This window comes from Streptomyces sp. 2131.1, assembly GCF_900105515.1.
GTDB classification, from domain to species: Bacteria; Actinomycetota; Actinomycetes; order Streptomycetales; family Streptomycetaceae; genus Streptomyces; species Streptomyces drozdowiczii.
Genome location: NZ_FNSY01000001.1, coordinates 169,311 through 395,367 on the forward strand (window position 1 = coordinate 169,311; position 226,057 = coordinate 395,367).

Genomic DNA, 226,057 nt, shown 5'->3' on the forward strand with positions numbered 1-226,057 from the left:
AATTGGTGGCCGATCTACGGGCTGCGACCACCCGTCGCGGCGATGACGCGGCGTCTCGCTCGCTGGTGGCGCGGCTCCGCTCCGCGAGCCCGGAGTTCGTCGCGCTGTGGAACCGGCACGAGGTCGCCGTACGCCGGTCGCATCCGTACCGGCTCGTCCACCCCGACCTGGGCAGGATCGAGCTGGACTGCGAGGTCCTGGCCACGCCCGCGGTGGACCAGCGGTTGCGGATCTTCACGCCTCCGCCAGGGGGCACGTCGGTGCTGGACGAGTTGCGCGTGCTGGGTCCGCAGCACCGGCACGACTGAGGGGCGGTACGGGTGTGACTGGACGGACCGGCGGACCGGGCCGCCAGTGCGGTCAGCCGTACCTGGCCACCCGGTACAGGCGAGCAGGCAGTCGGTGTTGGAGTACACCCCCGGAGGGCCGGGGCGCACCGCCCCGGCCCTCATCCGCGCACACGTGTTACGGGTGTTCCGGCGCGGTGGGTCCGGCGCCCGACTCGGTCTTCATCGCCTTGGCCTCGCTCTTGAGGATGCGGGCGGACTTGCCCAGGGAACGCGCCATGTCGGGGAGCTTCTTCGAGCCGAACACCATGATGACGACAAGCGCCACGATGAGCAGGTGCCACGGTTCCAAGCCGTTGCGGAGCATCACACCACCTCTTTCCTTCGCCGTTGTCGCCCGTGCGTGCGCCACGCTCGCACAGCCGTATTGGTTGCTACATCGCGCAACTGTACAAGCCTGACCTGTGGGCGTTCCGGCGACCGACGCGAGTGGCGGCCTCGCGCGAGACGCCCCGGCACCGCGGCGAAGCCGGCCGGGCCGTGAGGCAGCGGGTGCGGCGGTCGCCGGGCGGCCATCACCGTGGCAAGGGCCAGTGGCGGGCCGGGGCACCCCCCGCGGTGCGGGAACACACGCGGGGGGTGCCGTGTGGGTGCTACTTCAGGTGCCGGGCGAAGAACTGGACCGCCGGGTCTCCGGCGTGCTGCGGGACTCCGGTGTGCCCGCCCATGTGGGCGTGCAGGGACTTCTCCTCGGTACCGAAGGCATCGAACAGGTCGAGCGACGCCTGCCGGTCGTTCCTCTCGTCGTCCCACTGCAACAGGACGTGCAGCGGGGTGGTGATCCGGCGGGCTTCCTCGAACGTGGCGCGCGGGACGAAGCTTCCGGCGAAGAGGACGGCGGCTGCGAGGCGCGGCTCGACCAGCGCCAGCCGGACGCCGATGGAGATCACTCCGCCCGAGTAGCCGACCGGGCCCTCGATCCCGGGCAGCGCGAGGAGCGCGTCCAGGGCCGACTGCCATTCCGGGACCGCCCGGTCGACCAGCGGGAGGACCACGGCGTCGATGATCTCGCCGCTGAGCCGTTCGCCCGCCTCCAGGGCCCGACGCATCTCGGCGCGGGCTTGGTCGAGGTCCGGCAGACGGGGCCGGTCGCCGCAGCCGGGGAGCTCGATGGTGGCTGTGGCGAAACCCTCCGCCGCGGAGTGCCGGGCCCGGTCGAGCAGCCGCGGATACATCTTGTCGAGGCCGAGCGTGGGGTGGCCGAGGAGGATGAGCGGCACCGGTGCGGACGCCGACGCGGATGCGGGGGTCCAGAGGATGCCGGGGATGTCACCGAGGGTGAAGGAGCGTTCGAGTACGCCGTCGTCGAGGCGCTGCTCGGAAGTGAAATGCATGGTCGTGCCTTTCGGGAGTGCACAGGGTGGCGCTCCCGGACGACCTGCCTATCGCCCGACCGTGACCCCGGAGGGGAGCACCCATGTCGATACTTGGTTCACGGGTACCACCTCCTCGTTCTTTCGCACGGCCGGGGACGAACGTAGCAGTTTGCCGCCGGCGTCGGCTAACGGGTTTCCGTACGGACCTGCCGGTCGCGCACGGCGGCGGCGAGCAGGGCCACGACGATTCCGGCGAACGCCCAGGCGCCGAGGATCCACAGCGCGCCCGTGATGTTGTTGCCGCCGAAGTAGACCGTGTTGCGCACCACCGTCGTACCGGCTCCGGGTGGCAGGGCCCGGCCGATCGCGGCCCAGAAGGGCGGCAGCAGGGACGCCGGGTAGACGCCGCCGGAGCTCGGGTTGCCGAGGATCGTGAAGATGAGGATGGTCAGGCCGAGGCCGATCGTGCCGAGCAGCGACTGGAGCGCCACACCCACGGCCCCGGAGGCGAACACGACCAGGGTGCCGATGCCGACGAGCTCCCAGAAGGCGCCCGGCAGGCAGTGCAGCACGGGGCCCACGATGACGGCGCCCCCGATCCCGGAGATGAAGGCGTAGGGCACCATCGCCGCGAGCCGCACGATGGAGCGACTGAGGGTGGGACGCTTGGAGCCGGCCGCCATGTTCAGCGCCGACGCGGCGAGGTAGCCGCCGATCGTCCAGCTCAGTACGAGGTAGAAGGACGACAGTCCGCGCGAGTCCCCCGCTGCCGGCGGGCGGATGTCGCGGACGGTCAGGGCGCGGTTCTGCGTCCGCTCGACGGTCGCCACGACCTTCGCCGCGGCGTCCGCCGCCGAGGGGCCGCCCGCCGAGGCGATGAGCAGGGTGTCGGTACGTCCGGTCACCGCCACGATCAACGCCGCGTCGGTCCTGCGCTCCAGGATCCGGGCACGGGCCTGGGCGCGGTCCTGTACCGCGGTGACGTGCACCGGGTCGCCGGGCAGTGAGTTGAGCCGGGCGACGAGGTCGGCCTCCACCGCGCGCGGGGCGACCAGCGTGATCGGGATGCGGTGCGGCTCGGGCGCGTGGAAGGCCCCCATGTACGAGAGGGCGAAGCCCAGTTGGAGCAGGAGCACGCCCACCATGACGAGGACGGCCCTGGTGGTGATCGCGTCCTTCATCTCCGTCCACGCGTCGACCCTCGTCGTCGAGCCTGTTTCATCCGCCACGTGACGTACCCGCTCTCAGCCGTGATTGCCCGGTGCACCCATTCCGCCGACATCCTCATCCCCGGTCGGCGTGGTGCGAAGAGAACACGCATGGCCGGTGGCGTACCCACCCGTTCGGCGGAACAGCGGTGCGCGGCCCGGTCACTCCTGGCGTTCGAACCGGTGCGCGGCCCAGAGCAGGGCCACAACGCCGCTGATCAGGAGCAGGACGGCTTTCACGGCGAGTGGGACGGGGTGTCCGGCCCAGGTGACACCGCCGACGACGGCCCCCGGGGTCCGCAGAGCGATGCTGTCGCGGAGCATGTCGACGCCGTAGGCGAGCGGGTTCGCGGCGGCCAGGGCATGGGTCCAGGCGGGGAGGGTGCGCAGGGGGAAGAAGCCGCCGGAGAGGAACAGCAGGGGCATCATCATCACGCCGAGCAGCGTGTGGAACGTCTCGGGCCGTCGCAGGCTCACGGCCAGGGTCAGGGCGAGGGCGGTGATCGTGAAGGAGATCAGGGTCATGCCGGCGAGGAGCAGGGTCAGGAGGAGCGGGTCGTAGGGCAGGCCGACGACGCCGGCGAGAGCGAGGAGCACGGCGCCCTGGAGGGTGGCGACGAGGGTGCCGCCGGCGCAGCTGCCGAGGAGCAGGGCCGAGCGGCTTACGGGAGCCATCAGGAGTTCGCGGAGGTAGCCGCTCTGCCGGTCGGTGATCAGGCGGATGCCGACCAGGATGGCGGGCGTCTGCACGGTCATCATCAGCATGCCGGGGAAGAGATAGGTCTGGTAGCCGACTCCCAGCTTCGAGTCGGGGATGAGGGCGGCGAGGCCGCCTCCGAGGATCAGCAGGTACAGCACCGGGTGGAGCAGCATCAGCGCGGTGTGGGCGCGCTGGCCGGCGAGGCGCAGCAGGTCCCGGTGGATCAGGCCGTGGACTGCGCGCAGTTCGTGTCGCAGGCGCGTCGGCCGGTCGCCGTCGCGGGTGGTGGGTGCGTCGAGAGGGAGCGCGGTCACCGGCCTCCTCCGGGCAGTTCGCTGTTGATGCTGCGGCCGGTGTGGTGGAAGAAGACGTCGTCGAGGGTGGGCGGGGTGGCGGAGGCGGCGCGGACGGCGATGCCGTGGCTTTCGAGGGCCGCGCAGAGGCGGGGGATCCAGGAGCTGCCGTCGGACAGACGGAGGCAGACCCCGTCGGGGTCCGTGGCGACGGTGTGGCCCGGCGGCACGATGCGCCGGACGATCTCGTGCGCCGCGTCGTCCTGGCTGGTGCGCAGCACGACGCGGTCGTCGCCGATGGCCGCCTTCAGGGCGAGGGGTGCGCCCTGCGCGACGAGCCGGCCGTGGTCGATGATGGCGACGCGGTCGCAGGTGGCGGCCTCTTCGAGTTGGTGGGTCGTGACGAAGAGGGTGCTGCCGTGGCGTTCCCGCAGGGCGTACAGGTGGTCCCAGATCTGTGCGCGGGCATGGGGGTCGAGGCCGGTGGTCGGCTCGTCCAGGAACAGAACGCTCGGCGCGTGCAGGAGTTGGCGGGCGATCTCCAGTCGGCGGCGCATGCCACCCGACAAGGTGCGTACGGGGGAACGGCGCCGGTCGGTCAGTCCGGCCACGTCCAGGACCTCCGAGGTGCGCTGCCGGGCGTAGCCGCGGCGCAGTCCGTAGAGCCGTGCGTGGATGTGCAGGTTCTGTTCCGGCGTCAGGTCCGGGTCGAGGGCGCTCTGCTGGAAGAGCATCCCGACCCGCTGCCGGACCTGGTGGGGCTGGGTACGGACGTCGGCGCCCGCCACCGTGGCGTGGCCGGAGGTGGGGCGGGCGAGTGCGCACAGCATGGCGATGGTCGTGGACTTGCCGGCGCCGTTGGGTCCGAGGAAGGCGAAGGTCTCGCCGCGCCGGACGTCCAGGTCCAGGCCGTCGACGGCCGTGGTGGTGCCCTGGGGTCCGGGGTAGCTCTTGACCAGGCCGCGCGTGGTGACGGCGTACTCGGGCTCGGGCGGTCGGGGTGTGGTGCGGGGGCCGAGGGTGGGCTCATGGGCGAGTTCCTCGTCGCCGGTGTGCAGTGGCATGGGGCCGGTCCTCACCTCTGGTTGGCCGTTGGGTTCCGGCCGGCGGCTGTCCCGGGACAGCCGCCGGCCGGACGCTATGCCGGTCCTAGGCGCAGCTGATGCCGATGCAGACCGTGTTGAGGACCGTCAGCAGGCCGATGCACTCGCACGTGGCGGAGAACGCCGCCCCTTCGGCGCCGACGGGGTCGGTCTCGGGAAGGGCGTGGAGGTGGGCGAGGAGTTCGAGGTCCTGGGTCTGGATTTCCATGGTTCTCTCCTTCTTCTTTGTGGTTGGGCGGCGGGGTTTCCGCCGCTCAGCCCGGCAGTTGGGCGAGCCAGTGCCGGGGGTCTGTGTGCCGGAGCCGCAGGAGGAAGGCCAGGATCCCGGCCGACCCGTCGCTCCAGCTGGTCGAGACGTCGCCGTACTCGTTGGGGAAGACCACGTGCCGGTGGCGGCGGGCTCCTTCGGTACGGGCGAGGCGGCCCATGTCGTGCGCCATCACGCGGTAGGTGGCGTCCCCGGTCGCGGCACTCATGTCGAGCAGGAAGTCGCCGTTGCCTGCGAGTCCGTGGCATTGGGAGAGCGGCGCGCGTGAGGCGCGTTCGGTGACGGCGAGGGCGCCACGGTGGGCCTGTTCGAGAAATCTGCCGTCGCCGGTGACCTGCCAGAGCCGTACGAGGAAGGTGCCGATCCCCGCCGCGCCGTGGCACCAGTAGGGGGCGGTGGGTTCGTCCTCTGCCTGGGCGGGCCACTGGGCCGTCTCTCCGACGCGTACGGCGCTGTGCAGGAGGTGTTCGCCGACCTCGACCGCGAGCCGCAGGTGGTCCTGGCGTCCGGAGGCGACCGCGCTGCACAGGAGGAAGCAGCCGATGCCGGCGGAGCCGTGTGCGAAGCCCAGGTAGCGTTTGCCGGCCTCGCCGGAAAGGACTTCCGCGGGCACCGGCCAGCTCACCGCCGACGGGTCGCGCCGTGCGGCGGACGCCAGCCGGTCGGCCGCGTCGACGGCGCGTTCGGCGAGGCGTGGGTCGCCGGTGCGGTGCCACAGGTGGAGGGCGGCCATGCCGCTGCCGGCGGTGCCGTGGGTGATGTCGTGGTGGAGCGTGGGCTCCTGCGGGGTCAGGGCCAGCTCGAGCGCGTGGTCGACGAGGGCCTGGTCGTCGATGGCTCTTCCGGCCTCGTACAGCGCCCAGGCGGTTCCGAGGTCCCCGAAGTGCAGGCCGGGGCGGGTGGACCGGGGGTGGGTGCGGTCCGCGATCCAGTGGCCCGCCGCCGAGAGCAGGCCGGGCAGGCGCGGGTCGGCGGTCAGTTCGAAGTACCGCGTGAGTACGGCGAGGGGGCCCGCCGCGCCCTGCTGCACGGTGCAGGGGTTGGTCTCCCCCGCCGCTGTGGACACCGGCCACAGGCGCCGGTCGTCCGCCGGGGTCATCGAGTCGACGAGGTGGTCGACGAGTCCGGCGACGGTGTCGTCCAGGTCCTCGTCCCGTGCCGGGGCCGTCCGCGCGATCCCGCCCCCGTCCGGTCTGCGGAGTGCTTCGCGCGCCCGGCGGGTGTCCCAGCGTGCGGCGGGCTCGTCCTTCATCAGCCCGGTGATCATGTCCGCGAGGCCGTGCGGGGGCTTCGCGTACCCGGTGCAGGCACTCAGCCAGGCGGCGAGCCGTTCCTCGTCGGTTCTGGTGGCGGGTTCCTCGGGCAGGAGGTTCGGCACCTTTCCGGCGAGGACGAAGCACGTGGTGGCGCCGAGGCTGTAGTAGTCGGCCGTCACGGACACGGGTGCGTCCGTGAGGCGTTCGGGGGCGCTGAACCCGGGGGTGCCGACCCGGGTGGGCATACAGGGGCCCGACGCGTCGGCGGCGAGTTCCAGGTCGATGAGGCGCAGTTCGCCGTCGGGGCGGACCATGACGTTGCCGGGGGTGAAGTCGCGCAGGACGCAGCCGTGGGCGTGGGCGGCCGTGACGAGGTCGACGAGCCGGGCGACCATGGCCATCGCCTCGCGGCGGTACGGCTCGCCGCCGAGGTCGCGGAAGCGTTCGGCGACCCAGGTGCGGAGGCTGACGCCGGGGACCTCGCTCTGGGCCAGGAAGAGGTGTCGGCCGTGCTCGAAGAGGGCCAGGGCTTCCGGGGCGAGCCCCGTGCCCTCCAGCTTCTCCAGCATCCGGGCCTCGGCGCGCAGCCAGTCCCGCACGTCGCGGCCGGTGGCGTCGCCCTCGACGTGGGGCCGGGTCTCCTTGATGACCACGGGGGCGCCGGTGTCCGTGTCGGTGCCCCGGTAGACGCCGCCCTTGTTGGTGTGCCGGATCGCCTCCCGTACCGCGAAGCGGCCGCCGAGCAGGACCGGGCCGCCGGCCGCCTCCGCCTCGGGCGGCGGGAGCGGCACGGTGTCCGGGAAGGGGCAGACGGCCCAGGAGGGCGGTGCGTAGCGGCCGGTGCGCTCGTCCTCCACGGGGTTGCCGTCGGGGTCCTCGATGTACCAGATCAGCAGGCCCTGGTCCGACAGCCGCTGCCGGGCGACGAAGGCACCGTAGCGGTAGTGCACCAGGCTGTGCGGTGCGTAGGGCTGGTCGGAGAGGATGCGAGGGCCCGCGAGGCCTGCCGTCGCCGTGTGCAGGTCCTGGGCGAGCCGGACGGCGTCGGCGTCGGAGCGCGGGTAGACGGTGAGGAATTTTCCGGAGCTTCCCCGGGGTGTGGCACGGGTGTTGAGGGTGCTGACCCGGTCGAGCGAGCGGGCGAACTTGAACGCCGACGTCTCCGGCAGCAGTACGTCCAGGGCTCGTACGAGGACCGTCGGCGCGGAGGCGGCCGTTGCCGACAGGTGCAGCTTCCAGCCCTGGTCGCGGCGGGCACCCGAGCGTGGGGCCACGCGGCACCATGTCTCGTCGGTTCCGGTCGTCCAGAGGGCGGCCGTGCGGGTGGCTTCCAGGGCTCGGCGGAGAAGGCTTTCGAGGTCGACTTCGGTGGCGTTGCTCGTCATGTGGGGTGTCCCTCTCAACGGTGAGGACCGCTGATCGGAAATTGCCCATGACACGTGAGCGCGGAACGCGCCCGAGGCGGAATCACCTGCTCCAGCGAGCGTGCGGGGATTGCTTTCCCCTGGTCCGGCGCCGCCCGGCGCGAGGGGAGGCGCACGCGTGAAGAGGCCCTGGACAACGGCCCGGCAGGGGGACGTAGGAAGATGTGACGCATGGCGGAAGATGAACGATCGGTCGGTTCGGAGAGAACGGCCGACAATGTGGTGGTGATCCGGGTCCGGGGCAGTCTCGACGGGTGGTCGGGCAGCAGCGAGTTGTCGGCCGCGCTGACCTCGGCCGTGGCGGACGCCGCTGTGCGCACGGTGGTCGATCTGTCCGGGGTGACTTTCGCCGACTCCGCGGCGCTGCACTCCCTGCTGGGCGGTCAGCGGGAACACGCGAAGGCGGGGGTGCCGCTCGTCCTGGCCGGTCCACTGGACTCGGGTGTCCGCAGGCTCTTCGAGGTCACCGGCACCTCGGGTGCGTTCCGGTTCGCGGACGACGCCGAAGCGGCGCTCAGTTGCTGAGCGCGCCGGACCACGGGGGTACGGGGGTGTCCGGGTGTCGATAGAAGCCGGAGGGGAGGCGGAACGGCTCTCGGCCGTCCCGCATAACGCCGCCGCCGCGCGAAGCATCGTGTCCGATCTGCTGGCGGCTCGCTTCGGCGGCGTTGTCGCCGAGTGGCCCGCCCACGTGGTCGACGACATGCTGCTGGTCACGTCGGAGCTGGTGACGAACGCGTTCCGGCACGGTGGCCGCCTCACCGCGTTCGAGACCGAGGTCACCGGTGAGGGCCTGCGCATCGTCGTCGGCGACGCGAGCACGGAGAGTCCCGCCGAGTCCCCGGGTGTGGCGCCGGAGGTGCGGGCCGACGCACCGAGGATCGGCGGATACGGCTGGCCGCTGGTGCGCCTGCTGGCCAGCCGGGTGTCCATCAGCTACCACCCGGGCGGCAAGCACATCACGGTGCTGATGGCCCTGCCCACACACCCCTAGGGCCCCGGACACCTGGCCCCCAGCGGCTCAGTCGGTCGTCTCGCGTACCTCGTCGGGGCAGCTCTGCCGCGCCTTCCCACTCTCCGGTGCGAAGAGGTGCCGGGTGCCCGTGACGCTCAGCATGCGCTCCATGAAGGGCGGCGGGTTGTCGAGGAAGAGCGTGATCCCCCGGGCCGTGGTGCGGCGGTGGATCATCAGCAGTGCGGAGAGCCCCGTGGAGTCGCAGAGCCGGAGCTTCTCGCAGTCCAGGTGCAGCTCGCCGGCGCGCGGGCCCTGCTCGATGCAGGCGTCGGCCCGTGCGGCGAGCTCGTCACTGGTGTCGTAGTCGAGAACGCCCGCGAGGCGCAGGCACACGGCCCCGCCCTCCGATTCGACGGTCAGGAACAGGGACGGGGCGCTCATGCGTGGGCTCCCGGGTGTGCTGCGACGGCTTCGGCCAGGAGGGTCCGCGCCCGTCCCAGGGACCGCAGGGCCCGGGGGAAGTCCTTGAGTTCGGTCATCAGGATGTCCAGGACGGGCGGCAGGGAACGGGCGGGAACGCGGCGGGCCGAGAGGATGTCCGCGGTCCAGGTCATGAAGGTGGTGAACAGCTCGTCGTCGTCGGTGTAGATCGCCACGGACAGGAACTCGACGATGTGCGCGATGTCCTCCGCGGTGCGCTCGCGCTGCACGGCGGTGTACGCGGCCATGGCCGGGAACGTGTCTGCGAGCTTCGCCAGGACCTGCTTGACGAGTCGCCCCTGTGCACGCGAGACCAGGGTGTACTCCTGGTCGAGCAGGTGCGGCAGGTCGTCGACCTGCTGCCGTACGTCGGCCGGCGTGGGCGGGGCCAGTCCCGCGGCCAGCTGCTCGGCGGCGCCGCGCGCGTCAGGCGCCCACGCGTTCGTGCCGAGCATGCGCGCGAAGCGGCCGTCGGGGCCGAAGGCCGACCCTCCCACGAGGACGGGCACCCCGACGGACTGGCAGGCGGTGATCGCCGCGTGGGCCACGGGGAGGCGGGTCGGGATGGACGAAGAGAGGGCGACGACGTCCGCGCCCGTGTGGTGGAGGTGCGAGACGAGGTGCGGGGTGGGCACCTGGGCTCCGAGGAAGTCGACCTTCCAGCCGCGCAGAGTGAGGACCTCGGCCAGGAGCCGGGCGGGCAGCGAGTGCCATTCCTGCTCTACGCAGGCCACGGTGACCCTGCCGAGGGTGGGCTTCGTGCGGGCGGCCGGATGGTGGGCGAGCGTGGTGATCACCCGCTCGACGATGGCGCTGGCGGCGTGCTCCTGGGCGACGGTGAGGCGGTTGGCGGCCCACTCCGCGCCCACCCGCGCCTGCACCGGTGCGATGAGGTCGAGGAGGACCGTTTCCGCGGGCATGCCCTCGTCGAGGACGCCGGTGACGAGTCCGGCGGCCGCGAATTCGTCGCGTTCCAGGGCAGCGGCGGTCAGGAGCCGGTCGCGCAGCTGTGTGACGGCCGTCATGCGGTGTACCTGCCTCGCGTGTGCCCGTCCACCGCGCTGAGGTGGTTCGTCCGGGGAGCGGTGATCGCGACCACTGCCATGTCGTCGTGGCCTCCACCGCGCACCCATTGGGCGGCGAGCATCTGGATGCGTTCGACCACGGCCTCCGCGGGCATGTCGGCGCATTCCGACAGTGCCCGCTTCAGCCGCTCCTCGCCGAACATCTCGTCGCCGAGCGGGCCGCCCCGGGCCTCGGTGAACCCGTCGGTGTAGAGCAGGCATGTCTCGCCGGGGCGCAGAACCGTCTCGGCGGTCCGGGACTCGATGTCGGGGAGGGCGCCGATGAGGGTGCCGTGGGTCCCGACCTCGTCGACGCGGCCGTCCGCCCGCACCACCAGCGGCACGGGGTGCCCGGCGGAGGTGAGCCGCAGACGCACCACGTGGTCCGTCCGCCGGACCGACGCCAGGACCATGGTCGCGAAGCGGGTGTGGTGGGAGTTGAGGAGCGCCCCGTTGAGGAGCCCCAGCATCCGCTGGTGGTCGTCCGCCATCGGGACGAGGGCCTGGAGGGTGTTGCGGATCTTGCCGGTGAGCACGGCCGCCTCCAGCCCCTTGCCGCACACGTCTCCCAGGACCACCAGCGAGGAGTCGTCCCCGTCGCTGCCTGCGTGGTGGACGTCGAAGAAGTCCCCGCCGACGCGTTCCTGGGCCGCGGCGGGCCGGTATCCGCCCGCGAACTCGACTCCGTTGACGCGGTGCAGCCGGGGCGGGAGCAGGTCCTGCATGAGGGTGTGTGTGATGGCGCTCTGCTCCGCGTACAGATGGGCGGCGGACAGGGCGGCACCGGCCCGTGCGGCGAAGAGCCGGGCGAAGATCTGCTCGTTCTCCGTGAACTGGCCGCCGCTGCGCAGCAGGACCAGAGCGCCCGCCGGGACTCCCTGGCCGGGGAGCGGCGTGATGACGACCGATGTGATCGTTCCGGTGTAGCCCTCGGGGATCATCCACGCGGGCAGGGCGGCGGGGTCGATCCACCGTGAGGCGACCGGCGGGAACCCCTGGAGGGCTTCGTCCAGGCCGGGCAGCTGGGACGGGTCGGCCGCGACGAGGCTGCGGACGACGTCCTGGCCGCCGACCGCGTGGGCGAGGGGCAGCTTGCCGCCCCTCGCGGGGGAGACGACGACGGCCGCCTCGGCGAGGTATTCGGAGGCGAGCCGGGCCGTGGCGCTCACGCACCGGTCGGTGTTCAACGAGGAGAGCAGCACATGGGACGCCTCCGTGAGGAATGCGGTCCGTTCGCGTTCGGTGGCGAGAGCTTCTTCGGCGCGTCTGCGGTCGGTGTCCTCGACGAGCCACCACACCACGTTCCCGTTTCCGCTCCGGCTCGGGTGTGCCTCGAAACTCCGGGCACCGATCCACCCCGACGCACCGCCGTCGGTGTCCCCGGACCCGTTCACGATACGGTCGCGCAGATCCTGGTCCGCCCGGGCGAGCCAGGCCGGGGCGGCGTCGGCCAGCCTGACCCCGGGGCGCGCGCCGCGCAGGAGCCGGGAAGCGGCTGGGTTCACCTCGGTCAGCACGCCGCCCGCGGCGCTTTCGAGCACCGGGTGCGGGGCCGTGGACCATACGCCGGACGCCTGGCGTTCGCCGGTTCTCGTGACGGGAATTCCTGGGGGAGGAGCCATGAGGGGGCGCCCGCCTGCGGCGAGCGGCACCACCTTCCAACTGGACGGAGAAGTATTTGCCTTCCGGCAACTATCACGCAGTGCCACCCCCGCTGGCAATCAGCCGCCCTCGCCGCGGTGACGGAGCGTGATATCGCCACCGCTCTGCCACTTGCCGGACGCAGAACCCTCACGGGGCCTTCACTCGGTCCCTGCCGCGGTCCGTTTCGTCCTGCACGAGGAGGGTGAGCAGCGAGGCGACAGAGAGGCCGGCTTCCGCCGGGTGACGCAGCACCCTGTCCGGTTCGATGCGGTACGTGTTCGCGCGGCCCTCCCGGGTGTGAGAGAGGTACCCGCCCTGTTCGAGGTCGGCGATGATCCTCTGGACCGCACGCTCCGTGAGCCGGCAGCGCGCGGCGATGTCTCGTATCCGGACGCTCGGGTCCTCGGCGATGGTCGCCAGTACGCGCGCGTGGTTGGTGATGAACGTCCATCCCGTGTGGGATTCGACTACTCCAGGCATGTCTCCCATCTAAGCGCGCATGCTTGCCCGACCTCAACTACATGACATACTTTTCGTGTAATCGCTGACAGGGTGAAAGTCACAGGAGGCTCGGGTGTCGTACGGGGAAGCCGTCGCGGCTGCACGCATGAGCGGCGTCGGAGCAAGCAGCGTGCACCCGGCGCCCCACGCCGCCGGGCCAGGGCCCGCGCAGGCCATGGTGGTGGAGTACGAACGGCACGGCGTCTGGGTGGTCGCGGCCCATGGCTCCTGCGACCTGGAGTCGATCTCGCGGTTGGAAGGGGCGCTGACCACCGCGGTCCGGCGCCACCCGAAGGTGGTCCTGGACACCTCGGGGATCACTTTCGCGGATTCGTCGCTCCTGAACCTGCTGATCCTGACCCACCGGGCGGGCGCCGTGCGCCTGGCCGCCCCGAAGCCCCAGCTCCAGCGCCTGCTGGAGATCACCGGTCTGGACGCGGTGCTGTACGTACGCGCGACGGTCGAGGAAGCGGCCGCCTGCTGACGACCGGGGACGCGGCTCCGTCCCGTGGGTTGCGGGGCGGGGCCGCGTCACGGCCCTGTGTTCGCGTTACCAGCCGGCCTTCGCCGTGTTGTACGCGGTCCGGCAGTCGGCATTGGTGGCGTCGGCGGCCAGCTTCGCCATGGAGTCCGTCCAGATCCTCTTGGCCAGCTTCTCCAGGTCTCGCGTCTCGGCGGGCACGTTCGGGGCGTACTTCTTGATCGTCGCGAGGGACGACTTCGCGAACTTGTTGCACACCGGCCCCGCCGCGTTGCGGTAGCGCGTGTCCAGGTCCGTGGCGACGGCCTGGCCGTTGGCTGTCGCCCAGTTGTTCCAGGCCGCGCAGGCCTTCTCGGTGAACGCCTGCTGGTCGGCCTCGCTCAGGCCGAGGACCTCGGCGAGCATCGTGTTCTTGGCCTTGTCCGGGACCGTGAAGTCGACGACGGGGAACTTGTCGAAGGTCTCCAGCAGCGCCTCCTGACACGCGGGAGGAAAGGACGCCGCCTGCGCCGGGGAAGGGGCGGCCAGCGCGGAGACGGTCAGGACGGCCGCGGCGAATACGGTGCTCCCGGCGGTACGCGACAGGGACAGGGTCATGGGGGTGGTGCTCCTTGCACGAGGGGGTGTCGTCGCGGCGCCGTCCGAGCGCCCGACGGCTGCAGAACGATCACCGGCATTCGGAGGTCACGGCTGTCGTGCCGCGTCCGGCGGACGGGTGGGCGTCGGCACACCGCCCCTCCCCCGGGCAGGCAGCGCGTCACGGGTGCGCCTGCGGAAGACCAGCAGTCCGGCGCACGCGGCGCCGGTGAGCCAGAGGAGCTGGATCGCGAGCCCCTCCCCAACCGGCGCGTCGGAGAAGGCGGCGGACATGCTGGCCTGTACGGCCCCGTACGTCGGCAGGAAGCGGACGACCGGGCTGTCCGATCCCGAGCTGGAGAGCGGGTTCTGCAGGGCCACGTCGAGAATGCTGATCATCAGGATGGCGAACATCCCCTCCACCTCGCGGCGGAGCACGGACCCGAAGACCACGCCGAGCGCCCCGTAGGTCAGGGCGGCGAGGAACAGCCCGGCGGCCAGCATCAGGGGCTGCCGCGGGGCCCAGGCGAAGCCGGCAGCAGCCGTGGCGTACGCGGCGACGGCCGTGCAGACCAGCGTCAGCGCGGAGAGCTTGGCGAGGACGAGGTGGTACCGGGGGTATCCCGCCATGGCCAGGCGCCGGTCGAAGGCGCCTCCGGTGAAGGTTGCGGCGAACATCATGAAGCCGGCGATCAGGGTGACCGCGTTGAGAGCTCCGGTGATCTGGGTGAGGTGGTTGCCGGGCGGGGACAGGATCTCGCCGGTGGCCCGCAGCCGGAAGGGTGCCGGACGGCTGGGAATGGCCACGTAGGCCAGGCCGATCCAGACGGGGATGTACACGACCACCAGCAGCATCGCGAACCGGTTGCGGGCGTGGCCGATCAGGGCGTAGCGGGACGCCGTGACGAAGAGGGACCAGTGCCTCTTCAAGCCGTCGCCTCCGTACGCGCGTCGTTCAGGTGCAGGCGTCCGCCGTCGAGCCGCCACAGCGCGTCGAGCCGGTCGATGTCGTACGCGAGGTGCGAGACGACCAGCACCGAGCGTCCGGCGTCGCGCAGGCTCGTCGCCAGCTCCCAGAACCGCAGATAGGTCTCCCAGTCGAACCCTTGGTAGGGCTCGTCCAGCAGGAGGACGTCGGGGTCGTGCATGAGCGCCAGCGTCAGGTTCAGTTTCTGCCTCGAACCTCCGCTGAGCAGCCCCGCACGGTGGTCGAGGTACTCGGTGAAGGACAGGATCTCCATCACATCGAAGGCCCGCCGCAGGTCCGGCAGGCCGAATGCGTGCCGGAAGAAGTCGAGGTGCTGGCGGACGGTGAACGAGTCGTCGAGCACGACGGCCTGGGGGCAGTAGCCGAGTCGGCCGCTGTGCCGGACCGTCCCCCGTTCCGGGGCGAGTTCACCGGCGAGGATCTTGAGCAGGGTGGACTTGCCGGCCCCGTTCTCCCCGACGATCCCGGCGAGCGTGCCGGGTCGCAGCTGGAGGCCGACGCCCCGGAGGACCCTGTGCCGCCGGTAGGAGTGGTGCACATCCGTGACGTCCATCGCGCTGCTCCCTCGTGGTTGGTGGGTCCGGGCCGGGGCAGGCCGCCGGTCCTTCGTGGTTGGTGGGTACGGGGCGGGGCAGGCCGCCGGCCGTCTTCGGGATGCCGGCTCGTCACGGCGCCGCCTGCTCCAGTTCCGCCACGGCCCGCTCCCACAGTTCGGGCAGCCGCTCGCCCAGCGGCAGACCGCTGTCGACGACGACGGACACCTCCGCCCACTCGCCGAAGAACGAGAGCGCGACCGCGAAGAGGTGGCCGGGGACGAGCAGTGGCAGCAGGGCGGTGCCCGTCACCAGGGTCTCGCCGAGGTTGCCCCGGTCGGCGAGCGGCATCGAGGTGGTCATGACGTTGGTGACGCGCGGGGAGAGCACCCGGCGCATGTACCACTCGGTGGGCCTGGCGGGCATGTGGCGCACCAGGTCCACGATCGTCCGCCTCCGTGCGGCGCCGCGCAGCTTCCGGGTCGCCGCCGTCACATGGTCCAGCCGCCGGACGGCGTCGCTGTCCGAGGGCACGTCGGAGGGCGCGGGGGCGAGTCGCACGGGCAGTTCCAGCGGCAGGGCGAAGCAGCGGTTCCCCCAGGTCTGTTCCTCGTCGGGGCGTCGTGCGTCGACCGGGAGTACGGCCGTCACCCGTGGCAGCGGCACCTCCGACTCCTCGGCCCAGGACGCCAACGCGCCCGCGAGCGCCGCGAGGTGCGCGTCGTGCGCCGAGCCGTCCCGGGCCGCACCGATCGTCCGCAGGGTGTCCGACAGCACGCGCCCCCGGTACAGCCGCCGCTCCCCGGTCGGTACGTATGCGGCGACGGGGCGGTGGCCGCGTACGGCGATCGTGCCGGCGGCGAACCTGGCGGCCATGCCGACCGCGGCCGCCGCACGCCGGGGCACCGCGGCCCGGCGGCCCGGGCCGGGCACCGGCCGGCCGGAGGGCTCACCCTCGCCGAGCACGGCCCGGAAGGTCATGGCCGCCGCCGCACCGTCCTGGCAGGCGTGGTGGAAGCGGTAGCAGAGGGCGTACGCGTCGGGGTCGTGACCGTGGACCAGCCAGGCCCCCCAGAAGGTGCCGGGTGCGAAGGGGGCGTTGAGCGCGGTGCGCAGGGCGGCGTCCCAGCCGTCGGGTCCGTCGGCGACGGCCTCGTGCACGTGCCGGTCCACGTCGAAGCCGTCGTCCGGCTGCCATCGCGGTCGCCGGCCGCCCTCGACACGGCTCGTCATGAGGGGCAGCGCGCGCAGGTGGTGGCCGAAGTAAGCGCGGAGGTCCGCGAGGGCGGGGGGCGGACCGCTCAGGTACGCGATGCCTCCGGCGTCCCAGCGGACGTCCGGGCGTGCGCGCTCCATGTTCAGGAAGGCCCGGTCCACGGGGTGGACGGGGAGGTGGTCCGGCCCGGGCCGGACCGCCGCCTTGCGGGGGTGGTCCCCGGGCAGGGCGGACGGGACGGACGTGGTCGGCGGCGCTGACTCCGCCGACGGGGTGGACCGACCGGAAGCGGACATGAGTGGCGACTCCAATGCGTGACGGGCCTGGGAGCTGGCGGGGCGTGACAAGGCATGCGGCGGCACACGGCGGCTCCGCGCCTTTCAGGATGGCCACCGGCCGGACCGTGTCCGGAGCCGCCGGCCCCCTCCGGCCCTGTCGGATCCACCGCACCCGGCCTCCCCTTCGCGCGGCTCCCGCCCCCGAACTCCCTTGCCGTGCCCGCATCGCAGCGTCCGCGCTCCCACCACCGGTGGGTGCGGCGCCCGGCTTCGGGCCGGTCCGGGAAATCCCTCGAAGGAGGGATGAGTCACGTGCCCGTATCCCCACGGGCGCCACGAAGTCCCACTTCGTGCGTGCTGAACGGGCGGCTTGCCACCTCCGTACTGGCGTACGCGGCCCATGATCGCCGGCGTAATTCGTTCGGGTGAGCAGCGCGGATCGAGGTCTTCCGCTTCACTCGCCGTCTGACAGGGTGTGCCGTGCGCCGAAGGTCAACGTGCCCGGCAGGGACGGGGATTCGGAATGTCGGTGCGGTATCGGACCGGCACGACGGCGAGCCGCCCGGGATGCGACCGCACCGTCGGCACGGCGCGTCCCGCATGCGCGTCGTCACACCGGCGGCGTCCCGCCCCCTGTCCTGCGTGGCGAGGCGCGGCTGTCCCGTACGAAGCCCTTGGAGCCATGGCCGTGCACGTAGCCCTCACCGGCGCCACCGGATTCCTCGGACTGCGCCTGCTGCGTCGTCTGCTCGAAGACCACCGGTCGGTGACGGTGCTGACACACGCGGGGTCCGGCGACGCTCTGCATCGCATCACCCGCTTCTTCGAACTGACCGGCGCCTCAACGGCGTTCACCGCCTCCCTCCCCGCCCGGTTACGAGTGGTGGAGACGGACCTCGCGCGGCCCCGGCTGGGGTTGTCCCGGCAGGCGTTCCAGGAACTGGCCGACCGCATCGGCATGCTCTGGCACAGCGCCGGGAGCATCAACCTGGAAGGGGACCTCCCCGAGCTGCGCCGGACCAACGTCGAAGGGACACGGCACGTCCTGGAGCTGGCCGCGGCGGGGCGGCTGCGACCCCGGGTGCACCACGTGAGCACCGCGTTCGTGGCCGGGGCCCGGCGCGAGGGGGTGGCGTACGAGGACGAGCTGGATGACGCGTACGGCTTCGAGAACGCCTACGAACGCTCGAAGTACGAGGCGGAGTTGCTGGTGCACGCCTGGTCGAAGGAGCACGGCCGGCCGGTCCTGGTGCTGCGACCGGGCATCCTGGTCACCGACCTGCCGCCGCACCCCGAACTGCCGTCGCACCCCTTGCAGGTCGCCGAACGGATTCTGCGTGACGCACGGCACACCACCGCCACCGCGCTGCGGGCCGAGGACCCGGAATCCCGGCCCCGTGTCCGGATGGTGGGGCACGCGCACGGGCGGCTGAACCTCCTCCAGGTGGAGCACGCGGCCGAGGTCATGGTGCGGCTGGCCGACCGGACTCCCTCGGGCGGCGTCGACACGTACCACGTCGTGCACGACCGCGATGTGCCGGTGGCAACGGTCGTGGAGGTGCTGGAGCGGCTGGTCCCGGTCTCGATCGAGCTGGTGGACGCCGGACCGGATACCCCCTCGGCGCTGGAGTCCCTGCTCGACTTCTACCCGGGGATGACGGCCTACCTCGCGCACCGGCGGCGGTTCGACGACACCCGGGTCCGGGCCCGGCTGGGCCCCTCCGCCGCGTCCGCCCCGCTGAGCGCCGACTACCTCTGGGCCGGCCTGGCCGCGCGCCCGTGGACCTTGCCGGGCCCGCCGGGCCCGTTCGCGGACCTTTCGCCGACCATCCACTGCGTCTGACCGCCCGTTCTTCCCCTCCCCCACCAGCCCGCCCCCTGTCCCGTTGGAGCCTCTCCGTGTCCGTCCTCGCAGCTTCCGGCTCCCCGGTGATGCCCCCGGATGCCTTCACCCTCGACGGGATCGCCGCCTGTGCCCGGCGCATCCGGGAACCCGTCCATCTCGTCGGCGGGCCGGACGGGCGTGAGCTGGGGCTCGCATGCGGTCCCGTGCCGCCGGACCGGGTGCTCGCGACGCTGCCGCCGCTGTACCCGGAGTGGCTCGGCGGGCGCACCTTCTGCGAGGCGCACGGGGTCCGGTTCCCTTATGTCGCCGGTGAAATGGCGAACGGTATCGCGACCACCGCCATGGTCGTGGCGATGGCACGGGCGGACATGCTGGGCTTCTTCGGCGCGGGCGGTCTGGCATACCCGGAGGTGGAGCGGGCGGTCCGCACACTCGTCGACGAGCTGGGCGGGCGGCGGAACTGGGGAGTGAACCTCATCCATTCACCGGCCGAGCCGGAGCTGGAGTCACGGGTCGCCGAACTCCTGGTCCGTAGCGGTGTCCCCCTCGTCTCCGCGTCGGCGTACATGGAGCTGACCCCGGCCGTCGTGTGGTGTTCCGCCCGGGGGCTGCGCCGGGACGCGGACGGTATCGTCGTCCGGCGTACGCGGATGCTCGCCAAGGTCTCCCGGCCGGAGGTGGCCGAGCGGTTCCTCTCCCCCGCCCCCGCCGGTCTGCTGGATTCCCTCGTGGCGCAGGGCAGGCTGACACGGGAGGAGGCGGAGCTGGCCGCGTGCGTACCGGTGGCCGAGGACATCACCGTGGAGGCGGACAGCGGCGGGCACACCGACAACCGGCCGTTGTCGGTGCTGCTGCCGAGGATCGCGGCGCTGCGCGACGAGGTGTGCGCGCGGTACGGCTATCGCAGGCCGGTCCGCATCGGTGCGGCCGGCGGCCTCGGCACACCCGACGCGGTGGCCGCGGCCTTCGCCCTCGGCGCGTCGTACGTGGTGGTGGGGTCGGTGAACCAGACCGCCGTCGAGGCCGGGCTGTCCGACGAGGCCAAGGCCATGCTGTGCGACGCGGACATCGCGGACGTGGCGATGGCGCCCGCGGCCGACATGTTCGAACTCGGTGTGAAGCTGCAAGTGCTCGCGCGGGGCACGATGTTCGCCCAGCTGGCCGGCCGGCTGCACGAGGCGTACCGGGCGTACGACGCGCTGGAGCGGATCCCTTCCGCCCAGCGCGTCAGGCTCGAACGCGAGGTGCTGCGCGCCTCGTTCGACGAGGTGTGGCAGCACACACGGGAGTTCTGGGAGCGGCGCGACCCATCGGAGATCACCCGCGCGGAGGCCGACCCCAAGCACCGGATGGCGCTGGTCTTCCGCTGGTACCTGGGGAGTTCGAGCCGGTGGGCGATCGACGGCGAGTCGTCACGGCGTACCGACTACCAGATCTGGTGCGGACCCTCGATGGGCTCCTTCAACCGGTGGGTAGCGGGCACACCGCTGGCCGATCCGGCGAACCGGACCGTGGTCGGGATCGCCCTGAACCTGCTCGAAGGCGCGGCCGTGCTGACGCGCGCCCATCAACTCCGCACCCATGGCGTCCCGTTGCCTCCCGAGGCGTTCGCCTACGCGCCGTGCGAGCCGGCATGAGCGGCCCCGGCGTGCCGAAGCCCACACCTTCAGGAGAGTCCGTGCGTTCCTCCTCCCTCCTCAGCCGCCATCCCGTCGCCGTGGTCGGAGTGGGCGCTCTGGTGCCCGGTGCGACGGACGCGGCCGGGTACTGGCGGATCGTGTCCGGTGGGCGGGACCTGATCACCGACGTCCCCGCGTCCCGCTGGCGGGTGGAGGACCACTACGACCCGGACCCGGCCGCCCCCGACCGGACGTACGCCCGCCGGGGCGCCTTCCTGCCGGAGGTCGGCTTCGATCCGATGACGTACGGCGTTCCGCCCACCGCCCTTTCCTCGACGGACAGTTCGCAGCTTCTCGCCCTGATGGTCGCCGACCAGGTCCTGGCGGACGCCGGGGGCCGGGCACGGCTGGACCCGGACCGGACCGGTGTGGTCCTCGGCGCGGCCGCCCTGGAACTCCTGCCGCACATGTACGGGCGGACGCACCGCCCCGTGTGGCTCGCCGCACTCCGCGAGAGCGGCTTCGCCGAGGCCGAGGCGCAGGCGGTGTGCGACCTGATCTCGGCCCGGTTCGAGCCGTGGCGGGAGTCGACGTTCCCCGGTCTGCTGGGCAACGTCGTCGCGGGCCGGATCGCCAACCGGTTCGACCTGCACGGCATCAACCACACCACGGACGCGGCGTGTGCCAGTTCGCTGGCCGCCCTTTCCACGGCGGTCGGCGAGCTGGCGCTCGGCCGGGCCGACCTGGTGATCAGCGGGGGTGTGGACACCGGCAACGACATCGGCATGTTCCTGTGCTTCTCCAAGACGCCCGCGCTGTCCCCCAGCGGCGACTGCCGGCCGTTCTCCGCCGAGGCGGACGGGACCATGCTGGGCGAGGCCGTCGTCATGTACGCCCTGAAGCGGCTGGCCGACGCGGAGCGGGACGGCGACCGGGTCCACGCGGTGATCCGGGGCATCGGCACCTCCTCCGACGGCCGGAGCACCGCGATCTACGCCCCGCTGCCCGAGGGCCAGGCGCGGGCCCTGCGTCGCGCGTACGAGGACGCCGCTTACGGACCGGACACCGTCGAGCTGGTCGAGGCGCACGGAACCGGGACCAAAGCCGGTGACACCGCCGAACTGGCGGCGCTCAGCGAGGTGTTCAGATCCTCGGGCCGTACGGACGGGCAGTGGTGCGCGATCGGGTCGGTGAAGTCCCAGATCGGCCACACCAAGTGCGCGGCGGGCGCTGCCGGGCTCCTCAAGGCGGTCATGGCCCTGCGCCACCAGGTGCTGCCGCCGACCGTGAAGGTGGAGCGCCCCAACCCGGCGGCTGCCCTGCCCGACGGCCCGTTCTACGTGAACACCGAGACACGGCCCTGGGTACGGCCGCCGGACCATCCCCGCCGGGCATCGGTGTCGAGCTTCGGGTTCGGCGGCAGCAACTTCCACGTCACGCTGGAGGAGTACGTGCCCTCGGGCGCCGGCGGCCGCGTGGCCCCGCGCCACCGCACGGCGCCCAGCGAACTCGTCCTGTTCAGCGGTGGCTCCCCCGCCGCCCTCGTACCGCCGCCGACGGACGCGGGCCGCCCGCTCGCCGCACTGGCCCGGGAGAGCCACAGGTCCTTCTCCCCCACCGACCCGGTGCGGCTGGCGATCGTCGCCGCCGACGGGGACGACCTGCGGGAGAAGTACGAGCAGGCGCTCGCGCTGATCCGGAAGCGGCCCGGCACGGCGTTCGCCACACCGCAGGGAACCCGCTACGCGTACGGGGAACCCTCTCCCGGTCGCATCGGCTTCCTGTTTCCCGGCCAGGGTGCGCAGTACGTGGGGATGGGCTCCGGGGTCGCCATGCTGTCACCGGCCGCGCAGGCGGTCTGGGACGGGCTGGGCGGCGCCTGCTTCGACGGCCGGGCGCTGCACCGGGTCGTGTTCCCGCCGCCCGCCTTCACCGATGAGGAGCGCGCGGCCCGGCGGGCGCTGCTGGACGCCACCGAGTGGGCGCAGCCGGCCCTGGCGGTGCACGCGCTGGCACTGCTGGAGGTGGTGCGGGAGCTGGGGCTGCGCCCGGACTGCGTAGCGGGGCACAGCTTCGGTGAGCTGGTGGCGCTGCACTGCGCCGGTGTGCTGGACGCCGGGGCGCTGGTGGATCTCGCCCGGCGCCGGGGTGAGCTGATGCGGGATGCGGCGGGCACACCGGGCGCGATGCTGGCGGTCGCGACGGACCACGCGCATGTCGCGGAGGTACTGGCCGCCGGAGCGTACGAAGATGTCTGGCCCGCCAACCACAACTCGCCTCGCCAGGTGGTGCTTTCGGGCGCTGCCGACGCCGTCGCCCGCGCCGGGGAGGCGTTCGCCGCCGAAGGTGTGGCGACCCGGCGGCTGGCCACGTCGACCGCGTTCCACAGTCCGGTCGTCGCTCCCGCCGCCGAGCCGCTGGCCGCCTACCTGCGCTCGGTGCCGCTCGCGGAGCCCCGGATCGAGGTCTACGGCAACGCCGATGCGGCACCGTACCCCTCGGATCCCGAGGAGGTGCGCCGCCGGATTGCGGACCATCTCGCCTCGCCGGTGCTCTTCCAGGACCAGATCGAGGCGATGTACGCGAACGGGGTGCGGACCTTCGTCGAGGTCGGTGCGGGCAACGCGCTGGCCGTTCTGACGGGGCAGATCCTCGGCGACCGCCCGCACGCGGCCGTATCCCTGGACGGGCCGGGGCGGGCCGGGACCGACGGCCTGCACACGGCGCTCGGCGAACTCGCCGTGCGCGGTGTCCCCCTCGAACTCGGCGCTCTCTGGGCGTCCTACGACCTGCCCGAAACCTCAGCGAAGGAGCGCGAGCCCCGAATGACGGTGAAGATCAGCGGAGCCAACCACAGTCAGCTTCCGCCGCCCCGTGCGGCGGAGCCGGAGCGCGGGCCCTCGCCCGCATACGTACCCGAACCCGCGCCCGTGCCCGTGTACGCCCCTGCCCACCCCGCGCCTCCGCAGACCGTCGAGACAGCCCACGCCACCGTCCCCCTGCCCGAGGCCGCCGCCTCGTTGGGCCCGGATGTGTACGCGGCCGTCGAGCAGGTGCACCGGCAGACTGCGGAGGCCCATGCGGCGTGTCAGCGCATGCTGGTGGACAGCCACATGGCATTCCTCCGGGTGACCGAGACGAGCATGGCCGCGCTGCTCGGCGCACCGCTGCAGGGGGATGCGCTCACTGTCCCGCTTCCCCGCCCCGCGCCGCAGACGGACAGCGTGGTGGTCACCGCGCCCGTTCCCGCACCCGCACCCGCACCCATGGTGACCGTGCCCGCTCCGGCTCCGGAGTCCGTGCCCGTACCACCGGCACCTGCCGTGCCGACGCCGCATGCTCCGGCAGCCTCCCACGTGGCCCCGTCCCTCTCACCGGAGGAGCTGGAGAAGGTGCTCCTGTCGGTGGTGGCCCGGCTCACCGGCTATCCGGCCGAAATGCTCGACATGGAGATGGAGTTGGAGGCAGACCTCGGGGTCGACTCCATCAAGCGGGTCGAGATCCTGTCGGCCGTCCGCCGTCAGGTGGGCGACCTCGCGACGGGCGACGTCGGGCGCCTGGGGCGGCTTCGCACCTTGCGAGAGATCGTCGATGCGCTCGGTGACGTGACCGCGCCCGACGACGTGCCTGCGGCTTCTCCTGGTTCCGGTGTCGTGGAGCGCACCGAGCCCTCGGAGGACGTGACGCTTACGCGGCTGGTGCCGCTTCTGGTGGAGTCACCGGCGTCCGGCCTGGTGACGGCGGGTCTGCTGGACGGCCCCGTCGTGGTGACCGGCGAGGGCTCCGACGGGTGCGGGCTGACCGGACTGGTCGCCCGCAAGCTCGCGGAGCGCGGGGTGGACGCCACCGCCGTGGCGGAGGTGCCGCCGGACGCACGGGGCGTCATCCATCTCGGCGGCCTCACCTCGTCGAGCGCACCGGAGGACGCGCGGGAGCTCCACCTGTCGGCGCTCCGCGCCGCGCGCACGGTGGCGGAGCGGGCGGCGGCCGGGGGCGAGGTCGTGTTCGTAGCCGTGCAGGACACGGGGGGCGACTTCGGCCTCGGCGGTCGCACGCCCGACCGGGCCTGGATGGGTGGGGTCGCCGGACTGGTCAGGACCGCGGCGAAGGAGTGGCCCGACGCCTCGTGCAGGGTCGTCGACTGCGAACGGGCGGGCCGGGACGACGAGGAGGTCGCCGAGACGGTCGTACGGGAACTGCTCGAAGGCGGGGCCGACAGGGAGGTCGGTCTCCGGGCCGACGGTTCACGGACCGTCCCGCACCTGGTCCCCGCTCCGGTGGCGCCTGACGGGGAAGGCCGGATCACCTCGGCGTCGGTCCTCGTGGCCACCGGCGGCGCGCGCGGGGTGACCGCCGCCGCCCTCCTCGATCTGGCCAAGGCTCACCGTCCCCGGATCGTGCTGGTGGGCAGGACCGACCCTGACGCCGAACCCGCGGGGCTCGACGCGGCGTCCGACGAGCCCTCGCTCACCCGCCTGCTCGCCGAACGGGCGGACGCGACGGGGACGGACGCCTCACCCGCGCGCATCGCGGCGCGGGCCCGGGAGATCCTGGCCGCGCGCGAGGTGCGGGCGACGCTGGCCGCCCTGGAGGCGGCCGGATCACCGGTCCGGTACGTCCGGGTGGACGCCCGCGACGCCGACGCCCTGGCCGCCGCGTTGCGTGACGTACGCCAGGCGTGGGGCCCGGTCACCGGCATCGTGCACGGTGCGGGGGTGCTGGCCGACAAAAGCATCGCGGAGAAGAGCGACGAACAGGCGGGGGCGGTGATGTCCACAAAGGTGGACGGGCTGCGGGCCCTGCTGGCGGCGACGGCGGACGATCCCCTGGACACGATCGTCCTGTTCTCCTCGGTGGCCGCCGTTTTCGGCAACCCGGGGCAGTGCGACTACGCCATGGCCAACGAGGTCCTGCACCAGGTCGCGTCGGCCGAACAGGCCGCCCGCCCCGACTGCCTGGTGCGGTGTGTGGCCTGGGGGCCGTGGCAGGGCGGGATGGTCACGCCCTCCCTCGCGGCACACTTCGGCCGGTCCGGCGTGCCGCTCATCCCGCCGACGCAGGGTGCCGCCGCGTTCACGGCCGAGTTGGCCGGGCCGGCCTGCGAGCCCAGGGTCGTCCTCGTGGCCGGCGTGAACCCTGCGGCGATCGCGCCGGCCGGTGCCGCGTCCCGTGCCCAGGTGCTGGTCCGTGCGGACTCGCTGCCGCAGCTGGCGGACCACGCGCCCGCCGACGTCCCCGTGCTGCCCGTGGCGACGGCCCTGGACTGGTTCGCCGGGGCCGCCGCGGCCTGGCTCCCGGCCGCCGGCCCGCTCGTCGTGCGGGAGCTGCGCGTGTACCGGACGTGCGCCCTGCCGGACCTCGCGGGGGCGGGCCACCGGCTCACCGTGCTCGGCAGCCGGGGCGCGCCCGGTGCGCCGCGGGGGCTCGACGCGGAGCTGCGGGGCGAGGACGGCACGGCGTACTACCGGGCCGTACTGGACACCGCCGACGACCTGCCGGCTCCGGACGCCTGGGACGCACCCGACGCCCTGAAGCCGCTCGACGCGGCCGGCCCGTACGAGGGGACAGCTCTCTTCCACGGCCCCCGGTTCCACGCCCTGCGCACGGTGAACGGCGTCTCGGAACACGGTGCCGAGGCGGTCGTCGCGGGGCTGCGCGCGCTGGGCTGGCCGGGCGCGCAAGGGCCGCTGGACGCGGCGGCGGTGGACGGTGCGCTCCAGCTCTGCCTGCTCTGGGCCGAGACGGCGCTCGGGGCGCGGACGCTGCCGATGGCGGTCGCGGAGTGCCGGGCGCACCGGCGCGGTCCGGTGGACGGCACGGTCCGGTGTGTGGTGCGAGGGCGGAAGACGCATGCCACGGGGGCACGCTGTGACGCCGCGCTGATCGACGCCGACGGGAGCGTCCTGCTGGAACTCGTCGGCGTGGAACTCGTCCTCCGCCCGTCCTGAGCGGCACGCCCTCCCGGATTCCCTCGCCTTCTCCGCCTTCTCCGCCTTCTCCGCCGACCGAGTGAGCACCCGTATGGATTTCGAACCGATCGCCGTCGTCGGCCGGGGCTGTGTGCTGCCCGGCGCTCTGGACCCGGACACGTTCTGGGCCGGGATCGCGGCCGGCCGCACCAGCCTGTCCGCCGCCCCGGCGGGGCGCTGGCGGGTCCCGCGCCCCCAGGTCATGGGCTCGGTGGGCGACTCCGTGGACCGCACGTGGAGCGAGACCGGCGGTTACGTCGAAGGGTTCGAGTCCGTCTTCGACCCGCGCGGCTTCGCGATGGCTCCGGAGGAGATCCGTGCGCTGGACCCGCTGTTCCACTGGGTCCTGTACGGGGCACGGCAGGCCCTCACCGAAGCGGGCCGCCTCGGTGCGCTGCCGCGCGGGGGCCTGGTGCTGGGCAACCTGTCGTACCCGACGGAGTCCGGGGCGGCCTTCGCCGAGCACGTATGGCTGTCCGCGCAGCGGCCGGCGTTGCGCGACGCCCTGCTGAGAGGTGCGCGCCGGGCCCGTCCCGATGCCCGCAACCGCTTCTCCTCGGGGCTGCCCGCGGCGCTCGCGGCACGGGCGCTCGGGCTCGGGGCGGGAGCGTGGTCCCTCGATGCCGCCTGTGCCTCTTCGCTGTACGCGGTGAAGCTGGCGTGCGACCGGCTGCACGACGGCACGGCGGACCTGATGGTGGCGGGTGCAGTCAGCCGGCCCGACCCCCTCTACCTCCACGTGGGGTTCTGCGCGCTGTCCGCGACCAGCCGTACGGGCAGGTGCCGCCCGTTCCAGCAGGACGCGGACGGGCTGGTGCACGGCGAGGGCGCCGGGTTCGTCGCCCTGATGCGGCTGCCGGATGCCCATGCCGCCGGCCTTCCGGTGCTCGGCGTGGTCCGGGGTGCGGGGCTCTCCAACGACGGACGGGGCGCCGGACTCGTCAGCCCGTCCGAGGAGGGCCAGGTGCGGGCGATGCGTCTGGCGTACGAACGGGCGGGCGTGGCCCCCGAGTCGGTCGGGCTGGTCGAGTGCCACGCGACGGGGACACCGGTCGGTGACGCCGTGGAGGCGCGGGCCATGGCGAAGGTGTTCGGGGCCGCAGGTGACATGCCCATCGGCTCCGTGAAGTCCAATGTCGGGCACCTGCTGGCCTCGGCGGGCATGACCGGCCTGCTCAAGGTGCTCGGCGCGCTGCGGGCGGGGGTGCGTCCCGCGACACCGGGCGGCGGAGGACGGCCGCTGGACGCGCTGGCGGGCACACCGTTGCGGGTGCTCGCGGAGCCGGAGGAGTGGTCGGGCCGGCGGAGGGCGGCGGTGAGCGCCTTCGGCTTCGGCGGTACCAACGCCCATATGATCGTGGACCATCCGGACGAGGTGGTCCGGCCCGCCGTGCCCCGGCCGGCACGCGCGTCGGCGGCATCGCGGAACCGAGAACCCGTGGCCGTCGTGGCGATCGGTGCCCGGGTGGGCGACGGGACGTCCGCCGAGGACTTGCGCCGCGCCGTCCTCGGCGGCGAACGGCGAGGCCCGGTCACGGAGTTCGCCGTGGGGCTGAAGGACCTGTGCTTCCCGCCGCTGGCCCTGGAGCGGACCGTACGCCATCAGCTCCTGGTGCTGGAGGCCGCCCGGGAGGCCGCAAGGACAGTGTCCCTGCCGCGTGAGCGGACCATGGTGGTCATCGGGATGGGCGTGGACCCGGAGGTGGCGCGCGCGGGTGCCCGCTGGCGGGTTCCGCACTGGCTGGAGGAGGGCGGGCAGGCGGGCGCCGTGCCGGTGGGCCGGGCGCGGGACGCGTTCGCCCCGGCGATGACGGCGGAGGGGGTGGTGGGAAGCATGCCGAACCTCGCGGCGAACCGCATCAGCACCCAACTCGACCTCGGCGGACCCGGATTCACGGTGTCGGCGGAGGAGGCGTCGGGGCCGGTCGCCCTGGAACTCGCTGCCCGGGCGCTGCGTGCGGGCGAGGCCGACGCGGCGCTCGTGGGCGCCGCCGACCTGTCCTGCGAGGCGGTGCACCGGGAGGCCCTGCGGGAGTTGGGGCACGGCAGCGAGCCGGGGGACGCGGCCGTCGTTCTCGTACTCAAGCTCCTGGACACCGCGCGCAGGGACGGTGACACGGTCGTCGCGCTGCTCGACGAGGGGGGTGAGGACGAGCCCGACATGGTCATCGGTGACGGCCCCGACGCGGTGTTCGACCCGTCGGCAGCCTTCGGGCGCGCTCACGCCGCGTCCGGGCTGGTCTCGGTCGCCGTCGCCGCGCTCGCCCTTCAGCACCGCGCCGTGCCCCGTCCGGACGGCCCCGCCGACACCGGGGCGGTCCCCCGCACCGCACGGATCGAGGTGGCACCGCTGGCGGGGCCCGCCGTGCACGTACGTCTGCGCGCGGGCGACGCGCGGCCGTGGCTGCGGGGGCGGGCCCCGGGTCTGCATGTGTACTCCGGTGCGGATCGCCGTGAGGTACTGGCCGCGCTGGACTCCGGTGTGCGCTCCGCTGCGGGGCCGGCGCGGCTTGCGCTCCTCACCGAGGACGGCCGTGTGCCGGCGGAGCGCGCGGAGGCGGCGCGCCGCTGGCTGACCGGGGGCGGGGCGAGGCCGTCGGGTGTGCGGTACCGGGACCGGCCGGTCGAGGGGCGAACGGCGTTCGTCTACACCAACGGCTCGGCCGCGTACGAGGGCATGGGCCATGAGCTGATGCTCGCGCTGCCCTCGCTCGGCGAGACCGTACGGGACACCCATCAGGACGTCGGTACGCGGTTCCGGTCCGGGCCGCGCCACGGGGTGCTGCGGCAGATCTGGTCCGCCGCCGAACTGGCGGTCTGCCACACCGTGTTCAGCCGGGAGGTGCTGGGCCTTCGTCCGGATGCCGCGCTCGGCTACTCCTCCGGCGAGTCGACCGCACTGGTCGCGCTGGGGGCCTGGCCCGATGCGACGGGGCTGTACGAGGCGACCCGGGACAGCGGCCTGTTCACGACCGAACTCACCAGGGAACTCCGGGCGGTCCGGCGCCACTGGCAGCGGCACGGCATCGAGGGCTCCCGGTGGTCGAGCTACCTGGTCGGCGCCGGGGCGGAAGCGGTCCGCGCCGCGCTCGCCGGGGAGCGGGCCGTCCACCTGATGGCGGTGAACGCCCCCGGCGTGTGCGTCATCGGCGGCGAGTCCCGGGCGTGCGCGGCCGTCGTGGCGGGGCTGGGCGCGGAGTTCGCCGTCGAGCTGGACTACGACATGGCGGCCCACGCACCGGAGCTGGCGGAGGTCCGCGAGGTGTGGCGAGCGGCCCACCACCGGCCCACGTCGCCGGTGCCCGGGGTGCGGTTCTACAGCGGGGCCACCGGGCAGGCGTACGTGCCGACGGCCGACCGGGCGGCGGACGCGATCACCGCTCAGGGCATGGGCACGATCGACTTCGCGGCCACGGTCGAGCAGGCGTGGGCGGACGGGGTCCGCGTCTTCGTCGAGCACGGGCCGCAGAAGCTGTGCACGGGCTGGATCAGGCGGGTGCTCGGCGACCGGGAGCATGTGGCGGTGGCTCTGGACTCCCCGCAGGACACCGGTCTGCGGCAGCCGTGCCTCGCGGTGGCCGAGCTGGTCGTCGCCGGAGTGCCGGTGCGTGCCGAGGAGTTGCCGGGGCGGCTCGCGGATGCCGCATCGGAGCTGCCGGACCCCGGTCCGACCGTGACATTGCGGACGGTCGCGCCGCCGTCTCTGCCCGAAGTGGAACCCCCGGTGCCGGTCCTTCCCCGGGCGCCCCGGCTGGCTCCGGTTCCGGCCCCCGGGCCGGGACGGCCGGCGGCCTTTCCGGTGCCACGGACCCGCGTCGTGGAGGAGCGTCCGGACCGTGCGGCGCCTTCCCCCGTGGCAGGAGCCGAGGGTGCTCGGACCGCCGTCGCCCGGCTGGGTTCGCGGGCCGCCGAGCTGCATCAGGAGGTGATGGCCCTCCACACCGAGAGCCACCGGCGCTTCCTGCGCACGTCGGCGCTGGCCCTCGCGGCGCTGACGCGCACCGGGACGCCGGCTCGCACCCCCGGACCGGTACACCCGGCCGCACCCACCGTGCGCCGCACGGCCGCCCCGCTCGCCCTGCCGGCCCCTCAGCCGCCGGGGCCCGGAGGGCCGGCACGCCCCTCGGACCCCCCGGCCGCACCGGCGCCGTCGCACCCGATGCCCGGGCCGGCGTTCGACCGTGCCCAGCTGGAGTACCTCGCGAAGGGGAGGATCTCCGCGATGTTCGGTCCCCGCTTCGCCGAGCAGGACGGATACGCGGTGCAGACGCGCATGCCCGGACCGCCGATGCTGCTCGCCGACCGGGTCACCGGCATCGACGCGGTGCCCGGGGCGCTCACCCTGCCTGGGCCGGTGCGCACCGACGGCAGGATCTGGACGGAGACCGACATCCTGCCGGACAGCTGGTATCTGGACTCCACGGGTCGCATGCCGTCCGGGCTGCTGATCGAGGCCGGGCAGGCCGATCTGCTCCTGCTCAGCTGGCTGGGCGCCGACCTCCTGAACCGGGGCGAGCGCGCCTACCGGCTGCTCGGCTGCGAGGTCACCTTCCACGGTGCCCCGCCGGGTGCCGGTGACACCCTGCGCTTCGAGATCCACATCGACGGCCACGCGGAGGCCGACGGTGTGCGGCTCGCCTTCTTCCACTACGACTGCTTCGTCGACGGCGAGCTCCGGCTCAGCGTCCGCGAGGGCCAGGCCGGCTTCTTCACCCCGGAGGAGCTGGCCGACAGCGGCGGCGTCCGGTGGGATCCGGCCGGGCATCCGCCCGGCGACGGCCTGCCGCTCGACCCGCCGGCCGTCCCCTGCGGGCGGAGCCGGTTCGACGCGGAGGCGTTGCGGGCCCTGGCGGAAGGACGGCTCGCGGACTGCTTCGGACCCGGCTGGGAGGCGACCGCTGCCCATGTCCGCTCGCCGAGGCTCGACGGGGAGCGGCTGCGGCTGCTGGACGAGGTGAGCGAGTTCGATCCGGCGGGCGGGCCGTGGGGCCGAGGCTATCTGCGCGCCGAGACCTCGTTGGACGCGGACGACTGGTTCTTCGCCGGGCACTTCCACAACGACCCCTGCATGCCGGGCACGTTGATGCTTCAGGGGGGCTCCAGGCGATGGCCTTCTATCTGACCGCCATGGGGTACACGGTCGCGCGGGACGGCTGGCGTTTCGAGCCGGTGGACGGGCAGCCCTACCGGGCGATGTGCCGGGGCCAAGCGACCCCGGGGGACGGGCGGGTCGTCTACGAGGTGTTCGTACGGGGTGTCTCGGCCGGTCCGGTGCCGACGCTCCACGCCGACGTACTGGGCTCCGTGGACGGGATGAAGGCGTTCCTGGGACGCGGCATGGCCCTGCGGCTGGTCCCGGACTGGCCCCTGACGCAGTGGCGGCAGACGGGTCCGCCCGCCGTCCAGACCGACGGGACCCCGCTGCCGCTCCCCCGGCTGGCCGGTCTCGTCGGACATCGCGAGGAGAGGCCGGTGGCCACGGCGGCCGACGGCTTCCGGTTCGGCTACCCCTCGCTGCTGGCGTGCGCCTGGGGCAGGCCGAGCGAGGCGTTCGGCCCGATGTACGAGCCCTTCGACGGCACACGTGGTGTGGCAAGGCTGCCCGGTCCGCCGTACCACTTCATGAGCCGGATCGTCTCGGTGGACGGGCCGCAGGGCGGGATGCGGGAGGGCAGTCGTGTCGTCGCGGAGTACGACGTGCCCGACCGCGCCTGGTTCTTCGGGCAGAGCGGTGGCCACGCCATGCCGTTCGCCGTCCTCATGGAGGTCGCGCTGCAACCCTGCGGCTGGCTCGCCTCGTACGTGGGCAGCGCGCTGACCACCGATGCGGACCTGCTGTTCCGCAACCTCGACGGGACGGGCACGGTCACCGGCGAGGTGACGCCGGCGACGCGCACGGTGCGTACCCGGGCGGAACTGACACGGCTCTCCCGCAGCGGGGAGATGATCATCGAGTCGTTCCGGGTGTCCTGCACGGCGGACGACGTGCCGGTGTTCGCGATGGAGACGGTCTTCGGGTTCTTCCCCCGGTCGGCCTTCCACGACCAGCAGGGTGTCCCCGTCACGCCGGACGACCGCGCCCGCCTCGCCGAGCCCTGCGACCGGGCCGTCGAACTGACCGCCCGGCCCGACCGCTACTGCGCCGGGGAGCTGTGTCTGCCGGGGCCCATGCTGCTGATGCTGGACCGCGTGACCGGGTACTGGCCGGAGGGCGGCAGTGCGGGGCTCGGGCGGCTGCGGTCGGAGAAGGATGTGCGCCCCGAGGCCTGGTTCTTCCGGGCCCACTTCTTCCAGGACCCGGTGCAGCCGGGCTCTCTGGGGGTCGAGGCGATGTGCCAGCTCCTCCAGTTCCATCTGCTCGAACGCGGTGCCGCCGAGGGCATGCCGCGTCCCCGCTTCGAGCCGGTGCTGCCGGACCGGGAGACGGCGTGGACGTACCGCGGCCAGATCACCCCGGCCCACCGGCTGATCCGGGTGGACATGGACATCGTGGAGAGCGGCCGGGACGCACGGGGTCCTTACGCGGTGGCGGACGCGACGTTGTGGGGCGACGACATCTGCATCTACCGGGTACGGGGGCTGGGCATGCGGGTGGTCCCGGCGGCGGGCGGGTGAGGATAAGCACGCCTCGGGGGCCCGCCCCTCCTTGACCTCAAGTCCGCTTGAGTTCCTAGCGTGTTGCCCGGTCAGTCATCTGCCGACGGGAGAACACGCTCATGATCCTCGTGACCGGAGCGACCGGGAACATCGGAAGCGCACTGCTGAAGGAGCTGCACGATTGCGGCGCGGGTCCGCTCAGAGGGCTCACCCGTGATGCCTCACGGGCCGCGTTCCCCGCCGACGTCGAGCTGTACGAAGGCGATTTCGGAGTGCCCGAGTCGTTGGAACCCGCGATGGCCGGGGTGCGGTCGCTGTTCCTGCCGTCGCGCGTGGGCCCGGACGCGGACATTCTCGCGGCGGCCCGGCGCGCGGGTGTGGAGCACGTGGTGCTGGTGTCGTCGATCACCGTCCGGACGCATCCCCACCTCGGGCCCGCCGGCGAGAACCTGGCGGTCGAGCGGCTGCTCAAGGACAGCGGCATGACATGGACCGTCCTGCGGCCGACCCAGTTCGCCTCGAACGCGCTGATGTGGGCCGCGTCGATCCGCGCCGGGGAAACGGTCCGCGCACCGTTCGCGGACACCGGGCTGCCCACGATCCACCCGGCGGACATCGCGTCGGTGGCCCGGGTCGCGCTGACCGAGCCCGGCCATCGGGGGCGGGCGTACGCGCTGACCGGTCCGGAGCCGGTGTCGGCCCGGCAACAGGTGGAGGCCATCGCGGCGGCCGCCGGGCGGGAAGTGCCGTTTACCGGAACGACTCGGGAGGAGGCCCGCGGATGGATGGCCGAGGTCTTCGGGGAGGAGGCGGCGGACGCGGTCCTCGATGTCACGGGCGGCGACGTCAACGACGAACTGCTCGCCGTCCGCGACACCGTCGCACACCTCACCGGGGCACCGGGCCGAACGTTCCGGCAATGGGCCGAGGAGAACGCCGCAGCCTTCCGCTGAGCCCCCCTGCCCATACTATCGAGTTTCGATAGTTTTCCATCGCAACTCGATGGAAGGGTAAGGCATGGGACGGCTGACCGTGGGCGCGCTGCGCGTCCTGCTGGCGGTGGTGTTCGCCGGCACCGTGTTCGTACAGGTCGGCATGGCGTGGACACTGATCAGCGGAAACGATCCGGAGGACGGGTCGATGCCGCTGACCTCGCTGCGCGTGCTCACGATGGTGGGCATGGTGGCGGTCCAGGTCGTCCTGGTCTGCGTATGGCGGCTCGTGGCGATGGTCCGACGCGGCACCGTGTTCTCGCACGCCGCCTTCCGTTGCGTGGACGGCGTGATCGGCGCGATCACCTCGGCCGCGCTCGTATGGTTCGCGGTCACGGCCGTCAACGCGCCCGGCCAACGCGACGACCCGGGCGTCTCGGTCATCATGGCCGGGGTGGGCGCGGGCATCCTGGGCGTCGCGCTCATCGCGCTCGTCCTGCGCACCCTGCTCACCCAGGCCGTCGCCCGCGACACCGAAGCGGCGCGCCTGCGCGCCGAGCTGGACGACGTGATCTGACTCCGGTCACCACGCGACCCCGAGAACACCGCACGGTTTCGACTCTTCGCGCAAACCCCTTGCCCAATGGTCAAGAAACGTTGACCATTGGGGTCATGCCAACCGACGAACTCCCCGAGACCTTTCACGTCACCACGGACGAGCAGCTGCGTGCCGTCTCCAATCTCACGCGCCACAGGATCATGGCCGCGCTCCGCTTCGAGCCCGCGACCATCACCCAGATCGCCGAGCGGGTCGGCCTCGCGAAGGGGAGTTCGAGCTACCACGTACGGCTGCTGGAACGGGCCGGGCTGATCAAGGTGGTGCGGACGCGCAAGGTCCGGGGGGTCACCGAGCGGTACTACGCGATGGCCGCACGATCCGTTGAGCTGCCCGACCCGGGCGAGGGCGGGCCGGATGTGCTGATGCGTCACGCGGTGGCGGATCTGGAGGCCTCACCCGCCGACGGCGAACGTCACGTACGAATGGCCCATCTGCGGCTCACCGACGAGCAGTTCGCAGAGCTGGGGGCGCGGCTGAACGCCCTGGCGGACGAGTTCCGGGAGCTGTCAGACCCCGCACTGCCGGACACCTCGCTCGTCTTCGCACTGTTCCACCCCGCACCGGTCAGGAACTCCGAGGGGGAGATCAAGTGAACGCGAGAGCAATGAAGTCACCCACCGGGTTCGGACGGCTGTGGACCGCTCAGACCGTCTCCTCACTCGGTGACGGGGTGACGCACGCCGCCCTGCCGCTGATCGCGCTGACCCTGACGCGGGATCCGATGGCGCTCGCCGTCGTCACGGCCGCGGGGACGCTGCCGTGGCTGTTCTTCGGGATACTCGGCGGTGCGCTGGTGGACCGCTGGGACCGCCGGCGCACGATGTGGGTCGCGGACACGGTACGGGCGGCACTGCTCGCGATCCCCGCGGTGGCGGCCGGGCTCGACGTACTCAGCATCCCCCTGCTCGCGATCGTCGCCTTCCTGCTCGGCCTCGGCGGGCTCTTCTTCGACACGGCCGCCACGGCGTACCTGCCGGACCTGCTCGGCCGCGACCCGGCACTCCTGGAGCGGGCCAACTCCCGCTTGCGCGGCGCCCAGACCGCGATGTCCGGTTTCGCGGGGCCGCCCGCGGGCAGCGTGCTGCTCGCGCTCGGACGGGCGGTTCCGCTGGTCGCCGACGCGGTGTCGTTCGCGCTCTCCGCACTGCTGGTACGTACGCTGCCCGCCATGCCCCGGCCCGTGCCGGAGGGCCGCGAGTCGCTGCTCGCGCAGGCCCGGGCGGGTGCGTCCTACGTCTTCCGGAACCAGTTGCTGCTGGGGCTCGCGCTGCGCCCCGCCGTCGGGAACATCGCGTTCCTCGCCGTGGAGACGGTCCTCGCGCTCTTCGCGCACGACCGCCTCGGCATCGACACGTACGGCTTCGGCCTGCTGCTCACCGCGGAGGCCACCGGTGGCCTGCTCGGCGCGGCCATCGCCTCCCGGCTGGGCCGCCATCTCGGCACGGGCACGGCCCTGACCTGCACGGCCGCCGTCGAGGGCCTCGCGATCCTGGGCCTCGCGTCCTCCTCGAACCCGTACGCGGCCGGGTCGGCCCTCGCCGTCTGCGGGGCCGCCATGGGCGCGACGATGGTGCTCGGGCCGTCCCTCCGGCAGGCGATCGTCCCGGGCCACCTCATGGGCAGGGTGGCCTCGACCTCCCGCATGCTCGCGATGTGCGCCGCCCCCATGGGCGCCTTCCTCGGCGGCTGGCTGGCCACCGCGTACGACATCCGGACCCCGCTCTACGCCGCCGCCGCGCTGCTTCTGACGATGACGGCGGTCACCGCGTCCATGACCAACAACCGGCGCGTCGAGGCGGCGCTGCGGGCGGCGTCGCCCGCCGAGGCGGACGCCCCGGCCGATGAGCCCGCCCGGTGAGACGCCCCCGGGCGCGGCGTCACCGGCCCTGTTCGGCCAGCGTGTGGGCGACCAGGGCGTTGGCGTGGCCGTGACCCAGACCGTGTTCGGTCTTGAGCCAGTTGACGAGCTCCATGTGCTTGGTGAGGTCGGACGCTCGGATCATCTCCTTCCAGTCGTCGACGGGGCGCCCGTACTTCTTCTCGATGGAGGGGAAGTAACTGGCGGGTCCCTTGACCTGTGCGGTCATGCTGATACCTCTTCCTGGTGTATGTGGGTGTGCTCGGGGCCGGTTACTTGGCGTGCTTGCCGCCGAAGAAGTCGGCGAGTGCGGGAGCGAGGTTCTTCGGTTCGATGGTGTGCTCCTCGCCCGGGAAGACCCTCAGGCTGAAGTTGTCTCCCGCGGCGACGAGTTCGCGCGCACCGGTCAGCATGTGCGGTGCGCCGGCGTCGCCGCTGCCGACGAGGACGGGTACGGTCACGGACGCCCAGCGCTCGACCGGCAGGGGGCGACCGGACATGGTGTCGCCCATGATCCGCCCGTCGTACGGGAGGGTTCGGGCGACGGCCTCCATGCCGGCCCAGAACGGGGCGTGGCGCATGCCCGCGACGGCTTCGTCCGGCAGGCCCACCGCGGCCGTCATGAAGTAGGCGGCGGCTTCTCCGTACGCCTCGCGGCCCACCAGCTCCGACAGGTGCTCCACGTAGTCGGTGGGCAGCGGCGGCCGGCTGTCGTCGGTGACGAACGGCGGCTCGTACAGCGCGAGGCGCGTCACCGGACTGCCGTGAGCCGTGGCCTCCAGGGCCAGTACCGCGCCCGAGGACATGCCGAAGAGCATCGCGGACCCGCCGCCGGGGCCCTCGACGAGCGCGTCGATGTCCTCGATCTCCCGCCGTACCTCGTACGCGGGACTGTCCCCGCTGTCTCCCCGGCCACGGCGGTCGTACGTGATCACCGTGAAGTCCTCGGCGAGCAGACCGGCGAGCTCGGCGGAGGCCGCCCCGGTCATGAAGGCACCACCGACGAGGACCACGACAGGGCCGTAGCCCCGCTCCTCGAAGGCGATGGTCGTGCCGTCGGCCGAGACGACCTTGTCCACTGTCCTGCTCATCTGTCATCCCCCATGGATGTGTCGCTGCCATGCCTCACAGCCCGCAGCGAACCGCCACGGCTAGAACTGGACGGTACAGTACTCATGCGAGTACTGATCAGTCCAGTACTGTTCTCGATGGCGGACAGGGCGGACGAAGAGAGGTGGCTAAGATGGACAGCCGGTCAGCGCGCAAGCACCAGGCGATCCTGGAGGCCGCGACCACCGTGTTTCTGAACAAGGGGTACGCGGGGACGAGCATGGACGACATCGCGAAGCTGGCCGCGGTCTCGAAGCAGACGGTCTACAAGCACTTCGCGGACAAGGAGAAGCTGTTCGCCGAGATCGTGCTCGCCACCACCGACCGCATCGACGCCATGGTCGACCTGGTGGCCGCCATCCCGGCCGACGCCGCGATGCTCGACGAGAACCTGACCCGTCTCGCCCGCCAGTTCCTCACGGCTCTCACCCAGCCGCCGGTGATCCAGCTGCGGCGCCTGATCATCGCCAACGCCGACACCTTCCCGGAGTTGGGCGCGGCCTGGTACGAGCAGGGGTTCGAGCGGGTCCTGGCCACGCTCGCGGACACCTTCCGGCGCCTCACCGACGCAGGGCTCCTCAAGACACCCGACCCGGTGCTGGCCGCGCACCACTTCTCCGGGCTGCTGCTGTGGATTCCGGTGAACCGGGCCATGTTCCACGGCAGCGCGCAGCACACCGATGCCGACCTGGACCACTACGCGCAGGGCGGCATCCGCGCCTTCATGGCCGCCTATGCGTGAGCCGCCCTCGGGCGCCACCAGCGGGCGGGCAGGAGGGCGGCCAACGCGGCACCGGTCGCGTTGACCGGGACGTCGTCCGCCGAGGACACCCTGCCCAGTCGCTCTGCGTCCGCGTACCAGGAACCACACCGTCAGCATCCGCAGGACGAACGGGGCGACGTCCGGTACGGCTACACCCGGCCCGTGGCGAACAGTTCGAGGTGCCCGCACTTGGGGCAGCGGAACGCCTCGATCTGCCGGCGCGGCCGCCCCATGCGCTTGGCGCCGCCGAACACCCCCCGCTCCAGCGCACCCTCGATCCAGCGGGCGTATCCGCGCGAGTGTTCGCCGGCGTCTTCGATGAAACCGTCCTCCAGACCGACGGTTCCGCAGTGGGTGCACCTGAGGTTGTTCATGCCGCGAGTGTAGGGAGCGGGCCGACCCGCCAGGCTCGTGGGCCGTCAACGGTTGCGTAACCAGTACACGCGAACCGCCCCGCCCGTGGGTGGGCCGCGCCGAACAGGAGCGCGACGGCGGCGGACGGATGCCCCGCGCCGGGCCGGGGCAGACTGCCCGTGACCGCCACCAGCGCGCCCACCAGAACCCCGGAGTCGCAGCATGTCCCAGACCGGCCGCCTGTCGGACGTCCTCGTCTACACCCGTACCGCGGCCTACCGCCACGACTCGATTCCGGCGGGGCGGGCGGCCCTGCGTGAGCTGGGCGAGGAGCACGGGTTCGGTGTGGAGGCGACGGAGGACCCGTCGGCCTTCACCGACGCGTCCCTGGCGGGGCGCGACGCGGTGGTCTTCCTGTCCACGAGCGGGGACGTGCTCACGCCGGAGGGGCGGGACGCGCTCCGGCGGTGGGTCGCGGACGGCGGCGGCTTCATGGGGGTCCATTCCGCCGCGTGCACCGAGTACGACTGGCCCTACTACGGCGAGCTGGTGGGTGCACGCTTCGCCGGCCATCCCGCCTTCCAGCCCGGGACCGTGCGGATCGAGGACCCGGATCACCCGGCGACGCGCCACCTGCCACGGCGGTGGGACCGGGAGGACGAGTGGTACGACTTCCGGAGCAATCCGCGCCGCCCCGGGGTCCGGATCCTGGCCTCGATCGACGAGACGGGGTACGAGGGCGGCGGCATGGGAGCGGACCACCCGCTGGTCTGGTGCCGGGAGTCCGGCGCGGGCCGCTCCTTCTACACATCATTGGGCCACGCGGAGTCGGCGTACGACGACCCGGCCTTCCGCGCCCACCTCCTCGGCGGGCTGCGGTGGACGGCCGGCGGCTGAGCGAACGGAAAACGAGGGGACGGGGGCGGCGCCCTCTCGGCAGAATGTCCGGGCTCGGTTCCCCACGCGATTGGACCACCCGCCATGCCCCGTGCCGTCACCCTGATCCGCTCGGCCGCCCTGTCCGATGTCGCCGAGTACGCGTACGCGGCCACTGCGCCCGCCGAGTCCCGGCTCATCTTCCTCGCCGGGGCGTGCCCGTTGAACGACGACGGTTCGACGGCGGCGTTCGGGGACTACGCGGGCCAGGCGCGCAAGGCCGTCGAGAACATGGAGACCGCCCTGCGTGCCGCCGGCGCGTCGATCCAGGACGTCATCAGTACACGGGTCCTCGTGGCGTCGAGCCGCCAGGAGGACCTGGTGAAGGCGTGGGAGGTGGTGCGGGACGCGTTCGGCGAGCACGACGTTCCCAGCACGCTGATGGGTGTCACCGTGCTGGGCTACGCGGACCAGCTCGTCGAGATCGAGGCCGTCGCCGCCGTCCTCGACTCCTGATGCCCGGTGGCCGCGGGCCGGGCTACGCGGCCGGGGCGCGTACGCCCATCCACTGGGCGGCGCCCCACGCCTCGAAGCAGTGGATCTCGGTGAAGCCGAGCTTCTCCGCGAGGCGCATGGAGCGGGTGTTGGCGGTCTGGGTGAAGAGGGTGACGGGCTCGCCGGGGCGCGCCTCGGCGAACCAGTCGAGCACCGCCTCGCACGCCTCGGCAGCGTACCCGTGGCCCCACGCCCGCGGCAGCAGCAGGTAGCCCAGCTCTGCCTTCCCGGCGTCCGGGCGCACCGCGTCCGGTTTCTCCAGGTCGCGCTGCTTGAGCTCGACGATGCCGATCATCGCTCCGTCGCGCTCGATCACGAAGCAGCCGGCGCCCTTCCCCGGTGTCTCCGGGAGTTGTCGCTCCCACTCGTCTCCCGGGCGGGCGCCGCCCAGAGCAGCTCGACGAAGGACGCCCGGTCCCTGCTCCCGGACTCGCGCAGCACAAGGCGTTCGGTGCGTATCGGGGCGGGCGGCCAGGGAAGGAAGAGCGCTTCAGCCATGGTCGGGGACCCTATCCCACCAAGGCCGGGCGGTCCGGGGGCGAAGTCGCCTTCGTCGGTGCGCCATGCTGGTGACGTTCCCCATGGCCACCGCGTCCGGAGTCTTCCCGTGCTCTTCGATGTCACCCGTGCCCGACTCGCCGAAGTCTTCGGCGAGGAGCGGCTCGCGTCCCTGCCCACCTCCGCGTTCCCGCCGCCTGCGGCGGACACCGAGGGCGCCCGTCTTCTGCAGAGCGTCGGTGTGCCCACCGGGACGCTCTCCCTCCGGGAGCCCGACACGGAATCGGGCCTCCTCCCCCTCGTACGGGAGCTCGTGGACGCCGACGGGGAGGCCGGCGAGTGGCCCGTGTTCGGGTGGCTGCTCAACGCCCACCTCGCCCTCCACCCCGGCTCCGGCAAGGTGTACGCGTTCGACCCGGACGAGGAGACCGTGGTGGAGCTGCACACGGACGTCTCCTCGCTGATCCACGTCGCCCTGCGGTTCCAGCGGCTCCTCGAAGAGTTCGCCTTCAGTGGTGACGAGGACGAGGAGGACGCCGACTTCGAACGGCTGGGCGGAGAGGTGGAACGCATCCGGGAGACGACGAGCGCCGTGGACCCGCTTCCCTTCCTGGACGACGAGACCGTGTGGTCGGTGGTCGGTGACGAGATCGCCGCGGGCGCGCGCTTCACGGACGACAGCCCGGCCGGCCGTTCCCTCCACGGCTGACCGCGTGCGCCGCACTCTTGCCCGGGGTCGCCGGTCCCCTTACCTTACTTCGAAGTAAGTTTACTTCACAGTAAGGAGTTTGCCTTGACCGCCTATCGAACCCTGCTGGTCGGCACGGACGGATCGGAATCGTCGTTCGCGGCGGTCGAGGCCGCCGCACGGCTGGCCGCGGTGTGCGGTGCCGAGCTCGTCATCACCTGTGCGTACGCCCCCATGAGTGGCCCCGAACTTGCGGCGGCGAAGGACCAGTTGGGTGCGGAGGCCTACCAGGTCGTGGGCTCGGCGCCGGCCGAGGAGACCCTGCGGACCGCCAAGGACCGCGCCCGTGTGCAGGGAGCGGCCACGGTGCGGACGGTCGCGGTGGAGGGCGAGCCGGTCCCCTCGCTGGTGCGGGCAGCCCGGAAGTGCTCGGCCGACCTCCTGGTGGTCGGCAACCGGGGGCTGCGCTCGCTGGCGGGCCGGCTCCTGGGCTCCGTCCCCGCGGACGTCGCCAGGAAGGCCGGCCTCGACGTGCTGATCGTCCACACCACATGAGCACGGGGCCGAAGTCCGTCGAAGAAGTGCTGCTGGGCGGGGGCCGGGTCTGGACGAGGCGGGATGTCGCCGTGCGGGCCGGGGTGAGGTTCGAGCGCGCGGTGCAGGTCTGGCGGGCGCTCGGGTTCCCGGCAGTGGACGACGACGCCAGGGTGTTCACCGACGCCGACGTGGAGGCCCTGCGCGCGGGGGAACGCCTCATCGCGGCCGGGCTCATCACCGAGCACAGCGAGACGATGATGGCCCGCGCCCTCGGCCACCACCTCTCCCGGCTCGCGGACTGGCAGGTGGACACCCTGCGGGACTGGCTGGGCCGCGACGAGGGGCCGTTGCCCGACCGGGACGCCCTGCTGGAGCACATGGCGGCGCTGCTGCCGGAGATCGAAAGCGTGCAGCGCTATGTGTGGCGCCGTCATCTCGTGGCGTACGCGGGGCACTTGCTGAGCGAGGCCCAGGAGGAGGAAGCGGGGCCGGGCGCCCACGTCCGGGACCGGGCCGTCGGGTTCACCGACATGGTGGGCTACACCCGGATGACCCGTGGCCTGGACGGCGCCGAACTCGTCGATGTGCTCGACCGGTTCGAGACGATGACCGGCGATGTGGTGGCGGAGGGCCGGGGGCAGGTGGTGAAGACCATCGGCGACGAGGTGCTCTTCGTCTGCGAATCGGCGGCCGGTGCCGCCGACATCGGGCTGGAGCTTGCGGCCCGCGCCCAGGCGGACCCGAAGCTGCCGCAGGTGCGCACCGGGCTGGCCCACGGCCCCGTCATCGGCCGCTTCGGCGACGTCTACGGCGCGGCGGTCAACATCGCGGCCCGGCTCACGGCGGTGGCCCGCCCCGCGTCCGTGCTGGTGGACACCGCGCTCGCCGGTGAGCTGGCCGGAAGGGCGGCGTACGCGCTGAGGGCGTTGCGTCCGGTGTCGGTACGCGGCTACAGCCGGCTGCGGCCGGTGCTTCTGCGGAGGGGCAGGGCGGCTTCGTAACCCCGGAGTGTCCGTACCGGTGCGCGTGGCGCCGCCGTACGGACGGCGTCCCACGGCGTACAACAGCAAAGGCAGGGAGAACCCTCTCCCTGCCGTAACCAACATATAGCGCACCGGGGGGCTTGCGGCAAGGGCCGGGGGGTGCCGCACAATCGTCGGCCTGACAACCCCCAACCTGCGGAAACGAGGACGTCGCGTGCGCGAGCGGTACGTGTGGGATCTGGACGAGGCCGACGGTTCGAGAATCGCGCTCGTCGGTGGCAAGGGCGCGCACCTGGGCACCCTGTCGCGTATCGAGGGCGTCCGGGTGCCCGGCGGCTTCTGCGTGACGACGGACGCCTTCCGGCGCGTCGTGGCCGGGGCGCCCGAGGTGGACGAGCTGCTCGAACGGCTGGCCGGGGTGGAGCCGGACGACCGGGAGGCGGTACGCACCCTGAGCGCCGGAATCCGCCGGGCGGTCGAGGGGCTCGCCCTTCCGGACGAGCTGGTGGCGGCGGTCACCGGGGCGCTGGCCCGGCACGGCGAGGGGGCCGCGTACGCGGTACGGTCCAGCGCGACGGCGGAGGACCTGCCGACGGCGTCCTTCGCCGGCCAGCAGGACACGTATCTGAACATCGTGGGTACGGAGGCGGTGCTCCGGCACATCAGCCGGTGCTGGGCGTCGCTGTTCACGGAGCGGGCCGTGACGTACCGGCGGCGCGGCGGCATCGACGACCGCGCGGTGGGAATGGCCGTCGTCGTGCAGCGGATGGTGTTCCCGGTGGCGTCGGGCATCCTCTTCACGGCCGACCCCGTGACCGGCGACCGGAAGAACGCCACGGTGGACGCCGGATTCGGGCTCGGTGAGGCGCTGGTGTCCGGGCTGGTGAACCCGGACGTCTTCACGGTGCGCGACGGCGCGGTCATCGGCAGGACGATCGCTGCGAAGGAGCGGGCGATCGTACCGCTGGAGGGCGGCGGCACCCGGGAGGTGGCGGTCGACGCGGGACGGCAGGAGCAGCCCACGCTGACGGACGAGCAGGTACTGCGGCTCGTCGGGCTCGGGCGGCGGATCGAGGAGCACTTCGGGAGCCCCCAGGACATCGAGTGGTGTCTCGTCGACGACGGGTTCCGGATCGTCCAGAGCCGGCCGATCACGACGCTCTTCCCCGTACCGGAGGTGGCGGACGACGAGAACCACGTCTACGTCTCCGTCGGGCACCAGCAGATGATGACCGATGCCATGAAGCCCCTCGGGCTCTCGATGTGGCGGCTGACGGCCATGGCTCCGATGCTGGAGGCAGGCGGGCGGCTGTTCGTCGACATCACCCGGCGCCTGGGCCCGCCGTCGGCCCGGACGGCGCTCCTGGACATGATGGGCCAGGGTGATCCGCTGGTCAGGGACGCCCTCGAGACCGTCCTCGGCCACGCCGGCTTCGTCCCGACGCTGCCGGACCCGGCGCCCGCCGCGCCGCCGCCCGGCGGGGCGCCGGCCCCGATCGCGACCGATCCCGCCGTCGTCCGTGAGCTGATCGCGCGCAGCGAGGCGTCCGTCGCCGCCCTGGAGCGGGACATCCGGACGCACTCGGGACCGGCGCTGTTCGACTTCCTCGTGGAGGCGTTCGACGAGCACAAGCGCGTCCTCGGCGACCCGCTGAGTATGCGGGCGATCATGGCGGGCATGGAGTCCACCTGGTGGCTGAACGAGAAGCTGCTGGAGTGGCTCGGCGAGAAGAACGCGGCCGACACGCTCACACTGTCCGCCCCCGACAACATCACCTCGGAGATGGGCCTCGCGCTGCTCGACGTCGCGGACGTGATCCGGCCGCATCCGGAAGCGGTGGCGTATCTACGGGGTGTCGGGGACGACGACGGCTTCCTGGACGGCCTGGCGAATGTGGCGGGCGGGACGGAGGCGCGCGACGCCATCGCGGCTTACCTCGACCGGTACGGCATGCGCTGCGTCGGCGAGATCGACATCACCCGGCCGCGCTGGAGCGAGCGCCCCTCAGCGCTCGTGCCGGTGATCCTCGACAACGTGCGGCTCTTCGGACCGGGCGCCGCCGCCCAGCGCTTCGAGGAGGGCCGGCGGAAGGCGCTCGCCAAGGAGCGGGACGTGCTCACCCGGCTGCGGGCCCTGCCGGACGGGGACCTGAAGGCCGACGAGACCAAGCGGATGATCGACCGGGTCCGGACGTTCATCGGGTACCGGGAGTACCCGAAGTACGGCATCATCCGCCGCTACGCGCTCTACAAGCAGGCCCTGATGCGGGAGGCCGACCGCCTGGTGGAGGCCGGGGCGCTCGCCGGCCGGGAGGACGTCTTCCTTCTCACCTTCGACGAGTTCCGTGACGCCGTGCGCACGAAGAAGGTGGACGCGGGGCTGATCCGGCGGCGCGGGGAGGAGTTCCGGGTGTTCAGCACGCTCGCCCCGCCCCGGGTGCTCACGTCCGACGGCGAGGCGGTGAACGGGGCGTACCGGCGCGACGACGTGCCGCAGGGTGCGCTGACCGGCCTGCCGGTCTCCGCCGGGACCGTCGAGGGACGGGCCCGCGTCGTTCTCGACGTGTCCGAGGCCGATCTGGAGGCGGGCGACATCCTGGTCACCACCTTCACGGACCCCAGCTGGTCGCCGCTGTTCGTAGCCATCGCGGGCCTGGTGACGGAGGTGGGCGGGCTGATGACGCACGGCGCGGTGATCGCCCGGGAGTACGGCCTGCCGGCGGTCGTGGGCGTGGCGGGAGCAACCCGGCTCATCCGGGACGGGCAGCGCATCCGCGTGCACGGCACCGACGGGTACGTGGAGCTGCTGCCGTGACGGCGGGGCTGCGGGAGGCGGGTTCCGTACTCTGGACGCATGCGCATGCGCCCCACTCTGAGCTGGACCCCCACCGAAGGGCTGCCCCCGGCCACCACCGATCCGGAGCCCGTCGTCGAAGCGCTCGGCGCCGGCGGTGTGCTGGTGCTGAGCGGGGCCGGCATCTCGACGGAGTCCGGCATCCCCGACTACCGGGGTGAGGGCGGAAGCCTCAGCCGGCACACCCCGATGACGTACCAGGACTTCACCTCGGGCGCACGGGCCCGGCGCCGGTACTGGGCGCGCAGCCACCTCGGATGGAAGACGTTCCGGCGCGCCCTTCCGAATGCCGGTCACCGGGCGGTGGCCGCGTTCGGGCGCAGCGGTGCGCTGTCCGGGGTGATCACCCAGAACGTCGACGGGCTGCACCAGGCCGCCGGCAGCGAGGGCGTCGTGGAGCTGCACGGGGGTCTGGACCGGGTCGTCTGCCTGACGTGCGGCACGTTCGTCGCGCGCCGGGAGGTCGCGCGGCGGCTGGAGGAGGCGAACCCGGGGTTCCAGCCGGTGGCGGCGGGGGTCAATCCGGACGGCGACGCCGATCTCACCGACGAGCAGGTCGGGGACTTCCGGGTGGTGCCGTGCGAGGTCTGCGGCGGCGTCCTCAAGCCGGACGTGGTGTTCTTCGGCGAGACGGTGCCCCCGGCGCGGGTCGAGCACTGCCGCGAGATGGTCCGCGCGGCGAACACGCTCCTGGTCCTGGGGTCCTCGCTGACGGTGATGTCCGGACTCCGGTTCGTCCGCCAGGCGGCCGGGGCCGGGAAGCCGGTGCTGATCGTGAACCGGGAGCCGACCAGGGGCGACAGCCAGGCCGTCACCCGCATCGGTCTTCCGCTGGGGGCGACCCTGGCGGCGGTGGCGGAACGGCTGGGAGTGGACATCGAGGACGGGCTGGACGCGCCGGGCGCGTAACGGTGGGGCGGCGGCCCTCAGCCCCGCCGTCCGGCGGTCGTCAGCTGTCCCCGGACCCATGCCGGGTCCGGGTTGGTGTGGGGTTTGCCCGCCACGACGACCGTCGGGACGGTCTCGTTGCCGTCGTTGGCCGCCCGCACCTCCGCGGCCGCTTCCGGGTCACGCCAGATGTCGACCCAGTGCAGCCGGCGGGCGCGCCGACGCAGCCTGAACCGCAGCCGCAGGCAGTACGCGCAGCCCGGCCGCCAGAACACGATCGGCCGGCCGTCGGCCGCGCTGCGGCGCCGGGCCTCCGCCGCGCTGATGGATCTCGGGAAGACCAGGGGCGAGTTCAGGACCGCGAGCAGCACGAAGGCCACCAGGAGGAAGGCTCCTTCGCCGGTGCTCCCCCGGGCGAACGACCAGGCCGCGAGCGCCGTACCGGCGGCGAGGAACAGGATCGGCAGCAGCCAGACACGCATCATGGCGCCCAAGGCTACCGAGGCGCCGGCAGGCCCGGCCGGCCGGACCGCCGCAGCCGCCACCACCGGAGTTCCGGCGCCCCGGTCCCGCCCGGGCCGAGGTCCGGCGGCGGAGGGTCCACGTAGGTCCGGGCGGTGAGCTCCGCGTCCAGCCCGACGCGGCCGGGGTGGACGCAGACCGGGGTGCGGGTGTCGACCGTGTACCGGAACCCGTCCGCCGCGTCGAACGGCCAGTCCCGGCTGGGCCGGTCCGCGACGAGGAAGCCGGTGCGCGGAAGCCGCAGTGCGGGGCAGAACCAGCAGCACGGGTAGTCCGACTCCGGGTCGATGAAGGGTGCGTCGGCCTCGTCGTCCATGTCCCAGGAAGGTAGCGCACGGCGGATGCCCCTCTCGATCCGGTGTCGAGCGGTCCTCCGTGGCCGCTTCCTACCGTCGCACCATGTGTACGGGCCGATCGCCGTGTTCCGGCTCGGCCCCCACCGACCGACGGACAAGGACGACCACGTGAGCGTGGACAGGACGGACCGGAAGAAGACGTTGCCGACGCACTCGGCAGGCGTACGCCCGCTCCTGCTGGAGGCCGCGGGCCTGACGTTGTCCGGCCTGGTGGCGGAGCCGGAGGGCACTCCCCGGGCGACCGTCGTCGCCGTGCACGGCGGCGGGATGCGGGCCGGTTACTTCGACGGGCAGGCGCACCCCGATCTGTCCCTGCTCATGCTGGGCGCCCGGCTCGGCTTCACCGTGCTGGCGCTCGACCGGCCCGGTTACGGCCGTTCGGCAGCGCAAGTGCCGGCCGGTCTGACCCTGGGCGAGCAGGCCGTCGTCCTGCCGGCGGCACTCGACGCCTTCGCCGAGCGGTACGAGACCGGCCGGGGCTTCCTCATGCTGGCCCACTCCTACGGCGGCAAGCTCGCTCTCACGACCGCCGCGCGCTCCCCCGGTCTGCTGCTCGCCCTGGACGTCTCGGGGCTCGGGCACCGTTACGCCGTCGAGCCGGCGGATCTCCCGCGCATCCGCCACCACGTGCACTGGGAGCGCACCTGGGGGCCGCTGGGGCTGTACCCCCCGGGTACGTTCCGTGCGGCGCAGGCTCTGGTCGCCCCGATGCCCTCGCGTGAGGGGGCCGAAGTGACGCTGTGGCCGGGGATGTTCGACGAACTCGCGCCGCGCGTCGGCGTACCCCTGCGGCTGACGTTCGCCGAACACGAGGCGTGGTGGCTGCATGGGCGAGCGCACATCGCCGACCTGACGGCCAGGCTGGAGCGGGCCCCCCTCGTCCGGGTGGAGCGGCAGGCGGGCGCCGGTCACAACATCAGCCTCGGCCGCGCCGCCCGCCCGTACCATCTGCGCGCGCTCGCCTTCTTCGAGGAATGCCTGGAGTCCGCCGGGGAGGCTGATGCACCGGAGATGTGCGTGGGCCCAGCGGTCACGGCGCCGTAGCCGCCTGCACGCGCCGCACAGCGTTACGGTGCCCCCGGCGGAACGGGGGCGGGGCGCCGGGACACAGTGCGGGAGACGGCTCCCGGCACACCGAGGCTGGCCCGCGCGTGCTCGACGTATCGGTCCCGTGCCTGGCGGAACCGCAGGTATGCCTCGCCCCAGTCCTGTCCGGCCGACGGGTCGACGCCCCGGGCGAGTCCTTCGAGCCGCCACAGGCACTGGTCGACGGTCTTGGACGCGGTGTTGGCCTCCGTGTCGCCGAGCAGGCCGAGGGTCTCCGACAGCGCCGAGCGGCGCGCCTCCAGCTGGCTGACCTCGGCGAGGACTTCCGGTGTCGCGTCGATAGGCACGGGGCCGGTGGTGAGTCCGCGGCCGGCCGCGAGCATCTGGTAGCGCGCGGCCAGCTCCTTGACGGCGTGGGCGTAGTCGGCGTAGGCCGTCAAGCGGTGCTCGTCCCACCGTACGGACTGCTGCCTGCGCCATCTCGTCCGCTCGTTGGCGCCGGTCACCAGGAAGGACGTGAGGGCCCCCAGGGCGACGCCCGCGAGCGGCAGTATCTGTTCGGTCAGACTCATAAAAGGCCCCCCGGTCCACGTAGCACGGCGAGGCGACCATACGTTCCACCGCGCGGGTCGGGCCAACCCCGACCGCCCGGAGCCGGGCGCGAACCGGCGAAAAATTCCCGGCGCCCGCCGACCGCCTGCGGAACACTGTGCCGATGAACTCCCTTTCCTTCGCCTCGTCGCAGCGCCGGGCCCTCGCCCATGTCGCGACGCTGGCCTCGGGCCCCCCGGTGGACCCGGCGTTGCGGGTGACCCTCAACTTCCACCCGGACCGTCTGCTGCGCGGCAGGTCCGTGCTGGCGACGATGGCCGGGACCGGCGTGTACTCGTCGCAGTTCGTCACGGGCACCAGCAACGGAGGGCTGACGGCCCGTCCGGGCGGTGACCGGTGGCGCTGGGAGAGCCGGATCTTCGAGGGGGCCTACGACACCGCGCCGGCCCAGGAACGGCCGGTGTACGGGGCGTTGAACTTCCGCCGGTACCCGGTAGGCGGCGCGCCGCGCTTCGGTTCGGCTCACTTCCGGCTGGGCTCCCCGGCGCTGGACCGTACGACCTTCTGCTACCCGGACAGCTTCTGCGAGCCCACGGACTTCGGGGTCGCGTCCCGCATGGGCCTGGTCGAGCTGGCGCTGGCGGACCGGCAGGACGTGCTCGACGACTACATAGAGGCCCAGGTGCACGGGCCGGTCCGCCCCGACCGTCATGTGGAGGCGCTGGTCCTGGACCCCTGCTACCGGGACACGGCCGTCGAGACCGCTGCCCGCCGCCTGGGCTGCCCCGTGGAGTGGCACACCGGCTTCCGGCTCACGGTCGACGAACTGCGGCGGCACCCCGGTTACCGGGGGCAGGAGTACGTGGAGCTGGGCGCGGCGATCGCCGTGGACGGTGTCCTCGATCCCCGCATCGTGGGGGACGCCGCGTGCGGGGGCCGGTTCGATGCCCGGGCGATCAAGAAGGTGTGGCACTGCCTGGCCCGATTCGGCCATCGCTGGGACGCTCACGCGGCGATGCCGCGAGGGCCGGTGGAGGCGGGGACGGACAGATGACCGGGAGGCCTGCCGTGCGGGGCTGGGTGGCTTCATCCGCAGGGCGGCCTCCCCGGCCATGCAGGACGTGTGCCCCGTAACGGCGCCGATATGGGTGGCGCGGAAATGCGGGTTCGGCCGAAAGCGGTTGGAATGGTCTGCGTATGGCGGGGAATCCGAAGATCGTCGTGAGCGACGCCCCTGCCCCAGCCGCCCAACCGGCTCGGGAGGGTCAGTTCAGTTGAGAAGGAGTTGGCTGTGCTGCTTCCCACGCCCGCAGATCTGCGCGCCGCGCTGTCCCGTTACGCCGATGCCGTGATCGAGGACGAGCGCCGTTCCACCCCGGACACCGTCCGGCAACGCGAGGACACCGCGTACACCCTGTGTGTCATGACGGGGGTCAGCGACGTGCGAGAGGCGCTGAGCACCGCCGACGCCCTGCTCCACCGCGGCGGCCCCGCCGCGGAGCCGGGCCGTGTCGACCCCTCGGGCGCCGTACCCGTATGAGGTGACGGGGCCGGGAAACCCGGGGCCGCCGACGCCGAAGGGCCGGCCGCGGCTGTCCCCCGAGTCGGGGGGCAGGGCGGTCGGCCCTTGGCGTGAGCCGGCCTGTTCCGGGCGTCAGGCGCCCGGCAGGAACAGGCAGAACGGGTGGCCGTGCGGGTCGCGGAGGACCCGTACGTCCTTCTGGGGCTGGAGCTCCTCCAGCGTCGCGCCGAGCGCACAGGCCCGCCGGGTCTCCGCTTCCAGGTCGTCCACCTCCAGATCCAGGTGCGCCTGCATCTGCTGGCTCCCCGGCCGTTGGGGCCAGACCGGTGGCGTGTGATCCGTTTCCAGCTGGAAGCTGAGACCGGGGCGTTCCCTCTCCGGAGCGCGCAGCCTGACCCATTCGGGGTCCCGTTCGGCCTCCTCCCAGCCCAGGAGGGCGCGGTAGAAATCGGCCAGAGCGGGAGGGTCGGGCGTACCAAGGACATAGGCGCCTAGCGTGATCGTCATGTCCTCCACCTTGCCCCGGCCACCGCACCCATGCACCCGCCGCGCCTGGGCTTGGGCGTCCGTCCCCGGGGTACCCGGGGTTCCTCCCGCCGCAGCCGCGGTCAGCGTGGCCGTCCATTTCGTTCGGCTGTGCGCGGGCCGATGCGATGGAGGGCGCGGTACCGGATGACGTTGGTGCACGGCATATACACGGCGGCGGGGATCGGCATTCTGATGGCGGCCGTGCTTCCCCCCTTGGTCCGTCGGCGGCCCTTCTCCATGCCCATGGTGTTCCTGGTGGCGGGTGCGGCGATCGCCCTGCTGCCGCTGGGTGTGCCCGTAGTGGACCCCGTACGGGACCGGGTGTGGGTCGAGCATGTGACGGAGATCTGCGTGATCGTGTCGCTGATGGGCGCCGGGCTGTCGATCGACCGGCCCTTCGGATGGCGTAGCTGGGCGGGAGCCTGGCGCTTCCTGGGGCTGGCCCTGCCCCTGACCATCGGCGGTGTGGCGCTGCTCGGGGTGTGGCTCGTGGGCTGGCCGCCGGCGGTGGCGCTGCTGCTGGCCGCCGCCCTCGCGCCGACGGATCCGGTGCTGGCCGCGGAGGTGCGGGTCGGGGAGCCGACGAGTGGTGACGACGAGGAGGACGAGGAGGAGGTGCGCTTCACGCTGACCTCGGAGGCCGGTCTCAACGACGGGCTCGCGATGCCGTTCGTACTGGCCGCGGTGGCGTGGGCGGCGACGGCGGGCGAGGGCTGGTCGGCGGAGTGGATCGGCCACTGGCTGCTGGCCGATGTGCTGTTGCGGGCGGCGGTCGGGCTGGTCGCGGGGGTGGCCGTGGGGCGGCTGCTCGGCCGGTTGTTCTTCCGCTCCCGGCACGTGCGCCTCTCGCAGCAGATGGAGGGCTTCACCGCCCTCGGCGCCACGTTCACCGCGTACGGGCTGACGGAACTGCTCCACGGGTACGGATTCCTCGCGGTGTTCGTCGCCGCGTGCACGATCCGGGCCGCCGAACGCAACCACGGCTACCACCAGGTGCTGCACGGCTTCAGCGAACAGATCGAGCGGCTGCTGACGGCCGTGCTGCTGTTCCTGCTGGGCGGCTATCTGGTCGCCACGGGGCTGGCGGACCTGTCGTGGCGGGGGGCGCTCCTCGGTCTGGCGCTGATCCTGGTGATCCGCCCGGCCGCGGGCGTCGCCGCCCAGCTGGGCTTCCCGGCCGGGCGGCGCGAGCGGGCGGTCACGGCCCTGTTCGGCATCCGGGGCATCGGCTCGCTGTTCTACCTCGCGTACGCGCTCGGTGAGGGCCCCCTCGCGCGGTACGCCGACGAGCTGTGGGCGGTCGCGGCGTTCACGGTCCTGGTGTCGGTGCTGCTGCACGGTGCGACGGCGACGCCGGTGATCCGGCACCTGGACCGGCGGCGGGCCCGGGTGTCCTGAGGTCCGCGCATTCTGTACGTGGCCGCGCCCGCGCCTACTCGGTGCGCAGGGACGTCGCCGTACGGGCACCGGCCGCCCAGCCCGCGGGCAGAAGGACGCCCAGGGTGGCGATGACGAGGCCGCCGAGGACGAGCGGGAACAACTCCGCCGAGGGGTACACCGCGAGGACCGATTCGGGGAGGCGTAGGCCCACGCTCTCCCCCATCGCGGGCAGCACCCGGCGGTGCAGGGCGACACCGAGCGGTACGCCGAGGGCGCCGGCGGCCAGGCCCGTGACGGCCACCGAGGTGAGGACCATGGCGACGGTCTGGCGGGGTGTCATGCCGAGGGCCTTGTGGATGCCGATCTCCCGGACGCGCTCGCGGGTGTCGAGCAGGACGCCGTTGAGCACGCCGAGCGCGGCCACGGCGACGAGCATCAGCGTGAGGGTCGCGGAGAGGGCGTCGAGCGTGGCGACCATGTCGCCGCCCGTGCCGAGGCCGCCCGCCCTGGCCGTGGCGCCCAGCGGTTCCAGCGTCTTGTTGAGCGCGTCGACGTAGGTGTGGACGTCGGTGCCGGGGTCGACCGCGATGTGGTGGCTGGTGTCCGTCAGGTCCGGGTGGGCCGCCTTGAGGGTCACGACCGCGCCGACCGCGCCCGGTCGGCTGTACGGCTCACACGTTGGACAGCCAGAGCAGGAGCCTGAGCAGGACCAGGCCCGCGAGCAGCGTCGCGGCCCGGAGCGAGGGGTTCGGCGCGCGTCGGTACAGCAGACGGGCGCCGCTCCACAGCGCGTAACCGGCAAGGCAGGCGGACGCGACCAGGAGCGTGTTCTCCAGGGCCGCGTTGGCGCCGTGACCGGCGTCCACGATGATGAGGGTGTAGGCCAGGACGGCCTGGGGCAGGCCCAGCAGCCAGACCGTGAGCACCGCCCGGACCGAGCCGACGGGCTGTCCCGGGCCGGTAACCGGCCGGGGCAGCGGTGGAACGGCGCCGGAAGCGGCGCGCCGACGGGGCTGTGGGGCGTCCGGCACCGGCGGGGTCGTGACAGGCGGAGGCGGCGCCGGAAGGGTCGCGGTCGCCCCGGGCGGACTCGTGGCCGGGCGCGGCGGCACCCGGAGTGCCGCGTCGACGCGTGCCCGGAAGTCGCCGTCCGCACGCAGGTCGTCGGCGAGTACGGAGGCCACGATGGCGGCCGACCCCTCGCCGGGCTGTTCGTGCAGGCGTCTCAGGGCGGACGCCCCCAGTTCGCTCCGGCCCAGCCGGCCCCACACCAGCTCCTGGACGGCCGTCTTCCGCCCGCTCCCGGCGGGCCCGTCCTCGGTCATCACCCGTACCGCCGCAGCGGCCAACTCCGAAGCCTCCATGGCCGGTTCCTCCCCCGCGAGCCCGTAGTGGTGCGAGAGTACGGGGTGGGGGGCAGGGCGGCCCAGGTCTCGGTGGGCTCTTTCAGGCCGTATCCACCATCGCCGGCCCCCACGGGGCCGGTCCCGCGCCCTCGGCCCAGGCGGCGAGTGAGGCACCGTCAACACATCGGATACCACACGTCTCGGCGTACTCCAGTGCCGGTGCGGTGAACTCACTGGTCGTCACCACGGCGGCCAGCTGCGCACCGTGGACCGTCCAGCAGGTGCCGCCGAAGCGCTGGAGGTCCTGGGAACCCACCTTGTGGTCCGGTCCGTACTGCTTGCACTGCACGACGACGCGCCGGCCGTCCGGCGCCGTCGCGAGGACATCGGCACCCAGGTCGCCGGCGCCGCCGACGACCTCGACCTCACGGCAGCCGTCCCGTTCGCACAGTTCGGCCACGGCCGCCTCGAAGCCGTCCGGGTCGAGGGCGGCGAAGTCGGGCACCGGGGGCGGGAGTACGGCGGTGAGCCCGTCCTGCGCGTCGGTGGGGGCGTGCAGCAGAATCTGCGGGGCGGGATCCGGGTCGGTGATGGTCTCCTCCGCCGGGGGCTCCATCCCCGCGCGGGCCGCCCGGCGCAGCTCGCGGACGCGGGGCATCGCCCGGAACAGGGTGTAGAGCACGGGCAGGGCCAGCAGTGCCAGGAGCACGGCGGGGACCGGATGGGCACCGGCCCAGTGGGCGAAGCGCAGGAAGAGCAGGACCCCTCCGCAGATCACGGCGCCGGCCAGGGCGAGGGTGAGCAAGGGGCTGCGCAAGGTGTCCGGGGTGCGGGGCTTGACGCTTCTGGTTCTGCGTATCGGCACGGCGTCTCCCTCGTCAGGTCGCGAACGTCATCGACCGCCATGTGCCCCGATCCGCCCCGTCCATGATCGGCGGCGGCGCCGGGCGGTCCGCGTGAGGCCCGCCCGGTCCTCGACGCCCGCCGTTCAGGCGCTCCGGAAGCGGTCGTGGATCTCGGGGCGGCGCTCGAAGCCGCCCGCCACGTACGTGATCACGCCGCCGGTGTTGGAGCTCGGGGTGCAGACGAGGGCGCTGGACGATCCCAGCTCCTGGAGCGCGCCCGCGGCGGCGAGCGTGATCGCCCGTCCGTGGCCCCGGCCGCGGTGGTCCCGGTGCACGCCCATCGGTTCGAGGAGCCCCGGCCGCCCCGGCCCGGCCGACCACACCGTCACGGTCGCGACCGCGTCGCCCCGGTCGTCGTACGCGAGCAGGCAGCGGGCATCGCCGAACAGCGGACCGGACGCCATGGCGTGCCACCGCTCGTCCGTGAAGCGTGAGCCCTCGAAAGCCCCGCGGATGACCTCGGCCACCAGGTGCGCCCGGTCGGGGCCGGCGACCTCGATCCGCAGGCCCGGCTCGGCCACCGGCACGCTCAGGTCCCGGCGCAGCGGCGACCACGCCTCGTCGATGCCCCAGCCCGCCCCGGCCAGCAACTCCCGTACCAGGGCGTCCTCCGGTGCCTCGACGGCAGCCCTGCCTCCTGGCAGCACGCCGCGCTCGGGGGCGGTCAGGTCGGCGACCACGTGATGCGCCAGTTCCTCGTCCCGGCGGGCGTCCGGCGCGGTGGTGAGCCGCACCAGTCCGGGGCCGTCGAGCAGCCCGACGGCGAGAATCCGCCCGCCCCGGCTCCAGGTCCTGACGGCATCCGCGGTCGCCCGCGGGCCGGCCCGCCAGTACCAGCCCAGGTCCCCCGGATGCAGCTGCATCGGGGCACCTTCCTCCTGCCAGTCCCGCAGCGTGTCCCCCGCCGCGGCCAGGCGGTCGATGTCCGGCGTGTCGAGAGCGATCGTCATGCCCCCGATCCCACACCACCGGGAGGACTGCCCGCACCTGGTTTCCGGGGCTCCGGTGCGAGGACCCGGGATGCGACGTCAGCCTCGCTGGGCGACGCCCGGGAGTTCGCCGCAGTCGTACGCGTAGAGCCGGCCGTGGCCTTCTCGTAGAAGTACCGGATGCCCAGCGGCATCACCAGGTCACGCGCTCAGCGGCCGAGCGGGCCCGCCGTCCTGGAGTCGCGGTTGCCCGCCGCCTTGGCCATCCTGGCGACCCGTTCCGAACGGGCGGCGTCGTACGCGGAGAGTGCGGCCGGTACGGAGGTCTGCGTGCCCGGTGACCGGGCGAGCACGAGGGCGTCCTCCAGTGCCATCGAGACGCCCTGTCCTGCCCTTACGGGGTGGTCGGCGTCACCGAGCAGCACGATGCGGTCGTTGTGCCGGACCGCCACCGGGTCCAGGGTGTGCGTCAGCGAGGGCCGGTGCAGTTCGACGGTGGCGGCGAGCACCGCGGCCGGCACGCGTTCGTGCCGGTACAGGCCGACGAGGTGGGCGAGCCACGCGTCGTCCGCACGGTCGAGATCCGGCCGGTCGGGGCTCGCGGCCTGGGCCGACCACCAGACCCTGTAGTCGGGGGGCCCGGCCGGCCGGGATCTCCGACGACGAGATCGTGGACACGCTCACCCGGCTGCTGCTGCACGGACTGGCCGGACCCGCGTCCGCGACGACGGGTCCGGCCTGAGGGCTGCGCCCGGACGCGTTACGACGTCTGGGACAGCGGCTTGGCGATGTCCTCCAGGGAGCGCTGCTCGGCGTCGACCGCGAGGAAGGCGGCGACGAGGCCCGCCGCGCACATCAGGCCCGCGCCGATGGAGAAGGCGAGGGCGGTCTCGCCCGGGACGCCGGACTCGGTGAGGTCGGCGAAGATCAGGGGGCCGCTGATCCCGCCGGCCGCGGTGCCGATCGCGTAGAAGAAGGCGATGGCCATGGCCCGGGTCTCCATGGGGAAGACCTCGGAGACCGTCAGGTACGCGCTGCTCGCGCCGGCCGAGGCGAAGAACAGCACCACGCACCAGCAGGCGGTGAGAGTGTTGGCGGTGAGCGAGCCCCGGTCGAAGAGCCAGGCCGTGATGAACAGCAGGATGCCCGGCACGATGTAGGTGCCGGCGATCATGATGCGCCGCCCGATCGTGTCGAACAGCTTGCCGAGCACCAGCGGGCCGATGAAGTTGCCGGCCGCGATCACCGCGAAGTAGTAACCGGTGTGACCGCTCTCCACGTCGTAGAACGTCGTGAGGATCGCGCCGAAGCCGAAGGTGATCGCGTTGTAGAGGAACGCCTGCCCGATGAAGAGGGAGAGGCCGAGCACCGCGCGCTTGGGGTAGCTGTGGAAGACCGTCCTGGCGATGAGTCCGAAGCCGATGCTCTTGCGTTCGTGGATCCTGATCTCGCCGGCCGGCGGCGGCAGCTTCTCGTGCTTCTCCTCCTCGATCTCCCGCTCGACGGAGTCCACCAGTTCGTCGGCCTCCTCTCCGTGGCCGTGGATGAACTGCCAGCGCGGGCTCTCCGGCACGTGCCGGCGTACGAGCAGGATCACGAGGCCCAGGACCACGCCCAGGGCGAAGGTGAGCCGCCAGCCCAGGTCCTTGGGGAAGTAGTCCGTGTTCAGCATGACGATCGACAGCAGCGCACCGCCGACCGCGCCCAGCCAGTAGCTGCCGTTGATGATGAGGTCGACCCGGCCCCGGTACTTCGAGGGGATCAATTCGTCGATCGCGGAGTTGATCGCCGCGTACTCGCCGCCGATGCCGAAGCCGGTCAGGAAGCGGAAGAGGAAGAACCACCACGCGCTGAAGGACAGCGCGGTCATGGCGGTCGCGGCGAGGTAGATCGCGAGCGTCACCATGAAGAGCTTCTTGCGGCCGTAGCGGTCGGTGAGCCAGCCGAAGAACAGCGCTCCCGAACACGCACCGGCCACATAGAGCGCGGCGGCGAGTCCGGTGACCTGGGCGGAGGTGATGTCCAGGCCGGACCCGTCCTCGGAAAGCCGGCTCGCGATGTTGCCGACCGTGGTGACTTCGAGGCCGTCGAGGATCCACACCGTGCCGAGGCCGATGACGATCATCCAGTGCCAGCGCGACCAGGGCAGCCGGTCCAGCCGGGCCGGCACGGCCGTGGTGATGGTGCCGAGCCCGGAGTCGCCCGGCGCGGCCGCCTCGTCGCGCGGATCCCTCTCCCCTCCCCCACGTGGGCGTCGTTCCCTGTCGCCAGGTCCCTCCGATGCGGCCGGGGTCGTCACGGCGGCTACCTCCTCGTCCGGGCGGGTGCGTCCTGCGGAGCGCAGAGCATCCAATATCCGCCAGTTGCCCCGGCGCCGCCGCCGCACACGCGGCGACTCGTCCACATGGGTTGCGTCCGCCACCCGGTGACGGTTTTTCGGGCGGGCACCGACCCGTTCGCAGCAGGCCCGGGAATAGCGGCGGCCGGGCGCTGTTGTCCCCGGCATGACTTCTGAGACACGTGAGACGTTCGGCCGGGTCGGCATCTGGAACGGCGCGCTGCACCCCTCGCGGGTGGACGCCGACGGTAAGAAGGCCATCGAGGAGGCGGTCGCGGAGATCGAGGCGCTCGGCTACGGGACGCTGTGGCTCGGCGGCAGCCCCTCGCCCGACGACGCCGCCGCGATCGTCGACGCCACCTCGGCCATCACCGTCGCCACCGGCATCCTGAGCATCTGGAACCACACCGCCGAGGAGGTGGCGGCCCGGATCTCAGCGATCGCCCCGGAATCCCGGGACCGCTTCGTCCTCGGCCTGGGCGTCAGCCACGACGCGCTGGCCCCGCAGTACGCGAAGCCGTACAGCGCGATGGTGGCCTACCTCGACGCCTTGGACGCCGCCGACCCGTCCGTGGGCCGCGGACACCGGGTGCTGGCGGCGCTCGGCCCGAAGATGCTGAAGCTCGCATCGGACCGGGCGCTGGGCGCCCACCCCTACCTCGTCACTCCCGCGCACACGGCGGAGGCGCGCGAGGCCCTCGGACCGGACGCGCTGCTCGCCCCCGAGCTGTCCGTCGTGCTCGACACCGATCTCGACCGTGCGCGCGCCACGGCCCGCGCCATGCTGGCGATGTACCTCCAACTGCCCAACTACACGGGCAACCTGCTGCGCCTCGGGTTCGCGGAGAGCGACTTCGAGGACGGAGGCAGCACGCGTCTGCTGGACGCCCTGTTCGCCCTCGGGGACGCCGAGCGGGTGAAGGCGCGGGCCGGCGAGTACTTCGACGCGGGCGCGGACCACGTGGCGCTCCAGGTGGTCACCGCGGACCGGGAGACGGGGCTGCCGCTGGCCGAGTACCGCGAGCTGGCCGACGCGTTCGGCGACGAGCTGTAGAACCCTGTCAGAGCCCCGGTCCGCCGCTGTGCGGGCCGGGGCTCTTGCATGGGCGCGCCCGCACTCGTACATTGTGAACATGTTCGGTGAACAGGTTCAGTCAACGCGTGCGGCGCAGAAACGGCGGACCGCCACCCGCATCGTGGAGGCCGCCGCCCAGCTCTTCGCGGAGCACGGCTTCCAGAGCACGACGGTGCGTCAGATCGCCGCCGAGGCAGGGGTGTCGGTGGGGGCGGTGATGGCGGTCGGGGACAAGGAGTCACTGCTGGGCCTGGTGTACGACCAGGCCATCGCCGACCGCATCCCCGCCCCGCCCGAACCGGGCAAGGCGACGGCCGTCGACTATCTGGCCCACTACTTCGACCCGTTCCTGGCCCTGTTCGCCGAGAACGACGACCTCGCCCGTGCGTACTTCCGGACACTGGCGCGGGGGCTGCCCGGGAACGCGGCCCTGGGCGCGCTGCGGGCTCTCACGGAGAACAACCTCACGGCCTCGATGGTCGACGCCGGTATGCCCGAGGAGCGGGCCCGGCTCGGTGCGCAGGTGATGTTCGCCGGCTACCTGGGTGAACTCATGCTGCTCGCCGCCGGCTCGACCGACCACCAGCAGACGGCGGCGAGGCTCCGGTCCATGGCGGCCTTCGTCACCGCACAGGAAGGGAACTGACCGATGACACTCTCCGAACTCCCCTCCCCCGTATGGCCGGTGGTGGTCCTGCTCGTCATCCAGGCCGGCGACGCGGCGATGATGGTGCGCCCGCCGCGGTTCATCGCCGACTGCCTGGACGGCGTGCGGCTGCCGCGTGACTGGTGGTGGCTGCTGACCACCGCCAAGACCGCCTCGGTCGCGGGTCTCGCCGTCGGCTTCCGGGTGCCCGGCGTCGCGATGACCACGACTGCGGCAATCGTGGTCTATTTCCTCGCGGCCGCCGCCGCCCACATCCGCGCGCGTGCGCTGAACACCACCTTCTGGGTGAACTGCCTCGGCATGCTGGTGGTCTCGCTCGCAGTGCTGGTGGGGTGCTTCGTACGGGTGTAGCGCGGTCCGCCGCCCCGGCGACGGACCGGCTTGTCAGGTCGTGTAGTCGGCGTTGACGCGGATGTAGCCGGCCGACAAGTCGCAGCCGTACACGGTCGCTTCGCCGTCACCGAGGCCGAGCGTGATGGCGATGTCCACCTCGTCCCGGCGCATCAGGTCGACGAGCCTCCCGAGGGTGTCCTTCTCGGGCTCCTGCGGATACACCTCGATGTCACCGAACTTCACGGTGACGGCGTCCGGGACGATGTCGGTCTCCTCGGTGTTCTTGCCGATGGCCATGAGGACCCGCCCCCAGTTGGGGTCCGCGCCGTGCACGGCGGTCTTGACCAGCGGCGAGTTCACCACGCTCTTGGCGACACGCTTGGCCTGCGCGTCGTCGCGCGCGCCGCCCACGGTGACCCTCAGCAGCTTGGTGGCGCCTTCGCCGTCGCTCGCCAGTTGCAGGGTGAGCTCCAGGCACAGGTCCGCGAGCGCCTCGGCGAACAGCGCCGGATCGACCGCTCCGGCCGCCCCGTTGGCGATGACGGCCACGGTGTCGGAGGTGGAGGTGTCGGTGTCGACGCTCAGACAGTTGAACGTACGGTTCACCGCCCCGCGCAACGCGGTGTCCAGGTCGGCCGGTGACAGCTCGGCGTCGGTGAACACATAGGCCAGCATCGTGGCCATGTCGGGCTCCAGCATGCCGACCCCCTTGGCGACGCCCACGATGCGCGTGTCCCCGACCGTGCGGACGGCGGTCTTGGGGCGGGTGTCGGTGGTCATCATCGCGCGGGCCACGTCCAGGGGCCCGGCCGTGAACGCCGCGAGGCCACGCTCGGCGGTCCTGTCGAAGTGCGGGAGGATGGTGGTCATCGGCAGGGGGCGGCCGATGACCCCAGTGGAGCCGATGAGCACCTCGGCCTCGGGAACGCCGAGGATTCCCGCGACCCGGCGGACGACCTCGGCGGCGTTCTCCTCTCCCTGCCGGCCGGTGGCGACGTTGGCGTTCTGGGCGAGCGTGGTCACGGCGCGGAGGCCGCGTCCTGCGGCATGCCTGCGGCTGAGCACCACGGCCGGGCCGGCGAAGAGGCTCCGCGTGAACACGGCGGCGCTGACCGCCGGGCGGTCCGAGGCAACGACGGAGATGTCGTCACCGCCGTCGCGCAACCCCCCGTTGCCGGTATGGGCGTGGAAGCCCGAGGGCCACATCAATGCATGATCATGCGTCATACGGCATATATTTGCACCACTGAACCGAGGTGTCCACTCAATTCGCAAGCCACTCAGCCGCGTTCAACTCATGAACACCTGACGCCCCATTGACATGCCCATTGCTATATCGCTTTTATGGCGCCGGGCCGCATCACCACCCCCGGCGTCAGGCACGGGGGCGGGCCGCGGCACCCGCACCCCCGTCCCCATGCCACAGGCGGGGCGGCGCACGGCGCGAAATGGGAGCGCTCCCACCTCTTGCGCGCCGTGCCGCCGCGCCGCCGAGAGAGGAACCAGCACCATGCTTCACCCTCTCCGCGCCCTCCGAAGAGCCGCCAGGATCGCCGCCTTCAGCGCGGCGGCCCTGCTCCTGCCCCTCGCCGGTACGGTCACGGCGCAGGCCGCCGAGCCCGCCGCCGGCTCCGGCTACTGGCACACCAGCGGGCGACAGATCCTGGACGCCGGCAACCACCCGGTCCGCATCGCCGGGATCAACTGGTTCGGCTTCGAGACCGCCAACTATGTGCCTCACGGTCTGTGGTCCCGCGACTACAAGAGCATGATCGACCAGATGCGGTCGCTGGGCTACAACACCATCAGGCTGCCCTACAGCGACGACATCTTCGCCGGCACCCAGCCCGCGAGCATCAACTATTCCAGCGGGATGAACACCGACCTGGCGGGGCTCGACTCGCTCCAGGTGATGGACCGCATCGTGGACCACGCGGGCAGCGTCGGCATGAAGGTCATCCTGGACCGGCACCGGCCGGACTCGGGCGGGCAGTCGGCACTCTGGTACACCTCGGCCGTCCCCGAGTCCACCTGGCTGGCCAACCTCAAGTCGCTGGCCGCCCGGTACGCGGGCAACGACGCGGTGGTCGGCATCGACCTCCACAACGAGCCGCACGACCCCGCCTGCTGGGGCTGCGGCGACACCACGAAGGACTGGCGGCTCGCGGCGCAGCGCGGCGGGAACGCCGTGCTGTCGGCCAACCCGGACCTGCTGATCTTCGTGGAGGGCGTGCAGACCGTCGACGGGGTGTCCGGCTGGTGGGGCGGCAACCTCATGGGCGTCGGGCAGTACCCGGTGGAGCTGAGCGTGCCGCACAAGGTGGTGTACTCGGCGCACGACTACGCGACCAGCGTCGCCCAGCAGCCGTGGTTCACCGACGCCTCGTTCCCCGCCAACATGCCCGGCGTCTGGGACAAGTACTGGGGCTACATCTTCAAGCAGAACATCGCCCCTGTGTGGGTGGGCGAGTTCGGCACCACGCTCCAGTCCACGACGGACCAGAAGTGGCTGAAGGCCCTGGCCGACTACCTGCGGCCGACCAGCCAGTACGGGGCCGACAGCTTCTCGTGGACCTTCTGGTCCTGGAACCCGAATTCGGGTGACACCGGCGGCATCCTCAAGGACGACTGGACCACGGTCGACACCGTGAAGGACGGCTACCTGGCGAGCATCAAGGCGCCCGACTTCGGCAGCGGCGCCAGTAGCGGCGGGGGCGACACCCAGGCTCCCACCGCCCCGACCGGCCTCGCGGTCACCGGGACCACCGCGAGCTCCGTGTCCCTGTCCTGGAAGGCCGCCTCCGACGACACCGGGGTCACCGGCTACGACGTGTACCGGGGCTCCACCAAGGCCGGCACCGCCACCGGCACCACGTTCACGGACACCGGTGTGACGGCCGGCACGTCGTACACGTACACCGTCCGCGCCCGCGACGCCGCGGGCAACACCTCCACGCCCTCCGCATCGGTCACCGCAGCCACCACCGGTTCCGGCGGGAACACCGGCTGCAAGGCGGTGTACACGGTGAACGGCGACTGGGGCAGCGGGTTCGGGGTGGACGTCACCGTGACCAACACGGGTACGGCGCCGGGCACGTCCTGGAAGCTGACCTGGACCTACGGCGGCAGCCAGAAGATCACGAACATGTGGAACGCCTCCTACACCCAGACCGGCGCGTCCGTCACCGTCACCAGCACCGACTACAACGGCGGCCTCGCGGCCGGGGCGCACACCGCCTTCGGTTTCCAGGGCACGCCGGCCGCAGGTGCCGTACCGAGCGTGAGCTGCACCCTGTCCTGACCACTCCGCCCCCACGACCCGCTCCGGAAGGGAGCACCGCAGCCCGCCCCCGTGGCGGGCTGCACTCATTCGGCGCACCGCTTTCGAGGTGGTCGCGACCAGCGAATACCCGGCGAAACGCCTCGGTTAGCATGATCCCACCCCGGCGACCACCCTCATCGCCCGCACACCGTGCCATATGGCATGAAAAGCGACCTATTTGACCAAAACCCAGGACATCGGCCAGAGAATTGATACCTATAGCATCGCGGGCGTTCTCGCGAATAAGCCGCCGAATACCCTCCGCCGCGTGGCGCCGGCCGCGAGCGATCCTGTGGACGGCTGCGGCGGCGGTGACGCTCGCATTCCTCGTCGCGCTGGAATTCGCCGCACGCCACTACGGCCTTCCGGGACCGATGACCACTCAGATCCAGGAAGTGGTGGTCGCGCCGAAATCGGGCTTCCTGCTGTACGCCAGCATGGGTCTGATGATGGTGGTCCTCACCTGGCGGCAACGTTTCATCGCGCTCGGTGTCGCGGTCGGCATCGACCTCGTCATCGCACTGATCCGCTGGGTGGCCGACGCCCCGGTCACCGAGGGACACCCCTTCGGGAACGGCGCGCTGTGGGTGATCATCGGGGTCGCCGTCGTCGCCCTCACCCGTCGCACCGGCCAGGAACGCATGCTCCTCCTGAAAGGCGTCGGTCTGGGTCTGCTCCTGGTGACCGGGCGGAAGACCGGTGACACCTGGTTGCTCATCACCTCCAAGACTCGCCCCGATGTGCTCGACCAGTACATGGCCAACGCCGACCACGCGCTGGGCAACCCGTCCTGGGTCGTGGGGCGGCTCGTCAACGCGACCGGCTCGGCCGGCGCCCACTTCCTCAACGCCGTCTACGCGCAGCTGGCGGTCGCCGCGGTCTGTGTCGCGCTGTACCAGCTGCGCAATGTGGCGACCGACCGTGTCTTCCCCGGCCACCACCTGGTGCGCACCTTCCTGGTCATCGGCCTCCTCGGCCCGGCCATCTACATGATCTTCCCGGTGGTCGGCCCGATCTTCGCGTTCGGCTCCGACGGCGGGCACTGGGCGGTGGCCGACATGTGGCCCGACACCGCCGTGCCGGTCGGCACCCCGCACCACATGCCGTTCGACGAGATCACCCCGCGCAACTGCATGCCCAGCCTGCACACCGCGTGGGCCACCGCGATCTTCATCCACTCCCGCAGGGGCCCGAAGTTCCTCCAGTACGCCGGTGCCTTCTGGCTGGTCGCCACGCTGGCCGCGACGCTGGGCTTCGGCTACCACTACGGTGCGGACCTCATCGCGGGTGTGGTGTTCACCCTCACCATCGAGACGGGCATGCGCGCGCTCGAACGCGGCTGGGACCGGTCCGCCGTACAGCTGGTCGCCTACGGCACCGTTGTCTTCACCGCGCTTCTGGTCGCGTACCGCTATCTGTCGCTGGAGATGGCCCACTATCCATGGCTGTTCGGGCCGCTCCTCATCGTAGCCATGTGCTCGGTGATCTACGGCTACGTGCGGATCATACGGCGCTGGGAACCGGAGGCGGCGCCCGCGCCGAAGCTGGAACCGCAGCCCGAGATGGCCTGAGCCACCGCCCGCGTACCGGGCGGCGCCGGCCGCGCACACCACCGCCCCGCCGGTTCGTGAACCGGCGGGGCGGTGTCGTCACAGGCCCGTCAGAAGTCGCCGCGCGCGGTCCGCTCGGCCAGCTTCTGGAACTCGCCGAGGTCGTAGTTGGCCAGGACCGAGTCCAGGTGCGTGAGGGCGCCCAGGTACTCCACGAAGCCCTGCGGGTCGTAGTCGATCTGGAGGGCCACCCGGCTCGACTCGTCGTCCAGCCGGTGGAAGGTGACGACCCCGGCGTGGTGGACGCCCTCCGTGGTCTTCCAGGCGATCCGGTTCTCCGGAATGACCTCGGTGAGTTCGGCGACGAAACTCTTGTCGGCGCCGGGGAGGGAAAGCTGCCAGGCGAACCGGCGGGCGTCGATGGGCTCGACGTGCCGGACGTGGCTCAGAAAGGCGGGCCAGCGGGCGACATCGCTCCACAGGGCCCAGCTGACGGCGACCGGGGCCTTGATATCGACGGTCTCGACGAGCGAGGAAGACATGGGGACTCCTAGTCGTAGGTATGAGTGAGCGCCGCTTCGCGCGGCGGAAGTGGTGTTACGCGAGGGTGGCCAGGGTGAACGGGTGCCCGGCCGGGTCGGAGTAGAGGCGGGCATCACGCGCACCGCCGTTGTTCTTCGTGTCCAGGGGACGCGCGCCGAGGGCGACCGCCTCCCGTTCCGCCTCGTCGATGTTCTCGCGGGCGACCAGGATGCGCAGATGTGCCTGCTGCGAATCGTCTGGCCGGGGCCAGCTCGGCGGGGCGTAGCCGTGGTCGTGGCGGATGGCGAGGTGGATGCCGGACGCGCCCACGACCTCGACGAGATCGGGGTCCCGCCCGGGACGGACCTCGGCGCCGAGCAACGCGGCGTAGAAGTCGGCCAGTTCGAGCGGCTCGGCGCAGTCCAGCACCAGTAGACCCGTTTTCGGCACCGCCATGACCGTCCTCCTGTTGGCGAGGGGGCTCGTTACCCCGGACGCCGTCCGCTTACCCGCAGCTCCCCGGGGCACACCCGGCAGCCGGCCGGTGCGGCGGCGGCGCCGGCGCGGCAAGCCCTGCTCACGCCATGCCTGAGCGGCGGATTACGGGGCAGACGGCGGGTCACCGGACGGACCGAAGCCGTCCCAGCCGCCACGAGGGGGAGCCCCATGTCTGCCACCCAGCCGGAAAGACCGGTTCGACCGACGGCCGAGTCCCGTGCCCCCGCCGGGCCGGGCCGCTCCCCCGCCCTGACGACCGGTCTCCGCACCGCCGCGCTGCGCCTCGGCGCGCTGACCGTCGGGCAGGCCGCGCTGATGGTGGGTCTCGGTCTCCTGATCACCGGGCCCGCGCAGTCGATCTGGCCGGTGAGTGTCGAGGACGAGGTCAACGAGGGGTTCGAGCGTCTGCGGACCGGACCGTTGACCGATGTGTCGTTCGCAGCGTCGGAGGCCGGCAACACGCTGACCATCATCGCGATCACCGTTCTGGTCTGTCTGGGCCTGGTCGTGATCCCCCGGCTGCCCAAGTGGCGGCAGGCCGTCTTCCTCGCCGTCGGCGTGTCGCTCCAGTCGCTGGTGTTCCTGGTCATCACCGTGTGCGTGGACCGCGACCGGCCCGATGTGGACCGGCTCGACGCGTCACCGCCGACGGCGAGTTACACCTCCGGGCACACGGGGGCCGCGACGGCCCTCTACGCGGGTCTCGCCGTGCTGGCCCTCCTTCCCGGTGGGCGCAGCCGGCGCAACAAGGTGCTCGCCGGGCTGCTGCTGCTCATCCCGCTGCTCGTGGGGCTGGCCAGGCTCTACCGGGGGATGCACCACCCCACCGATGTCCTCGGCGGGATGCTGAACGGGGTGCTGTCGCTGCTCGTGGCGTACCGGACCCTGCTGGCCGACGGCAGGGCCCCGGCACCGGTCCCCGAGAACGCCATGGAGATCGCGCAGGAGGTGGCCGCCGAGCGCGCCGAGCAGGTCGTGGGCCGCACGGTGGTCGTGGTCAATCCGACGGTGACCGACGAGCTGCAGCGCGAGACGTTGCGGCTCGTCCTGGAGCAGTACGGCCGTCACGGGGCGGAGTTCGTCGACACGACGGCCGACGACCCGGGCGGCGGCCAGGCCGCAGCGGCGGTCCGCGACGGTGCGTCGCTGGTCGTGGTGTGCGGGGGCGACGGAACGATCCGGGCGGCGGCCGACCGGATGGCCGGCTCCGGTGTGCCGCTGGCCCTGGTCCCCTGCGGCACGGGCAACCTGCTGGCCCGGAACCTGGGTCTGCCGGTCGCACCGGCCGAGGCGCTGGCCGCCGCGCTGGGCGGGACCGAGCGGCGGATCGACCTCGGGCGCATCGTGGGCGACGGACTGCCCGCCACCCACTTCACCGCGATGTCCGGGGCGGGCCTGGACGCGGCCATGCTGGAGAACACCGGCAGTGCGGCGAAGTCCGCGTTGGGCTGGCCCGCGTACGTGGTCGCCGGGCTGAGCAGTCTGCGGGCGCCGCGCATGTCGGTGTCCATCCGGCTGGACGGCGGGCCGATGCTGCGGCGTACCGCGCGGATGGTGCTGCTCGCCAACATCGGGGACGTACAGGGCGGAGCCACGCTCGTGCCGTCCGCCCGGCCCGACGACGGGCTGCTGGATCTCGCCGTGTTCGATCCGCACGGCCCGGGCGGCTGGCTGCGCGCCGTCGGAACGGTGCTGCGGGGCCGCCGGAAGCCGCACGAGTCCACCGGCACGCCCGTGGAGTACTTCACCTTCCGCCACGCCGAACTCCACTTCGCGACACGGCAGTCGCGGGAGCTCGACGGCGACCCGGTGGGCGCGGGCCGCCGGCTCGTGGCCGAGGTGCGTCCGGGGGCGCTCACCGTGCTCCTGCCGTCCGGGGGTGAGTGATGGGTACGGCGACACGGGTGCCGCAGACCCGCCACATGACGGGCGACGAGCTGACCGCGGACGAGGCGCTGGCCTCGCTGCGGCGCTACGGCCGCTGGCCGTTGGTGCGTGACTCGTTCGTTCGCTTCCGTTACGCCGACGGTTTCAGCCACTCGCGGGCGCTCGCGCTCCAGACGGTTCTCGCGGTGATACCGCTGGTGATCGCGTTCGTCGGCCTGTCGGCCTCGCTGCACACCGAAAATGTGGGCAGGCTGGCGGAGTTGACGATCCATCGGATAGCGGCGGGGCCGAGCGCCGAGGTCGTGGACGACGCGCTCGCCCGCAGCCGCAGGCGCGCCGGTGAGGGGTCGCAGCTCACTCTCTGGTTCGGCCTGCTCTTCTCACTGGTCAACGTGACGACGGCGATGTGCCAGATAGAGCGCGGGGCCAACCGGATATACGGGGTCGAGCGCGACCGCCCGTTCCATCAGAAGTACTTCCGGGGCCTGGTGATGTCGCTGACGGCGGGCATTCCGCTGGGGCTCGGGTTCATCCTGATGGTCGTCGGCGGCGACCTCGTCACGGCCGCCGCCACGGTCTACCACCTCAGTGACACGGCGAGGTTCACCTGGGACCTGCTGCGCTGGCCGATCGGTCTGCTGCTGGCCCTGATGTCGGCGAGCGCGATATTCCGTCGATCCCCGCGCCGCAACCAGCCCGGCTACACCTGGCTGGCCTTCGGCGCGGCCCTCTACCTGGTGCTGTGGACGGCACTGACGTATCTGCTGAGCCAGTACCTCTCCCTCAGCGGCTCCTTCGACACGGTGTACGGCCCGCTGAGCGCCTTCATGTCGCTGCTGCTGTGGGCGTATCTGACCTCCATAGCCCTGTTCCTCGGGCTGTCCTTCGCGGCGCAGCTGGAGGCTGCCCGCGCCCGCCGGCCCGGGCCGATTCAAGACGATCCGGGAGCATGAATGGTTGTACGAGCCACCACACGCCTGCTGCGTGAGCGGCGGCGCCGGGCCGCGGACCGCGCGTTCGGCGTGCGTCTGCTGGGCGCGGCCGCCGTCGCGGCGCTGTCCGCGGTGCCGTTCGCGCTGGTGCTGGTCCTCGTCGAGGGGCACTGGCGGCCGCTGCGCGCGCTGGACTCGGGTGCGGCCGGACACCTGCACCGCACCGCGCTCGGCCACCCGGCCTGGACGAGCACCCTGCGCTTCCTGTCCGACTGGGTCTGGGACCCGTTCACGCTGCGCTGCGTGGTCGCCGTCCTTACCGGCTGGCTGCTGTACCGCCGGGCCTGGCGCCTGGCGGCCTGGAGTGCGGTCACGGCGGTGGCCGGTGGCCTGACGGGGCTGCTGGTCAAGGTGGTCGTGGAGCGGGCGAGGCCCTCGCTGGAGGACCCGGTGGCGCGCGCGCCCGGATTCTCGTTCCCGTCGGGGCACGCGATGACGGCCACGACGACGTTCGCGGTGCTGCTGCTGGTCCTGCTGCCGCTGGTGCCGCGCGGCGCCCGGGTGGTGTGCTGGGCCGTGGCGGGACTCTCGGTCCTCGGGGTGGGCTTCACCCGGGTCGCCCTGGGGGTCCACTGGTTCAGCGATGTGGTCGGCGGCTGGCTGCTCGGTCTCGCCGTGGTCGCCTCGACCGCATGGGCCTTCGAGGCCTGGCGTGCCGATTCGGGGCGCCGGCGCAGCGAGGTGACGGAGGGTCTGGAACCGGAGTTGACGGAGACGGCCCCGGAACGCTGACGGGTGGGCGTCAGCCCTCCGGGGCGGCGCGTTTGACGTACGCGGTGACCAGCGCGGATTCCAGGCGTTCGACTCCGTCGAGGGCGCCGACGCGGTCGGTGAGGTACGTGTCGAGGGCCTCGGCGTTCCGGCAGACGGCGACGGCCACCAGGTTGTGGGAGCCCGTCATGGTGCCGACGAAGGCCGCCTCGGGGTCCGCCGCCAGGGCCCGTGCGACGTGGGCGAGGCTGCCCGGCACGACGGAGAGCCGCAGCATGCACTGCACGGAGTAGCCGAAGAGCCCCGAGTCCACCTCGACGTCGAGCTGGAGCACGCCCATGTGGCGCAGTTCGTGCAGGCGCCGGCGTACGGCCGATTCCGACCAGCCGATCCGCCGGGCCAGGTCCGGGTAGGCCGCGCGGCCGTCGGCGGCGAGGGCGGGCAGCAGCCGGCGGTCGAGGTCGGTCAGCTCCACCGGCCGGGGGTCCGCGGTGGCCTCCGGGGTGAGCGCGGCGATCTGCTCGTCGGTCAGCGCCAGGTTCCGTCCGGCCCACCGCCGTTGCATGACGGGCCGCAGCACCCGGTGCGCCTCGATGTGGCTGATGTAGGAGAGACGGCCCAGCTCGCCCAGGGGCGCCGGGCCCTCCCCCGCGACGCGGAAGACGCAGCCGACCTCGGTGCCGCTCGACAGAACGGCCACCCAGGCGGTGTCGGGCCGGTGGGCCAGGGCGCGGGCGAGCGCGGTGCTGCGGGCGGGCGGTACACGCAGCCGGACGAGCCACTCGGCGTGGCCGAGGCGGTGGCTGTTGGTCACTCCGGCGACCCGGGCGATGCCCGCGGACCGGAGTTTGCCGAAGTGCCGGGCGACGGTGCGGTCGGACACATCGAGCACGGCGGCGATCTTGCTGAAGGGGGCCCGGCCGTCGAGCTGGAGGGCGTGCAGGAGCCGCAGGTCGAGTGCGTCCAGCGTGACCGATTCCATCCGGGCAGTGTAGGCCGGTGTCGAATGCCGCCCGTGTGCGGCCGGTTGGGGGCCGGGGCCGCGTGGGCCGGGAAGCATGGCGGTCGTGCCCGGGCCGTTGCGGGTGTCCGCCGCGCGGTCGGTGCGGCGGGCTCGCCTGCTGTGGCCGGTGCACGTGCCGATCGCCGCTTCCGGAGGACCTCATGTTCGAATCCCTCATGCTTCTCGCCGTCCCGACACCGGTGTTCCGCCTCCTGGGTGCGCTGGGGGTCCGCCGGTTCGCGTCCTGGCGGGCTGCGCTCATCCACGGTCTGGCGGTGCTGTTCGTGGCGAGCGGGGCGGCGCACTTCGTCCCGGACGGCGGTGGCGTGATGCCGAGCCACGACGACCTGACGGCGATGGTCCCGCCGTTCGTCCCGCTCCCCCACCTCGTGGTGTACGGGACCGGGGTGCTGGAGCTCCTGGGCGCCGCCGGGCTCGTACGGGCGGCGACGCGGCCGGTGGCCGGGCTCTGCCTGGCGGTGCTCCTGGTACTGATGCTGCCCGCCAACGTGTACGCCGCGCTGGAGGACGTTCCGCTGGACGGCGATCCGGCGACCCCGCTGTGGTTCCGGATCCCCGAGCAGGCGGTCTACATCGCCGTCGCGCTGCTCGCGGCCGGGGAGGGGGAGGGAGCGCGTCGTGCGGTCCACCGGGCGCGGGCCGCGGTTTCACGGGGATGAAAGTTCTCACCCGGGTGGCGGCATCACCACAGCTCGGCCGCTTCTTCACTGGACTGGACCACAGAGGCCGCCCCAAAGCCCTTTACGGCACAGTGGTGTTCATGCGTCACTCGTGACGTGCCCCCGTCAAGGCGATGGTCTCGCCCGCAATTCGTGACGGGCCACCCCAGGAACACATCGTTACGCTCGGAACCGCCCCACGTGCTACGCGAGTAGACCACTTCCGCTCACCCCCCGGAGGCTCCGTTGTCAACCATTCGCAGCCACAGACCCGCAGTCCGCAAGCTGGTGGCCCTCGGGGCCGCCGGCCTGGGCATGGTGCTCGTCCCCACCGTGTCGGCGACGCCCGCCTCGGCCGACCCGGCCCCGGCTTCGTCCGCCGCCATCCCCCTCGGTGACGGGTACATGGGCGCCGGCTACCTCACCGACGGTGACACGTTCGCGCCGGACGGCCGGCAGCTCGATCTCACCCCGGAGCGCTCGTCGTCCATCCAGGCCACGACGCTCCCCGGTATCGACGTGTCGCACTACCAGGGCTCGATCAACTGGTCGTCGGTGAAGTCGGCGGGTATCAAGTTCGCCTACATCAAGGCCACCGAGTCCACCACGTACAAGGACCCCAACTTCAACGCCAACTATCTGGGCGCCTACAACGCGAAGGTGATCAGAGGCGCGTACCACTTCGCGCGTCCCAACCTGTCGAGCGGCGCCGCCCAGGCGACGTACTTCGCGGGGCACGGCGGCGCCTGGTCGCGGGACAACCTGACGCTTCCGGGGATGCTCGACCTGGAAGGCGGCTGCTACGGCAAGTCGGCCTCCGCCATGCAGTCATGGATCCTGGACTTCTACAACACGTACAAGGCCAAGACGGGCCGTGACGTCGTCATCTACACCAGTGCGAGCTGGTGGAACTCGTGCACGGGCGGCTGGAGCGGCATGTCCGCGCGCAGCCCGCTTTTCACCGCGCACTGGACGAGCGCGGCGAGCCCGACCATCCCGAAGGGCTTCCCGTACTGGACATTCTGGCAGTACACCGACTCCGGTTCGGTGGGCGGCATTTCGGGAGCCGTGGACCGCGACCGGTTCAACGGTGACGCCACCCGGCTGCTGGCCCTGGCCAACAACACCTGACGGACAGCTGAACCGCCGGCCGGAACGGAGGGCGGCCACTCGGTGGGGGCTCCGGCCCCCATCGGGTGGCCGCCCTTCCGTCTCAACTGCCGTTGCCGAGCCATTCCTTGTACGAGGTGGGCGCGATGCGTGCGCCGGGGCCCGCGATCAGCTCGTCCCCCCGCACGGCGGCGAACATGCCGGCCGTGTCGTCGGTGACGACGCTCCGGCGGTCCCGGTGGGCGGCCAGCGTGACGCGTCCGATCTCGTCGAGGGGGAACACATCGGGGCCGGCCACGTCGACCGTGTCGTCGAGCGGCGCGGCGGTCACGACCTCCGCCAGGGCGGCGACCACGTCGGCTGCGGCGATGGGCTGGAGGCGTGTGGCGGGGAGCCGGACCGTCTCCCCGTCGGAGGTCCACGACATGACGTCGTCCATGAACTCGAAGAACTGCGTGGCACGCACGATCGAGTACGCGGCGGGCCCGTTGCGCAGCAGCTCCTCCTGGAGCGTCTTCGCCCGGTAGTAGTCGAGCTGGGGGATCCGGTCGACGCCGACGATGGAGAGCACGACCTGGTGACGCACACCGGTCCGCTCACCCGCCGTCAGCAGGGTTCCCATGGTCGTGCGGAAGAAGTCGGGGGACGCGGCGTCGAAGGTGGGCGAGTTCGAGACGTTGACGACGGTCTCCGCCCCGTCGAGTGCTTCGTCGATCCCCTTGCCGGTGAGCAGGTCGACACCTGTCGACAGGGAGGCGGGGACCGCGGTGTGCCCGGCCTCGCGCAGCTTCGACACGAGCTGGGAGCCGATCAGTCCGGTACCGCCGATGACCGTGATCTTCATGGACGAGCCTTCCGTGAGCCGGGTACGGCCGGCCGCCACCGTAAGCCCCTCTCCCCGGCCGCACGTGCTGTACCGGGCCCGCCCCGACCGCTCGTGACCCGGACGGCTCAGCGCAGGATGCCGGCCTGCCGGGCCGCCCGCAGCCAGGACGGGAACTCCGACAGGAGACGGTCGTACAGCTCCTCGTCGGAGACCATCTCGATGTCGTCCACGGCGAAGAAACCGACGTTGTCGACCCTGCGGCCGGACATGGTGTCGAACCGCTCCAGCACGCCGTACTGCGAGCGGCCGAGGCCGATGAACTGCCAGAAGACGGGCTCCTCGACCGCCGCGCGCAGCTCCCGCTCGATCTCGTCGTTGCGGTACACCCCGCCGTCGGAGAAGAACAGGACGAGCGTCGGGGCGGGCACCGGGTTGGCGCGTACGTACTCCCGCACCTCGGCGATGACCTTCTGCTCCTCGTTCTGGATACCGACCGCGCGCATGTCGACCTGCCCGGGAACCAGTCCCTTCGGGGGCTTCCTCCGCCCGAAGAGGCTGACCTGCCCCACCCGCACGTGCAGCCGCAGCCACTCGGGCAGTTCACCGATGACGAGGTCCGGCAACCGGGCGGGGTTGGAGGCGAAGGTCCACGCCTGCATCTCGCCGTCGTCGTCGACCTGCGCAGCGACGGCGGCCATCCGCTCGGTGACACCGGCGACGGTGCCGCGTGAGTAGAGGGCGCTCATCGACCCGGAGGCGTCCAGGACGAGGATCACCCGGGCGGTCAGCCGTGCCAGGCCGTGCTTGCCGAGGCTGACGGCCACCTGCTGCTTGCGCAGCGACAGCCGCTTGCGCATGTCGACCGGCAGGTGTTCCTCGCCCTTGGTGAGCCGCGGCGACGGGCCGCCCGGCGGCGTCGAAGGCGGCTGTGCCGGGGGTGGCTGCACCGGGGCTGCGGGGGCGGGCTCGTCGACGGTGATGCCGAAGTCCGTGGCCAGACCGGCGAGCCCGCTCGCGTACCCCTGGCCCACGGCCCGGAACTTCCAGCCGCCCGCGCGCCGGTAGAGCTCGCCGCACACATAGGCGGTTTCCGGCCCGGCCGCCATGTCGAATCGGGCCAGCTCCGCGCCGGACACGGTGTCGAGCAGGCGCAGGTGGAGGCCCGGCACCTGCCCGAACGTGCCTCCGTCCGCGGAGGCGCACAGGGCAACCCGCTGCACGTCCGGTCCGAGCGCCGCGAGGTCGGCCTCCAGCGTGTCGGAGCCGGGCTGTTTGCCGAGGTGGCGCACGGCCCCCGAGCCGTGCCGGGGCTGGTTGTAGAAGACGAGGTCGCCGTCCGAACGGACCCGCCCGTCGGCGGCCAGCACCAGCGCGGAGGCGTCCACATCGGGCACACCGAGCCCGGCCGACCAGCCCAGTACGGCGCGGACGGCGGATGCCGCCACCGGCATGTTGGCACCCTTGCTCAGTGTCGTCACGGGGAACAGTCTGCCTGCCGGTGTTCCGCGAGGACGACGGGGGCCGCGGCCTCCGTAGCAGAGCTGGTACGAGCGGCCCGGTCAGCCCGCGAGGGCCGCGTGGATCTGGCGGGCCGTCTGCGCGGCGACGCGCGGGTCGGTGGCCGCGTACGCGGTGTGGGCGTTCAGTCCGGTGGCCAGGGCCCAGCCGCGTCCTCGGGCCCAGGTGGCGTCGTCCGGTCCGAGCGCGGCCCGGAAGGCGGCCCGGCTGCCCGCCGACATAAGAGTGAAGGCGATCATCAGGTCGCAGGCCGGGTCGCCCGGACCGAGCCCGCCGAAGTCGATGACGGCGCTGAGGCGGCCCTCCACGGTCAGCAGGTTGCCGGTGTGGAAGTCGCCGTGGACCCAGACCGGTGGGCGGTCCCAGGCGGGCGCGGCGAGTGCCGCCTCCCACACCCGCGTCATGGCCCGGGCGTCGAACACCCCGTCCAGCGCGGCGATCGCCGCACGCGTGGCGCGGTCGCGGCCGCGCAGGGACTCCGACGCGCGGTCCAAGTCCGGGGTGAGCGCGAAGCCGCCGGGCTCGAACCGTTGCAGGGCCGTGAGGAATCCGGCGAGCCGCACGGCGGTCCCGTGCGACCCGCCCAGCGCCTCGGCGCTCGCCACCTCGCCGTCCAGCCAGCACGTCACCGCCCACGGCCACGGGTATCCGAGGTCCGGCTCCCCCACCGCGACCGGCACCGGAACGGCCAGCGGAACGTGCGGGGCGAGGCGGGGCAGCCACAGGAGTTCCTTGCGAGCCTGCCCGACCGCCCCGGGATGGCGCGGCAGCCGTACGGAGAGTTCGTCGCCGAGCCGGTGGATGACGTGGTCGGACCCGGCCGGCTCGAACGGCTCCAGCGACAGCCCGGCCCACTGCGGGAACTGGCTGTCGACCAGTCGTCGGACCAGTGAGGTGTCGATCGCGGGGCGGGTACGAGCGGGTGCCAACGGCGGTGTCCTGCCTTCGGCCCGCTCCGGTCGCGGCGGGCGTTCCGGACCATCACATGACTTCGCGGACCCTGCTGTCGAGCCGTTTTCGGGAGCGTGGCCGCCGGCCTGCGGTCTCGCGTCCGGCTGACAGAATCGCCCCATGGCTCAGCACAGCACCGACCACGGCTACCTCCTGGACAACCAGCAGTCGGAGGCGGGCATCCGCTTCGGCGCACTCTCCGAACTCTTCGACCCGGTGACGTTCCGCCACGTCGACCGGTTGGGGATCGGGCCCGGCATGCGGTGCTGGGAGGTCGGTGCCGGCGGGCCGTCCGTGCCGCTCGGGCTGGCCGAGCGGGTCGGGCCGGACGGGACGGTGGTCGCCACCGACATCGACGTGTCGTGGACCGAGGGGATCGCGGGCGGGGTCATCGAGGTGCTGGCCCACGACGTCGCCGCCGACCCGCCGCCGGAGGGTGGTTTCGACCTCGTGCACGCGCGGCTGGTGCTGGTCCACGTCACCGACCGTGCGGAGGCGCTGCGCCGCATGGTCCGGGCGCTGCGGCCGGGCGGCGTACTGCTCCTGGAGGACGCCGACCCGGGGTTGCAGCCGCTCCTGTGCCCGGACGAGTCGGGGCCCGAGCAGCGGCTCGCCAACCGGCTGCGTTCCGGCTTCCGCTCGCTGATGGCGGGGCGCGGCGCCGACCTGGAGTACGGCAGGACGCTGCCCCGGCTGCTGCGCGATGCGGGTCTGGAGGATGTCCGCGCGGATGCGTACTTCCCGAGCACCTCTCCCGCGTGCACGGTCCTGGAGGCCGCGACCGTGCGGCAGATCCGTGGCCGGCTGGTGGCGGCGGCGCTGGCCACCGACGAGGAGATCGACCGTCATCTGGCGAACGTGGGGACGGGACGCCTCGACCTCGCCACCGCCCCGATGATCTCCGCGTGGGGGCGCCACCCGCGGTGACGCCGGCCGGGCCGCCAGGCAGTTCGGCCAGCCGCCTCCCCGCGCTCCATTGGTGCAGGACGCAGAAACCACAGCCGTTTCTGGCCATGCGTCAGGTACGGCTGAACGGCCGGGGTACTCATCCGGCTCCCCCGCTCCGCACCCGAGCGGCGTGGTGTGCGGTTGCTTCAGACCAATGGGGACGTACGGAGCATGTGGGGTGCGGAGCGACGCGGCAGCATGGGAGACCGCGGCGGACGACCGGTCCCGACACCGGCGCGCCCGCCACCAGGCCCGATGCGCGCCGCACGCTCCCGCACACCGGTACGGTCGCGCGGTGATCGTGTGATCAGCATGTGGATTTCCCGCCTCCCGGCGGGACGTTCATCCCTTCGGCTGGACCTTGCCCGCAAACCCGGCCCACCACGTCGCCATATGTGGTGAATGGAGGCGTATGGCAGTAAACCCCCAGCCCAAGGAGCGTGAACCACCATGAACCAAGCGGACACGGACAACGCGGCGCAGAGCGTACAGAGGGTGTATGCCGAGCGGTTCGCCACCGATCTCGCCGACAACCGCGCGGAGCAGAAGGAGCTCGCCGCGCAGATCGAGCGACTGCGGTCCCGCCTGGAGCGGCTCCGGACCGACGAGACCTGGCTGGCCGGCATGCAGTCGGCGCTGCCCGGTGCGACGGCACCCCCGCGGCCGCGCCGCGCCGCCCGCGCCGGCAGGACAGGGGCCGGTGGCGGCGACACCGCCGCCAAGGCCGTCCCGAGCCCCAGGGCCGCCGGGCGCGCCAAGCCGAAGCCCGCCGGGACAAGGGCGGCCGGCCGGAAGGCGGGCACAACGGCGGCCGCTCCCCTGCACCAGCTCATCCGTGCGCTGATGCCCCTGGGTGAACCGCGCCTGGCGCGCGAGGTGCACGCCGATTTGACGAAGGCGCACCCGGAACGCGGCACCTCGGTACAGGTGGTGCGCAACACCCTGGAGACCCTCGTCAAACGAGGCGTCGTGGGCAAGGGAATGCAGAAGGGTGCGGCCATGTACACGGCGACCGAGTCGGCGCAGGCCGACGAGGGCCGGGCAGCCGGCTGAGACCGCCACGGGCCGTCTCACACGTCCGGCCCCCGGGAGCGTGCTCCCGGGGGCCGGACGTGGTGATGCTGCGGCGTCAGACGGCCGTGATGTTCTCCGCCTGCGGGCCCTTCTGGCCCTGCGTGATGTCGAAGGTCACCGCCTGGCCCTCCTGGAGCTCACGGAAGCCGGTGGCGTTGATGTTCGAGTAGTGCGCGAAGACGTCCGGCCCGCCGCCGTCCTGCTGGATGAAGCCGAAACCCTTTTCGGCGTTGAACCACTTGACGGTTCCGCTGGCCATGCCGGTGCCTCTCAGTCGATATCGGGAGCCGCACCACGCGGTCCCAGTGGGTCCTGATCCGCCCCTGCACAGCAAGGCGCCCGCGCCGGAGCACGGGCGGTTTCGGCGAACCACGACTTCCGGCAGTGACGCTACATGGCGAAACCCCTCTCCACCAGAGAGCAACGACTTCGCGTCGCGCGGGATGCCGGGGAAACCCGCTGATGGGGCCATGCTCGCGGTGAAATCAGCGGGCGGCGGGGTATTGGCCGGGTACGGGCGACTCCGGATGGAGCAGTGACCGCGGGCAAGAAGACGGTGCGGCCGGCAGAGAACTGCCGGCCGCACCTGGTTCCGCCCCGCCTCGGCCCGGGGGCCGAGGTGGGTGACGGAAAGAGCCGGATCAGCGGACCGTCGGGCCGGGTCCGTTTCTCCGGGGCGCACTACGGTTTGCTGGTCAAGCCCTTCCCGTCACCGTTCTGAACGGGCGCGGGATTCCGGCTATGCCCTGCTGGCAAGGACAGCAGGAGCCCCGCACGTCGGGCGCGGGCCCGCCGCCCCGAGGAGCCGCAGGTCACCGCCCGGCGCTCTCCAGCATGGAAGGTAAACACACTGTTTTCTACGTCCGGTTTTTAGCGCTAAGCCACGTAGCGCCAACTAGGCTCGCGCTCGGGCAACGTGGCTCGGCAGCGGGGGATTTGATGGCATGACCAACACCGACAAGGCGGCGCTGCGCACGCTGCTCAGCGCCCGCCGTGCGCTGATCGACCCCGCCGGGCACGGCTTCCACCGTGCGTCCCGTCGGGGGCGTCGCGCTCCCGGGCTCTCCCAGCACCAGGTCGACCAGCTCCTGCACCGGACGCCCGGTACCTACCGCCGACTCGAATCCGGTGCCTGGCCGAGGCCGGACATCGGCTTCCTGCGTGATGTGGCGACGCTCTTCACGTTCAACGAACAGGAGTGGGTGTCGCTGTGCCGGTACGCCGGTATAGGCGACCCGCCCGGCCCGCTCACCACGCGGTCGGGCAAGGAGGTGCCGGCGGTGTGGCAGGAGGCCGTGGACGGCATGACCCACCCCGCGTACATCACGGACGCCTCGTGGGAGCTCATCACGTACAACGCCGAGTTCGCCCGGCTCTTCCCGGGCGGGCGGGTCCCGACGAACACCATGCGGTGGATGCTGCTGGAACCCGAGGGCCGCGCCATGCTCATCGACTGGGAGACCGCCTGGGCCCCGCTGGTCGTGCCGCAGTTGCGCGCGGCGCTCGCCGGCCGGCCCGACGACGAGGTGCTCCGCCAGATCGAGAGAGACGTACAGGCCGACCCCCAGTGTGCGCCGATCTGGGAGTCGGGCGGTTCGCAGATCCATCCCGACGGGGACGCTCGACCGGTGCGGCACGCCATCGACGGACCGGGGTGGGTGACGATGTGCGCGGCACAGCCCATGGCCGCCCCCGGCGCGCGCCTGATCGTCCTGGTCTTCCGCCCCGGGGCGCAGCAGCACACCCACCCGCCCGCGCGGGTGCTGCGCGCCCCCTAGGGCCTGTGGTCGAACTCCCCTCTGCCGTGCGACGAGGGGAGTTTGACCACAGGCCCTAGGCACTCGCTCCCGGCGAGTGGACCTCCGTTACGCTTCCTGGCGGGGTGGGCCGTAGCGCAGTGGTCGTCGCGCCTTCACGACATGTAGGAGCACGCCGGTTCGAATCCGGTCGGCCCACCCGTCAGACGGGGCCCCGTTCGGCCACCGGTGGGCAAGCCGGTTGACGGCTCGACGCGGTGCCGGTTTCCTGACGCGATGAACGATCTTCGTATCGAGCCGGCGGACGATGACGCCTCGCTCCTGGACTGGCGGTTCGTCCACAACGCCATCATCCCGACGGCCGCGCTGTCGGTCGCGGAGGTGACGAAGCGCGCCGGCCGCAACCGGCTGTTCATCGCTCATCTGGACGACGTCCTGGTGGGCTGCTCCACCGTACGCCCGCCCGGCTCCGACAACCCGCTGGCGACGGTGATCGCGCGCGTCCTGCCCGCCCACCGCGGCCGGGGCCTCGGTGCGTTGCTGTACGCCCACGGCCTGGAGCTGGCCCGGGAACTCGGTGCCGAGGTGATCGAGACCTGCGTGCTGGAGTCGAACCCCGAGGGGCTGCGGTTCGCGTTGCGGCAGGGGTTCGTGGAGCTCGAGAGGTACGTCCTGCCGGGCGACACCGTGCCGTACATCGACCTGCGGCTCGGCTGACGGCGCGGAGCGCACGCGTACCGGGGCCCGCCGTCCCGCACGGCAGGCCCCGGTACGCGCGGAGCGCGGTCAGGCGGTGTGGAGCGTCAGCCCGTACCGGTTCAGGATCTCGTTGATCGGCTGGTGCCAGGTCTCACCGCCGGAGCTGCAGTTGCCCCAGCCGCCGGAGGTGACGCCCTGGGCCTGGTCGCCGCTGATGAAGGAGCCGCCGGAGTCGCCCGGTTCGGCGCAGACGCTGGTCTTGGTCATCTGGTAGACCGCGCCCTGGCTGTAGTTGACCGTGTCGTTGGTGGCGAGGACGTTGCCGCAGTGCCAGTGCGAGGTGGAGCCGGAACGGCAGATCGAGGCACCGATGGGAGCCACGTTCGAGCCGCGGACGAGCTGGTCGGAGACGGTGCCCCAGCCGAGGACGACGGGGACCGTCCACCAGCCGCTGCCGACATTGACCCAGGCGTAGTCGTCGCCGGGGAAGGACGAGCCCTGGAAGTTGCCTATGTAGGATCCGTCCCAGCCGCTGACCCCGGCACCGGCCCGACCGCAGTGGCCCGCCGTCACGAAGCCGCCGTAGACGGAGAAGCCGATGGAGCACCGCACGTTGCCCGTGTAGTACGGGTCACCGCCCACGGTCCCGGCCGAGAAGGTCTTCGGCGCCTCCGTGGTCTTCACGACGCTGACGGGCCCGGTCTCGCGGGCCTTCCGCACGAACGCCTGGACATCGTTGTCAGACTGCCGGGAGGCGACGACGTCGATGACGACCTTGTTGGCGCGGGGATCGACGTGCCAGCTGCTGACGCCGGAGGGGGCGTCGAGCTTGTCGAGCTTCGCCTTGAACGAGTCGAGGCTCTTCTCGGTGTGGGTCACCAGGCGTACGGCGGCGCCTGTGGCCCGTACCGCTGCCGCCTGCTCGGTGTCGGTGACGGCGACGGTGAGGTGGCCGGTCGCCGGGTCGAACCAGGAGCCGCCGTAGGAGGCCCCGGCGGCGTGGCGCGCCTTCGGCTGGAGGGCGGTGGCCGTCTTCTCTGCGGAGAGCCGTGCCCTGGCCTGGCTCGCCGTCAGGCCGAGGTCCCTCTGCATGGCTGTGAGCAGGCCGTCGGAGGCCGGGGCGGCACTGGAGGATCCGGTGGGGGTGTCCGCCGCGGATGCGGAGGGGAAGCCGGCGCCCGCCCAGGCTCCGAGGAGGAGTGCGGCGGACAGTGCGGTTCTCAAGGCTGTGGTGCGTCTCAAGGTCTTGGCCCTTCTGTTGTTCCGGCTGGGTGGGGGAGGAACAGCAGGCGTCCGAGGCGACTCTGTGAGAGCGCTCTCAAAGTGTGCCGTTCCGGACTGTAGCGGAAGAGTCGTTAGCAGGTCCATGCCAATGACATGGGTGACTGGACGGCCGTGCGCTGAGTAGGCGTACTCATCCCCCGCGCCGGGTCCCGTCCTACCGTCACATCAAATGAGCGAGCGGGTCAGGCCCGGGAGCGGGACCGCGCGAGAAGCAGGGGGCGGGGCACACATGGGCGGATCGTCGAGAAGGCGCGCGGCCGGCGCCTCAGTGGCCGGTGTGCTGGCGTGCGCGGTCGCGCTGACGTTGACGGGGTGCGGCGTGGTGACCACGAAGGAGGACCGCAGGTACGCCGAGAAGCTGGCCGACCGGTACCACCCGGGCGTTCTCCGCGTGATCGAGGCGCACACCCTGGTCCCGCACGCGAGCGGCTCGGAGATCACCTTCGCGGTGACCGACGACCCCGACGCCGTGGTCCGGATGTGGGTGGACGCCGAAGCCGGCACCTGCAACACCCACGACTGCCAAGGGGTGATGGACGAGGCGGTGAAGCGCGGGCGGCGGGAAGCGGCGGCGCTGCGCGTGCTGGTCGACACGTTCCGGCGCTGCGGCCACGAGGTCATCGCCGTCGACCCGCAGACCGGCGCGCCGTGGATCGTCGCCTCCCCCACCGACGCCACGGTGTCCGCCCTGCTCAAGGACATCGGGGCATGCGCGCGGCAGTGGAAGGACGGCACCGGGGTGAAGGGCGCGTCGGTCAACCTGGTCTCCCCGTCCGTCGCCGGGAAGCGGCCGGCGGGAAAGAAGTCGCAGCCGACGGCGATGCGCCTGAGCGCCACCTCGCTCCTCGCGTCCCTGAGCGGGCACGCCTACTACAGCGTCGGCTACCAGGCGACCGACGGGCGCGTGGACCCGTCCTCGGGCAGCGCCCGCATCGTCCGCCCGTTCGACGAACGGCAGAAGTTCGCCGCAGCCGTCCACCGCGCCGTTGAGGAACGGCTCCGGGCGGACCATCCGCGCGTGCAAGTGAGCGACTACGAGTGGGTGTGGCGCCTGGAGCCGGGCACCGTCGACCGGCTCACGGGCTACGTCCTGTACTGCGAGGAGCCCGACGGGGACAAGACCTGCCTGGGCGACCGGGCCGTGCTTGTGACCACGGACCTGGACGGCACACCCCGGAGCGAGCTGCGCCATGTCGGCAAGGTCCGCGAGGGCCGGGGGCCGCTGCGACTGCCCCCGATGTGAACCGTGGCGTCCGCCGGTTCAGGACCGGGCGGGACGGTAGGTGTACGAGTCCCACAGCGCGCGGACCGCGGCGCTGTCCCGCCAGTGCCCTGAGGCGGCGGCCCGGTCCGGCGTCCCCCACACCCTGACCTCGTCGCCGGCCGGCGCCCAGCCCGGGTCACCGGTGGCCGCGAACCCGGCCCAGGCCGCGGTCATCCGGTCTGCGAGGGCCCGGTCGCCGGCCGTCGGGGCGGCGCCGCCGATGAGGAACCGGATGCTCTCGTCGTCCACGTTGCCGAATGCGAAGGGCACGTCCGCGCAGTGCCAGGCATGCGCTCCCCCGGCCCCGCGGTCGAACCGGGACAGGAAGGAGCGACCGCCCGCCGCCGTGTGGGCATCGGCGAGCCTGCTGCTGTACTCGCCGAACATGAGGTCCCCGTAGACGGCGAGGTGGAGGTCGTACGGCGATGCCCCGGGCAGGAGCGCGCGGTACCCGTCGATGAGCCCGGCGGGCAGACCGAAGGCCTCGGCGAACCGGTGCAGCCGCTCGTCCGTGGGGATCTCGCAGGCGCTGCCGACCGCGTCCATCAGCCAGTACTCCTCTGTCGTGTGACAGACGAGCAGGTCGACGTCGCGGCCCGCTCCCGCAGCGATCAGGTTCAGCGGGTCGTCGCGCAGGAGGCGGCCGTCGGCGACGGGCCCGTAGACGACCGGGTCCCAGTGCAGCTGTCCGGAGTCGGGGTCCTTGCGGTAGTCCCCGACGACCGCGTCCGAGGCCCGGAGCAGTGCCTGCGGGGACGCCGCGGCCAGTGCCGCCCGGGTCGTGGGCGTCCCGCCAGCGGCGGCCACCCGGGCCGTGACCCGCTCGGCCAGTTGGGGGGCGAAGACTGGGCCGACCGCACTGTGGGCGATCACGCGCCGGAAGAGTCCGCGTGCGGCGTCCATCGCCATCAGGCAGACCGCGGACGTGGCTCCCGCCGACTGTCCGGCCACGGTGACGTTGTCCGTCGCTCCCCCGAACGCGGCGATGTTGTCGCGCACCCACTCCAGGGCAGCGATCTGGTCGAGCAGCCCCCGGTTGGGCGGGCAGACGTCGGCAGGCACGTGGCCGAAGCCCTCGAAGCCGACACGGTAGTTCAGGGTGACGGTGACGAGGCCGGTGCGGGCGAGCGCCGTACCGTCGAAGTCCGGCTGCGCGCTCGATCCGAAGGTGTAGGCGCCGCCGTGGATCCAGACCAGCACCGGCAAGGGACCGGTCGCGTCGGCGGGGGCCCAGACGTTGAGGCTCAGGACGTCCTCGTCGCCGGGCGACCAGGAGGGTGCGCCCGGCAGTTCGGCGGACTGGGGCGGAATCGGGCCGAACTCCGTGCAGTCGCGGACGCCGGACCAGGGGGTGCGCGGGCGGGGGGCCCGGAAGCGGTTCTCGCCGAAAGGCGGCTCGGCGTACGGGATTCCGAGAACCGCGACGACGTCATCGACGGGGGCGCGTCCGCGTACCCGTCCGGCTGCCGTCTCGTACACACCGCTGTTCTTCAACGCGCTCCAACTGCCCTTCGTCCACCGCCCCCGGCGGGAGCGGTGATCAGAATGGCCCACTTCAGGCGTCCACGCGAAGGGAATTCACCGGAAGCGATCACCGAGGCGCTCAGCCTGCGCGGCTGATGGCGGTGCGGAGCATGGCGACAGTGGTCGCGGCCGCGGCCCGTTCCGCTTCGTCCCCCGTGGCGCGCACCCGTTCCTCCAGCAGCACCACCGCGGCCTGGAGTACGCCGACGCGTACCGGAACGGTCTGCATCGCCGTCAGCACGGCGGCCGCCTGTTCGGCCGGCGTGGCGGGCGCGGCCTGTGGGATGAGGGTGGAGATGCCGCGCCCGAGCGCGCGGTCGCGAGGCGGCTGGGCCGCGGGTGTGGTCACCGGAGAAGTCTGCCGCACCCGGCGCGCCGAACCGGTCAGCGACCTGCCCGAGCCTGCCCGCCCGCGAGCGCACCGTCGTGCACGCGGAGCAACAGGGCGGTGAGCTGGGCGCGTTCGCGGGCGGTCAGGGGCGCGAGGATGTCCTCCTGCACGGCCAGCGCCTCGGCCTTGAGTCTTTCCAGCAGCTCGCGGCCCGCCGGGGTGACGGTGACCGTGACGCGTCGCCGGTCGGCGGTGTCGCGGGCCCGGTCCACCAGACCGGCCGCGCCGAGCCCGTCCACGATCTTCACGACGTCGCTGCGGTCGATCGAGAGCCGCTCGGCGAGTTCCCGCTGCACGTGAGGGCCGAAATCGGTGAGCGCCGCGAGGACCGCCATGTGCCAGAGCCGCAGTCCGCGTTCGGCCAGCCGGTCCGCGAGCCGGCCGCGTGCCGCCTTTCCGGTCTTGGACATGAGGTAGGTCGTGAGTCCCAGAAGGCTGGGCGGGGTCTCGTTCATCGAGTATATCGTAGGGCCGACCCAATGATGGGTGTGCACCTACTAAAGGAGACGTTGTGGACGCACTGCATCCCCGCCTGCTGGTCGAACGGTTCGCCGACTGCTTCCGCTTCTACGACGCGGTACTGCCCGCGCTGATCGGAGCCGTACGGGCCGGTGGCAGTGCGGCGGGTCCGTACGCCCACTGGGACGTGGACGGGCAGGGCGTGCTGGTGCTGTTCGACCGGGGCGCCATGGCGGCGGTCGCCGGCAGGGGACACCTGCCCGCGCAGGCTCCGCCGGCTCAGGACCGCTCGATGTTCGTCTGCCGCGTGGACGACGTCGACGCGGGTCTGGCGCTCTGCCTCGCCGGGGGCGCCGAGTTGGCCGCCCCGGCGTGCGACCGGCCGGAGTGGGGGCCGGGACTGCGCACCGCCCATGTGCGGGACCCGGAGGGCAACCTCGTCGAGTTGCAGTCGTACTGACCGGTGCGCGGCTCGGTCACTTGCGGGCCCAGGCACGCATGGCTGAGCGCGAGGAGAAGTCTGCGACGTCCTTGTCGAGCGGCTGGTCGGTGTACTGGTGGATGCGCCAGGTCGCTTTGATGCGCGGCTTGCCCGCCTTCACGTAGTCGGCGATCCAGAGCCCGTCCCCGGCGTACGACGTGGTGTCGTGGTTCAGCCAGAAGTAGCGGTTGCAGTAGAGCAGGACGCGGTGGTGCGGCCGCAGGCGTTTGACCTCGCGGATGAAGCGGTCCTTCTCGGAGTTGCTCGCGCGGGTGCCCTCACCGTTCTGCTCCCAGTCCACGGCGAGCAGGTCACCGGCCTTCTCGGGCGCCTTGCTCAGGAAGTACTCGGCCTGCGCCGTGATGTTCCCGGGCCACAGGAAGTGGTAGAAGCCGACGACGCAGTCCGCGTCGCGGGCCCTTTTCGTCTGGTCGGTCAAGCGGGGGTTGACGTATGAACGTCCCTCGGTCGCCTTGATGAAGACGAAGTCGAGTTCGTCCGCGTCGAACGATGACTGATGGGCGCTGACATCGACACCGTGCAGCATGGGCACCGCCTTTACAAATGGCTGGCTCTGTTCCGCTTACCTTCCCTTCCCGCCCGCGTTCCACCCCCGCCGGAAGCACGAATGCGCGTGTGTGCCGGGGCGCGCGCTCCGGCACACACGCGCGGATGGCGCGCGCGGGGTCTCAGTCGTCGAAGCCGGTGGAGCGGCTGACCTTCTCCCAGGCGAGCACCTCGGTACGGGCCGCGTCCAGCGCGCCCAGCACGGCGTCGGTCGCGTCGTCGCCGAGGGGCAGGCGCAGCGGGGTGTCGTCGGCGGCCAGCGCGGTCAGGATGGCCGCCGCGGCCCTGTCCGGGTCGCCCTCCTGCTTACCGTCCGAGTCGGGCAGGCCGGCACGGACCGGGCCGACGCTGTCCGCGTAGGCGTCCAGCGGTGCGGACTGCCGCAGGGCGCCGCCGGCGAACCCGGTGCGGAAGGAGCCGGGTTCGACGATGAGGACCTTGATGCCGTGCGGGGCCACCTCGGCGGCCAGCGCCTCGGACAGGCCCTCCAGGGCGAACTTCGTCGCCGAGTAGCCGCCGACGCCGGGGAAGGTGAAGCGGCCACCCATACTGCTCATCTGGACCACGGCGCCGGAGCCGTTGCGGCGCATGTGCGGAAGCACGGCCCGCACCAGCGCCGCGGGGCCGAAGAAGTGCAGGTCCATGAGGTCGCGCAGCTCGCGGTCGCTGGTCTCCTCGACCGCGCCGACGAGCCCCATGCCGGCGTTGTTCACGACCACGTCGATCCGTCCGTACCAGAGCACGGCATCCGCCACGACGTCCGCGATACGGGCGGTGTCGGTGACGTCCAGCCGGACGGCGACGGCGCGGTCGGGGTGCGCGGAGACGAGGTCGTCCAGCGCCTCCGGGCGGCGCGCGGTGGCGACGACGGTGTCTCCGGCGGCGAGGGCGGCAGCGGCGATGGAGCGGCCGAAGCCCGAGGAGGCGCCGGTGATCAGCCAGACGCGGCCCGGGGCGTTGTCGCGGGAGGGGGTGGCGGGTGCGGCGTTCATGTCCAACTCCGTTTTTTCGTCGGCACGTTGCGGTGATTCATTTATGTCATCCGCCTCCATGAACGGTCCAAGACATGGATTCTCGGGAGCGATAAAGACGGCTTATGATCGCGCCATGGAACTGCGCCAGCTGCACTACCTCACGGTGATGGCCGAGGAGGAGAACCTGGGCCGGGCCGCCCGTCGGCTGTTCGTCAGTCAGCCTGCTCTCTCGTACGCGCTCAAGGCCCTGGAGTCCGAACTCGGTGTGAAGCTCTTCGACCGCCATGCCGGCGGGGTGTCGGCCACCCCGGCGGGACGCGATGTGATCGCCGAGGCGCTGCTCACGGTGCGCCAGGCCGAGCGGGTCACGGCGGCGGCCGAACGGCACACCCGGGGCGAGACCGGGGTGCTGCGGGTGGGGTTCGAGGCGAGCGGGGCGGGTGAACTGACCACCCGGGCACGGGCGGAGTTCGCGCGCCGTCACCCGGCGGTACGCGTGGCGCCCAAGCGGTACGACTGGGGCCAGGAGGCCGACGCCCTGCGCGACGGCCTGGCCGACGTGGCGTTCGTCTGGCTGCCCAATGACCTGACGGGGCTGACGTACGAGCCGGTGCACACCGAGTCCCGCGTCGTCGGCCTGCCCACCGGGCATCCGCTGGCGTCCCGCTCCGGCGTCTCCGTGCTCGAGGTCAAGGACGAGCCCCTGCTCTGGACGCGGCGGGCGCCGCGGCAATGGGTGGACTGGTGGGCCGTCAACCCGCGCCCCGACGGGTCGGCCCCGGTCTGGGGGCCGACCAACGACAACGTCGAGGAGATGCTTGAGCAGGTGGCGCAGAGGTCCGCGATTTGCTTCGCGCCCGAGAGCATGGCCCGCTACTACGCGCGCCCCGACCTGTCCTGGGTGCCGCTCACCGACGTCGAACCGCTGCGCGTGGTCCTGGCCTGGGCGGACGGCGCCGACTCGGCTCTGGTACGGGGCTTCGCCCGCGTGGTGCGCGAACTCGCCTCGGAGGAGTAATGCTCACCCGGCCTCGGGAGCGCGCTCCGGGGCGGCCGGCAGGCTGTCCATGAAGGAACTCACGGAGAACACGGCGTTGCCGGCGCCGGGCGGGCCGTAGCCCGGGGGCGAGCTGAGCCCGAACTCCTCCATCGTCGCGCGGTACGACTCCAGCAGCCGGATGTGGTACTCCAGCGGCGCCCCGTCCGGGTTGGTCCTGCCGAGCGGGGTCGTCGGCTCGGGGCACCACGTGGTGAAGCGCGGGGTGATGCCGTGGGACATGAAGAAGCGCAGGCCCTCGGTGGTCGAGTCGATGGCCTCCTTGACCGTGGTGAAGCCGAACGGCTCGGCCATCTCCACACCGGCCACGAAGTTGGGGATCACGTTTCGGGCACCGAACACGTCGGCGGAGTCCAGGATGCGGCGGTGCCACTCGTCCCGGCCGACGTAGCGTTCCTTGCCGGGGCAGTACAGCTCGAACAGCCGGCGGTCCCACACCTCGTAGTTGGGGTGGTAGATCTGCACCCCGTAGTCGTGGAAGCGCTGGACGTCGTCCTTGGGCAGGGCCTGGGCGACGACCTTGCCGATCCAGCGGCCCGGGAAGCGGTCCTCGATGGCCTTGGCGTACTGGCCATAGAAGTCCGCCTCGTCCCGACCGCCGATGTGCGAGGTGATGGCGCCACCGGTCAGCGTGTACGCGGTAGAGGTCTTCGCCGTGTCGTACCGGTCGATGATCTCCAGCGCCTCCAGCACCTCCTCGACGGGCTTCACCCCGGTGTACGGGCGGCCCGCCGCCTTGTGCTGGCGCCAGTTGTGGTTGATGTCGCAGTACTGGCACTCCTCCTTCGCGCCGAAGTACTGGCAGACGCGGAAGACGGTGAGGTAGACGAGGTAGCCCCACTGGATGGTCGGGGCGACCTCCATCACGGACTTCCCGTTGGCCAGGGTATGCCGGTAGTAGTCCGGCATGGGCGGCAGTCCCACGTCGGAGATCCGCCGGCCGTCGAGGTAGAGCCCGAGCATCCCGTCCGCGTCCGCCGCGACGCGGTACGGGGACGCGGGGTTGACGCGCACCGAGACGACGGTGCGGCGCAGCCCGTACGGACCGCCGGTGAGCACGATCTCCTCCGGCGGACGGCGCAGCGCGGCCGCTCCCAGCTCGGGCAGGGTGCCGTGGTCGAAGGAGAAGATGAAGTACGACTTCGGCTTGACGTCGCCGTCCTCGTTGTCGCTGAGTGCCGAATCGTCGAACGCCAGGCCGCCGCGCAGCAGGTCCTCCTTGATGACGGCCTCGCGCGGCACGTGCGGGAACTGCTCCATCAGCCGTTCGATGAGCCGGGTGCGGTCCGCGGCGCCGGACTCGGTGCGGCTGGGGTCGGTACGGCTTGGCATGTGCGGGCTCCTCGGTCGGTCGTCGGCGTGTTCCGGATGCGACGTCTGTGCAACGAATCACGGCCGCGGAGCGTTCTCGTCCCCGCTGCCGGATATGTCACTCCCCGCTTCCGGATCCTATGTGACCGGTCAGTAAGGTGTGGGGGCGGGAGCCCGTCGGCCGTGCGGTCGGCCCGACGCCCGGTGGTGACCGCAGCCGGCCGCGGAACGGAAGTGCCCCATGCCCCGCACCATGTCCGTGTCGGACAGCATCGTCGTGCTCGCCGGTCCGACCCATGTGTACGACCGGGTGAGCGACCCGACGGGGATGGGCCGCTGGAGCCCGGAGAACCTGGGCGCGCGGGTGCGCGGTGAACGCCGGGAGGCGTACGTCGGGATGGTCTTCGACGGCCGCAACAAGCGCGGGCCCGTGAGCTGGACGACCCGGTGCACGGTGACGGCGGCCGACCCGGGCCGGGTCTTCGCGTTCCGGGTCCACGCGATCGGTGCGCGGCGGCCTTTGCTGCGCGGGCCCATCGCCACGTGGGAGTACCGCTTCGAGGAGGTGGAGGGCGGCACCCGGGTGACGGAGATCTGGACCGACGACCGCCGCGCCTGGCCGGACTTCGTCGCGAACGCCTTCGACCGGGTGGCCACCAGGGGGCACACCTTCGCCGTGTTCCAGCGCCGCAACATCCGCACCACACTGGAGCGCCTCAAGGCCGCGCTGGAGGCCCCGGGCGCCTGACGGGTCAGCCGGCCCAGTGCGCGGGGCGGCTCAGCGCCGCGGGAAGCCGGGTGGCGCCGCTCCCCTTGGCGGCGTTCACCTGCGCCTGCGTCAGGAAGAGCGCCCCGGTCAGGTCGGCGCCCGACAGGTCGGCGTCCCGGAAGTCCGCCCCGATGAGGTCGGCCAGACGCAGGTCGGCGCCGCTGAGGTCCGCCGCGATCAGGTAGGCACCGCGGAGGTCGGCGCCCCGGAGGTCCGCCTTCCTGAGCCGGGCCCCCATGAGGTCGCCGCCCCGGTGGCTCCGCTTCTTGCGCCCCGGGGCCGTGGCGCGGACGAGTTCGCTCGCGCGTCCGAGCAGCACGGCGACCTCGCCCCGGTGCGCCGCCACGTCCAGGCCGACCAGGGCGGAGGCGTCGAGGCGCGTCAGGGCCTCGGTCGCGTCGAGGGTCTTCCGTATCTCGCCGCGCAGCGGGCGGGCCGGGTCCAGGGTGGCCGCCTCCGTGAGATACCAGAGCAGTTCGTGGAGCTGCCGGACGACCGGGAAGACCTGGAACATCTCCTGCGCGGTCTCGGGGGCGCCGCGCCAGTCCCGGCGGCCGTAGATCTCGACCGACACCTTCTGGCCGGCCCCGAAGCAGTCGTAGACGGTACAGCCGGGGAATCCCTCGGTGCGCAGTCGGGAGTGGATGCCGCAGCGGAAGTCGTCCCGGAGGTTGCGGCAGGGCGTGCCCGCCGCCTTGTTCACGGCGAAGTCGGCGGAGCGCGTCAGGGTGAGCGCCACACAGCACAGGGCGAAGCAGTTGCCGCAGTCGGCACGCAGAGCGGCGCGGTCGTCTCCGTCCCCGGTCGTCGGACGGCCGGTGCCGGAGGCTCGGTGGTGGTCGGGCACGGTGACTGGATCCTTCGCGGCGCGGTGTTCGTGAGCAGCACCGGAGCCTATCGGCTTCCGGTGCGCCCCCGTTGTCGGTAGGGCGGCGCACACTGGCAGCAGTGCGGTACGGGGAACGGGACGAAGGGGTTGCGCATGCGTGCCGAGGAGGAGAGCGGGTTCGAACCGGCCACCGGGGACGGCCCGTCAGACCCGGGGCAGGCGCGGGAGCGTGCCGCTTCGGTCCGGTCGGCGTTCGCCGGGCTGCTCCAGATCAGGCGCCTGGCGAATGGTGGCCGGGCCGACCCGGAGTCCGTGCCCGCGCCCTGGGAACTGCACCGTCCGGTGCGGGCCGTGGCGCTGGCGCTGGAGGCGGCGGCGCTGCCCGCCTCGGCCGTCGGCCCGTCAGGGGAGCGCACGGCGAAGGGGTACCGGGTGGCGACGGGGTCCTCGGCGGGCACGGTACTGGTCGAGTGGACGGGCCCGCCCGGCAGTGGGGCGGCGTACGAGGAGGAGGGCGGGCTGAACCGGTGCGCGGCGGCGCTGCGGGAGTTGGGCTGGACGGCGCTGCTCTACCGGGGCCCGCGGGGCCGCCGGTTCCTGGAGGTCGAGCCGTCGGCGGATGCGCGTCGGCCGGACGGCCGATAGTCGCCGTGCCGCGAGGCTCACCGACGGCCGCTGTCGGACCCATGAGGGATGCTGGTGGGTCCCAACACCTCTGACCTGGAGATGCTGAGATGCGCAAGGACGAACTCGACGCGGCGCAGGCGTATGTCCGTTTACTGGAGGCGACCCGCGCGGCCCTCTCCGACCCCGACGACGGCCCACTGTATCTGCCGTTGCTCACCTCCCCGATGGAGGAGGCCGACGGGGCGCTCCGGCGCGCGGGGCTCTCGGGCAACGAGACGCGGTTCTTCGAACTGGTCAGTTCGCTGCGGCCGAGTCTGACGGGCAGCGGCCACTGAGGCGTTGAGCGCGACGGCCCCGACGCCTCGGTGGCCGCCCGGGTCTCAGCCGGCCTCGGGGAGCGGTGCCAGGCCGAGTTCGCGGTCGCCGAGCGCCGCGAAGTGCCGGGCCACGTCCTCGTCGGTCACCTGCGAGAGTTCCGCCGGGTTCCAGTGCGGGTCGCGGTCCTTGTCCACGATCTGCGCCCGTACGCCTTCCACCAGGTCCGGTCCGGCGAAGGCGGCGGTGGAGACCCGGTACTCCTGGTCGAGGACGGCTTCGAGGCTGCCGAGGCGGCGCGCCCGGCGCACGGATTCCAGGGTCACCTTGAGCGAGGTGGGCGCCTTGGCCAGGATGGTCGCCCCGGCCTGCTTGGCGGCGGGGTCCTCGTGGCCGGTGAGGCGGTCGACGATCTCCTCGACGGTGTCCGCCGCGTAGCAGGAGTCGATCCAGTCGCGGTGGGCGGCGAGCACACCGCCGGGCGCGCGGCGTGCGTGCCGCTCGACGGTCGCGTCGACGGCCTCGGAGGTAGCGCACTCGGCCAGGGCGGCGACGAGCGCGGCGAGTCCGTCGGCGGGCACGAAGTGGTCGGCCAGTCCGCAGAGCAGCGCGTCGGCCGCGCCGACCGGCTCACCGGTGAGCGCGAGATGCGTGCCGAGTTCGCCGGGCGCGGCCGAGAGCAGATACGTTCCGCCGACGTCCGGGACGAACCCGATGCCGGTCTCCGGCATGGCGATGCGGGAGCGCTCCGTGACGATCCGGACGGAGCCGTGGGCGGAGACCCCGACGCCGCCGCCCATGACGATGCCGTCCATCAGCGCGACGTACGGCTTGGAGAAGCGGGCGATCCGCGCGTTGAGCAGGTACTCGTCCCGCCAGAAGTCCAGGGAGGTGCTGCCTCCGGCAAGGGCGTCGTCGCGGACCGCGCGGATGTCGCCGCCCGCGCACAGGCCGCGTTCCCCCGCGCCGGTGAGCAGTACGGCGACGACGGCATCGTCGTTCTCGGCCGCGTCGAGCGCGTCGGCCAGGAGCCGCACCATGGCGTGGTTCAGCGCGTTCAGGGCGCGGGGCCGGTTGAGGGTGAGGTGGCGGACGCGTCCTTCGGTGTGCGGCAGGACGGGGTCCTCGTGGTTCATGCGTGCGCTCCGGTCAGCCCTGGTGCCGTACCGTCCGCCGGTAGGGGGACGATCTTCCGCTGCCATTGTGCGTGGCGTCCCGTGCGGGCGGGACCAGGGGGTGGCGGCGCTCGGTGCGGGTCGGTTTGCGCTGTGGCAGGCGTGCCGGACCGGCCGGACAATTGAGCCACGCCGTACGGCGGACCCGCCGGACGACACTCGGAGCTGGAATGAGCGAGCACAACCGGCCGCCGGTCGTCCCCGGCCCGCCCGGCCGGCCGACGGACAGGACGACCGGCGGTGAGAGCGTCACGGCGGAGCGGCTGGCCCTGAACCGGACCGGCAGTTTCGAGTGGGACCTCGACGCCGGGACGCTGGACATGGACGAGGCGGGTCTGCTGGTCTTCGGCCTGGACCCGGCCTCCTTCGACGCCCGTCCCGAGTCGCTGGCGGCGCTGCTGGAGCCGGAGGAGCGGGCCCGCCTGGACGTGGCGACGGACGAGGCGTTCCGGAGTGGGGACAGCTCGTACAGCGTCCACTTCCGCATCCGGCTCGATGACGGGCGCGATCAGTGGACGCACATCCAGGGGCGCATCCTGCGCGATGAGGACGGAAGGGCGCGCCGGGTGATCGGCCTGGTCCGGGACGCGACGGCCGAGGTCACCCATTCGGCCTTCGTGCTGGATCTGGAAAAGCGCCGTCAGCGGCAGACCGACATCGTTGAACGGACGACGAGTGCTCTGTCGCGGGCGGTCACGGTCGACGACGTGACCGCTGTCCTGACAGGGCCGGGCGGTTTGGCCCGGCTGGGCGCGGACGGGCTGGCGCTGGGGCTGCTGGACAACGCCGCGCTGAATGTCATCGCGGTGAGCGGCGAGTCCCTGGAGGTCATCGACGAGCTGGGGTCGGGGCGCCTCGACCCGAAGCTGCCGCTGGCCGACACCGTCCTGAGCGGGCGGCCGCGGTTCGTGAGCTCCCTGGCGGCGCTGACCCGGCGGTATCCGATGCTGGAGCCGTACGTCGGGCGCATGAAGTTCCGGGCGGCTGCCTATCTGCCGCTGGTCGCGCAGGCGCGGTCGCTCGGCGGGCTGGCCCTCTTCTACCGCGAGCGCACTCCCTTCACCCCCGACGAACGCATTCTCTGCCTCGGGCTCGCCGCAATCGTCGCCCAGTCCCTCCAGCGGGCCAAGCTGTTCGACGAGGAACGCGAGTTCGCCACGGGGCTCCAGTCCGCGATGCTGCCGCGCCGCATCCTCGACATCGAGGGCGGTGAGATCGCCGTCCGCTACCACGCGGCGTGGAGCGGGCGCCAGGTCGGCGGTGACTGGTACGACGTGATCGCCCTGCCGAAGGGCCGCGTCGGGATCGTGGTGGGCGATGTCCAGGGCCATGACACGCACGCCGCCGCGATCATGGGCCAGCTCCGGATCGCCCTGCGGGCCTACGCCGCCGAGGGCCATCCTCCGGCGACGGTGCTGGCCCGGGCGTCCCGGTTCCTCGCCGAACTGGACACGGACCGGTTCGCCACGTGCACCTATGCCCAGGCCGACCTGGAGACCGGCACCGTCCGGGTCGTGCGGGCCGGCCATTTCGGGCCCCTGATCCGGCACATGGACGGCCGGGTGGGCAGCCCGCAGGTGCGGGGCGGCATGCCGCTGGGCATCTCGACCGACTTCGGCGACGAGGAGTACCCGGAGACCCGGCTCGACCTGGTGCCGGGCGAGACGCTGGTCCTGTACACCGACGGCCTCGTCGAGGAGCCAGGCGCCGACATCGACGCGGGGGTGCGCACCCTGATCACCGAGGTCAGCGCGGGACCGGCGGGGGCCGAGGCGCTGGCCGACCACCTGTCGGACCGGCTGTGGGAGCGCTGGGGCTCCGGTGACGACGTCGCGCTGCTCGTCCTGCGCCGCAGCCCGGACCCCGGATCGCCCCGGGCGCCGAGGCTGCACCAGTACATCCACCAGGCAGACCCGGAGGGCCTGTCCGAGGCCCGGACCATCGTGCGCCAGGCGCTGACGGACTGGGACATGGCCGAACTCGCCGACGACGCCGAGCTGGTGACCGGCGAGCTCTTGGTGAACGTGCTGCTGCACACGGAGGGCGGAGCGGTCCTCACCCTGGAGGTGCTGCCGGAGCCGGTGCGCCGGGTGCGGCTCTCCGTGCAGGACCGCTCCAGCTCGTGGCCCCGCCGCCGGTCACCCGGCGAGACCGCGACCTCGGGTCGCGGGCTGCTCCTGCTCGACGCCGTCGCCACCCGGTGGGGCATCGAACCACGTGGTGAGGGCAAGGCGGTCTGGTGCGAGATCGGACCGCGGGAGCAGCCGTGAGAGACACAACGACAAGGGGCGCACCACCACGCCGTGCGTGACAGTGCGCCCCAGCGCCTGCTCACCCGGGGCGCTGTTGTGCGACCGGGCGGGCCTGCTAGGTCAGTGCTGCGCGGTACGGCGCTTGCGCACCGACCACATGATGCCGCCGCCGGCCAGCAGCACGGCGACGGCCGCGCCACCGATGATCGGCGTCGCGGACGAGGAGCCGGTCTCGGCCAGATCCGGCGAGCTCGGGCTCGGCGTGGCCGCGGCGGGCGCGGACGGCGAAGCGGACTCGCTCGGCGTGTCGGACGGGCTGGGAGACGCCGTGGTCGGAGTCTCGGACGGCTTCGTCACGGACGGAGTCGGCGTGGGCGTCGAGGGGGGCGTGCTCTCCTCGCAGACCGGAGCCGTCTTGTTGTCCTTCTTCGAGTAACGCTCGCCGTCCCCGGCCTTGACGACCAGGTGCACCTCCAGCGGCTGGTCGTGCTTCGGCAGCGTGAGCGTCTTCTCGAAGTCCTTGCCGAACTTCTCCGTCGGCAGCAGGTCCTTGCCGTCGACGGTGACGGTCACCTCGTTGGTGACACGGGCGTTGTACTGGGTGAGGTGCAGGCTCACCGCGTCACAGGTCACGTCCCAGGTGGGGGTGTGAGCTGCGGCCGGTCCGGCGGTGAGGACCACGCCGGACAGGCCGACCACCGCGGCGGCGGCGAGAGTTCCCGCAGCGCGCCACGATCTCCTGGGTATGGTCATGGATTTTTCCTCCGAAGATGTTTCACGCCCGATTGGGCGGTGCAGCGCACAGTACTGCCCGCATCCCCGGTGTGTGCACCCGCCCCACAACCGAATCTGTGTCACAACAACCCCCACATCGTCGCCGGTTGGGGCATGCCGGACATCGGTCGTCCTCCGGGTGGTGGCGTGAAGTGAGCGCCCCGCGCCGGACGGTGCCGATGGGCGCTGTCCAAAGGCGTCCTCCGCCCTTCGGTCGGTCCGGCGGAGGTGGCGCCCGCGTCATCGGCCGGTCAGAGCTTGCGGTGCATGATGTGGATTCCCACGTAGCCCTTGGCCGGGTGGTCGAATCCCTCGGGCAGGGTGCCCAGGATCTCGAAGCCCAGCGACTCGTAGAGCCGCACCGCCGCGGTGTTGGTCTCGACCACCGCGTTGAACTGCATCGCCCGGTACCCGGCCGTGCGCGCCCAGTCGATGGTGTACTCGCACAGCGCCCGTCCGACACCCTGCCCGCTGTGCCGGGCAGCGACCATGTAACTGGCGCTGGCGATGTGCGAGCCGTTGCCCATGTGGTTCTTGTTCATTTTCGCCGTGCCGAGGACGGTGCCGTCGTCGGCGACCGCGACCACGGTCCGGTTCGGCGGCTTCAGGAGCCACCAGTCGGCGGCGTCGGCCTCCGGCAGGTCGAGCGGGTAGGTGAAGGTCTCGCCGGCGGCGACGATTTCATGGAAGAAGGGCCAGATTGCGGGCCAGTCCGCGGGGGTGGCTTCCCTGATCAGCATGGCGCCCAGGATGCCTGGCCGTCCTCCGCGCCACCATCGGTTATCGGGGACGCCTCGCACCGCCGCGCCGTGGCCGGCGCCGCCCCGCTCCTCCGGCCGCCCGCGAACGGAGCCGGGTCAGCAGGCCGCGCGGACCCGAGGAACGGACCGGAGCGGGGGCAACGGACGACACCGGCGATACGGGCGGCACCTCGAAGCCGACGGGCTCTCGTGGCCGCATGAGGTCGCCGGACCCGAACCGCCCCGAGGGTGCCGCCGTCTGCAGCAGACCCACTGCCGCAGCCGCACTCGCGCCCGCCTCCGGCGCCGCCGACCCCGCCGAGGCCCCGGACCGGACAGGCGCGTCGCCCGGCCCCGCCCACCTCTCGTCCCCCGGACGTGGCGCCGGGCGCGCCTCGCGGGCCGCGTCCAGCTCGGTGATGAGGCTGATCCGGCGCCAGAGGATCTCGTCCGGTTCGTCCGCGGGCATCAGCCGGGCCATCGCCTCGCGCCCCGCGACCGACCCCCTTCGGCCGAACAGCGCTTCCGGCCCGACCCTGCCGAAGTGGGCCCGCTCGTAGGGGTCGTCCACCACCTCCGCCAGCTGAACCGGGTCCAGGCCCTGGGCCACGATCGCCGCGCGCACCCAGGGGTCATCGGTGAGGGCCAGCAGGCGCTCGATGCGGCGGGAGCGCCAGTTGCGCGGGCGCCAGTCGCCTCCGGCCTCCAGGCGGCTCCGCATTCAGGTCGGGCTGTTGCCCACCAGCAGCTCCGGCGACCGGGCCGCCAACGCCTCGACCTCCTGGGCGAGATAGACCCATACGACCGCCCGATAGCGGTTGAGGTAGAACGCGACGGGCGTGAGGCACCCGGCCCTGGCCAGCCGGGTGAAGCGGACCGGGCTGATCCCGAGCAACTCGGCGCCCTCCGCCGTCCCGGCCGTACGCACCCGCTCGCGGAGCTCGTCGGGAAAACCGCTCTGGGACCGCAGTCGCACGATCTCCTCCCGGTCCACCCTGGGGCGGCCGTCCGGTCCGGTCCGCACCCCGACCGCCCCGAGGTACACCGCGAGGTCGAACTCCCTCCGCTTGAGTCCGAGTGCCGTCGCGGCACGGCCGGCGGCAACCGTGGCGTCCGGACCGTCACACACCGCGTCGAGCCACGGCAGCGGTTCCGCCCGGACCTCGGTCGTAGATCCCCCGCCTACAACTGATTTCGTTGTCGACATGACGTAACTCCCCCGTGAGTCGTGGATACTCTCTGTGATCAGAGTAGTCGGGGAAAGTCAATCGCCGCCGGGCCTGTGGATAACTCCACGGGCCCGGCGGCGGCCGTTGTCCTCGAACCCTCAGAGCCGGTTGACTCCCCCGCTCCCGTCCTGCCGCGAGTCCACGCCCAGGTGCTGCCCCACCCGGTTGACCAGGAGCGTCATCTCGTACGCCACCTGACCGACGTCCGACTCCGCCTCACTCAGCACACACAGGCAACTGCCTTCCCCCGCAGCCGTCACGAAGAGCAGTGCCTCGTCGAACTCCACCATGGTCTGCCGGGCCCTTCCGGCGCGGAAGTGCCGTCCCGAGCCGCGGGCCAGACTGTGCAGCCCCGACGACACGGCCGCCAGGTGTTCGGCGTCCTCACGGGCCAGTCCGGTACTCGCGCCGGTCACCAGACCGTCGTTCGACAGCACCAGCGCGTGCCGTATGTGCTCCACCCGCTTGGTGAGATCGTCAAGGAGCCAGTCGAGTCCCCTGTCCAGCGCCATTCTGTTTCCTCCCCGTTCACGCGTTCCCCGTTCCTCACTCGTGTGCCAGCCTTGCGCACAGGTCACGTAGGGGCAAGCACCCCGCTCGGCCACCGGTCCGGAAGCATTCGGCGGGGATCAGCCGTAGGAGAGGTTCGAGCACGGGTCGTCGTCCGCCGAGCGGGCCTCGTCGGCGAGGTCGGCCGGGGCGTCCGACGCCGGTGCGGTGGAGGCGGTGTCCGGCGCGGCCGGCGGCGCGGCAGCGTAGTCCTGTCCGACAGTGACCTGGATCCCGCTCGCGGCGGCGGTGGTTTCGGTGATCCGTGCGCCCGGGAAGAGCCTTGCCGTGGTGCGGGCCTGTTCCCGCAGGCCGGGGCCGTACTCGATGACGGTTTCGGACCGGGTCTGGTCCTGTGCGGTGGCGGTGCCGGTGACGGTGAAGTCGTGGGCGCGCAGGAGGCCGGCCGCCTTGGCCGCAAGGCCGGTCACCGTAGTGCCGTTGTAGACGGCGACCTGGACGCCCTTGCCGGAGACGGCGGGCTGCGAGGCCTTGGGCGAGGCGGCTTCCTTCGCCTTGGCGTCCAGGGGGCGGTCGGCCTTCAGGGCCGCCCACAGCGCGTCCGCGTCGGGCTCCACGACGGCGACACGCTCCCCCTCGTAACGCCAGGGGACGGTGATGAACTTGGTGTTGTGCAGGTCGATGTTCTTCATCGAGAGGGCGAAGGAGAGCAGCTTGTCCGCCGAGCCGAGCCCCGGGTCGACGGTCATCGCGTCGGTCGCCGCGTTGGCCAGCGGCAGCAGGGTGGTGGGGTTCATGCCACGGGACTTGACCTTCTTCACCAGGGAGGCCACGAACGCCTGCTGCCTTTTGATCCGCCCTATGTCCGAGCCGTCACCGATGCCGTGCCGGAGCCGTACGTAGTCCAGCGCACGCTGTCCGGCGACCGTCTGCGGGCCCTTCGCGAAGACGAGGGAGCCCCGGGTCGGGCGCTTCGGATTCAGGTCGCGCTGGTACACGTCCTTCGGCAGGCACACCGGCACCCCGTCGACCGCCGAGGTCAGTGCGGAGAACCCGGCGAAGTCGATGACCACCGTGTGGTCGACCCGCAGCCCGGTCAGCTGCTCGACGGTGTTCTGAGTACAGGCCGGATTGCCCTCGACGGTCTCCCCCACCGAGAACGCCCCGTTGAACTGGCTGTGGTGCTGCGGCGTCGTCCAACTGCCGTCGGGCTTCCGGCAGGCCGGGATGTCCACCATGGCGTCACGGGGGACGGACACGGCCACGGCGTGTTTGCGGTCGGCGTAGACGTGAAGGAGGAGCACGGTGTCCGAGCGGCCGACCGCCCCCGTTCCGCCGCCGAGGCCCTTGTTGTCGCCCGAGCGGGTGTCCGACCCGATGACGAGCACGTTCTGCCCGCCGGACGAGCCGGGCGGCCTGTCGCCGGAGATGCCGTCGGCGCTGAACGTGTCGATGTTGCCGGTGAGTTTGAAGTATCCCCAGCCGACTCCGGCGACCAGCAGGACGAGGAAGGAGAGTGCGGACACCGCCGTCCGCCGCAGACGGCTTCCCCTCCCGCCCGTCCCTGTCCCTCTGTTCCTGCTTGCCATGGGCCACCCCGTTCGTACGGCTGCCGCGCGGGGCGCCTTCCGGCCGCGCCCGCACGGTCGTGCTGTTGTGCGGTTTTCTGGTCGTGAACTGCGGTGGTCTCCTGCGCCACCACGCTTCACCATCGTCGATCCGATCCCCTGTCCGCACAGGACCACGGGAAACATTGACCGGAAGAGACCGTGGGGCGACGAGGAATGAGGCGTCTCCCCCGTCCACCCACCGAGCAATCGGGCCGGACACCGCCCGCGCCCTGGGCAAATCCTCGCGATTCCTGAAGAGTGGGGCACGGCCGCCGTTCGTTCCGGGCGGTGGCCGGACCGCGGCCCGCCGGAATCGCGCGAGCACCGGTCGGTGAACCACTGGATCATTGGAGGAAGTTCATGGGTGTGACCCTGGCCAAGGGCGGCAACGTCTCCTTGTCGAAGGAGGCGCCCGGCCTGACCGCGGTGACGGTCGGCCTGGGCTGGGACGTACGGACGACGACCGGCGCCGACCACGACCTCGACGCCAGTGCGCTGCTGTGCGCGGAGAGCGGCAAGGTCGTCTCGGACCTGCACTTCGTCTTCTACAACAACCTCAACAGCCCGGACGGCTCCGTCCAGCACACCGGGGACAACCTGACGGGTGAGGGCGAGGGCGACGACGAGTCCATCAACGTGAACCTCGCGGCCGTCCCCGCCGAGGTCGCGAAGATAGTCTTCCCGGTCTCCATCCATGACGCGCAGAGCCGGGGGCAGAGTTTCGGCCAGGTGCGCAACGCGTTCATCCGCGTCGTGAACCAGGCCAACGGTGTGGAGCTGGCCCGGTACGACCTCAGCGAGGACGCGTCGACGGAGACCGCGATGGTGTTCGGCGAGCTGTACCGGCACGGCGGCGAGTGGAAGTTCCGTGCGGTCGGCCAGGGGTACGCCTCCGGCCTGGCGGGTATCGCGAAGGACTTCGGCGTCAACGTCTGAGCACGGCCGGCCCGGCTCCGCGTCGGCGGAGGCCGGGCCGGTTTCGTTCGCCCGGCCGTCAGCCCGAGGCCGAGGGCTTCGATTCCCGTGCGGTACGGCTGATGGCGCTCGGCCACCAGGCCCCGGGGCCGATGTCCACGACCAGCGCCGGGGCCAGCAGCGACCGCACGACCAACGTGTCCAGCAGGACGCCGAAGGCCACGATGAACGCGATCTGCGCGAGGAAAGCGAGCGGGATGACGATCAGCGCGGCGAAGGTGGCCGCCAGCACCACCCCTGCCGACGTGATGACGCCGCCCGTGCTGACCAGTCCCCTCAGCATCCCCTGACGCGCCCCGTGTTCCAGCGCCTCCTCGCGCACCCGGGACATCAGGAAGATGTTGTAGTCGACGCCGAGCGCCACCAGGAACACGAATCCGTACAGCGGCACCGACGCGTCCGTGCCGCTGAAGCCGAAGGCGTGCTTGAAGACCAGGGCCGAGACCCCGAGGGTCGCCAGGAAGTTGAGGCCCACGGTGGCCACCAGCAGCACCGGCACCAGGACGGACCTCAGCAGGCCCATCAGGATCAGCAGGATGATGACGAGGACCACCGGCACGATGATCGAGCGGTCGCGCTCGGCGGTGCGCTGGGTGTCGTACTGCTGCGCCGTGTAGCCCCCGACGAGTGCGTCGGCACCGGAGACGGCGTGGACGGCGTTACGCAGGCGCTTGACGGTCTCCGTGGCCGCTTCGCTGTCCGCCGCGTCCTTCAGGGTCACGTCGACGCGCACCCGGCCGTCGACGACGAGCGGCTTGCCGCCGCCGGGCCGGCCGGACGCCGTGACGGGCGCGGCGGAGGCCACACCGGGCGTCGCCTCGGCCGCCGCGGTCACCTCGTCGGCACGGCCCACCTTCGTGATGACGACGGCCGGGTTGCCGGAGCCGCCCGGAAAGTGCTTGCTCAGCGTCGCCTGAGCGGAGACGGACGGGGCGTCGTTGACGAAGATCTCGTCCAGCGGCACGCCGTGCGACTTCAGGGTGGGCGCGAAAGCCGCGCAGGCGATCAGGACGGCCGCGCAGGACAGCCATACCTTGCGCGGGGACCCGTCGACGCGCGCGGCGATCCGGCGCCAGACGCCGTGCCCGCCGGTCGCCTCGTCCACGGCGCGCGGCTTCGCCGGCCAGTACGCCGCCCGGCCGCACAGCACCAGCACGGCGGGCAGGAACGTCATCGTGCTCAGCACCGCGCAGACGATGCCGATGGCTCCGACGGGCCCCAGAGCGCGGTTGTTCGTCAAATCGCTGAGCAGCAGCGCGAGGAGTCCGAGGGCCACGGTGGCGGCGCTCGCGGTGATCGCGCCGAAGGAGCGGCGCAGCGCGGAGAGGGCAGCGGTCGTCCGGTCGCCGTGACCCGCCAGCTCCTCCCGGAAACGCGCGGTGAGCAGGAGCGCGTAGTCCGTGGCCGCGCCGATGACGAGGATCGACAGGATGCCCTGCACCTGACCGTCCACGAGGACGACGTCGTGGTCCGCGAGGACGTAGACGATCGCGCAGGCGAGCGCGAGCGCGAGGACGGCGCTGATGATGATCAGGAAGGGCAGCAGCACACTGCGGTAGACCAGCAGGAGGATCAGCAGCACGGCGGCCAGCGCCACCCCCAGGAGGAGCCCGTCGATTCCGGCGAAGGCGTCCTTGAGGTCGGCCTGGGTGGCGGCGGGGCCGGCGATTCGAACGGTGGTACCCGTCACCGAATCGGCCGCGCCGCGCACCCGGTCGAGTGTGTCCGGCAGTTCGTCGCCCAGGTCGGAGCGCAACTGCACGACGCCGGAGAGGGCCTCGCCGTCCTCGGACGGCAGCGCGGGCGAGGGCTTGCCGACCACGCCGGGCTTACCGGACAGGGAGGCGAGCGCCTTGGTCGCCGCCGCTCCGGCGTCACCCGGAAGTCCGTTCTCGCCGCCCGTCCACACGACGATCGCGGGCACGGTCCCGGACCGTTGGAATGCCTTCTGCTCGTCCGCGACCTTGGTCGACTCGGCGCTTCGGGGCAGGAACGCCGCACGGTCGTTGGTGGCCACCTCGCCGAGCTTCCCGGCGAAGGGGCCCAGGGCCCCTCCGATACCGAGCCACACGACCAGGAGCGCTACGGGCACCAGCCATCGGACGACGCGGTGCCGCGGTTGGGGCTTCATTGCTTCCTCAGGGGTCGACACATGACAAACGTTTCCCAAAGTCTCTCGTTCATTCATTATCTCAATGATTGAGAGATATTACTGTAGAGGCATGCGCACAGCAGACGAGACCCCGGACAGAGGCACGGACGGCGGGCCCACGGGCCTCCAGTCGTTCGCTGTGCTGCTGCGCCGCATGAACAGCGAGTTCAACCGCATCACGCATGAGTTCGCGCAGGCCCAGGGGCTGCATCCGACGGATGTGCAGGCGCTCGTCGCCATCCTCGACGCGGACCGGAGCGAGGAGGGACGCGCCATGACGCCGGGGCGGCTGCGCGAACAGCTGGATCTCACCTCGGGGGCGGTGACGGCGTGTCTGGACCGCCTGGAGCGCGCGGGGCACATCCGTCGAGTGCGCGACGGCGGCGACCGGCGGGTGGTGCATCTTCACTACGCGGCCGCCGCGAAACACGTGGCGCGCGACTTCTTCAAGCCGTTGGCGGCGGGCACGGAGGCGGCGCGGCGACAGTTCGACGAGGACGAACTACGGGTCGTGATCCGCTTCCTGCAAGTGATGAACGAGGAGCTGGGGCAGCTGCGCCGCACCGAGCCGAGACGGTAGGGCCGGGCAGCCGCCCGCCCCCACTCACTCCGCGGCGGCCTCCGGTCGTGCGAGATCGCGGACGGGGCAGCCGCGGACGCCCGGAGTGGGGTACGTGCCGAGCGCGGCCACCTCGTATCCGCCCGGGTAGCCCTTGATCTCCGGGTTCTGCCGCGCGTAGTGCGGCGTGGTCCGCGGCGGCAGCAGGCGTACGGCGCGGGCGCGCAGCCGCAGCGCTCCCCGGGTGAGGGCCCGGGCGGCGGGCGTGGGGCGCTCGTAGCGGAAGGCCCGCAGCAGCGAGTCGTCCAGGAGCGCGAGGCTCGCGCCGCGCGCGAGCGGGGCGAGAGGGCGCGGGTACCAGGAGGCCATCAGCTCCAGCGTGGCGTCCGAGACCTCCCGGGCGCCCTCGTCCCAGCCGAAGTGCGCGTCCTCGTAGGTGTCCAGGGTGCGCTCGAAGTCCTCGTACGTCCGAGGCAGGTCCTTGATGCCCATGTGCGCGCCGAGGGTCCTGTAGTACGCGGCGAAGGCCCGCAGCTCGTGGTCGCACAGCCTGCGCCAGCCGTACGCGTCGAGCCACCGCTTCGGGGTGACGACGAAGGTGCACAGGACGTAGCGCATGTCGTCGTTGCTGATCTCGTAGGCGGCGTGCATGCGGTTGATACGGCGCAGCGCCGTGCGTCCCGGGTGGCTGTCGAAGCCGTGCTCGACGACCGTGTCCAGGAGCAGCGCGGTGTCGTCGTACCGCTTCTGCGAACGGCCCGTCAGTTCCGCTGTCTCGGCGAGGAGTCCGCCGATGCTCGGGACGGCGTACGTGCGGTACAGGGCGAGTTCGAGAGCGCGGGTGATGTCCCAGGGGAACTCGTATGTCGCGGTGATCCGGTAGATCTCCAGGAAGTCCCGCTCCGGGTCGAGGCGCTGGATCTCCTTCAGCCGGTCGTAACGCTTCACCGCACCGTCCCCCTTGTCCACGTCGAGTGTCCCAGCGTACGTCCGGGGGCAAGACCGTGAGTACACGCGGACGCACGCGCGTCGCCGTGTTGACGGAAGGCGGTTCCCCCATGACCGAGATATTCCGCGCTCTGCGCAGAGCCGTGGCCCCGGGCCGCAGAGGTGGTCGTACGGCCGAGGCCGCACCGGCTCCGGTGCGCCGGCAGCACAACCTCTTCGAAGCGGCGGCGACGTTCGTCGCGGCCTCTGCGGAGGACGACGAGGAGCGGATGGACGAGGCGAGCGGCTGGGTGTCGCCCGAGCAGCTGTCCTTCGGCGTCAGCGAACTGGCCTGCCGGGCGCTGATCGCGCTGGCCCGTGAGCGGGGCGAATCGCCGCAGACGGTGGCGCGGGAGCTGCTGGGGCTGTCCCACGCCTGAGCCGGCCGTCGCTGCAGCGCACCCCGACCGGATGTTCTGCCTTGTCAGGGCCTCGACGAGGGGGTTACCCACTGGTTAGGGTGCGCCGACGGAAATCATGACGGACGAGGAGGGTGCAGTGGCCGGGACGGACGACACAGTCGCCGACGACGACGCACTGTTTGTGCTGACCGCGATCCTGCTGACACCCGCACAGTTTCCCGGCGTGCTCGGGGACGACTACCCCGCGGCGTGTGCGGCGCTGCGGCTGGAGCCGTATGCCGAGGGGTACGGGCTGGTCCTCGGCCAGGACGGCGACGGCGCCCGGTGGACCGTGGTCGTCGACGACGTCTCGCTGGTGGCGGTGGCCATCGCGTCCTGGGACTGCGGCATGGAGTACGACCTGTCGCCGGACGACCGCTCGGTGGTCTGCGCGCTCCCCGGCTGGCCGCTCGCCGTCGCCGTCGCCGCGCCCGGGGTGCCCGCGCCGCACGACCCCGATCCGGAGACGGTCGGCGAGGACATCGCCCCGCTGACGCCTCCGGACACCGAGACGTGGGGGCCGGCCCAGCGCCGGCTGGGCGCGGACGCCATCGCCTCGCAGTGGGCCGACTGGCGCGGCCAGATGGACGACCCCGCGTCCGCCCCGACCGGCGAGGAAGCCCCCGAGGACGGGGCAGCGGCCACCGCCGGCGACGACGACGGCCGAGCCTCCCAGGAACAGGAGACCGCGGCAGCCGACGAAGCCCCCGACGCCGAGCCCCAGGCCCCCGAGGCCGAGCCGCCTGTCTCGCACCCCGGCATCCGACGCGCCCTCGCCGAAGCGCGCGGCTACCTCGACGATCCGCCGCCGCCCGGCCGCGTCCGGTCCTCCTTCGCGCCCGGGGACGCCCGGATGATCCGGGCCGACGGCCCCGGCTGGTCGATGGTGGCCCGGACCGACGACATCGCCTTCCTGCTCCTGGACGAGGTGCCGGGCGAGATCCTGCCGGTCGGGCGCGGACCGGAACTGCCCGGGCTGCTCACGGGGCTGGACGCGCTGGCCGTACGACCGTCCTGACCGCCGGAGGGATCAGACGCGTTCGAGCGGGCGGTGGGGCTCGGCAGGGAGCTCGACCGTCACCCGGTCACCGGGGCCGACCACGCCACCCGTGACGACGACACTCATGATCCCGGCCTTGCGGACTATGTTGCCGGCCTCGTCCCGGCCGACGACCCGCTTGAGGAGGCCGGTCCGGAAGTTGTCGATCTGGAGGCACGGGTTGCGCAGCCCGGTGACCTCGACGACGGCCTCTTCGCCGAGGTGGAGCCGCGTGCCGACCGGCAGGGCCAGCAGGTCGATGCCGCGCGTGGTCACGTTCTCCCCGAGCTCGCCGGGCGCCACCTCGAAGCCCGCCCCGCGGATCTCGTCGAACAGCTCCTCGTGGATCAGGTGGACCTGGCGCAGGTTGGGCTGGGTGGGGTCCTGGGCGACCCGGGAGCGGTGCTTGACCGTCACCCCCGCGTGCACGTCGCCTTCCACGCCGAGGCCGGCGAGCAGCGTCACGCTGTCGCGGTTCGGCTTGGTGAAGCTGTAGGTCTCGTTCCTGCTGACGGCCGTCACGAAGCCACTCACGGCGGGAATCCCCTCTCAGCGACCAGCCCTCAGCGGCCGATCTCCCTGCGTGTGATCCTACGGAGCCGCCGGCGCTGGCCCGGATCCAGGGCGAGATAGGCGAGCGCGGGGACTCCGACGAGCACCAGCAGGGACAGCCAGAACCCGATGAACGGCATCAGGACGACTGCGACGACGACTCCCCCGATGGCTACTTTCGCGCTGTTCGACATCGTCCACGCCTCCTTCGCGGCCTGTGGCCGCCTCTGATGATGAGAACGCCTGCGCGTCCTCATCGGTTCCTGGTTCCCGATTGCCCGTAAGAGCCCGCCGCCGGTCACCGCAGCGGCGCACCGACCTCGTGCATATGGGTGAGCGCCTGCCGGTAGGACTCGACGAGTCCGGTCTCCGCGTACGGCAGGCCCAGCTCCGCGCAGTGCGCCTTGACGAGAGGCTGCGCGAGGCGCAGGTGGGGCCGGGGCATGCTCGGGAAGAGGTGGTGTTCGATCTGGTAGTTGAGGCCGCCGAGGAACCAGTCGGTGAGGGCCGCTCCGCGTACGTTGCGCGAGGTGAGGACCTGGCGGCGCAGGTGGTCCCAGCGGTCCCCTTCGGGGTCGGGCATCTCCATGCCCTTGTGGTTGGGCGCGAAGGCCATGCCGAGGTGGAGGCCGAAGAGCGCGTGGTGCACCAGGGCGAAGACGATCGCCTTGCCCGGGGACATGACGGCGAGCAGGAGGGCGGCGTAGAGGCCGAGGTGCGCAACGAGGAGGAGGGCGGAGAGGGCGCGCTCGCGCACGGGCTGCTGCTTGAGGTACTGGAACCCGGAGATCTTCAGCGCGATGCCTTCCAGGAGCAGCATCGGGAAGAACAGGCGGGCCTGGTTGCGGGTGAGCCAGCGGGCGAAGCCCTCGCGCTGGGCAGCCTGCTTCTGGGTCCAGACGAGGGCTCCCACGCCGACGTCCGGGTCCTTGTCGACGTGGTTGGGGTTGGCGTGATGGCGTACGTGCTTGTCGTTCCACCACGCCTCGTTCATACCCAGCAGCAGGTTGGCGTGGAACAGGCCGATGGCCCGGCTCGCCCGGCGGTTGCCGGATATCTGGGCGTGCCCGGCGTCGTGTCCGACGAACGCGGTGCGGGACCAGCAGAGAGCGAGGGGCAGGGCGAGCGGCAGAACCCACCAGGTGTTGCCGAGGAGGACGATGCCGGTGACCACGGCCGCCAGGGCGAGCAGGTTGACGGTGATGCCCGCGGCGTACCAGCCGGTGCGCCGTTCGAGGAGTCCCCTCGCCCTGACCGCGCGCAGCAGGGGCGCGAAGTCGCTTCCTGGTTTTCCGGTTCCGTCGTTCGTGCGTTCCGCGACGGCAAGGGTGGCCTGGGGCATGATGTCTCCGGTCTCGAATCCGCTCCGACCTCAGGAAACGTACGGTCGGAGGGGGCGGGTGAACCATGGCGCCACCACCCGAGGTGTGGTGGTGCCAGCCCCCTGACGTCACGGGGGTCCGCCTGCACCGGCCGGCACCACCACCGCGGTCGGCGGGTGACCCATATCACAGGCTCGGGGAGTCCTTCGTCGCGGGAGTTGGGGTACCCTCGGCGACCTCAGTCGGCTAGTCAAATTTGAGGACTCTGACATCGCTGTGCACAGCCTCCCCGCCGTTTCCCCCTCCGAGATCTCCGCACTGGCCGGCTGTTCCGTGGTCTTCCTGCCCTCGGACCCCTCCCGCACCGGCCGCCTGGCCTTCTGGCACCCCGACGGCAGCAGTCCGCCCGACGGCCCCGGCGAGACCGGCACGCTGACGGTGGCCGACGCCGACGGCCTGCCCTACGAGGTGCCGGCACGCCTGCTTCCGGTGGGTGACGCACTGCCCGTGCTGACGCGTGCGCGGGCGTCGGCCGGTGCCTCCCCGGCCGTGGCGTTCTGGGGCGCGGCAGGACTGCTGGCCCTCCAGTTCGCCGCCCGCGGCCTCCTCCTGCCCGGGCTGAGCGCGACGGACCACGACGCCTGGCGGTCCGGACCGCTGGCGGCGGACGACCGCACGCGCATCCGCACGCTTGCCGCGTCCATGCCGCCCACGGCTCACGCCGTGCCCCTCGACGCGGCGGCCCGGCCGCTGCTCCTGCCCGAGCCGGAGGGGCTGGTACGGGCGTTCCTCGACGCGGTCGCCGACTCCCTCCCCCGGACGCCCGCGGCCCCGATCGCCGCCGGCTCGCCCGCGTTCACCGCACCGGAGCCGCAGCGCCTGCCCGCCCACCGCGCCTGGGCCGCCGATGTCGCTGCGGGCCACGACGCGGGCGTGCGGCTGTCGTTGCGCGTGGAGGTGACGGGGCTCGACCGGGACGACGAGCCGGGTTCGGGGCCGTCGTTCCGCGTGGTTCCGCAGATCCACAGCGTCAACGACGCGGCCGTGGTCGCCGACGCCGCCGAGATCTGGGCCGGCGGCGGTCCGGCCGCGGCCGCCTTCGGACCGCGGGCCCGGATGGACACCCTGCTGATGCTGCGCCGGGCCGCACGGGCCTGGCCGACGCTGACCCCGCTGCTGTCGGCGGCCGTGCCCGACGCGGTGGAGCCGGCCGACGAGGAGATCACGGAACTGCTGGGCGGCGCCGCCCGGGCGCTCGCCGCGACCGGCGTCCAGGTCCACTGGCCCAGGGAGCTGACGGCCCGCAAGCTCAGCGCGCGCGCGGTGATCGGCCCGGAGGACGAGGACGAGGACGGCGCCGCGCCCCGGGGTCTTTCGCGCAACGTCTCGGACGCCGCGCCACTGCTGTCGTCCGACGCCCTGCTCACCTTCAACTGGTGGTTCGCACTCGGCGACCAGCAGCTCAGCCGGGAGGAGTTGGACCGGCTGGCCGAGGCGGGCCGGCCGCTGGTGCGCCTGCGCGACCAGTGGGTGCTCATCGATCCCGACGAGGCGCGGCGGGCCCGGCGGACCCAGGACCGCAAGGTCTCCCCGATCGACGCGCTGGGGGCGGCCCTGACCGGTTCCGCCGAGGTCGACGGGCGGCGGGTCGAGGTGCGGGCGACGGGCTGGCTGGAGCGGCTGCGCAAGCGGGTCGCCGATCCCGCGGGCCGGCCGGACGAGGAACCGGCCGTCGGTCAGCCGGCCGCGCTCACCGCGACCTTGCGGGGCTACCAGCTCCGCGGCCTGAACTGGCTGCACACCATGACCTCGCTCGGCCTCGGCGGCTGCCTCGCCGACGACATGGGGCTCGGCAAGACGATCACCCTGATCGCCCTGCATCTGCACCGCCAGACCGTCGAGGGCGGTGCCGGGCCCACACTCGTGGTCTGTCCGACCTCGCTGATGGGCAACTGGCAGCGCGAGATCGAGAAGTTCGCCCCGGGCACCCCGGTCCGCCGCTTCCACGGCGCCGCGCGCGGCCTGGAGGACCTGGCGGACGGCGGTTTCGTCCTCACCACGTACGGGACGATGCGGCTGGACGCCCCGAAGCTCGCCGCAACGCGGTGGGGCATGGTCGTCGCGGACGAGGCGCAGCACGTGAAGAACCCGTACTCGGCGACAGCCCGCGCACTGCGCACCATCGGCGCCGGCGCGCGGGTGGCGCTGACCGGCACCCCGGTGGAGAACAACCTCTCCGAGCTGTGGGCGATCCTCGACTGGACGACGCCCGGGCTGCTGGGCCGGCTCGGCACGTTCCGCAACCGGTACGCGCGTGCGGTGGAGGGCGGCGACCCGGGGGCGGCCGAGCGGCTCGGTGCGCTGGTGCGTCCGTTCCTGCTGCGCCGGCGCAAGTCCGACCCCGGTATCGCCCCGGAGCTGCCGCCGAAGACGGAGACGGACCGGGCGGTGTCGCTGACGCCGGAACAGGCGGGGCTCTACGAGGCGGTGGTACGGGAGACGCTGGCGGCGATCGCGGAGGCGGACGGGATGGCCCGGCGCGGTCTCGTGGTGAAGCTGCTGACGTCGCTCAAGCAGATCTGCAACCACCCGGCGCAGTACCTCAAGGAGGAGGAGCCGCGCATCGCGGGCCGTTCGGGGAAGCTGGAACTGCTCGACGAGCTGCTGGACACCATGGTGGCGGAGGGGGCCGGGGTCCTCGTGTTCACGCAGTACGTGGCGATGGCCCGGCTGCTGGAGCGGCACCTGGCGGCGCGCGGCATCGGCACGCAGTTCCTGCACGGCGGCACCCCGGTGGCCGCGCGGGAGGAGATGGTGAACCGGTTCCAGGCGGGCGGGGCGCCGGTGTTCCTGCTGTCGCTGAAGGCCGCGGGCACCGGGCTCAACCTGACCCGGGCGGGCCATGTGGTGCACTTCGACCGCTGGTGGAACCCGGCGGTCGAAGCGCAGGCCACCGACCGTGCGTACCGGATCGGGCAGACCCAGCCGGTGCAGGTCCACCGGCTGATCGCCGAGGGGACGATCGAGGACCGGATCGCGGACATGCTGGCCCGCAAGCAGGGGCTCGCGGACGCGGTGCTGGGTTCGGGCGAGAGCGCGCTGACCGAGCTGAGCGACGCCGAGCTGGCCGATCTGGTGGAACTTCGAGGGGGGACTCGATGAGGGACGGATACGAGACGGACGACTTCGCCGAGACGGGCGAGGAGCGGAAGGACGGGCTCTCCGCGCAGGAGCGCACCTTCGCCGCCCTGCCCCCGGCGCCGGGCCGTGGTTTCGCGGCTTCATGGTGGGGCAAGGCGTGGCTGAAGGCGCTGGAGGACACCGCTCTGGACCTCCGGCAGTTGAAGGAGGGGCGGCGCGTCGCCCGTGAGGGCCGCGTCGGCGCCGTGTCGGTGCGGCCCGGCCGGATCACGGCGGTGGTCAGCGAGCGGGACGGAAGCACGTACCGCAGCGATGTGCTGCTCCAGGAGCTGGACGAGCAGGAGTGGGACCGTTTTCTGGGCATGGCGGTCGAGCGTGCGGGCCACATCGCCGCGCTGCTCGACCGCGAGATGCCGCCGCATCTGGTCGAGGACGCGGCGGCGGCCGGGGTCGACCTGCTCCCCGGCATCGGTGACCTGGAGCCGGAGTGCACTTGCGAGGCGTGGGACCACTGCCCGCACACCGCTGCCCTCTGCTACCAGGTCGCCCGGCTGCTCGACCAGGACCCGTTCGTGCTGCTGCTGATGCGGGGGCGGGGCGAGCGGCGGCTGCTGGACGAGCTCCAGGAGCGGATCGTGGTGCCGGAGGACCCGACGGTCCCCGAGGAGCGGGTGCGGGGCCCGGTGGTAGTCGGCGTACCGGCGGCGCAGGCGTTCGCGGCGGGCGGGATCCTGCCCGCGCTGCCGGCCCCGCCGGAGCTTCCCGGGGCGCCGGGCGATGCCCCCTCGCTCGACACGGAGGCCGAGCCCGAGACGGGCGTGGACCCGACGGCGCTGGAGACGCTGGCGAGGGACGCCGCCGCCCGGGCCCACCGGATGCTGGCCGAGGCCCTGGCCCCGGGCCACGAAGAGCGGCCCGTGGCCGAGGGGCTGACCGTGCGCCAGGACGCGGTCCGGCTGGCCGCCGATGCCCGTCCGGAGCCGTGGATCGTGAACCGGCTGGCGTCCGGCTCGGGGCGCCCGCGCGCCGGGTTCCCGGCCGCCGTCGCCGCCTGGCGGTACGGTGGCGCGACCGCGCTGTCCGTGCTCGACGAGGACCGGCCCCTGGACGGCGAGAACCTGGCCCGGGCGAGGACCGGTCTTGCCGAGGCGTGGGAGGAGGACGAGGCTCCCCGGCTGCGGGCCGAGAACAACCGCTGGACGGCGGCGGACGGCGGCCTGCAGCTCCGCTACGGACCCGACGGCCGCTGGTACCCGTACCGCAGGCAGGAAGGTCAGTGGTTCCCGGCGGGCCCGGCCGACGACGACCCGGCTGCCGCGTGGGCGGAGGCGGAAGGTACCTGACGGCCGGTCGACACGTTTTCGACGGGCCGTCACATCCCGGCTGATGGACAGGATTTGGGTATCCTCCCGTCTTCCGTGACATGCGCGGCGCCCGTACGGTAGGGCCCGCGCACGGCTCGGCCGCACTTCGGACAGCGTTTTCCGGTCACCGGACGGGCCGCCCGGTGGCCGTGCGCGGTCCCGCACCATCCGCATCCCCCTGCCCATCCGACCCTCCACAGGAGTACGCATGGACCGCAGAAGAATCCTCCAGGGCGCCGTGGTCGCGGCGGCGGGCGCGCTGATTCCCGCCTCCGTCCGGGCCACCGCGGCGACCACGGGAGCCGTGGACTATCCGGCGGCGCACTGGGTTCCCGCTTCGACGTCCAACTACACGGTGTCCTCGCGCCCGTCGGCTTACCCCGTCGACTACGTCATCATCCATGTCACCCAGGAGACGTTCTCCCAGACGGTGTCCATCTTCCAGAACCCCGCCAAGCAGGTGTCGGCGCACTATGTGGTGCGCTCGGGCGACGGTTACATCGACCAGTGCGTGCGGGAGAAGGACGTCGCCTGGCACGCGGGCAACTGGGACTACAACACTCGCAGCATCGGCATCGAGCACGAGGGGTGGGTGGACCAGCCCTCGTACTTCACGGACTCGATGTACGAGCAGTCGGCGCTGCTGACGGCCTCCATCTGCGACCGCCACAACATCCCCAAGGACCGCGCGCACATCCTCGGCCACGTCGAGGTCCCGGGCACGGACCACACCGACCCGGGCCCCAACTGGGACTGGGTGCGCTACATCCGCCTGGTCAATCTCCTCGGCACCGGCTGAGCAACGCTCCCGGCGGGGCGGGGCCGCTCAGCTCCGCTCCGCCCCCGGGACCGGGCTGCGTACGAAGAGGATGCCCTGCACATCGCCGTCGGGCGCGCTGTAGACATGGGGCTCGTCGGCCGTCCATCGCGCGGAGTCCCCGGGCCCGACCGTGCCGAGGGCTCCCGGCCGCCCGACGACGGCGGTGCCCGCAAGCACCATCAGGCTCTCGGTCGTGCCCGGCACATGCGCCTCCGACTCCTGGACCGCGCCGGCGCGAATGGTCACCCGGAACACATCGGTGACCGCTCCCCCGTCCTCGTACCGCTCCATCAGGATCGCGGTGACGGCGCTGCCCGAGACACCTGAGCGACTTCCGACGGGGGCTCCACCGGGCAGCGGGTCGCTGAGCACCGCGCTGAGGGGACGGCCGAGGGCGGTGGCGAGGGCGTAGAGAGTCTCCAGCGTGGGGTTGCGCCGGCCGCTCTCCAGCTCGGAGAGCGTGCCCTTGCCCACCCCCGAGAGCCTGGACAGCTCCGAGAGGGAGACGTCCGAGTCCTGGCGCAGGGTGCGCAGCCTGCGCCCCACGTCTTCGTTCAGCCCCATCGTCGTCCGCCTGCTCGCTGTCGTGGTTGACGGGCACCGGCCCGCGTCTCTAGTGTTCCATAAACAGAACGTTCCGTATACGGAACACCCGGCGGCTCCCGGAAGTGGCTCACTCATGTCCTCGTTGACCCGCATACGTGCGGCCGCACCTCCTTCCGCCGTGGCCGCGGGGCTGATCGCCGTGCTGGTCGGGGTCACCAGCTCGGCGGCGCTGGTGTTCACCGCCGCGAAGGCCGCCGGGGCCGACGCGCGCGAGATCTCGTCCTGGATGCTCGCCCTCGGTGTCGGTCTGGCCTGCACGTGCGCGGGTCTGTCACTGCGTCACCGGGCACCTGTCGTGACCGCGTGGTCGACGCCCGGGGCCGCACTCCTGACGACGGGTCTGACCGGCGTCTCCCTGCCGCAGGCCGTCGGTGCCTTCATCTTCTCGGCGCTGCTCATCCTGGTGAGCGGTGTGACGGGGTGGTTCGCCCGGGCCATGAGCCGTATTCCCGTGCCGCTGGCCGCAGCGCTGCTCGCCGGGGTACTGCTGCGGTTCGGCATGGGCCTGTTCAGCACCATGGGCGGCAGCTTCGCGGTCGCGTTCCCGATGTTCGTCGTCTTTCTGCTGGGCCGTCGTCTGCTGCCGCGGTACGCGGTACTGCTGGCGCTGGCCGCCGGGGTGGTGGCCACCCTGTTCACCGGGGGCTGGCATACCGGCCGGGTCCGGCTCTCCCTGGCCACACCGGTCTTCACCGCTCCGGAGTTCGACTGGAAGGTCCTCGTCAGCGTCGGCGCACCGCTGTTCGTCGTCACGATGGCCTCGCAGAACCTGCCGGGTGTCGCCGTGCTGCGCGCCTCCGGGTACGACGTGCCGGTCTCGCCGCTGATGACCTGGACCGGCGCGGCCAACGCCGTGCTGGCACCCTTCGGGGCCTTCGGCCTCAACCTCGCCGCCATCACCGCCGCCATCTGCACCGGCGAGGAGGCGCACCCCGACCGGGACAAGCGCTATCTGGCCGCCGTGTGGGCGGGGTTCTTCTATCTCTGCGTCGGGCTGCTCGGGGCGACCGTCGCCTCGCTGCTCACGGCCATGCCGCACGAACTCGTGATGGCCGTGGCGGGCGTCGGGCTGCTCGCGACGATCGAGTCCTCGCTGGCCTCGGCGCTCTCCGCCAAGGAGTCGCGGGAGGCGGCCGTGGTCACCTTCCTCGCGACGGCGTCGGGCGTGACGCTGCTGGGCATCGGCTCCGCGTTCTGGGGGCTGCTGGCCGGCCTCGTCACCAGCGCCGTCGCCTCGCTGGGGCGCCCCGGCCGGTCCGTCCCCGAGGACCCGGCACCGGAGAAACAGCCCCGTGAACTGCCCGTCCGCTGACCGCTTCCGCCGCCCTCCCCCCGCCCGTGTCCCGTCCGTGGAACACAGTTGCCCCGGGCATCGGCCGCAGGGTGGGATGGTGGCATGCAGAAAGCGGTATCCCCACCCTCCGCCGAATCCCTGGCGCCCTTCGATCACCTGGACCACCGCTACCGCGGCGAACACCCGGTCCGCACCCTCGCCCTCCTCCTCCGCCCGGACCGCGGCCGCCTGGCTCTCGCCGTCGTCCTCTTCACCGTGAAGCACAGCCCCATATGGCTGCTGCCGCTGATCACCGCGACGGTGCTGGACGTGGTGGTCCAGCACGGCCCGGAGTCCGAACTGTGGAAGGCGACCGGGCTCCTCCTGTTCATCCTCGTCCTCAACTACCCGCTCCACCAGTGGTACGTGCGATGCCTCGGCGGCAGCATCCGCCGCATGGGCATCACCCTGCGCTCGGCCCTGTGCCGCCGGATGCAGCAGCTGTCCGTCGGCTACCACGCCCGGGTCAGTTCGAGCGTGCTCCAGGCCAAGGTCGTCCGCGACGTCGAAGCGGTCGAGCAGATGGTGCAGCAGAGCGCCGACATGGGGCTCGGCGCCGTCGTGACGCTGGTCGGCGGCCTCGTCGTCATCGGTCTCCGGGTTCCGTCCTTCCTGCCCGTCTTCCTCGTGGTCGTCCCCGCCGCCGGGTTCCTCGTGATGAAGCTGCGCGGCCGGCTGCGCAGCCACAACGAGTCCTTCCGCCGCGAGGTCGAGCAGCTGTCCTCACGCGTCGGCGAGATGACCACCCTCATCCCCATCACCCGGGCACACGGCCTGGAGCGGACCGCGCTCGGCCGGGTGGACGGCTCGCTGCGGCAGGTGTTCGCCGCCGGGCTGCGTCTGGACATGCTCAACGGCCGCTTCGGATCGCTGGCCTGGGTCATCCTCAACACGCTCGGCGTGCTGTGCCTCACCGGGTCCGCGCTGGTGGCGTACCACGGCTGGATGCCCGTCACCGCCGGTGACGTCGTCATGCTGAGCGCCTTCTTCACCGTGCTGACCGGCTCGGTGACCACGCTCCTGGGGCTCGCACCGATCCTCACCAAGGGGCTGGAGTCGGTCCGTTCGGCGGGCGAGGTCCTCCAGGCGCCCGACCTGGAGCGCAACGCGGGCAAGGCACAGGTGGAGCGGGTCACCGGTCGCATCGACTTCGAGGACGTGGCCTTCGCGTACGACGACGCCCCGCCGGCCGTCGACGGGTTCACGCTGTCGGCACGGCCGGGCGAGACGATCGCCCTGGTGGGCGCGTCGGGCGCGGGCAAGTCGACCGTGCTCAACCTGCTCATCGGGTTCATCCGCCCGACCTCGGGCCGCATCCTGCTCGACGGCACCGACATGGCCGGGCTCGACCTGCGCAGCTACCGCCGGTTCCTGTCGGTCGTGCCGCAGGAGTCGATCCTCTTCGAGGGCAGCATCCGCGACAACGTCACGTACGGTCTGGGGCGCACCGACGAGGCGACGCTGCTGAGCGCGCTGGAGGACGCCAACGCCATGGAGTTCGTCCGCCGGCTCCCCCAGGGCCTCGACACGGTGGTCGGCGAGCGCGGCGCCCGTCTCTCGGGCGGCCAGAAGCAGCGTCTCGCCATCGCCAGGGCGCTGATCCGCGATCCGAGGGTCCTGGTCCTCGACGAGGCCACCTCGGCGCTGGACAACCGCTCGGAGGCGCTGGTTCAGGAGGCGCTGTCCCGGCTGGTGCACGGCCGGACCGTCTTCGTCGTCGCCCACCGCCTCTCCACCATCCAAGGCGCGGACCGCATCGTGGTCATGGAGGGCGGCCGGATCTCGGAGGTGGGTACGCATGAGGAACTGCTGGGGCGCCACGGGGTGTACGCGGGTCTCCAGCCGGCGTTCCCGTAGGGCGGAGGGGGTCCCGGGCATCCGGGGCCCCTCCCCCGGTCACCGGTCAGGCGCGGTCACCAGTCGTGGACGGTGCCGTCGCGCAGCCGGTTGACCGGCAGATACGTCTGCTCGTACGGGTGCGCCGCCGCGAGTTCCTCGTCGAGCTCGACGCCGATGCCGGGCGCGTCACCGGGGTGCAGGTGGCCGTCGGTGAAGGTGTAGGCGTGCCGGAACACCTCCTGGGTCAGCGCGTTGTGGCCCGAGTACTCCTGGATGCCGAAGTTGTGGACGGCGAGGCCGAGGTGGACGGCCGCGGCCATGCCGACCGGGGAGATGTCCTCGGGGCCGTGGATCGCGCTCCTGATCTGGTACTGCGCGGCGAAGTCGAAGAGCTTGCGCAGCGGCGTGACGCCGCCGAAGTGGGTGACCGCTGAGCGCACGTAGTCGATGAGCTGCTCGGTGATCAGCGTCTGGTAGTCGTACACCGTGTTGAAGACCTCGCCGGTCGCGAGGGGCGTGGTGGTGTGCCGGCGCACCAGCCGCAGCGCCTCCTGGTTCTCGGTGGGTGTGCAGTCCTCCAGCCAGAACGGGCGGTACCGCTCCAGGTCCTTGCCGAGGCGGGCCGCCTGAATGGGTGTGAGGCGGTGGTGGGCGTCGTGCAGCAGCGGTATCTCCGCGCCGAACTCCGCCCGTACCGCCTCGAACACCGAGGGGGTGTGCCGCAGGTAGGCGTCGGTGTCCCAGTCCTCGACCAGGGGCCGGGCCTGCTGGTGGAGGACGCGCGCGCCCTGTTCGTCGGTGGTGTGCACCCCGTAGACGGCCTTGAGGCCGGGGATGCCCGTCTGGATGCGGACGGCGGGGTAGCCCTCGGCCAGCCGCGCCCGTACGGAGTCGAGGAGTTCGGGGATGTCGCGCCCGTTGGCGTGGCCGTAGGTGGCGAGGCGGTCGCGGGAGGCGCCGCCGAGCAGCTGGTAGAGCGGCAGGCCCGCGGCCTTCGCCTTGATGTCCCACAGCGCGACGTCCACGGCGGCGACGGCGGCCATCGTGACCGGGCCGCGCCGCCAGTAGGCGCCCCGGTACAGGTACTGCCAGGTGTCCTCGATCCGGTGCGGGTCCAGGCCGATGAGCAGGGGGGCCACATGGTCGGTGAGGTAGCTGACGACGGCGAGCTCCCGGCCGTTGAGCGTGGCGTCGCCGAGGCCGGTGACGCCCTCGTCGGTCGTCAGCTTCAGCGTCACGAAGTTGCGGCCGGGGCTGGTGACGACGACCTTCGCGTCGACGATCCTCATGGTGGCTCTCTTTCGGACTGCGGCGCGCGGCAGCCCGTCGCTCCGACCGGCGGCCGCCCGCTGCATAGAGTGGCGTGCGTGATGGTGCGTGAGAATACGGGACGGGTGAGCGGGCGCCGGGCGGGGTACGCGGCAGCGGCGGTCGTGTTCGCCATCGGCATGGCCGGCACCACACTGCCTACCCCGCTGTACGGGCTCTACCAGAAGGAGATCGGCTTCTCCGAGCTGATGGTGACCGTGGTCTTCGCCGTGTACGCGGTCGCGGTCATCTCCGTGCTCCTGGTGGCGGGCAACTACTCGGACAAGGTGGGCCGCAGACCCGTGCTGCTGGCCGCGATGGCGCTGTCCGCCGCGAGTGCGGGCTGCTTCCTTCTGGAGAGCGGGCTGCCCCTGCTCTTCGCCGGGCGGGTGCTGTCCGGCGGCGCGGCCGGGCTGCTGAGCGGCGCGGCGACGGCGGCGGTCATCGAACTGGCCGGCCCTGGACAGCGGGCGCGTGCCGGGTTCGCCGCCACGGCCGCGAACATGGGCGGCCTGGGCTGCGGCCCGCTGCTCTCCGGAGTGCTCGCCGAGTACACGCCCTGGCCGCTCTCTCTGCCGTTCTGGGTCCACCTGGGGCTGGTGGCCGTCGCCTGCGTCATCACCTGGCGGCTGGCGGAGACCGTGGCCGGACCGCGGCGGTGGCCACGCCTCGAACCGCAGGGTGTACGGGTGCCCGCGGAGGTGAGGGGCGTGTTCGTGCCGGCCGCGCTGGCCGCCTTCGCCGGGTTCGCGCTGCTCGGCCTGTTCACGGCGGTCGCGCCGAGCTTCGCGGCCGAGGCGCTGGGCGTGCACAACCTGGCGGTGACGGGCGCGGTGGTGTTCTCGGTGTTCTGCGCCTCGACGATCGGGCAGTCGCTCGCCCCTCGCATCGGAGCGCGTAGAGCGCTGCCGATCGGGTGCGCCGTGCTGATCGCGGGGCTGCTGCTGGTGGCGTCGTCGTTGCTCGCGAAGTCGCTGGTGCTGCTCGTGCTCGGCGCGGTCTGCGGCGGCATCGGGCAGGGGCTCGCGTTCCGGGCCGCCCTCACGCTGGTCAGCGACGCCGCTCCCACCGAGCACCGGGGCGGCACGATCTCGGCGTTCTTCGTCGTCGCGTACACGGGGATCTCGGTGCCCGTGGTCGGCGTGGGCGCGCTGGCCACGGCGGTGGGGCTGCGTGACGCGGGGCTCGTGTTCACCGGGTGCGTGATGCTTCTGGCTGCCGTTTCGGGGACGTACGCGGCGCTCAGGACACCGGCCCGGGCGTGACCCGCGGCGGGCAGCCCATTCGGACGCAAGGGCCATATTCCCCCATTCGGGCTATATTTATGTCTTCGCGACTTTCTCTTCGCAGGGCTCGGGGGTCCGCTCCGACACGAGGAAGGTGTGTCAGATGACCGCTTCCACCCGAGTCCGCCGCTTGCTGGCCGGCGCCGCCGCGACCGGTCTGCTCGCCGGCGGGGCCGCCCTGGGCACCGCCGCGACCGCCGAGGCCGCCCCGGCTCACACCCCGGCCGCTGCGTCCGCCGTGACCACCCACCACCACGACCGCTGCACCTGGCAACAAGGCCACTGGCAGAAGCAGTGGGTCAAGGGCCACTGGGCGAAACACTGGGTGAAGGGCCACTACGCCGACCACAAGGTGTGGCACCCGGGACACTACGACCGGCACGGGCACTGGCAGCCCGGCCACTGGACGCACCACCCCCAGTGGGTCAAGGGCCACTGGACCAAGGTGTACGTCCCCGGGCACTGGGACACGCACTGGGTGAAGGGCCACTGGAGCTGCCACCGGTAGGGCGTGCCGCTCAGCCGAGTGCCGCTGAGCCGTCCCCAGTCCCGGGTATCGCGCCGTGCGGCACCCGGGACGGTCAGATGCCGGGAATTTCGCCGGGTTCGCCCGAGGCGGCCTCGTTGAGGGCGAACCAGGCGGTCTTCCCCTCGGGCTCGGGCCGTACGCCCCACTGGTCGGCGAGGATGTCCAGCAGGAGCAGGCCGCGGCCCGAGGACGCGAGTTCGCCCGGGGTCCGCTGGTGGGGCAGTTCGTCGCCGCGGTCCATGACCTCGACTAGCAGCCGGCGGGTGCCGGTCTCGCCGGACACGGTGGCGTTGAGCGCGCCGTCCTGGTCGGTGTGCACGAGGACGTTGCCGAGGAGTTCGGTCGCCAGGAGTACGGCGGTGTCGATCTGGTCCGGGCGCGCCCAGTCGTGCAGCAGCGCCTTCAGCTCCGCTCGGGCCTCGGCCAGCCCCTCGCCCTGGTCCTGGCCGACGGTGAGCATCAGCCGGCGCTGGCTGATCTCGGCGCGGGCGTGGACGGCGTCGCGGCGCAGCAGCAGGAGGGCGATGTCGTCGCCGTCCCGCGCCACCGCGTCCCGCGCGCCGGGGCCGGGGCTGAGGACGGCCGCCATGAGCCGGTCGGCCATGCCCTCCAGGTCGTCGGTGGGGCCGGGCGAGAACGCGTCGCGCACCCGCACCCAGCCGGTGTACATGTCGTGGCCGCCGTTCTCGATGAAACCGTCGGTGCACAGCATGAGGATCTCGCCCTCGTGGAGGCGCACGGTGTCTACGGGGTAGTCCTCCTCGCCGGGCATCAGTCCGAGCGGCAGCCCGCCGCTGACGTGCTTGAGGACGCAGGTGCCGTCCGGCATGCGCAGGACGGGGTGCGGGTGCCCGGCGCGCGCGATGTGCAGGTCGCCGGTGGAGGGGTCGGCCTCGATGTAGAGGCAGGTCGCGAAGCGGTCCTCGTCGAGGGTGGTCAGGAAGCGCGAGGCGCGTGCGAGGACGGCGTCCGGGCCGTGTCCCTCGGCGGCGTACGCGTGGACGGCGGTGCGCAGCTGGGCCATCAGCCCCGCGGCGTGCACGTCGTGCCCCTGGACGTCGCCGATGACGACGGCCATCCGTCCGTTCGGCAGGTCGATGCTGTCGTACCAGTCCCCACCGACCATGAGTCCGCCGCCGGTCGGCACGTAGCGGGTGGCGACGCTCAGTCCGGTCAGGACCGCCCCGGTGGTGTGCATGCTGCGGCGCAGGCCGCGTGAGAGCTCCAGTTCGGCGCGGCTGGCGCGGGCCCTTTCGAGCACCTGGGTGATCATGCGTCCGGTGACGGTGAGCAGGGCGCGCTCGCCGGCCGCGAAGTCCATGGGCGTACGGAATGCGGCGAGCCAGACGCCGACGACCCGGCCGGCGGTGACCAGGGGCAGGAAGGCCCACGACTCGCGACCCTTGCGGGCGGACATGTGCCAGGTCGCCGGGAAGCGGCGGCGGTACTCCTCCGTGGAGCCGAGGTAGACGGCGCGCCCGGTCCTGGCCACCTCGGCGGCCGGGTAGCCGGTGTTCATGGGCATCCGGAAGCCACGGCCCGCTCCGCCGGGCCGGAAGCCGTACTGCCCGAGCGCGGTGAGGTTGCCGTCGGCGACGCCGAAGACGCACTGTCCGTCCAGCGGGAAGTCCGGGGCGTACAGTCCGGCGGCGAGCCGCAGGGCCTCGTCGAGGGTGTCGGCGGCGGCCACCGCGTGTCCGGCCGAGAGCAGGAGGGAGTCGCGGCGCCGGGCCTCTTCCGGAGTGCCGCCCGCCCGGGTCCCGTTGTCCGGTCCCGGGGGCACCGCCGGGTCGGAACCGGCCGCCTGCATCCGGTTCAGCGCTTCGATCTGGTCCAGCTCGGCCTCGAACGCGTCGGTCGGTGGCTCATGCCGTTCACCACCCATCCGGCTTCCCTTCGTCCCGAAGTCGTCGGCGACTGTTCGTTCCATGCTCCGACGGGAGAGCCGGGTCCGCAGTCCGAGACGTGAGCGAAGAGCCGCCCGGGTGTGCGGGACGCCGGGTGGGGGGCGGGGCCGTCCGCCCGGGCCGGTCAGGGGTCACCGACGGCTCGGCGGACGGTCGGGCGCACGCCCCAACAGGTGGCTTCGGGGATTACCGGTAAGCCGCTGACCTGCGGATATCGCTGAAGTCCACGGCCTGGTCGGCCTCGCGCATGGTCTCTTCAGCCACCCGCCGCACCTCGGCCATCACATCGCCGTGCTCTTCGACGAGACCGGCGTAGATGGGCGCTTGGGAACTGTCTGTGAAACTCACGTCGAACTGCCTCAATCGGTCGTGTATGCCGTGGTCCGGCCGGAAACAGGGGCCGATTCTACGCAGGTCCGATGCCGGGTCCGCACGGGGCCCGGAGTTTGACCTCAAGTCCGCTTGAGCTTCTAGCGTTCTGCTCCGCACCCGGTCCCGCACCGGCCGCCGGGGCCGTACCGAACCGTCCTGCCCTGGAGGCACCGCATGAGCATGGAAGTCACCGCCTGGTCGTCGCTGCACAGCGCGATCAACGCACAGGCGGACCGCAGACCCTTCTCCCGGGCCACCGTGCGCCGGATCGCCTCCTTCGCCCGGCCGCGCCGACGGCAGCTCTACCGGTTCCTGCTGCTCAGCGTGGTCACCGCCCTGCTGGCCGTGGCGACGCCGATGCTGGCGGGGCGGGTGGTCGACGCGATCGTCCAGGGCAAGGAGAGCGGCACCGTCGTGCGGCTGGCCCTGCTGATCGCCGTGATCGCCGTGGCGGAGGCCGCCCTCGGACTGCTGACGCGGCTGCTGTCGGCGACGCTCGGCGAGGGGCTGATCCTGGACCTGCGCACGGCGGTGTTCGACCACGTCCAGCGGATGCCGGTCGCCTTCTTCACCCGGACCCGGACCGGGGCGCTGGTGAGCCGGCTCAACAACGACGTCATCGGCGCACAGCGGGCGTTCAGCAACACCCTGTCCGGGGTGGTCTCCAACATGGTGACGCTGGTGCTGACGCTCGTGGTGATGCTGACCATCTCCTGGCAGATCACCCTGCTCGCGCTGGTGCTGCTGCCGGTGTTCGTCGTACCGGCCCGGCGGATGGGCTCACGCATGGCGCGGATGCAGCGCGAGGCCGCAGCGCACAACGCGGCGATGAGCACACAGATGACCGAGCGCTTCTCCGCGCCCGGCGCCACGCTGGTGAAGCTCTTCGGCCGGCCCGCGGACGAGTCCGCCGAGTTCGCGGCGCGGGCCGGACGGGTACGCGACATCGGCATCCGTACGGCGATGGCGCAGTCCACGTTCATCACGGCGCTGACCCTGGTGTCCGCGCTGGCCCTGGCGCTCGTGTACGGGCTGGGCGGCTACTACGCCCTGCGCGGCACCCTGGAGCCTGGCGCAGTCGTGACACTGGCCCTGCTGCTCACCCGGCTCTACGCCCCGCTGACGGCGCTCGCCGGTGCCCGGGTCGAGGTGATGAGCGCGCTGGTGAGCTTCGAGCGGGTCTTCGAGATCCTGGACCTGAAGCCGCTGATCGCCCAGAAGCCGGACGCCCGCACGGTTCCCGAGGGGCCGGTGTCCGTGGAGTTCGACGGGGTCTCCTTCGGCTACCCGTCCGCCGACAGGGTCTCGCTGGCCTCGCTGGAGGAGGTCGCGACGCTGGACTCCCGCGGCGGTACGCGCGTGCTCCACGACGTCTCCTTCCGGGCCGAGCCGGGCCGGATGGTCGCCCTGGTCGGTTCGTCGGGCGCCGGCAAGTCGACGATCGCCCAGCTGCTGCCCCGGCTCTATGACACCGACGAGGGCGCGGTACGGCTGAACGGCGTCGACGTACGCGACCTGACCGCCGAGTCGATCCGCGAGACGCTCGGCATGGTCACCCAGGACGGGCACCTCTTCCACGAATCGGTGCGCGCCAACCTTCTGCTGGCGAGGCCCGGAGCGTCCGAGGACGACATCTGGGACGCCCTGCGGCGCTCCCGGCTCGACGGGCTGGTCGCCTCGCTGCCCGACGGGCTCGACACGGTCGTGGGTGAGCGCGGCTACCGGCTGTCCGGCGGTGAGCGCCAGCGGCTGACGATCGCCCGGCTGCTCCTTGCCCGGCAGCGGGTTGTCATCCTGGACGAGGCGACCGCGCACCTGGACTCCACGTCCGAGGCGGTCGTGCAGGAGGCGCTGGGCGAGGCGCTGGAGGGGCGCACCGCCGTGGTGATCGCGCACCGGCTGTCGACGGTCCGGGCCGCCGATCTGATCCTGGTCGTCGAGGAGGGCCGGGTGGTGGAACGGGGCACGCACGCCGAACTGCTGGCGGCGGGCGGGCGGTACGAGGAGTTGTACCGGACCCAGTTCGCGTCACCGGACGCGCCGGAGGGGCGGGAGGAGACCGTACCGTCCGTCTGACGCGGGCCGCCCCCGGTCCATGTGGACCGGGGGCGGCCCGGAGCGGGGGGCGCTCAGTCGCTGTCGGTTTCCTCGTGGGTGATCGAGCCGTTCGACGCGTCGATGTCGAAGGTCGTCTTCTTCCAGTCCTTGGTGACTACGTCGGTCTTCCAGACGAGGACGTTCTTGTCGTTCTCGTCGAGGTCGAGGGACGTCACCGTGCCCTTCTTCTTCGCCAGGGCCGCCTTCGCCGCCTGCTGGGGCGTCTGCTTGGCCTCGGCCATCCGCTTGACGGTCTTCGTCTTGTCCGAGGTGTCCTGGTCGGAGTCCTCGCTCGAGCTGACCACCTTGCCGGAGACGGCGTCGATGCGGACCTTGTGCTTCGATCCGGACTTGTCGGCGACGGTTGCGACCCACTGCGGTCCGGCGCCGGGCGTGGCGCTGCCGGTCGGCGACGGGCTGCCGGTCGGCGAGGGACTGGGGCTCGCGCTCTCGTCGTCGTCCGTGTCGCCCGGGCCCTTGAGTTCCAGGTCGATGAGCTTGCTGTCCTTGACCGCGCCCTCGGCCGTGGTGATGGCCTTGTCGTAGGTGACCTTGGTGGCGGAGATCAGTTCCTTGCGTTCCTGCTGGTCCTCGGTCATCCGGCCGGGCGAGGCGCTCCCGCTGGGGGACGGGCTCTTCGTGGCCTCGGGCACGGCGCGGGCGGCCTCGGAGGTCTTCGTGGTCGTGGAGTCGCTGCCGCTGTCCTGGCCGCAGCCGGTCAGCAGGGCCGCGCTGAGCACGACGCAGGCGACGCCCGCGGCGCGCAGCCGGTGGGCACGGAGGAATCCGGTGTTCTTGGCGTGGGAGTCACGTGTCATGCCCGCATGCTTAACCGCCGTACGGCCCCGGCATGTGGAATGACCGGGCAGTGTCACCCGATCGACCGTCTTCCCGTTCCGACCTGCGTATCCCCGGCGGGCCGGGGGGATTTTGTGCACGAGGGGCGAAGATGCGACGACAGTCCGAATTCCCTGTCCACGCGGCTCGCGATCCGGACGCTTTGGTGCGAGCCTGAATGCATGACCTGGGCGTCCTGGACAACACGCGGAGTGTATTCGGGGCACGGCGGCGTGCTCACCGAGGAGGTCGGGCCGCTGTCCGGTGACCTGACCATCCACACCACTTGGGCGGAGGGCACGGCACAGATCACCGTGCAGTACACCGACGCGGCCGACTGGTTCACCATGGCGGGCAGTCCCGTTCCCTGCCCGTCGGAGGAAGCGAGCCGTACGCTGCACGCGGCCGCCGTCGAGGCGGTACGGCAGGGTTCGGCGGCCACGGTGCCCCTGGTGCAGTCCGGCTCCGAACACGCGGCGGGCGAAGCCGCCGCGGAGTGACACGAGTTCGTTCCCGTACGGGCTCCGTCACCGCCCGGCCCTGCGCGCGGGCGATCAGGGCCTGATGCTGCTCACCACGTCGGCGGTGGCCATGATGCCGTCCTGGATGGTGGGGGCCATGCTCGTCCCCGCCAGGAAGAATCCGAGCAGTCCGCACACGAGCGCGTGGGAGATCTTCAGTCCGCCGTTGCGGAGGAAGATCACCGCGAGAATCAGCAGTAGCAGCACCACTGAGATCGAAATAGCCATGGCCAACCTCCTCCGCCGCACCTGATTTGCGGCATTCGGCGTCAGTGTGGCGCAGCCCTGGGGCCGTCCGGTGCACTGGCGTGTCCGCCAAACGGGTAGGCCTTGAGTCAGGCCCTGAGAAGCGGGGAAGGGGTTGCGGCGCTCCCGGCGCAGGGGGTGGGGTACGCCTCTGTGCCCGCACCCCCCACGACGGAAACCTCAGGGGGCCGGCAGTTCCATCAGCGCGGCGACCGTCTCACGGTGGCGTCCCGCCGTGCCGTACGCGGTGGCGTCGGCCTTGGCCCGCTTCAGGTAGAGGTGCGCGGGGTGCTCCCACGTCATCCCGATCCCGCCGTGCAACTGCACGCACTCCTCGGCGGCGTGGACCGCGACCTTCGAGCAGTAGGCCTGCGCGACGGCCACCGCCAAGGGCGTGTCGGGGCTGCCCGTGGCCAGGGCGTCGGCGGCGTTCCGCGCGGCCGCCCGGGCCGAGACGACCTCCAGCCAGAGCTGTGCCATGCGGTGTTTGAGCGCCTGGAAGGAGCCGACCGGCCGGTTGAACTGGTGGCGCTCCCTGGTGTGTCGCACCGTCTCGGTGAGACACCACTCGGCGAGTCCCAATTGCTCCGAGGCGAGCAGCCCGGCACCGGCCAGCAGTCCGCGGTCCACCGCGCGCCGTCCGGCGTCGGCGTCCGCGAGCCGGGTCCCTGACGCCCCGTCCAGCGTGACCGTGGCGAGCGGGCGGGTGAGGTCGAGCGCGACGAGCGGCTCGACGCGGACCCCGGGCGCGTCGGTCTCGACGGCGTACAGGCCGTCGGCGGTGGGGACCAGGAGCACATCGGCGGCGGCCGCGTCGGCGACCGGACCCACCACCCCGTCGAGGGAGTCGAGGCGGGCGTTCGCCGCCGAGGCGGCCGCGAACGGGACGGCCGGCACCGCGACCCTGCGCCCCTCGGCGAGTTCGGTGAGCAGCGCGGAGGCCGGCCCGTCCTGCGCGCCGAGCGCCAGCAGGATCTCGGTCGCGACGACGGAGCTGGTCAGGTACGGCGCGGGCGCGACGCTGCGGCCCAGCTCCTCCAGGACCACGGCGGCCTCCCGGTGGGTGGCGCCCTGGCCGCCGAGTTCCTCGGGCACGAGGAGCCCGGCGGCGCCGATGCCGGTGGCGAGCGCCTTCCACAGCTCCGGGTCGTACGGCGTGTCGGACTCGGTACGGGCGATCACCGTCGGCGCGTCGGCCCGGTCGGCCAGCAGGGAGCGGACGGCGGCGCGCAGGTCCTCCTCGGCCTCGGAGTAGAGGAGGTCGGGCGCCTGGCCGGATTGGGTCTGTGCGGTCATCGGGAGAGGTCCTTCCAGGCGACGTCCTTGTCGTTGCGCGGCTCGGAGGGCAGTGCGAGGACGCGTTCGGCGACGATGTTGAGCAGTACCTCGCTGGTACCGCCCTCGATGGAGTTGCCCTTGGAGCGGAGGTAGCGGTAGCCGGCGTCGCGGCCGGTGAAATCGACGAGTTCGGGCCGCCGCATGGTCCAGTCGCCGTAGAGCAGGCCCTCGTCGCCGAGGAGTTCCACTTCGAGGCCGCTGATCTCCTGGTTGAGCCGGGCGAACGCGAGCTTCATGCCGGAGCCCTCGGGGCCCGGCTGGCCGGCGACGAGCTGCTGGCGCAGCCGCTCCCCGGTGAGGCGGGCGACCTCCGCCTCGACCCAGAGGGTCAGCAGGCGTTGGTGCAGGTCGTGGGTGCGCAGTTCGGGGCGTTCGCGCCAGGTCCGGGCGACCGGGCCGATCATGCCGCCCTCGCGGGGGATGCGGGAGCCGCCGATGGACACGCGTTCGTTCATGAGGGTGGTCTGCGCGACCTTCCAGCCCTCGCCGACGGCCCCGAGCCTGCGGTTGTCGGGGATGCGCACGCCGGTGAGGAAGACCTCGTTGAACTCGGCCTCGCCGGTGATCTGGCGCAGCGGCCGGACCTCGACTCCGGGGTCGGTCATGTCGCAGATGAAGTAGCTGATGCCCCGGTGCTTGGGCACGTCGGGGTCGGTGCGGGCGATGAGGATCGCCCAGCGCGCGAGGTGGGCGCTGGATGTCCACACCTTCTGCCCGTCGACCACCCAGCCCTCGCCGTCGCGCACCGCGCGCGTACCGAGGGCGGCCAGGTCGGAGCCGGCACCGGGTTCACTGAACAGCTGGCACCAGACCTCCTCCCCCACCCACAGGGGGCGCAGGAACCGCTCCTTCTGCTCGTCGGTGCCGAATCCGAGGATGGTCGGCGCGGCCATGCCGAGGCCGATGCCGATGCGGCGGGGGTCGTTGTCCGGGGCGTCGGCGGCGACGAGTTCCGCGTCGACGACGGGCTGGAGGGAGCGCGGTGCGTCGAGGCCACCGAGGCCCACCGGGTAGTGCACCCAGGCGAGTCCGGCGTCGAAGCGCGCCTTGAGGAAGTCGGTGCGGTCGGTGGTCGCCGGCGGGTGCGCGGCGAGCAGTTCACGGGTGCGGCGGCGCAGTTCGGCCGCGTCGGGGGCGGTCATCGGGCGGCTCCTGACGGGAGGACGACGATGCGGCCGGTGCTGGTGCCGTCGGCAACGCGCTGGACGGCGGCCGCCGCCCCGTCCATCGCGACCCGCTCGCTGACCAGCGGCTTGACGACGCCTTCGGCGGCGAGCCGGGTCAGTTCCTGGTGGCAGTCGCGTACGGCCTGCGGGTCCTTGGTGTTGTAGAGGCCCCAGTGGAGCCCGAGGACGGAGTAGTTCTTCACGAGGGCGTGGTTGAGCGCCGGGGTGGGAATGGTGCCGGAGGCGAAGCCGACGACGACGATCCGCCCCTCGAAGGCGATGCACTTCACGGACTTGGCGTACGCGTCGCCGCCGACCGGGTCGTAGACGACGTCGGCGCCCCTGCCGCCGGTGAACTCCTTGACCGCGGCCACGATGTCCTCGGTGCGCCGGTCGACGACCAGGTCGCAGCCGAGCGCGGCGGCGGTCTTCGCCTTCTCCGGTCCGCCGACGACGCCGATGACGGTGGCACCGGCGGCCTTGCCGAGCTGGACGGCGGCGCTGCCGACCCCGCCGGCGGCCGCGTGCACGAGCAGGGTCTCCCCCGCCTTCAGGTGCGCGCGGCGGTGCAGCCCGAACCAGCCGGTCTGGTAGCCGATGTGCAGGGCGGCGGCCTCCGCGTCGTCGAGGGCTTCCGGGGCAGGCAGCAGGGCCGCCTCGTCGGCGACGACGTACTGGGCGAAGCCTCCGTGCGGCAGGGCGGGGGTCGCGAGGACCCGGCGTCCGTCCTCGGTGCGCCCGCAGATCTCGACGCCGGGCGTGAACGGCAGCTGGGGCCGCACCTGGTACTGGCCGCGGCAGAGCAGCGCGTCCGGGAAGTTGATGTTCGCCGCGAGCACCTCGACGACCACCTGCCCGTCGCCGGGCGCCGGCCGGTCCGTCTCCTCCAGTCGCATCACCTCGCTCGGCTCGCCGTTCCGGTGCACTCGCCATGCCTGCATGAGGGGCCTCCACAACACTGTCGGCATTACCACTGCTCCGGCGCATACTAAGCGGTCGCTTGCCTCTGTGGGAACAGCCTGCGGAACAACGGTCCCGAACACGGCCGTGCGCCCGGCCCGTCCGCGATGGAAGCGGGGGCGCCGGGCGCACGGATCAACGGCAGGGCTACTTGCCCACCACCACCTCGGCAACCTGCGGTGCGGCCGAACCGGCCCGCCATGCGAGGCGCACCGCGTCGGCGGTCCGGCCGGCGGTGTCGATGGCGGTGTACGCCCCGCGCAGGGCGCCGACGGTGCGCCAGGCGCCGTCCGCCGTACGCAGCTGGACGTCGGCGGTGCCCTCTGAGCCGGACGGCCGCAGCACCTTCACCGAGCCGACGGCCCGCGCGGCGACGAGGTCCACCTGGAGCGACTCGCCCTTCGCGGCCGCACGTGCCCCCCGGTAGACGGTCTCCGGGTCGCCGTCGGCGGCGGCGCGCAGCGTGGAGCCGGTCGCGGCGGGCGGGTTGCCGGTGACCTCACCGTCCGTGGTCGCGACCCGGAACTCCCGGACGACGACCCAGCTGTCCTGGCCGGCGGTGGCCCGGGCCCGCACATAGCGCGCCTTCGCACCGGCGGGCGGGGTCGCGGTGACGTCGGGCTTCCCGGCGAAGTCCGCGAGCTTCTCCCAGCTCTTGCCGTCGGCCGAGTACTCCAGGACGCCCTCGTGGATGTAGTCGTCGGTGCTGCCCGGCTTGGCCATGGCGAGGGTGACGTCACCGATGGCCCGTGACTCGCCGAGGTCGACGGTCAGCTGGTCGCCCGCGGCGGGCGCCCCGTCGCTCCAGAAATACGTGGAGTCGTCACCGTCGAGCGCCCGGGCGAGGGTGTTGCTCTGGTACGTGCCCAGGCTCGTCGAGGCCGTGGGCCTCCCGCTCACACCGAGCAGCCGGTCGTACTCGGTGGTGGCAGCGACGACGAACCCGTCCAGCTGCCCGTCCCCGACCAGGACCGGCACCTCGCGGCCGTCGAGCCCGGTGTACGTGAAGGAGGCGGCGCGCTCGACCTGTGCGGGCAGTTGCTGCCGGAGCTCCCAGGCCCTGGCGCCCTTCCCGGCGCGGGCGGCCTCGACCATGCGCAGGGCGGTGCGGGTGGCGGTCGCCCAGGACTCGGTGGCGTCCAGCCAGGGGCCGGAGTCCTCGATGAAGCCCCGGTCGGGAAGTGCCGCGCGCAGCCGGGCGGGGGCCGCGCCCAGCGACGCCAGGACGGAGTCGAGCCGCTTCGCGTCCCCGGACTCCCAGTAGCTGTCGAACGCGGCGGACAGCTCGGGCGCCTTGTCGGTGTTGAGCGCGGAGCTGTAGTTGACGTCCGCGAAGGCCCGCAGCGCCTTCGCGGTCCGGGCGTCGCCGCCCGCGTACTCCTCGATGCCCTTGCCCCAGGACTCGCGCGAGTCGTAGGCGGCGTCGTTCCAGGAGTAGTCGGCCACGGTGTACAGCGACAGCTTGGAGGCGTACGACTGGATCATCGGGTTGGCGGTGATCCCGGCCAGGCGCCCTGGGAGGCCCTTCTCGCGGCCGTTGAACGGGCCGAGCAGGAGGCGGTTGGTGGCGTAGTCGTTGACCGGGTAGTTGTCCCAGGTCAGGATCGGGTGGCCGAACACCTTCCGGGCGGCGTCCGCCTGAGCCACCGTCATGGTGGGGGCGACGACGCCGACACCGGTCCACTCGACGAGCACATCGGGATCGAGCCGTTCGGACAGGGCCGTCTTGTACGCGGACGAGCTGACGTTGTAGTACTCGGTGGGGACCATCTGGAGCGGCTGGGCGCCGGGGTGGGTGGCGATGAACTCCTGGTTGACCCGGTTGAGCAGATGGGCCTGGGCGGCGCCTGCCGCGCCGCCGCCGGTCCCCCACTTCGCCTTGTCGGCGTCGCAGTTCCAGTCGGTGTAGCTGATGTCGTCGAGCGGAATCGCGAAGGTGCGGACGCCGATGTCCCACATCGTCCGGAACTTGTCGATGAGCGCCCGCACGTCCGCGTCGGAGCTGTAGCAGACCGAGAGGCCGGGCGAGAGCGCGTACGTGAACTCGACGTGCCGCTGGGCCGCGCGGTCGGTGAGGTCCTTGATCTGCGCGAGCCGGTCGGCGGGGTAGGGGTCGCGCCACTTGGCCCGGAGGTAGTCGTCGTCCTTGGGCGAGTACACGTAGATGTTCATCTTGTGCTCGCCGTAGTAGTCGAGCTGGTCGAGGCGGGCCTCGTGCGACCACGGGGTGCCGTAGAACCCCTCGATGACCCCGCGCAGCGCGGTGCCGGGCCAGTCGCGTACGGCGAGTCCGGCGACCTTGCCGCCGGGCATGCTGCGGTGGGGCAGGACCTGGCGCAGGGTCTGGGCCGCGTAGTAGGTGCCGGTGGCGTCCTTGCCGGCGAGGACGATACGGCCGGCGCCGATCCCGAGAACGTATCCCTCGGCGGGCAGCGCGATGGGCCCTTCGAGCTTCTGCGCGGCCAGGGCGGCGGCGTCGCCCGCGTACACGGTGAGCCTGCCGGGGACCGGGCGCCCGGCGCGGACGACGTGGCGGGCGCCGGCCCGGCGCAGGGCCGTCTCCACCACGTCGAGCGTGGGTCCGTCGGCCGTCCCGGCGACGAGGGTGACGGTGGGGGTGATGGTCACCCGGTCCTCGCGGTTCTCGACGGACTGCGGGGTCGGGGTGATGGTGGGGGCGTCCTGGGCCCGGGCAGGTGCGGGCGGGGCACCTGCCGCCCGGGCGGACGGTCCGGCGGCGAGCATTCCGCCGGCGAGCAGGGTCGCCGCGGCGGTGAGTGCGGTGATGCGGGGCGGGCGAGGCGTCACAGATCCTCCATTGGTCACTCAAGTCACCAGAGTCGCGCAACACAACGAGACTGAATTCAACATCCTGGCGCTTACATGTCAATGGTCTGGACAACATCAATGCGCCGACCTGCGGGTTTGTCTTCGAAAACCGCTCTTACGCACCGAGGTGAGGGGCCGCCTGGCCCTCGCGCGGCTACCGCGCGAAGAGCTCGAACGGGACGGCCGGGCGTCCGCCGAAGCGGTCCGCGGCCGCCTCGGCGTTGCCGGTCAGGAAGGTCCGGCAGTATGTCTCGGGGTCTTCGTCCGTAAGGACTTCGATGTAGGTGCGGTGGGCGAGCAGGGACTGGACGGACCGCTCCAGACCGGCGGTCGCGTCCACCGCGTGCGTGGGCGCGGATGATCCCGCCACGGCCACCCAGCGCACCCCGTCCCACGGCTGGAGGCCCCGCTCCTTCAGCTCCGGGAAGATCCAGCGGTTGCCCGCGTCGGCCGCCGCGTCGAGGGTGGCGCGGCCGACTGCGCGGTGGTCGGGCGTGTTCCAGGCGACACCGCCCCAGGTGTCCCGGTGGTTCAGCGTGATCACCAGCTCCGGGCGGTGCCGGCGGATGGCCGCGGCAATGTCGCGGCGCAGGGGGATGCCGTACTCGATCACCCCGTCGCGGTGGTCCAGAAACTCCACATGGGAGACGCCGACGGCGGCCGCACTCGCCCGCTGCTCCCGCTCGCGCAACGGCCCGCTCGTCTCCGGGTCCAGGGTGTCGATGCCGGCCTCACCCCTGGTGGCGAGCAGATAGGCGACCTCTCGTCCGGCATCGGTCCAGCCGGCCACGGCTGCCGCGCAGCCGTACTCCAGGTCGTCGGGGTGGGCGACCACGGCAAGCGCGCGCCGCCAGTCCTCGGGCATGGGCTTCAGCTGCTCGGTCATATCCGCAGGCTAACGGGCAAGGCGGCGGGGAGACCCGTGACACGACGGCTTCGATACCCAGGGGGGTATCCTGGGCTGTCCGGGGCAGGCGAGAGCGAGACCTGCCCCGCACCCGGTGACCGAAAGGACCACAGCTCGTGACCAGCCCTGTAACCCTCTCCCCCACCCAGGCCGCCGCCCGGCTCGCGGAGTTCACCGTGATCGACGTGCGGGGACCCGGCGAGTACGCCGCAGGCCATGTGCCGGGGGCGCTGAACATACCGCTCGACCGCCTCGACGAGGCGCTGCCCGCGCTGAAGTCCGCTTCCGCGCGCGGCGCGCTGCTCATGGTCTGCGCCTCGGGCGTCCGGTCGACGCGCGCCTGCGACATCCTCTCGGCGGCCGACATCGACGCGGCGACGCTGGTCGGCGGCACCTCGGCGTGGGAGAGCGAGGGCCACGGCCTGGAGCGCCCGGAGGGTGCGCGGGCCGTCTGGCCCATGGAGCGCCAGGTCCGCCTGGCGGCCGGGTCGCTCGTGGCGGCCGGGGTGCTCGCCGGCGTCAGGTTCCCCGCCGCGCGCTGGCTGTCGGCAGGGGTGGGCGCCGGTCTCGTCTTCTCCGCCGTCACCAACACCTGCGGCATGGCGGCCGTCCTGTCGAAGCTTCCGCACAACCGCGCGCCGCACTCGGCGGCGGACCTGGACGCGACGCTGGAAACGCTCCAGGCCTGAGGCAGCCCGCCCGAGGCGGTACCGACCGGCCTGAGACGGTACGACGCTCGGGGCCGGCCGCTGGTCTGCGGCCGGCCCCGAGCGCTGTGTCACACCTCGTCGCGGACCAGCGCGAGCAGCCGGTCCAGCACGCGCGGTCCGCCCGCGCGCAGCCCGTCGTGCTCGAACTCGTCGGTCACCCAGGTGCGCAGGCCACGGATCGCGGACGCCGTGCGCAGGGCGTGGGCGGTGTCCACGTACATGTCGTCGTGGTAGACGGCGGCGGCCACCGGCACCTCGTTGGCGGCCAGGCGCTCGGGGTCGTACAGCGGCTCCCAGTCGGTGCGGTCCGCGAGGAGCGCGGCCGTCTCGCGCAGCGGGCGCAGCGCCGGATCGACCTCGAAGTGCCAGGGGTGGATCGTCTCGCCCGTGAACAGGACCGGACCGTCGCCGGCCAGCGCCGTCGCGGCGTCGAACTGCGGGAACTCGGCGCGGACCCGCTCGGCCGCCCAGGCGGTGGGGCGCCCGCCCTGGCCGTAGATGGCCTCGTGCAGGAGGGCGTACAAGGGGTGGCCGGCGAAGGAGGTCGCCGTGCGCACGGCCTCCTGGAAGGCGTCGGAGAGCTGGGTGCCGTGCGCGGTGGGCACGAAGGCGTTCTCCAGCAGGTAGTGCAGCTGGTGGCTGCCGCTGCCGCCGCCGAGCAGGATGCCGAGCGACTGGAAGCTCTCCGGCGTCAGCCGGTGCCCGGCGCTCTCGGGGCGGTGCTCCGCGAGGTGAGCGGTGATCTCGCGGGCGCGTTCGACGTCCTGCGGGTAGCGGGCGTAGTGCGCGGCGACCTTGCGCTCGACGCGGGGGTACGCGGCCCGGTAGACGTCGTCCGCGTGGGCGTCCAGGGAGGGCAGACCGCCGGTGATCAGGACGGTGCTCAGCCCCTCGGGGGCGGCCGAGAGGTAGCGGACGGCGCAGAAGCCGCCGAAGGACTGGCCGAGGACGGTCCAGGGGGCTCCGCCGGTCAGCTGCGGGCGGATGAACTCGCAGTCGCGCACGATGCTGTCCGCGCGGAAGTGCGCGAGGTAGCCGGCCTGCTCGCGCGGCCCGCCGCGCAGGGGCAGGGTCTGCCGGTTGGCCGGGGTGGACAGGCCCGTGCCGCGCTGGTCGAGCAGGAGCACCCGGAACTCGCGCACCGCCCGGCCGAGCCACGCCTCCGCGCCGCTGAAGCGCCGGGCGCCGAAGCCGGGGCCGCCCTCCAGGTAGAGCAGCCAGGGCAGCTCCTGACCGGCCTTGGACGCGGACACGATCTCCCGGCCGAAGACCTCGATCTGCTCACCGCCGGGGTCGGCGTGGTCGAGCGGGACGGTGAAGCGGTGGTCGGTGAGGACGAGGCCGGGCTGCCGGTAGCTGTTCAAGGGTGCTCCTGGATCGGACGGTTCCCGGACAGTTCAGCACACCGGTGTGCCCCGGACGGTCGCGGCCCGTGTGCGCCCGGGGCGTACGCCTCCTACCGTGCAGTGCATGATCCGGTTCGAGCAGGTCGGCAAGGTCTATCCGGACGGCACGACCGCGGTCGACGAGCTGTCCTTCGAGGTCGACGAGGGAGAAATGGTCACCCTGGTGGGTCCTTCGGGCTGCGGGAAGACCACCACGATGATGATGGTGAACCGGCTGATCGAACCGACCTCGGGTCGTATCCTCGTCGACGGCCGGGACATCATGAAGACCGATCCGGTGAAGCTGCGGCGGGGCATCGGCTACGTCATCCAGCAGGTGGGCCTCTTCCCGCACCGGACCGTCCTCGACAACACGGCGACCGTGCCGGCCCTGGTGGGCTGGAAGCGTTCCAGGGCCCGGGAGCGGGCGGCAGAGCTGCTCGACCTGGTGGGCCTGGACCCGTCGACGTACGGCTCCCGCTACCCCGCGCAGCTCTCCGGCGGCCAGCGCCAACGGGTCGGCGTGGCGCGGGCCCTCGCCGCCGATCCTCCGGTGCTCCTGATGGACGAGCCGTTCGGTGCGGTGGACCCGGTGGTGCGCGAGCGGCTGCAGAACGAGTTCCTGAAGCTCCAGTCGAAGGTGAGGAAGACGGTTCTGATGGTCACCCATGACATCGAGGAGGCCGTGCGGATGGGTGACCGGATCGCGGTGTACGGCCAGGGGCGCATCGAGCAGTTCGACACGCCGGGCGCCGTGCTCGGCTCGCCCGCGACGCCGTACGTGGCGGAGTTCGTCGGCGCCGACCGGGGCCTGAAGCGGCTGTCGGTCACCGCGATCGAGCCGGACGACCTGGAGCAGCCGCCGCAGGCCCGGCTGGACGAGCGGGCCGGGGCGGTCGCGGCCCGGCTGGGCGCGGCCGGTGCGCGGTGGGCGGTCGTGCTGAACGAGGCGGGCGAGCTGCACGGCTGGGTGTCGGCGGACGCGCTGCGGATCGCCGGGGACCGGGGCACGGTAGGTGAGCTGGCCCGCCGGATGGACGCGTGGGTGCCGGTCGGCGCACCGCTGAAGCGGGCGTTCAGCGAGATGCTCCAGCACGACGCGGGGTGGATCGCGGTGCTGGACGGGGCGCGTTTCCTAGGGGTGCTGACGCCGGCGAAGCTCCATGAGGCGCTGCGGCGTTCGGTGGACGCGGACGCGCAGGGCGTGGGGCGCGACGAGGTGCGGTTCGACTCGGTGGCGGACGCCTGAGGGGAGCGGCCGGCCGGTCAGGCGTCCGCGGCGTACTGCCAGAAGTCGCGCATCGACCGCGGCGGCGTGGGGCCGGTCAGTTCCACCTGGCTGAGCATGATCGCGGCCGTGCCGGTCTCCGGGATGATGTGCGCCGTGGTGCCGGTGCCGCCGACCCAGCCGTAGCGCCCCGGAACGTTCCAGGGGGCGGTCCTGTCGATGTCCACCGAGCCGCCGAAACCCCAGCCCTTTCCCTCGGTGAACAGTCCGCTGGCCTCGCGCTGCGCGGAGGTCAGGTGGTCCGTCGTCATCCGCCGCACCGACGCGGACGTCAGGAGGCGCTTGCCGCCCGCCGTCCCCTCGTCGAGCAGCATGCGGGCGAAGGCGTACAGGTCGTCCGCGGTGGAGACCAGGCCGCCGGCTCCGGACGGGAAGTCCGGCATGCCGCTCCACTGCCCGGCCGGCGTGTCGATCAGCTCCAGCCCGCCGTCCGCGGTGGGCCTGTACTGCGCGGTGAAGCGGCCGAGCTTCTCCGCCGGGACCGCGAAGCCGGTGTCGCTCATGCCGAGCGGGACGAAGATCCGCTCGGCGAAGAACTCCGGCAGCGGCTGCCCGGAGACGCGTGCGATGAGCACGCCCAGGATGTCGGAGCAGGTGTTGTACAGCCATTCCCTGCCCGGCTGGGAGAGCAGTGGGATGCGCGAGAGCGCCTCCATCCAGGCGTCCGGGGGAAGGACGCCGCTCTGCAGCGGTGAGCCCTGTTTCAGCTCGCCGAACAGGAGGCCGACGGCGGGCAGCGAGAAGTCGGACGGGAATCCGTACCCGGCGCGCGACGTCATGAGGCCGAGGAGGGTGATGGGGCGGGACGCCGGGACCACGTCGTCCACCGGGCTCTCCGGGGTGCGCACGACGACGGGTGCCGCCAACTCGGGCAGCCACGGGGCGACCGGGTCGTCCAGCGCGATCCGGCCGTCCTCGACCAGCGTCATGACCGCGGCGGCCGTGACCGGTTTGGTGAGCGACGCGATCCTGAAGAGCGAGTCGCGGGCCATCGGCGTGCCGTCGTCCGTGCCGGCGCCGCCCACCGCCACCACGTCCGCGTGACCGCCGCGCGCCACCAGGCCCACGGCGCCGGGGACCGATCCGTCGCGGACCTGCTTGTCGAGAACTTCGCGCAAGGTGCTCATCGCTCCGCCTTCTCCGATGGGTGTCGGCATACTGACCGGTGCGGCGGCGCGGACTCATAGGTCCACGCCGGGCTGCTCCGCGGTCTCAGCCCTTCTCGGCGGGGATGAGGTGTTCGGAGCGCAGGTAGGCGCGGGCCACGTCCTCGGGGAGCCGTCGCCAGCTGTCGACCTGTTCGTTCAGCCGGGCCAGGTCCGCCGTGGTGAGGACGGTGTTCAGCTTGCCGAGGGCCTTGCGCACGCCCTCGCCCCCGGCGCGGGATCGGTTGACGACGGGGACGAGGTAGTCGGCGTTCTGGAGGTGCTTGTCGTCGGCGAGCAGGACGAGCCCGAAGTCGTCGAGGGTCGCGTCGGTGGTGGTGGTCAGCACCATCTGGTCCCGGCCGCTCTGGACGGCCTGCTTGGCCTGGGTGGTGCCGACGCCCTTGGGGTCCACTGCGGTGATGTCGATGCCGTACGTCTTCTTGAGACCGGGTGCGCAGTACGGGCGCTGCACGCACTCGTCGCCGGCCGCGAGCCGTACGGGCAGTCCCGAGCGGCCGAGGTCGCTGAGGGTCTTCAGGTGGTGCTTGCGGGCGTAGGCGGCGGTGACGGCGAACGCGTTCTGGTCGACGGCCTTGCCGGGGTCGAGGACGGTGAGGCCGCGGGGCGCGGCGAGGGCGCGCAGGGCCTTCATGGTGGTGGCGAGGCCGGGTGAGCCGACGGGGGTGGCGTCGGCGCCGTTCTTCTTGGCGTTCAGCCAGTCGGCGAAGGTCGCCGCGTACTCCGGTACCACGTCGATCTGGCCGTTCTCCAGCGCGGGTTCGTAGATCTCCCGGTTGGTGACGGAGATGATCCTCGTGGAGTATCCGGCGCGGCCGAGGAGCAGGGCGTACATCTGGGCCAGGAGGTCGCTCTCGGTGAAGCCCGCCGAGCCGACGGTCAGGTGCTTGCTGTCGCCGGGCGGGGCGGTGACCTCGCCCTGGTTCTCCAGGCTCGGCCCGGTGTTGCAGGCGGTGGCCGCCAGCAGCAGGAGCACTGTGAGCGGACGGTGTGCCCGCGTGCGGGGTCCCGCCCTCACGCGGTCCCCCCCGCACGCAGTCCGAGGCGGCCGGGCGCGAGCCGCTGGGCCGCTTCGAACAGGCCCTCGACGATCAGTGCGAACGCCGCGACCAGGACCGCTCCGGCTACCACCTGTGCGGTGGAGGCGAGGTTGAACCCGGCCGTGATGATGCGGCCGAGGCCCCCGCCGCCCGCGAGAGCCGCGATGGTGGCCGTGGCGACGAGCTGGACGGCGGCGATGCGCACCCCGGTGAGGATGAGGGGCAGGGCGAGGGGCATTTCGACGCGGAGGAGCATCTGCCGGCCCGTCATGCCCATGCCCCGGGCGGCCCGGACGACGTCCTGGTCGACCTCGCGCATGCCGACGTAGGCGTTGGTGAGCAGCGGGGGCACGGCGAACAGGACGAGCGCCACGATGGTCGGCCCCTCCCCCCAGCGGCCGACGGGGGTGAGCAGGAGCAGCACCAGGACGGCGAAGGTGGGCACGGCGCGCCCGACGTTGGAGATGTTGACGGCGAGCGCCCCGCCCTTGCCGATGTGGCCGAGGAACAGGGCGACGGGCAGCGCGATGAGGCAGCTGGCCAGGAGGCAGACGACGGTGAGGTAGAGGTGCTGGCCGAGGCGGGTCCAGATGCCGTCCTGGCCGTGCCAGTGCGCGGAGGTCGTGAGCCAGGACCAGGCGTCCGTCAGGGTGTTCACGACCGGCTCCTCGTCCACGGGGTCAGCAGGCGTTGCAGCAGCAGGAGAAGCAGGTCGGCGGCGACGGCGATGACGACGCACAGCACGGACGCGGTGAGCACCTGGGCCTTGAAGTAGGTGTTCATCCCCGCGTAGATGAGGTTGCCCAGACCGCCGTAGCCGACGATGGCGCCGATGGTGACCAGGGAGACCGCGGAGACGGTCGCGATGCGCAGCCCGGCCATGGCGGCGGGCAGGGCGAGCGGGAGTTCCACGGCGACGAGCAGCCGTACGGGGCCGTAGCCCATGCCGCGGGCGGCCTGCCGGGTGTCCTCGGGCACGGCGCGCAGCCCCGCGAGGATGTTGCGTACGAGCAGGGTCAGCGAGTACAGGACGAGTCCGGCGACGACGAGCGAGGCGGAGAGGCCGTACACCGGCAGCAGCAGCGAGAACATGGCGAGCGACGGGATGGTGTACAGGATCGTCGTCACGCCGAGCACCGGCCCGGCCGCCCAGTGCCAGCGGCGGGCGGCGAGGGCGAGCGGCAGGGCGAGGACGAGGCCGATGAGCACGGACACCGCGGTCAGCTGGACGTGTTGCAGGGCAGCGTCCCAGAGAATGTGCCGGCGGCTGCTCAGATAGGCGCCGCAGACCCACTCGTTGCGCGCGAGGCAGTCGTCGGGGGGCGCGGTCACCCGTCCATTGCAGCCCGTACGGGCCGGGGGCGCGCGCTCGGATCGGCCGATCGGGCCGCCGCGCCCCCGTTCGTCCGTCAGGAGGCGGCGGCTTTGTCCAGGATCGCGGCCAGTTCATCGGGGCGGGAGATCATCGGCCAGTGGCCGGTGTCCATCGTGACCAGTTCCCACCGCTCGCTCGTCAGCAGGCGGGCCACGTCCTCGCCCGGTTCGGGACCGTCGAGGAGGCACTTGATGTACGTCGCCGGCAGCTCGGCCAGCGGGCGGTCCAGCACGGCGGGGTCGCTCAGGGCGGCGCCCGGGTGCGGCGTGGCACCGGCCAGGAAGCGCGCGATCTGTTCGTCGGTCATGTCCTGGCCCTCGAACTCGGCGGCCTCCGGCAGGGCCCAGAGGCCACCGTTCCCGTCGAGCCGGCCCTGGAGCGCGTCCGGGCCCTGCCACCAGGCGGAGACGAACGACTCACCGTCGGTGGGCACACTGGCGTCGACGAAGACGACGCGGGTCAGCCGGTCGCCGAGGCGCTCGGCGGCCTGGCCCACGGGAATGCCCGAGTAGCTGTGGCCGACGAGGACGACGTCGCGCAGACCGAGCCGCTCCACCTCTTCGACGACGTCGTTCACATGGGTCTGCCCGCCGACCGGCCGCTCGCGCTTCTCGCCGACTCCGGACAGGGTCACCGGATGGACGCCGTGCCCGGCCGCACGCAGGCGCGACGCCACGTCGTCCCACACCGATCCGCTCAGCCAGGCACCCGCCACCAACACGAATTCAGTCATGCCGGGGACCCTAATCGAGGGGACCGACAACGCCGTCAGGCCGCGTCCCCGCCACCCACGGGGCGCGCCGCCGCGCGGAGTTCGAGGACCTCCAGGACGCGCTGTCCCCAGCGCAGGTTCTCCTCCTCGAAGGACCGGCCGCGCATCAGGGTCAGATAGGGGCCGACGCGTCCGGTCTCCGCGAGGAAGTCCGCCTCGTCGCGGCCGTCCAGGAGGCGCAGGCGCAGCCGTTCGTAGCGGGCGAGTCTGGCGCGCGACCACTCCATGCGTTCCTCGACCGAAGCGCGTACCGCGTCGGGGTCGCCGACGTCCACGGCCTGGATCATGACGAGCAGTTCGTCCCGGATGGCGGTGGGCCGGGGCGACTCGGCGGTGAACGCGCCCAGTTCACGGCGGCCGTCCGGCGTGAGCGTGAAGAGCCGCTTGTTCGGGCGGCGCAGCTGCTCGACCACACGCGCCTCGATCAGGCCGACCTCCGCGAGCCGGTCCAGTTCCCGGTAGAGCTGCTGGGGGGTGGCGGACCAGAAGTTCGCCACCGAGACGTCGAAGACCTTCGCCAGGTCGTACCCGGACGCCTCACCTTCGAGGAGGGCCGCCAGGACCGCGTACTTGAGTGACATCTGGACACGCTAGCACCCGTGTGATTAATCTCGTTGGCATCTATTCAACAAATTGACTATGGAGGCCGGGATGCTCGCTTTCCGCAAGGCGGTCGAGGCGCACGATCTGACGGCGGTCGAGGCGGCGCTGGCCGACGACGTCGTCTTCACCAGCCCGGTGGCGTTCAAGCCCTACCCCGGGAAGCCGGTCACTGCCGCGATCCTGCGGGCCGTCTCGGAGGTGTTCGGGGACTTCCGCTACGTACGGGAGACGGCGAGCCCGGACGGGCGCGACCACGCGCTCGTCTTCACGGCGAAGGTCGGCGACCGGGAGATCACCGGTTGCGACTTCCTCCACTTGAACGAGGAGGGCCTGATCGACGACCTCATGGTGATGGTCCGCCCCCTTTCGGCCGCGCAGGCGCTGGCCGCGGAGATGGGGGCGCGGTTCGAGCAGATCAGCCGGGAGGCGGCGGCGGGCTGACCCGACCGCTCCCGCGCGGAGTCGGCCGGGCAGCGCCGGGAACCTCGCCACGGTGGGTGCCACCACGGTGTCGAGGGCGAGGCGTGGGCGTATTGTCCGGTTATGGACAATGCCGGGCCCGCCACGGACTCCGCGGAGGACCTTCTGGACGCGGCGGTGGCCCGCGCCATGCGGGAGACGGGCGCCGCCGTGGCGATGCTCTACCTGCTGCCGCCCGGCGAATCGACGCTCCGGCTCGCCGTGCTGGCCGGGATCCCGGCGGAGATCGCCGATCCCTGGCTGCGGGTGCCGCTGTCCGCACCCATACCGGTGTCCGACGCGGTGAAGGACCGGCACCTGGTGTGGCTCGGCAGCCAGGAGGAGCTGGCCAGGCGCTATCCGCGCCCCGCGCTCGTCCTGCCGTACCGTTTCGCGCTCGCCGCCGCGCCCCTGGCCGGCGGAGTCGAGGCGCTGGGCGGGATCGTGCTGCTGTGGCCCGGCTCCCACGCGGCCCAGCTGACGCCGCAGGAGCGTGCGGCGGTCGCCGACTGCTGCGGTGACGCGGCGCGGGTGCTGCGCGAGGCACGCGACCGGGGCCGTCCGGTGGCGGCGGGCGCCGGGCCGCGGGTGCTGCCCCCGGTCACCGCGCCGCCGCCCGCGCACACCGAGGCGGTCGCCGCCGCGGACTTCCTCGCCCGGCTGCCGGGCGGCTGCTGCACCCTCGACATGCACGGCAGGATCACCTTCCTCACGGAGACCTGCGCCGACCTGGTCGGCGGGCGCGTGGAGGACCTGGTGGGGACGCTGCCCTGGGAGTCGCTGCGCTGGATGGCCGATCCGCTCTTCGAGGACCAGTACCGGGGCGCGATGATCAGCCGCGAGCCGATGTCCTTCGTGGCCCTGCGGCCGCCGGACCAGTGGCTGTCGTTCCGCCTCTACCCCGACGCGTCCGGCATCAGCGTGTACATCACACCCGTGAGCGGGCCGCATGCCCCGGCACTCCCCACCGCCACCGGCGCCGCCGCGTCTCCCAGCGCCCCGGGCCGTGCCGTCGCGCTCTACCACCTGATGCATCTGGCCGCGACGCTCACCGAGGCCGTGGGCATCCAGGACGTGATCGACCTGATCTCCGAGCAGCTGGTGCCCGCCTTCCGCATCCAGGCGCTGGCCGTGCTGACGGCGGCGGAGGGGCGGCTGCGCATCGAGGGGCACCGCGGTTTCAGCGACGAGCTGATGGACTGCTTCGAGGGCGCGCCGCTGACCTCGCCCGTCCCGGTGGCCCACGTCCTGACGACCGGTGTCCCCGCCTTCTACCGGACCTTCGACGAGTTCCGGCGCGCCTTCCCGCCCGCGTCGCTCCAGGAGGGCCTGGTCGCCTGGGCCTTCCTGCCGCTCTGTGCCTCGGGGCGCCCTGTCGGGACGCTGGTGCTCGGTTACGAACGTACGCGCCCCTTCGAGCCGGAGGAACGGGCGCTGCTCACGTCGATCGCCGGGCTCATCGCCCAGGCCCTGGACCGGGCCCGCCTGTACGACACGAAGGAGCAGCTGGCCCACAGCCTCCAGGCCCATCTGCTGCCCCACACCCTGCCCCGGATCGCCGGTCTGGACGTGGCCGCCCGTTATCTGCCCGCCACCCGCGGCATGGGCATCGGCGGCGACTTCTACGACGTCATCCCTCTCGACGCCACGACCGCCGCCGCGGCCATCGGTGACGTCCAGGGCCACAACGTGAAGGCCGCCGCGCTGATGGGGCAGGTGCGCACGGCGGTGCACGCCTCGGCCGGCGCGCCGCCCGCCGAAGTGCTCGCGCGCACCAACCGGCTGCTCGCCGATCTCGACCCGGACCTCTTCACCAGCTGCCTCTACGTCCATCTGGACCTGGCCGGCCACCGCGCGCTGCTGGCCACGGCCGGCCACCCTCCCCCGCTGCTGCGCCACCCCGGCGGGGACACCGAGGTGCTGCGGCTGCCTCCCGGGCTGCTGCTGGGCATCGACCGGGACGCCCGCTACCCGACCACCGAGATCCCGTTGCCGCCGGGCGCCACGCTGGCGCTGTACACGGACGGTCTGGTGGAGGTGCCCGGCACGGATCTCGACGAGTCGACGGCGGCGCTCGCCCGCCAGTTCACCCGGAGCGGCGACCGGCCGATGGACGCCGTCGCGGACAGTCTCGTCCGGTACGCGAAGGACGCCACACCCGGCAGCGATGACAGCGCGCTGCTGCTCATCAAGGCGCTGGAGAGCGAGGCTGAGTGACGTGTGGGGGCGGGCCCGCGCCCCGATTTCTCAGTCCCCGGGCACACCGAACGTTTCCTCCGCCACGACGAGTTCCCGCGTGAAGGCGTGCTCCGGCGCGCCCAGCACCCGGCCCGCCGCCCCCGACTCCACCACCCTGCCGTCCTCCATCACCGCGATCCGGTCCGCCAGAGCGGCGGTCCCCAGATCGTGGGTGATCAGGACGAGCGCCTCGACGCGTCCCGAGCGCAGCAGTCCTCCGAGCAGACCGAGCACCGCGTCCCGGGCCACCGGATCGAGGCCCGAGGTGATCTCGTCGCACACCAGCACCCGGGGGCGGGCCAGAGCGGCACGGGCGAGGGCCGCGCGCTGGAGTTCGCCGCCGGACAGGTGCGCGGGGAGGCGCGCCGCCTTCTCCGCCGGGAGCCCGAGGGCGCTCAGCAGCGCGAGCGCCTCGCGCCTCGCCACGGCCGGGGCCGCACCGCGCAGCCGTACCGCTGTACGCGCCACCTGGTCGGCCACGGGGCGGTACTCGTCGAAGGCCGCCTTCGCGTCCTGGAAGACGTGCTGCACACCGGCCACCTGGCTCCGGGAGCGGTCGCGCAGACCGGGCGGCAGGGGCTGCCCGACGAGGCGCACCTCCCCGGCGTGGCGGGGGTGCAGGCCGCTCAGGCAGCGGGCCAGGGTGGTCTTGCCGCTCCCGGACCGGCCCGCCACGGCCAGGCACTCACCGGCGCCGACGGTGAGCGAGACGCGGTCGAGTACCGGCGTCCGGCCGTGGCGCGCGACGAGGGACCGCACGTCGAGCACCGCGTCGCCCCGCCCCGCCCCGCCCAGAGGGGCCCGGCCGGACGCGGCCGCCGGTCCCGCGTCCCGCACCCGCCCGTCCCGCAGGACGACCACCTCGTCGGCCAACGCACGGACGACGCCCGTGTCATGGCTGAGCAGCAGTACGGCGATCCCCTGCCGGGCCACATCGGCGAGCAGGTCCACGACCCCGCGCTTGGTCAGGGGGTCCTGTCCGGTGGTCGGCTCGTCCGCGACGACGACACGGGCGCCGAGCAGCAGCACCTGGGCGAGCGCCACGCGCTGCTGCTGGCCCCCGGAGAGCTGGTGCGGGAAGCGGCGCAGCAGCCGGCCGTCCGCCGGCAGCCGGACACGGTCGAGCGCGTCGAGCACCCGTTCGCGCGCCGCGGCCCGGCGCCGGGATCGCGGGAGGTGGCGCACCCGGCCGCGGGCGATGTCCCTCAGCAACGCCCCGATGCGGCGCGCCGGGTTGAGCACGGCCGCCGGGTGCTGCGGTACGTAGCCGATGAGGCCCTGCGGGACCCTTACGGTGCCGGTCACCCGTGATCCGTCCGGGTACTCGCCGAGCAGGGCGAGCCCCACGGTCGTCTTGCCGCTGCCCGAGCCGCCGGTGAGGGCGGTGATCCGGCCGGGCCGCAGGCTGAGGCCGACGCCGTCGAGTACGAGGCGCCCGCCGATCTCCACCCGCAGCCCCTCGATCACGGCGACCGGGTCCTGGGCGGCGGCATGTACAGGGGTCATCGGTTCTTCTCCGGGCGGTGCGGGCGGGCGAGCGCCGCGTCGACGAGCAGGTTGCCGCCCATGGTGAGCGCGACGATCAGCAGGGCGGGTACCACCGTCGCCCAGGGCTGCACGGACAGGCCGGTGCGGTTGCGGTCCACCATCACGGCCCAGTCGGCGGCGTCCGGTGCCACGCCCACGCCGAGGAAGGCGGCGGTGGCCACGAGGTAGACCGCGCCGGTGAGGCGTACGCCGATGTCCGCGGCGAGCGGGCGGGCGACGGCCCGTCCGACGTAGCCGAGGGCCAGTCGCACCCAGCCCTCTCCCTGCATGCGCAGCGCCTCGACCGCAGGGCGCGAGGCGGCTTCCGCTCCGGCGGCCCGTACGATCCTGGCCGCGTCCGGGATGCCGACGAGCGCGACCACGGTCGCGAGCCGGGCCGGGCCCGGCTGCACGGCGGTGGCCACCAGCAGGACGACGAGGAGCGACGGCACGGCCAGCAGGACGTCCAGCGGGCGCATCAGCACCTCCTCCAGCCAGGCCCGCCGGGTCAGGGCGCAGACGAATCCGACGGGCAGCGCCACCGCGTAGGTCAGGGCTGTCGCCGCGAGGGCGACGGTGACGACGGACCGGCCGCCGAGCAGGACCTCGCGGAACACGTCACGGCCGGTGAAGTCGGTGCCGAGCGGATGGCCGGCGCCGGTGGTCAGCGAGGTACCGCGCGGACCCGCGTCACCGGCGAACAGCGGTCCCGCCAGGGCGATGAGAAGCGGCACGCCGACGACGAGGAGGCCGGGGGCGAATCGTCGGGCCCCCCGGCCCCTGGCGGCCCCGCCCGGACGGCCGACGACGATTCTCTTCAGGCCGCGCCGGGAACGGGCCACGGCGACCGCCATCACGCGGCCACCTCCGTCCGGGGTGCGAGGCGGTGGGTGACCAGGTCTGCGCCCAGGTTGAGCAGGACGGTGACGAGACCGAAGACCACCGCGAGCCCCTGCACCGTGGGCAGATCGCGCTCCGCGACCGCGTTCATGAGGACCGTGCCGAGTCCGGGGACCACGAACAGGGCCTCGACGACGACCACCCCGCACAGCAGCCAGTCGACCGTGCGGGCCAGTTGCTGGGCGGCCGGGGCGAGGGCGTTGGGGAGGGCGTGCGCGTACCGTACGCGGGTGCGGGAGAGGCCGCAGCGCCGCGCCTGTGCCACGTACGGGGAGGCCAGCGAGTCGAGCATGCCCGCGCGGACGAGCCGGGCGAGCGAGCAGACCGGGCGGGCGAGCAGGGCGAGGACGGGCAGGACGAGTGCGGCGGGGTGGGAGGCCAGTTCGGTGCCGTACCCCACGGCGGTCGGCGGGAACCAGCCGAGCCGCAGGGCGAACACGGTCACCAACAGGGCGCCCAGCGCGAATTCCGGCACGGCGTACAGGCTGAGCAGCACCGCGCTCACGACCCGGTCCACGGCCCCTCCCTCTCGGCGGGCAGCCAGCACGCCGAGGCCGATTCCGGCCGGGACGAGCAGCAGGACGGTCGGCACGGCGAGCAGCAGGGTGGGGCCGAAGCCGTCGGCGAGCGCGGCGGCGACCGGCCGCCCCGACGTCAGCGACACACCGAGGTCCCCGTGGAGCAGCCCGGCCGTCCAGACCAGCAGGCGCTCAAGGGGCGGCCGGTCCAGGTGCATGGCCGCGCGGACGGCCTCGATGCGTGCCGGATCGGGCTGGTCGCCGGCGAGGGCGACGGCGGCGTCGCCCGGCAGGGCCTCGGTGGCGGCGAAGACGAGCAGCACGACGGCGGCGGTCTGCGCTCCGCCGAGCAGCAGCCGTCGCGCCACGCGGTGTCCGGTCGCGCTCACGCCAGCCACACCTTGTCGAAGCGGGCCCAGTCGAGGGTGTTGGCGGGCGCCTGCCGCGCGACGCCCCGGACGTTGCGAGCGGTGCCGAGTATCCAGTCGGCGAAGCCCCAGCTGAGGAACGGACCCTCGGTGTACAGGCGGCGCTGCATCCGGGCGTAGACCTCGGCGCGCTGCCCGGGGTCCTTCGTGGACTGAGCCTGCCGGTACAGGTCGTCGAAGTCCCGGTGGCGCCAGTGCGTGGCGTTGGTGGTCGAGTCGGTGAGCAGGCGCTGGGAGAGGTGCGACTCGATGGGCATCGCCCCGGACCGGTAGCAGCACAGCGTGCCCGCGTCGAGGATGTCCTTCCAGTACGTGTCCTTGCTGCCGGTCCGTACGCGGACGGTGATGCCCGCCTTCGCGGCCTGGTCGCGGAAGACGGCGGCCGCCTCGGTGAAGCCGGTGGCGACCGGTGAGGTGTCCAGGGTGATCCGCAGGTCGTCGGCGCCGGCCTCCTTCAGGAGCCGCCGGGCACGGCCGAGGTCCTGTTCGCGCTGGGGAAGGCCGTCGGCGTAGTACTCGTAGCCCTTGCCGAAGAGGTCGTTGCCGATCTCGCCGGCCCCGGAGAGGGCGCTGCGTACGAGTTCCGCGCGGCCGGCGACGAGGAACAGCGCCTGGCGGACGCGGCGGTCGTCGAAGGGCGGCCGGTCGGTCTTCATGGCGAAGGACTGCATGGCGCTGTTGCGCAGCCGCACGATGGTCACGCGCCCGCCGTCTTCAAGGGCGCGGGCGGTCGCCGGGTTCAGCTCGTGGGCGTACTCCACCTGACCACCGAGCAGGGCGTTGACGCGCGCGGACTCCTCGTCGGCGACGACGAACTCCAGTTCGTCCAGGTGCGGCGCGCCCTCCCAGTAGTCGTCGTTGCGGCGCAGCAGGGTGGAGCGGCCCGGCGCGAAGGAGACCAGGCGGAACGGCCCGCTGCCGACGGGTGCGTGGTCGAAGTCGCCCTCGCGCGCCGACGCCGGAATGATGTACGCGCCGAACGCGGCCATGACATTGGGGAATTCGGCGGTCGGGCGCTTGAGGACGAACTCGACGGTCCGCTCGTCCAGGGCGCGGCTGGCGGACAGGTCGATCGGTTCGAGGGAGGCCCTGGCACGGAAGGCGCGCTGCGGGTCGGCTATGCGACGGTAGCTGTGCAGGACGTCGGCCGCTGTCACGGGTTTCCCGTCGTGGAAGGCGGCGGCGCGCAGGGGGACCTTCCACCGCTTGAGGGTGGCGTCCGGCTCCCAGGAGTCGGCGAGGCGCGGCTGCGCGGAGAGGTCGGCGCCGTAGTCGGCGAGCTTGTCGTAGAGGGCCTTGGCACGGGCGGCGTCGGCGAACAGGTTGCTCAGGTGCGGGTCCAGGGTCTCGCTCGCCCCTCCCCCGGCGAAGGCGGCCCTCAGCCGGCCGCCGCGTTTCGGGGTGCCCGCCTCCGCCTTCGCGTCGGAGGTGCCGGGGTCGGTGGCGCCCGCGCAGCCGGTGAGAGCGAGGGCTCCGGCTGCTCCCGAGGCGATCAGGAGGCCGCGGCGGTGCAGGCCGGGGAGGTGGTGGTCGTGCGTCACGGGGTGTCGTCCTTGCTGTGTGGTGGGTGCGGGGCCCGGGCTCAGGCGTGCGGGGCGGTGCGCCGGGCTATGAGGTGGAGCCGGTCGCCGGTCGCCGTGCCCGCAGGTGCGGCGCCTTCGCGCCAGGCGGGGTCGGTGCGCGGTCCGGGCCCGTCGTGCAGGGCCAGCACCTCGAATCCGGCCTCGGTGACGGTGCGGCGCAGCTCCTCGGGCAGCAGCAGGCGCCAGGCCGAGCGCTGTGCCACCGGGGGCGAGCCGTCGTCGGTGGTCCAGGTGCGGGAGCGGTGCAGGAGGCGTGCGGCGGCGTCCACGCGCAGCCGGGTGACGGAGCGGTAGGTGACGCCTTCATGGGTGAAGGCGTGGGCGGCGGGGGCGTTGTCGAGGTGGGCGTGCCCCAGGAAGTAGGCGCCGTTGCGCATCTCCGCGACGAGCAGCCCGCCGGGTGCGAGCGCCCGGCGGCAGGAGGCGAGGAAGCCGTCGAGTTCGGCGTCGGTCCGGCAGTACAGCAGCGCGCTGTCCAGACAGGCCACGGTGTCGAAGCTTTCCGCTCCGAGGTCGAAGCGGCGCAGGTCGGCCGGGACGTAGCGGGGGCCGGGGTGGTGCCGGGCGGCGTGCCGGAGCATGGCCTCGGAGAGGTCCGCGCCGGTCACCGTACGGCCCAGGGAGTGGAGGTGGGCGGCGTCGCGACCGGTGCCGCAGCCGATGTCCAGGACGCGTGGGCCGCTTCCGTGAAGACGCAGGCACTCCTCGGCCCAGCGTCCGGCGAGCCGTTCGGTGTCCGGGAAGCGCGCCTCGTACAGGGCCGGGTTGTCGGTGAGCAGGTTCCTGTCCTTCACGGCCGTCCCCCTCACGCACGGGCCGGCACGGGTACCGGCCTTCCGGGCAGGGCCCCGACGCGGTGCAGTCGGGCGACGGCGGCCGCCGAGGCGAGCCCGAGGCCCAGGCAGCACGCCCACGGCAGCCACCCGGCTCCCGTGCGCGCACCGGTGTCCATGGTCCAGCCGACGGCCGCGTTGCCCAGGGCTGCCGCGATGCCGGAGACGACGTAGAAGACCCCGAAGTAGGTGCCGGTGAGCCGGGACCGGCCGAACGCGGGCACCAGCTCCATCACGAAGGGCTGCGCGACCATGAGCCCGGTCTGGAGGAGCAGGGCTCCCACCAGGACCGGGACCATGCGCAGTGCGGCTTCCGGCATGTCCCCGGGGTCCGCGGCGGCACCCGATGTCACGAGCATGGGCGGGACGAAGGCGGCGGCCATCAGCGCGAGGCCGCCGCTGATCCAGCCCGCCCGGCTGCCCCGGCGGTGGAGCGCCCGCGTGACGCGCAGCTGGAGTCCGAGCCCGGCGAGCGTCGCCACGACGAGGACCGGGCCGGCGGCGCCGTCCCATCCAGTGGCGCGGCGGGCGCCCTCGGGGAGCAGCAGATAGAGCTGGCTCTCCAGCGCGATCATGGCCACCATCGCCAGGGCGAACGCCATGAACGCCCGGTTCCCCACCACTTCGCGCCAGTCGGCGAGCACGCTCTCCTCGGCCGGCGCGACCTGTCCGGCCGGCAGCATCAGGGCTTGGGCTACGGTCAGGAGCGCGAACAGCCCGGCCGCCGTCAGGGCCGCGGCCCGGAAGTCGACGAGAAGGAGCGCGCTGCCGAGGAGGGGCCCGACGAGGGCGCCGGTCGTCGCGAACACGTTGAACAGGGCGAACGCCTCGGCCTTGCGCTCCCCCGCCTCCTGGGCGAGGTAGGCGCGGACGGCCGGATTGAACAGGGCGCCCGCGAGTCCGCTGAGCACGGAGGCGGTCAGCAGCACGGCCGTCCCGCCGCCGAGGGCGAACAGGCCGAAGCCCACGGTCCGCAGGGCGCAGCCTGCGGTGATCACCCCCCGTGCGCCCAGCCGGTCCGCGGCCGAGCCACCGATGACGAAGAGTCCCTGCTGGCTGAGGTTGCGCACCCCGAGCACGGTGCCGACGGCTGCGGCGGACATGCCGAGGTCGCGGCTCAGGTGGACGGCGAGGTAGGGGATGAGCAGGTAGAAGCCGGTGTTGACGCCGAATTGGTTGACCAGCAGGAGGCGGACGGCCGGGCTGAAGCTTCGGATCTCGCGCCAAGTCGTCACGGTCGCACCCCCGCTGCGGCGAGCTCCTGGCTCGGATGTACGCCGAGTCCCGGCCGGGCGCTCGCGCGTACGGTTCCGTCGTCGCCGCCGATGCCGGTCCAGGGGTCGTGGGCGAGCAGGAGGTGTCCGTCCAGGTCGGTCCACCGGGCGCGGTCGGCGAGGTGGACGGCGGGGGCGATGCCGAGTGAACTGGCGGTGAGGCAGCCGAGCATGAGATCCGTTCCGCTTCCGGCGATCAGGCCGGCGATGCGCAGGGCGGCGCCGGGGCCGCCGCATTTGGCGAGCTTGACGTTGATGCCGTGGACGCGGCCGGCGAGGCGGCGGGCGTCCTCGAAGGACACCGCGTCCTCGTCCGCGATCACCGGCAGCGGTGAGCGCGCGGCGAGGCGGGCAAGACCTCCGGGGTCGCCGGGCGCGACGGGCTGTTCGACGGCCTCGACGCCCAGTTCGGCGAAGCGGCCGAGCAGCCGGGGCGCGGCGGAGGCGCTCCAGCCGCCGTTCGGGTCGAGCAGCAGCCGCGCTCCGGGGGCGGCGGCGCGTACGGCGCGGACCCGTGCGATGTCGTCCTCGGGGTCGGGCGATCCGGCCTTGACCTTGAGGACCGTGAACCCCCGGTACGCGAGGCGGGTGGCGAGGGCGGCGGCCCGGGCGGGCGTGGTGATGCCGATGGTCCGGGCGGTGGCGGCCGTGGGTGTGGTGGAGGCGCCGAGCAGCCGGTGCACGGGCTTTCCGGCGCGTTTGCCTGCGAGGTCGAGGAGCGCGGATTCCACGGCGGCCGTGACGGCCGGAGGCTCGCCGGTGGTGTCCTCGGGCAGGGCGGCGAGGGCGGTCTCGGGATCGGGGAGACGGGCGAGTTCCCGGGAGCACCGGTGCAGCCACTGGTGCAGGGACGCGGTGTCGAGCCCGTAGTACACGCTGGTGACCGCTTCGCCGTGGCCGTGGAGCCCCTGGTGCTCGACGGTCAGCCTGACGGCGTGCCGGGCGGTCGTGGTGGACCGGGAGATCCGCAGCGGCTCGGCGAGCCGCAGCTCCGTGGTGCGGACGGTGCACTTCATCGGTGCTCCCGGGGGTCGGTGACGGTGGTGCAGCGGGTCCAGCCCGTGGCCTCCGCCGCCCGGGGGTGTGCGATCTCGACGGGCCGGGTCGCGGTGGCGCCGGCCCGGAGGCCGTGCAGGGCGTTGAAGCCGTCGTCGAAGACGCTGCCGAGGTAGCGGTGGGGGCCGTCGGGGAAGACGGTCACGACGACCGCGTCCGGGTGCACGCGCGCGGCCCAGGCGGCGACGAGGGCAACGGCACCCGTGCTCCAGCCGCCGCTGACGAAGCTGCCCCTGGCGAGCCTGCGGCAGCTGTCGGCGGCCTCGGCCGGGCCGACCCAGTGGACCTCGTCGAAGCGGTCGTGGGCGACGTTGCGGGGATGGATGCTGCTGCCCAGGCCGCGCATGAGCCGGGGGCGGGCGGGCTGGCCGAAGATCGTGGAGCCGGTGGCGTCCACGCCGATCAGCCGCAGCGCGGGCCACTGCCCGCGCAGCCCGGCGGCGATCCCGGCGCTGTGGCCGCCGGTGCCGACGCTGCACACCAGCACGTCCACGCGGTCGAGCCGGCCGGCGATCTCGGCGGCGAGCGTGGCGTAGCCCGCCGTGTTGTCCGGGTTGTTGTACTGGTCGGGCCAGTACGCGTCCGGCAGCGTGGACAGCAGCTCGCGGAGCCGGGCGAGGCGTGCCGCCTGCCAGCCGCCCCGGTCGGCGGGCCGGTCGACGAGCTCCAGCCGGGCGCCGTGGGCGCGCAGCAACTGCCGCATGGACGGTTCGAGTTCGGCGTCGCCCACCAGGACGACGGGGTGGCCGAGTGCCTGGCCCGCGAAGGCGAGCCCGATGCCGAGTGTGCCGGACGTGGACTCCACGACCGGTGCGCCGGGCAGGAGTTCGCCGCGTTCCTCGGCGCCCTGAAGCATCGACACGGCGGCGCGTGCCTTCATGCCGCCCACCCCGAAGCCTTCGAGCTTGGCCCAGAAGCCGGGGTGCGGACAGGGCAGGGGCACGGTGATACGGGCGAGCGGGGTGCGTCCGACCAGGCCGAGCAGTTCGCGGTTGCCGGTGGGGCGCAGGAGTGCGGTGGTCACCGGGTGCCTCCGTACTGGTGGATGGTGCCGGGGCCGCCGTCGAGCCAGAAGAAGGGGTACGGCTCCGCGGACACGGCGGTGACCCCGGCGCCGATGAGCCGGGGCAGCACGGCGCTGCCCGTCTGGGCGAACATCACGAGCGGCTTGCCGTGCCGCAGGGCATGGGTCCTGAGCTCCTCGAAGCTGCCGTTGCCGAGGGTCATCCCGGAGGCGAGGACGGCGTCGCAGCGCGGGAGCAGGTCCGAGGCGTTGCCGCGTACCGGCTCGCCCCACTCCGTGGTGCCGCCCTTGAGGTCGCAGGGCACGTACCGCAGTCCGCGCTCGCGCAGCTCCTCCAGGAGCGAGTTGACCACCCCGACGACGAGCACGGTGCGGCCGGGCGGGAGGTCCAGCAGGCCGACGACTGCGCGGGCCCTGGCCCGGGACTTCTCCAGGGAACCTCCTGCGGGCAGCGGCAGCGGCCGGGCGCCCGAGGCGGGTCCGTGGGGCAGGGCGTGCATGAGGAAGGCGTCGAGCGCGGCGATCCGTACCGGCCGCAGCGGGTGGGCGAGGAGCGTGGCGGCATCGGTGCCGACGCAGTCGTCGGCCGTGCCTTCGGGCAGCTCGTCCGGCTCGACCGCGCAGGAGCCGACGGCAGCGGCGATGCGCAGGCTCAGCACCTCGTTGCGGTAGCCGCCGGCCCGTCCCGTATGCCTGACGGACTGGCGGGTGGTGAACGCGGTGCTGACGCGGAGGGTCCTCGGGTCGTGCCCGTACGCGCCGGCCAGGGCCCGGGACACGAGCTCTTCGCAGGAGCCGGGGGCCGGGGCAGTGGCGGTGTGCGCGGTCATCGGGTCACCACCCGGGGGGTGAGGGCCGCCAGCAGTGCTTCCACGCGGTCCCGGGCGCCCGGCCCCTCGGTGTCGCCGGCCATCACATGCCCGAGGTATTCGTTGTTGCTGCCCGCGGCGGTGACCCGGGTGCCGGGTGCCGCGAGGCTGAGCTCCAGCACGTCGCGGGCCTCGCCGACCGTGTCGCCGCCGTCGATGCCGTCCAGCACTCCCCCGGTTCCGGGCACCAGGAAGCCGATGGCGGCGCTGCGCAGTCCGGTGTCGTGCGGTCGCAGGTCCGGCTCCCGGCCGAGGGCGACGTCGACGCAGGCGGCGGCGATGTCGATGCCGGTCACATGCCGGACGAGTTCGGTGATGCGGTTGCCGGCCGGGCGGGGGTTGACCTCCACCACGCGGGGACCGGCGGTCGTCAGCTTGATCTCGGTGTGCGCGACGACGTCGTCCAGGCCCAGCGCCTCGATCGCGCGGACCGCCGTGTCGCGGGCCGCGCGGGCGTCCTGTCCGGTGAGGGCCGCCGGGAACATGTGCCCGGTCTCCACGAAGGCCGGTGCGCCGCCGATGCTCTTGTCGGTCACCCCGATCACCTGCGTCCTTCCCCGGTGGGTGACGGTCTCCACGCTGACCTCGGGGCCGTGCAGCAGCTCCTCCAGCAGGACGACGGGGGAACGGCGTTGGCCCCGCGCGTTGACCGGGAAGTCGGCGAGCGCGCGGTGGGCCTCGGCGAGCTGTGCCTCGTCGTCGACGCGGCGCACCAGCATCCCGGCGCACAGATCGACCGGCTTGACGACCAGCGGCAGGCCGATCCGTGCCGCCGCCTTCGCGGTCTCGGCCCAGTCGGCGCAGACCGCGTAGCGCGGTCCCGGTACTCCGGCGCGGGCGAGGACGTCCCGGGTGGCGTCCTTGCGGCAGGCGCTCTCCATCGCCTCGGGCGCCGGGCCGGGCAGGCCCAGCCGGGCCGCGATGCGGGCGGCGAGCGGCAGGTAGTAGTCGCAGGACGAGACCACGGCGTCGAACCCCAGCGCCTGGTGGGCCCGTTCGGTGAACGGCAGCAGCCGGTCGGGGTCGTTGGTGGGGGCGGTCAGGATGTTCCGGGCCGTGAGCAGCGGGTGCCGGGCGCCCTCGGGCGCCGAACGCAGGTAGTGGTGCAGATCGCGGGTGAGGAAGGTGAATTCGTGCCCGCCCTCCCGGATGGCTCTGGGCAGCAGTCTGCTCATCGACCCGACCCAGCTCTCGACCATCAGCAGATGAGCCACAACTCCCCCTCTTTACCGCACGGTTGCAGGATTCCGGGCACGCTCCTGCACACGGCCGGCAGGCTGCGCGCCCGGCTCCGCATACGTTAACGACAATCGTTTTCATTGTCACCTAGGTTTCGGGCTCCCGTACCTTTCCACCGATTTGCGTGCGGCCGGCGGGCGCGGTTGATTGGAATGAGGTACGTGCTCCACCCGGGCACGAGACGGGTGACCGCCGTACGCCGCCTTCGATGTGGGGTGAGTCCCGTGCTGTTCGCCGACCGGGCCGACGCGGGCCGGCGTCTCGCCGAAGCTCTCGGCCCCCTCGCGCAGAGCGGCCCCGTCGTGCTGGGTCTGCCGCGCGGTGGCGTGCCGGTCGCCTTCCGCGTCGCGCAGGAACTCGGTGCGCCGCTCGACGTGATCGTGGTCCGCAAGCTCGGCGTGCCGCGCCACCCGGAGCTCGGCTTCGGCGCCATCGGGGAGGGCGGGGTCCGCGTCATCAGCGAGGACATCGTGCGCCGGGCCGGTGTGTCGGAGTTCGACATCGCCTCCGTCCAGCAGGCCGAGGAGACCGAACTCGCGCGCCGGGCCGGGGCATTCCGGGGCGACCGGCCCCGCATCCCCCTCGAAGGGCGCACGGTGGTCATCGTGGACGACGGCATCGCCACCGGCGCGACCGCGCTCGCCGCCTGCGCGGTGGCCCGTGCGCAGGGTGCCGCGCATGTGGTGCTGGCCGTGCCCGTCGCACCCCCGTCCGCGGCGGCCCGGCTGCGCGAGGAGGCGGACGAGCTGGTCTGCCTGTCGGCGCCGGCCGGGTTCTCCGCGGTGGGCGAGTGGTACCGGGACTTCGAGCAGACCCCGGACGAGGAGGTCGTCACGCTCCTGGCCCGGGCCGCGCGCCACTCCGGGCCCCGGCTGACCAGCGATGTACTGGTGGAGGCCGGCGGGGTGGACCTGCCGGGCACCCTCACCCCGGCCGGCGACTCCGGAGCGCTCGTGGTGTTCGCCCATGGCTCCGGGAGCAGCAGGCACAGCCCGCGCAACCGGTCCGTCGCGGCTGCGCTGAACCGGGCCGGCCTGGGCACACTGCTGTTCGACCTGCTCACCACGGACGAGGAGGCCGAGGGCGGCCACGTCTTCGACATCTCGGCGCTCTCCGGCCGCCTGGTGGACGCCGCGGCCTGGGTACGGGACCACTCCCCCGGGCCGCTCGGTGTGTTCGGGGCCAGCACGGGCGCCGCCGCCGCGCTCCAGGCGGCGGCCGTCGTCGGCGCGGACCGTGACACGGGCATCGGCGCGGTCGTCTCGCGCGGCGGCCGGCCGGATCTCGCGGGCGCCCGCCTGGGCGAGGTCCGCTCGCCGACCCTGCTCCTCGTGGGGAGCCGGGACACCGAGGTGCTGGACCTGAACCGCCGGGCCCAGGCGGAACTGCGCTGCGAGAGCCGGCTCGACGTGATCCCGGGCGCGACGCACCTCTTCGAGGAGCCGGGCACGCTGGACCGGGTCGCCGAACGGGCCCGCGACTGGTTCACCGGCCACCTGACCGGCCGGACCGCCTGAGCCGGGCGCACCCGATCGGCGGTTCCGACGACTTTTCCCGCACGAGGCAACCCCGGGTGCCGATGCGCGGTCTTGATCCACAGCAAGGCGGCACGCCGCACACTCGACGATCCTCGCCCCACCCCCCTGAGCACGTCCCGGAAGACCGGTCAACTATGCGCTACATGTATACACGCACTGCATAGCCATGACTGGTCCGGACCGTGCCCGCGCGAAAGGTTTCCATGCACACCAAGGCACTGGCGCCCGAATACCAGGGCGCCCTCACCAAGATGTCCGTGAACGCCTCGCTCACGGACGTACTCGCCGAGGGAGTACGCCACCTGGAGGAGGCCGAACGCTCCGGCTCCGCCCGGGAAGTGGCCCGGGCGGGTCTCGCCGTGGCCGAGGCGCACCGCAGGCTCGGCCAGGTGCGGGATGCCGATCTCGCGTGGAAGGCGAGTTACCGCGCCGCGCGCTCGGCGGACGACGCCGGGGCGATGGCCTGGGCGCTGTGGAGCGGTGGCACGCTGGCCCGTCAGCGCGGGCGGCTCCGGCTGGCGTTCCGGCTCCTGGGTTTGGCGGCGGACATGGGCAAGAAGGGCGGGGACGTCGTCGCCCGGGGCTACTCGCTCGCCGGCCTCGCGGAGACCGGCCGCATCCAGGGCGACTACCGGACCGTCGCCGCGCTGCACGAGCAGCTGCTCGCCGAGGCCCGGGCACGCGGGGAGGCACGCCACACCGTCTGGGCCCTGGAGGGCATCGCGCAGATCCACCGCAACACCGGCTCCTTCGACACCGCCCTGGCGATGTTCGAGGAGGCGGCCCAGCTGGCCGGTGACGCCGACGACCGGCGCGGCCGGGCCTGGGCGCTGCGCGGCATGGCCGACATCATCTCCGTACGCGACAACGACCCGGACCGTGCCCTGGAACTGCTGGCGGAGGCCGAAGTCACCTGCCGCGAGATGAAGTTGTCCAGCGCCCTGGCGTACAACCACAAGATGCGCGCCAACGTGCTCTACCGTGCCGGGCGCCACGAGGAGGCCAGGGAGGGCTACGCGGGGGCGCTGGAGGAGTTCCGGACGATGGCGGAGCCCAGGGGCGAGGCCCTGGCGCGGCTCGGGCTGGTGAAGTCGCTCGCCAGGCTGGGGCGGGACGCCGGGGAGACGGCCGCCGACCTGGACGCGCTGCGGGCCACACTCGACCGGATCGGGCTGCTCAACGCCCGGGACATGGTCGACCGGGCCTACGCGGAGCTGGGCGTGGAGCCGGCCGGGGACACGGGCGGTGGCCGATGACGTCTCCCACGGCCTCCCCGGTCACCGCACCGCGGATCCTGGCCCGCTGCCGCACCCTGGTCCGCCCCGCCCTGTCCCGGGCCGTGCGCCGGCTGCACCCGTGGCACGGCGAGATCACCGCCTTCTCGCTCGGGTGGGACGGGGTGGACGGCGGTGATGTGCCGGGCGCCCAGGGCAAGGGCGTACGCCAGGCGCTGGCCGTGCTCGGCGCGGAGGCCGTCGGGGCCCAGGCCCGGGACGCGGTCCCCGGAGCGGTCGCCGTCGAGCTGATCCACACGTTCTCGCTGCTCCACGACGACATCATGGACGGCGACGAGACGCGCAGGCGGCGCGCCACCGCCTGGAAGGCCTACGGGACCGGTCCGGCGATCCTCGCGGGGGACGCGCTGTTCGCCCAGGCGGTGCGGACGCTGACCGACGCGCCGGGCAGGCAGGGCGTCCCGGCGGTGCGGCTGCTCGCCGGCACCCTCACCGACCTGGTGCACGGCCAGGCCGACGACCTGCTCTTCGAGTCGCGGCCCTGGGCCGGCCCCGACGCCGTGCGACCGCACGAGTACCGGCTGATGGCCGAGCGCAAGACCGGTGCGCTGCTGGGCTGCGCCGCCGGGCTGGGCGCCCTGCTCGGCGGCGCCGGGCGCACGGAGGCCGACGCGCTGGCCACTGCGGGACGCCACCTGGGCGTTGCGTTCCAGGCGGCGGACGACGTGCTGGGCATCTGGGGCGATCCCGCGGTCACGGGCAAGCCGGTGCACGGCGACCTCGGGCGCGGCAAGAAGACCTACCCGGTGCTCGCCGCGCTCGCCGCCGGCGGCCCGGCCGCGACGGAACTGGCGGCGCTGCTGCGCGGTGGTCCGCTGGACGAGGATGCCTTGCGGCGGGCCGCGGAGCTGGTGGAGGAGGCCGGCGGCCGGGCGGCTGCCACGGCGGAGGCGCACCGCCATCTGGAGCGGGCGCGGGCGTGCCTGGAGAGCGTTCCGCTGGCGCCCGACGCGCTGGAGGAGATGCTCACGCTGTTCCCGTACGTGGTGGACCGCGTCCTGTGACGCCTCCGCGCCGCCCTTCGTTCCGGCGGGCGGCGCGGACGTGCTCAGCGGTGCATCGACGCGCCCTTGGTGATCTTGTCCACGGCGTTGCGGGGGCCGTGCACCGCGATCCCCACCAGGTCCAGCGCGTCCCGGTGCACCGCGCGCACGGCGGCGCGGTTGTCGCGGTCGTTGCCGGTCGCGAAGAGGTCCGAGGTGAACACCGACAGGGCCACGCCCCGGCCGACCGCGCGGGTGTGGGCGGTGATGAGCGTCTCCTTCGTCCCCTCGAAGACCATGACCGGCTGGCGGAACATCGGCAGGTACGGGGTGTCGTCGGCGTCGGCGTAGGGCTCGCCGATCACCTCGGGGGCGACCGTGCCGAGACCGCTGACCAGAAAGGCCGTGACGTTCAGCCGCTGCCAGGCCTCCAGGTCGTTGCGGAGCAGTACGGCGATCTTGGTGTCGAAGCGGACGGAAGCGGGAGCGGTGGTCTCAGCTGTCATGCCCCGAGCCTGCCGGGCGGGCCCCGGCCCGGTCTTGTACGAACTTTGCACGTCGGGGCGTACGGCGCGCCCCGCGTACGATCGGACCCATGGCCGCAGCACGTCCGGAGATCACCGCGTGGTCCCCGCCGGTGGAGGGGATCGCCGAGGTCTTCCACGCGCATTTCACCGACCACGCCTACCCCATGCACACGCACGACGCGTGGACGCTGCTCGTCGTGGACGAGGGGATGGTGCGCTACGACCTGGACCGCCACGAGCACGGTGTGCTCACCCACACGGTGACGCTGCTGCCGCCGCACGTCCCGCACAACGGTGAGGCGGCCACTCCCGAGGGGTTCCGCAAGCGGGTTCTGTACCTGGACACCGGCCAGGTCGACGAGCGGCTGATCGGCCGTGCGGTGGTGCGCCCCGTGCTGCACGACCGGGCCCTGCGCGACCGTATCGACCGCCTCCACCGCAGCCTCGCGGGTCCGGGCGACGAGCTGGAGGCGGCGAGCCGGCTCGCCCTGGTCGCCGGCCGGCTGGAACAGCATCTGCGCGACCGCGTGGACTCCGCCGCGTACGTCCACGACGGCAGGCTCGCGCACCAGCTGCGCGAACTGCTCGACGCGACGTACGTCGAGGGCATCACACTCCAGGAGGCCGGTGCGCGGCTGCACGCCCACCACGCCCATCTGGTAAGGGCGTTCAGCCGTGAGTTCGGCATGGCACCGCACCAGTACGTCACGGGCCGACGGGTCGACCTGGCGCGCCGGCTGCTGCTGAGCGGGCTCCCCGCCTCCGCCGTCGCCACTTCGGCCGGCTTCTACGACCAGTCCCATCTGACCCGGCACTTCAAGCGGATCGTGGGCACGGGCCCGGGCCACTACGCCCGTACCCGCGGAGAGTGAGCACAGCCCCTATCGGCGTTCCAGCACCCCGCGGAGGAAGGCGGCCTGGCCCGCGTGCTGGAGGTCGTCCGACAGAACGCTGACCAGCCGCACTCCGAGGGTGACGGGCGGGTTCCACGCCTCGTCGACGACGCGGTCCAGGGCGTGTCCTTCGAGGTTCCGGATGAAGGACAGGGTGTGCTCGTGGACGGAGTCGTAGTAGCCGAGGAGCAGATCCCCCGAGTCCACGCGGACGGCGGCGACCTCCTCGCCGCTCTGCCCGTAGCCGGTGGCGTCGGCCGGCAGGGGCAGGTCGAAGCGGCCGGCCCAGTCCTGGGCGAACCAGAGCTGTTCGGTGCCGGCCGCGTCCGCGATGTGGTCGTCCTGGACGCGGGTCAGATGCCACACCAGCCAGGCGATCGAGTTGGTGCCGTCGTCCAGCCGGGCGTGCAGGTCGTCGGGGACCAGGCCCTCGACGGCCGCGTGCACGGTCTGCTGGATGCGGGAATATCCATCCGTCAGGATGTCAGCGACGTTCATGCTTTCACCATGGCCGCTGCCGCGCCGGGGTCCGGCCACCGACACGCCCCGGGGCGGGCGCCGGCCGGGACGTGCCCCGCCGGCGCCCGCCCGGTTCTCAGCTGTAGATGCCGAACTCCCAGAGCGAGTAGCCCCAGGCCGTGCCCCGCTGGGTGAGGCTGAGCTTCACGTAGCGGGCGGTCTGCGCGATGTCGAGGTCGTCGGCGTCGCCGTCGCCGCTGGTGGTGGTGTACACCGACCGCCAGTTGCTGCCGTCGTCCGAGACCAGCACCTCGTAGGACTTGGCGTACGCCGGATCCCACACCAGCTGGAGGTGGCGGAAGGACTTCCGCTCGCCCAGGTCGACCTGGATGGACTGCGGGTCGCTCCAGTCGCTGGCCCACCGGGTGTCCAGACGCCCGTCGGTCGCCATCGCCGCGGTGCAGGGGCAGCCGCTGCTGCCGGACTGGGCGGAGGTGGCGGCGGCGGGGCGGCCGAGCGCGATGTTGGTGCCGCTGACCGGGGGCACCACGACCTTCACCGACTTGGTCTCGATGCCGGCGTTGCCGTGCCCGTCCTCGGCCTGGATGTACACCTTCCACACCCCGAGCCGTCCGGGGGCGGTGACCGCGAAGGTGCCGTTCCCGGTGGACCGCCAGGTGGCCTCGACCAGGCCCTTGTCCCCGGTGGCGTAGTTGCCGCTGAGGTAGATCTTGTAGGTGATCTGGTCGTTGTCCGGGTCGCGGACGTCGGCGCGGACGGTGAACTCCTTGCCGGCGGGGGCGCCGCCCGCGTTCTGTACCGTCATGTTGCTGATGACGGGCGGGGTGTTGTCACCGGCGGTGGAGCCGCTGTACGCCTTCTTCAGCGCGTAGTACGAGAGCCGCTTCTTGCCGTCCGGCACCACGTTGAACCAGACGCCGCCGAAGTCGTGCTCCGTGCCGTAGTGGAAGAAGGTGGCGCCCAGCGCGACGCCCCGGTGTGCGGTGACGCAGTTCCACGCCTTGGTGTAGCCCTCGGCCTTCTGTACGTCGGTGGGCTCGTCCGGGACGCCGTTGGCGTCGTCCGGTACCTCCCACTCACCGGCCGGGCCGCCCTCGGTGATGATGTAGGGCTTGGTGTAGCCGCCGGACTCCCAGGCGGTGCGGACCGCGCAGATGTCGCCGTAGGAGTTCATCGAGTACAGGTCGAGATCGGGGGCGTTGCGCTTGTAGTAGGGCCAGGCACCGGTCCAGGCGTCGGTGGACGTGACCGGGTGGTCCGGGTCGATGGTGTGGATCTTCTTCGCCACGTCGTTCACGAAGGTGGTGTACGCGTTGCGCTGCTTCTCCAGCTCGTCACCGCTGTAGCAGTTCTGCAGCCCGAGGACCGACTCGTTGCCGACGTTCCACATGAGCACACCGGGGTGGCTCTTGTAAGTATCGACCCACTTGGCGAACTCGGTGAGCGACGTGGACTTGTACGCGTCGTCAGTCAGGTAGTTGACGCAGCCGCCGGCGCCCGGGCCGCCGCCCGGCTGCAGCCAGAAGCCGCTGACCACGCGGATGCCGTTGGCCGCCGCCGCGTCGAGCAGCGGCTTGGAGGTGCCGTCGGTGCCCCAGGTCCGGATGGTGTTGACGCCCATGGACTTCAGGTCGGGCATGTAGCGCGCCGCGTCATTGACGGACGGGCCCCAGGTCAGCCCCTTGACCTGGTACGGCTTGCCGTCGACGGTCAGCTGCCAGTTGCCCTGCGAACCGGTGACGCGGACGGCTCCGCCCATCCCCGGGTCCGGGTTGGACGAGCCGGTGGTGCCGTACACCTGGAACTCCCACAGGGAGTAGCCGTAGCCGCCGGGGCGGGCCGTGCCGAACATCCGTACGTAGCGGCCGGAGCCGCTGACCGCGAGGTCGTCGGTGCCGCCGTTGCCGTCGGTGACGGTCTTCAGGGTGCGCCAGTCGGATCCGTTGTCCGAGGCCTCGATCCGGTACGCCTTGCCGTAGGCGGATTCCCAGGTCAGGACGACCCTGCTGAGGTCCGCGGTGGCGCCCAGGTCCACCTGGAGCCACTGGGGGTCGCTCCACTCGCTGGCCCAGCGGGTGCCCGTGAGATTGCCGTCGACGGCGGCCGACGCCGCGTAGCCGGCGCCCTCCGATGAAGACGCGGTGGCGGTCTTCCCCTGCGAGAGCAGGGATTCCGCGGCCCTGGCGCCGGTCGCGGCCAACATGACCAACGACGACGCGATGAGGGCGAGAAAGGTGATCAGCAGCGTGCCCGTGCGGGGTCTCGCGGGCAGGGCTGAACCGGCTCTGTGCACATTCTCTCCTGGCTGAAGAGTGCGGGACGGGGGCTCCCGCGGCGGGTTGGGAGAGCGCTCTCCCAGGAGAGTGACGTGTACCCGTCCAGCTGTCAACGATCAGGACGTGCCGGGTTTACCGGAATGTGCGCGCGGGGCTAGGGAACGAGGCTGCGACCGGTCTCGGCCGCCTTCTCGGGACGGACACCGACCCCCGCGGCCCGCGCCGCGGAGTGCAGCGAGCGCAGGGCCAGCAGGAGGAAGCCGATGTCGTCGAGGTAAACGGGGTCGGGCAGCAGGTCGACCGGCGACACGGTGTACAGCACCGCCGCCCAGACCAGCGCCTTGTTGTGCAGCGGGACACCGGCTTCCGCCAGCAGCTTCCTGGCCTTCAGGACCCGCACCAGCAGGACGCCGGCGACGGCCAGCATGAGCAGCGCGACGGCCGCGCCGACGACGATCCAAGCCTTGGTGTCCATGCTTCATCCTCCACCAGCGAGGCGGCGAAAAGCCACGAAATCGGGCATGTGCCGGTGTGACACTGCCCTCGTGCCCGTGGACGTCTCATCCCGAGCGGTGACTCTGACGGCGGCTGCGGCGCTTAAGGGCGCGCCGCTCGTTCTCCCCCAGACCGCCCCACACGCCGGAGTCCTGGTTGTTCTCCAGCGCCCAGCGCAGGCATTCCTCCTGTACGGGGCAGCGTCGGCAGACCGCCTTGGCCTCCTCGGCCTGGACGAGCGCCGGGCCGGTGCTGCCGATGGGGAAGAACAGATCCGGGTCCTCGTCGCGGCAGGCCGCGTGCATGCGCCAGTTATCCATGGCTCTCACTCCTGACGGTCGTGTGCGTGGCGTTCGGCTCGGTACGCTGCGGGTGACCGGCATTCCGCCTCCGAAACCCCAGCGGGCCTTCCTTCGCGTCCCCTTCACGTCCCCTTCGCGCCCTTCGAAGCTGCGCGGGCGGTGGCTCAGGGGCGACCATGGGAGACGGCGGGCGTGCGTCGGGCACGGTGGCGGCATGGGAAGGATCGTCCGTGGGCGGCACTGAGGAGATGCGGAACGGCTGGGGCGAGGCCCGCAGGGCGGGCGCGCGCCGCTCGTCCGAGAGCGGTCTGCTCGACGTCCTCGGCGTCGCCGCGCTCGTCCTGGACACCCAGGGCCGCATCGTCCTGTGGAGCCCGCAGGCCGAACGGCTGCTGGGATACCCGGCCGAGGAGGCGCTGGGCCGTTTCGCCGCCCGTGTGCTCGTCGACGAGGAGCAGTTCGAGCTGGTGCTGGGACTGTTCAGCGAGGTGATGAGCAGCGGCGAGGCATGGGCCGGGGTCTTCCCCGTACGCCACAAGGACGGCACCACACGACTGCTGGAGTTCCGCAACATGCGGCTGCAGGACGACCGCGGCGACTTCTATGCGCTGGGGCTGGCCGCCGACGGCGATGTGCTGCGCCGGGTGGAACGGGACCTCGCGCTGTCGGTGGGCCTGGTCGACCAGTCGCCGATCGGTCTGGCGGTCCTGGGCCCGGATCTGCGCTTCATGTCCGCGAACGCCGCGCTGGAGCGGATGGACGGCATGAGCGCCGAGGACCACCTGGGCCGCCGGATGGGCGAAGCACTCCCGTTCCTCGGCCCGGACGGCATGGAACCGGCGGCGCGCGAGGTCCTGGAGAGCGGTGTGCCGCAGGTGTCGCGCCAGGTGGTGGGCCGCAGCCCCGCCGCCCCGGAGACCGAGCGCGCCTGGTCCGTGTCGCTGTACCGGCTGGACGACTCCGCCGGCCGGGTGCTGGGGATCGCGGTGTCGCTGATCGACGTCACCGACCGCTACCGGGCGGCCTCCGAGGCGGAGCAGGCCCGGCAGCACCTCGCGCTGATCGCCGACGCCTCGGTGCGCGTAGGCACCACGCTCGACCTGGAGCAGACGGCCCGGGAACTGGCCGAGGTCACCGTGCCCCAGCTCGCGGACGTCGCAGCGGTGGACGTGCTGGACAGCGTGCTGAAGGGGCGCCCGGGACCGACCGAGGGCCCGCTGCTCATCCAGGCCCTGGCCGTCGTCGCCGCCCGCCCGACTCCCGTGGTGGAGGCGGCCGATCCCCCGGGCCGGGCCGCCCAGTACGGCGCCGACCGCCTCGTCACCCGGTGCGTGCGGACGGCCCGGCCGGTCCGGGAGCCGTATCTCGACGCGGAGAAACTCGCCCGTATCGCCCGCGACAAGCGCTCGGCGGCCCTGCTCGCCGAGGCCGGCGCCCACTCCTACCTGGCGGTGCCGCTGATCGCCCGGGGCGAGGTGCTGGGCGCGATCGACCTGATCCGCACGGACAACCCTCTGCCGTTCACCGCGGAGGACGAGGCGCTGGCCGCCGAGCTGGCCAACCGGGCTGCGGTCGGCATCGACAACGCCCGGCTCTACCGGCAGCAGCAGGAGACGGCGCTGACGCTCCAGCGCAGCATGCTGCCTCGCAACCACCACGACCCGGCGGGCCTCGACGTGGTTTCCCGCTACCGGCCGGCCGCCTCGCGGTACGAGGTCGGCGGGGACTGGTTCGACGTGATCGGGCTGCGGGGAGGCGGGACGGCCCTGGTGGTGGGCGATGTGATGGGCAGCGGGATCAACGCGGCCACCACGATGGGCCGGCTGCGGACCGCCACCCAGACGCTGTCCCGGCTCTCCCTGGAGCCCGCCGAGGTGCTGGGCCACCTGGACGAGATCACCGCCGGGCTCGACCCGTGGTTCGCCACCTGTGTCTACGCCGTGTACGACCCGGGTGCCGGGCGGTGCCGGGTGTCCACCGCCGGGCACCTTCCGCCGGTACTGATCCCGGAGGGCGGTGAGCCGGTGCTTCTGGACCTGCCGGCCGGGGCGCCGCTCGGGGTGGGCGGGGTGCCGTTCAGCGACGTGACGGTCCCGCTGGGCCCGGGCGACCGGCTGGTCCTGTACACGGACGGCCTGGTGGAGACCCGGGACGACGACATCGACAGCCGCCTGGAGACGTTGCTCGGACTGCTGCGGACCCCGGACGCCTCGCTCGACGCGACGTGCGACCGACTGCTGCGCGAGCTGCGGGAGCCGGACGACCACGACGACGTGGCACTGCTGATGGCCCGGGTGCACGCGTGAGGGCGGGCGGCCGCGCGGGGTGCGCATGCGCCCGCCCTCACGCCGCCGCCCGCCCCTCGTACGACCCGGGCGCGTCCGGCGGATTACGACCCGGGCGCGTCCGGCGGATCAGGGCCGGACATGCCCTAGCGGGAGCACCTGCGCCGGGTGCGGCACTTCGCCGTGGCGCGGACCCGGTGGCCGCCGGCGCCCAGGAAGCCCAGGCCGATGCCCAGCATCCAGGCGTCCTTGGCCAGCGCGATCCCGTCCTGCGTCGGCCGCAGGCTGCCGGGCTCCCGCATGCCGGGGGTGCGCAGGTAGAGACCGAAGAGGCCGCCGGAGAACCCGGTGAGGGCGAGCCCGGCGAGCCTGGTCGGCACGAACGGGGCCAGCAGCGTGGCGCCGACGGCGATCTCGGAATACGCGAGCAACTTGGTGAACCTGGCGGGTTCCAGCTTGCCCAGGAACGGATAGGCGTTGGCGGCCATACCGTGCAGCCCCTGGGCGGTCGCCTCGTCGGCCTTCAGCTTGCCGAGGCCTGAGTTGAGGATGAACGCACCGGTGGCCAGGCGCGGCGGGATATCGCGCGGTTCGGGCAACGGCATCATGGCGTGAGCCTCCACGGATCAGGTTGTAGGCCCCCGGTCGAGCCTAGCCAGCGGGTGTCCCGGGCGCGCGTCGAGCGCCCGGGCAGGTGGGCGATACTGGGCGCGGCGGGAACACGAGAGGGGGCTCGGTGGTCCGAGAAGAACAAGCGGAGTACGACGTCGTGGTGGTCGGCGGCAGCGGGGTGGACACCATCGTCCGCGTCGACGCCCTGCCGGTCCCGCTCGCCGACGCGGTCATGGTCGGCCCGATCCAGGAGTGGCCCGGTCAGACCGGGGGCAACGTGGCGCTCGGTGCCCGCGCGCTGGGGCTCGACGTGGCGTTCCTCGACTGCGTCGGTGACGACTGGATCGGTACGCAGGTGCGCGAGCGGCTCGCGAAGGGCGATGTGGAGTTCCACGCGGTGATCTCGCCGGCCGGGACCCGGCGCGCGGTGAACCTGGTGGACGCGACGGGCCGGCGGATGTCGTTCTACGACGCCCGGGACCCGGAGGACCTGCGGATGCCGCGGGACTTCTATCTGCCCCATCTGCGCCGGGCACGTCATGTCCATCTGTCGATCGCGAACTTCACCCGGTTCCTGTACGACGACATCGAAGCGCTGGGAGTGCCGGTCTCCACGGATCTGCACGACTGGGACGGACTGAGCGAGCACCAGCGGGAGTTCGCGCTCCGGTCCGACGTGGTCTTCTTCAGCGCGGCGACGACGGGCGAGCGCGCCCCGGGGCTGATGCGGGAGATCCTGCGCGAGGGGCGGGCCACGACGGTGGTCGCCACGGCGGGGGCGGGCGGCTCGTACCTCCTCACGCGTGACGGCGGCGCGGAGCCGCTGCACATCCCTGCGGTCGTGCCGGCGGCGCCGGTGGTCGACAGCAACGGGGCGGGCGACGCGTTCGTCACCGGCTTCCTGTACGGCAGGCTCGACGGCCGGGAGCCGTCGGAGTGCGCCCGGCTGGGGGCGGTCGCGGGCGCCTTCGCGTGTACGGCTCCGGGTTCGACGGCCATGATCGGCCGGGCCGGGCTGCTGGGCGCGTAACGACGTGCGGGTGCCCCGGCTGCCGGGGCACCCGCACGGACGGGTCACTTCAGGTAGGGGCCCGCGGTGCCGATCTTTCCGGGGCCGTTGAGCACGTACACGCGCATGTTGCCCTTGCCCGGCGCGTCGACGGTGAGCTTTCCGTCGGTGACGACCCGGGTGTCACCGGTGACGGCGTCCTTGTAGGTGCCGTTGGGGATGCCGGTGTACGAGGCACTGCCTGTGACGGTCACCAGGGCGAAGCTGTCGGTCGTCCCGCTGGTGTAGCGGCGCTTGTACGCCATCTGGCCGGTGATGCCGTCCGTGGAGTACTGGCCCATCTGCAGGGCCGGCACGGCGCGGCGGATCAGGTTGAGCCGCTGGAGGTGCTTGACCAGGGGCTGGGCCAGGGTGTTGGCCACCTCACCGGACGCGGAGTCGACCCGGGAGAACTCCGAGGCGGTGACGCTGCCCGCGAGGTGGTCGCCGTAGTAGGCGCGGCCGGTCGTGGCGAGCGGGCAGGTGGGGCCGCAGTCGATCTTCTTGCCGGCCTGGAACTCCATCTCCGATCCGTAGTAGAGCGTCGGGATGCCGCGGAACGTCCACATCAGGGACATGTTCTCGGCCCAGGCGTCGGTGCCGCCCGCGTAGCGTTCGCTGCTCTTGTTGGGCCCGTAGTCGTGGCTGTCGACGTAGACGACGTTGTAGGTGGCGTCGTTGGTCGAGTCGTCGGAGTCCTTGCCGTTGTTGAACGCGTTGGTGGCATCACCGAAGTTCATGTGCATACGCATGTCGATGATGTTCATGCCGGAGAACCGGCTGTGGTCCGGGGCGTGGTACGTGTTGCCGTCGAGGAAGGCGTTGGTGGAGGTCGGCTGGTTTCCGGTGCCGAGCTGCTCCTCGTAGTCGTACATCTCCAGCGCGGCCTCGGCGTCGTCGGCGTCGTACTCCTTGCGCTCCTTCCAGGTGAAGAACTGGGCGGAGTGGTTGACCGAGCCGCGGTTCCACTTGTCGTTGACGAACGCGCCGACCTCGCCGAAGACGAGGAAGTTCTTCGCGGCCTCGGCACCGAACTGCTGGGTGACCCGTTCCTGGATGGCGGGCAGGAAGCGCCGGTTCCAGGTGGTGCGCGGGATGTGTACGGCGGTGTCGATGCGGAAGCCGTCCACACCCATGTCGATGTACTTGTCGTAGGCGCCGATCAGGTAGTTCTGCACCGGCGCGGACTCGGTGTTGAAGTCGGCCAGGTCCTCGTGGAGCCAGCAGGAGCGGGAGTCCTCGCCCTCCCAGTTGCCGAGCCAGCAGGTGTGGTAGTACGCCTTGGGGAACATGCCCGACGTGGGGTTGGGCCACTGGCAGTTGTAGATGGTGTACCCCTCGGCGGACTTGCCGCCGGTGGGCTTGCCCCAGTTGAGGCACGTGCTGCCGGCGGGTTCGTCGGTGGACCACATGTCGCCGTTGTAGTAGGACTTGCCGCTCTTGGGTTCGACGGTGAGTCCGTCGTACTCGAAGCCCTCGTTCTTCTCGTCGTAGTACCAGCTCCACTGAGTGTCGCGGACGCCGTAGACGGTCGGGGTGAACAGGCCCTTGGCGCCCCAGCGCGAGGAGTGGTTGTAGACGACGTCCTGGTAGATCTTCATACCCTTGGCGTGGGCGGCGTTGATGAGGTCCTGGTAGGAGGCTCCGGCGGACTCCAGGCGGGGGTCGACCTTGTAGAAGTCGTAGCCGTGATAGCCGTGGTAGTCGTAGTCGGACCGGTTCAGGACGACGGGGGTGATCCAGACGGCCGAGAAGCCGAGCCCCTTGATGTAGTCGAGCTTGTTGACCAGGCCCTTGAAGTCGCCCCGGAACATGGGGTCTTTGTTGGCCGCGTTGCCGGACTTGACGTCCTGGCTGCCGCCCCGGTTGTTGCTCGTGTCCCCGTCGTTGAAGCGGGCGGTGAGAACGAAGTAGATGGGGTCCTTGCGGGGGTCGGTGCCGAGTGGTGTGCCCTGGGCCGCCGCCGGTGGCTTGTCACCGGTGGTGGTCCTGGCGGGCGCGGAGGCTGCGGAGGTGTTGCCCGCCGCGTCGATCGCCCTGACGGTGTAGGTGTAGGCGGTGTTCTCCTCCAGGCCCGATTCGGAGAGCACGGTGGAGGTCACATCGGTGACGACGCCTCCCTTGGTGCCGCCGGTGCGGGTCACCTGATACTTCGTCACCCCAGTGTTGTCCGTGGAGGGTTCCCAGCTCAGGACGACCGCCACACCGTCGGCCTTCGCGGACACTCCGCTCGGGACGGTCGGCGCCTCGCTGTCGGCGGGTTCGGCGGCGCAGGGGTCCACAGCGTCCTTGACGACCGCCCGGTCCTTCACCGTGCTGAGGCCGGCGGGGATGGTGTAGTCGTTGCCGTTGTTGTTGTCCCAGACGCCGTTGCCGTTGTTGAACGCGGCCTTCATCGAGGTGGCGGAGCCGAGGTCGACCGTCTTCTTCACCCAGCCGGTGCAGGCGGGCTCCATGCCGACGCCGGGCACAGCGGTCCAGGAGCCGCCGACGGGCTGGTAGTGGAGGTTGGTGGTCGTCCAGCCGACGGTGGCGGTGGAGTAGTACACCGACGCGGTGCGCGCCCCCTCGGTCGGGGTGGGGCTCGGGTCGGGGTCACCGCTGTCCGCGCACGGGTCGCTGTGGGCGACCGCGCCGTCCTTGATGGTGATGTTTCCGCTGCCCAGGTCGTAGTTCTTGCCGCCGTTGTTGTCCCAGACCCCCGACCCGTTGTTGAAGGTCGCCTGGATCCCCACGGCGCCCGAGAGCGGGACGGTCTTCTTGACCCAGTCGGTGCAGGCGGCCTCCATGGCGACGCCGGGCACGGTGGTCCACGTGCCGCCGTCGGGGGCGTAATGCAGGTTGTATGCTGCCCAGTTCTTCGTCTTGGTGTAGTAGAAGACGGTCGTGGTGGTGTCGGAAGACGCGACGGGCCGTGCGTCGAGACCGGCGCCCTGCGGCAGCGCGGTGAGCAGTCCGCACACTGCGGCGGCGGCAGCGGCGGACGCCAGGGTGCGTCTCAGCAGCCGGTGAGGGGTGCGTTTCATGGTGTCTCCAGGGAAGGGCCACGGCGGCGGCGAAGCCGTGGCGACCGGGGCACGGGACGTGGGGCCCGTGCCGTACCGCCGGAGACCCTGACGCGCCTCAAGGTCCGAGCGAACGGGGATGTGTCCGCCTGTAAGGACAGCCGGAATATTGCTGAAAGCTCTTGCGGCAAGGAAGTTACCGGCACATGACAACTCCGTAAAGAGGTGCGGCACCCAGGGGGGCCGCACCTCTCAGAAAGGCACCGTCAACTGCGCCTGGAGGTGCGCCTGGAGGACACAGGCCATGTCGGTCGCACAGCCGCTCAGCAGCCACTGGGTCTGGAGACCGTCCATCAGCGCGATCAGCTGCTGCGCCGCCTCCCCCGGGTCGATGTCCTCCCGCAGCACACCCTTCTCGCGGGCCTCGGCGTAGGAGACGGCCGTGGACAGCACCGCGGTGCGGTACCGCTCGACGAAATAGGCGTGGGCCGGGTGGTCGGCGGCGGTCGCCTCGGCCGACAGGACGCAGAACAGCTCGACGATGCCGCGCCGTTGCGCGTTGAGCGCCGCGAGCCCCACCAGACGGCGCAACCGGTCGACTCCGGTGGGGCGGCCGGCCTCCAACCACTGGTTGTCCACGGCGTCGCGGTGCTCCAGGACCGCGAGCAGCAGCGACTCCTTGGTCGGGAAGTGGTGGAGCAGGCCGGGATGCGAGATGCCGCAGCGGGTGGCGATCACCCGTAGCGAGGCGCCCCGGTAGCCCGCCTCGCCGAACATGGCCATGGCCTGGTCGAGGATCTCCTCGCGTTTGGCCCGGCCCTTGGCGTAACCGCGTCGCTCCCCGCCGGTCACTCGGCACACTCCGCGGTCGTCCCGGCAGGCACCGCTGCGCATGTTTGCATTCTACTTACTTACCACTAGGTCGGTATTCGGCGTACGGTGGTGCCCGGAGCGCAGCCTCCGCGTACCGCCCGATGAGAACGTCGCAGACGTCGTGAAAGGAACTCCCGTGGGCTCCTCCCTGCCCTATCTCGACCCCCGCCTGTCCATTCCGGAGCGCGTCGCCGACCTGCTCGGCCGGATGACGCTGCCCGAGAAGGTCGGCCAGATGCTCCAGCTCAACGGCAAGGACGGGGTGCGGCAGCACATCGAGGACATGCACGCGGGCTCCATCCTGCACGCCTCGCCCGAACGCGTCCTGGAGGCCGCCGAGCTGACCCGGCGCACCCGTCTCGGCATCCCGCTCCTGGTCGCCGAGGACTGCATCCACGGGCACTCGTTCTGGGAGGGCGCCACCATCTTCCCCACCCAGTTGGGCATGGCCGCGAGCTGGGACCCGGAGCTGCTGGAGCGCGTGGCTCGGGCGACCGCCGTCGAGGTCGCGGCGACCGGCGTCCACTGGACGTTCTCGCCGGTGCTCTGCATCACCCGGGACCTGCGCTGGGGCCGGGTGAGCGAGACCTTCGGCGAGGACCCGTTCCTCATCGGCGAGCTGGCCTCGGCGATGGTGCGCGGATACCAGGGCGAGGGGCTCGACGACCCGACCGCGATCCTCGCGTGCGCCAAGCACTTCGCGGGCTATTCCGAGACCCAGGGCGGCCGGGACGCGAGCGAGGCCGACATCTCGCGCCGCAAGCTGCGCTCCTGGTTCCTGCCGCCGTTCGAGCGGGTCGCCAAGGAGGGCTGCCGTACGTTCATGCTGGGCTACCAGTCCATGGACGGCGTCCCCATCACCGTCAACAACTGGCTCCTGGGCGAGGTGCTGCGCGGCGAGTGGGGCTACACCGGGACGCTGGTGACCGACTGGGACAACGTCGGGCGCATGGTGTGGGAGCAGAAGGTGTACGCCGACCACGCGCAGGCGGCGGCCGCGGCGGTCCGGGCGGGCAACGACATGGTGATGACGACCCCGGACTTCTTCGAGGGCGCGCAGCAGGCCGTGGCGGCCGGGCGGCTCGACGAGGCGGAGATCGACGCGGCGGTCGCGCGCATCCTGACGCTCAAGTTCGAGCTGGGCCTGTTCGAGAACCCGCGCCACCCCGACCGGGCCCGGCAGGAGGCGGTCATCGGCAGCGCCGGGCACGCCGAGGTGAACCTGGAGGTGGCCCGCCGCTCGCTGGTGCTGCTGTCCAACGACGGCACCCTGCCGCTGGACGGCGGCTTCCGGGCCGGGGCGGACGGTCGCGCGGTCGCGGACGCGGGTGCGGCGCCGCGTACGGTCGCCGTGATCGGCCCCAACGCCGACGACGCGCAGACCCAGCTCGGGGACTGGGCGGGCTCCTCCGGTCAGGCGGACTGGCTGCCGGACGGCCACCCGCGCGCCATGATCCGTACCGTGCTCGACGGCTTCCGGGAGCACGCGCCGGCCGGCTGGACCATCACCCACGCGCCGGGCGCCGACATCCTGACCGTGGGCCCCGACCCGGAGGGCGCCTTCTTCCCGGACGGGCAGCCGCGTCCCGAGATCGTCGTGCCGTGCGAGCCGTCCGAGGAGCTGATCGCGGAGGCGGTCGCCGCCGCGGAGGCCGCCGACCATGTCGTCGCCGTGGTGGGCGACCGCATCGAACTGGTCGGTGAGGGGCGCTCGACCGCGACCCTGGAGCTGATCGGCGGGCAGATCGCGCTGCTGGACGCGCTCGCAGCGACGGGCAAGCCGTTCACCGTGGTGGTCATCAGCTCCAAGCCGCTGGTGCTGCCGCCGTCCGCGTACCGCGCCTCGGCCATCGTTCACGCGTTCAACCCGGGCATGCTCGGCGGCCGCGCGGTGGCGGAGCTGCTCCTCGGCCTCGTGGAGCCGTCCGGGCGGCTGCCCGTCTCCTTCGCGCGTCACGCGGGGCAGCAGCCGACGTACTACAACCAACTGCGCGGACAGCACGGCACGCGCTACGCGGACCTGACCCAGCAGCCGGCATTCGTGTTCGGCGAGGGGCTGAGCTACACGACCGTCGAGTACGCGGACCTGGAGGTGCTGACCGATGTCCTGGGCGCGAACGACACGCTGCGGGCACGCGTGGTCGTCAGCAACACCGGCGAACGGCCCGCGCTGGAGACCGTGCAGGTGTACGTGAGCGACTCGGTGACGTCCGTGACGTGGGCGGAGAAGGAGCTGAAGGCGTACCGGCAGGTCCCGTTGGCGCCGGGTGAGTCGCGCGAGGTCGTCTTCGAGCTGCCGGTGTCCGTGTGCAGCCTCGTGGACGCGGAGGGCCGACGGGTCGTCGAGCCCGGCGCGTTCGAGCTGCTCGTCGGTCCGTCGTCGCGGGACAAGGACCTGCTGCGGGCGGGTTTCACCGTCAAGGGCTGAGGCCCGCGGGCGGGCGGCCGGGCGTCAGGGGCCCGGCCGGCCGGTCCCGCGCAGCCGTTCCAGGTCGGAGGGACGGACCTGGATGACGAACAGGGCGATCAGGGCTGCGGCTACGGCGAAGGCCGCCGCGGCGAGGAACGCGGTGGAGACGCCGGACGCCAGGACCTGGTCGCCCCAGCTTCCCGGGAGCTGCCCGGTCCTGCGGAACTGGGCGAGCTGGGCGGGTGTCGCCTCGGCCATGAACTTGGGCACCTGGTCGGTCGCCTCGTTGCGGCTGGCCGTGCCGAAGACCGTGACGAGGATGGACAGACCGAGTGATCCGCCCACCTGCTGGGTGGTGTTGAGGATGCCTGAGGCGGCACCCGACTCATGGGGCTCGACGCCGGAGAGCGCCATCAGCGTCAGCGAGACGAACTGCAGCCCCATGCCGAGGCCGAACACCAGCACCGGTCCCAGGAGACTGCCCAGGTAGGTGCTGTGGACGTCGGTCTGCGTGAGCCAGCCGAGTCCGATCGCGGCGAGGACCGCGCCCGTCACCATGAACGGCTTGGGGCCGAAGCGCGGCAGCAGTCGTGAGGTGAAGCCGGCGCCGATGGCGATGATGACACTGACCGGCAGAAAGGCGAGGCCCGTACGCAGTGGGGTGAACCCCAGGATGTTCTGCACGAACAGGGTCAGGAAGAAGAACATCCCGAACATCGCCGCGGCGAGGCTCAGCATGATCCCGTAGGTTCCGGCGCGGTTGCGGTCACGGAACATCCACAGCGGGGTGATGGGCTGCCTGGAGCGGCTCTCGACGGTGATGAACAACCCGAGCAGCACCACCGCGGCGGCGAACGCCACCAGGGTCAGGGTGTTGCTCCACCCCTCCTCGGACGCGCGGATGAACCCGTAGACGAGGCTCACCATGCCCAGCGTCGCCGTGAGGGCGCCGAGTACGTCGAAGTGGCCCGGGTGGCGCTCGGACTCCTGGATGTAGCGGCGGGTCGCCAGCACGATCAGCGCGCCGATGGGCACGTTGACGAAGAAGATCCACCGCCAGTCCAGCCACTCGACCAGCACCCCTCCGGCGAGCAGGCCGATGGCGCTGCCGCCCGCCGAGACCGCCGCGAACACGCCGAAGGCCCTGTTGCGCGCCGGGCCTTCGTGGAACGTGGTCGTGATGAGGGCGAGCGCCGTCGGGGAGGCGATCGCGCCGCCGACGCCCTGGAGGGAGCGGGCGGCGAGCAACTGCCAGGATTCCTGGGCGAGTCCTCCGAGCAGGGAGGCGATGACGAAGAGGGCGACGCCGGTCATGAAGACCCGGCGCCGCCCCAGGATGTCGCCGATCCGCCCGCCGAGCAGCAGCAGGCCGCCGAAGGTGAGGGTGTAGGCGTTGATCACCCAGGAGAGGTTCTCGGTCGAGAAGCCCAGGGATGTCTGGATGTGCGGCAGGGCGATGTTCACGATGGTGATGTCGAGGACCACCATCAGTTGGCACGAGCAGATGACGAGCAGGGCGATGGTGCCGCCGCGGTCCCTCCGGGGGGTTGCGGTGGCTTGCGTGGGTGTCGCGTGGGAGCCCGTCATTGGTTCGGTGCCGCGGGTGCGGTGGGGTGAACGTGGTCGTTCACCCCACCGACGGTAGACCTGGGTGGGGGAGGTCGCGAATCGATCTCTGGCGGGCGGGCGCCTGCGGCGGGGCTTGTCCCCTACCCGCCCCTTCCCGAAACCGGGGCTCCGCCGCGGGCCCCGCTCCTCAAACGCGGGAGGGGCTGGGAAGAACGGGGCGGAGGGGCTGGGAAGAACGGGGCGGAGAGGCTAGGAGGAGCGCGGCGGAGGGCCTGGAGTGAGCGCCGTAGGAGGCTGGGGCGGGTTACTCGAACGCTGCCGCCGCCTCCCTCAGGGCCTGGGCCACCGCCTCCGGGGAGTCCGGGCCGGGGTCTCCCGGGGTGTAGGTCACCGAGCGCAGGCGGCCTTCGTACGGGAACGAGCGGTGGCGTTCGAAGAGGGGCCAGGAGACCGGGGACTTGCGGTCCACGCCGATGCTGATGCCCTGGAAGGGGGCCATGCCGATGAGCTGGTGGACGGTGGGCGGGGTAGCCCGGATCTCGCTGTCGACGCCGATCGTGAAGGCCCAGCGCAGCCCCTTCTCGGCGGTGGCCGCGAGCCGGATCAGGTGCTCGCCGGGTGCCAGCGGCCCGGCGTCGGTCTCGTGCAGTACGCCGTACTCGTTGTACGCGAAGTGCAGGTGGCCGTCCTCCACGTACAGGCTGTAGCCGCCGCCCTGGTCGCCGTGGGAGAGGAGCACCCCCTCCCCCGTCTCCTCGACGGCGACGGTGGCCTCGAAGGAGCGCAGGGAGACCAGCCGCGAGGAGCGGTAGCGCTCCAGTTCCGAGGTGCCGGGAAGCAGCGTGAGCGGACGGGAGAGCCGGTCCTCGGCCGGGTCGCGCCGGGCGAGGGCGCCGCTGCCGTCGGGGAGCGGGAAGACGCCGTTGCGCCAGGCCGCCTTCTCCCAGGCCGCCGAGAGCTCCTCGACCAGGTCCGGGTGTGCACCGGCCAGGTCGTGGATCTCGGTGGGGTCGGTCCTGATGTCGTACAGGGCCCACTCGGAGTCGTCGTACGGCGCGCCGGGGCGGTGGAGGGTGACGAGTTTGTGGCCGCCGCGGTAGTAGCTGCGGTTGCCGGTCATCTCGCAGTACTGCTCGGGGTGGGTGGAGAGGTGGTGCGGGTCGGCGAGCACCGGGGCGAAGGTGAAGCCGTCCGGCTCCTGGAGGGTGACGCCCCGCCGCTGTTCCGGGCGTGCCAGGCCGGCGAGTTCGAGGAGGGTCGGGGCGATGTCGGTGACGTACTGGTACTGCGGGCGCACCCCCGGGGTGAGCAGTCCGTCGCGCGCTCCCCTGGGCCAGGACAGGACGAACGGGACGCGCACGCCGCCCGCGTAGGTGTGGCCCTTGTAGAGCCGGAAGGGGGTGTTGGAGGCCATGCCCCAGCCGCGCGGGTAGTGCACCAGGCTGCGGGGGCCGCCGATGAGCTCGGGGTCGCGGTCGACGTCGGGCGTCCAGTCCTCGGGCAGGGCGGGGTGGTGGACGAACCGGCTGAAGTAGGAGCGGGTGCCCTCGGCGCCGCCCTCGCCGGTGCCTCCGTTGTCGGAGGTGAAGACGATGATGGTGTTGTCGAGTTCGCCGAGCGCGTCGAGGGTCGCGGTGAGCCGGCCGAGGTTCTGGTCGATGTTGTCGACGAGTGCCGCGTACACCTCCATGTAGCGGGCGTACAGGCGCTGTTGCTCCTCGGTGAGGCTGTCCCAGGCGGGTACGTCCTGCCCGGCCTCGCTGTTGCGTTCGGGGAGTTCGGTGCCGGGCGGGAAGAGGCCGGCGGCGATCTGGGCGGCGAAGCGGCGCTCGCGCAGCGCGTCCCAGCCCTCGTCGTAGCGCCCCCGGTGGCGGGCGATGTCCTCCTCCTTGGCCTGGAGCGGACCGTGGACGGCGTTGTGCGCGAGGTAGAGGAAGAAGGGCTTGTCCGGGTCGTGGGCGCGCAGCGACTTCACCATGGAGATGGCCTGGTCGGTGATGTCGTCGGTGTAGTAGTAGTCGGGGAACTCGTCGATGTCCAGCGGGCTGTTGTCGCGCACGAGTTGGTGCGGGTGGAAGAGGCTGGTGAGCCCTTCCAGGACGCCGTAGTACTGGTCGAAGCCCTTGCGCAGCGGCCAGTTGTCGCGGTCGTCGGCGGCGTTGGACGCGGAGTCGCGGACCAGGTGCCATTTGCCGACGGCGTAGGTGGCGTAGCCGGAGTCGTGGAGGAGTTCGGCGAGGGTGGGGATGTCGTCGGCGATCTCCATGCCGTAACCGGGGAAGCCGGGGTCGGAGTTGGCGACCATGGCGTAGCCGACGCGGTGCGGGTTGAGGCCGGTGAGGAGGGCGGCGCGGGCCGGGGAGCACAGCGGCATGGTGTGGTAGTTGCTGAGCCGTACGCCGTCCTCGGCCAGGCCGTCCAGCACGGGGGTGGCGATCTCGGAGCCGAAGGGGCCGATGTCGCTGTAGCCCATGTCGTCGACGAGGACGACGACGATGTTGGGGGCCTTCTCGCCCGGTGTGCGGCGTGCCGGCCAGGCCGGTTCGGAGGCGGCGAAGGTGCGGCCGATGCGGCCCGGGAAGCCTTCGTATGGATCGCGGCGGGTGCTGGTGGTCATCGGCGGGTGGCTCCGTCACGGGTCGGGGTGGGCGGCGGGGTGGGGCGGGTCATGCGAGGGCTCGCGTCTTCTCGACGCGCTCGGGGCGGGCCGCCGGCGGTACGGGTTCGGGCGCGGCGGCGAGCAGGGCGCGGGTGTACGGGTCGCGGGGGCGGTCGCAGACCTCGTCGGCGGTGCCGGTCTCCACGATGCGGCCCCGGTGCATCACGGCGATGCGGTGGCTGACCTGCCGGACGACCGCGAGGTCGTGGGCGATGAAGACGAGGGAGAGGCCCAGGTCGCGCTGGAGGTCGGTGAGCAGGCCGACGATCTGGGCCTGGACGGACACGTCGAGCGCGGAGACGGGTTCGTCGCAGATGAGGACGGAGGGTGCGGGGGCCAGCGCGCGGGCGATGCCGATGCGCTGACGCTGGCCCCCGGAGAAGGAGCGCGGGTGGCGTCCGGCCACGGCCGGGTCCAGGCCCGCCAGTACCAGGAGCTCCGCCACCCGCTCCCGGCGCGCGTCGCGGTCTCCGATACCGAACGCGATGAGGGGTTCGGCGACGATCTCGCCCACCGTCATACGAGGGTTGAGCGAGGCGTACGGGTCCTGGAACACCATCTGGACCTGGCGGCGCACCGCGTGCAGCGCGCGCCGCGAGGGCCGGGTGACGTCTTCGCCGCGCAGCCGCAGGGTACCGCCGTCGGCGGTGTGGGCGTGCGCGAGAACCCGGGCCAGGGTGGACTTGCCGGAGCCGGACTCCCCGACGATGCCCAGCGTCTCGCCCTCCGCGAGGGTCAGCGACACCCCGTCGAGCGCGGGTACCCCGCGCTTCCGGGCGCCGCGTCCCCCGTACGTCTTCGTCAGGCCGTCCGCCTCCAGCACGACGGCGCCCGGTGCGGGGCGGTCGATGCGGGCGGGCGGGGCCGGGGCGGGCAGGGGTTCGGTGCGTCCGGCGGCGGGGAGGCAGGCCACCCGTACGTCGCCGGTCACCCGGGCGAGCGGCGGGGTGGCGTTGCGGCAGCGGTCCTCGACCAGGGTGCAGCGGTCCGCGAAGGCGCAGCCGTCCCCGAGGAGGGTGAGGTCGGGCGGGCTGCCCGGGATGCCGGTGAGGCGGGTTCCGGACGGGGTGGCGAGGCGCGGCACGGCGGCGAGCAGGCCGGCGGTGTACGGGTGGCGGGGGCGGGTGAGCACCTCGGCGGTGGGGCCGTCCTCGACGACGGTGCCGCCGTACATGACGAGGACCCGTTCGCAGGCGCGGGCGACGACGCCCATGTTGTGCGTGATGAGGACGAGGGCGGTGCCGGTCTCGCGGTTGAGGTCGCCGAGCAGGGTGAGGATCTGGTCCTGGACGGTGGCGTCGAGTGCGGTGGTCGGCTCGTCGGCGAGGAGGATGTCGGGTTCGGCGGCGAGGGCCGTGGCGATGAGGATGCGCTGGCGCTGGCCGCCGGAGAACTGGTGCGGGTAGTCGTCGGCGCGCCGGTGCGGGTCGGGGATGCCGACCCGGTCGAGGAGTTCGACGGTGCGGGCGCGGCGGGCGGCCTTGTCGCGGTTGCCGTGGGCGCGCAGCACCTCGTCGATGTGGCGGCCGGCGGTGAGGACGGGGTTGAGGGCGGTCATCGGGTCCTGGAAGACCATGCCGATGCGGGCGCCGCGCACCGCCCGCAGTTCCGCGTCGTCGGCGGTGGCGAGGTCGCGGCCCTCCAGGCGGACGGTCCCGCCGGTGATGTGTCCGGTGCCGGGGAGCATCCGGTTGAGGGCGAGCGCGGTGGTGGACTTGCCGGACCCGGACTCGCCGACGACGGCCAGGGTCTCGCCCCGGCGCAGGGTGAAGGAGACCCCGCGCACGGCGCGCAGCGGTGAGCCGTCGGGTGCGGTGAACTCCACGCCGAGGTCGCGTACCTCCAGCAGTTCCTGGGCGGTCATCGGCGTATCTCCCGGTTGAGCGCCTCGGCGATGAGCGAGAGGCCGAGGACGAGCGCGGTCACGGTGATCAGGGGCCCGGCGGCGAATTGCGGGGCCTGGGCGAGATAGGGCATGGACTGGCTGAGTACGGCTCCGAGCGTGGGCTGCGGCGGCCGGACGCCGACGCCGAGGAAGCTCATGGCGCCCTCGATGAAGACGGCGACGGTCAGCGATACGGCGATCTGCACGACGAGCGGGTCCGCCGCGTTGGGCAGGATGTGCCGGACCAGCACCCGGCTGCCCGAACCGCCGCCGACGCGGGCGGCAGTGACGTACTCGCGTTCCCGCTGTACGAGGACGCCGCCGCGCAGCAGCCGGCCGAAGACCGGGACCTCGGCGAGGGCGATGACGAGGACGACGGGGATGCGGCCCGGGCCGAGGATCGCGGTGACGGCGAGCGCCAGGATCAGCCCGGGAAACGCGAGGAGCAGGTCGAAGACGCGCTGGACGACGGTGTCGGCCACCGGGTGGGCGGCGGCGACGAGCGCGAGCAGGCAGCCGAGCGCGGCGCCGGCGGGCACCGCGACCGCGATGATGCCGAGGTCGGTGCGGATGCCGTACAGCACACGGCTGAGCAGGTCGCGGCCGAGGTCGTCGGTGCCGAGGAGATGTCCGGGCGTGCCGGGCCCGGCGAGGCTCTGGCCGCTCTGGTCGGTGGGCCCGTGCCCGGCGAGCAGCGGGGCGAGGAGCCCGGCGAGGACCACCAGGCCGACGAGGACGAGGCCGGTGCGGGCGCGGGCGGTGGACAGGGCGGTGCGGTACGGGTGGCGGCTGCGGGGCGTGGCGCGCGGTTTGCGGGCGGCCGGGGGCGGCGCGGCGGTGAGGAGGTCGGTCGTCTGGGTCATCAGGGTTACTCCCACCTGATCCGGGGGTCGAGCCAGGCGTACACGAGGTCGGTGAGCAGCTGGACGAGGACGAAGACGGCGACCAGGAGCAGCAGCAGGTCCTGGACGACCGGGTAGTCGCGGCGCTGGAGGCCCTGTTCGGCGAGCTGCCCGAGGCCGGGCCAGGCGAAGATCGCCTCGACGAGGACCGCCCCGCCGAGGAGGTTGCCGACCTGCATGCCGAGCAGGGTGACGACGGGCGGGAGGGCGTTGGGCAGGGTGTGGCGCCACAGCAGGCGGCGCGGCGGGATCCCGGCGGCGGTGGCGGTGCGGATGTAGTCCTCGGCGAGGCCGCGTTCGATGCCGTCCTTGAGGTAGCGGCCGAGCACGGCGGCGCTGGGCAGGGCGAGGCAGAGCGCCGGCAGCACCAGGTACTGGGCGGCGAGGTCGGGCGCGGTGAGGAAGGCGACCCGGCCGCCGGGTGGCAGCACGGGGAGCGCGACGGCGAAGACCAGGACGAGCAGCACCCCGCTGACGAAGGGCGGTACGGCCAGCGCGGCGGTGGTGACGACGCGGACGGCGCCGGTCAGCCAGCGGCTGCGCGAGGTGGCTCCCAGCACGCCGAAGGCCGTACCGAGCACGATCACGAACAGCAGTGCGGCGACGGTGAGTTCGGTGGTGGCGCCGAGCCCGTCGCCGATGAGGTCGGCGGTCTGCCCGCCGATCGCGTACGAGGGTCCGAGGTCCCCCTTCAGGAGCGAGCCGATCCAGTGGGCGTACTGCGAGAGCAGGGGTGCGTCGAGGCCGAGCCGTTCGCGGATCGCGGCGACGGTCGCCGCGTCCGCGTCGGGTCCGGCGAGCGCTGTGGCGGGGTCGCCGGGGACGAGCCGCAGGATGGTGAATATTACGAAGGAGGCGGCGACCAGGACGAGGAGGGCGGACGGCAGCCGCCGGAGCAGGTAGCTGCGCATGTCACACCAGGTAGGCGTTGTCGAGGTTGAGGTAGGAGAACTTGTTGAGCGTCACGCCGTGCAGCCCGGCGGCGGAGACCTGGAGCTGTCCGCGTACGACGAGGTCGATGAGGAACGCCTCGTCGAGGAGGATGCGGGAGATCTTCTGGTGCAGGGCGTTGGCGGCGGCCGTGTCGGTCTCCGGTTCGGTCCACGCCTCCCGGACGACCTTGGTGTAGGCGGCGGAACGGAACTTGGAGGTGTTCTTCGCCTCGTTGAAGGGGTACGCGCTGACCGCGAGGGTCGAGGGCTGCACCTGCGCGAACCCGTGTCCGAGTGACCAGAGCGCCGGCATGCCCTGCGAGATGAGCTTCTTCTGCGCGGTGGCCCCGTCGGTGGGCTGCAGGGTGACGTGGACGCCGACCTGCTTGAGGTCGTACTGGATGGACTCGGCGATCGCCGTCTCGCCGGGCAGCGCGATGTGCAGCATGGGGAATTCGAGCCTGCTGTGCCCGGCCGACTTCAGGAGCTCCCGTGCCTTCGCGGGGTCGTGCGTGTAGTGGGTGCGGTTGGCCTCGCTGTACGCGGGGGAGGACTTGGGCCAGGGCGCTGCGGACGCGAGGCCGTACCCGCCGAGGGTCTGCGCGACGAGCCGGTCGCGGTCGACGGCCCAGGCGAGCGCCTGGCGGACGGTCCGGTCGTTCAGCGGGGCGACGGTGGTGTTGACGCCGAGGTACACCGCCCCGGCGCCGGTGTCGTAGTCGCTGATGGTGAGCCGGGCGTCACTCTTGACGGCACCGAGGCTCTTGCCGGGCGCGTCGAAGGTGAGCTGGGACTGGCCGGAGCGCAGGGACGAGATCAGCGCGTCGGCCTGGGCTATGACCCGCAGTTCGACGCCGTCGAGGTAAGGGCGGCCGGGCTGCCAGTACGCGTCGTTGCGGATAAGGCTCAGTCCGGAGCCGGGGCTCCACTTCTTCAGTTGGAACGGGCCGGTCCCGATGAACTTCTTCCCCGCGACGGCGTCCTCGACGGACTCCCGGTCCGCGATGATCATGAACTCGAACAGGTCGAAGAGGTTGTTCACCGGGTGCGCCAGCTTCAGCACCAGTTCGTGGTCGCCGCGCTTCTCGAACCCGGTGACCGTGGCTGCCGTGCTTCTCAACTGTGCTGCACGTAGCGGGTTCTGAAGGTTCTTCACCGCGAAGATGACGTCGTCCGCAGTGAACTTGCGGCCGTTGTGGAAGGTGACGTCGTCGCGCAGGCGGAGCGTGATGCTGCGCCCGTCCTTGGCGTACGTCCAGGAGGTGGCGAGTTCGGGTTTGGGATGGAGGCGGTCGTCGTAGCGGGTGAGGGTGTTGTAGATCAGACGTTGCTGGAGGGACTGGCCGCTCTGGGCGAACAGCAGAGCGGGGGTGAAGTCGGCGTTGACGGCGACGTTCAGCACGCCGCCGCGCCGGGGTTCGGCGCTCGCGCCCTGCGGGGCGGACGAGGTGTCCGACACCGCCGAGCGGCAGCCCGCGAGCCCCAGGCCGAGGAGCAGGGCACCGCCGCCGGCGGCGCGCAGGGTGGAGCGCCGGGACGGTCCCGAGGGCGTGAGGGGGTACAGCTCGGTCATTGAAGCCTGCCTGTGACGAGGGGAAAAAGGGAGGATGAGGGCGCGCGGCGGAGCACGGACGGGTATTCGTTCCGCTGCGGGAGCAATGGAACGAAGGGGATGCGCTGCGCGAAGGCACGCCGGTCCGGGACCGCCTGGACGGCCGTACGGGAGGCGCAAGGAACTCCCGTGACGTGCGGGAGCATGCGAGGAGGCGGGCCCCGGGTCTCAGCGGGCGGTGGCTACCGGTGAGAGGTCAGCGGGGCGAGCGGCGCGGGCCCTGGGGCCGCGGTCCGGCTCAGCGGCAAACAGCACAGACCGCGCTGGCCTGCCGACAGAGGTCGACGTGCCTGCGGGAGACGAGGCGCTTGTCCGGGTTCACGGGAGCAATATGGCAGCGGCCTCGCCGGACGGTCAACCTGCGTTGTCCGCATCCTGGTACGAAGCGCTTTCCCGCCCTCACCACTCGACTACCGCACCGAGGCCGCAAGAGGGCTCCTGAACAGGGGATTCAGCACGACGGCACCGGCCGCGACCGGGAGGACGGCCGTCCCGGCATGCGGACTGACGATGCGTTCGGGGTCCCGGCAGACGTGCGAGTGGTCGACCGCGGCGCCCCGGATCTCCTCCAGGTACTCCGGGTTGACCAGGCTGGCGTGCTCGGTGACGACCACCAGGTCCGGGTTGAGGACATCGAGCAGCAGGGCCGCCGCCCGGCCGACCGCGCGGGCCCTTTCGCGCAGCAGCCGGTCGGCGCGCCGGTCCCCCGCGGCTGCCGCGTCCACCACCAGGAACGCGTCGGGCCAGGGCACGATGGAGCGCCGTACGGCGGTCCGGGCCAGGGCGGTGTTGGAGACGGTCGCCTCCAGGCAGCCGGAGCGCCCGCAGGGGCAGACCACCGTGGAGTCCGGCACGGGCAGATGCGCCACGTCCCCGGCGCCGGACCCCGGCCCCTGGTGCACCACCCCGGTGATGCCGAGGGCGGCGTCGACCACGTTGCCGATGAACAGGTGGACCAGGCTGCGCCGGGCCTCGGGCCTGCCGAACAGGATCTCGGACTGGGCGACCGCGCGGGCGTGGTTGTCGACGCGCACCTCGACATCGCCCAGACCACGGGCGAGTTCGGCGGCCAGCGGCCGGCCCGACCAGCCGAGCGAGGCGTGCCGCACCGCCGTACCCGTGCCCGGGTCGACCCAGCCGCCGAGGGCCGCGCCCACTCCGAGCAGGCGACGGCCGCGCGGGGCTCCGTCCAGAAAGGCGCGCAACCCCTGGACGATCTTCGAGGGAAGGTCCCCGGGGGCGAGGCCGTCGTGGGGGAAGGCGCGCCGGTCGAGCAGCCGGCCGCGCAGGTCGAGCAGTCCGAACGTCGAGGACGGCACCCCGATGTGGAGACCTGCGACCAGGGGCCCGTCGCTCTCTCCGGTGTGCAGGTCGACCGGGATCTGCGGCCGGCCGACACCGTTGCCGCCGCCACCCGGCTCCGGCAGCTCCCGCACCAGGCCCAGCTGTACGAGATCGGTGCACTGCCGTGAGACGGCGGCCTGGCTGAGGCCGGAGCGCTCGGCGATCGCGCGGCGGGCGACGGGCCCGTGGTCGAGGACGGTGCGCAGCACGGTGGCGGCGTTCGTCTCGCGTCTCCCGTCACCGGTCGCGCGGAAGAGGCGGGGGGCAGTGGTCATAGGGCCTTCCTTCGGTCCTGCGCCGGCGGGGCGCTCGCAACGTTACGGCGGCGTGAAATCGCACGGGGCCGGTTGCCCGGCCCGGGGGCGGCACTCTCGCGATACCCGGCCACCTGGACGAACTCGCAGGTGGGGACGGGTTTTTCGGTGCGCGCCCGAGTGGGCCGCGAGCCCCGTGCAGGCGCCGATTGAACCACTGCCGCACGCCCCGCGGGGTGCCTTCGGGTGCTTGACGTACGCGGCGGGACGCTGGAAGTCTCCGGGACATGTTCGCGACGGCACTCACCGATGCGCGGCCCGCCCGCGCCGGCCGCCCCGCACCGCGGCCCGTGTGTCCGGGCCGCTGTACCGCCGCCTGATCTCAGCGGCCGACACCCATCGCGTCGTGCTCCCGCACAGGAGCCCGATCTCCGCGCACCACCGCTCAGGGCTCCGCATCCACCGCCTGTGATCGCGCCCCGCCCGAATTAATTCCTCTCCACAATTAATCAGCCCGCCGTCTGCCGCGCTCTGTGCCCGGCCGGGCCGGGCACGTCCTTCCCGAAGGGAATCCGTCATGACCTCCACCACCACCGCTCCCGCTCCCGCCGTCACGGTCCAGAAGCTCGGTGGCCGCATCGGCGCCGTCGTCTCCGGGGTGCGGCTCGGCGGTGACCTCGACCCGGAGACGGTCGCCGCCGTGCGGGCCGCACTGCTCGCCAACAAGGTGATCTTCTTCCGCGGCCAGGACCACCTGGACGAGGAGAGCCACGAGGCGTTCGGCCGGCTGCTCGGCACACCCGTCGCCCACCCGACGGTGCCCTCGGCCGACGGGCGATACTCGCTCGGCATCGACTCCGACCACGGCGGCCGGGCCAACCAGTGGCACACCGACGTCACCTTCGTCCCCGCCTATCCGGCCTTCTCCATTCTGCGGGCCGTGGTGATCCCCCCGTACGGCGGCAACACCCTGTGGTCCAACACCGCCGCCGCCTACGCGGAGCTGCCGGAGCAGCTGCGCACCCTGGCGGACGGGCTGCGGGCCGTCCACTCCAACGACTACGACTACGTCGCCCTGCGGCCCAACGCGCTGCCGGAGGCGCTGGAGAAGTACCGCGAGGTCTTCACCTCGACGAAGTTCCTCACCGAGCACCCGGTGGTCCGCGTCCACCCCGAGACCGGCGAACGCGTCCTGCTGCTGGGCAACTTCGTGCAGCGCATCAGCGGACTGACCGGCCGGGACTCGCGGGCCCTGATCGACCTGTTCCAGTCGCACGTCGAGCGCCCGGAGAACACCGTGCGCTGGGACTGGCAGGTCGGCGACGTCGCGATCTGGGACAACCGCGCCACCCAGCACTACGGCGTGGACGACTCCGACACCCACGAGCGCAAGCTGCGCCGCGTCACCATCGACGGTGACGTCCCGGTCGGCGTGGACGGCCGCTCCTCCACCCTGATCAGCCCGGAGGCCGTGCCGGACCCGTCGTTCGGCATCGCGTCGGGCGCCTCCACCACCGAGGCCCCGGCCGCGTGACCGAGCACCCCACTCCCCCGGTGGGCGGTGCCCCGGCACCGCCCACCGGGCACGCGGCGCGGCCTCGCGGCGGGTGCGCGGGGTGGTGGTGGGGCGGGTTCCCCGGACTGGACTTGCCGGTCCATTTTTGCCTTTCTACGGTGGCCTGACCTCACCACGGCACGCGAGCCGCGGTGGCGGCTCACGGAGAGGCACACGGCATGCACGCGATCCACATCACCCGGCACGGCGGCCCCGATGTCATGGCCTGGACCGAACTGCCGGATCCCGTCCCCGCCCCCGGTGAGGCCCTCGTCCGGCTCGGTGCCGCCGGGGTGAACTTCATGGACGTGGGCGCCCGCAAGGCGGGCGGTCCGGGCTGGGCCGCACCGGCCGTGCTCGGGGCCGAGGGCATGGGGTACGTGACCGCGCTCGGCGAGGGCGTCGAGGGGCCGGCCGTCGGTGACCGGGTGGCCTGGTTCTACCACCCGGGCAGCTACGCGGAGCTGCTGGCCGTCCCGGCGGACCGGCTGGTCAAGGTGCCCGACGAGGTGCCGGACGAGACGGCGGCCGCGGTGATGATGCAGGGGCTCACGGCGAACCACTTCACCACCGAGACGTACGCCATCGGCCCCGGCGACACGGCCGTGGTGCATGCCGCCGCCGGTGGCGTGGGGCTCATGCTGACCCAGATGATCAAGGCGCGCGGCGGCCGGGTCATCGGCCTCGTGTCCCGCGCGGAGAAGGCGGCCATCGCCGAGGCGGCGGGGGCGGACCACGTCCTGGTGTCGTCCGGGGCCGGGTTCGAGGACCGGGTGCGCGAGCTGACGGACGGCGAGGGCGCCCACGTCGTGTACGACGGCGGTGGCACCTCGACGTTCCGGTCCTCGCAGCTGGCCCTGCGCCTGCACGGGGTGCACGCCTACTACGGCCCCTTCATGGGCGTACCGTCGCTCTCGGTGACCGATCTGCCGAGCAGCATCCTGCTGTCGTACCCGACCGTGCAGGACCACGTCCCCACCCGGGAGGCACTGGTCACCCGGACCGAAGAGGTCTTCGCGATGGTGCGGGAGGGAAAGGTGTCCCCGCGCATCGGCGGGCGGTACGCCCTGTCCGACGCGGCGCGGGCCCACAGCGATCTGGAGTCCCGCCGGACCACCGGCAAGCTGCTCCTCATCCCCTGAGCGCGGCCGACCCGTACGACCGCGAGAGAAGGAGACACATCGTGCCGCTGACCCCCAAGGGTGCCGCGACCAAGCAGCGCATCGTGGAAGGCGCCGCCGCGGCGGTCCGGCGGCACGGTGTGTTCACGCTGACGCTCGACGACGTCCTGGCACTCACGTCGACCAGCAAGAGCCAGCTGTTCCACTACTTCCCCGGCGGGAAGGACGAACTGATGCTGGCCGTCGCCCGCCACGAGGCGGACCGGGTGATCGGCGACCAGCAGCCGGAGCTGAGCGCCCTCACCTCGTGGCCGGCCTGGCTGACCTGGCGCGACAAGGTCGTCGCCCGCTACCGGGAGCAGGGTCGGGAGTGTCCGCTCGACATCGCGGTCTCGCACATCGGGTCGGCCTCGTCGGGCGCACAGGCCGTCGCCGCCGAACTGCTGGAGCGCTGGCAGGACGCACTGGCCGCCGGCATCCGGCGCATGCAGTCGATCGGGGAGATCGACGCCGCCCGGGACGCGGACCGCTCGGCGGCCGCTCTGCTGGCCGGGATCCAGGGCGGTGTGGTGATCCTGCTGTCCACCGGCCGGCTGGGCCACCTGGAGGCGGCCCTCGACCAGGGCATCGAGGATCTGCGCCGCCGGTCCCGCACCGAAAACGGAAGGCCGTGAAAGGGGACGGCTGCTAAGGTCTTCATGCTGTTCAGCGTGTACCGAGGAGACGAGACATGGCAGGCGACGACGACATCTCCGGGTGATCCCGGAGCCCCGTAGCCACAGCGTGCGCCCAGGGCGCCGTCGCAGTGGCCATGTCGTTGTTCCCTCTGGCCATTCCTCCGGGGCCGCGGTGTATGCCGACCCCGGATTCACACGCGAGGTCCCGCATGTCCGACGCATCCCTCATCTGCTCGAACCTTTCCTTCTCCTGGCCGGACGACACCCCGGTCTTCTCCGGTCTGTCCTTCACCGTGGGCGCCGGGCGCACCGGTCTCGTCGCCCCCAACGGCTCCGGGAAGAGCACCCTGCTCAAGCTGCTCGCCGGCGAGCTGCGGCCCACCGCCGGTTCCGTCACCGTCGAGGGCACGCTCGCCTACCTGCCGCAGAGCCTCCCCCTGACCGGCGACCTGTCGGTGGCCGAGGTCCTCGGTGTGGACGCGGTGATCCGCGCCCTGGACGCCGTGGAGTCGGGTGACGTGGACGAGAAGCACTTCGCCGTCATCGGTGACGACTGGGACATCGAGGAGCGCACCCGCGCCCAGCTGGACCGGCTCGGTCTCGAAGCCATCGCCCTGGACCGGTCCATCGGCACGCTCAGCGGCGGCCAGGTCGTCTCGCTCGGGCTGGCGGCCCAGCTGCTGAAGCGGCCGGACGTCCTGCTGCTCGACGAGCCGACCAACAACCTCGATCTGGAGGCCCGGCACCGTCTCTACGACACACTGGAGACGTGGAACGGCACGCTGCTCCTCGTCAGCCACGACCGCGCGCTCCTGGACCGCATGGACCGCATCGCCGAACTCGGCCAGGAGGAACTGCGCCTGTACGGGGGCGACTTCACGGCGTACGAGGAGGCCGTACGGGCCGAGCAGGAGGTCGCCGAGAAGAACGTCCGCAACGCGGAACAGGAACTGAAGCGGGAGAAGCGCGAGATGCAGCAGGCCCGCGAACGGGCCGAGCGGCGCGCGAGCAACGCGGCCCGCAACCTGAAGAACGCGGGCCTGCCCCGCATCTTCGCCGGGAACATGAAGCGCGGCGCCCAGGAGGCGGCCGGCAAGTCCGGCCAGACGCACGCCTCCCGGGTCGGTGAGGCGCAGGCCCGTCTCGACGAGGCGGGGCGTGCCGTACGCGACGAGCAGCGCATCACGCTCGACCTGCCCGACACCGATGTGCCCGCCGGTCGCACCGTGCTCCTCTGCGAGCAGGTGCGGGTGCGGCTCGGCGGCCGGGAGCAGTTCTCCGGCGAGGGGGTCGGCCTGACGATCCGGGGCCCCGAGCGGATCGCGCTGACCGGTCCGAACGGGGCCGGGAAGAGCACCCTGCTGCGCCTGGTCAACGGCGATCTGGAGCCCGACGCGGGGTCGGTCAGGCGCGCCGACGGGCGCATCGCGTACCTCTCGCAGCGGCTCGACCTGCTCGACCTCGACCGCACGGTGGCCGAGAACTTCGCCGCGTACGCCCCGCACCGGCAGGAGGCGGAGAGGATGAACCTGCTCGCGCGCTTCCTCTTCCGCGGCGACCGCGCCCATCTGCCCGTCCGGGTGCTGTCGGGCGGCGAACGGCTGCGGGCCACGCTGGCCTGCGTCCTGTGCGCGGAGCCGGCCCCGCAGCTGCTGCTCCTGGACGAGCCGACGAACAACCTCGACCTGGTCAGCGCCGGGCAGTTGGAGAGCGCGCTCGCCTCGTACCGCGGGGCGTTCGTGGTGGTCAGCCACGACGAGCGGTTCCTGGAGCGGATCGGGGTGGAGCGGTGGCTGCGGCTGGCGGACGGGGAGCTGCGGGAGGCGGGGGCGCCGGAGTCGTGAACCGCTGACGTGCCGTGCAGGCCCGCGCCCGAGGCTCCGTGCCCGGCGGGCCCCCGAACCGTTCACGTCGGAGGTACTCATGAACGCCCCCACCCATCCGTCCGCCCTGCTCGCCCACGACGTCGTCCGCACCTTCGGCGCGAAGCGCGTCCTCGACGGGATCTCGCTCACGGCGTCGCCCGGCGACCGCATCGGCCTGATCGGCGAGAACGGTGCCGGCAAGTCGACTCTCCTGCGGCTGCTCGCCGGGGTGGACGAGCCGGACGCCGGGCGGGTCACCCGACCCGCCGATGTGGGCTTCCTGCACCAGGAGATGCCCTTCGACGCGGAGTCCACCGTCGCCGGCGTCCTGGACGACGCGCTGCGCGAGGCGCGGGCGGACCTCGCGGAGGTCGACCGGCTCTCCGGGCTCCTGGCCCACACGCCCGAGGACTCCCCGGAGTACGCGCGGCTCCTGGAGACGTACGGCGGGCGGCTCGAACAGGCCGAGGAGCGGGCGGCCTGGGACGCCGACCGGCACGCGGCCGTGCTGCTCGACGGGCTGGGCCTCGGCTCCCTGCCGCACGAGCGACCGCTCCGCACGCTCTCGGGCGGACAGCGCGGCCGTCTGGCGCTCGCCGCGCTGCTCGTACGCCGTCCGTCGGCCCTCCTGCTGGACGAGCCGACCAACCACCTCGACGACGAGGCGGCCGCGTTCGTCGAGAAGGAGCTGCGCGCCATGCGAGGGCCGGTGGTTATCGCCAGTCACGACCGGGCGTTCCTCGACGCCGTCTGCACGGATCTCGTGGACCTCGATCCCGCCGTCGACGGGCCGGTGCGGTACGGCGGCGGGTACAGCTCCTACCTGGCGGAGAAGCGCGCGGAACGCGCGCGTTGGGAGCGGCGGTACGCCGAGGAGCAGGAGGAGATCGAGGCGCTGCGCCGCTCGGCCGCGGTGACCGCGCGCCAGGTGGCGCCGGACCGCGGGCCCCGGGACAGCGAGAAGATGGGGTACGGGGTGCGGGCCGGCCGGGTGCAGAGCCAGATCGCGCGCCGGGTTCGCAACGCCGGCCGCAGGCTCGGCGAGGCGGTGCGCCTCCAGGTCGACGAGCCGCCCCGGGCGCTGCGGTTCCGGTACCCCGAACGGGCCGAGCCGCCCGCGCCGGGCACGCTGGTCTCCCTGCGCGGCGTCCGCTTCCCCGGCCGGCTGGCCGTCGGCCGGCTCGACGTCGGGGCGTCCGAACGCCTGCTGGTGACGGGCGGCAACGGTACGGGGAAGTCGACGCTGATCGCGGTGCTCGCGGGCCGCCCGGTGGCGGTCGGCGAGGTGGTCCGGCGGCCGGGGCTGTCCGTCGGGGTGCTCGCGCAGGACTCCGTGTTCACCCGCCCGGACCGTACCGTCGGGGAGACGTACGCACGGGTGCTGGGCGTCGAGCGGGCCGAGCTGGTGCCGTTGGCCTCGCTGGGGCTGCTCCACGAGGCGGACACGGACAAGCCGGTGCACCGGCTGTCGGCCGGCCAGCGGCGCAGGCTCGCCCTCGCCCTGCTGATGGCCCGCCCGCCGGAGCTGCTCCTCCTCGACGAGCCGACCAACCACCTCTCCCCCGCGCTGTGCGACGAGTTGGAGGAGGCGTTGGGCCCGGGGCCCGGCGCGATCGTGGTGGCGAGCCACGACCGCTGGCTGCGCCGGCGCTGGCGGGGGCGCGAACTGCGGCTGGGAGCTTAGCTGTTGTCCGCCTCCGTGTCGTGGTGGATGGGGGTGCGTGATCCGGTGAGCGGGGCGCCCGTACCGCCCCGGCGTACGGCGACGATCTCCGCCGCGATGGACAGGGCGGTCTCCTCCGGGGTGCGGGCGCCGAGGTCGAGGCCGATCGGTGAGTGCAGCCGGGCCAACTCCTCCCCGGTCAGCCCGGATTCGCGCAGTCGCCGGTTGCGCTCCTCGTGGGTGCGGCGGGAGCCCATCGCTCCGATGTACGCGGCCGGCAGCCGCAGGGCGGTCTCCAGGAGAGGCACGTCGAACTTGGTGTCGTGGGTGAGCACGCACAGGACGGTGCGCGCGTCCGTCGTGATGCTCCGCAGGTAGCGGTGCGGCCAGTCGACCACCACCTCGTCGGCGTCCGGGAAGCGTTCCGGGGTGGTGAAGACGGGCCGGGCGTCGCACACGGTGACGTGGTAGCCGAGGAAGGACCCGGCGCTGACGAGCGCGGAGGCGAAGTCCACGGCGCCGAAGACGACCATCCGTGGCGGCGCCACGCCCGCCTCCACAAGGAGTGTGAGGCCCCCGGGGCAGTGGGAGCCGTCCTCCGCGATGTCGACGGTCGTGGTGCGGCCGGCGTCCAACAGGGCGCGGGCCTCGGCGGCCGCCGTGCGGTCCAGTTCGGCACGGCCGCCGAGGCCGCCCTCGTACGTTCCGTCGGCGTGGACGGCGAGCGCCCGGCCGAGCAGGTCCTCCGGTCCCCGCACCACCCGGACCAGCGCCACCGCCTCCCGCCGCACCACGGCGTCCACCGCCGCTCGGAAGACCGGTTCGGCCGGTCGCACCGGTGCGACCAGGATGTCGATGACTCCGCCGCAGGTGAGCCCGGCCGCGAAGGCGTCCTCGTCGCTGTATCCGAAGCGCCGGCGCACGGTTCGGCCGTCGCGCAGGACCTGTTCGCAGAGCTCGTACACCTCGGCCTCCACGCAGCCGCCGGAGACGGAGCCGACGACGGCCGCGCCCCGGTCGACGGCGAGGGCGGCACCGGGCCCGCGCGGCGCGCTGCCGTCGACGCCCACGACCGTGGCGACGGCGAAGTCCCGGCCGTCCTCGAACCACGGGCGGAGCCGGTCCGCGATCTCAAGCACCCGGGGTTTCCCCCGCCGCTCGCAGGACGCGGTCCGGGCGGATCGGCAGCTCCCGGTGGCGCACCCCGGTCGCGTGCCACACCGCGTTGGCGATGGCGGCGGCGACGCCCACGATGCCGATCTCGCCGACACCCTTGATGCCGACGGGGTCGCCGGGCACCGGATCGTCCACCCAGTCCGCCTCGACGAGCGGTACGTCGGCGTGCGAGGCGACGTGGTAGCCGGCGAGGTCGGCGTTGACGTGGCCGCCGGTCGCCGCGTCGCGGACCGCCTCCTCGTGCAGTGCCATGGACAGGCCCCAGGTCATGCCGCCGGTGAGCTGGCTGCGGGCGGTGAGCGGGTTGACGATGGCGCCCGCGGCGAAGATGCCCAGCAGCCGGCGCACCCGTACCTCGCCGGTGGTGACGTCGACGGCGGCCTCGGCGAACTGGGCGCCGAACGAGTGCCGTTCCTGTTGCGGGAGGGCGTCGATGGCATCGGCGGTGTCCGAGCGGGCGGTGATCCCCTCGGGCGGGATGCCGCCGCCCAGCGCCAGCCGTTCGCGCAGGTCGGCCGCCGCCAGCCGGACCGCCCAGCCCCAGGAGCGGGTGCCGGTGGAGCCGCCCGCGATCATCGCGTGGCCCAGGTCGCTGTCGCCGATGCGCGTCCGGACCAGGTCCGGGTTCACCTGGAGCGCGTCGGCGGCGACGAGCGTCATGGCGGTGCGCGCTCCGGTGCCGATGTCCGAGGCGTTGATCCGGACGGTGAAGGTGCCGTCCGCCTCGGCGGTCACGGCGGCGGTGGAGCGCCCGACGCCGGAGGGATAGGAGGCCGCGGCCGTCCCGGTCCCGAGCAGCCACCGCCCCTCACGGCGGAGACCGGGGCGGGGGTCGCGGTCCGCCCACCCGAACCTGCGCGCGCCCTCCTCGAAGCAGGCGAGCACGTTACGGCTGCTGAACGGCAGGCCCGAGACCGGCCCTGTGGCGGGTTCGTTGCGTGCCCGCAGGGCGATGGGGTCGATGCCGCACTTCTCGGCCAGTTCGTCGAGGGCCGACTCGATGGCGAAGGAGCCGGGTGCCTCGCCGGGGGCGCGCATCCACGTCGGCGTCGGCACGTCGAGCCGCACGACGCGGTGCCGGGTGCGGTGAGCCTCGGCGTCGTACAGGACCCGGCCCAGGACGGCACTCGTCTCGACGAACTCGTGCACGGTGGAGGTGAGGTTCAGCGCCTCGTGGTCGAAGGCGCGCAGCCGGCCGTCGGCGTCGGCGGCGATCCGGACGCGCTGCGCGGTGGGGCTTCGATAGCCGACGAGCGAGAACATCTGACGGCGCGTCATGACTACGCGTACGGGTCGGCCGAGGACGGTGGTCGCCATGACGGCGGCCACCTGATGGGCACTCAGTCCCTTGGATCCGAAGGCGCCGCCGATGTGTTCGGACCGCACGCGTACGGAGTCCCGGTCGAGGGAGAAGAGCTGGGCGATCTCGGCGGCCACCCAGCCGCTGCCCTGGTTGGAGTCGATGACGTCGAGCCGGCCGTCGTCCCAGCGGGCGGTCGCGGCGTGCGGCTCCATCGTGCAGTGGTGCTCCTCCGGGGTGGTGTACTGCGCGTCCACGACGAAGGCGGCCCCGTCGAGCTGCGCCCGGACGTCCCCCTTGCCCGCGTCGGCCTGCACCATCGGGGAGTCCTCGGGCCGGTAGGCGTCGTCGCGCCCGGCACGGAACGCCACGTCGTGCGGCTCCTCCTCGTAGCCGACGACGAGCGCCTCCGCCGCCTCCCTGGCCTGCTCGGACGTCTCGGCCACCACGAGGGCCACCGGCCAGCCGGTGAACGGCACCCGGTCGTGCTGGAAGAGCCCGACGACCGGGTTGGGCCGGCCCAGCATGCCCACGTAGTCGGCGTCGACGCGCGGCGCGTTCCCGTGGTGCAGCACGGCGAGCACGCCCGGCATGGCGAGGACGGGCTCGTCCGCCACGGCGGTGACCCTGCCCCGGGCGATCGTGGAGAGCACCAGCCAGCCGTGGGCGAGCCCGGCGAAGGGGATCTCGCCGGCGTAGCGGGCGGCGCCGGTGACCTTGTCTCGGCCCTCCACCCGGGTACGGCCCGCGCCCGTGGCTCCGGTGGCGGAACTGCTGCCGGTCGTCGTGGTCATCGGGTCGCCTCCTCGGCGAGTCGGGCGAGTTCGGTCACGACGAGGTTGCGCGTCAGCGTCACCTTGTAGCGGTTCCCGGGCAGCGGCTCGGCTGCGGCCAGTTCGGCGTCGGCCGCTGCGGCGAACGCGTCCGCGTCCGCCGGGCCGCCCACGAGCACGCGCTCGGCGGCCCGGGCCCGCCACGGCCGTGAGGCGACGGCCCCGAACGCCAGGCGCACGTCGCGTACGACTCCGTCGCGTACGTCGAGCGCGGTGGCCACGGAGCCGATCGCGAAGGCGTACGAGGCACGCTCGCGGACCTTGCGGTAGCGGGAGTGCGCGGCGGCCAGGACGGGCGGCAGGGTGACGCCGGTGATCACGGCACCGGCGGGCAGCGCGGTCTCGATGTGCGGGGTGTCGCCCACGGGCAGGTAGAACGCGTCGAGCGGCAGCTCGCCGGGCCCGTCGGCCGTTTCGTACGTGACGACCGCGTCGAACGCCGCGAGTGCGACCGCCATGTCGGAGGGGTGCGTGGCGACGCAGTGCACGGACGCGCCGAGGATGGCGTGGTTGCGGTGGTCGCCGGTGACGGCGGGGCAACCCGTGCCCGGAGCCCGCTTGTTGCAGGGTTTGGCCAGGTCGGCGAAGTAGCCGCAGCGGGTGCGCTGGAGGAGGTTGCCCGCGACGGTGGCCATGTTGCGCAGCTGCCCCGAAGCGCCGGCGAGCAGTGCCTGTGTGAGCGCCGGGTAGTGGCGGCGTACGGCGGGGTGGGCGGCGAGGTCGCTGTTGCTGACGGTCGCGCCGATGCGCAGGCCGCCGTCCGCGGTGGCCCGGATCTCGTCCAGGGGAAGGTCCCGTACGTCGACGAGGAGGCCGGGACGTTCCACACCGGCCTTCATCAGGTCGACGAGGTTGGTGCCGCCGCCGAGCAGCCGGGCGTCGGGGGCGGCGCCGAGGAGAGCCACCGCTCCGGCGACGTCGTGGGCCCGCTGGTATCCGAACTCCCTCATGCCACCGGCTCCTTGACCTCGTCCGTGACGTTCTCGGCGGCTCGGGCGACGGCCCTCACGATTTGGGCGTACGCCCCGCAGCGGCACAGGTTGCCGCTCATCCGCTCGCGGATCTCGTCGGCGGTGAGCGCGGGCGCCTCCGCCTCGGGCCGCAGGTCCTCGGTCACGGCGCTGGGCCAGCCGGCGGCGTGCTCCTCGATGACCGCGACGGCGGAGCAGATCTGGCCCGGGGTGCAGTAGCCGCACTGGTACCCGTCGAGGTCCAGGAACGCCTGCTGCACGGGGTGCAGGCGGTCGCCGTCCGCCACGCCCTCGATGGTGGTGATCTCGCGCCCCTCGGCCGCCACGGCGAGCTGGAGGCAGGCCACGGACCTGCGGCCGTCGAGCAGCACCGTGCAGGCGCCGCACTGGCCCTGGTCACAGCCCTTCTTGGTGCCCGTCAGGTCGAGGCGTTCGCGTAACGCGTCGAGCAGGGTGGTGCGGTGGTCGACGGTCAGCGTGTATTTTTCGCCGTTGATGTGCAGAGTCACGGCACTGGACGTCGGTGGGGCCATGAGTCAGCCTTCTTTCGCATTGCTTGAGCGCGTCGGGCGAGACGGTGCGAGGCCGGTGCGGGTGGGGGGCCGGTGGATGCCGGTCGGTCGAGCGGCCCGGTCCGGCGTTGCGATGGAGGCAAGCGGACAGCTGTCCGCTTGGTCGTCGAACCTAACGGACGGCTGTCCGGTGAGCAAGGCCGTCCCCCAGGCCGCGGCTCGGAAGGGAAAACATGCGGGAGGCGAGGAGCACGCCCACGCGCCCGGACGCGCAGCGCAATCGGGAACGCATCCTGGCCGTCGCCCTCGCCGAGCTGACGCGGGACGCGGGCACCCCGGTGAGCGTGATCGCGAAGAAGGCGGGCGTCGGCCAGGGCACCTTCTACCGCAACTTCCCGCACCGGGAGGCCCTGGTCCTGGAGGTCTACCGGTACGAGATGCAGCAGGTCGCCGACACGGCCGCCCAGCTCCTCGACGACCGCCCGGCCGACCGTGCCCTGCGCGAGTGGATGGACCGCCTCGCCCGGTACGCCATGGCGAAGGCGGGTCTGGGTGACGCCCTGCGCGCGGCGACCAGCGGGCACGGCAGCCTGGCGCAGGTCGGCCACGGCCCGGTGACCAACGCCGTCACGCTCCTGCTGGAGGCGAACGAGGCGGCGGGCACGATCCGCCCCGGCGTGACGCCCGACGACTTCTTCCTCGCCATAGCGGGCCTCTGGCAGTTGGACCCGCACAGCGACTGGCAGCCCCGCGCCGCCCGCCTCTTCGACCTGGTGACGGACGGGCTGCGGGCGGGGGCCGCCGGGGGCGCCGGTGTCGAACGCACGCGCCGTCACCCGGACCAACGGTACCCCGGCTAGCCGATGTTGACGACGCGTGCCCACTCGGGCGGCGCGTCCGGCACATAATCGGGGTTCTCCTCGTCCCACGACCCCCTGTACGGCCGGTCGAACAGGCCCACCACGGTCCGGCACTCCGGCCGGTCCGAGGGCCACGGCGTCTGCCCGTCGGTGAGCGCCACGACGACATCGGGCCCGGGGGACGAACGCAGGGCCCTGGCGAAGCCCGTACGCAGATCCGTTCCACCGCCGCCCACCAGCGGGATCCCCTCCGCGCGGCACAGCGGATGCACGACCCGGGCGGCCGCGTCGCAGGACAGGACCGTGACCAGGTCCCGGCTCCCGCCTACGGCCCGGGCGATCGCGGCCACTTCCAGCAGCGCGCTGCCCAGCTCCGCGTCGCTGACCGAGCCCGAGGTGTCGATGACCACGGACACGCGCGGTGGCCTGCGCCGCAGGCTCGGCAGGACGACCCCGGGCAGCCCGGCCGACCGGCGCGACGGGCGTCCGTAGGAGTAGTCGTCACCCGCGCCGGGGCCCGAGACCGCCGACCGGACGGCGGCACCCAGAAGGTCGCGCCATGCCTGGGGCGGGTGGAACGCCTCCTCGGCCCACCGCTTCCACGCCCTCGACGCGTGGCCCGGGCGGCCGGTGATGCCCTGCGCCACCCGGAAGCGCACGGCGTCGCGTTCCTGCTCGTTGAGCCCGTGCGCCCCGTCGGGTCCGAGGTCCCACTCCCGGTCGAGGCCGTCGGAGCCGCTGCCGCAGTCCAGCCAGGCGAACTCCGCCGTGTGGGGCGCCAGCCGGAAGTGGCCCAGGTACTCCTCCATCAACTGCCCCTCGGGCAGCCCCATGGGCTCGGGCAGCACCACCGCGTCGGGGGCGACCAGCCCGTCCCCGTACACGTCGTCGTTGATCTCGCAGTCGGCCGCGATGTTCATGCGCAGGCGCTCGGCCGAACCGGTCAGCCCGTGCTCACGCGCGTACCGGTCGCTGCGTCCGTGGTGGTCGCGCAGCAGATGCGACACCTCGTGCACCCATGCCCCGGCGAGTTCCTCCACCGGGGTCCGGTCGACGAACCACGGCGACACGTAGCACCGCCAGTGCCGGTCGACGGCCATCGTCGGGACGCGCCGCGACTCGACCACGTGCAGGGCGAACAGCGCCGTCGCCAGGTACGGGCGGGCCCTGACGGCCTGCAACCGGGCGGTGAAGAGCCGGTCGAGGTCCAGCTCGCCCCCGCTCACCGGCCGCCCTTCGTCGCCGCCGTGGCGCGCGCCGCCGCTTGTTCGGCGCGCCGTGAGAGCGACACGACGCCCGCCAGCGCCTCGATCGACGCGGGCACGTCCCACTCCTCCCGCCTGAGCGTGGCGAGGGTGGTCGCGGGTACGACGACCAGGTCCGGGGCTCCCGTCTCCACCGCGCGCACCAGCAGCGACCACGCCGCGTCCCAGCGTGCCCGGTCCGGGCGTTTGCGTACCGCGGCCACCACTCCGTCGAGCACCGCCTGCCGCAGGTCTCCCCGCTCGGGCAGCACGGCGCTCGCCGGATCGGCGAGGAGCGCTTCGGGGTCCGGGAGGTCCATCCGGTCGACGGCCGCCAGCAGTTCGAGCCCCGGCCCGTCTCCCACGGTGCCTCGGACCAGCAGGGAGAGCACCTCACGGGAGACGCCGGCCGCGGTCGCGAAGGCGATCAGGGTCAGGGTCATGTCCCAGCTGCGGGGCGACGGCCATGCACCGCCCCTGCGGGCCTCGCCGCTGGGCAGCCGGTGGACGAGCGCGGGCCGTGCCGCGAGCAGTCCGCACACCGCGCGGCGGGCGAAGCCGACGGACTCGGCGAGCCGTTCGGGCCGCAGCCGGGGCAGGGTCGCCCGGGGCCATGTCCCGCCGAGTCCGCGCACCACGACGTCCTGGTCGTGGGCCCACTGGAGGTGGACGAACCGGTTGGCCAGCGGCGGGCTCAGCTCCCATCCGTCGGCGGCCGACGACCGGGGGTTGGCCGCGGCCACGATGCGTATGCCGGGCGGGAGTCGGAGCGCCCCGACACGTCGTTCGAGTACGAGACGGAGCAGGGCGGCCTGCACGGCGGGCGGGGCCGTGGAGAGTTCGTCGAGGAACAGCAGACCACGCCCCGCACGGACCAGGCGCACGGCCCAGTCCGGCGGCGCCATCGGTACGCCCTGTTCGGCCGGGTCGTCCCCGACGACGGGCAGGCCGGAGAAGTCCGACGGCTCGTGCACGCTCGCGATCACCGTGGTGAGGGGCAGGTCGAGGTCGTCGGCGAGCTGGGTCAGGGCCGCGGTCTTGCCGATGCCGGGCTCACCCCACAGGAGGACGGGCAGGTCGGCCGCGACGGCCAGCGTCAGGGCCTCCAGCTGGGTGTCGGGGCGCGCTTCGGTCGTCGTGTCACGCAGCAGGGCGGTGAGCGTCCCGGCGATGTCGAGCTGGGAGGCCGGGGTCGGGTGGTCCGGGCGGTGTGCCGGGGCGGAGGGCGTGCGTACGGGCATGTGTCATCACCTTGTCGTTCGTGGTGGATGCGTGGCGGAGCGAGTGGTCCCGGTTCGCACCGGATGTGTGCGGGGCGGTACGCACCCGTCAGCGGGCCTCCGCCCGGCGGGGGCGCGAGCGGCGGTCGCGGGGGCGCGGAGTGCCGGTGATCCGGTTGCGGGGGCCGGGTTCGATCAGGTCGGCGCGGTACAGCCCGTAGGTGATCCGGCGCAGCGCCGCCGTCTCCAGTTCGTCCCGTAGGGGACCGTCCCGGAGCTGGGCGCCGGGGCCGAGCAGGGCCTCGACGACGGCGAGGGCTCCGGCGATGTCGCCGTGGTCGAGCCGTTCGCGTACCCCGGTGAGGCAGTCCGGGCGGCGGTGGGCCTCGTCGATGGCGCGCAAACACGGCAGCGGGGTCCCGGTCAGCGCGGCCAGCAGTTCCTCTCGGCGGACCTCGGCGGGGTCGTGGTCCAGGGCGGACAGCACCCCGCCGGCCTGACCGATCCGGTGCCGGGCGCCCCGGCAGTCCACGAGGCGTGGCTGTCCCGCGCCTCCCGGCTCCGGTGGCGGTCCGGCCTGCCGGTGCTCCGGGAGCAGCGCGCCCACGACGAGCGGGTGCAGCCGGCCGGGGTCGATCGCGCCCGCCCGCAGGAGCTCCAGATCGGGCAGCACCCAGGTCGCCGCGTCGGGCAGCACCAAGGGCGTGCGGGCGGCATCCGCGCGGCCCTGTGCGACCCGGAGGACGGGCGGCCCTTGGCCGTACGGACGCCCGACCACGTCCAGGTGCAGCCGGTGCCGGCCGCCGAGCCGCACGGTGACCGGTCCGGAGGAACGGCCCTCGGCCTCCAGCAGCAGCTCCGCCTCCGCCGCCCAGCGGTCGACGGCGCAGCGGCGCCCCGGCGGCACCAGGTCGAGCAGGTCCGGGTCCGCGCGCTCCCCCGGCGCCCGGTCGGCCCCCGCGCGGACCCGTAGTTCAGCGGCTCGCCGTGCGTCCCACAGGTGGCGGTGCACGTCCAGGCGGAACCTCCGGCCGGGATAGGGGTGCGGGTGAAGTCGTACGGTCCCGGGGCCGGTGCCGTCCCAGAGCCCGAGGCTGATCCGCTGACCGGCGTCGGCCCAGGCGGGCGGCGTCCGGGCGACGAGATGCAGCGGGGTACCGGCGGTCCCGGCCTGCGGTCGGGGGTCGTACCGCGCCAGCGGCACCGTCAGCCCCGGCCGCAGCAGTCCGCGTGGGGCGATCCGGGGCATGTGCCAGCGGAGCAGGTCCGGTGCCAGGTGGCGGAGGTCGGCGCGTACGCGGGCGGCGAGTTCCCGTCCGTGCGTACGGGCCAGGCTCCGTGGCGCGAAGTCGACGTCGATGCCGGCGGCCGCGCACGCACCGGCCCAGTCACCGGCGAGACGGCGAGCGGTCGCGGTCTCGATCATGGAGGGCGGCACGGCGAACTCGCGCACGCGCAGCCAGAAGGACAGGAAGGGATCTCCGTCGGCGGGATGAGTGGCCATCAGCACTCACCTTGCGCGGACGGGGCCCCCAATCTTTGGAGGGAGTGAGTCGTCATCGCGGCACAGCGTAGCTTCAGGACGCCGGCCACGCAGCCCTTATTCGGTCAGGCCCGCCGCCAGAACGGCGCCCAGCTCCCAGCACGCCTCGGTGTCGGCCCTGGACGGCTCGCCCGTCACCTTCACGGCCTCCGCCGCGGGGCGCCAGCCGAGTCCGGTCGTGATCGTCTCGATGCCGCGTACGGCACCGGTCACATCGTTGCCGCCGTGCACGTAGTAGCCGAAGGGCCTGCCCTGCGTCGTGTCGAGGCACGGGTAGTAGATCTGGTCGAAGAAGTGCTTGAGCGCTCCGGACATGTAGCCGAGGTTCGCCGGGGTACCGAGGAGCAGTCCGTCCGCCGCGAGGACGTCGGAGGCCGTGGCGGCGAGTGCCGCGCGCCGTACGACGCGTACGCCCTCGATCTCGTCGGTCGTCGCGCCGGCGACGACGGCCTCGAAGAGGGCCTGGCAGTTCGGGGAGGGGGTGTGATGCACGATCAGGAGAGTGGGCACAGCACCGAACCCTGCCGTGCGCCTCCCCTCGCCGCAAGCCGGGTACGACGCGCGCGGGACGTCAGGAGCGGTGGCCGAAGAACTCGACCTCGGCGATCGCCACCCTGCGCTCCTTCCCCGTGCCGTACGCCGAGTCGACCGTGAGCCGGACGCGGACAGTCTGCGAGCCTCTGACGTCGAAGGTCTGCTGCCCCGCCCGGTCGGCGAGCCGGATCGTGCGGGTGCTCCTGGAACCGTCCTTCGCGGTCAGCTCCGCGATGATCCGGGACGGCCGGGCCTGCGTCAGGAACTCGTCGTTGCGGGCCGATGTCCCGGCGAACACCACCATCTTGCGCATCCCCACCGGCGAGTCGAACGTGCACTCCAGGAACTCCCCCGCACCGTCGCCGGTCTTCTTCGGCGCCCAGTAGCGGTTGTTGAAGCCGTCGAACGCCGCACCGGCGGCGTGCCCGGATGCCGCGCTGGAGCCGTGGCACGCGGAGGGAGGCATGGATTCCGGCGCGCCCGTCTCCTCCTTGGCGAGGCCGAGGAGTCCGGACAGGTGCGGCAGCGCGAACCACACGCCGGCCAGGACGAGGAGCAGCGCGAGGGGTACGCCCAGCCGGGGCCCGCGCCGCCGCCGTCGGGGGCGTGACCCTGCCTCGTGGCCCTTCGCGGGACCCCGCCGGAACAGGCGGCGCCACCAGGGTGGGCGTACGTCGGGCGGCGGGCCCGGGTCGAGGAGCAGGGCGCACCGGACGCACAGGGTGCGGTCGGGTGCGTTCTCCGCGCCGCAGCCGGGGCACCGCACGGGCGCGGCGGCCCTGCCGGGGGCGGAGGCCGGCGGCTCGGGCGCCGAGGCGTCGGGTGTCATGGGGGCGGTGTCCGGGCGGTCGCCGGGGCGGCGGGGGGCGGCGCCGGACGGCTGGGCGGGCGGGGCCGGATCGGGCCGGTCCGGCCCCTGGGGGCGGGACGCGGGGGTGGGCGGGCGCTGCGGGGGGATGCCGGGGAGGGGGTTCGTCGCCGACGCGCCGGGCGGGGTTGTCCCAGGGCGGCCGGGCGGGGTCGCCACCGGGGCCGCGGGCGGAGCCGGTTCCGGGGGTCCCGGCAGCACCGGTTCCGGATGTGCGGGCTCCCTCCTCGCGCCTCCGGCCCCCTGTGCGCCGTCCTCGTCACCGTCCCAGGCGAGGAACGCCTCGCACGAGACGCAGAACGCGCGCCCCGGTTCGTTCCTCGTCCCGCACGCCTCGCAGATCACCGCGCCGCACCCCCCGCGCCCCCGTCCGGAGGCAGGATCTCCAGTGTGAAGCCCACGTGCGCCGGGACCTCGGTGCCGATGCGTTCCTCCAGGCGGGCCCGGTCGATGGTCCGTCCGGGCTGTTCCCGGACCCGGATCGTCACCCAGGGGCGTGGCGCCCCCGGCAGCGCGGTGAGCGGGCCCCTGGACCACGCGGTGCCGCCGCTCTCCGTGATCTCGGGTTCGGTGCCGGCCGCCAGGCGTACCGCGTCGGCGAGCCCCGCCGACGTGCCGCGCCGGGCGTGCCGGGCCACCGCCCCGCGTACCGTCTCGCGGCGCCGCTCGACCGGGCTGTCCTCGGGTGCCTCCACCGCGACCCACTGCGCCAGCCAGGCCAGGAAGTCGTCCGGGGCGCTGCGCGGGTCCAGGTGGGCGGGGAGGTTGTCGATGGTGAGGAGGACCGGGGCGAGGACGTCGTCGAGCGCCGTGAGGAAGCGCCGGAGGAAGTCCTGTTCCAGGTAGACGGCCGGGAGTTGGTCGACGAGCGGGTGCGGGGTGGGAAGTCCGGGGACGCCGGTGCGCATGGTCTCAGGCTCCCCTCACGCGGAGTTGGTGCTCGTAGCTGAAGACCAGCGCGTGCCGGTCGAGCGGGATCTTGGCGGTGGCGTCGGTGCGCTCGCCGGTGAGGGGGTCGGCGCGGTAGAGGCGTACGTCCTCCACCAGGTCCACGCCGGGCACCCGCTGGAGCACGGCGAACGCCTCCCCGGACTGGACCGGGCGCCCGAAGGGCCAGCCCTGCCCGTTCGGCCCGCCGGACAGGGCGTTGAAGTACCCGTACAGCGCGGCGAGCGCCGTGTCCCGTACCCGGTCGCGGTCCGCGCCGGGCTCCGCCTGGACGGAGGCGACGACGGTGACGCCCTGGTAGAAAGGCGGCTCGACGACGAGACGGGCACCGATCGGGCGGCGTTCGTCCAGGTGCCCGGCGATGAGGCGCAGGGTCTGGGCGGGCGGGACCAGTTCGTCGAACTCGATCCGGCCCTGCTCGTCGCTGCGCCCGGCCGGTACGACGAGGAGCCGTACGCCCTGGGCGTCGGGGCCGCTGTCGTCGCCGTCGGCGGCCGCGCGGATGCAGTGGACGCGGGCCGCGTCCGGGGCGACCTCGCGGGCGAGGAGTTCGTAGTCGTGCGGGACGACGGCCCGGTGCAGGGTGCGCAGGGTCATCGGGCCGCGCACCCGGGCGCTGTCGACGCTTTCCCCGTCGACGCCGCCGAGTGCGGGGCGGCGGTTTTCCACGCGGGCCACGTACGGGATGGCGCTGCGCAGCATCCTCAGCGTCGACCGGGCCACGTTGCCGCGCAGACCGCCGCCCGTGCGGTACGAACGGACCCTGACCGTGGCGCCCTTGGCGGGGACGGCCCCGTAGTAGCGGATGGAGCCGTCCCGTTCGCGTACGGCGGGGCCGAACTCGACGCGGCCGGAGTTCGGGTCGAGGGTGATGTGCCGGTCGTCGGGGCCGGAGTGGGCGAAGTCGTCGACCCTGGTCCAGCGGGTGAACTCCGGTTCCGGGCCGCTCGCCGGGTCCGCCACCTCGACGACGAAGTCCCCCGGCACGACGGGCACCCTGGCCAGGGTGAACGCCTGCCCGGGTACGCCCTCGGCCGCGCCGAGCACCTCGTCGGTGATGGTCTCGGCGTGCTCGGCGGCGGCCGTGGCGCCGATGGTGAAGGCGGTGATGGCCCGGAGCACGGGGGGCGCCAGGTAGGTCGGGCGGCCGGGCTCGGCCTCGATCAGGCGGCAGCGCAGCCAGCCGCCGGTGCGCCGGACGACGGCAGCCGGGGTGTGGGTCCTCGGCAGGTGGAGGATGAGTTCGCCGGACCGGTTGAAGCCGCCGGTGTCGTCCTTCTCGACCTCGCAGGCGGCCCAGCTGGTGCCGTCCCAGGCCTCCCAGACCAGGGGCGGCCGCAGCGGGTCCACGCCGACGCCCTCGACCCGGCAGTCCAGCCGCAGGACGACGACGCCCGCCGGTACGGCCGCCGAGAGGCCCACGTACAGGCAGTCGCCGGGGGCGGGGGTGTCTCCGAAGCAGGCGATGTCGCGGCCGATCGCGAGCTGCTCGGTGCGGTCGGCGACCTCCTCGGCGGCCGGCCAGGTCGCGAGGTGGGCGAACGAGCAGGGCACGATGGTGAGTTCGGACGTGGTGGTGAAGACGACCGCCTCCTCGGTCTCCGTACGGACGGTCGCCACCTCGGTCCCGGCACGGACCACGACGGGGTCGGGGCGGGGCGCGGACAGCCGGAAGGTGACATCGGTGCGGGCGGCCGTCGGCGGGTGCAGCCGCACGCCGATCAGGTCGAGGAAGGTGAGGTAGCTCTTCTCCGGCACCCGGTTCACCCGGTAGACGAGCTGGTCGACCATCGTCGCGAACGCCTCGATGAGCGTGACGCCGGGGTCCGACACGTTGTGGTCGGTCCACTCCGGGCAGCGCTGCTGGACGAGGCGCTTGGCCTCGTCGACCAGGCCCTGGAAGCGGCGGTCGTCGAGATGGGGACTGGGCAGCGTCACGCGCCGGCCTCCTCGTCGTCGTGGCTCGCGTCCGGCCCGTGCTGCGGGATCACGTAGAACGGGAAGACGAGGTTGCGGGGGTCGTTGGAGCCGCGCACGGTGTAGCCGATGTCGATGTACAGCACCCCGCTGTCCGCCGCGTCGAAGCGGACGGTGACGTCGGCGACCTCTATGCGCGGTTCCCAGCGTTCCAGGGCGAGGCGCACCTCGTACGCGAGCTGCCCGGCCGTTCCGGCGTCGGCGGGGGCGAACACGTAGTCGTTGACGGCGCAGCCGAACTCGGGCCGCATCGGGCGCTCGCCGGGCGAGGTCGCGAGGATCAGCCGGATCGACTCCTCCAGCTCGCGTTCGCCGCGCACCAGGGCGATGGACCCGGTGGCGTCCGTGCGCGGCGGGAAGGCCCAGCCTGCCCCGATGAACTGCTCTCCCATCTCCGTTCAGCCTCCGATCAGCACGGTGGCGCAGCCCGAGACGATCGGTGCTCCGCAACCGCTCAGGTCGCCCACGCGGGCGGCGGGTCTGCCGCCGATGAGGACGCTCCGGCTGCCCGGGGGTGCGATCGGGGACGGCGGGTGGCCGAGCGGCGACGCGCACTGGTGCGTGGTGCCGACCGTGGCAGCGGGCTTCCCTCCGATCAGCACCGAGACCACCCCGGGCGGCCCGACGGTGCCGGGGTGGCCCGTGGGATCGCCGACCCGGGCGGCTGCTGCTGACGGCATGCGGTGCGCTCCTGTTCGCTGCGGAGGTGCCGAATCTTTTGATATGTCAGTTGAGCTGGATCAGCGGTGCGTTGACCGAGACCGAGCCGCCGCTCTTCACGTCCGTGCGCCGGGTGCCGTCGAGCGTGACCTGGCCGCCGTGCACCTCCACGGTGCCGTCCGTGGAGAGGGCGACCTTGCCGTTGCCGCCGTTCAGGGCGACGCCGTTGCGGGAGGTGAGGGTGACGCTCTCACCGGTGAGCGTCAGCTCGCCGCGTCCGGCGTCCAGGGCGACACCCTTGGCGGCCGTGACGGACACCTGTTCCTTGGCCTCGATGGTGACGCTGCCGTCGCTGTTGATGACGACGGCGGTGCCCCGCCGGTCGAGGTCGATGGTCAGCTTCCCGTCGCCGGTGCGCAGCCGCACGCCCTGCGGGCCGTTCACCGCGTCCAGCAGTTCGAGCTGGTTGCCGCTCTTGGACGCGAAGGCGCGGCGGTTGACCGCGCCGGTGGTGGGGTCGACGAGATCGCCGCCGCCGGGGGCCCCGGGGGTGCTCGCACCGGCTCCTCCCCCGCCGGGCCGGTCCTTGCCGTTGTAGAGGCCCGCCAGCACGTACGGCCGGTCGAGGTGGCCCTGCTCGAAGCCGACCAGCACCTCGTCGCCGACCTCGGGGATGAACGCCTCGCCGCCGCCCGTCCCGCCGGACTGCGCCGTGCGCGCCCAGTCGCTCGCGTACTCCTCCGACAACCAGGGGAACCGCACCTTCACCCGGCCCGAGCCCTCCGGGTCCTGCGTGTCCGTGACCGTCCCGCTGACCAGCCCGGACCAGCGCGCACCGCTGCCGGCCGCACCGGAGGCCGCCGTGAGTCCGAACAGTGAGCGCTCCTGCTGTCCGGACACGGTGATCCAGGTCTCGTACCCGCGTACGGCGTCGAAGACGTGGCGCGAGGTGGTGACGGTGTAGCGGCCCTCGAAGGGTGCGCCGACCGCGTTGAGCGCGACGGCGCTGCCTGCCGTGACCTCGGGGTTGCCGCGGATCACGGCCTCCAGTTCCGCGAATGATCCGGCGATGCGCTCGGCCAGGGCCTTCGCCGCCTGGTCGACCTGGGCCTGCGTGCCGTAGGCCGCGTCGGTGACGACGAACCGCGCCTCGCCGAAGGGTGCGGTCACCTCGGCCGCTGTGACCCCGAGTTCCAGGGTGGCGGACTTCCCGGCGGGCGCCCGGCCCACCAGCGGTTCCTTGGCGCCGATGTCCCAGCCGCGCACCTCCACCTCGGAGACCTGCTCGGCGGCCGAGACCCCGGCGCGGCAGCGCAGCAGGTTGGCGCCGAGTTCGAGGACGAGGGGGTCGCGGTCGGCTCGTGCGCTGCTGTCCGGGGCGCCGCTCGCCTCGGCGGGCCGGGTGATGTGCAGTTGCCCGTCGCGCACGTATGCCTGGGCGCCCGCCTCTTCGGCGAGGCCGCGCACGAACTCCCAGTCGGTGACGTTGGGTTGGGCGATGTGCTCGATGACAGGGCCGGCCACGTCCACGTTCCCGGGTTTCAGTCCGGCGCGCTGGGCGACCTGGCCGCAGATGTCGGCGAGGGTCATGTTCTGGTAGCTGGCGACGCGGCGGCCGCGCAGCAGGCGGTGCGATTCGTCGAGGCCGCGGACCAGGGTGAAGGTGCCGGTCTCGTCGAGCTCGACCTCCAGGGCGGTGACCGCGCCTTCGAGGAGCGGCCTGGGGGCGGTGTCGGCGCCGGTCCGGGCGAGGAGCCGGGCCTCGCTGCCGATCTTCAGGCCGGTCTGCCGGAGCAGGACGCGGTCGGGGTCGCGGAATCGGAGCAGGAAGAGGTCGGGGAGCGTACGGCTGTCGTCGACGTATCCCTCGACGAGGGTGTTCAGGAACTTCGCGGGCAGCGGACGGCCGTCGAACTCCACCACCAGCGCGCTGGCGACCCCTTGGCGTGTCATCGTCCCGCCCTCCGGCCGCCGTTGTCGTCGAGCCGGCCCAGTTCGTCGAGTGCGGGCAGCAGCAGCTGGGTGCCGGGCGCCAGCCTGATGGGGTCGTCGATGCCGTTCGCCTCGGCGATGACCCGCCAGGCGCCGGCGTCGCCGTACTCCCGGTGGGCCAGCGACGGCAGCGAGTCGCCGGAGGCCACCCGGTGCACCCGGCGGGCGGCGAGCGCTCCCGAGGTGGGGTTCTGTCCGGGGGTCTCGCCGCTGATCTCCTCCATCGTCACCTGGCACACGGCACGGATCGGCACGCCCGAGGTGGTGAAGAGCGTGTATTTGGCGGCGACTTGGCTCACGTACCCGGGGAATCCGGTCAGTCCGCCCCAGTGGAACACCACCCATGGCGGCGACGAACGCTGTTGCTGCCGGGTCTCGTTCGTCGGGACGCAGCACGCGAACAGCTGCTCCACTGCCGTGACGACCCGGGTGTCCTGGGTATCGCCCGCGTCGAAGAACATCTCGACGGTGAGCTTGCTGGGCTGCGAACCCTGATATTCCGGCGGGCCCGAGCTCTTCGCACCCTTGGCCGGGGTGCGCTTCCAAGAGGCCGCCTTCGTCAGGCTCAGCTCCTTGGGGTTGAACTGGAAGTCGATCCGCCCGCACGGCCCGCCGGGGGTGAGCCCGCCCCCGGTGGGCGGGGTGCGCAGCTCCAGGTAGGCGTGCTCCAGCTTGGGTCTGGCGGAGCCGCCCTTCGCGGCGGACGCCACGCCGGACGTCCCGGCCGCGCTGAAGGCGATGGGTCCCGCGCCGCTCACCGCGCTCAGCCCTCCATCACGTAGCCGTGGTGGGCGATCTCGATCGTCTCCATGGCGACCTTGGGCGACTCCGGGGTGAACGAGGGCCCGGTCCAGCGCACGGGCACCACTTCGAGCAGCCCCCACTGGGCGACCTTGCGGCCGTCGCCGGTCCGCGCCTCGATGTGCGCGGTCTTGCGGCTGAACCCGGTCGTCATCGTGGCGAACCAGCGCGCCACCTTCTCCGTCTCCCGGGTGAGCGGGCGCGACAGCTTGACGTTGGAGTACTTCAGCCGGGTCGGCAACTGCCACACGTGCCCGTTGTTGCCGCCCTCCTCCCGCGTTTCCAGGACGACTTCGCAGCCCAGCCCGTCACAGGTGTTGAACGACCCGAGCTCGATGTCGTCGATCGTGACGACGAAGCAGACACTGACTGCGGGGTCGTCCGGGGCGGGGTCGGTGGCCATGGCGCGTGCCTCTCGATCAGTGACGGGTGTTGATGAGGAATCCGGAGCGCTCGCGTTCGAGCCGCAGGTCCGCCTTCAGCAGTCGGCTGAGGGGCGCGTAGAGCGCCCGGACCAGTTCGTCGGTGACGGGTGGCGCCTGCGGGTGCCCGTCGGGGCCGGTGGAGGACGTTGCCGTCGCCGCCGGTTGTTCCGTGGCCGACGACCCGGGCTCCGGACCGGGGTCCGGCAGGGGTGGCGGCGGGGGCTCCTCGGCGGGCTCCGGGTCCCGCTGGACGACCGGACGCGAGGTGCCGTCGCGGGGTGCGGACGGGAACACGACGCTCCCGTCGGCCATCCGCTGCGCCACTCCGGCTGCCACGGCGGCGGCCCCGGCGGTCCGTACGGAAGCGGGGACGCGGGGCCCCCGAGCGGGGGCCGGTCCGGGCCGGTCGGGTGCCGGGGGCACCTGCCGCTGTACGGAGGGCGCCTGCTGCTGTACGGGGGACACCACACGCTGCAACGGTGCCGCCGCTGCACCGGGCGCGGGACCTTCGCCGGGTCCGGTCCAGCGCACCGCCACGGCGGGAGGCCCGCTCGGGGGTACGGGGGCGAACGGTGACGGCCTCGGGCCGCTGCCGTCGGTCGCGGTGCCCTCCGTCGCGCGCTGGGCGATCGCTTCGCCGCCGACCGGCGCCTCCCCCGGAGCGGGGGCGGAACGCAGAGGCAGCGGCCGGTCGCCGAGCAGAGGTGCGGTGGGCAGGGCGGGGGCCTGCGTGGCGCGCTGTACGGCTGCGCCGGGCACGGGTCTGCTCTCCGGGACACCGGACGCTTCCCCGGTGGCCCGCTGCGGAACGGGGCCGTCGGTGGCCCGCTGCGCCAAGGGGGTGTCCCCCAGCAGCGGTGCCACGGTCTCCGGCTCAGGGGTGACGCCCTGCCGGCCCGGAGCCTCGGGCTCGGTGGCCGCGTCCTGCCGGCCCTGCGCCGCCGGCTCCGGCGTCCCGGCAGCGGGCGCCTCCGTCGTCCGGGGAGCACGTCGCACCTGCGGTGACGGGGGCTCCCCCGGCTCGGCCGCTCGTCGCTGGGCGCTCGGCGGCAGGCCCGGCAGCGGCGCGCCGAGCCCGCCCGCGCGCCGGGGTGGGGGCGGAACGGCGTCGCGCTGAACCGGTGGTGTGCCGGGGATGTCCGACCCGGGGGCGGGTGTAGCCGCCTCCGAATGCCCGCCCATGGACGGTACGAGCGGTTGCTCACCGACCAGTCGGCGTACGGGCAGGCCGGCCGAGGCGGTGGCGGGCCCGGCCGACGTCAGGCTCGGCAGCTCGTCCCCGTACGCCCGCTGGGCTGCGACCGGCTGCGTCGCGCGCCTCGCCGGCATCGGCATCCCGACGGAGCGCTGGAGGGGCGGTGGCGGGCTCCCCGGGGCCGCGTCGACGACCCCGCGCACGAGGCCGGCGGGAGCCTCCGGGCTTACGAAATGCCCCAGGGGCACCCCCAATGAGCCGTTCTGACGTGTTGTCAACCCGGCCTCGAATCCACGAGGGTTGATCAGTAGATCCTGGCCCGTGACGGACCGCTGGACGGGTTCCAGCCGGCTCACGTCGACCCGGTCGCCCCGGTCCGGCCGCGCACCGCCCGGCTCCTGCGCGGGCGGGGTGTCGGCGGAACGGCCGCCGCGCAGCCAGGACATCAGCCCCATGGTTCCTCGTCCTCCTCCGTGCTCCTGGCTACTGCCCGTTGAGGCGGGCGACCTGTGCCACGAACTTCAGGCGTTCCGGGTGTTCCAGGTCCAGCAGGTCGTCGAGCGGCCAGTGGAAGTGGTAGGCGAGGTACGCGACCTCCTCGTAGAGCAGGTCGGCCGCGTACGTCACGATTCCCCCAGGCGACCGCCGGCGAGATCCACCGCGAACTCCTCGTCGCAGGACGGACAGGTGACGGCCGCGCGGGTGTGCCCCTCGGCGTTGATGCGGCGGTAGAAGTCCTGGAGGAATGCGAGGTCCGACGCGAACAGGTCCTCGATGACGCCGGGGTGGATGTCCTCGACCGTGCCGATCCGGGTCACCACCCTTGAGATCAGCACGACGGAGAGGTACGCGGAGTTCTCCCGCACCCGGTCGTCGCGCAGGGGCACCAGTTCGTCCCGTGCGGTCGCGAGCCGCATCACCCCGCTGCGGTGCACGGTGCCCGACTCGTCCACGTAACCGCGCGGCAGCTCGAAGGTGAACTCGGTCCGCAACGGTTCGGACCGGCCCGTGCCCGAGTCCCGTTCCGGAGGTGCCTGGAACTGGACCGAACGCCGCATCAGTCGAGCTCCATGCTCTCGTACGTGATCGCCAGCTTCTCCGTGAGCACCGAGGTGTCCCCGGCCTTGAGCGTGCCGATCTCCAGCGACTTGGGCCAGGCGTTGATCAGCTTGTACCGCTTGATGGGCAGGCCCTCGTAGTCGTAGACGATGACCGCGCCGTTGCGGCGGGCGTTCGTCATGCGGCCGAAGCGGGAGTCCTTGATCCAGCGCTCGAAGCTGTTGTCCTCGGTCAGGCCACGCGTGACGGTGACCTCGCCGGCCTTGGGCCGGCCGGGCAGCTTCTTGATGGCGTACTTGCCGTCGGCGGTGTTCTGCTTCAGCTCGATGACGTCCTGCTCCATCTTCAGACCGCTGACCTCGGTGATCTGCTTGATGACGACGCTGTCGAATTCGAGACCGAAGGAGTGGCCGACGGAACTGTCGAGATCGGGAAGTGGCACCACAGGCTCCTTACGCCGGGTTCGGGAACGGGCCGGTCACTGCGGGACGACGCCTGGCGGTCACTCGTCGACGCCTCCGGTCCCGCCGGTCAGCTGGGAGAGGCGGAACACGACGAACTCGGCCGGTTTGACGGGCGCGACACCGATCTCGCACACGACCTGGCCCGCGTCGACGCTCTCCGGCGGGTTCGTTTCCCGGTCGCACTTCACGTAGAACGCCTCGTCCGGGGTGAGGCCGAACAGCGAGCCCTTGCGCCACTCGTTCACCAGGAACGCGGAGACCGTGCGGCGGATGCGGGCCCACAGGGCATCGTCGTTCGGCTCGAAGACGACCCACTGGGTACCGGCGAGGATCGACTCCTCCAGGTAGTTGAAGAGCCGCCGTACGTTGAGGTAGCGCCACGCCGGGTCGGACGCCAGGGTGCGAGCGCCCCAGACGCGGATACCGCGTCCGGGGAAGGCGCGGATGCAGTTGAGCCCGATCGGGTTGAGCAGGTCGTGCTCTCCCTTGGTCAGCTGCGTCTGCAACGCCACGGCCCCGCGCACCACTTCGTTGGCCGGGGCCTTGTGCACCCCGCGCGAGTCGTCGCTGCGCGCCCAGATCCCTGCGACGTGCCCGCTCGGCGGTACAAGGGTGGCGCGGCCGGACGCCGGGTCGGCGACGCTGATCCAGGGGTAGTAGAGCGTGGCGTACTTGGAGTCGAAGTTCGCCCGGTCGGTGCGCCAGGACCTGATCTGCTGAGGCGTCAGGCCGGGTGGCGGGTCGAGGATGGCAACCCGGTCACCCATCAGCTCGCAGTGCCCTATGAGGGCCTGCTGTACCGCGACGACCGACTCCAGGTCGAGCAGCCCGCGTTCGTAAGCGCCCATCAGGTCCGGTACGGCGATCATGGTGACGTCATCCACGGCTTCCAGGCCGCCCAGCCCGGTGCGGCGGTCGGCGTCACCGACGTACACCTCAGGGGCGAGTGCTCCGGCGCTTCCGGCGGCCGGGGCAGCGGGGGCCAGGGTGACCGTCTGCGGCGCGGGCCGGGCGGGCGCGGCGCCGCGTCCCGACTCCCGTATCTCGATCAGCTCGGACTTGGCGTTGACCCGGGTGGCGACGTTCTCCTTGCTGCGCTTGGTGGTCACGGACGGGTACGTCTCCGCCACCTGGCCGTCGCGTTTCACGATCAGCTGGAACACGTCGGACGGCGGGTCCTCGCCCTCCGCCTCGACGACCTCCACGCTGAGTTCGCCGGCCACGCCCGGCCTGGGCTTGACGGCGTAGGGCCCGACCTGGACCTCGGAGCCGGCCGCGAGTTCGTCCTCCGCTCCCCCGGCCGCGGTGTCGGAGCCGTCACCGATGCGGACGACGTAGCAGATGCCGCCCCCGTTGGCGAAGAAGCCGTAGACGCCGGCGGCGAGGTAGGTGCCGTCGACGAAGTCGCCGAAGGTGCTGACGAACTGGCTCCAGTTCGTGATCAGCGTCGGCTCGTCGAACGGGCCGCGCTGGGCGAACCCGACGAAGGCAGCGACCGACGTGCCCACCCCTTCGATCGGCCGGGAACCGGACTCGACCTCTTCGACGTAGACGCCCGGGGACAGGTACGACGGCATATCAGCCTCTCCTTGACGTGCTCCTCGACGTGCTTCCCACCCCGTTCCGCGGTCCGTGGTGGGCTCCGTCGCGTGACCGTCGCCCGACCGGGGAACACCGGCGATTCTCGCCACTGCGGCGATCACCGGGAACGGATGGTCGGCCGCCCCGGCGTGCACGGGGGGCTGCCCGATGAGGCAAGCGGGCAGCGCCGCACGCACCGATCCGCCGTGCCCCCGGCCCTGTCACCCGCAGGCTAACCCCGTACCGCGGACAGACGGCAGCCTGGCTTCCCACCACGTCCGGGCGGAGCTGTGCTGGGGGGAGGCACGGGTGAAGGCGGTTCCCGACAAGACCCCCGCCTCCCCGTCCCGCGCCGGCACCCCTCGTACGGAAACCTCCCCGGCCGCGGCCACACCCGCCCCCGCTGCGGTGCCGGACCGCCGCAGCATCCAGCGGCTGCAACGTGCCGCCGGCAACGCCGCGGTCTCACGCCTCGTCGCCCAGCGCTACACGGCCCCCGTCAAGCCGTCACCGGCCCAGGCTCCCGGCTTCCGGAGCGTCAAGGCGGACGTGGCGGCGAAGAAGCAGCGACTCGCCCAGCACCGGCCGGCCGGCACGGAGTCCAAGGCGTCGCAGGACGCGGCCGTCGCGCCCCCCGACGACAAGGAGGCGCAGGGCAAGGCGGCGAACGCGGAGAAGATGAACGCCGCGAAGCCGGGCGAGTTCGACAAGAAGGCGTTCGTCGACGCGGTGAACAAGGCGATCGACGCGCAGGCGCCGAAGAACCTGGACGAGGCCGACAAGTTCTCGAAGTCCGGCAAGGCGGAGCGGGTCAAGGCGGAGGTCGACGGCAAGGTCTCGGACGGCAAGGAGTCGTCGGCCAAGGACATCGACACGGCGACGAAGGCCCCGCCGGACACGTCGGCCGCCAAGGACAAGCCCGTCACCCCGCTCACCCCGGACCGGCCGCCAGGCAATCCGGGGGCGCCGTCCGCGGCGGCCGCGATCCCGGATGAGCAGCCGGCGTCGGTCACGGACTTCTCCGAGGGGCCCGCGCAGAACGACAAGGCGATGGCGGATGCCGAGGTCACCGAGGAGCAGCTCGCCAAGGGCAACGAACCGGAGTTCAACGAGGCGCTCAGCGCGAAGAAGACCGCCGAGGCCGACTCAGCGAAGGCCCCGGCGAAGGGCAGAGCCGCCGAGAACCAGCAGCTGACGACCGCGAAGGCGGGCGCCGCGGCCTCGGGCGCCGCCGCGATGAACGCGCTGACCGCGACGCGCGCGCAGGCCGGGCAGAAGGTGGACGGCGGCAAGGGCGAGACCAAGTCGAAGGACGAGAGGAAGCGCGCCGAGGTCACGGCGAAGCTGCAGAAGGTCTACGACGGCACGAAGAAGGACGTCGAGGCCACGCTCTCCGGGCTCGACAAGAAGGTCGACGCCGCGTTCACCTCCGGCGAGAAGGCGGCCCGGGACGCGTTCACGGCGGACCACAAGCGCCGGATGAAGAAGTACAAGGACAAGCGGTACTCCGGCTGGACCGGCAAGGCGCGCTGGGTCAAGGACAAGTTCGCCGGTCTCCCCGAGGAGGCGAACAGCCTCTATCAGGAGGCCCGCAAGCTCTACGTGTCCCGGATGCAGACGGTGATCTCGTCGGTCGCCGACATCATCGGCACCGAGCTGGGCAAGGCGAAGGGCCAGATCGCCAGGGGCCGCGGCGAGCTGAGGGCGGAGGTCGACAAACTCCCCGCCGACCTGCGCCAGTTCGGCGAGGAGGCGGCCAAGGACTTCGCGGGCAAGTTCGACGACCTCGAAGCGTCGGTCAACGAGAAGTCCGAGCAGCTGGTCCAGGACCTGGCCCAGAAGTACACGGCGGCGCTCAACAAGGTCGACGAGGAGATAAAGAAGCTCCAGGAGGCCAACAAGGGTCTGATCGACAAGGCGAAGGACGCGATCGTCGGCGCGATCAAGACGATCAACGAGCTGAAGAACCTCCTCCTGGGCGTTCTCGCCAAGGCCGCCGGCGCGATCATGAAGATCATCAAGGACCCCATCGGCTTCCTGGGCAACCTGGTGTCGGCCGTCGGCGCGGGCCTGAACCTCTTCGTCACGAACATCGCCGACCACCTGAAGACCGGGGTGGTGTCGTGGCTGCTCGGCACGGCGGTGAAGGCGGGCCTCGAACTCCCCCAGAAGTTCGACATGAAGGGCATCATCCAGCTCATCGGCTCGCTCCTGGGCCTGACCTGGGCCAACATCCGCGCCCGCGTCACCCGCAAGGGCGTCCCCGACCAGGCGATGACGGCGGTCGAATCCTCGGTCCCGGTCGCCCAGAACATCGCCCGCGAGGGCCCGGCCGGCGCGGTCAAGGAGATCCAGGAAGAGGCGGGCGACCTCAAGTCCACCATCCTGGAAAAGCTGACGAGCTACTTGATCCCGACGGTCATCATCGCCGGCATCACCTGGATCCTCTCCCTCCTGAACCCCGCCTCCGCGTTCGTCCGCGCGGTCAAGGGAATCATCGACATCGTCACCTTCGTGGTGAACCAGGGCGCCCAGATAGCGGAGTTCGTCAACTCGGTCCTGGACGCGGTGGTGGCGATAGCCAACGGCGGCAAGGCGGGCGTCCCCAAAATGGTCGAAACCGCCCTGGCCGCAAGCGTGCCCCTCCTGATCGGCTTCCTGGCGTCCTTGCTGGGCATCGGCAGCCTGGCCGCGAAGGTCAAGAGCGTATTCCACGCGGTGTCCCGCCCGGTGAACCGAGCGATCGACAAGATCGTGAACTTCATCGCCAAGAAGGGCAAGGCGCTCTGGGCGAAGCTGAAGCCTTCCAAGAAAAAGACCCCAGCCTCCCAGACGTCACCCGAGCGCAAGCAGAAGCTGCTTGACCAGGCAATGGAAGAGGCGGTTTCCAGAGCCAACGAGATGGGCAGCAAGCCCGTAAAGCAAGCCGACCTCACACCCATGCTGGCGCGCATACGCGTCAAGTACCAGCTCAAATCACTACGCCCACTGGCGAAGGGTGAGCGCTGGTCCATAAGCGGAAAAATTAACCCGGAGAAGGAGGAGGAAACCAGTGCTCGGCGCTTCCGGAACCAGAAGTGTTCCAACGAGCGCCTCACGGAACTCCACGATCAGCTTCACCCGCTCTGCGACCAGGGGTTCTCCTGCAGTGACACGACGGAGCGCAAGGAGTTCAACGCGACAACCCGGAAGAAACTGGCGAAGCTGGTGGAGTCCGGCGGCGGCTTCACTCGCGATGAGCTCATCCGTAGGTTGCGCATGGCGGAGGCGTGCCTGGCCATGCGCGAGAAGATCCAGGAGGAGTGCTTCGAGCATGACCCGAATGACGCGGCTTACGTCAATCACATGGAACAGATACAGGGTGTGAAGAACGCCATCCAAGAGTGCCGCGAAAAGATGCGGGCACGAGGCATGGCCCCGCCGTAGACGAGGTTCGATGACTGAAGACGAACTCGACGAAGAGAATGAACGGGTACGGCGCTCCGAGGTCTGGCAAGGAATCCTTGCAGCATTCGGCTGCCGGCGCCCGCCTCCGCCTCCCCTCACCTATCGTGACAGCCCAATGGCCGACAGGGTGGAGCAGACGTTAAATGGGAAGGACTGGAACAGTCTGACGCCCGAGGAGCTTCTGGCGATACGCCTCGACCTCACAACGCTCAGACCAGAGGCATTTTGGTATTATTTCGCCTCGTTTACCCATAACGCGCTTCTGGCGGAAGACGACATCGCGGACGACCCGGGCGGGTGGGTCGTCGCCGCACTCACACCGCTGCCAAGCGGTGCGTCTGAGCGTCTCCGCGACCGTATCCAAGCACTCTCCGGCAAGGAGCGTAGAGCGGTCGCCGAGTTCATCCATTGGTACGACGGTGAAACCTACCTCGCCGCCCGAGACCGCTTGCTCAGCCTGTGGCCGCTCTGAGGGCTGTCCTTGTTCAGCTCAGTTCCGTCCCGGTGAAGAGCGGTCTTCCTTTCCCTCGCCGTGACACGAACACTGGTCACTGGGCACAGGACCACAGCGCTGCACAGCAATTGCCGCGACCTCCGGCGTCGTTGCGCTCCGGGTGTCACGCGGTCCGGTCGCACGCGCCGACACCACCAGGGCAGTTGCAACGCGGTTACCCGCTGTTCGCTGGACAGCCATCAGCCCCGCGACGTGTCGCGGCAGCTCAGGCGTTGCCCCTTCGACGCGGGATGATTTCTTCATGGCGTGATCGCTCACGCCCTCGTCTGCCTCCTGCCGGAATTCTGCCACCCTTCCTCCACTCCTTCATGTGATCAATCCCAGATACGGCCCGAACTCCGAGGCCAGCGTCAGGCGGCCCAGTTTCTGGTACTCCCTCTGCACCGCGTGGATCAGCGTCGCCATCGTCACCGCGCCGTCCGTGTCCGCTGCCAGGTACGCCGCCGTCACCGCGATCGAGCGGATGTTGCCGCCCGCCAGCTCGAAGTTCTCGGCGCAGAAGGCGAGGTCGAGGTCCGCGGCGCGTGGCAGGACCGTGCCCAGGCAGCGGTTCCAGAGCAGCAGGCGCTGGGCCGGGTCGGGGACGGGGAAGTCGATGACCAGGTCCAGGCGGCGGGTGAAGGCGTCGTCCAGGTTGGCGCGGAGGTTGGTGGCGAGGATGGCCAGGCCGTCGAAGGACTCCATGCGCTGGAGGAGGTACGCGCTCTCCACGTTCGCGTAGCGGTCGTGCGCGTCCTTCACGTCCGAGCGCTTCCCGAAAATCGCGTCCGCCTCGTCGAAGAGCAGGACCCCGTTGACCCCCGCCGCCTCCGTGAAGATGCGCTCCAGGTTCTTCTCCGTCTCGCCCACGTACTTGTCGATCACCGTCGCCAGGTCCACCGTGTAGAGGTCCAGGCCGAGATCCGCCGCGATCACCTCGGCCGACATGGTCTTGCCCGTGCCCGAGTCCCCCGCGAAGAGCGCCGAGACCCCGCGCCCCCGGCCGCCGCCCGGCCGCATCGCCCACTCCCCCAGCACCCGGTCGCGGTGGCGGGCCCGGGCGGTCAGCTCGCGGAGCTGGGCGTGGGCGTCGGGCGGGAGGACCAGGTCGTCCCAGGTCACCGTGGGTTCGATGCGGCGGGCCAGGCGGTCGAGGCCGGCCGCGTTCTGGGCGCGGGCCCCCCGGCGCACGTGGTCCGGGGTGAGGGTGCCCCCGTCGAGCCGGGCCGCCTGGGCGGCGCTCAGGGCCGCGCCCCGGACCTGCTCCGGCGTCAGGAGGAACGGGGCCAGCAAGTGGTCCGGGTCGATGCCGACGGGGACAGCGCCCGACCCCGTACGCCGGTACGCCTCGCCCCACAGCGCACCGCGTGCCGAAGGCTCCACCCGCGGAGCGTGCACGAGCAGCGGCGGCACCCCGGACCAGGAGGCGTCCCACGGCACCCGGCCCACCATCACCGCCGGCACCGGGGTGGCCGTCAACAGCCGCAGCAGCTGAGGGTGTTCGCGGGAGACCGCGTCCAGCGGCGCGCAGACCAGGCCCGCCCCGGTCAGCCGCGCCTCGCGCACCAGGGTGCGTACCGCGTCGGCGGGGGCCGGGTCCGCAGCCAGCCGGGCGAGGTCCACGCCGAGGACGCTCCGGCCGGCTCTCTCCAGCGCCGACGCGGCGAGCGCCGTGCCCGCACCGCCCTGGTCCTCGCTCAGGTAGACCAGCGGCACGCCCCCGGCCAGGACCCGGGCCAGGGCTGCCGGATCGCCCACGCCCCCGACCGCCTCCCAGGGCGCCGTGACGTCCGCAAGGCGCGGATCCCTCGTGTCGTCGCCGAGCAGGTGCGCGGTGACCCGGTCGGGCACCCGCAGCGCGCGGCTGAGGAACGGGCGGTCCAGGTCCTCGGCCAGCAGCAGCCCGCCGTCCCTGAGCGGGGCGCCCGCCGCCAGCCGGCCGCGTGCGGCGGCGTCGGCCGGGGACACCCCGCACAGGCCGAGGGCCAGGCCGATGGACGGGCGCCGGCGTGTCACATCGTCGTTGAGGTAGCCGTAGAACGCCTCGAAGCGGTCGTCCAGATCGGGCACGAGCGCGATGAGCAGGATCTCCGTGTCGAGCGGGGTGAGCCCGAAGTCCGTCGCGAGGGCGGTGAGCCGGGAGGGTCCGGCGGTCCCGCCGTCACCCGCCACCGTGTCCGGAAACCCCCGCGCTCCCTCCTCGTCGAGCAGCCGCGCGATGTTCTCGTCCGTCAGGTACAGGCCCCGGAACGCGTCCTCCGGGTCCGGGTCGGAGTGCTGACGGGCGTCCACCGCCCGGCGGACGCGTTGCTCGACGACGGTCGCCCGGGCAAGGAGGTGGCGCAGGTTCAGATCGTCGTCGGGGTGGTCCGGGGGCGTCATGCGGTGGGGTCCTCCTCAGTCGCGGCGTTGCCGTCGGCCGACCGGTTCTCGGTGATCCGCACTCCCAGTCCACGCCGGCCGCCGGCGGCCGGCTCCTCGCGTACCGGACGGCCGGGACGGCTCCCGTACACCGGCGGACCGCCCCGCACCGGCTCCGCCGCGCGCGGCAAGTCCCCGAACCGGGCGTGCAGGCCGTCGTCGCCGACCGGCGGCCCCGCCGGGTACGTCGGCGAGGCGGTCACCGGAACGCTGACCACCAGGTCGAGCGACGGCTTCAGCTCGCCGCCCAGCGCGCTCCACACGTCGGCGAAGGAGCGGTCCTCAGGCGGTGGCAGCGCGATCGACATCGGGACGGCGGCCCCGATCTCGGCGAGCGACCCTGCCAGCCGCTCCGGGGGCAGGGCCTCGTATCCGAGGAGGCAGGCGAGCAGGGAGGACAGCAGACGGTGCTCGTCCTCCGGGCGCTTGGTCCACGCGGTGATCAGGTACGAGAGCTTGAAGTAGCGCGGCGGGCGGCGGCGCGCCACGACGGCGCCCCGCTCGTCGTACTCGTTGTGCAGTCCGCGCTCGCGGCGCCGCATGTCCTCGCGGATGTCGTACAGATAGAGGTTGACCATGGGTGCGTTGACCTTGGCGGCCCACTCGCGGGTGGGAGCGTCGAAGACGACCGTGATCTGGCCGCCGCCGAGCACCTCCGCCCGGATCAGGGACCGCAGTACGTCGTCCACTTCGTGGATCACCTGGTGTCCGCCCCTCTCACGTACGGCCCTTGAAGTCCGGTGGCTGGAGGTTGCGCTGGACCACCAGGACGGGTTTCCGGAGCTGGGGAAGCCCGGTGATGTCGGCTCGCAGGACGCGGGGGCCGAGGGTGTCCTTGCGCAGGACCAGCACCTGTACCTCGAAGGTGCCGTCGCGGCCGACCCGTATACCGGTGCGGTCCGCCGTGATGCCGGTGCTCCACGTCAGGCGTACGGTCTCGCCCGGCGGGTAGTCCTTGCCGCGCGCCACGACGGGCTGGCCCGGCCTGGCGACCTGCGGGGTGACGGTGAGGGAGGGCTTGAGCACCCGCAACCGGTCGGTGTCCTGGTTGTTGACGGGCTGCAGATCGCCCAGCATCCCGCTCACGGTGGCCCGTACGTCTCCGGTGACCGGCTCGCGGTAGGTCCCGGTCTGGGTCACCTCGATCCGGCCGCCGGGCGGGATCGTGCAGGGCGCGGCGGCGGTGCAGCGGTTCAGCGACGTCAGGGTGCGTTCCTTCGCCTTCCCGGGCTTCGGCCAGGCCGTGGCGACGACGACGTCCCTCGCGGTGTCCGGACCCGCGTTGGTCACGGTGAAGCGGGCGTGGGCGGGGCGGCCGGTGTACGTCCGGTCGGGGCTGACGTCGGCCCTGACGGCGACGTCCGTCGCGGGCGGCGGGGGAAGGGGCGGCGGTGGCGGGTCGAGCACCTCGAAGACGGCCGTGTCCGTGGCGGTGTTGCCGGCCGTGTCCGTGGCCGTGCAGGTGACCGTGGTCATGCCGATGGGGAAGAGGGAGCCGGAAGCGGGGGTGCAGGTGACGGGGAGGGTGCCGTCCTGGGCGTCCTGCGCGGTCGCCCGGTAGCTGATCCTCGTGCCGTTCTCGTCGTCCGCCCTGGCGATGCGGTCGTCGACGGTGACGACGGGGGCGTCGACGTCGTTCACGTCGATCGTGATCTTTTCCTCGAAGTCGGGGTCGGGGGCCGCCGAGGGGGCGAGGGTGTCCGTGCCCGGAACCTGGGTGCCCAGCAGAAACTGGACCGTGCAGGTGAGGGTGGCGCCCTGCGGGGCGTCGGGTGCGACGTCGACGGTCTCGGCGAAGTGGGCGGTCTCGCCGCTGGTGACCCGTCTGGTGGGCGGGTCGAGCGCGACCGTGAGGTAGGGGCTGCAGTCGTGGAGCTGATGGCCGACGGAGGTGGGGAGGTTGTCCATGCCGTCGACGATGGCCTGGGCCACCTGGTCGCCCTGGATGCCCTCCAGCAGCCGGCCCTGGGTCGCGTTGATGATGCGGGTGGCCTGGCCCGCCGTGGTCGCCGGTACCTCGACCTGGTCGGGGTAGTCCGGATTGTGTGCGTTGCCGGTGCCGTTGAGCCCGTCGCCGATCGCGCTGTCCACATCGACGCCGACCACCCGGACGCCCTTGTCCTGGAGGGCGAAGATGGTGTCGTCGATGCTGTGGTGGTTGCTCGGCGAGTGGCTGGACGCGTCGCTGACCAGCACGATCACCGGGTTGGAGCCCTCGCGGAAGACCGTCTCGCCACCGGCCCCGTCGGCGATCTGCCACAGACCGTTGATCCAGTCCTCGGACGGGCCCATGCTGAAGGCCCCCAGGTCCGTCTTGAGCGCGTCGACACCGGCCTGCACCTTGTCGAGGTCGTTCGTCAGCCCCTGGAGGACCTTGAATCCGGCGTCGGGGTCCACCTGCTGGTCTCCGAACGTGGCGACGGCGAACCGTGATTCGGGCTGCTCGGCGAGAACCTTCTCGGTGATGGCGGGCAGGTTCTCCTGCACGCTGGCGATGGGGCCGTCCATGCTCCCCGTACCGTCCACCAGCAGCACGACCTCGGGCTTCGGCGGGATCGCCGGCGTACGGACCGACTTGTCGACGCCCGTCGAGCCGCCCGGGTCGAGCGCCTCGTGCAGGGTCGCCGGTGTGACCCACGGCTCCGGGGGCACGGGCACCGCGGGCGCGGCACCCGACGCCCCCGACGCGGGGACGAGGGCGGTGGCCAGCAGGAGCAGGGCGAGCGCGGCGGAACGGTGCGCGCCCGGTAGTCCGCGTGGGCGCCCCGCCGGCCGATTCCACCGCACAGCTTCTCTCCCCCGCACCCGGACCTCCCACCGAAGAACTGCGCCCACACGGTCTCCTGTGCGTGCTTCGCGCACAGCGGGAGGTGAGCCCTTTCGGCGGGTAGTGCCCGCTGCCCTTTGGGGCAGCCGCCCGGAGTACGGTCCGGTGTCAGATGAGGCCCTGGCGCATCGCGTACGCCACGGCGTGGGACCGGTTGCGCAGCTGCAGACGGGTCATGACCGAGTGCAGGACGTTCTTGATGGTGCGTTCGGAGTACGCCAGCTTCGTGGCGATGTCGGCGGTGTCGTAGCCCTCGGCGACCAGGCGCAGTACATCGACTTCACGGGCGGCGAGTCCGGTGAAGTGCAGTCCACGGGGTGCCAGTACCTGCCCCTGGAGCCGGCCGACCTCGGCCAGGAGTCTGCCGAGCAGGTCGGAGGGCAGGTGGCCCTCGCCCCGCGCGACCGTGTCGATGACGTGTACCAGGTGCTCGGGCGTGGACTCGGCCCGCCTGATGACGCCGACGACCCCGCATTCCGCGGCGCTCACGAGCTTCTGCTCGTCGATGTCCGTGGTGACGAGGACGGCGCGGCAGTCGGTGGTGCGCTGGATGTGGCGCAGCGTCGTCAGCACCTCCTCGTCGACGGCGTCGACGACCACGACGACGACGTCGGGCCAGGGCCCCTCCTCGTCCCATTCCACGACGTTCACTTCGGGCCGCGCCCTCAACTGGCTGGCCACTCCTGCTTGTGAGATCGGGTCCTGTGCCCGTAACGCGACCTTGGTGCGCTCCATGTCCGTGCTCCCCCTCGGAAACGGCCGGACGCTCCTGGTGCACACGCCTCACAGCCGTGCTCGTCCGCCTCACTGGTGGCGAGGCGGACAGAAGATGCCCTTCAATATCGAGCAGGAAACCAGTTTGTTTGGCCGGGGCATCCAATGTGCCCGAAAGTGTTCCTTCACGGCCGGTGTACGACGTACGCGGCGGTCCTACGGTCCGCCGTATGAGTCTCACGGCAAGCCTCGACGCAACCACCGTCAGCGCCGCACCGGGCGAGGAGACGGCTGTCCCCCTTCAGGTCCGCAACTCCGGTACGACGGTCGAGGAATACCGCTTCGAGGTGGTCGGCGCGTGTGCCGCCTGGGCCGCGGTGGAACCGGCCGTGCTGTCCCTCTACCCGGGCGACACGGGAACGGTGTCGTTCGTGCTGCGTCCGCCGCGCGACGCGACGGTGCCGGCCGGTGAGACGCCGTTCGGGATACGGGTGGTGCCGACCGGTGAGCAGGGCGGAACGGTCGTGCCCGAGGGCCGGGTGACCGTGCTGCCGTTCACGGAGACGACGGCCGAGCTGGTCCCGCGCGGCTCGCACGGCGCGCGCGCCGGACGCCATCAGCTGGCCGTCGACAACCGGGGCAACACCCCGGTGACGGTACGCCTGGGCGCTCAGCCGGGGAGCGAACGGGCCCGGGTCGTGTTCGCCGCACCGGAGCTCCAGGTGCAGCCTGGTGAGGCGGAGTTCGCGAAGCTACGGGTGCGGCCCGTCAAGCGGATGTGGCGCGGCACGCCCGTCACGCACCCCTTCCAGGTGTTCGCCGCGACCCAGGTGGCCGAGGGGCAGGACCCGGTGGAGCCGGTCCTCGTAGACGGCAGTTACGAGCAGGAGCCCCTGCTCCCCCGCTGGCTGCCCCGGGCCCTGATCACCGCGGCCGTGCTGGTGCTTGCGCTGGTCGGCCTCTGGTACGCGCTGCTGCGCCCGGCCGTGAAGTCGGCGGCGCGGGAGGCCGTCACCCCCGAGGCGGTACGGTCCGCCGCCGCGGCCGACAAGAGCAAGGCGCCCGAGCAGGGCGGCTCGGGCGGTTCCGGGGCGGGCGGCGGCGACTCCGCCGGGAGCGGGTCGGGCGGGGCCGGCGAGTCGAAGCCGACGCCGAGCCCGAGTCCTTCGGCGGCGGCCGGTGCGGGGGCGGCGGCTCCGACCAGCGCGCAGGTCAGGGTGCAGGACTCGCTGGGCGGCGGGACGAACACCGGGACGGCGCTCACGGTCCCGGCCGGCAAGGCGTTCCAGCTCACCGACATCGTCGTCCAGAACCCGCAGGGCGACGCCGGGACGCTGGTCGTCTCCGCCGGCAAGGAGACCCGGGTACTGAGCCTCGGTCTGGAG

At 72.5% G+C, this 226,057-nt stretch carries 200 protein-coding genes, 1 tRNA gene and 3 pseudogenes (2 of these 204 only partly in view); 79 read left to right on the forward strand and 125 right to left on the reverse strand.

Translation table 11 applies throughout. The features are described 5' to 3' along the window. On the forward strand, positions 1–308 hold the final stretch of the coding sequence (locus BLW14_RS00910) for a helix-turn-helix transcriptional regulator (RefSeq protein WP_093703306.1). 532 nt of this gene lie to the left of the window's left edge; 308 of the gene's 840 nt are visible here — the last part of the coding sequence; its start codon lies beyond the left edge, outside the window; its stop codon occupies positions 306–308. A gap of 157 nt (positions 309–465) precedes the next feature. Here the strand turns inward: BLW14_RS00910 and tatA are convergent, their stop codons facing one another. From tatA to lanL, 7 genes are all read right to left on the reverse strand, one after another. Then, the gene (tatA, locus tag BLW14_RS00915; protein ID WP_177153870.1) at positions 466–654 is read right to left on the reverse strand and encodes a Sec-independent protein translocase subunit TatA; all 189 of its coding nucleotides are present in this window, start codon (positions 652–654) and stop codon (positions 466–468) included. 286 nt (positions 655–940) lie between these two features. Then, positions 941–1,681, reverse strand: coding sequence for a dienelactone hydrolase family protein (locus BLW14_RS00920; protein ID WP_093703310.1), 741 nt, complete (start codon positions 1,679–1,681; stop codon positions 941–943). A gap of 167 nt (positions 1,682–1,848) precedes the next feature. Next, positions 1,849–2,844, reverse strand: coding sequence for a DUF3533 domain-containing protein (locus BLW14_RS00930; RefSeq protein ID WP_093703314.1), 996 nt, complete (start codon positions 2,842–2,844; stop codon positions 1,849–1,851). Positions 2,845–3,033: 189 nt separating this feature from the next. Next, positions 3,034–3,885, reverse strand: coding sequence for an ABC transporter permease (locus BLW14_RS00935; RefSeq protein ID WP_093703316.1), 852 nt, complete (start codon positions 3,883–3,885; stop codon positions 3,034–3,036). Further along, positions 3,882–4,928 (reverse strand): ABC transporter ATP-binding protein, encoded by a 1,047-nt coding sequence (locus tag BLW14_RS00940; protein ID WP_093703318.1) that lies wholly within the window; start codon positions 4,926–4,928, stop codon positions 3,882–3,884. Before BLW14_RS00940 ends, BLW14_RS00935 begins: the two co-directional genes overlap by 4 nt. Positions 4,929–5,013: 85 nt before the next feature. Then, positions 5,014–5,175, reverse strand: coding sequence for a VenA family class IV lanthipeptide (locus BLW14_RS34385; protein WP_165946278.1), 162 nt, complete (start codon positions 5,173–5,175; stop codon positions 5,014–5,016). Between the two features lie 46 nt (positions 5,176–5,221). Continuing rightward, on the reverse strand, positions 5,222–7,876 hold the full coding sequence (lanL, locus tag BLW14_RS00945) for a class IV lanthionine synthetase LanL (protein ID WP_093703320.1): 2,655 nt from the start codon (positions 7,874–7,876) through the stop codon (positions 5,222–5,224). A 210-nt stretch (positions 7,877–8,086) separates the two neighbouring features. Here lanL and BLW14_RS00950 point away from each other — a divergent pair, with 210 nt between their 5' ends. Both BLW14_RS00950 and BLW14_RS00955 read left to right on the forward strand, forming a co-directional pair. Next, positions 8,087–8,440, forward strand: coding sequence for an STAS domain-containing protein (locus tag BLW14_RS00950; RefSeq protein WP_093703322.1), 354 nt, complete (start codon positions 8,087–8,089; stop codon positions 8,438–8,440). 34 nt (positions 8,441–8,474) lie between these two features. Further along, positions 8,475–8,909, forward strand: a complete 435-nt coding sequence (locus BLW14_RS00955; RefSeq protein ID WP_256332629.1) for an ATP-binding protein — start codon at positions 8,475–8,477, stop codon at positions 8,907–8,909. A gap of 27 nt (positions 8,910–8,936) precedes the next feature. Here the strand turns inward: BLW14_RS00955 and BLW14_RS00960 are convergent, their stop codons facing one another. The 4 genes from BLW14_RS00960 to BLW14_RS00975 form a co-directional block, all read right to left on the reverse strand. Beyond that, positions 8,937–9,311, reverse strand: a complete 375-nt coding sequence (locus tag BLW14_RS00960) for an STAS domain-containing protein (RefSeq protein WP_093703324.1) — start codon at positions 9,309–9,311, stop codon at positions 8,937–8,939. Beyond that, positions 9,308–10,375 (reverse strand): cobalamin B12-binding domain-containing protein, encoded by a 1,068-nt coding sequence (locus BLW14_RS00965; RefSeq protein ID WP_093703326.1) that lies wholly within the window; start codon positions 10,373–10,375, stop codon positions 9,308–9,310. Before BLW14_RS00965 ends, BLW14_RS00960 begins: the two co-directional genes overlap by 4 nt. Next, on the reverse strand, positions 10,372–12,036 hold the full coding sequence (locus tag BLW14_RS00970) for a SpoIIE family protein phosphatase (protein WP_371128038.1): 1,665 nt from the start codon (positions 12,034–12,036) through the stop codon (positions 10,372–10,374). The genes BLW14_RS00965 and BLW14_RS00970 overlap by 4 nt, the downstream gene beginning before the upstream one ends. A gap of 169 nt (positions 12,037–12,205) precedes the next feature. Further along, positions 12,206–12,538, reverse strand: coding sequence for a helix-turn-helix transcriptional regulator (locus BLW14_RS00975; protein WP_093703328.1), 333 nt, complete (start codon positions 12,536–12,538; stop codon positions 12,206–12,208). Positions 12,539–12,632: 94 nt separating this feature from the next. Here BLW14_RS00975 and BLW14_RS00980 point away from each other — a divergent pair, with 94 nt between their 5' ends. Continuing rightward, positions 12,633–13,043: an STAS domain-containing protein gene (locus BLW14_RS00980; RefSeq protein WP_093703330.1), complete on the forward strand. Its 411-nt coding sequence runs from the start codon at positions 12,633–12,635 to the stop codon at positions 13,041–13,043. A 66-nt stretch (positions 13,044–13,109) separates the two neighbouring features. On the opposite strand, the gene BLW14_RS00985 is transcribed toward BLW14_RS00980, so the two are convergent. The 4 genes from BLW14_RS00985 to BLW14_RS01000 all read right to left on the reverse strand — a co-directional run bounded on the left by BLW14_RS00985 (position 13,110) and on the right by BLW14_RS01000 (position 16,649). After that, positions 13,110–13,631, reverse strand: coding sequence for a hypothetical protein (locus BLW14_RS00985; RefSeq protein WP_093710606.1), 522 nt, complete (start codon positions 13,629–13,631; stop codon positions 13,110–13,112). Between the two features lie 93 nt (positions 13,632–13,724). After that, positions 13,725–14,546: a hypothetical protein gene (locus BLW14_RS00990; RefSeq protein WP_093703332.1), complete on the reverse strand. Its 822-nt coding sequence runs from the start codon at positions 14,544–14,546 to the stop codon at positions 13,725–13,727. Further along, on the reverse strand, positions 14,543–15,157 hold the full coding sequence (locus BLW14_RS00995; RefSeq protein WP_093703334.1) for an ATP-binding cassette domain-containing protein: 615 nt from the start codon (positions 15,155–15,157) through the stop codon (positions 14,543–14,545). The genes BLW14_RS00990 and BLW14_RS00995 overlap by 4 nt, the downstream gene beginning before the upstream one ends. Positions 15,158–15,269: 112 nt before the next feature. After that, positions 15,270–16,649, reverse strand: a complete 1,380-nt coding sequence (locus tag BLW14_RS01000) for a wax ester/triacylglycerol synthase domain-containing protein (protein WP_107468435.1) — start codon at positions 16,647–16,649, stop codon at positions 15,270–15,272. 664 nt (positions 16,650–17,313) lie between these two features. On the opposite strand from BLW14_RS01000, the gene BLW14_RS01005 reads away from it, so the two are divergent. The 8 genes and pseudogenes from BLW14_RS01005 (at position 17,314) to BLW14_RS01040 (ending at position 36,071) form a co-directional block, all read left to right on the forward strand. Beyond that, positions 17,314–18,474 carry an SDR family oxidoreductase gene (locus tag BLW14_RS01005; RefSeq protein ID WP_177153872.1) on the forward strand — a complete coding sequence of 387 codons (1,161 nt, stop codon included), beginning with the start codon at positions 17,314–17,316 and terminating at the stop codon, positions 18,472–18,474. A gap of 56 nt (positions 18,475–18,530) precedes the next feature. Beyond that, positions 18,531–20,114, forward strand: a complete 1,584-nt coding sequence (locus BLW14_RS01010; RefSeq protein ID WP_093703338.1) for a PfaD family polyunsaturated fatty acid/polyketide biosynthesis protein — start codon at positions 18,531–18,533, stop codon at positions 20,112–20,114. Next, positions 20,111–26,044, forward strand: coding sequence for a type I polyketide synthase (locus tag BLW14_RS01015; protein WP_093703340.1), 5,934 nt, complete (start codon positions 20,111–20,113; stop codon positions 26,042–26,044). The genes BLW14_RS01010 and BLW14_RS01015 overlap by 4 nt, the downstream gene beginning before the upstream one ends. A 73-nt stretch (positions 26,045–26,117) precedes the next feature. After that, a pseudogene (locus BLW14_RS01020) lies at positions 26,118–32,680 on the forward strand (hypothetical protein); the annotation flags it as partial. A gap of 101 nt (positions 32,681–32,781) precedes the next feature. After that, positions 32,782–33,615: an NAD(P)H-binding protein gene (locus tag BLW14_RS01025; RefSeq protein WP_093703341.1), complete on the forward strand. Its 834-nt coding sequence runs from the start codon at positions 32,782–32,784 to the stop codon at positions 33,613–33,615. 64 nt (positions 33,616–33,679) lie between these two features. Then, positions 33,680–34,171: a DUF2975 domain-containing protein gene (locus BLW14_RS01030; protein ID WP_093703343.1), complete on the forward strand. Its 492-nt coding sequence runs from the start codon at positions 33,680–33,682 to the stop codon at positions 34,169–34,171. 95 nt (positions 34,172–34,266) lie between these two features. Then, positions 34,267–34,806, forward strand: coding sequence for a transcriptional regulator (locus BLW14_RS01035; protein WP_093703345.1), 540 nt, complete (start codon positions 34,267–34,269; stop codon positions 34,804–34,806). An 11-nt stretch (positions 34,807–34,817) separates the two neighbouring features. Continuing rightward, positions 34,818–36,071 (forward strand): MFS transporter, encoded by a 1,254-nt coding sequence (locus tag BLW14_RS01040; protein ID WP_093703347.1) that lies wholly within the window; start codon positions 34,818–34,820, stop codon positions 36,069–36,071. Positions 36,072–36,090: 19 nt separating this feature from the next. Here BLW14_RS01040 and BLW14_RS01045 read toward each other — a convergent pair whose 3' ends face one another. Together BLW14_RS01045 and BLW14_RS01050 are read right to left on the reverse strand one after the other, a co-directional pair. After that, entirely contained in the window at positions 36,091–36,300 is a 210-nt protein-coding gene (locus BLW14_RS01045; protein ID WP_093703349.1) for a DUF4287 domain-containing protein, read from the reverse strand. Between the two features lie 43 nt (positions 36,301–36,343). Then, the gene (locus tag BLW14_RS01050) at positions 36,344–37,162 is read right to left on the reverse strand and encodes an alpha/beta fold hydrolase (RefSeq protein ID WP_256332630.1); all 819 of its coding nucleotides are present in this window, start codon (positions 37,160–37,162) and stop codon (positions 36,344–36,346) included. Positions 37,163–37,314: 152 nt separating this feature from the next. Between BLW14_RS01050 and BLW14_RS01055 the strand changes: the two genes are divergently transcribed. Further along, positions 37,315–37,923: a TetR/AcrR family transcriptional regulator gene (locus BLW14_RS01055; RefSeq protein WP_093703353.1), complete on the forward strand. Its 609-nt coding sequence runs from the start codon at positions 37,315–37,317 to the stop codon at positions 37,921–37,923. Between the two features lie 170 nt (positions 37,924–38,093). Here the strand turns inward: BLW14_RS01055 and BLW14_RS01060 are convergent, their stop codons facing one another. Then, positions 38,094–38,318, reverse strand: coding sequence for a hypothetical protein (locus BLW14_RS01060; protein ID WP_093703355.1), 225 nt, complete (start codon positions 38,316–38,318; stop codon positions 38,094–38,096). 202 nt (positions 38,319–38,520) lie between these two features. On the opposite strand from BLW14_RS01060, the gene BLW14_RS01065 reads away from it, so the two are divergent. Both BLW14_RS01065 and BLW14_RS01070 read left to right on the forward strand, forming a co-directional pair. After that, positions 38,521–39,195: a ThuA domain-containing protein gene (locus tag BLW14_RS01065; RefSeq protein WP_093703357.1), complete on the forward strand. Its 675-nt coding sequence runs from the start codon at positions 38,521–38,523 to the stop codon at positions 39,193–39,195. An 84-nt stretch (positions 39,196–39,279) separates the two neighbouring features. Beyond that, the gene (locus BLW14_RS01070) at positions 39,280–39,690 is read left to right on the forward strand and encodes a RidA family protein (RefSeq protein ID WP_093703359.1); all 411 of its coding nucleotides are present in this window, start codon (positions 39,280–39,282) and stop codon (positions 39,688–39,690) included. A 22-nt stretch (positions 39,691–39,712) separates the two neighbouring features. On the opposite strand, the pseudogene BLW14_RS01075 reads toward BLW14_RS01070, so the two are convergent. Next, a pseudogene (locus tag BLW14_RS01075) lies at positions 39,713–40,227 on the reverse strand (GNAT family N-acetyltransferase). 109 nt (positions 40,228–40,336) lie between these two features. On the opposite strand from BLW14_RS01075, the gene BLW14_RS01080 reads away from it, so the two are divergent. From BLW14_RS01080 to BLW14_RS01100, 5 genes are all read left to right on the forward strand, one after another. Continuing rightward, on the forward strand, positions 40,337–40,936 hold the full coding sequence (locus tag BLW14_RS01080; RefSeq protein ID WP_093703361.1) for an SUKH-4 family immunity protein: 600 nt from the start codon (positions 40,337–40,339) through the stop codon (positions 40,934–40,936). Positions 40,937–41,020: 84 nt separating this feature from the next. Continuing rightward, positions 41,021–41,470 (forward strand): universal stress protein, encoded by a 450-nt coding sequence (locus BLW14_RS01085; protein WP_093703363.1) that lies wholly within the window; start codon positions 41,021–41,023, stop codon positions 41,468–41,470. Further along, positions 41,467–42,453, forward strand: a complete 987-nt coding sequence (locus tag BLW14_RS01090) for an adenylate/guanylate cyclase domain-containing protein (RefSeq protein WP_093703365.1) — start codon at positions 41,467–41,469, stop codon at positions 42,451–42,453. Before BLW14_RS01085 ends, BLW14_RS01090 begins: the two co-directional genes overlap by 4 nt. A 196-nt stretch (positions 42,454–42,649) precedes the next feature. Next, on the forward strand, positions 42,650–45,250 hold the full coding sequence (gene rph, locus BLW14_RS01095) for a rifamycin-inactivating phosphotransferase (protein ID WP_093703367.1): 2,601 nt from the start codon (positions 42,650–42,652) through the stop codon (positions 45,248–45,250). A gap of 39 nt (positions 45,251–45,289) precedes the next feature. Then, complete coding sequence (locus tag BLW14_RS01100; RefSeq protein ID WP_093703369.1) at positions 45,290–46,198, forward strand: NAD-dependent protein deacetylase; 909 nt, start codon at positions 45,290–45,292, stop codon at positions 46,196–46,198. A gap of 17 nt (positions 46,199–46,215) precedes the next feature. Here the strand turns inward: BLW14_RS01100 and BLW14_RS01105 are convergent, their stop codons facing one another. Together BLW14_RS01105 and BLW14_RS01110 are read right to left on the reverse strand one after the other, a co-directional pair. After that, positions 46,216–46,662, reverse strand: coding sequence for a glutaredoxin domain-containing protein (locus BLW14_RS01105; RefSeq protein ID WP_177153873.1), 447 nt, complete (start codon positions 46,660–46,662; stop codon positions 46,216–46,218). Positions 46,663–46,673: 11 nt separating this feature from the next. After that, positions 46,674–47,015 carry a hypothetical protein gene (locus tag BLW14_RS01110; RefSeq protein ID WP_093703373.1) on the reverse strand — a complete coding sequence of 114 codons (342 nt, stop codon included), beginning with the start codon at positions 47,013–47,015 and terminating at the stop codon, positions 46,674–46,676. A 148-nt stretch (positions 47,016–47,163) separates the two neighbouring features. On the opposite strand from BLW14_RS01110, the gene BLW14_RS01115 reads away from it, so the two are divergent. Further along, the gene (locus BLW14_RS01115; protein WP_093710608.1) at positions 47,164–48,099 is read left to right on the forward strand and encodes an alpha/beta hydrolase; all 936 of its coding nucleotides are present in this window, start codon (positions 47,164–47,166) and stop codon (positions 48,097–48,099) included. A 23-nt stretch (positions 48,100–48,122) separates the two neighbouring features. On the opposite strand, the gene BLW14_RS01120 is transcribed toward BLW14_RS01115, so the two are convergent. Next, a complete protein-coding gene (locus tag BLW14_RS01120; RefSeq protein ID WP_093703375.1) occupies positions 48,123–48,674 on the reverse strand; it encodes a hypothetical protein in 552 nt (183 codons plus the stop codon). Between the two features lie 143 nt (positions 48,675–48,817). On the opposite strand from BLW14_RS01120, the gene BLW14_RS01125 reads away from it, so the two are divergent. Continuing rightward, positions 48,818–49,708: a DUF3626 domain-containing protein gene (locus tag BLW14_RS01125; protein ID WP_177153874.1), complete on the forward strand. Its 891-nt coding sequence runs from the start codon at positions 48,818–48,820 to the stop codon at positions 49,706–49,708. A 237-nt stretch (positions 49,709–49,945) separates the two neighbouring features. Beyond that, on the forward strand, positions 49,946–50,194 hold the full coding sequence (locus tag BLW14_RS01130) for a DUF5133 domain-containing protein (protein ID WP_093703377.1): 249 nt from the start codon (positions 49,946–49,948) through the stop codon (positions 50,192–50,194). Positions 50,195–50,308: 114 nt separating this feature from the next. On the opposite strand, the gene BLW14_RS01135 is transcribed toward BLW14_RS01130, so the two are convergent. Further along, positions 50,309–50,683 (reverse strand): VOC family protein, encoded by a 375-nt coding sequence (locus tag BLW14_RS01135; protein ID WP_093703379.1) that lies wholly within the window; start codon positions 50,681–50,683, stop codon positions 50,309–50,311. 165 nt (positions 50,684–50,848) lie between these two features. Between BLW14_RS01135 and BLW14_RS01140 the strand changes: the two genes are divergently transcribed. After that, positions 50,849–52,102 (forward strand): cation:proton antiporter, encoded by a 1,254-nt coding sequence (locus BLW14_RS01140; RefSeq protein ID WP_093703381.1) that lies wholly within the window; start codon positions 50,849–50,851, stop codon positions 52,100–52,102. 34 nt (positions 52,103–52,136) lie between these two features. Here the strand turns inward: BLW14_RS01140 and BLW14_RS01145 are convergent, their stop codons facing one another. From BLW14_RS01145 to BLW14_RS01170, 6 genes are all read right to left on the reverse strand, one after another. Beyond that, a complete protein-coding gene (locus BLW14_RS01145) occupies positions 52,137–52,721 on the reverse strand; it encodes an ABC transporter permease (protein WP_093703383.1) in 585 nt (194 codons plus the stop codon). Between the two features lie 34 nt (positions 52,722–52,755). Further along, a complete protein-coding gene (locus tag BLW14_RS01150) occupies positions 52,756–53,448 on the reverse strand; it encodes a hypothetical protein (RefSeq protein WP_093703385.1) in 693 nt (230 codons plus the stop codon). A gap of 82 nt (positions 53,449–53,530) precedes the next feature. Next, positions 53,531–54,295 (reverse strand): restriction endonuclease, encoded by a 765-nt coding sequence (locus tag BLW14_RS01155; protein ID WP_093703387.1) that lies wholly within the window; start codon positions 54,293–54,295, stop codon positions 53,531–53,533. Between the two features lie 123 nt (positions 54,296–54,418). Next, positions 54,419–55,285 (reverse strand): GNAT family N-acetyltransferase, encoded by an 867-nt coding sequence (locus tag BLW14_RS01160; RefSeq protein WP_093703389.1) that lies wholly within the window; start codon positions 55,283–55,285, stop codon positions 54,419–54,421. A 188-nt stretch (positions 55,286–55,473) separates the two neighbouring features. Next, positions 55,474–55,785, reverse strand: coding sequence for a hypothetical protein (locus tag BLW14_RS34955; RefSeq protein ID WP_256332634.1), 312 nt, complete (start codon positions 55,783–55,785; stop codon positions 55,474–55,476). Positions 55,786–56,024: 239 nt separating this feature from the next. Continuing rightward, positions 56,025–57,563: an MFS transporter gene (locus BLW14_RS01170; RefSeq protein WP_177154191.1), complete on the reverse strand. Its 1,539-nt coding sequence runs from the start codon at positions 57,561–57,563 to the stop codon at positions 56,025–56,027. A gap of 205 nt (positions 57,564–57,768) precedes the next feature. Between BLW14_RS01170 and BLW14_RS01175 the strand changes: the two genes are divergently transcribed. From BLW14_RS01175 to BLW14_RS01185, 3 genes are all read left to right on the forward strand, one after another. Beyond that, entirely contained in the window at positions 57,769–58,656 is an 888-nt protein-coding gene (locus BLW14_RS01175) for an LLM class F420-dependent oxidoreductase (protein WP_093703391.1), read from the forward strand. Positions 58,657–58,735: 79 nt separating this feature from the next. Further along, the gene (locus tag BLW14_RS01180; protein WP_093703393.1) at positions 58,736–59,323 is read left to right on the forward strand and encodes a TetR/AcrR family transcriptional regulator; all 588 of its coding nucleotides are present in this window, start codon (positions 58,736–58,738) and stop codon (positions 59,321–59,323) included. Between the two features lie 3 nt (positions 59,324–59,326). Further along, on the forward strand, positions 59,327–59,695 hold the full coding sequence (locus tag BLW14_RS01185; protein ID WP_093703394.1) for a hypothetical protein: 369 nt from the start codon (positions 59,327–59,329) through the stop codon (positions 59,693–59,695). Between the two features lie 33 nt (positions 59,696–59,728). On the opposite strand, the gene argJ is transcribed toward BLW14_RS01185, so the two are convergent. After that, positions 59,729–60,904, reverse strand: a complete 1,176-nt coding sequence (gene argJ / locus BLW14_RS01190; RefSeq protein WP_093703396.1) for a bifunctional glutamate N-acetyltransferase/amino-acid acetyltransferase ArgJ — start codon at positions 60,902–60,904, stop codon at positions 59,729–59,731. Positions 60,905–61,187: 283 nt separating this feature from the next. Between argJ and BLW14_RS01195 the strand changes: the two genes are divergently transcribed. Together BLW14_RS01195 and BLW14_RS01200 are read left to right on the forward strand one after the other, a co-directional pair. Then, positions 61,188–62,978: a cellulase family glycosylhydrolase gene (locus BLW14_RS01195; protein WP_093703398.1), complete on the forward strand. Its 1,791-nt coding sequence runs from the start codon at positions 61,188–61,190 to the stop codon at positions 62,976–62,978. Positions 62,979–63,286: 308 nt separating this feature from the next. After that, positions 63,287–64,570, forward strand: a complete 1,284-nt coding sequence (locus BLW14_RS01200; protein ID WP_256332977.1) for a phosphatase PAP2 family protein — start codon at positions 63,287–63,289, stop codon at positions 64,568–64,570. 89 nt (positions 64,571–64,659) lie between these two features. On the opposite strand, the gene BLW14_RS01205 is transcribed toward BLW14_RS01200, so the two are convergent. After that, entirely contained in the window at positions 64,660–65,091 is a 432-nt protein-coding gene (locus BLW14_RS01205; protein WP_093703402.1) for an SRPBCC family protein, read from the reverse strand. A gap of 55 nt (positions 65,092–65,146) precedes the next feature. Next, on the reverse strand, positions 65,147–65,527 hold the full coding sequence (locus tag BLW14_RS01210) for a VOC family protein (protein WP_093703404.1): 381 nt from the start codon (positions 65,525–65,527) through the stop codon (positions 65,147–65,149). A gap of 210 nt (positions 65,528–65,737) precedes the next feature. Here BLW14_RS01210 and BLW14_RS01215 point away from each other — a divergent pair, with 210 nt between their 5' ends. From BLW14_RS01215 to BLW14_RS01225, 3 genes are read left to right on the forward strand one after another with little or no spacing between them, the layout of a single operon-like run. Then, positions 65,738–67,456, forward strand: coding sequence for a bifunctional phosphatase PAP2/diacylglycerol kinase family protein (locus BLW14_RS01215; RefSeq protein ID WP_093703406.1), 1,719 nt, complete (start codon positions 65,738–65,740; stop codon positions 67,454–67,456). Next, positions 67,456–68,409, forward strand: coding sequence for a YihY/virulence factor BrkB family protein (locus BLW14_RS01220; RefSeq protein ID WP_093703408.1), 954 nt, complete (start codon positions 67,456–67,458; stop codon positions 68,407–68,409). The genes BLW14_RS01215 and BLW14_RS01220 overlap by 1 nt, the downstream gene beginning before the upstream one ends. Further along, a complete protein-coding gene (locus BLW14_RS01225; protein WP_093703410.1) occupies positions 68,410–69,180 on the forward strand; it encodes a phosphatase PAP2 family protein in 771 nt (256 codons plus the stop codon). It abuts the gene before it with no gap. Between the two features lie 10 nt (positions 69,181–69,190). On the opposite strand, the gene BLW14_RS01230 is transcribed toward BLW14_RS01225, so the two are convergent. Then, complete coding sequence (locus BLW14_RS01230) at positions 69,191–70,141, reverse strand: Lrp/AsnC family transcriptional regulator (protein ID WP_093703412.1); 951 nt, start codon at positions 70,139–70,141, stop codon at positions 69,191–69,193. Between the two features lie 182 nt (positions 70,142–70,323). On the opposite strand from BLW14_RS01230, the gene BLW14_RS01235 reads away from it, so the two are divergent. Next, positions 70,324–70,842 (forward strand): DoxX family protein, encoded by a 519-nt coding sequence (locus BLW14_RS01235; RefSeq protein WP_093703414.1) that lies wholly within the window; start codon positions 70,324–70,326, stop codon positions 70,840–70,842. A 315-nt stretch (positions 70,843–71,157) separates the two neighbouring features. Continuing rightward, on the forward strand, positions 71,158–71,973 hold the full coding sequence (locus BLW14_RS01240; RefSeq protein WP_371128111.1) for a GH25 family lysozyme: 816 nt from the start codon (positions 71,158–71,160) through the stop codon (positions 71,971–71,973). Positions 71,974–72,055: 82 nt separating this feature from the next. Here the strand turns inward: BLW14_RS01240 and BLW14_RS01245 are convergent, their stop codons facing one another. The 3 genes from BLW14_RS01245 to BLW14_RS01255 form a co-directional block, all read right to left on the reverse strand. Beyond that, positions 72,056–72,796, reverse strand: a complete 741-nt coding sequence (locus BLW14_RS01245) for an SDR family oxidoreductase (protein ID WP_093710611.1) — start codon at positions 72,794–72,796, stop codon at positions 72,056–72,058. Between the two features lie 107 nt (positions 72,797–72,903). Continuing rightward, positions 72,904–74,256, reverse strand: a complete 1,353-nt coding sequence (locus BLW14_RS01250) for a VWA domain-containing protein (protein WP_093703418.1) — start codon at positions 74,254–74,256, stop codon at positions 72,904–72,906. An 81-nt stretch (positions 74,257–74,337) separates the two neighbouring features. Then, positions 74,338–75,225 (reverse strand): aminoglycoside phosphotransferase family protein, encoded by an 888-nt coding sequence (locus BLW14_RS01255; RefSeq protein ID WP_093703420.1) that lies wholly within the window; start codon positions 75,223–75,225, stop codon positions 74,338–74,340. A 142-nt stretch (positions 75,226–75,367) separates the two neighbouring features. On the opposite strand from BLW14_RS01255, the gene BLW14_RS01260 reads away from it, so the two are divergent. Further along, positions 75,368–76,174, forward strand: coding sequence for a class I SAM-dependent methyltransferase (locus BLW14_RS01260; protein ID WP_093703422.1), 807 nt, complete (start codon positions 75,368–75,370; stop codon positions 76,172–76,174). A 471-nt stretch (positions 76,175–76,645) separates the two neighbouring features. Next, on the forward strand, positions 76,646–77,248 hold the full coding sequence (locus tag BLW14_RS01265) for a hypothetical protein (protein WP_093703424.1): 603 nt from the start codon (positions 76,646–76,648) through the stop codon (positions 77,246–77,248). A 76-nt stretch (positions 77,249–77,324) separates the two neighbouring features. Here the strand turns inward: BLW14_RS01265 and BLW14_RS01270 are convergent, their stop codons facing one another. Then, positions 77,325–77,528, reverse strand: a complete 204-nt coding sequence (locus BLW14_RS01270) for a cold-shock protein (protein WP_018523299.1) — start codon at positions 77,526–77,528, stop codon at positions 77,325–77,327. Between the two features lie 685 nt (positions 77,529–78,213). Here BLW14_RS01270 and BLW14_RS01280 point away from each other — a divergent pair. From BLW14_RS01280 to BLW14_RS01290, 3 genes are all read left to right on the forward strand, one after another. Next, on the forward strand, positions 78,214–79,047 hold the full coding sequence (locus tag BLW14_RS01280; protein WP_093703428.1) for a helix-turn-helix transcriptional regulator: 834 nt from the start codon (positions 78,214–78,216) through the stop codon (positions 79,045–79,047). Positions 79,048–79,152: 105 nt separating this feature from the next. Beyond that, a tRNA-Val gene (locus BLW14_RS01285) sits at positions 79,153–79,225 on the forward strand. A 77-nt stretch (positions 79,226–79,302) separates the two neighbouring features. Continuing rightward, positions 79,303–79,743, forward strand: coding sequence for a GNAT family N-acetyltransferase (locus BLW14_RS01290; protein ID WP_093703430.1), 441 nt, complete (start codon positions 79,303–79,305; stop codon positions 79,741–79,743). Positions 79,744–79,812: 69 nt separating this feature from the next. Here BLW14_RS01290 and BLW14_RS01295 read toward each other — a convergent pair whose 3' ends face one another. Then, complete coding sequence (locus tag BLW14_RS01295) at positions 79,813–80,967, reverse strand: S1 family peptidase (RefSeq protein WP_177153875.1); 1,155 nt, start codon at positions 80,965–80,967, stop codon at positions 79,813–79,815. Positions 80,968–81,238: 271 nt separating this feature from the next. Here BLW14_RS01295 and BLW14_RS01300 point away from each other — a divergent pair, with 271 nt between their 5' ends. Continuing rightward, positions 81,239–82,252, forward strand: a complete 1,014-nt coding sequence (locus BLW14_RS01300) for an SCO7460 family lipoprotein (protein WP_371128039.1) — start codon at positions 81,239–81,241, stop codon at positions 82,250–82,252. Between the two features lie 18 nt (positions 82,253–82,270). Here BLW14_RS01300 and BLW14_RS01305 read toward each other — a convergent pair whose 3' ends face one another. The 3 genes from BLW14_RS01305 to BLW14_RS01315 form a co-directional block, all read right to left on the reverse strand. Next, on the reverse strand, positions 82,271–83,752 hold the full coding sequence (locus tag BLW14_RS01305; protein WP_256332636.1) for a carboxylesterase/lipase family protein: 1,482 nt from the start codon (positions 83,750–83,752) through the stop codon (positions 82,271–82,273). Positions 83,753–83,876: 124 nt separating this feature from the next. Next, positions 83,877–84,146 (reverse strand): hypothetical protein, encoded by a 270-nt coding sequence (locus BLW14_RS01310; protein ID WP_093703438.1) that lies wholly within the window; start codon positions 84,144–84,146, stop codon positions 83,877–83,879. Positions 84,147–84,181: 35 nt separating this feature from the next. Next, the gene (locus BLW14_RS01315; protein WP_093703440.1) at positions 84,182–84,643 is read right to left on the reverse strand and encodes a MarR family winged helix-turn-helix transcriptional regulator; all 462 of its coding nucleotides are present in this window, start codon (positions 84,641–84,643) and stop codon (positions 84,182–84,184) included. Between the two features lie 56 nt (positions 84,644–84,699). On the opposite strand from BLW14_RS01315, the gene BLW14_RS01320 reads away from it, so the two are divergent. Continuing rightward, entirely contained in the window at positions 84,700–85,107 is a 408-nt protein-coding gene (locus BLW14_RS01320; protein WP_093703442.1) for a VOC family protein, read from the forward strand. 16 nt (positions 85,108–85,123) lie between these two features. Here BLW14_RS01320 and BLW14_RS01325 read toward each other — a convergent pair whose 3' ends face one another. Then, positions 85,124–85,675 (reverse strand): glycoside hydrolase family 25 protein, encoded by a 552-nt coding sequence (locus BLW14_RS01325; protein ID WP_093703444.1) that lies wholly within the window; start codon positions 85,673–85,675, stop codon positions 85,124–85,126. 142 nt (positions 85,676–85,817) lie between these two features. After that, entirely contained in the window at positions 85,818–86,687 is an 870-nt protein-coding gene (locus BLW14_RS01330) for an oxidoreductase (protein ID WP_093703446.1), read from the reverse strand. 115 nt (positions 86,688–86,802) lie between these two features. Between BLW14_RS01330 and BLW14_RS01335 the strand changes: the two genes are divergently transcribed. Beyond that, on the forward strand, positions 86,803–87,687 hold the full coding sequence (locus BLW14_RS01335) for a LysR family transcriptional regulator (protein WP_093703448.1): 885 nt from the start codon (positions 86,803–86,805) through the stop codon (positions 87,685–87,687). A gap of 3 nt (positions 87,688–87,690) precedes the next feature. On the opposite strand, the gene BLW14_RS01340 is transcribed toward BLW14_RS01335, so the two are convergent. After that, positions 87,691–89,058, reverse strand: coding sequence for a radical SAM protein (locus BLW14_RS01340; RefSeq protein WP_093703450.1), 1,368 nt, complete (start codon positions 89,056–89,058; stop codon positions 87,691–87,693). A gap of 220 nt (positions 89,059–89,278) precedes the next feature. Between BLW14_RS01340 and BLW14_RS01345 the strand changes: the two genes are divergently transcribed. Beyond that, positions 89,279–89,785, forward strand: a complete 507-nt coding sequence (locus tag BLW14_RS01345; protein ID WP_093703452.1) for an SRPBCC family protein — start codon at positions 89,279–89,281, stop codon at positions 89,783–89,785. A gap of 4 nt (positions 89,786–89,789) precedes the next feature. Here BLW14_RS01345 and BLW14_RS01350 read toward each other — a convergent pair whose 3' ends face one another. After that, positions 89,790–90,653, reverse strand: coding sequence for a pentapeptide repeat-containing protein (locus BLW14_RS01350; RefSeq protein WP_093703454.1), 864 nt, complete (start codon positions 90,651–90,653; stop codon positions 89,790–89,792). Between the two features lie 135 nt (positions 90,654–90,788). Here BLW14_RS01350 and BLW14_RS01355 point away from each other — a divergent pair, with 135 nt between their 5' ends. Further along, complete coding sequence (locus BLW14_RS01355) at positions 90,789–91,280, forward strand: hypothetical protein (RefSeq protein ID WP_093703456.1); 492 nt, start codon at positions 90,789–90,791, stop codon at positions 91,278–91,280. 89 nt (positions 91,281–91,369) lie between these two features. Beyond that, positions 91,370–91,597, forward strand: a complete 228-nt coding sequence (locus BLW14_RS01360; protein WP_018523283.1) for a hypothetical protein — start codon at positions 91,370–91,372, stop codon at positions 91,595–91,597. Between the two features lie 45 nt (positions 91,598–91,642). Here BLW14_RS01360 and BLW14_RS01365 read toward each other — a convergent pair whose 3' ends face one another. After that, a complete protein-coding gene (locus BLW14_RS01365) occupies positions 91,643–92,713 on the reverse strand; it encodes an enoyl-CoA hydratase/isomerase family protein (protein ID WP_093703458.1) in 1,071 nt (356 codons plus the stop codon). 209 nt (positions 92,714–92,922) lie between these two features. On the opposite strand from BLW14_RS01365, the gene BLW14_RS01370 reads away from it, so the two are divergent. Further along, complete coding sequence (locus tag BLW14_RS01370) at positions 92,923–95,022, forward strand: SpoIIE family protein phosphatase (RefSeq protein ID WP_093703460.1); 2,100 nt, start codon at positions 92,923–92,925, stop codon at positions 95,020–95,022. Positions 95,023–95,124: 102 nt separating this feature from the next. On the opposite strand, the gene BLW14_RS01375 is transcribed toward BLW14_RS01370, so the two are convergent. The 5 genes and pseudogenes from BLW14_RS01375 to BLW14_RS01395 all read right to left on the reverse strand — a co-directional run bounded on the left by BLW14_RS01375 (position 95,125) and on the right by BLW14_RS01395 (position 99,783). Beyond that, positions 95,125–95,757 carry an LAETG motif-containing sortase-dependent surface protein gene (locus tag BLW14_RS01375; RefSeq protein WP_177153876.1) on the reverse strand — a complete coding sequence of 211 codons (633 nt, stop codon included), beginning with the start codon at positions 95,755–95,757 and terminating at the stop codon, positions 95,125–95,127. A gap of 272 nt (positions 95,758–96,029) precedes the next feature. Further along, positions 96,030–96,518, reverse strand: coding sequence for a GNAT family N-acetyltransferase (locus BLW14_RS01380; protein WP_093703464.1), 489 nt, complete (start codon positions 96,516–96,518; stop codon positions 96,030–96,032). 40 nt (positions 96,519–96,558) lie between these two features. Continuing rightward, positions 96,559–97,725, reverse strand: a pseudogene (locus BLW14_RS01385) (DUF6397 family protein). Between the two features lie 120 nt (positions 97,726–97,845). Then, entirely contained in the window at positions 97,846–98,259 is a 414-nt protein-coding gene (locus tag BLW14_RS01390; protein WP_093703466.1) for a roadblock/LC7 domain-containing protein, read from the reverse strand. Positions 98,260–98,376: 117 nt separating this feature from the next. Continuing rightward, positions 98,377–99,783 carry an LCP family protein gene (locus tag BLW14_RS01395; RefSeq protein WP_093703468.1) on the reverse strand — a complete coding sequence of 469 codons (1,407 nt, stop codon included), beginning with the start codon at positions 99,781–99,783 and terminating at the stop codon, positions 98,377–98,379. Positions 99,784–100,227: 444 nt separating this feature from the next. Here BLW14_RS01395 and BLW14_RS01400 point away from each other — a divergent pair, with 444 nt between their 5' ends. Next, entirely contained in the window at positions 100,228–100,803 is a 576-nt protein-coding gene (locus BLW14_RS01400) for a TerD family protein (RefSeq protein ID WP_093703470.1), read from the forward strand. 58 nt (positions 100,804–100,861) lie between these two features. Here BLW14_RS01400 and BLW14_RS01405 read toward each other — a convergent pair whose 3' ends face one another. Beyond that, on the reverse strand, positions 100,862–102,973 hold the full coding sequence (locus BLW14_RS01405) for an MMPL family transporter (RefSeq protein WP_093703472.1): 2,112 nt from the start codon (positions 102,971–102,973) through the stop codon (positions 100,862–100,864). A 91-nt stretch (positions 102,974–103,064) separates the two neighbouring features. On the opposite strand from BLW14_RS01405, the gene BLW14_RS01410 reads away from it, so the two are divergent. Next, a complete protein-coding gene (locus tag BLW14_RS01410) occupies positions 103,065–103,574 on the forward strand; it encodes a MarR family winged helix-turn-helix transcriptional regulator (protein WP_093703474.1) in 510 nt (169 codons plus the stop codon). Between the two features lie 24 nt (positions 103,575–103,598). On the opposite strand, the gene BLW14_RS01415 is transcribed toward BLW14_RS01410, so the two are convergent. Beyond that, entirely contained in the window at positions 103,599–104,501 is a 903-nt protein-coding gene (locus tag BLW14_RS01415) for an oxygenase MpaB family protein (RefSeq protein ID WP_093710612.1), read from the reverse strand. A gap of 110 nt (positions 104,502–104,611) precedes the next feature. Between BLW14_RS01415 and BLW14_RS01420 the strand changes: the two genes are divergently transcribed. Next, positions 104,612–104,920 (forward strand): hypothetical protein, encoded by a 309-nt coding sequence (locus tag BLW14_RS01420; RefSeq protein ID WP_177153877.1) that lies wholly within the window; start codon positions 104,612–104,614, stop codon positions 104,918–104,920. A gap of 118 nt (positions 104,921–105,038) precedes the next feature. Continuing rightward, on the forward strand, positions 105,039–105,959 hold the full coding sequence (locus BLW14_RS01425) for a hypothetical protein (RefSeq protein ID WP_093710613.1): 921 nt from the start codon (positions 105,039–105,041) through the stop codon (positions 105,957–105,959). A 12-nt stretch (positions 105,960–105,971) separates the two neighbouring features. Here the strand turns inward: BLW14_RS01425 and BLW14_RS01430 are convergent, their stop codons facing one another. The 3 genes from BLW14_RS01430 to BLW14_RS01440 form a co-directional block, all read right to left on the reverse strand. After that, entirely contained in the window at positions 105,972–106,514 is a 543-nt protein-coding gene (locus BLW14_RS01430) for an MOSC domain-containing protein (RefSeq protein WP_256332638.1), read from the reverse strand. A 29-nt stretch (positions 106,515–106,543) separates the two neighbouring features. Next, positions 106,544–106,726: a hypothetical protein gene (locus BLW14_RS01435; RefSeq protein ID WP_093703478.1), complete on the reverse strand. Its 183-nt coding sequence runs from the start codon at positions 106,724–106,726 to the stop codon at positions 106,544–106,546. Between the two features lie 104 nt (positions 106,727–106,830). Next, a complete protein-coding gene (locus BLW14_RS01440) occupies positions 106,831–107,874 on the reverse strand; it encodes an acyl-CoA desaturase (RefSeq protein ID WP_093703480.1) in 1,044 nt (347 codons plus the stop codon). Between the two features lie 256 nt (positions 107,875–108,130). Here BLW14_RS01440 and BLW14_RS01445 point away from each other — a divergent pair, with 256 nt between their 5' ends. From BLW14_RS01445 to BLW14_RS01455, 3 genes are all read left to right on the forward strand, one after another. Further along, positions 108,131–111,016, forward strand: coding sequence for a DEAD/DEAH box helicase (locus BLW14_RS01445; RefSeq protein ID WP_093703482.1), 2,886 nt, complete (start codon positions 108,131–108,133; stop codon positions 111,014–111,016). Next, a complete protein-coding gene (locus tag BLW14_RS01450) occupies positions 111,013–112,338 on the forward strand; it encodes an SWIM zinc finger family protein (RefSeq protein ID WP_093703484.1) in 1,326 nt (441 codons plus the stop codon). The genes BLW14_RS01445 and BLW14_RS01450 overlap by 4 nt, the downstream gene beginning before the upstream one ends. Before the next feature lie 229 nt (positions 112,339–112,567). Next, positions 112,568–113,158: an N-acetylmuramoyl-L-alanine amidase gene (locus BLW14_RS01455; protein ID WP_093703486.1), complete on the forward strand. Its 591-nt coding sequence runs from the start codon at positions 112,568–112,570 to the stop codon at positions 113,156–113,158. A gap of 27 nt (positions 113,159–113,185) precedes the next feature. Here the strand turns inward: BLW14_RS01455 and BLW14_RS01460 are convergent, their stop codons facing one another. Then, entirely contained in the window at positions 113,186–113,743 is a 558-nt protein-coding gene (locus tag BLW14_RS01460; protein ID WP_093703488.1) for a helix-turn-helix domain-containing protein, read from the reverse strand. A gap of 115 nt (positions 113,744–113,858) precedes the next feature. Between BLW14_RS01460 and BLW14_RS01465 the strand changes: the two genes are divergently transcribed. Both BLW14_RS01465 and BLW14_RS01470 read left to right on the forward strand, forming a co-directional pair. Then, the gene (locus BLW14_RS01465; RefSeq protein ID WP_093703490.1) at positions 113,859–115,097 is read left to right on the forward strand and encodes a benzoate/H(+) symporter BenE family transporter; all 1,239 of its coding nucleotides are present in this window, start codon (positions 113,859–113,861) and stop codon (positions 115,095–115,097) included. An 84-nt stretch (positions 115,098–115,181) separates the two neighbouring features. Beyond that, complete coding sequence (locus tag BLW14_RS01470; protein WP_093703492.1) at positions 115,182–116,975, forward strand: ABC transporter ATP-binding protein; 1,794 nt, start codon at positions 115,182–115,184, stop codon at positions 116,973–116,975. A 56-nt stretch (positions 116,976–117,031) separates the two neighbouring features. Here BLW14_RS01470 and manD read toward each other — a convergent pair whose 3' ends face one another. Beyond that, the gene (gene manD, locus BLW14_RS01475) at positions 117,032–118,246 is read right to left on the reverse strand and encodes a D-mannonate dehydratase ManD (protein WP_093703494.1); all 1,215 of its coding nucleotides are present in this window, start codon (positions 118,244–118,246) and stop codon (positions 117,032–117,034) included. Between the two features lie 81 nt (positions 118,247–118,327). Here manD and BLW14_RS01480 point away from each other — a divergent pair, with 81 nt between their 5' ends. Then, on the forward strand, positions 118,328–119,530 hold the full coding sequence (locus BLW14_RS01480; RefSeq protein WP_093703496.1) for an MFS transporter: 1,203 nt from the start codon (positions 118,328–118,330) through the stop codon (positions 119,528–119,530). A gap of 124 nt (positions 119,531–119,654) precedes the next feature. Continuing rightward, complete coding sequence (locus BLW14_RS01485) at positions 119,655–120,059, forward strand: YXWGXW repeat-containing protein (protein ID WP_093703498.1); 405 nt, start codon at positions 119,655–119,657, stop codon at positions 120,057–120,059. Positions 120,060–120,132: 73 nt separating this feature from the next. Here BLW14_RS01485 and BLW14_RS01490 read toward each other — a convergent pair whose 3' ends face one another. Together BLW14_RS01490 and BLW14_RS34390 are read right to left on the reverse strand one after the other, a co-directional pair. Then, positions 120,133–121,965 (reverse strand): ATP-binding SpoIIE family protein phosphatase, encoded by a 1,833-nt coding sequence (locus BLW14_RS01490; protein ID WP_093703500.1) that lies wholly within the window; start codon positions 121,963–121,965, stop codon positions 120,133–120,135. A gap of 208 nt (positions 121,966–122,173) precedes the next feature. Next, the gene (locus tag BLW14_RS34390; protein ID WP_165946263.1) at positions 122,174–122,335 is read right to left on the reverse strand and encodes a hypothetical protein; all 162 of its coding nucleotides are present in this window, start codon (positions 122,333–122,335) and stop codon (positions 122,174–122,176) included. Positions 122,336–122,533: 198 nt separating this feature from the next. On the opposite strand from BLW14_RS34390, the gene BLW14_RS01495 reads away from it, so the two are divergent. Further along, positions 122,534–124,435, forward strand: a complete 1,902-nt coding sequence (locus tag BLW14_RS01495; RefSeq protein WP_093703502.1) for an ABC transporter ATP-binding protein — start codon at positions 122,534–122,536, stop codon at positions 124,433–124,435. A gap of 53 nt (positions 124,436–124,488) precedes the next feature. Here the strand turns inward: BLW14_RS01495 and BLW14_RS01500 are convergent, their stop codons facing one another. Then, a complete protein-coding gene (locus BLW14_RS01500; protein WP_093703504.1) occupies positions 124,489–125,274 on the reverse strand; it encodes a PepSY domain-containing protein in 786 nt (261 codons plus the stop codon). A gap of 201 nt (positions 125,275–125,475) precedes the next feature. Between BLW14_RS01500 and BLW14_RS01505 the strand changes: the two genes are divergently transcribed. Continuing rightward, a complete protein-coding gene (locus tag BLW14_RS01505) occupies positions 125,476–125,793 on the forward strand; it encodes a hypothetical protein (protein ID WP_093703506.1) in 318 nt (105 codons plus the stop codon). A 54-nt stretch (positions 125,794–125,847) separates the two neighbouring features. Here BLW14_RS01505 and BLW14_RS01510 read toward each other — a convergent pair whose 3' ends face one another. The 6 genes from BLW14_RS01510 to BLW14_RS01535 form a co-directional block, all read right to left on the reverse strand. Beyond that, entirely contained in the window at positions 125,848–126,042 is a 195-nt protein-coding gene (locus BLW14_RS01510) for a hypothetical protein (RefSeq protein WP_093703508.1), read from the reverse strand. A 198-nt stretch (positions 126,043–126,240) separates the two neighbouring features. Further along, a complete protein-coding gene (locus tag BLW14_RS01515) occupies positions 126,241–127,356 on the reverse strand; it encodes an acyl-CoA dehydrogenase family protein (RefSeq protein ID WP_093703510.1) in 1,116 nt (371 codons plus the stop codon). Next, entirely contained in the window at positions 127,353–128,540 is a 1,188-nt protein-coding gene (locus tag BLW14_RS01520) for an acyl-CoA dehydrogenase family protein (RefSeq protein ID WP_093703512.1), read from the reverse strand. The genes BLW14_RS01515 and BLW14_RS01520 overlap by 4 nt, the downstream gene beginning before the upstream one ends. Next, complete coding sequence (locus BLW14_RS01525; protein WP_093703514.1) at positions 128,537–129,505, reverse strand: NADPH:quinone oxidoreductase family protein; 969 nt, start codon at positions 129,503–129,505, stop codon at positions 128,537–128,539. Before BLW14_RS01525 ends, BLW14_RS01520 begins: the two co-directional genes overlap by 4 nt. 166 nt (positions 129,506–129,671) lie before the next feature. Then, a complete protein-coding gene (locus BLW14_RS01530; RefSeq protein WP_093703516.1) occupies positions 129,672–132,332 on the reverse strand; it encodes a glycoside hydrolase family 84 protein in 2,661 nt (886 codons plus the stop codon). A 175-nt stretch (positions 132,333–132,507) separates the two neighbouring features. Then, positions 132,508–133,239: a PIG-L deacetylase family protein gene (locus tag BLW14_RS01535; protein ID WP_093703518.1), complete on the reverse strand. Its 732-nt coding sequence runs from the start codon at positions 133,237–133,239 to the stop codon at positions 132,508–132,510. 137 nt (positions 133,240–133,376) lie between these two features. On the opposite strand from BLW14_RS01535, the gene BLW14_RS01540 reads away from it, so the two are divergent. Next, a complete protein-coding gene (locus BLW14_RS01540; RefSeq protein WP_093703520.1) occupies positions 133,377–133,949 on the forward strand; it encodes a rhodanese-like domain-containing protein in 573 nt (190 codons plus the stop codon). Between the two features lie 89 nt (positions 133,950–134,038). On the opposite strand, the gene BLW14_RS01545 is transcribed toward BLW14_RS01540, so the two are convergent. Further along, on the reverse strand, positions 134,039–135,334 hold the full coding sequence (locus BLW14_RS01545; protein WP_093703522.1) for an alpha/beta fold hydrolase: 1,296 nt from the start codon (positions 135,332–135,334) through the stop codon (positions 134,039–134,041). A 106-nt stretch (positions 135,335–135,440) separates the two neighbouring features. Between BLW14_RS01545 and BLW14_RS01550 the strand changes: the two genes are divergently transcribed. Continuing rightward, positions 135,441–136,604, forward strand: coding sequence for an ABC transporter ATP-binding protein (locus tag BLW14_RS01550; protein WP_093703524.1), 1,164 nt, complete (start codon positions 135,441–135,443; stop codon positions 136,602–136,604). A 17-nt stretch (positions 136,605–136,621) separates the two neighbouring features. Here the strand turns inward: BLW14_RS01550 and BLW14_RS01555 are convergent, their stop codons facing one another. The 6 genes from BLW14_RS01555 to BLW14_RS01580 all read right to left on the reverse strand — a co-directional run bounded on the left by BLW14_RS01555 (position 136,622) and on the right by BLW14_RS01580 (position 141,577). Then, the gene (locus tag BLW14_RS01555; protein ID WP_093703526.1) at positions 136,622–137,770 is read right to left on the reverse strand and encodes a serine hydrolase domain-containing protein; all 1,149 of its coding nucleotides are present in this window, start codon (positions 137,768–137,770) and stop codon (positions 136,622–136,624) included. Positions 137,771–137,855: 85 nt separating this feature from the next. Continuing rightward, positions 137,856–138,827, reverse strand: coding sequence for an ABC transporter substrate-binding protein (locus BLW14_RS01560; RefSeq protein WP_093703528.1), 972 nt, complete (start codon positions 138,825–138,827; stop codon positions 137,856–137,858). Beyond that, a complete protein-coding gene (locus BLW14_RS01565) occupies positions 138,824–139,507 on the reverse strand; it encodes an ABC transporter permease (RefSeq protein WP_093710615.1) in 684 nt (227 codons plus the stop codon). Before BLW14_RS01565 ends, BLW14_RS01560 begins: the two co-directional genes overlap by 4 nt. Further along, a complete protein-coding gene (locus BLW14_RS01570; protein ID WP_093703530.1) occupies positions 139,504–140,181 on the reverse strand; it encodes an ABC transporter permease in 678 nt (225 codons plus the stop codon). The genes BLW14_RS01565 and BLW14_RS01570 overlap by 4 nt, the downstream gene beginning before the upstream one ends. Positions 140,182–140,258: 77 nt before the next feature. After that, a complete protein-coding gene (locus BLW14_RS01575) occupies positions 140,259–140,957 on the reverse strand; it encodes an alpha/beta fold hydrolase (RefSeq protein WP_177153878.1) in 699 nt (232 codons plus the stop codon). Between the two features lie 35 nt (positions 140,958–140,992). Next, on the reverse strand, positions 140,993–141,577 hold the full coding sequence (locus BLW14_RS01580) for a PadR family transcriptional regulator (RefSeq protein ID WP_093703534.1): 585 nt from the start codon (positions 141,575–141,577) through the stop codon (positions 140,993–140,995). Positions 141,578–141,647: 70 nt separating this feature from the next. Here BLW14_RS01580 and BLW14_RS01585 point away from each other — a divergent pair, with 70 nt between their 5' ends. Continuing rightward, positions 141,648–142,040 carry a nuclear transport factor 2 family protein gene (locus BLW14_RS01585; RefSeq protein WP_093703536.1) on the forward strand — a complete coding sequence of 131 codons (393 nt, stop codon included), beginning with the start codon at positions 141,648–141,650 and terminating at the stop codon, positions 142,038–142,040. Positions 142,041–142,142: 102 nt separating this feature from the next. Continuing rightward, positions 142,143–144,275: a SpoIIE family protein phosphatase gene (locus BLW14_RS01590; protein WP_093703538.1), complete on the forward strand. Its 2,133-nt coding sequence runs from the start codon at positions 142,143–142,145 to the stop codon at positions 144,273–144,275. A gap of 30 nt (positions 144,276–144,305) precedes the next feature. On the opposite strand, the gene BLW14_RS01595 is transcribed toward BLW14_RS01590, so the two are convergent. The 10 genes from BLW14_RS01595 to BLW14_RS01640 are packed head-to-tail and all read right to left on the reverse strand — an operon-like array spanning position 144,306 to position 155,522. Then, positions 144,306–145,802, reverse strand: a complete 1,497-nt coding sequence (locus BLW14_RS01595; RefSeq protein WP_093703540.1) for an ABC transporter ATP-binding protein — start codon at positions 145,800–145,802, stop codon at positions 144,306–144,308. After that, positions 145,799–146,677 (reverse strand): ABC transporter permease, encoded by an 879-nt coding sequence (locus tag BLW14_RS01600; RefSeq protein ID WP_093703542.1) that lies wholly within the window; start codon positions 146,675–146,677, stop codon positions 145,799–145,801. The genes BLW14_RS01595 and BLW14_RS01600 overlap by 4 nt, the downstream gene beginning before the upstream one ends. Beyond that, positions 146,677–147,630, reverse strand: coding sequence for an ABC transporter permease (locus BLW14_RS01605; RefSeq protein ID WP_093703544.1), 954 nt, complete (start codon positions 147,628–147,630; stop codon positions 146,677–146,679). Before BLW14_RS01605 ends, BLW14_RS01600 begins: the two co-directional genes overlap by 1 nt. Next, the gene (locus BLW14_RS01610; RefSeq protein ID WP_093703546.1) at positions 147,627–149,210 is read right to left on the reverse strand and encodes an ABC transporter substrate-binding protein; all 1,584 of its coding nucleotides are present in this window, start codon (positions 149,208–149,210) and stop codon (positions 147,627–147,629) included. Before BLW14_RS01610 ends, BLW14_RS01605 begins: the two co-directional genes overlap by 4 nt. A 41-nt stretch (positions 149,211–149,251) precedes the next feature. After that, entirely contained in the window at positions 149,252–150,046 is a 795-nt protein-coding gene (locus BLW14_RS01615) for a class I SAM-dependent methyltransferase (protein ID WP_093703548.1), read from the reverse strand. An 11-nt stretch (positions 150,047–150,057) separates the two neighbouring features. Further along, a complete protein-coding gene (locus BLW14_RS01620; RefSeq protein ID WP_093703550.1) occupies positions 150,058–151,320 on the reverse strand; it encodes an MFS transporter in 1,263 nt (420 codons plus the stop codon). Beyond that, on the reverse strand, positions 151,317–152,375 hold the full coding sequence (locus tag BLW14_RS01625) for an enolase C-terminal domain-like protein (protein ID WP_093703552.1): 1,059 nt from the start codon (positions 152,373–152,375) through the stop codon (positions 151,317–151,319). The genes BLW14_RS01620 and BLW14_RS01625 overlap by 4 nt, the downstream gene beginning before the upstream one ends. Continuing rightward, positions 152,372–153,439, reverse strand: a complete 1,068-nt coding sequence (locus BLW14_RS01630; RefSeq protein ID WP_093703554.1) for a PLP-dependent cysteine synthase family protein — start codon at positions 153,437–153,439, stop codon at positions 152,372–152,374. The genes BLW14_RS01625 and BLW14_RS01630 overlap by 4 nt, the downstream gene beginning before the upstream one ends. Continuing rightward, a complete protein-coding gene (locus tag BLW14_RS01635; RefSeq protein ID WP_093703556.1) occupies positions 153,436–154,269 on the reverse strand; it encodes a Rossmann-like domain-containing protein in 834 nt (277 codons plus the stop codon). The genes BLW14_RS01630 and BLW14_RS01635 overlap by 4 nt, the downstream gene beginning before the upstream one ends. Continuing rightward, positions 154,266–155,522, reverse strand: a complete 1,257-nt coding sequence (locus tag BLW14_RS01640) for an ATP-grasp domain-containing protein (RefSeq protein ID WP_093703558.1) — start codon at positions 155,520–155,522, stop codon at positions 154,266–154,268. The genes BLW14_RS01635 and BLW14_RS01640 overlap by 4 nt, the downstream gene beginning before the upstream one ends. Before the next feature lie 249 nt (positions 155,523–155,771). Here BLW14_RS01640 and BLW14_RS01645 point away from each other — a divergent pair, with 249 nt between their 5' ends. The 3 genes from BLW14_RS01645 to BLW14_RS01655 all read left to right on the forward strand — a co-directional run bounded on the left by BLW14_RS01645 (position 155,772) and on the right by BLW14_RS01655 (position 159,384). Beyond that, positions 155,772–157,064 carry an alpha/beta family hydrolase gene (locus BLW14_RS01645; RefSeq protein WP_093703560.1) on the forward strand — a complete coding sequence of 431 codons (1,293 nt, stop codon included), beginning with the start codon at positions 155,772–155,774 and terminating at the stop codon, positions 157,062–157,064. A 224-nt stretch (positions 157,065–157,288) separates the two neighbouring features. Further along, entirely contained in the window at positions 157,289–158,341 is a 1,053-nt protein-coding gene (locus BLW14_RS01650; RefSeq protein ID WP_093703562.1) for a tetratricopeptide repeat protein, read from the forward strand. Beyond that, the gene (locus BLW14_RS01655) at positions 158,338–159,384 is read left to right on the forward strand and encodes a polyprenyl synthetase family protein (RefSeq protein WP_093703564.1); all 1,047 of its coding nucleotides are present in this window, start codon (positions 158,338–158,340) and stop codon (positions 159,382–159,384) included. The genes BLW14_RS01650 and BLW14_RS01655 overlap by 4 nt, the downstream gene beginning before the upstream one ends. A gap of 44 nt (positions 159,385–159,428) precedes the next feature. Here the strand turns inward: BLW14_RS01655 and BLW14_RS01660 are convergent, their stop codons facing one another. Then, positions 159,429–159,869, reverse strand: a complete 441-nt coding sequence (locus BLW14_RS01660) for a DUF2000 domain-containing protein (RefSeq protein ID WP_093703566.1) — start codon at positions 159,867–159,869, stop codon at positions 159,429–159,431. 89 nt (positions 159,870–159,958) lie between these two features. Here BLW14_RS01660 and BLW14_RS01665 point away from each other — a divergent pair, with 89 nt between their 5' ends. After that, complete coding sequence (locus tag BLW14_RS01665) at positions 159,959–160,762, forward strand: helix-turn-helix transcriptional regulator (protein ID WP_093703568.1); 804 nt, start codon at positions 159,959–159,961, stop codon at positions 160,760–160,762. 9 nt (positions 160,763–160,771) lie between these two features. Here BLW14_RS01665 and BLW14_RS01670 read toward each other — a convergent pair whose 3' ends face one another. The 4 genes from BLW14_RS01670 to BLW14_RS01685 form a co-directional block, all read right to left on the reverse strand. Next, complete coding sequence (locus BLW14_RS01670; protein ID WP_093703570.1) at positions 160,772–161,281, reverse strand: mycothiol transferase; 510 nt, start codon at positions 161,279–161,281, stop codon at positions 160,772–160,774. Between the two features lie 97 nt (positions 161,282–161,378). Next, entirely contained in the window at positions 161,379–163,556 is a 2,178-nt protein-coding gene (locus BLW14_RS01675; protein ID WP_093703572.1) for a discoidin domain-containing protein, read from the reverse strand. Positions 163,557–163,693: 137 nt separating this feature from the next. Next, complete coding sequence (locus tag BLW14_RS01680) at positions 163,694–164,014, reverse strand: YkvA family protein (RefSeq protein ID WP_093703574.1); 321 nt, start codon at positions 164,012–164,014, stop codon at positions 163,694–163,696. Positions 164,015–164,099: 85 nt separating this feature from the next. Next, positions 164,100–164,354, reverse strand: a complete 255-nt coding sequence (locus BLW14_RS01685) for a WhiB family transcriptional regulator (protein WP_093703576.1) — start codon at positions 164,352–164,354, stop codon at positions 164,100–164,102. A gap of 230 nt (positions 164,355–164,584) precedes the next feature. On the opposite strand from BLW14_RS01685, the gene BLW14_RS01690 reads away from it, so the two are divergent. Next, positions 164,585–166,642 carry a SpoIIE family protein phosphatase gene (locus tag BLW14_RS01690; RefSeq protein ID WP_093710616.1) on the forward strand — a complete coding sequence of 686 codons (2,058 nt, stop codon included), beginning with the start codon at positions 164,585–164,587 and terminating at the stop codon, positions 166,640–166,642. A gap of 125 nt (positions 166,643–166,767) precedes the next feature. Here BLW14_RS01690 and BLW14_RS01695 read toward each other — a convergent pair whose 3' ends face one another. Continuing rightward, positions 166,768–167,229, reverse strand: a complete 462-nt coding sequence (locus tag BLW14_RS01695) for a hypothetical protein (RefSeq protein WP_093703578.1) — start codon at positions 167,227–167,229, stop codon at positions 166,768–166,770. 161 nt (positions 167,230–167,390) lie between these two features. Here BLW14_RS01695 and BLW14_RS01700 point away from each other — a divergent pair, with 161 nt between their 5' ends. Further along, on the forward strand, positions 167,391–168,263 hold the full coding sequence (locus tag BLW14_RS01700) for a carbohydrate kinase family protein (RefSeq protein ID WP_177154193.1): 873 nt from the start codon (positions 167,391–167,393) through the stop codon (positions 168,261–168,263). Between the two features lie 44 nt (positions 168,264–168,307). Here BLW14_RS01700 and BLW14_RS01705 read toward each other — a convergent pair whose 3' ends face one another. Then, entirely contained in the window at positions 168,308–171,307 is a 3,000-nt protein-coding gene (locus BLW14_RS01705; protein ID WP_093703581.1) for a carbohydrate binding domain-containing protein, read from the reverse strand. Positions 171,308–171,538: 231 nt separating this feature from the next. Continuing rightward, a complete protein-coding gene (locus tag BLW14_RS01710) occupies positions 171,539–172,138 on the reverse strand; it encodes a TetR/AcrR family transcriptional regulator (protein WP_093703583.1) in 600 nt (199 codons plus the stop codon). A gap of 157 nt (positions 172,139–172,295) precedes the next feature. On the opposite strand from BLW14_RS01710, the gene BLW14_RS01715 reads away from it, so the two are divergent. Next, complete coding sequence (locus tag BLW14_RS01715; RefSeq protein ID WP_093703585.1) at positions 172,296–174,587, forward strand: exo-beta-d-1,3/1,6-glucosidase; 2,292 nt, start codon at positions 172,296–172,298, stop codon at positions 174,585–174,587. A gap of 24 nt (positions 174,588–174,611) precedes the next feature. Here the strand turns inward: BLW14_RS01715 and BLW14_RS01720 are convergent, their stop codons facing one another. The 8 genes from BLW14_RS01720 to BLW14_RS01750 all read right to left on the reverse strand — a co-directional run bounded on the left by BLW14_RS01720 (position 174,612) and on the right by BLW14_RS01750 (position 185,747). Further along, positions 174,612–176,156, reverse strand: a complete 1,545-nt coding sequence (locus tag BLW14_RS01720; protein ID WP_093703587.1) for an MFS transporter — start codon at positions 176,154–176,156, stop codon at positions 174,612–174,614. 286 nt (positions 176,157–176,442) lie between these two features. Further along, complete coding sequence (locus BLW14_RS01725; RefSeq protein ID WP_093703589.1) at positions 176,443–178,755, reverse strand: arylsulfatase; 2,313 nt, start codon at positions 178,753–178,755, stop codon at positions 176,443–176,445. 49 nt (positions 178,756–178,804) lie between these two features. After that, on the reverse strand, positions 178,805–180,661 hold the full coding sequence (locus BLW14_RS01730; protein ID WP_093703591.1) for a dipeptide ABC transporter ATP-binding protein: 1,857 nt from the start codon (positions 180,659–180,661) through the stop codon (positions 178,805–178,807). Continuing rightward, positions 180,658–181,545 carry an ABC transporter permease gene (locus BLW14_RS01735; protein WP_093703593.1) on the reverse strand — a complete coding sequence of 296 codons (888 nt, stop codon included), beginning with the start codon at positions 181,543–181,545 and terminating at the stop codon, positions 180,658–180,660. Before BLW14_RS01735 ends, BLW14_RS01730 begins: the two co-directional genes overlap by 4 nt. 5 nt (positions 181,546–181,550) lie before the next feature. Next, complete coding sequence (locus tag BLW14_RS01740; RefSeq protein ID WP_093703596.1) at positions 181,551–182,495, reverse strand: ABC transporter permease; 945 nt, start codon at positions 182,493–182,495, stop codon at positions 181,551–181,553. A gap of 1 nt (position 182,496) precedes the next feature. Beyond that, entirely contained in the window at positions 182,497–184,089 is a 1,593-nt protein-coding gene (locus tag BLW14_RS01745; protein WP_093703598.1) for an ABC transporter substrate-binding protein, read from the reverse strand. Between the two features lie 277 nt (positions 184,090–184,366). Then, on the reverse strand, positions 184,367–184,534 hold the full coding sequence (locus BLW14_RS35685; RefSeq protein ID WP_371128040.1) for a putative leader peptide: 168 nt from the start codon (positions 184,532–184,534) through the stop codon (positions 184,367–184,369). A 4-nt stretch (positions 184,535–184,538) separates the two neighbouring features. Next, on the reverse strand, positions 184,539–185,747 hold the full coding sequence (locus BLW14_RS01750) for an ROK family transcriptional regulator (protein ID WP_093703600.1): 1,209 nt from the start codon (positions 185,745–185,747) through the stop codon (positions 184,539–184,541). Positions 185,748–186,303: 556 nt separating this feature from the next. Here BLW14_RS01750 and BLW14_RS01755 point away from each other — a divergent pair. The 5 genes from BLW14_RS01755 to BLW14_RS01775 all read left to right on the forward strand — a co-directional run bounded on the left by BLW14_RS01755 (position 186,304) and on the right by BLW14_RS01775 (position 192,628). Beyond that, positions 186,304–187,260, forward strand: a complete 957-nt coding sequence (locus BLW14_RS01755; protein WP_093703602.1) for a TauD/TfdA dioxygenase family protein — start codon at positions 186,304–186,306, stop codon at positions 187,258–187,260. Between the two features lie 200 nt (positions 187,261–187,460). Then, positions 187,461–188,423, forward strand: a complete 963-nt coding sequence (locus BLW14_RS01760; protein WP_093703604.1) for a quinone oxidoreductase family protein — start codon at positions 187,461–187,463, stop codon at positions 188,421–188,423. A gap of 41 nt (positions 188,424–188,464) precedes the next feature. Then, positions 188,465–189,076, forward strand: coding sequence for a TetR/AcrR family transcriptional regulator (locus BLW14_RS01765; protein WP_093703606.1), 612 nt, complete (start codon positions 188,465–188,467; stop codon positions 189,074–189,076). 212 nt (positions 189,077–189,288) lie between these two features. Further along, entirely contained in the window at positions 189,289–190,923 is a 1,635-nt protein-coding gene (abc-f, locus tag BLW14_RS01770) for a ribosomal protection-like ABC-F family protein (RefSeq protein ID WP_093703608.1), read from the forward strand. A 79-nt stretch (positions 190,924–191,002) separates the two neighbouring features. Continuing rightward, entirely contained in the window at positions 191,003–192,628 is a 1,626-nt protein-coding gene (locus tag BLW14_RS01775; protein ID WP_093703610.1) for an ABC-F family ATP-binding cassette domain-containing protein, read from the forward strand. Here the strand turns inward: BLW14_RS01775 and BLW14_RS01780 are convergent. Genes BLW14_RS01780 through BLW14_RS01795 form a run of 4 tightly spaced genes read right to left on the reverse strand, consistent with a single transcriptional unit; the run spans position 192,625 to position 197,420 of the window. Next, a complete protein-coding gene (locus BLW14_RS01780; protein ID WP_093703612.1) occupies positions 192,625–193,746 on the reverse strand; it encodes an XdhC family protein in 1,122 nt (373 codons plus the stop codon). The two genes, BLW14_RS01775 and BLW14_RS01780, sit on opposite strands and share 4 nt — an antisense overlap. Then, the gene (locus tag BLW14_RS01785) at positions 193,739–195,877 is read right to left on the reverse strand and encodes a xanthine dehydrogenase family protein molybdopterin-binding subunit (protein WP_093703614.1); all 2,139 of its coding nucleotides are present in this window, start codon (positions 195,875–195,877) and stop codon (positions 193,739–193,741) included. The genes BLW14_RS01780 and BLW14_RS01785 overlap by 8 nt, the downstream gene beginning before the upstream one ends. Further along, positions 195,874–196,866, reverse strand: a complete 993-nt coding sequence (locus BLW14_RS01790) for an FAD binding domain-containing protein (RefSeq protein ID WP_093703616.1) — start codon at positions 196,864–196,866, stop codon at positions 195,874–195,876. Before BLW14_RS01790 ends, BLW14_RS01785 begins: the two co-directional genes overlap by 4 nt. Continuing rightward, on the reverse strand, positions 196,863–197,420 hold the full coding sequence (locus tag BLW14_RS01795) for a 2Fe-2S iron-sulfur cluster-binding protein (RefSeq protein ID WP_093703618.1): 558 nt from the start codon (positions 197,418–197,420) through the stop codon (positions 196,863–196,865). Before BLW14_RS01795 ends, BLW14_RS01790 begins: the two co-directional genes overlap by 4 nt. 212 nt (positions 197,421–197,632) lie before the next feature. Here BLW14_RS01795 and BLW14_RS01800 point away from each other — a divergent pair, with 212 nt between their 5' ends. Then, positions 197,633–198,259, forward strand: coding sequence for a TetR/AcrR family transcriptional regulator (locus BLW14_RS01800; RefSeq protein ID WP_093703620.1), 627 nt, complete (start codon positions 197,633–197,635; stop codon positions 198,257–198,259). Here BLW14_RS01800 and BLW14_RS01805 read toward each other — a convergent pair. From BLW14_RS01805 to BLW14_RS01885, 17 genes are all read right to left on the reverse strand, one after another. After that, positions 198,256–199,485, reverse strand: a complete 1,230-nt coding sequence (locus BLW14_RS01805; RefSeq protein ID WP_093703622.1) for a vWA domain-containing protein — start codon at positions 199,483–199,485, stop codon at positions 198,256–198,258. The two genes, BLW14_RS01800 and BLW14_RS01805, sit on opposite strands and share 4 nt — an antisense overlap. Then, entirely contained in the window at positions 199,482–200,744 is a 1,263-nt protein-coding gene (locus BLW14_RS01810) for an AAA family ATPase (protein WP_093703624.1), read from the reverse strand. Before BLW14_RS01810 ends, BLW14_RS01805 begins: the two co-directional genes overlap by 4 nt. A gap of 88 nt (positions 200,745–200,832) precedes the next feature. Continuing rightward, on the reverse strand, positions 200,833–202,227 hold the full coding sequence (locus tag BLW14_RS01815) for a hypothetical protein (RefSeq protein ID WP_093703626.1): 1,395 nt from the start codon (positions 202,225–202,227) through the stop codon (positions 200,833–200,835). A gap of 96 nt (positions 202,228–202,323) precedes the next feature. Further along, a complete protein-coding gene (locus BLW14_RS01820) occupies positions 202,324–202,776 on the reverse strand; it encodes a flavodoxin family protein (protein WP_093703628.1) in 453 nt (150 codons plus the stop codon). A gap of 61 nt (positions 202,777–202,837) precedes the next feature. Further along, positions 202,838–203,629 (reverse strand): NADase-type glycan-binding domain-containing protein, encoded by a 792-nt coding sequence (locus BLW14_RS34395; protein WP_256332640.1) that lies wholly within the window; start codon positions 203,627–203,629, stop codon positions 202,838–202,840. A 380-nt stretch (positions 203,630–204,009) separates the two neighbouring features. Next, positions 204,010–204,576: a phage tail protein gene (locus BLW14_RS01830; protein ID WP_093703630.1), complete on the reverse strand. Its 567-nt coding sequence runs from the start codon at positions 204,574–204,576 to the stop codon at positions 204,010–204,012. Between the two features lie 4 nt (positions 204,577–204,580). Further along, positions 204,581–206,554, reverse strand: a complete 1,974-nt coding sequence (locus tag BLW14_RS01835; RefSeq protein WP_093703632.1) for a putative baseplate assembly protein — start codon at positions 206,552–206,554, stop codon at positions 204,581–204,583. Further along, a complete protein-coding gene (locus tag BLW14_RS01840) occupies positions 206,551–206,985 on the reverse strand; it encodes a GPW/gp25 family protein (protein ID WP_093703634.1) in 435 nt (144 codons plus the stop codon). The genes BLW14_RS01835 and BLW14_RS01840 overlap by 4 nt, the downstream gene beginning before the upstream one ends. 6 nt (positions 206,986–206,991) lie before the next feature. Continuing rightward, complete coding sequence (locus BLW14_RS01845; RefSeq protein ID WP_093703636.1) at positions 206,992–207,273, reverse strand: PAAR domain-containing protein; 282 nt, start codon at positions 207,271–207,273, stop codon at positions 206,992–206,994. Positions 207,274–207,319: 46 nt separating this feature from the next. Further along, positions 207,320–209,206 (reverse strand): VgrG-related protein, encoded by a 1,887-nt coding sequence (locus tag BLW14_RS01850; RefSeq protein WP_093703638.1) that lies wholly within the window; start codon positions 209,204–209,206, stop codon positions 207,320–207,322. Then, positions 209,203–210,003, reverse strand: coding sequence for a CIS tube protein (locus BLW14_RS01855; protein WP_093703640.1), 801 nt, complete (start codon positions 210,001–210,003; stop codon positions 209,203–209,205). The genes BLW14_RS01850 and BLW14_RS01855 overlap by 4 nt, the downstream gene beginning before the upstream one ends. Positions 210,004–210,008: 5 nt before the next feature. Next, positions 210,009–210,449, reverse strand: coding sequence for a phage tail protein (locus BLW14_RS01860; RefSeq protein WP_093703642.1), 441 nt, complete (start codon positions 210,447–210,449; stop codon positions 210,009–210,011). Positions 210,450–210,465: 16 nt separating this feature from the next. After that, positions 210,466–212,121 (reverse strand): hypothetical protein, encoded by a 1,656-nt coding sequence (locus BLW14_RS34200; protein ID WP_143051988.1) that lies wholly within the window; start codon positions 212,119–212,121, stop codon positions 210,466–210,468. Positions 212,122–212,149: 28 nt separating this feature from the next. After that, positions 212,150–212,293: a DUF6760 family protein gene (locus BLW14_RS34400; RefSeq protein WP_018099790.1), complete on the reverse strand. Its 144-nt coding sequence runs from the start codon at positions 212,291–212,293 to the stop codon at positions 212,150–212,152. Then, positions 212,290–212,724 carry a hypothetical protein gene (locus BLW14_RS01875; RefSeq protein WP_093703646.1) on the reverse strand — a complete coding sequence of 145 codons (435 nt, stop codon included), beginning with the start codon at positions 212,722–212,724 and terminating at the stop codon, positions 212,290–212,292. The genes BLW14_RS34400 and BLW14_RS01875 overlap by 4 nt, the downstream gene beginning before the upstream one ends. Continuing rightward, on the reverse strand, positions 212,724–213,167 hold the full coding sequence (locus BLW14_RS01880) for a phage tail protein (protein ID WP_018099792.1): 444 nt from the start codon (positions 213,165–213,167) through the stop codon (positions 212,724–212,726). The genes BLW14_RS01875 and BLW14_RS01880 overlap by 1 nt, the downstream gene beginning before the upstream one ends. A 60-nt stretch (positions 213,168–213,227) precedes the next feature. Beyond that, entirely contained in the window at positions 213,228–214,766 is a 1,539-nt protein-coding gene (locus tag BLW14_RS01885) for a phage tail sheath family protein (protein WP_093703648.1), read from the reverse strand. 313 nt (positions 214,767–215,079) lie between these two features. On the opposite strand from BLW14_RS01885, the gene BLW14_RS01890 reads away from it, so the two are divergent. Then, the gene (locus tag BLW14_RS01890; protein ID WP_256332641.1) at positions 215,080–218,196 is read left to right on the forward strand and encodes a phage tail protein; all 3,117 of its coding nucleotides are present in this window, start codon (positions 215,080–215,082) and stop codon (positions 218,194–218,196) included. 10 nt (positions 218,197–218,206) lie between these two features. Continuing rightward, positions 218,207–218,689, forward strand: a complete 483-nt coding sequence (locus BLW14_RS01895) for a hypothetical protein (protein ID WP_143051989.1) — start codon at positions 218,207–218,209, stop codon at positions 218,687–218,689. Positions 218,690–219,037: 348 nt separating this feature from the next. Here the strand turns inward: BLW14_RS01895 and BLW14_RS01900 are convergent, their stop codons facing one another. From BLW14_RS01900 to BLW14_RS01915, 4 genes are all read right to left on the reverse strand, one after another. Then, on the reverse strand, positions 219,038–221,092 hold the full coding sequence (locus tag BLW14_RS01900) for an ATP-binding protein (protein WP_093703652.1): 2,055 nt from the start codon (positions 221,090–221,092) through the stop codon (positions 219,038–219,040). Beyond that, a complete protein-coding gene (locus BLW14_RS01905) occupies positions 221,089–221,832 on the reverse strand; it encodes a Pvc16 family protein (RefSeq protein WP_093703654.1) in 744 nt (247 codons plus the stop codon). Before BLW14_RS01905 ends, BLW14_RS01900 begins: the two co-directional genes overlap by 4 nt. Positions 221,833–221,848: 16 nt before the next feature. Next, positions 221,849–223,918: an HYR domain-containing protein gene (locus BLW14_RS01910; protein ID WP_093703656.1), complete on the reverse strand. Its 2,070-nt coding sequence runs from the start codon at positions 223,916–223,918 to the stop codon at positions 221,849–221,851. Positions 223,919–224,066: 148 nt separating this feature from the next. Continuing rightward, positions 224,067–224,693, reverse strand: a complete 627-nt coding sequence (locus BLW14_RS01915; RefSeq protein WP_177153879.1) for a helix-turn-helix transcriptional regulator — start codon at positions 224,691–224,693, stop codon at positions 224,067–224,069. A gap of 209 nt (positions 224,694–224,902) precedes the next feature. On the opposite strand from BLW14_RS01915, the gene BLW14_RS01920 reads away from it, so the two are divergent. Further along, a protein-coding gene (locus BLW14_RS01920) for a COG1470 family protein (RefSeq protein ID WP_093703660.1) crosses the window boundary here: on the forward strand, positions 224,903–226,057 show its 5' portion. The gene runs 177 nt beyond the window's last position; only the first 1,155 of its 1,332 coding nucleotides appear in the window; the start codon lies at positions 224,903–224,905; its stop codon lies beyond the right edge, outside the window.

Excerpts from the sequence above, each read along its gene's own strand:
- BLW14_RS01380 (WP_093703464.1), bottom strand. The coding sequence starts at position 96,518 with ATGCTGATCAGGGAAGCCACCCCCGCGGACTGGCCCGCAATCTGGCCC.
- BLW14_RS01325 (WP_093703444.1), bottom strand. The coding sequence starts at position 85,675 with ATGCTGCACGGTGTCGATGTCAGCGCCCATCAGTCATCGTTCGACGCG.
- BLW14_RS01745 (WP_093703598.1), bottom strand. The coding sequence starts at position 184,089 with ATGACCGAGCTGTACCCCCTCACGCCCTCGGGACCGTCCCGGCGCTCC.
- BLW14_RS01065 (WP_093703357.1), top strand. The coding sequence starts at position 38,521 with ATGTCCCAGACCGGCCGCCTGTCGGACGTCCTCGTCTACACCCGTACC.
- BLW14_RS01455 (WP_093703486.1), top strand. The coding sequence starts at position 112,568 with ATGGACCGCAGAAGAATCCTCCAGGGCGCCGTGGTCGCGGCGGCGGGC.
- BLW14_RS01740 (WP_093703596.1), bottom strand. The coding sequence starts at position 182,495 with ATGCGCAGCTACCTGCTCCGGCGGCTGCCGTCCGCCCTCCTCGTCCTG.
- BLW14_RS01900 (WP_093703652.1), bottom strand. The coding sequence starts at position 221,092 with ATGACGCCCCCGGACCACCCCGACGACGATCTGAACCTGCGCCACCTC.
- BLW14_RS01750 (WP_093703600.1), bottom strand. The coding sequence starts at position 185,747 with ATGACCACTGCCCCCCGCCTCTTCCGCGCGACCGGTGACGGGAGACGC.
- BLW14_RS01550 (WP_093703524.1), top strand. The coding sequence starts at position 135,441 with ATGATCCGGTTCGAGCAGGTCGGCAAGGTCTATCCGGACGGCACGACC.
- BLW14_RS00970 (WP_371128038.1), bottom strand. The coding sequence starts at position 12,036 with ATGGCTCCTCCCCCAGGAATTCCCGTCACGAGAACCGGCGAACGCCAG.
- BLW14_RS01525 (WP_093703514.1), bottom strand. The coding sequence starts at position 129,505 with ATGCAGGCATGGCGAGTGCACCGGAACGGCGAGCCGAGCGAGGTGATG.
- BLW14_RS01680 (WP_093703574.1), bottom strand. The coding sequence starts at position 164,014 with ATGGACACCAAGGCTTGGATCGTCGTCGGCGCGGCCGTCGCGCTGCTC.
- BLW14_RS01535 (WP_093703518.1), bottom strand. The coding sequence starts at position 133,239 with ATGACCGAGCAGCTGAAGCCCATGCCCGAGGACTGGCGGCGCGCGCTT.
- BLW14_RS01390 (WP_093703466.1), bottom strand. The coding sequence starts at position 98,259 with ATGGCGCTGGACAGGGGACTCGACTGGCTCCTTGACGATCTCACCAAG.
- BLW14_RS01775 (WP_093703610.1), top strand. The coding sequence starts at position 191,003 with ATGAACGCCCCCACCCATCCGTCCGCCCTGCTCGCCCACGACGTCGTC.
- BLW14_RS01120 (WP_093703375.1), bottom strand. The coding sequence starts at position 48,674 with ATGAGTCTGACCGAACAGATACTGCCGCTCGCGGGCGTCGCCCTGGGG.
- BLW14_RS01720 (WP_093703587.1), bottom strand. The coding sequence starts at position 176,156 with ATGACGGGCTCCCACGCGACACCCACGCAAGCCACCGCAACCCCCCGG.
- lanL (WP_093703320.1), bottom strand. The coding sequence starts at position 7,876 with ATGACGAGCAACGCCACCGAAGTCGACCTCGAAAGCCTTCTCCGCCGA.
- BLW14_RS01100 (WP_093703369.1), top strand. The coding sequence starts at position 45,290 with ATGCGCATGCGCCCCACTCTGAGCTGGACCCCCACCGAAGGGCTGCCC.
- BLW14_RS01340 (WP_093703450.1), bottom strand. The coding sequence starts at position 89,058 with ATGCCAAGCCGTACCGACCCCAGCCGCACCGAGTCCGGCGCCGCGGAC.
- BLW14_RS01725 (WP_093703589.1), bottom strand. The coding sequence starts at position 178,755 with ATGACCACCAGCACCCGCCGCGATCCATACGAAGGCTTCCCGGGCCGC.
- BLW14_RS00940 (WP_093703318.1), bottom strand. The coding sequence starts at position 4,928 with ATGCCACTGCACACCGGCGACGAGGAACTCGCCCATGAGCCCACCCTC.
- BLW14_RS01195 (WP_093703398.1), top strand. The coding sequence starts at position 61,188 with ATGCTTCACCCTCTCCGCGCCCTCCGAAGAGCCGCCAGGATCGCCGCC.
- BLW14_RS01040 (WP_093703347.1), top strand. The coding sequence starts at position 34,818 with ATGAAGTCACCCACCGGGTTCGGACGGCTGTGGACCGCTCAGACCGTC.
- BLW14_RS01055 (WP_093703353.1), top strand. The coding sequence starts at position 37,315 with ATGGACAGCCGGTCAGCGCGCAAGCACCAGGCGATCCTGGAGGCCGCG.
- BLW14_RS01315 (WP_093703440.1), bottom strand. The coding sequence starts at position 84,643 with ATGAACGAGACCCCGCCCAGCCTTCTGGGACTCACGACCTACCTCATG.
- BLW14_RS01260 (WP_093703422.1), top strand. The coding sequence starts at position 75,368 with ATGGCTCAGCACAGCACCGACCACGGCTACCTCCTGGACAACCAGCAG.
- BLW14_RS01500 (WP_093703504.1), bottom strand. The coding sequence starts at position 125,274 with ATGACACGTGACTCCCACGCCAAGAACACCGGATTCCTCCGTGCCCAC.
- BLW14_RS01185 (WP_093703394.1), top strand. The coding sequence starts at position 59,327 with ATGACACTCTCCGAACTCCCCTCCCCCGTATGGCCGGTGGTGGTCCTG.
- BLW14_RS01375 (WP_177153876.1), bottom strand. The coding sequence starts at position 95,757 with ATGACCATACCCAGGAGATCGTGGCGCGCTGCGGGAACTCTCGCCGCC.
- BLW14_RS01270 (WP_018523299.1), bottom strand. The coding sequence starts at position 77,528 with ATGGCCAGCGGAACCGTCAAGTGGTTCAACGCCGAAAAGGGTTTCGGC.
- BLW14_RS00950 (WP_093703322.1), top strand. The coding sequence starts at position 8,087 with ATGGCGGAAGATGAACGATCGGTCGGTTCGGAGAGAACGGCCGACAAT.
- BLW14_RS34385 (WP_165946278.1), bottom strand. The coding sequence starts at position 5,175 with ATGGAAATCCAGACCCAGGACCTCGAACTCCTCGCCCACCTCCACGCC.
- BLW14_RS00930 (WP_093703314.1), bottom strand. The coding sequence starts at position 2,844 with ATGAAGGACGCGATCACCACCAGGGCCGTCCTCGTCATGGTGGGCGTG.
- BLW14_RS01410 (WP_093703474.1), top strand. The coding sequence starts at position 103,065 with ATGCGCACAGCAGACGAGACCCCGGACAGAGGCACGGACGGCGGGCCC.
- BLW14_RS01730 (WP_093703591.1), bottom strand. The coding sequence starts at position 180,661 with ATGACCGCCCAGGAACTGCTGGAGGTACGCGACCTCGGCGTGGAGTTC.
- BLW14_RS00920 (WP_093703310.1), bottom strand. The coding sequence starts at position 1,681 with ATGCATTTCACTTCCGAGCAGCGCCTCGACGACGGCGTACTCGAACGC.
- BLW14_RS01345 (WP_093703452.1), top strand. The coding sequence starts at position 89,279 with ATGCCCCGCACCATGTCCGTGTCGGACAGCATCGTCGTGCTCGCCGGT.
- BLW14_RS00975 (WP_093703328.1), bottom strand. The coding sequence starts at position 12,538 with ATGCCTGGAGTAGTCGAATCCCACACGGGATGGACGTTCATCACCAAC.
- BLW14_RS01180 (WP_093703393.1), top strand. The coding sequence starts at position 58,736 with ATGTTCGGTGAACAGGTTCAGTCAACGCGTGCGGCGCAGAAACGGCGG.
- BLW14_RS34200 (WP_143051988.1), bottom strand. The coding sequence starts at position 212,121 with ATGGGGCTGATGTCCTGGCTGCGCGGCGGCCGTTCCGCCGACACCCCG.
- BLW14_RS01705 (WP_093703581.1), bottom strand. The coding sequence starts at position 171,307 with ATGAAACGCACCCCTCACCGGCTGCTGAGACGCACCCTGGCGTCCGCC.
- BLW14_RS01370 (WP_093703460.1), top strand. The coding sequence starts at position 92,923 with ATGAGCGAGCACAACCGGCCGCCGGTCGTCCCCGGCCCGCCCGGCCGG.
- BLW14_RS01800 (WP_093703620.1), top strand. The coding sequence starts at position 197,633 with ATGCGGGAGGCGAGGAGCACGCCCACGCGCCCGGACGCGCAGCGCAAT.
- BLW14_RS01515 (WP_093703510.1), bottom strand. The coding sequence starts at position 127,356 with ATGACCGCACAGACCCAATCCGGCCAGGCGCCCGACCTCCTCTACTCC.
- BLW14_RS34395 (WP_256332640.1), bottom strand. The coding sequence starts at position 203,629 with ATGACACCCGACGCCTCGGCGCCCGAGCCGCCGGCCTCCGCCCCCGGC.
- BLW14_RS01470 (WP_093703492.1), top strand. The coding sequence starts at position 115,182 with ATGCAGAAAGCGGTATCCCCACCCTCCGCCGAATCCCTGGCGCCCTTC.
- BLW14_RS01240 (WP_371128111.1), top strand. The coding sequence starts at position 71,158 with ATGGTGCTCGTCCCCACCGTGTCGGCGACGCCCGCCTCGGCCGACCCG.
- tatA (WP_177153870.1), bottom strand. The coding sequence starts at position 654 with ATGCTCCGCAACGGCTTGGAACCGTGGCACCTGCTCATCGTGGCGCTT.
- BLW14_RS01460 (WP_093703488.1), bottom strand. The coding sequence starts at position 113,743 with ATGGGGCTGAACGAAGACGTGGGGCGCAGGCTGCGCACCCTGCGCCAG.
- BLW14_RS01790 (WP_093703616.1), bottom strand. The coding sequence starts at position 196,866 with ATGAGGGAGTTCGGATACCAGCGGGCCCACGACGTCGCCGGAGCGGTG.
- BLW14_RS01030 (WP_093703343.1), top strand. The coding sequence starts at position 33,680 with ATGGGACGGCTGACCGTGGGCGCGCTGCGCGTCCTGCTGGCGGTGGTG.
- BLW14_RS01105 (WP_177153873.1), bottom strand. The coding sequence starts at position 46,662 with ATGATGCGTGTCTGGCTGCTGCCGATCCTGTTCCTCGCCGCCGGTACG.
- BLW14_RS01755 (WP_093703602.1), top strand. The coding sequence starts at position 186,304 with ATGACCTCCACCACCACCGCTCCCGCTCCCGCCGTCACGGTCCAGAAG.
- BLW14_RS01400 (WP_093703470.1), top strand. The coding sequence starts at position 100,228 with ATGGGTGTGACCCTGGCCAAGGGCGGCAACGTCTCCTTGTCGAAGGAG.
- BLW14_RS01830 (WP_093703630.1), bottom strand. The coding sequence starts at position 204,576 with ATGCGCACCGGCGTCCCCGGACTTCCCACCCCGCACCCGCTCGTCGAC.
- BLW14_RS01600 (WP_093703542.1), bottom strand. The coding sequence starts at position 146,677 with ATGGCGGTCGCCGTGGCCCGTTCCCGGCGCGGCCTGAAGAGAATCGTC.
- BLW14_RS01795 (WP_093703618.1), bottom strand. The coding sequence starts at position 197,420 with ATGGCCCCACCGACGTCCAGTGCCGTGACTCTGCACATCAACGGCGAA.
- BLW14_RS01785 (WP_093703614.1), bottom strand. The coding sequence starts at position 195,877 with ATGACCACGACGACCGGCAGCAGTTCCGCCACCGGAGCCACGGGCGCG.
- BLW14_RS01815 (WP_093703626.1), bottom strand. The coding sequence starts at position 202,227 with ATGGCCACTCATCCCGCCGACGGAGATCCCTTCCTGTCCTTCTGGCTG.
- BLW14_RS01000 (WP_107468435.1), bottom strand. The coding sequence starts at position 16,649 with ATGTCCGCTTCCGGTCGGTCCACCCCGTCGGCGGAGTCAGCGCCGCCG.
- BLW14_RS01505 (WP_093703506.1), top strand. The coding sequence starts at position 125,476 with ATGACCTGGGCGTCCTGGACAACACGCGGAGTGTATTCGGGGCACGGC.
- BLW14_RS01690 (WP_093710616.1), top strand. The coding sequence starts at position 164,585 with ATGCGGAACGGCTGGGGCGAGGCCCGCAGGGCGGGCGCGCGCCGCTCG.
- BLW14_RS01590 (WP_093703538.1), top strand. The coding sequence starts at position 142,143 with ATGGACAATGCCGGGCCCGCCACGGACTCCGCGGAGGACCTTCTGGAC.
- manD (WP_093703494.1), bottom strand. The coding sequence starts at position 118,246 with ATGAGGATCGTCGACGCGAAGGTCGTCGTCACCAGCCCCGGCCGCAAC.
- BLW14_RS01035 (WP_093703345.1), top strand. The coding sequence starts at position 34,267 with ATGCCAACCGACGAACTCCCCGAGACCTTTCACGTCACCACGGACGAG.
- BLW14_RS01290 (WP_093703430.1), top strand. The coding sequence starts at position 79,303 with ATGAACGATCTTCGTATCGAGCCGGCGGACGATGACGCCTCGCTCCTG.
- BLW14_RS01665 (WP_093703568.1), top strand. The coding sequence starts at position 159,959 with ATGGCCGCAGCACGTCCGGAGATCACCGCGTGGTCCCCGCCGGTGGAG.
- BLW14_RS01005 (WP_177153872.1), top strand. The coding sequence starts at position 17,314 with ATGGCCGTGCACGTAGCCCTCACCGGCGCCACCGGATTCCTCGGACTG.
- BLW14_RS00960 (WP_093703324.1), bottom strand. The coding sequence starts at position 9,311 with ATGAGCGCCCCGTCCCTGTTCCTGACCGTCGAATCGGAGGGCGGGGCC.
- BLW14_RS01225 (WP_093703410.1), top strand. The coding sequence starts at position 68,410 with ATGGTTGTACGAGCCACCACACGCCTGCTGCGTGAGCGGCGGCGCCGG.
- BLW14_RS01670 (WP_093703570.1), bottom strand. The coding sequence starts at position 161,281 with ATGAACGTCGCTGACATCCTGACGGATGGATATTCCCGCATCCAGCAG.
- BLW14_RS01735 (WP_093703593.1), bottom strand. The coding sequence starts at position 181,545 with ATGACCCAGACGACCGACCTCCTCACCGCCGCGCCGCCCCCGGCCGCC.
- abc-f (WP_093703608.1), top strand. The coding sequence starts at position 189,289 with ATGTCCGACGCATCCCTCATCTGCTCGAACCTTTCCTTCTCCTGGCCG.
- BLW14_RS01235 (WP_093703414.1), top strand. The coding sequence starts at position 70,324 with ATGTTCGAATCCCTCATGCTTCTCGCCGTCCCGACACCGGTGTTCCGC.
- BLW14_RS01650 (WP_093703562.1), top strand. The coding sequence starts at position 157,289 with ATGCACACCAAGGCACTGGCGCCCGAATACCAGGGCGCCCTCACCAAG.
- BLW14_RS01405 (WP_093703472.1), bottom strand. The coding sequence starts at position 102,973 with ATGAAGCCCCAACCGCGGCACCGCGTCGTCCGATGGCTGGTGCCCGTA.
- BLW14_RS01595 (WP_093703540.1), bottom strand. The coding sequence starts at position 145,802 with ATGACCCCTGTACATGCCGCCGCCCAGGACCCGGTCGCCGTGATCGAG.
- BLW14_RS01050 (WP_256332630.1), bottom strand. The coding sequence starts at position 37,162 with ATGAGCAGGACAGTGGACAAGGTCGTCTCGGCCGACGGCACGACCATC.
- BLW14_RS01875 (WP_093703646.1), bottom strand. The coding sequence starts at position 212,724 with ATGCGGCGTTCGGTCCAGTTCCAGGCACCTCCGGAACGGGACTCGGGC.
- BLW14_RS01485 (WP_093703498.1), top strand. The coding sequence starts at position 119,655 with ATGACCGCTTCCACCCGAGTCCGCCGCTTGCTGGCCGGCGCCGCCGCG.
- BLW14_RS01330 (WP_093703446.1), bottom strand. The coding sequence starts at position 86,687 with ATGAACGCCGCACCCGCCACCCCCTCCCGCGACAACGCCCCGGGCCGC.
- BLW14_RS01850 (WP_093703638.1), bottom strand. The coding sequence starts at position 209,206 with ATGACACGCCAAGGGGTCGCCAGCGCGCTGGTGGTGGAGTTCGACGGC.
- BLW14_RS01760 (WP_093703604.1), top strand. The coding sequence starts at position 187,461 with ATGCACGCGATCCACATCACCCGGCACGGCGGCCCCGATGTCATGGCC.
- BLW14_RS01575 (WP_177153878.1), bottom strand. The coding sequence starts at position 140,957 with ATGACTGAATTCGTGTTGGTGGCGGGTGCCTGGCTGAGCGGATCGGTG.
- BLW14_RS01205 (WP_093703402.1), bottom strand. The coding sequence starts at position 65,091 with ATGTCTTCCTCGCTCGTCGAGACCGTCGATATCAAGGCCCCGGTCGCC.
- BLW14_RS01140 (WP_093703381.1), top strand. The coding sequence starts at position 50,849 with ATGACGTTGGTGCACGGCATATACACGGCGGCGGGGATCGGCATTCTG.
- BLW14_RS01555 (WP_093703526.1), bottom strand. The coding sequence starts at position 137,770 with ATGAGCACCTTGCGCGAAGTTCTCGACAAGCAGGTCCGCGACGGATCG.
- BLW14_RS01355 (WP_093703456.1), top strand. The coding sequence starts at position 90,789 with ATGCGTGCCGAGGAGGAGAGCGGGTTCGAACCGGCCACCGGGGACGGC.
- BLW14_RS01230 (WP_093703412.1), bottom strand. The coding sequence starts at position 70,141 with ATGGAATCGGTCACGCTGGACGCACTCGACCTGCGGCTCCTGCACGCC.
- BLW14_RS01695 (WP_093703578.1), bottom strand. The coding sequence starts at position 167,229 with ATGATGCCGTTGCCCGAACCGCGCGATATCCCGCCGCGCCTGGCCACC.
- BLW14_RS01365 (WP_093703458.1), bottom strand. The coding sequence starts at position 92,713 with ATGAACCACGAGGACCCCGTCCTGCCGCACACCGAAGGACGCGTCCGC.
- BLW14_RS01810 (WP_093703624.1), bottom strand. The coding sequence starts at position 200,744 with ATGCCCGTACGCACGCCCTCCGCCCCGGCACACCGCCCGGACCACCCG.
- BLW14_RS01220 (WP_093703408.1), top strand. The coding sequence starts at position 67,456 with ATGGGTACGGCGACACGGGTGCCGCAGACCCGCCACATGACGGGCGAC.
- BLW14_RS01090 (WP_093703365.1), top strand. The coding sequence starts at position 41,467 with ATGAGCACGGGGCCGAAGTCCGTCGAAGAAGTGCTGCTGGGCGGGGGC.
- BLW14_RS00995 (WP_093703334.1), bottom strand. The coding sequence starts at position 15,157 with ATGGACGTCACGGATGTGCACCACTCCTACCGGCGGCACAGGGTCCTC.
- BLW14_RS01860 (WP_093703642.1), bottom strand. The coding sequence starts at position 210,449 with ATGGCCACCGACCCCGCCCCGGACGACCCCGCAGTCAGTGTCTGCTTC.
- BLW14_RS01440 (WP_093703480.1), bottom strand. The coding sequence starts at position 107,874 with ATGCCCCAGGCCACCCTTGCCGTCGCGGAACGCACGAACGACGGAACC.
- BLW14_RS01845 (WP_093703636.1), bottom strand. The coding sequence starts at position 207,273 with ATGCCGTCAGCAGCAGCCGCCCGGGTCGGCGATCCCACGGGCCACCCC.
- BLW14_RS01280 (WP_093703428.1), top strand. The coding sequence starts at position 78,214 with ATGACCAACACCGACAAGGCGGCGCTGCGCACGCTGCTCAGCGCCCGC.
- BLW14_RS01840 (WP_093703634.1), bottom strand. The coding sequence starts at position 206,985 with ATGGGAGAGCAGTTCATCGGGGCAGGCTGGGCCTTCCCGCCGCGCACG.
- BLW14_RS01175 (WP_093703391.1), top strand. The coding sequence starts at position 57,769 with ATGACTTCTGAGACACGTGAGACGTTCGGCCGGGTCGGCATCTGGAAC.
- BLW14_RS01520 (WP_093703512.1), bottom strand. The coding sequence starts at position 128,540 with ATGACCGCCCCCGACGCGGCCGAACTGCGCCGCCGCACCCGTGAACTG.
- BLW14_RS01585 (WP_093703536.1), top strand. The coding sequence starts at position 141,648 with ATGCTCGCTTTCCGCAAGGCGGTCGAGGCGCACGATCTGACGGCGGTC.
- BLW14_RS01490 (WP_093703500.1), bottom strand. The coding sequence starts at position 121,965 with ATGGGTGGTGAACGGCATGAGCCACCGACCGACGCGTTCGAGGCCGAG.
- BLW14_RS01420 (WP_177153877.1), top strand. The coding sequence starts at position 104,612 with ATGACCGAGATATTCCGCGCTCTGCGCAGAGCCGTGGCCCCGGGCCGC.
- BLW14_RS01210 (WP_093703404.1), bottom strand. The coding sequence starts at position 65,527 with ATGGCGGTGCCGAAAACGGGTCTACTGGTGCTGGACTGCGCCGAGCCG.
- BLW14_RS01125 (WP_177153874.1), top strand. The coding sequence starts at position 48,818 with ATGAACTCCCTTTCCTTCGCCTCGTCGCAGCGCCGGGCCCTCGCCCAT.
- BLW14_RS01450 (WP_093703484.1), top strand. The coding sequence starts at position 111,013 with ATGAGGGACGGATACGAGACGGACGACTTCGCCGAGACGGGCGAGGAG.
- BLW14_RS01915 (WP_177153879.1), bottom strand. The coding sequence starts at position 224,693 with ATGGAGCGCACCAAGGTCGCGTTACGGGCACAGGACCCGATCTCACAA.
- argJ (WP_093703396.1), bottom strand. The coding sequence starts at position 60,904 with ATGACGCATGATCATGCATTGATGTGGCCCTCGGGCTTCCACGCCCAT.
- BLW14_RS01360 (WP_018523283.1), top strand. The coding sequence starts at position 91,370 with ATGCGCAAGGACGAACTCGACGCGGCGCAGGCGTATGTCCGTTTACTG.
- BLW14_RS00965 (WP_093703326.1), bottom strand. The coding sequence starts at position 10,375 with ATGACGGCCGTCACACAGCTGCGCGACCGGCTCCTGACCGCCGCTGCC.
- BLW14_RS01070 (WP_093703359.1), top strand. The coding sequence starts at position 39,280 with ATGCCCCGTGCCGTCACCCTGATCCGCTCGGCCGCCCTGTCCGATGTC.
- BLW14_RS01655 (WP_093703564.1), top strand. The coding sequence starts at position 158,338 with ATGACGTCTCCCACGGCCTCCCCGGTCACCGCACCGCGGATCCTGGCC.
- BLW14_RS01885 (WP_093703648.1), bottom strand. The coding sequence starts at position 214,766 with ATGCCGTCGTACCTGTCCCCGGGCGTCTACGTCGAAGAGGTCGAGTCC.
- BLW14_RS01685 (WP_093703576.1), bottom strand. The coding sequence starts at position 164,354 with ATGGATAACTGGCGCATGCACGCGGCCTGCCGCGACGAGGACCCGGAT.
- BLW14_RS01895 (WP_143051989.1), top strand. The coding sequence starts at position 218,207 with ATGACTGAAGACGAACTCGACGAAGAGAATGAACGGGTACGGCGCTCC.
- BLW14_RS01025 (WP_093703341.1), top strand. The coding sequence starts at position 32,782 with ATGATCCTCGTGACCGGAGCGACCGGGAACATCGGAAGCGCACTGCTG.
- BLW14_RS01435 (WP_093703478.1), bottom strand. The coding sequence starts at position 106,726 with ATGTCGAACAGCGCGAAAGTAGCCATCGGGGGAGTCGTCGTCGCAGTC.
- BLW14_RS01265 (WP_093703424.1), top strand. The coding sequence starts at position 76,646 with ATGAACCAAGCGGACACGGACAACGCGGCGCAGAGCGTACAGAGGGTG.
- BLW14_RS01300 (WP_371128039.1), top strand. The coding sequence starts at position 81,239 with ATGGGCGGATCGTCGAGAAGGCGCGCGGCCGGCGCCTCAGTGGCCGGT.
- BLW14_RS01110 (WP_093703373.1), bottom strand. The coding sequence starts at position 47,015 with ATGGACGACGAGGCCGACGCACCCTTCATCGACCCGGAGTCGGACTAC.
- BLW14_RS01245 (WP_093710611.1), bottom strand. The coding sequence starts at position 72,796 with ATGAAGATCACGGTCATCGGCGGTACCGGACTGATCGGCTCCCAGCTC.
- BLW14_RS01480 (WP_093703496.1), top strand. The coding sequence starts at position 118,328 with ATGGTGCGTGAGAATACGGGACGGGTGAGCGGGCGCCGGGCGGGGTAC.
- BLW14_RS01135 (WP_093703379.1), bottom strand. The coding sequence starts at position 50,683 with ATGACGATCACGCTAGGCGCCTATGTCCTTGGTACGCCCGACCCTCCC.
- BLW14_RS01580 (WP_093703534.1), bottom strand. The coding sequence starts at position 141,577 with ATGTCACTCAAGTACGCGGTCCTGGCGGCCCTCCTCGAAGGTGAGGCG.
- BLW14_RS01160 (WP_093703389.1), bottom strand. The coding sequence starts at position 55,285 with ATGACGATCGCTCTCGACACGCCGGACATCGACCGCCTGGCCGCGGCG.
- BLW14_RS01060 (WP_093703355.1), bottom strand. The coding sequence starts at position 38,318 with ATGAACAACCTCAGGTGCACCCACTGCGGAACCGTCGGTCTGGAGGAC.
- BLW14_RS01465 (WP_093703490.1), top strand. The coding sequence starts at position 113,859 with ATGTCCTCGTTGACCCGCATACGTGCGGCCGCACCTCCTTCCGCCGTG.
- BLW14_RS01015 (WP_093703340.1), top strand. The coding sequence starts at position 20,111 with ATGAGCGGCCCCGGCGTGCCGAAGCCCACACCTTCAGGAGAGTCCGTG.
- BLW14_RS01150 (WP_093703385.1), bottom strand. The coding sequence starts at position 53,448 with ATGGAGGCTTCGGAGTTGGCCGCTGCGGCGGTACGGGTGATGACCGAG.
- BLW14_RS01215 (WP_093703406.1), top strand. The coding sequence starts at position 65,738 with ATGTCTGCCACCCAGCCGGAAAGACCGGTTCGACCGACGGCCGAGTCC.
- BLW14_RS01335 (WP_093703448.1), top strand. The coding sequence starts at position 86,803 with ATGGAACTGCGCCAGCTGCACTACCTCACGGTGATGGCCGAGGAGGAG.
- BLW14_RS01495 (WP_093703502.1), top strand. The coding sequence starts at position 122,534 with ATGAGCATGGAAGTCACCGCCTGGTCGTCGCTGCACAGCGCGATCAAC.
- BLW14_RS01045 (WP_093703349.1), bottom strand. The coding sequence starts at position 36,300 with ATGACCGCACAGGTCAAGGGACCCGCCAGTTACTTCCCCTCCATCGAG.
- BLW14_RS01660 (WP_093703566.1), bottom strand. The coding sequence starts at position 159,869 with ATGACAGCTGAGACCACCGCTCCCGCTTCCGTCCGCTTCGACACCAAG.
- BLW14_RS01625 (WP_093703552.1), bottom strand. The coding sequence starts at position 152,375 with ATGAAGTGCACCGTCCGCACCACGGAGCTGCGGCTCGCCGAGCCGCTG.
- BLW14_RS01510 (WP_093703508.1), bottom strand. The coding sequence starts at position 126,042 with ATGGCTATTTCGATCTCAGTGGTGCTGCTACTGCTGATTCTCGCGGTG.
- BLW14_RS01635 (WP_093703556.1), bottom strand. The coding sequence starts at position 154,269 with ATGACCGCGCACACCGCCACTGCCCCGGCCCCCGGCTCCTGCGAAGAG.